We start from the raw sequence: 230,686 nt of genomic DNA on the forward strand, positions 1-230,686 counted from the left end.
CTGCCTTTGAAGCTCGTCCGCCATCATCTTTAAGGCTGCATGAAAGAATTGACCGATGTCTGGAGCTTCAAGGCGATAGATTTGACGTTCCTGTAAGCGTAGTCCGTAAGATGCGAAATGCGAAAAAGGACAACTCTGGAATAACTCCATTCTTGACACACTTCCAACAAGTGTACTTCCATAAAGCTCCTCGCTCACCTGAGTTGGTAATGCCTTTTCACGATTTTGATAAAATAAGCTTTTCAATACTCTTGTTCGAAGACTTTTCCATTCCTTCTGATGCTCATATGCATTGTACACATCCCACCATAGAGGTGAAATTGGATAATATTTTTTCCAAAGCTGTAGCTGAGAAGCTAAATAAGCAATGGTTTTATAAGGAGTCGTTATATACTCTAGCTGCTCTTGTTCCGATAATTCTGTTGGGTCTTGGAGTACAAGTTCTTCTCTTATAGAAGGAAATAAGTCCTTGATTCTCTTGATAAAAATAGATGGAACCAGTGATTTCCCTTCTTCATTCGCTAATGGATAGGAAAGCCATAGCTGGTTTGCTGGTGATGAAACAGCCATATATAATAAAAATTGCTCATCCAGTAGCTGTTGCTTTCCTCCAGGGGCGAGCTTTAACCCTGTATTCCCTAAAAGCTCTCTTTCGTTCTCATTTAAGACTCCATCCTCACTAGGAACAGCAGGAATGACTCCATCATTTATGCCAAGAATAAAGGTTGCCTTAATTCCTGAGAAACGTGAATGTTCAAAATCCCCAACGACAACTTGGTCGATGGCCGGTGGGACTAGAGCAAAACGTAATGCCTCAATGCCTGCTTCCATCATAGATTGGAAAATTGGGAAGGAGACCTCTTCTTCCCCCATTAACTCAACAAATTGATCCAATAACTCGACAACCGCACTCCATACTTGTGAATGTTCACGAGCCCTGGTTACCTCATTTTCATTTTCTGCATCATAGCGCCACTTTTCTAGCTTTGTTGGGACCTCGAGCTCTTCCAATAGCAGATATAGGGCTTCAGCATATTGTCTTCCCGTCTTCGCCTTTTTTAACCTTCCTTCAAATTGCAAAAGAGGCACTGAAATAATCGTCCGAAGCCGATCAATCTTTTGCTCTGTCTCCTCTTCTGATGTGGTTTTCGCTAAGCCTTGATCATCAATTCCGACAAATCTACTGTATTTCCACTTTGTTTTGTCTTTCCATCGATATCCTTGGATCCCATACGCAAGGACATAGTTCTCCAATACATCAAAGTCTTCTCTGATGGTTGCTTCGTCTGCTTCGGCTGGGTACATGAGGTCTGTTTTTACACATCTAAATACCGTTTCATATCTCCAGCTACTTGAAATTACTTCCATCGCAGATCGAATGAATTCAATTAAAGGATGATGAAGCATCGCCCGCTTTTGGTCAATAAATAAAGGAATGTCATATTCCTCAAAAATAGTTTCAAGTAAATCCTGATAAACCGTTGTATTTCTTAGAATGACGGCCATATCTCGATAGCGATAGTGATCATCGCGCACAAGTCGGAGTACTTCTCTTGCAACAGCCTCAACCTCTGTTCGACGATTCACTGCTGATCGTAATTGAATCCCAGTGTCTTTCTCTGCTGGTACAGTCGGTCTAGATTCGAAATGCTGCTCAAGATGTTGAAGACCAGGAACAGCTTCTGAACGAAGATTTACTGATTGAACAACAACCTTTACCTCTTTCCCCATCTGTTCAGCAATTTCTTTTAGCTTAAGATAGGTTTTACCTGTCATATGAAATAACTGAAGCTCATGAGGTTCCCTAGTGAGCGGCCTGTCAAGGGTAATCGCTATTTGGATATCTTTGCAAACCTCTAATAGCTTTGCTAAAACCTCAAATTCCTGTGGTGTAAAGCTATGAAAACCATCAATATAAAGTGTCGCTTCCCTTAAGTAAGCCGATTGTGGAATTTTCTCTGCAAGCAAACGGAGGTAATCCTCTGAATCTACGTATTTCTGAAATAATTCCTGTTCGAACTCCTCAAAGATGATTGAGAAATCATGGAGTTTATGGAGAAGAGTAACATCCCCTTCACCTCCATGTTGTAAACTTTCTAACTGCTGCTTAATTCCAACAGGAGTTACACAATACCGCTTGCATTCTTGAATCATCGATTCTATATGTTCAACAAAACCAGCTTTTTCAGCTGCTTTTCCATAAACGACAAAATCCTGCTTTCGTTTCTCAATAATTCTTCTAATAAGCATGCTTGTCCCAACATTATTTAGATGGTACCGGCTCATCCCACCAGTCTCCTGCAACACTCTCCATGCGAGGCGTGTAAAGCTGAAAACTTGGGTACGGAGCATACCACCGAGACCTGGCGTTTGTACTAAATCATATTCAATTTGGAACGTCATTTGATCTGGAACGAGATAAACAATAGGAGAGCCAATCGGTTTAGCTAGCAATTCCCCACGTACCTCTTCTAAAAAACGGAAAGTCTTACCACTCCCAGATCTTCCAAGTACTATTTGAAGTGTCATCCTCTGACATCCCCTTTTTATAATTTGCTCTGTTAAAGATTTTACTGGCGTGAATGGCCTGTAACCAAAACCAACAACAAAGATTAACAGAGCCTAAATTTAATATGTTTCTACTATCTTTCTATTCTACTAGAATACTTTTCTTTGTTTCAATGCACAGTATATGGAGAAGACGACTTTCCAGTAGTTACTATCTTGAATAGGATAGTTATTATGTTGATAACCATCCCCAATTTAAAGGAGGTGCTTTAAGCTAATGAGCTCTGCAAACCGCCTCATTGCTGCACTACTTGTCGTTACTGGTGTCTTCGTTGCAAGCAATATCTATACATTAATTCCCATTTATGATGTACTATCTCAAGATTTGAATACCACCACATCAGTTATTGCATTAGGTAGTACTTCCTTTACACTTTGTTATGCAGTAGGATTATTAATATTTGGTAGCTTGTCTGATGCAATTGGTCGAAAGCCGATCCTTATAATAGGGATGCTCATTTTTGCACTTACTAGCTTACTAGTTGCTTTTGCCGATTCAAAAACCATGATCATTTTAACAAGGGGTTTACAAGGCTTCGCTGGTGGCAGCTTTGCTCCGATTGCGTTTGCGTATACATTTGACTTATATAAAGGAAAATATCTTGCTCTAATCTTAAGCTTAATTAATACAGGCTTTTTAGTGGCTGGCATCTTAGGACAGCTAATTAGCGCAAGTATTACGGCTCATTATAGTTGGGAACATGTTTTCTATTTCTTTTCCATTATATACTTATCCGTGTTTATTTTATCTTTGAAGCTTTTACCCCAACAAACAGCTGAAGTAAAACCATCCTTTCATCCAATAAAATCTATCAAGTTATTTGCAAGGCTTTTAAAGTCAAGAAACTTACTTTTATGCTATCTGATTACATTTAGTTTATTGCTAACCCCTCTTTCCTTTTATGATACGCTCAATCAGTACCTTTCACCATATCATACGGCTGATGAGCTTTTCACGCTCAGAGCAATTGCCCTATTAGGAACGGTTCTGTCTTTATTTGGTGGCTTCATTAATGATAGGTTTGGGTTGAAGGGAAGTTTTTACATTGGAATTTTCGTACTAATTAGTGGCCTAATTCCGATGTTAGTCGCTCCTTCTTACTTTGTAATTATGTGTTCTGCCGTCCTGTTAGTTGCAGCCACTAGTATTTTAATTCCTACTATCATTGCGATCATCGGTACGATTGAACAGCGTGCTCGAGGTAGTGCCATTGCTTTATACTCCTTTACATTATTGGTGGGCGCAAGCTTTGGCTCAGTCCTTACGTCATTGTTATCGTTTCAGGGTGTCCTACTATTCCTTTTGTTTTATGGATTGATAAATATTTGGATGATAAAGAAAATTTCCTATTCTATATGATCTCCATTTTAGAGTGAGTGTTAATCTTCTTTTTAATTATTTGGAAACCTTAAACAGCAAAAAGGATCAACCAATCCGTTGGTTAATCCTTTTTGACTATTCATCTATTTCAGGTATTCATCACGCAACAAACCATATAATAGCATGTCATGTCGCTTTTGATCTCGTTCTAGAAAAGAACGGTATGTACCCTCTTTAACAAAGCCGAGCTGTTCATATAGCCTTTTAGCCTTTTCATTATAATCAAATACTGTCAGTTGAAGACGATACAAATTAAATTCAAGGAAAGCCAGTTTCAAAGCTAGCTGCAATGCTTCTTTACCAAACCCCTTACCTCTACTTGCCCCACCAACTCCTATTGAAATCCACGCAGTTCGATGGTTCCATAGAATTCCATCAATTCCAACGATCCCGACAATATGTTTCGTACTATGCTCACGAATGGCGAAAAGAAAATCCTTTTCAGAGTTTAAGTCAATCATGTTTTGGATATCTTTTTGTTGCTTTGGAATTGACAACACTGCATCCATATTCCTAGTAAACTCTTCTTCCTTATACCATTCCTCAATCACTTGTACATCTTCTTGCTTTAATCGATCTAAGTAAACATGTTCGCCTTTTAATAATGTAAACTGTACCATTCTCAAATGCTCCCTTCTCCTTTATTTTAAAGGAGGGAGTGTTAATTATCTAGAAAATTTATCCAACATCAACCTGGTAATTTTCCTTTAAGAATCGTTTATCAATTTTTCCAACATGGGTTTTCGGTAAATCTGTCATAAGCCAAAATAATTTAGGAACCTTATATTTTCCTAGCTTCGTTAGACAGTATTCTTTAAGCTCTTCCACTGTTACATAGCTGTTTGGTAAAACCGAAACAAACGCAGCTACAGCCTCTCCCCATTTGGAGTCGGGGAGCCCTACTACCGCCACCTCGGAAACAGAAGGATGATCTTGAAGACAATGCTCCACTTCAAGAGGATAAACATTTTCTCCTCCTGTAATAATCATTTCCTTTTTCCGGCCAACAATATAGAAATACCCATCCTCATCCATTTTCGCTAAATCGCCAGTATGAAGCCACCCATCTTGAACCGTTTCTTTAGTCGCAACAGGGTTATTCCAATACTTTTGGAACACATGGTTTCCGTATAATAGCAATTCTCCCACCTCATGGGGGCCTGCTTGTTCTCCGTCTTCCTTCATCACTTTAACCTTATTAAACATCATGGGTTTCCCAATTGATCCTTTTTTCTTACTTGCTTCAGTTGGGTCTATATAAAAATTATTAGGACCTGCTTCTGTTAACCCATAGCCTTCTTTAAAAGCTATTCCTTTTTTGGCAAAAGCTTCATAAATCGGTAGAGGGCAAGGTGCTCCTCCAGACAGAAAGGTTTTCATATGTTGAAATGAGGCATCCTGAAAAGCCTTTTCCTGAATAATTAGATGGTACATCGTTGGAACCATTAACGAAATTGTACATTTTTCTTTTTCAATAAGATGAATCGCCTGTTTCGCATCAAAGTCATTAGCAATTAGCACGGTTCCACCCATTAATAGAATAGGAAGTGTGAGCGCATTTAATCCACCAGTATGAAACATCGGTAAATATGTTAACGTAACATCATCGGCACGAAGATCCCAACTTACGATTGTATTAAGGGCATTCCAGCCAATATTAGAATGTGTCAACACTACCCCTTTTGATTTCCCCGTAGTCCCACCTGTATAAATAATGGTTAATGGATCTTCCTCGGATAAAACCTGCTTGGCATCATAAATACGAGCTTGATTAAAAATTTCATCATATTGATGAACATCAATCTGTACTTGTTTCTTGAGACCTGGAAGTATTTGTTGAAATCGAGAATGATAAGCTATCAATTCCGGCTCACAATCATCTACTATGGTTTGAATCTCATTTGCGGACAGACGCCAATTTAAAGGCACAAAGATTGCTCCAAGCTTCATACACGCAAAAATAAAATCAAAATAACTTATGTGATTGGGGCAAATAATGGCCACACGATCCCCTTTTTTTATACCTTGTTCCTCAAGATAACACGCTAATATATGAGCACGCTGGTTTAGTTGATAAAAATTCCAACGTTGATTTGTTTCTCCATCAACAACCGCAATACGATCGGGTGTTAATTGTGAGCGCTTCTCAATCCAATCTAGATCCCATCTCACATGTACTCTCCCCTTTTGTAACTTTATATGCACTATCATAAGAATAACTAGTTGCAAATGAGTTACATGCTGAGAAAGTTAATGAAGAATTGCCTTTTTAGTAGCACAGTATGTACGCATAGGTGGCAGATTACGTAAGAAGTATTGATCCTCTACCTCTTCAAAATAGTTTAATAAGTATTCTTTTAAGTGTTCATCCTTTTGAAAGAAGGTTTGATACGGAAGGAATCTTCCCCCTTGTTTTAAGACTGTGTAGGTAGTTCCAACAATCTGTGAACGTAGCTGATCGTCAAAAAAGGAAAATGGAATACCCGAGAGAATGTAATCAGCCTTTTGTTCTTGAGTTTCTAATAAGATGTCATTAACACTTTCAGCACTTTCATGATATATAAAAATATTAGGATTCTCCTGAAATGCTCTCTTTAGGATGGAGACAAAATTTTTATTCTTCTCAATTAAAATGATTTTCGAATCCGAAGTTAGCTTAGATTGAAGGTAGTTAGTAAATACTCCAGTCCCAGGTCCGTACTCAATAATGACATTTCTTTTATTAAAGTCAATTCTGTTACAAATGCTTTTCACACCATATTTTGAGGTAGGTGTAATGGATGCTATATCGGGATCGGAGAATAAATTCTTAATGTAAGAAATAGTGCTCATATTGCCTCCTAGGATAGACGTCTCATATTGTTTCGTTTAGTGTTTTTAGTTTGGAAGGCTTTTATTCATTGTTTTCGGAGAAAAGAAGGGACTATTGAGGTGAAATGGAGCTTCTTAGGGCCGATTTGACTGAAATCTGTAGTGATTGGATGATAGATTTTTAACTTAAGAGGATTTTTATTTACACTTTTTTAGATTTAATGGACAACTTTTTTAGTTAATCAACGATTTTCCCGCTTTAACAACGAAACCATTCACTTTATCAACGAAAACCAAGGATTTATCAACGATTATACATTTTTTCACATTCCAACAGACAAAAAAATAGAGCAGCCTTTTGCTGGCTACTCAACGGAAATTCACTTATTATACTCTTTCTAAAAACACTGCCGCACCCATTCCGCCACCTACACATAGTGAGGCAATTCCTTTTGTTAGCTCTCTACGGCCAAGCTCATGAACAAGACTTGTGACAATACGGGCACCAGTGCAACCTACAGGGTGACCTAGACTAATACCACTTCCATTCACATTGACAATATCGCGGTTTAATCCTAGCTCTTTTTCAACCGCTAAGTATTGAGCGGCAAAAGCCTCATTTACTTCAATTAGCTCCGCATCTTGAATGGTCCAGCCAACTCGCTCTAAACCTCTTTGAACTGCAGGAACAGGACCTCTTCCCATTACTTTAGGATCCACACCCGACACCTGGAAACCAACTATTTTAGCTAAAGGCTTCAGGCCTCTCGCTTTAGCAGTTTCTTCATCCATTAATACTAATGCAGATGCCCCGTCGTTTAACCCAGAAGCATTACCAGCTGTTACTGTACCATCTTTGCGGAAAACGGTCTTAAGCTTCGCTAAGTCTTCTTTCGTTAGCTGTGCACGTGGATGTTCATCTTTGGTAATAACCGTTTCACCTTTTCGGGACTTAACCGTAATCGGAACAATTTGGCTATCGAAATACCCGTTTTCAATTGCGTTGACCGCTCTCTGATGACTTAGGTAAGCAACCTCGTCCTGTTCTTCTCTTGAAATTTGATGAAGATCTGCAAGATTTTCTGCAGTCTCTCCCATCATCATCTTATGGATAGGATCCTCTAGGATTTCCCATACCGTATCCGTTACTTGACTATGCTGTAATCTCGAGCCCCAACGATGCTGTTTTAACACATACGGGCTCGAGCTCATGACCTCAACACCACCTGCGACAACGACATCAGACAAGCCCGTCTGAATTTGCATTGCTGCCGAAATAATCGCCTGCATACCTGAGGCACATTGACGCTGAATCGTATAACCCGTTGTTTCATCAGAAAGTCCCGCTAATAATGCCGCAGTTCGAGCTGTATTAGGCTCATCCGTCCGCTGAATACAATGGCCCAAAATAACCTCATTTACATCGTTGGAAGACAGCCCACTTCTAGATACCGCCTCCTTTAAAACAGGAACAATCAAATCAGTTGGCAATAAATCCTTAAACACACCACCAAAATCCCCAATCGGAGACCGAACCGCCGAAGTAATCACAACATTCCTCATCTTCATTCCCCCATACTATATAAATTGTAAATTTTCTTCTTTCAAAACCTCTCTTTATCGCATTAAAGCGATGGGGGCCTGACCCCCATCACTTTAAAGTGGTAAAGTATATGCTACATCATGATGCCACCGTCTACATTTAGGACGGTCCCTGTTACATAGTCTGAGTCACTTGATGATAGGTATAAATAGGCTTTTGCAATATCTGCAGGCTTTCCAAGTCTTTGTAATGGGACCATGGCAACCATTTGTTGAATTACTTTATCTGGTACGGCCGCAACCATATTTGTTTCAGTAAATCCTGGTGCGACAGCGTTTACATTGATTCCCTTTCGACCAAGCTCCTTCGCCCAGGTTTTCACCATACCGATGACACCGGCTTTTGTAGCCGCATAATTGGTTTGACCAACGTTCCCATAAACTCCAGATACGGAAGAAGTGACAACAATCTTTCCACTACCTTGTTCAATCATATGTGGCACCACTGCTTGAGTACATTGGAAAACCCCTGTGAGATTTACATCTAGTACACGTTGAAAATCCTCAGTCGACATCTTCGTTAACATGGCATCTCTTGTAATACCTGCATTATTTATTAAAATATCTATGCGACCATAAGCTTCAATAGTCGTATTAACCATTGAATCAACACTGTTTCGGTCCGCTACATTTACCTGCACAAATAATGCATCGCTTCCCTCTGCACGAAGTTCTTCTGCTCTTTTAGCTCCTACAGCTTCATCGTAATCAGCCAGAACAACGCGAGCACCTTCTTTAGCGAATAGTCTTGCTGCTTCTAGGCCAATCCCATTAGCCGCTCCTGTTATGATGGCTACCTTATTTTCTAGTCTCATTGTATTTCCCCCACTCTTTTGTTTAAAAAGCTTGTAACTGTATTCACTAGCTGTTCTAAATCATCAATTGGAGCGGAATGCCCACAATTTTTTAGCACAATGGATGTCACATAATTGCTATCTAAATCAGCTATTATTTCATCAGTCATTGATCGGGTAACGACTAAGTCACGTTCACCGCTCAAAACTAGGGTAGGAATCTGAATTCGGTCTACTAAACTAGTACCCTCCGTTAAACCATTATGAGTCCTACTAATATTAAAAGTATTTAAAGCATGGTAAACATCTACTAAGTTTCGTTGGGTTAGCATATCATCAACATATTCTTCGTACTTTTCTGGAGATGGCTGGTTCACATTGTAAATGACTGCATTCCAGACGGCTTTAAGAAACACTCGGTCTTTATCGTCATATGCTCTTTGGATCGGAATGGAACGAACCGGGTCTTGTTTGATTTCATCCAGTGATTGGTACCGCTGGTTTAAATCAATTTGTCCCAACGAATCTACTCCATAAAACGGATAACCTCTTGTAGATGCCGAAGCTAGTAAAATAAGCTCCTTCGCATATCCAGGATAATCCGCTTCAAATTGCATAGCGATTGCTCCACCTGTTGACCAACCCATTAATGAGAAGTCCTTCATCCCAAGTGCATCTACAAACAACTTAACATCATCTGAAAAATCCTTAATGCTTGTAATAGGGAATTGATAAGTTGAAAGACCAAAACCTCTAAGATCCAAAGCAGTCACATGGAACTCTTCCGGTAACGCTTCCATAAAGATGTCCCAATGCTTAGAAGAAGTCATATTTCCATGAAGTAAAAGTAGCTTCTTCTCCCCACCCTCACGAATTCGATACCCGTAAGTTTCATTATTAGATAGCCTTATAGTCTTTAATTGGATACTCATGCCGATTTTCCTCCCTTTTAGTCGATCTTTCTTTATTTCTTTTATTTCTGCTTAGTCTTTTCACTGTCCTTTATCACATTAACGCATTGGGGGCCTGGCCCCCAATGCGTTAATGTATGAAAGTGTTTAGCTTCCCCAGCGTATGGTTGTGGCTCCCCATGCGTAGCCAATGCCTGCACTGACTAGTACGATTAGGTCACCGTTCTTGATTTCCCCTTGGCGTTCGGCTAGTTCTAGGGATAGAATTTGGTCAAACTGGCCCATATGGCCGTAGTCTTCAAGGTAGATTGACTGGTCTTGAGTTAATCCTAATTCGCGTAATACATAATCATGGGCGGATTTTTTCATATGGAGAATTCCGATATAATCAATATCCTGTTCGGTCGCGTTGCTCTTTTCGAGAGATTTGCGGATGACCTTTAGGAAATTTTGCATAGATTTTTCTTCTAGACGCTGCTTCATTCCTTCTGGATCAATAACATCTAATTGATTACGCTTTTCTTGAATGGCTTGGATTGAGATGGGCTCCTTCGTTCCACCTGCCACCACGACAACGTCTTCAGAGAAACTTCCATCGGTCATGATATGGCTCTCCAATAGTACATTGCGTTCATAGCCTTTTTGAAGAATCATTGCCCCGCCGCCTGCTGATAAATTATACATAAACCGAGTTCTAGGATTCTCATAATCTATGAAATCCACATTTCGATAACCACCTGCTAATAACACAGTTTTTACAGATGGATCGGCAATCATCATATCCTTGGCTACCTTCAAGGCCATAACCGTTGTGCTACATCTTAAGGCCACGTCATAAGCCCAAGCATTTAAGGCTCCCACCTCTTGCTGCAATTTAATACCTGCCGTCCAAAGTGGATATTCCTTATGCTCTTCCCCAATGTAGATGACTAAATCAATCTCTAAAGGGTCAATACCTGCTCTTTCAATAGCCTGCCTAGCAGCTAAAACACCCATATGACAGGTATGATCATCCGGTCCAGGAATCGGTTTTTGCTTAATCCCTAACTTCTGTTCAATGACCTCCTGTGGAATACCTGATTTCCGAGCAAGCTCACCACTACTCATTACTGTATCAGGTATATACATGCCAATACTTCGAATACCAATTGTCATCATGACCGTCACTCTCCTAAAACCCGCTTCATGTACATCAACATATCATCAAGACTTTGAACGGATATTTCTTCTTCTCCCTGTACATGCTTGATTTTTATTCGCCAAAGCTTTTTACCTGTTAATTCCTGAACCTCAATACAGTTGCATCTAATCACAAAAGAAGTAATTTGCTGAACATCCTCCATATTCACGGCCCTACCTTGTGACATCAACTTTTTGCTCAGTGTTTGTCACTTTTTCTACCTTTTTACGATTCATAAACCAATCCTTCAAGGTTCCAACAATACCTTTTGGAAAGAACATAACCGCTAAAATATAGATAATTCCAAAGAAGATAATCCATCTTTCAAAAATCCAGTGAACCTTTGCTAAATCGGTTAGCCAGTGGTGTGCAAATTCAATTAACCCTGCACCGATAATCGCTCCAATTAATGTCCCTACTCCACCAATAATTGTCATGAGAAGTGCATCTAAGGTAATATCCATTGTAAAAACAGACGTGTTAACAAAGCGAAGAGTTAACACATAAAAAGAGCCTGCAATACTTGCAATAATTCCAGCTACCACACTAGCAAAAACCTTATAATGGAGAATTCTATAACCTAACGACTCTGTTCTCGATTCATTTTCTCTAATTGCCTGAAGAACTTTTCCAACTGGAGAATTTGTAAACCTTTTTAATGCAAAGAATACAAGAATCATTAATAATAGAGTTGTAAAATATAAAACCTCACGTTCCTTTAAAGCATCCGGTATTCTAAAAGTAAATCCATCATTTCCACCGGTTAATGATCTCCATTTTTGAGCTCCTACTAAAAACAATCCAGCAAATGCTAGCGTAAGCATTGCATAGAAATGACTTTTTAGTCGTAATGATAAAACCCCAACAATTAAGCTTACAATTGCTGCTATAATTATCCCGGCTATGATTCCAATCGCTAGAGAAAGATAAGATGCCTCTAAACGGTCAAGGATAATTCCTGTCGAATAAGCTCCAATACCAAAAAACATCGCATGTCCAAACGAGACAATCCCAGTGAATCCAAGCAAGATGTCATAGCTCATCGCTAAAACGGCAAAGATAAAGATTTGTGTAAACAAAATAAGCATCTGACGTTCATCATTTATAAAAGGAAATAGTAGAAGAAAAATCCCCACTAAACTGTAATATAAAATTGGTTTCTTTAAGCTGTTTTGAACTAAATTCATTATTCTCACCCCTTCATTTGGAAAAGTCCCTGCGGTCTAAAAATAAGTACAATTACCATTAATAGCATATTAACGGCTAAAGAAAGCTCAGGAACGTAATACGCCATAAAAGAGCCAGATAATCCAACTAAAACGGCTGCTAAAACAGAACCCGTAATATTCCCCATTCCTCCAATAACAACCACAATGAAGGCCAGAATTCCAAACTCTAATCCCATCTCTGCATAAATAACACCTGAATATGGTCCGAGTAATACTCCACCTAAAGCTGCCATTGCCGATCCAATCATGAAAACAATCATAAATACTCGTTTAATATTGACCCCTAGCGCTTGAACCATTTCTTTATCCATTACTCCCGCACGGACAATTAAACCAAGCTTCGTTTTTGTTAAAAGTAAATGAATCGCTAAAAATACAAAAGCACCTACCACAATAATGAAGAGACGATATTTAATTAAAATGACACCGCCCCACTCCCAGCTACCCGATAACCAATCAGGTGTAGTTGAGCTTAATTGATTAGGTCCCCATACAACCTTTAATAATTCACTTAACACGAGCATTACACCAAGTGTTATTAAGATTTGTTGGACATGATTCCCATACACAGGCTGAATAATAAACCGTTCCATTAAAAATCCAAGAATCAGCCCCACTACAATTCCACTTATAATCCCAACTAAAAAATTATCCGTTACCGCGTATGACCAAGCCCCTGCATAAGCCCCCCATGCAAACAGACCTCCATGCGCAAAATTCAGCACATCCATTAATCCAAAGATCAATGTTAATCCTGCAGCTAATAAGAAAATTAACATACCCGTTGCTAATCCGTTAATTGCTAGGTTTAATAACACTTCCATCTTTAGACCTCCTCTCCACCTTAGGCAATTCCTAAATATTTTTGACGAAGGACTTGATCCTCTTTTAATAAAGACATATCCCCATCTAAAACTGTTCTTCCATCATCAACAATATAAAAATGGTCTCCGATTGTACTAGCCATCATAAAATTCTGCTCCACTAAAATAATCGTCGCTTCCTTTTTTAACTCTTGAATGGCGTTCATAACACCCTCAACTACTATTGGAGCTAACCCTTTACTCGGTTCATCGATTAGTAGCAATTCATTATTTCCAATAAATGCTCTTGCCATCGATAGCATTTGCTTTTGTCCACCGCTTAGAGTGCCACCAGCCTTCTTCCAAAACTTCTTTAAATCTGGGAAAAGCGTTAAAATCCAGTCGAGCTTCTCTAACGTTTCCTTGTTACTATTTTGCATGGCTACTTTCATATTTTCTTCAACGGTTAGTCCACTAAAAATCCCTTGATTCTCTGGTACATAACCAATCCCACGCTTGGCAATCTCGTACGTTGGTAAACCTTGAATCTCTTGATCATTGAAAAGGATTTTACCTTTTGAAGCAGGATTTAGTCCCATGATTGATCTCAAAGTGGTTGTTTTCCCGGCTCCATTCCTACCTAATAGGACGGTAACCTCTCCCTTTTTTGCCACAAAAGAGATTCCCTGAAGGATGTGATATTGCTCAATATATGTTTCAATATTTTCAACCTTAAGAAGCATCGTGTAAGCCCCCTAAATAAGCTTTTTGAACTGTCTCATTTTCCATAATTTCCTTCGGAGAGCCATCTGCTAATAACCCACCATTAAATAAAACCGTTACAGAATCTGATAAATCCATAATCATATCCATTTTGTGTTCTATTAGAATAATTGTTTTATTCGCCTCTTCTTTAATTTGGCGAATAACATCTAGTATGGCAGGTACTTCTTCAATCGACATTCCCGCTGTTGGTTCATCTAGTAAAATAATTTCAGTATCTAATGCTAAAAGCATCGCGATTTCTAGCTTTCGTTTCTCACCATGAGCAAGATTTTTAGCTAAAGAAGTAGCTTTCTTTTCTAGGAGTACCTTCCTCAACAATTCAAAAGATTCCTCTTCAAGGCCCTTTAATGATTGAAAATGAGAAAAAAAGTTATAAAGTATTCCTTTTCTTGACTGAACAGCCAATCTAACATTCTCTAGTACTGTTAAATTAGGAAAAACATTAGTTATTTGGAATGAGCGACCAATTCCTTTTCTTGCTCTTTCAGTAGGAGAAAGCTTCGTGATATTCTCTCCCTTGAAAAACACTTCACCCTTTGTTGGTGCAAGTTGACCACTTAATAAATTAAAAAAGGTCGTTTTTCCGGCACCATTTGGGCCGATGATGGATTTAAAGTGGTTGGATGGGACTGAAAAATTCACTTCATCAACCGCAACATGCCCTCCAAACGAAATGGTTAAATCTTTGGTCTCAATTATTTTTTCCATACTGGTTCACCTACCTATTTAGAGTGAAAAGGAACTTAAGGTATTAAACCATAAGTTCCTTACCAATTTTCTTTTACTTATTACGAACAGGTGGAGCTGTTTCTTCTGGGCTAAGCTCTCTGATTAAGACAGGAACTGGGTAATCTACTCCATCAACCTTTTCAAGTTTGACTGCATATAGAGTTTGAAGTGCTTGATGATCCTCTGCTCTAAATGTCATCTTACCCTTAGGTGTTTCAAAGCTCATACCTTCCATTGCAGAAATTAAGGTATCTGCATCTGTATTTCCGTCTGTTTGCTTAATCGCCTCAACAATCGCAAGTGCTGCACTCATACCACCTGGAGTGAATAAATCAGGTACGGCACCATCGAAACGTTTCTTATGCTCTTCCACTAACCAATTGTTTATATCGTTTTGTGGTAAAGTATGATAGTAAACAGTGAATCCTTCCATCCCAACTAGTGCATTCATTGTAGAAAGAGCTGCGATATCAGGAGCACCTGTAGAAATTTTAATACCCTTTTCTTGAACCTTCATATCAGAAATTTGGTTCCATGGAGAGTTAGCTCCCGCCCAAACTACAAATAAATAATCAGGATCTGCTTCAATGATTTTCTGAATATTTGATGTAAAGTCTGTTGCAGCTGGATCAGCAAATTCCTCATGGACGATTTCAGCACCTAATTCCTTTGCTGCTTCACTAAATGCTGCAATTCCGTCTTGACCAAAAGATGAATCTGGTGCAAGAGTTGCAATTTTCACACCTTCACCTGCAATAGCAGCTGCGCCTGCAACGGCATCCTGTGAAGAGTTACGAGCTGTTCTAAACACATATTTATTCCATTCAGACCCAGTAATACTATCTGCTACAGCAGGTTCTACTACCATTACTGTCTCGTAATCCTCTGCTAAAGGAAGAACCGCTAATGTATCACCAGAGCTAGAAGAACCCACTAAGAAATCTACTTCATCCTCTTCTAAAAGCTTAGTAGCCTTTTGAATTGCAACCTCTGGCTTTGTTTCCGTATCTTCAACAATAAATTCGATTTTCTGACCATTTATTTCGCCTGTTCCATCAGTTGCATAATCTAAACCAAGCTCAAAACCTTGAACCGTTTGTTTACCATATGCTTCAAGTGCACCTGTCATCGAAGCAAGCACACCAATTTTAATTGTTGGCTTTTCAGCAGTCTCTTCACCAGCAGTACTTTCTTCACTTTCAGTACTTTCTTCTGACTCCGATCCACTTCCCTCACTAGAAGTCGTACCAGTACTACCACCACTACAAGCAGACAAGACAAGAAGAAATGCTAGCATTAACGAATAAAACCCGTACCATTTCTTATGACCCATATAATTTCCCCCTTTTCGTTACATCTCCATTACGTTTGGAAACGTTAACAATAATGTATTAGGTAGTAGTTACAAATGAGTTACAAAACCGAAAAGCGGAAGCGTTTTAATGGATGACAGGCTAAGTGCGCAACGTCCTGTTGCAACGCCTGTCTGACCTGCATCCTGCAGGCCTCCGACAAGCAAATGTTCCTCTGGCATAAAAAAGGGTGCTCTTTCCCTTTTATATGACAGAGGGTTATTTGACCTCGAGGGCCTAGGCGCTGTAGCTAGACAAAACCGAAAAGCGGAAGCGTTTTAATGGATGACAGGCTAAGTGCGCAACGTCCTGTTGCAACGCCTGTCTGACCTGCATCCTGCAGGCCTCCTTCACCCGACCTATTGCATCTTCGTAATCATGTCATACATTTGTTTCGTGGGTTCCATTGGCTCAACACCTAGTTCTTCTTGGAGGCAGTCGCGGCATTTTTTGTACCATTTAATCGCTTGAGGGCGGTTATTCTTCTGATAGAAACAGAACATAATGAGACGATAAGCCTCTTCCCAGGTTCGATCCTTGGATAAAATATTTTCACACCAATGGATTGCTTCCTCGTAATTCGAGGTTTGAACAGACAGCTGGGCCATTTTTTCTGCTCCCCGCAAATAATAGACTAATAATCTTTCTCTTTCCGAGATACACCAATCCTCATAACGTCGCTCTGGTAAATAATCACCATCATAGAGCTCTAGCCCCTTTGTTAAGAAGCTTAATGCTTTTTCATTGTCTCTTTCCTTAAGACCTGCTCTAATCCAACGCTCAAATTCATCCGCATCCAAATAAATACTAGCTTTTGGGTTTAACCCATATGATTGACCATCCCGGTTAAAAAAGAAGGGATTTGATCTTGCTTTTCGATTAGGTTCAATGGCTGTATTTAAGGCGTTAAAGGCAACCTTAAAATCACGAATGGCTGCTTTCTCATCTGTATCTGGCCAGACTAGTGAAAAAATGTTTTCCTTCTGGAGGTAGCTATGTCGCTTCGTAATGAAAATCTCAAACAGCTCCCTTGCCTTGACACGCTGCCAATCTCGTTCACGAACCTCTTTATCCCCGATCCACACTCGGAATCTTCCAAGTGACTGAATTCTTAACGTATAGCCTGGATGACTTTCCACATCATGATATCCTAGCTCATTTAAAAGGGATGTCACATATTGCCGTTGAATCCCTTTAACCTGGGCCTCAATCAGAAGTGGCGTCATCGATTGTAAATCTTTTGGCCCAAAGTTCGTACGACTGGAAAAAATAAATTCATAGCTACCAATTTGAACATAGTTTAAAAAGCTAGTGAATGATTCTTGGAATTTCGTCTCTTTTTCTAATTGAAAGTAAAGAAAAGACTTCCATAAAAACGTCAAGCAAATCCCGTATTGATCACCACAAAAATCAAACTGGTCATGTGCTTTGTTGAGCCATTCCTCCGCTTCCTCAAACCGCTCAGCATGAAGACAAGTGACTGATATACAAAGCTGTATACAGGCAGAAAGCCAAAGGTCGTTTACTTCATCTGTTTCACTCAGTGCTCTCTTGCCAAATTCCATTGCTTTTTCAAAGGCACCGTCTCTTCCGTACAGCATACATAAACCCATTAACGGCTCGGCCTTCCCCCTAGATACTCGTAAATCATCCATCATCTCTAGTGCAGTGTCATAACATTTTTTGGCTAGAGATGGATCATAACGGTCAATCAATTGCACGGCATGACCCATTCTAATCCAACCGCAAGCTTCCACAAATGGTGCTTTATACCGGATTCCTTCTTGTATTCCTGTTTCGGCTAACTCCTTCGCCTGTTCCGGCTTTCCAACAAAACACTCAATTAAAGCTAACAGTAAATTTGTTTCTCGGTGGGACTGTTGCAAATGTGTATGATCAATATGATTAGAAGTTTGCAAATCAAAATTCTTCTTACTTTGCAAGATTCTTTTCGCTTCGTACAAATTACCTGTACGTAGTTTTAGACGTGCCTCTAAGTTTCCAACATCATCTAGTTGATAATTTTCCAACGCTTTTTGAAACCATTTTTCTGCCTTTCTCGCTTGCCCAGCGTTAATTAAGTTTTCTGCCATTAACAGATAAACCTTTGCCTTCTCGCTTGATAAAGCGTTTTCATTTTGTTCCATGATATCAATAGAACGTTGAAGTAATCGGTCTGCTTTTCCTGGTGAAATCGTATCTAAGTAAATATAAGCATGACCTTGTAATGCTTGACACTCGCCCTTTATATCACCAGCTTGATTGGCAAGAAGGGCCGCTTGATGATAATGATTTTCTGCCTCTCGATATAAACATTGATATCGAAGCACTTCTCCCTCCAAAAAATGCAAGTGATAAAACAGTTGCTTTTGTTCATCGGAAATCCTCCGAAGCCTCTCTAGTAAACTATCAAGTTTGCCGTGCTGAATTAATGTTTCTCCAAACTCATTTAGTAAATAGGCAATCTCTTCGTACTCATCAATTTGTTCTAAATGATAAATCGCTAATTCTAACTGGTTCCGCTTTCGATAATAATGAGACGCACGTTTATGGAGTTGAGTAAATTTAGATTTCTGTAGACTTAGCTGTTGCTCTAAAAACTCCTTAAACAAGGCATGGTAACGATATTGATCCTGTCCGATTTGTTGTAGGAATAGATTTTTTTGGAGTAATAATTCAAGCATCTCCTTTGATCCTGAGATTCCAAGTACGTCATCACAAATAGAAGGGGTTAGCTCTTCAAAAATACAGGTTTGTTCAAGGAATTGCTGAACCATCGGTGTCTGTTTCACTAAAACTTCCATTGCTAAAAATTGAAACAAATCTTCCATCGATCCATATTTATTTTGTAAAAGCTTTGATAAATCTCGGTGATGATTAAGCTGCTGAATCACCATTTGTAAGGCAATAATCCATCCCTCTGTTAGTTGATAGATTTGTCCAATTTCATTCTCAGAGAAATCAAGACTATATACATCTGTAAACCAGGCTTCTATATCTTCTTTGGAAAACATCAAATCATTTTCAGTTATTTCTAGTAATGAACCCTTTAGCTTTAAATTACTAATAATTGGCCATTGCGGACGGTTCCTACTAAGTAAAACAAGTCTAAGGGTAGAGGGCATGTTCTCTAAAAACCAAAGAATCCATTCCTCAATTTGACTAGAATGTTGAACAAGATGAAAATCATCAATGATCAGGACAATCTCACTATCTATTGAAATCATTTCATTAACTAGCATGGCACTAAAGCTTCGAATCTCCTCATCACGGGCGTAACGGGTCATTTTAGTTAAATATTGCAGCAATTCTTCCCCAAAATTCGAATACTTTCCTTGAATGGCCGAAATAAAATAAGTTAAGAAAGGAATCAGTTCATCTTCATAGCTTGATAGACTATACCAACAGTAGGTTCGTCTAGAATCAGCTAAAAAAGTAGCAACAGCTGTACTCTTGCCATATCCAGGACCCGATTGAACAATCGTTAAAGGCGAGTTGAAAATGAGTTGAAGTTTCTTTGTTAAGGAGGGCCTTCGCAAAATATCATCTTTAATACTAGGAGGTGTTAACTTAGTTTGAAGTATAAAAGAGGAAGCCACATCATCACACCCTATAAGTTAATTGGATTTTATTTCTATTTTATCACAATATATAAAGGTTACTAGGTTGTTTTTTCCCATAAGAAAAAACCCTATTACGGGTTTCAAAGGAAATCGCTATATGTTGAAATGGATTGTAACGTCGAATTACTTTCCAGTCTACCTGACAGGGGTTTTACAATACCGAAGCCGCTAAATCTGGAAATTCTCCCTACCTACTCCCTTCCACGCATTTTTTCTTCTTTATTATTTAAATATATTTCTACTCGCTTCCCTATCAACCATAAAATAAAAATGACCAGGGCTACAATTGCGGTTCTAATTGGTTGCTCAATAAGAGATTTAAGATCATAGCCAATAAAACTAATGATAAAGACCATTACCATTTTCCCTGTTAAAACCGCTAAAATGAACTGTGCAATACTAACACGTGATAAAGCGGCTACCACATTAATGATAGCTGAAGGAGAAAACGGGAAACAAAGAAGGAGAAAAAGTGGCCCAAACCCGTGCCTCTCTACCCAATCCATCAATTTCTTCACCTGTCTATTCCTACTTAAAAACCGAAAGATCCGCTTTTGTCCTAACCTTCTAATGACTAAGAATACGATAATTGCACCTAGACTCGTACCAAGCCATGAATATAGGAATCCTAACCACAGTCCAAAAGCAGCCGCATTCCCCACTACAAATACAACCAAAGGAAGAAAAGGTAGAATAGCCTCTAGCATTGGGAGAAAAATCCCAGGTAGGGGACCTAAATCTCGGTATTCTTCCATTAACTCTTCTATATTTTCTAAAGTGAAATACTCTTGTATGAATAACCAAAATTGCTGTAACGAATCCATTTCCATTAATTAATTCTCCTAGAGTATGTATTAAAACGTTCAATAAATAGCTTACTCTTATTGTACACAATATTGCTGTGAACAAAAAGAAAAGAAGAAATATAAGTGTGGATAAAAGCTCCATATTACAAGCACGAGGTCTTATAATATGGAGTCTTATTAGACTTATACGTCTTCTTACTCTTTACAAATATTCATCAAACCAACCAGCGATGTGGTCAAGGCGATGAATGCGAAGCTTAGGATTTCCACTTCTTGATAATTCATGATTGGATTCCGGGAAACGAACAAGCTTTGTTGGTTTCTTTTGATGCTTTAGCGTGATATAGAGCTGCTCTGCCTGTTCGACCGGACAACGATAGTCTTTTTCACCGTGTAAAATTAATAATGGTGTTTTAATATTATTTGCATACTTTAATGGAGAACAATCCCATAATCGATCATAATCAAAGGATTCACCACGAAGTACCTCCCACTCAGCAAAGAAATAGCCAATATCACTTACTCCGTAAAAGCTAATCCAATTGGAAATACTGCGCTGAGTTACTGCGGCTTTGAAGCGATTGGTATGGCCGACAATCCAGTTGGTCATAAATCCTCCATAGCTTCCTCCAGTTACTCCTAAGCGAGTCTCATCAATAAAATCATACTCTGCTAATACATAATCTACTGCAGACATAATATCTAGATAATCTTTCCCACCATAATCACCGCGTACAGCATCAACAAAGGTCTGACCGTATCCATCACTTCCTCTTGGATTGGTAAATAGCACGGCATATCCCTTTGCAGCATGCACCTGGAACTCGTGGAAATAGGTGTTTGCATACATAGCATGGGGACCACCATGAATTTCAACAACTAGTGGAACCTTCGCACCTTCTTTAAAACCGACCGGCTTCATTATCCAGCCATGGATATCCCAACCATCCTCTGCTTTAAAAGTTATAGCTTCAGCTGAAGCTAACTCAATTTCGTTTAAGAACTCATCATTAACAAACGTCAGTTGCTTTTTCTCACCTGTATTTAAATCAATGATAAACAAATCACCTGGGTGTGTTGGAGTGCTAATAGCTACAACAGCACGATGTGTATGAACATCAACAGTAAACGAATAAACATGCTGATCTCCTAAAATTACTGGATAGACTAGCCCCTCAACATTTCCGTAGTATACTGCGGTGCTCCCCTGATCACTTGCCAAAAAGTAAAAACCTTGACTATCCTCAGTCCAAACTAGTCCCCTTGATACACTACCAGAATGAAAGTCTCCAATGGCAACATCACCAACTTGAACATCCCATTCCTTTGTCAGACAAGTAATCTCATTTGCTTGAACATGATATAACCAAATTTTAGATAGAGTGGCTGATTTGAATTCCTGCTCATGTCCAATAAAAGATAAGATTTCCCCATCAGGTGACCAACTTGCCTGGCTAAAGCTACCTCCATTTGTAACTTTATCTAACGTCTTGTCCTTAACATGATAAATATAAAGATCTGATGTTAATTCATAATCAGCTTCATCAGATGGATTTGAAAATATGGCAATTTGTGAGCCATCTGGAGAAACAGCGCCAATTGAATAATCGTACTTCCCATCAGTAAGTACTTTAATTTCACCCGTTTCAGCATCTACAAGTGCGACTTGAGAGTATTTATGACTTAAGAACCCGCTAGCATCCGATTTATAAAACAACCTCTCTACAACAAGTGGCTCTAATTCTTTTTGATCCTCTGTCTTCCTCTTGCTTACCTCTAAGTCTCCCTCACCCAAAGTTAATGCAACCAGAAGGCTTTTCCCATCAGGTGACCAAGAAAACTGGTTAATCCCGTTAGCAGATTTGGTCAATTGACGCGGTTCCCCACCATTTACACTCATAATAAATAATTCATTTTTCTCTGCGCGATTAGAAAGGAAGGCAATTTTCTGTCCATCTGGTGACCAGGAAGGCTGTGTATCTCTATTTTTCCCATATGTAAATTGACGAATTGGGTCACCACTCTTGTCTCCTACAAACAGATGAGAATAATACTTGTGATCTTCTTCATTTGTTTCCGTTTGAACAAATACAAATTGATCCCCATTTGGTGAAAATAATGGATTATTAACTGATTTAAGTTTATATAGATCTGCTGATTGAATTCCTCTTTTTTCGCTCATAATGAAGTTGCCACATCCTTTTCTCGTTTTATAATTGTATTTCGATGCTAGGAGTGATTCTCCTTTAATACCTACAATATTTTACACTTGATTTTTTACTATTCATTCATTATGATTATAACACGAACACACGTTCTAAAAAAAGAGGTGAGTAAGACATGACACGTATACCTGAGGAAGATCGCTCCGTTCTTGAGCAATCGCTCTTTTTACCAATGGCATTGACTGTTTTCCAACGTGATTTATCAATTATTGAGAAAGCACCATTTAAGCTAAAGCAGCCATATATCCGCTGTATTGAAGAGTCAATGAATCATATCCAACGTGATTTAGCGATGTTAAAGCATGAAATGAAGAAAAAAAAGATGAAAGCCGAGCAGCTTACTCGTGATGATACTTTCACCTCTTTTCTATTTGTTTATAAAGGCTACGAAGAGCACCATAATTACTTCAATCCAAGGATTCGAAATAATGTTCAATCCCTTATGGAGAAATACTTATTGCAAACAAGGGCTTAGATTTACCGAACTTCACTTCTTCTAAAATAGGGAGAGGTAAGAAAAGACGTTTTTCGTTGATCAGGGGTTATTCTACTTGATAAAGTGGTTTTTAGCTGTGCAGTACGATACAGTTGATTTTCAAGAGAGCCTTTGGAGATCGATAGAATAATTTCCTCTCTATTTGAGAAAGTAAGGATGGTTTCATCATAGTGAGTAGATTGGATACTTTGAACAAAAGAGTGGGAAATCCAGGAACATTGCTGGCGGTTAGGAGATAATGTAGGGAAGAAATAAATATAATTCGAAGGATCAATAACAATCGGGGCTTTATGAGTGATACCCATAATGTCTTTCGTGCCTTCACGCCTACCTTTAAGGCTACTTCCAAAAAAGCGACAACTTCGATCAATAATGTCAATCGGCTTCATTTTCACGAGATACTCCGCGTCCATTTCTTTTACTAAAGAATGCACTCCCTTTTCGGTTACCTCAGGTAAAATCGCCATAGTGTAGGGACTAATTTCATATTCAGTTAAGATTTGTTTGTTCATTTATTTGCTCCTTTCATTGTCTTGATTCCATAATAAGACAAAATTCACCAAATTTAAAGCATTATATCTAAAAATTCTAATTATTTTTACAAAAAAACTATGTTTAAAGAAAAAACTATAAATCAGTTACTCTTATACTACTCCCCTTTTAGCAACAGGGCTGAAAGCTATAAAAAAGTGATTCCCATAAGGGAAACCACTTTTTTATACACAATTATGAGTTATTATACACTTGCATAATTTCCTTTTCAGCGAGGTATTCATTGCCTTCTTCGACTGCAATATGCTCGTCAACAGAATCTCCCATATTAGAACCACTAAAGTGATCGAATGCAGCCGTTACTGTCATCTGAGGATTCAATGGAGTTCCCAATGGAATTTCATTCTCTTTTCCAACCCCTGGATATCTTTCCTTCATGTATGAAACACCTCCCTTATTAGATTTTCCTTTTAATGCTCAGATTATCCGAATCCCTTATTTTTATTCAATTTCAATTTATTTTTAAAATTAAATGAATATTCTGATAAAAACTCGAATACATATAATATCCCACATCATTACCTGGGGCTTCAAAAAATCTAAGTCTCTTGTAAGAGACTATTGGGAGTGAGTGTTATGAAAGAAAGACCTTCATACTCAGATATCCACAAAGCCAAGGATCAAACTAAAGAAATTACACCAGAAAACGTCAATATATATGTACAAATGTTATTAGATGAGATTCTAATTAAAGCAAGAATCGAAAAATTACTAATTGAAATTGACTATGCTTTAGAACATCGAGATTACACATCGTTTCAAAGACTATCGAATGAGTACAAGCAATTAATCGAGGGTTCATAGAAGGGAAACACGGACTTAGAATGTCTTAGTAAATAGTCTGAAGAGAGAAAAGGGTAAACCTCCTTTGGTCTCTTCAGGCTATTTTTAAATAATATAAATTCTTAATATAAAAAAAAGTAGCCAAGCAATTAAATGCTTTGGCCACCTTTCTCATTTTAATGATCTTCTGTTTTAGCAGGTAAAATCTTTGTCTGTCCTTTACTTGAATCAGGAGATTTTTTCGTAATATTGTTAATAATATCAATTAAGTCTAGGCCAGATACATCCTTCACCATTTCTGGTGCTGTTGCCATTAACTGCGTTACATAGTTAGTTACACGGTTCGCGCCTTCACCGTTTCCTGTATCGACCACGGTAATTTTATCGATATTGCCAAGTGGTTGAGCAATCTTCTCAGCAAGTTCTGGAAGCATCTTCGCTAAGATATCGAGGATGGCAGCTTCACCATAGTTCTTATAGGCTTCAGCTAGCTTTTCTTTTGCTTCTGCTTCTGCTAAACCTTGTAGACGAATAACCTCTGCTTTTGCACTACCTTGTGCACGCTCTGCTTCTGCTGATGCTTTCGCTTCTGCTTCAATTTTATACTTAATTGCATCAGCTTCACGCATTCTTTTCGTCTTTTCTGCCTCTGCAGCCTGTTCCACTGAGAAACGGTCTGCTTCCGCTTTTTTCTTAACCTCAGCATCATATTGCTTCTCACGACGTAATATTTCTTTATCTTGAAGATCGATTTCTCGTTCTTTTCGTACAATTTCTACTTTCATACTTTCTTCGACAGCCTGTTGTTGAGAACGTGCTTCAGCAATTTTATAGGCTTGGTCAGCTTCCGCCTTAGCTGTATCCTGCTCACGTTTATAGGCCGCTACCTTTAATTGGTTATCTTTTGAAGCTTCAGCAATCGCAGTATCACGTAATAATTCTGCACGCTGCCCCTCTTCTTCTGCTACAGCTTTTTTAATACGAGAGTCTCTAATCGCTTCTGCTTCAGCAATTTCAGCATCTCGCTTAACTGCTGCAATTCGAGGACGTCCAAGCGCATCCAAGTAACCATGCTTATCACGAACATCTTTTATCGTGAATGAGACAATCTGAAGACCCATTTTCTTTAAATCCTTTGCAGCACTACCTTGTACCTCTTGAGCAAAACGGTCACGATTTCGGTATACCTCTTCTACTGTCATTGAACCTAAAATTGCTCTCAAATGACCTTCTAATACTTCTTGTGCCTCACTTCTTAAATCCTCAATTGGCTTTCCTAAAAATTGTTCAGCTGCTGTCGCAATTTCTTCAACAGTTCCACCGATTTTAATGATTGCTACCCCATCAGCCATAACAGGTACACCTTGTTCTGTATAGACCTCTGGTGTAGTGACGTCAAGCTTATGAGATAGTAAAGAAATAAATTCTGCCTGTTGGAAGATTGGAAGAATAAATGCTCCGCCACCCCTGACAATCTTTATTTTTCTACCTGATTCATCGGATAGTACATTTTTACTTCCTAAAAAAGAACCAGTGACAATCATAGCTTCATCTGAACTTACCGTTTTGTAACGGGCCCAAAAGGCAATCCCCAATACTAAAAATACCCCAATCACAACAATTGGTATAACTAAATACGGCTCTAACATTAACAAAACACCCCTTTTAATTTAATAAATCATAAGGTGACACCAGTAATGTGCCATCCTTAATCTCGATCACTAATGCTTTTGAACCAGAGGGAATCCCAATCTCATCGAAGCTAGCTGCAATTTGATTGGAGGAACCACCTCCAATAGAAAGGACAATTTCGCCATACCCTTTCTCTGGGATGGGAACGGTGACTTCACCTACCATTCCAACAAAATCCTGAACTGAAAAACCAATTGAATTTTCCGTATTTTCCATTGGTTTTACATAAAACAAATAAAAAAGGACACTTAAAACGAAGCCACAACAAAGTGCAAGAATAAAAACAATAACCGGTGAAAAGGATGTATAGAGTGTTAGTAAAATACCTGCTCCACCTAATGATGTTAGTGCACTCATTAATACTGTAGTGTTAAAAAATCCAGGTAAATCAAAGGTTAGTGCATCTAGGATCCCTTCCATCATGTTTCCGAGGAAGTCATCAAATATAACCGTTAAAAGCGTAAATATAATTCCAGTAATCAAGCATCCCCAATAGAGTTCTAGTATGTTGATCACCCCCTGTTCCTCTATGTAATACGAATTAAAAATAAAAAAGTTCCCAAATATTACAGCTTTTTTAATAATTTGACAAGATTTCGTAGAAGCTATGTATGATTGCCCTTCTATATTTTACATGAAATTAACTGGAATTTGGTGGTAATATTTATGAAAATTTCAAAAATATGGTTTATCATTCGCGACAGCATATGGCTAATCCCTTTTATTTATGGTTTTGTTTCAATAATTCTAGCCATTTTAAGCTATTACTTAGACAATTTCATTGCACATCATCCTAGTCTTTATGAATATATCCCAATCATATTTTTAGCCGATATTGACCTAGCCCTAACCGTTCTTAGTTCCATTGCGACTGCCTTGTTAACGATGACTACGATTACTTTTTCCTCTATTATGATTGTACTTACTACCTTTTTAACACAATTTTCACCTAGAACACTTCAAAATTTTATAACTGATCCACCTACACAAAGAGTACTGGCCGTTTTTGTTGGTGGTTTTATCTATTCAGTTATTCTCTTATTACTGACAAGGGAAACAAAGGTTCATCAGCTTTTCATCATGCCAACCCTTGCTGTCATTTATGCTCTAATCTGTCTCATCTTTTTTGTCTTCTTTATCCATCATGTCTCCAGATGGATTCAAGTAAGCAATCTCATTTTTGATATAACAACAAATGCGCTACAAATTATTCAAAAACACTTTATTGATAAAAAAGATACTCATCCTGATGCCCCTTGGGAGGACTGGGAGTATGACGAAATCCTCCATTCCACTCCGCATCAGGTTTTCCCTAAGCGATCTGGCTACCTTCAAACAATTGACAAAAAAGGTTTACTGCAACAAGCAACACTCGATAACACGATTGTTCGTGTTGAAATAAGGGTCGGAGAATTTATTGATACGGAGTCTCCCATTCTCTCGATCTGGAAGATGGAGGATAAGCAAATCCATCCTGATTATTTACGTTTTGTCTCATTAGGACTAGAGAGAACAACAATTCAAGACTTAGAATTTGGCCTTACCAAGCTTGTGGAAATTGCATTACGAGCAGTTTCACCTGCTCTCAATGATCCTAATACAGCGATTAACTGCATTTCACAAATAGGGAAAATACTTGCTAAAATTTCTACCAAGCATCTACCAAAAGCATTTATAAATGATGAGAACCGAAGCTTGCGTATTATTATGGAGCAACCAGATTTTATGGAGTATTTATATAAAACCTTTTATCAAATTCGTCATTATGGAAAGGATGATATTTCAATCATATCCTCCATCATTCAAGCACTTACTCTTATAGCATCTAATAATGATGCTGCCATAAAAAAAGATGTATGGACGTTTGCTCAATATATTACAGAAGGTATTAACCAGGAGAGCCTACTTTCATTGGATAAACATTATGTAAATGAGAAGTTACGGAAGCTAGCTAAAAAAGCTGGACAACCTGAAAAAGCATTACAACTCACATAACTTATACATGAATTTCTTCATTCTACAAATAATACCAAGGAATCAATAAAATGGAATGGAGTAGTTGTTTTGAAATTCACATCATGTGTACTCTTACTCTCAATTTTGTTTATGCTTCCGCACTATAGTTACGCTACACCACTTGAAGGAGAGCCTATAAATGAAGCAAACATTACCGAATTATTAAATGAATATCAGTTAACTAAGCCTGATTTAGAGAAGCTTTTACACCAGGTTGGAGACCAAGTTGAGGAATACACGTTTATCGAAGATCTCAATCATGCTGTTTCCTATTATATTGAACATGCTGAGGATTTAGCTGGATTATCAAATTTCTTTTCTTACATCGGCTTGTCTGATGGTGAAGTATCAAAGCTCTATCATCATGTTACTTCATTAGAGCAGCCCTCCTTATTTCAACAACTAACTGCAATAAAAAAACAGCTAAATACGAATACTGAAGAGCCTAAACTTATTTCAACTGATCAAAAAAAAGAGGTGTTTCCGGTTTTTAATGAAGTGCTAAATTTGTATCACCTAGTGCCTACCTATTATGTAAATTCTACTCCACTAAAAACTGTTGACCATGTTGAGTCCTTAAATGAACTGCATGGGAAGAGTGTAAAAATAGATTTACATAATCGGCAAGGAGATTTAATTGGTGATATTTATTTAACTTCTGACATGCTTCACGATGACTTCATTCTCCAAACAAGTCAACAGCTTCTGCGTATAGGAGAAACCAAACAATCAATTAATCAGCTTCTGAATGAACAGAATGTCATGGGTGAAGCAAAGGCTCCATACACCCCTAGTCTATTCTATGGAGCAGTTTTACTACTTGGTAGTACCGTCTATTATTTATTTTCAATGAATAGAGTGAAACGATAATGAAGATCCAACCCAAACTTTTAGAAAGAGGCTGGGACATAAGTATTTCAGTTAGTGAAAAACCCGAACAATTAGGTGATATTTTGATGTATCTTTCACCTGCTAATTCGGGTCTTTTTATTTTTCTTTTATTGATTTGTTTATAATTGCATTCTATTTTTTAAAACTTGTGGAATGGAGCGGAAGACGCTCGACTCCTGCGGGAGATAGAGGAAAGGCTGAGACCCCGCAGGCGTAGCTTGTCTAGTTGCAGTGCCCAGCTCCTCGAGGTCAAATAACCCTACATCAAGAAATGGGAAAGAGCACCCTTTTCTTGATGTAGGAACATTTGCTTGTCGGAGCTAACCGGGCACTTCCACTTTTCTATGAGAAGGCTCAGATTCCTCCCCGCGGAAAGCGAGCGGCTGCAGCGCAATGGAACAACCCTGTTTTTCCAGCTTAACTAGTTAATAAGTATAAAAAAAACGAAAACAGTATTATGATAGGTAGACTAATTTTGAGATTATTCGTCTTTGAGACTGAGGTATTAGGTTATGTCCCAGCCTCTCTCTACTCATCCTCCAAAGAATAAGTCAATTAGGTTTGATGCTGTCGAAGAATTTTGATTGTAAAATTCTGAATAACCACAGTTCTTACAGAAAATAACAGTAAACCTGTTATGTTGAATATCAAACATTTTCGACAAACCTGTTCCTGTCATCGCTACTTCCTTAGTGCCTGTTTCTCTGTGACCACATTTTATACAGCCTTTCTCACCCATCGTCATCTCTCCTTTTGAAGTATATTATTAAGTACGATTAAGGAGTGACGGGGTTTCATTTAATTACAGATGATCTCACCGTCTTCTATTATAATTAGTACTTTCATTCCGTCAGAATTTCCCTAAAAGTCTCATCAAGTGTTTTATAAGCAAACTGGAAACCTGCTCGTTCAAGACGTTCCGGTAGAACCCATCTACTTTTTAGGACCAACTCTGTCTCCGTCTTAATCACCAGAGAACCAAGCTCAAGGATAAACTTAGGAGCAGGTAACCCTACTGGTACCTTCATTGCTGTCCTAAGCTTTTTCATAAGCTCTCGATTACTAACTGGTTCTGGGGCAGTACAATTGAATACACCAGCGAGTTCGTTTCTAGATTTTAAGAAGAGTATAATATTGAACAAATCCTCCACATGAATCCAACTAAACATTTGGTTCCCTGGCCCTTGGATTCCCCCTAGACCAAACCTTACTAAATTTTTATAAGGTGTCATGACGCCTCCGCCTTTTCCTAATACAATCGCAATCCGTAACGCAATCTGTCTTGTCTCAGGCAGTTGATAAGCGAAGAATGTTTCTTCCCATGCTGTCGCTACATCTACAGAAAATCCTGACCCAATTTCTCCTGTCTCCTCTGTCATTGGACGGTCTTCAGCATGTCGATATATCGTTGCAGTACTGGAGTTATACCAGATCTCTGGAGGTGAGCTGCATGCCAGAATCGTCCTTCCGATTATGTTAGTTGTCTCAATCCTCGAACGCATAATTTCCTTTTTATTCGCATCATTATACCGACAATTAACCGACTTTCCAGCAAGATTAATGACCATCTCAGCCCCTTCAAATGATTCTTTCATTGCCTCTTGATTATCCCAAGAAACATGCTGGGGCTGTCTTGAAATGATCCTAACGTCATATTCCATTTCTTCAAAACGTCGTTTAAAATAGTTCCCTATAAATCCTGTCCCACCTGCTAGCACTACCTTCTTCTTCATGTTTACCACTCCAATTAAAAGGGTTAAGTTCATGCTGTATCTATGAATCCATGAATTTCCACTATAATATGTAAGACTTCTATTTAAAACGGAGTATACCTTCTAATGAAGAAAGAAAAACCAAGCAAAGTATTAAATGCTTGGTTTCCACAAAATAGTTATCTATTAAATTGTGCTTCCTCGGTAGAACCCTTTAAAGCTGTTGTCGAGGAGGTTCCACCTGTAATCACTTGAGATACCTCATCAAAGTAACCCGTTCCAACCTCTCTTTGATGACGTGTCGCTGTATATCCGTATTGCTCACTTGCAAATTCAGCTTGCTGTAGTTCTGAATACGCCCCCATTCCTCTTTGCTTGTAGCCTCTAGCAAGTTCAAACATGGAATGATTCAGTGCATGGAAGCCAGCGAGTGTAACAAATTGGAACTTATAGCCCATTTTTCCTAACTCTTGCTGGAATCTCTCAATTGTATCGTCATCAAGCTTCTTCTTCCAGTTGAAGGATGGTGAACAATTATAAGCTAATAGTTTACCAGGGAACTCTTTATGGATTGCATCAGCAAATGCTTGTGCTTCCTCTAGACTTGGTTCTGCTGTCTCGCACCAAATTAAATCAGCATAAGGAGCATAAGCTAACCCTCTAGCAATAGCCTGATCCAGGCCTGCATTTGTTCGGTAGAAGCCTTCCTCTGTCCGTTCTCCCGTGATAAATGGATGATCGTACGGGTCAATATCACTTGTAATTAAATCCGCTGCGTTTGCATCTGTTCTTGCAAGTATCACGGTTGGTACACCCATAACATCAGCAGCTAGACGCGCCGAAATTAGATTTTTAACAGCGGTTTGGGTTGGTAATAGCACTTTACCACCTAGATGGCCACACTTCTTTTCAGATGATAGCTGATCTTCAAAATGCACCCCACCAGCACCTGACTCAATCATTCCCTTCATAAGCTCAAATACATTAAGCTGACCACCAAAACCTGCTTCCGCATCCGCCACAATGGGAGCAAACCAATCAATATCCCCGCTACCTTCTAAATGCTGAATTTGGTCCGCTCTTTGTAAAGCCTGATTAATTCGTTTCACTACTGCTGGTACACTGTTTGCAGGATATAGACTTTGGTCTGGATACATATGTCCTGATAGGTTAGCATCAGCTGCCACCTGCCACCCGCTTAAGTAGATTGCTTTTAATCCTGCTTTTACTTGTTGAACTGCTTGATTTCCAGTTAGCGCTCCAAGAGAATTCACATAATTCTCACTGTGTAAGAGATTCCACAGCTTTTCTGCACCGCGTCTTGCAAGAGTATGCTCAATGTCAATTGATCCCCTTAGCTTCAGTACATCCTCTGCACTATAAGGTCTAGTAATTCCATTCCAGCGTTGATCCATTTCCCAGTTTTCCTTTAGCATTTGTAATCTTTGATCAGTCATTTTCGTAGTCCCCCTTGTTATAACACAGAATTTTTACTTCTTGTGTTATTATATAACAGTGTTTTTATTTTTGTAACCCCTTTTTTGTAAAATTATCCAAAATTTTTTTCACTACTTCTACTTGATCCCCATCAAACCCTGATTTAATCATGTTTTCACGCAAAAAAAAGAGGCTTACAACTGTAAGTCTCTTTATACTGCTGTTTCAATTAATTGTTTCTTTTGAATATCAATACTATTTAACTGTGTTATAACACGCAACTGCTCTGCATTAATTCTTCTAACAATTGCTAAAACTAGATGGTTATATGCCTTTACTTGTTCTAAAGAGTCACTAATTTGACTTTGAATGACCCAGTCTGTAATCAAACCGTCAAAGAAGTAATCAGCAAATTTTTCTAAGCTTGAAAGTTCAAGAGTGTTTGTAAATTCTGCTTCAATATCTTCTAATTCTTTTTTAAGTTTATTAGCAAGGTACTGTGCATCTTGCATATAGCTTTTTGCCTCATCTAAATGATTATGCTTGAGTGCAGTTGATACCATACCACCACCAAATAAATCTACTACTCCCCAGCCCTTAGCGTTTTCAAGAGCTGCCGAAACATTAGTTAAGCTCTTTCTTACATTTTCTGCTGCCACTAATGCTTCTTCAAGCTCAAGCTGTTTACAGATGAGCTGATTGCTTTGATCATCTAGAAGTTCTAGGCGATTGATGTAAGTAGACTGTTGTGTTCTTATGTATTTCTCTTTTTCAGAAAGTAGCAGGGTAAGCTCAGTTTCTGCATTTTTTATAGCATCAAGACTGGTTGTCAGTAAGTCAATTTCATGTTCAAGACTTCTTACTTCTGCTTTGACTTCATCATATTGTAACTTAGCTAAAGCAGCTTCTTGCTTTTCTTGAATTAAACGCTCTTCTTTTGTACCTAAGATGGTTAAAAATACAGCGTTTACACTTAATCCCTCAAGTGCTTCAACATCAAGGTTCTCTAGTTGTAGTGTTGCCTTAAGTCCTTCTAGTTTTAAAGTTGCTTGTTTAAACTCTTGGCTGTATGAGATCAGCTGTTTTTCCATTTTCCTCTTCACTCGAACCTGTTCTTGGGCAATTCTGATATGTTTATTTAACTCCACTAGCATTAAAAAATTCCCCCTTTTTCTATTTGACGGTCGAAGTTTAAAAAAGGTTTCATTTTTTTCAGCATAATTTAATATTTTTTTGACATGTTTTTATCCTAGTATCTCTATCTACACACCCTGATTTAGAGGCTTTTCCACTATAACTAACGTTTTGTAAATTGTATCGTTTTTCATTCATTTTGTTTACCATGTTCAACAATTCGTACTAGAAAAACAGTTCAAAAAAAGACCGCCTATAAAGACGATCTACTTCAATAAATTAGTTACCTGTTCCTGTGTTGGTAGAGCGGTCATTGCCCCTTTAACGGAAGCTGCAAGTCCACCTGACACACTTGCAAATTTAGCGAACTCAACTATTTTCTCTATGGTTAAAGTATTTAAATCCGAACCATGCTCACTTAGCTGATAAAGGATCGCAGAGACAAATGCATCGCCTGCCCCTGTTGTATCAATGGCATTTACTTTCATTGCTGATACTTGTTCGGTTTGGCCTTTATAATAAACAAGGCTACCTTCAGCACCTAAGGTAACAAATATTAAAGGAATTTGGTACTTCTCTATTTCCTTCAAGCCATCAGCAAGATCTGTTTTTCCAGTGAGAAATTCTAACTCTTCCTCTGAAATTTTAAGCAAATCTGCTTCAGGAAGTAATGATGTAATGACTTCTTTAGCTACTTGAGGGGACTCCCATAACCCAAGACGTAAATTAGGATCATAGGATAAGAGTAATCCCTCCTGTTTCGCCAAACGAATTGCCTCAAGAGTAGCAGATCGACTTGGTTCATGAATCATCGAAATAGAGCCGAAGTGAAGGATATTGTTTTCCTTAAACAGGTCTGGCTGAATGTCTTCTTTATAAAGAAGCTGATCAGCACTTCGTTTTATGTAGAAGTCAAAGCTTCTTTCACCGTTTTCTTTATTCGTAACAAACACAAGACCTGTTTTAGATTCATCTGTTTGTAAAAAAGCTTCCACATTCACACCGTAGGAATTCAGAGTATCAACTAGAAAGTCACCTAATACATCTTTTCCTACTTTTCCTAAGAAACTAGCTTTGCCACCTAGTCTGGAGACTCCTACTGCAACATTCGCTGGAGCACCCCCTGGACATTTTTCATAAGTTATATTACTCGCATCCAGTGGAATAAAATCAATCAATGCTTCTCCAAGACATATAACACCCTTCAATAGTTCCACCTCAAACTTTTTTACCCCTAGTATATACTAAACCGTTGTTAATATCATTTCTTCTCAATTTCCTTTAACTCATACGTATCCAAAAAGTGAATTCGCTCGAGCATCGTCGGATGAGTATACCTAAAAATTTTCACCAGTAATGGTGGATTTACCTGACTTAAATTCGATTTTGATAGCTCCTGAAATGAGCCTACTGCTGCAACTTGATCTTCTGTTAGCTCCACGGCATACTTGTCAGCTTCAAGCTCGTGATATCTCGAGACTGTATTACTGACTGGAGTGAATAGAAAAGACAAAACCGAGAGTAGTAAAAAGAATAATGGAATCGTAGCGATATCCTGGACGCGCTGAATCCCCATCCGATTTCCCCATTTTCGAACAATCATATTCATCAGTCGATAGATTAGATATAAACCAGCTAGTGAAACTGCCATATAACTTATGATTCCTAAGAACACATGTTTTTTCACATAATGCCCCATTTCATGTGCCATAATGAACAGAACTTCAGAATCCTCTAGTTTGTTTAAGGTAGTATCCCATAGGACAATTCTTGAGTGATCACCAATTCCATTCACATAAGCATTCATTGCATTTGTCTTCTCAGACATATTGACCTCAAATACATGAGCAGCAGGAATCCCCGCTTCATCAGCAAGAGATAGAATTTGAGCCTCTAGCTCCTTATCTTTTAATGGATAAAAATCATTATACAAAGGATCAATATAAACTGGCTGAATAAACGTTAAAAATAAGGTGAACGGAACCGATAAAAACCAAGCATATAGCCACCAGCGTTTCTCACTTTTTCTCATCAAGCTATATAACACAATGACAATAATCGCCGTTAGTAAAAAATTGATCCAAAAATCTAGTAAATAATCCTTCATCCAGCCTTGGAATGGTTGAACACTAATCCCATATTCCTTTGACAGATTGTACCCATATAGCTGAAAAGGTAAAGTTAAAATCGTTGTAAACAAGGTCATCCAAAATAGATAAATAGAAATTTGAAGAACCCTAAATCTTGCTGTCATTTGTGACCAGGATTGTATTTTAGACGATAAGCCAACACCTAATAAGATAAATAATAAGACCCATTCATATGGAGTCGTGAGAAAGTATAAGATATTTCTTACCTTGGAATATTCCTCACTTAATAATAGCTGCTGATCATTCATGAATGTTGCTGGATCTGCTGCCGTTCCTTGATATGTACTTGGAATCGTTGTATCGGCCCATTGGAAAATATACAAATACATTACTACGCTAAAAAGTATGTATACAATAACTGAACTCCACACAGCTTTCTTCATCGTTTGTCCCTCCTAACTAGTCCTCATTTTTATACTTAGTCCAAAAATAAAGATTTAGAACTTGTTAGTCCACACTAAAATTCATTCTAGAAGATCTGATCATAAACACCTTAAAGATTCCAGTTTTATTCTACAGCAATTCATCCATAAAACAAAAACAGCCGGCGCTCCGACTGTTTGATTACAAAAATATTGAATAAACCGTAAGTACCCCAATTGTCCCTAAAACAACGACGATCGCATTTGCACCAAAATAGGCAATTAGAAAAGCTACCCCTGCCCCAATGATTCCAAACCAAAGATCTTCACTAACTAAAAAGATACCCGGGACAATAAGCGCTCCTAGTGTGGCAAATGGTACATTTTTTAATACTCCTTGAATAAAAGGATGTAGCTCCTTACCTCCTAATGATACAAGCGGAATCATCCTAGGGATATAGGTAACGATGGCCATTCCGACAATCATCAAAATTATATTATGATCCATGCTGTTTCACCCTTCTTCCTACTACCACTTCTACCACCAACGAAGAAAGCAAGGTCGCGCTAACAATCGCCCATCCTGGTGCCATAAATTGATAAAAAATGGTATTCAATATCGCTGCTAAACCAGCTAAATACACAACCTTTTTCTGTTTTTTCAAGGATGGTACTAGCAGTGCGATAAACATTGCATATAAAGCGATTCCCATGCTTTCCTGTAAGGTGCTCGGTAAACTTGAACCAATGAGGTAACCAATAACCGAATTAATGACCCAGCTCCCGTAAGAAACCGAAATAACACCAAACATAAAGCCTGTTGAAACCTTTCCCTCTCTTGTTGCGACAACAGAAAAGGTTTCGTCTGTGATTCCAAAGGAATACAAGGCTTTTATAGGTTTCGGAGCATCTTCTAGCTTTTCGTATAAAGAAGCACTCATTAAAAAATGTCTGATGTTTACGATGAAGGTCGTTAAAACGATCTCAAACGCCCCTGTTCCTAAAGACAATAGACTTAGTGACATGTATTGTGAAGCACCGGCAAAGACAAGAAGACTCATTAAGAAGGTCTCCGTAACCGTCAATCCCGTTGCTTTCGCTAAAAGTCCAAATGCTAAAGCAATCGGCATATAGCCAATTCCAATTGTAATCCCCGCTTGCAAGCCATATGTAAATGATGATGGCTTTTTGTCAATGGCTGTAGCTCGCAACTCACTTTACCCCTTTCAAACTGTTCCTTGTTAAAATGTATCCTTATTTTCTATTATTCTATTCGTTTTTGCAATGAAAATATCTGTTAATCTTAAGGAGTGGGTATAGTACGTTAGGGGTTGACTATTCAAATTTGAGTTCGACGCATATCTACTCATTTACAAATACTACCATTATATTCTAACAACTAAAAATGCACGATATTTTTAAAAATGAGTATATTTGAATCCAAACTGAGCCTATTTTTAATAGATTAAACAATAAAACACCTCTTTCTCACGAGAGAAAGAGGTGTTTTTGTTTTCTATTAACAGTTACAAGCCATTATTATATATTCCTATTTGGACCTTTAAAAATAAACCATTCAAGTTCCAGTTATCTACCTTTAAAATTCGGCTTTCTTTTTTCACTAAAAGCCTCTAATGCCTCTATTCGATCTTCTGTTGGAATGGTGACCTCATACGCTTTTCTTTCTAGCTGAAGTCCGGTTTGAAGGTCTGCATTCATCCCCTGTTTAATCGCATACTTAGCCTGCTGGAGCGCAATCGGTCCATTTTTGGTCATTTCCCTTGCAAAAGCAACTGCTTCCTCAATAAGTAAATCAGCATCAACTACTTTTAAAAGGAGTCCATATTGATAAGCCAGGTCTGCATCCATTTTTTTCGCAGTTAAAATTAGTTCTAATGCCTTAGATTCCCCTACAATTCTCGGAAGCCGTTGCGTACCACCTGCCCCCGGAATAATGGCAAGACTAGTTTCCGTCAGACCCATCACAGCATCACGAGCCGCAATCCGGAAATCACATGATAAAGCAAGCTCCATTCCCCCACCAAAGGCAAAGCCATTGATCGCTGCAATGGTCGGTTGAGGTAGTTGATCAATAGCTGTAAAGACTTGATTGATTTTATGTAAATTTCTCTTTACCTCTTGCGTTGACAAAGTCTTCCGCTCTTTCAAATCTGCCCCTACACTAAAAGATTTATTACCTGCACCCGTAAAAATAATGACTCTTACCTCGGGATTAACCCTGAGTACATCTATAATCTTCTCTAGTTCACATAATGATTCATAATTAAAGCTGTTTAGACTATCTGGACGATTTAAAGTAACATAGGCAATATGATTTTCAATCCGATATAATACTAACTCCACTTCTGACAGCCCCTTTCTAACTCCAAGTTATACATATAAGATACTTCTCTAAAGATTATTCGAATCCTTTTTATAGATGACAAAAATGATACCGCTTTCATTATTTGAAGTTTAAAAAAGTCTACCGTTTAAGTAAGATTTCCTTTGTTTTTGCTCGAATTTCTGTATATATGCACGACTTTTACACATTTGTGCACGAGTTTTTCCCATTTATGCACGACTTTCACCCATTTATGCACGAAAACTATACTATATGCACATTCCACCAATCAAGCAGAGTCAAGTCCCACTCCCCAAAGCCAAAAAAATCGACCTACAAATGTAAGCCGATTTTTTGATCCTTCTATAAAACTATGATTGTAAAACTTTATCCTTTAATGATCTTCTAAGTATTTTACCTGTTGTATTCTTTGGTAGCTCTTCTAGAAATTCTATGGAACTAGGAATCTTGTATTTAGCAAGATGCTCCTTACAATAGTCTAGTAGCATTTCTTCAGTGATTTCGTCTTCCTTCTTTGTAACTACAAAGGATTTTACGGCTTCTCCAAAGTTTTCGTCAGGAATTCCAATTACAGCAACTTCTACCACTGATGGGTGAGCGTATAACACCTCTTCTACCTCACGAGGATAGACATTGTAGCCACCAACAATTATCATGTCCTTTTTACGGTCCACGATATAGAAGTAACCTTCCTCATCCATACGTGCTAAATCTCCGGTATATAACCAGCCCTCACGAATTGAGTGAACAGTGTCCTCTGGAAGCTTGTAGTAGCCTTTCATCACGTTTGGACCACGGACGATTAATTCTCCAACCTCACCTACAGGAACTTCTTCACCAAGCTCATTAACGACTTTGTTTTCTACATTCACAATACTTTGCCCGATGGAGCCTGGTTTTCTAGGACGATCTAATGGGTTAAAGCATGTAACTGGTGATGCTTCTGATAAACCGTAGCCTTCAGATACAGCAACTTGGAATTTCTTTTCAAACGATTTTAAAAGTGCTACTGGCATCGATGCGCCACCAGAAATACAGAGTCTTAACGATTTTAGATCCTCTGCATCTGCATTAGGGAATTGTACTAGGAAATTATACATAGTTGGTACACCAGCAAACACAGTAGCCTCTAACTCTTTTGTAATAGTGAAAATATCACCAGGGCTAAACCTTGGAACGATAATAACACTTGAACCATTTAATAATGGTGCATTTAAGGCAACGGTTAAACAGAACACATGGAACATTGGCAATGTTGCAATGACACGGTCTGTTTCATTAATTTTCAAATAATCAGCCGTATCCTTTGCGTTACTATATATATTCTTGTGAGTCAGCATCGCACCCTTTGGCTTTCCAGTTGTACCAGATGTATACAGAATAATTGCAACATCTTCTTCATTAAGCTCAGGTCCTTCAAAAAGATGGCTACCGGATCCAACAAAGTTAGTAAACGATTTCAATTTTGAATATACTGAAAGCTTTGTAATATCAAGCGGTTCTTGCCCATCCTCCTTAGGAGTTTCACAATAAATAACTTGTTCTACCTTAGGAAGTGCCCCACTCATTTTTTCAAAAAGTGGAATCAATAAATCTAACCCAACTACTACCTTTACATCTCCATTATTAAGAATGTATCCAATTTCTTCAGGAGTATAAATCGGATTGATTGGAATTACAGTTGCCCCAGCTCTTAAAGCACCATATAGAGCGATAACAAAATGCGGGCTATTTCCAAGCAATAAACCTACATGATCTCCTTTTTTAATCCCCATATTTGTTAGTGCATCCGCAAACTTTGACACCGTAGCATCTAGTTCACGATAAGAACTTTGAGAATTCAGAAAATAATAAGCAGGTTTTTCCCCAAACTTGAGAGCGTTTTCTTGCAATTTTTTACTTAGATTCATACATTTCCCCCTCCACATGAATGAATAACCATTCATTTTATTTACTATTACTAATTATATTTCATGAAAACGTTTACTTCAAGTGGAGTTTTGAGAAATGCACAATTTTTTCCATAATTCTGTGAAAAAGATTATTGTAAAATATTTCTTTACTATTCCTTTTTCCAATTCCAACCAGTTTTTGCTAGCTCGATCTTTCCATTAAAATGCTCTTGGGCCTGGTTCTTTAAATCTAGATGATTTCCAAAGTGAGGTAAATGGGTTAACAATAGTTCGCCTACCTCTGCTTGTGACGCCAGTTTACCTGCATCTGAGCTTGTCATGTGGCCGGCTCCCTCCCCGTCCATCCCTTGATAAAGATTACATTCAGTAATTACCAAGTCTGCATTTCTAGAAAAAGATACAAGTTCGTTAAAATAGGATGTGTCTGCTGTATATACAACTGTTGTATCCCGATTACTAATTCTCATTGCATAGCAATCTGCAGGATGCTTAGTTTTAAGAAATGTAATGGTGAATGGGCCTACCTCTAAAGGAAGCTCAGGATTATATTCGACACCTTTAGTGACTCCTTCATATGTAAGTCTTTCAAATCCCTGTTGGTCCTCCCTGTGCCCATAAATCAGTAGTGTTGGAGGCTTTGTCCCAATAAACCCTTTAATCAAACGAGCATACTGCAAAGTGCCGACATCACTTATGTGATCATTATGGTAATGAGACAGAATTACAGCATTAAGATCTTCAGGATTACAATAATTTTGGATCTGTGATATAACACTACTTCCACAGTCAACTAAAAGCTTAAAGCCCTCCGCTTCAAATAAATAACCTGAAGTAGCCTCATTTCTAGCTGGAAAGCCACCCCAATAGCCTATTACCGTTATTTCCATTTCCATATTCCTCCTTTTTTAAGAAAATCATAACAAAGACTAGACTAATACACAATTTTAAAACTGTTACAAAACAGATATTGACTTATGGTGTTTTGTTATAATACAATGGTGTTAACAATAACAAGGGGGTATGCGACATGTTAATCAAAAGTACAGAGTTTTTTAAAAACCTACCAGCAAAACAGTGTATGGAATGTGGTAAGGAAATCGATGAGCAGCATGAGTGTTATATGAATCATTGTGAAAACTGTATCAAAATTGGCGATTAATAGTCCTACTCGAAATTAATATTAAACTACTCCCCTCGGTATACTTACTGTGGGGATTTCTTTTAAAAAAAGACCTGTGCCATATATACGACACAGGTCCTTCTTGTTATTATCCTTTTACAGATCCTCCAAGTAGTCCTCTTACGAAGAATCTCTGAAGTGCAAAGAAAACGGTCAGCGGCATAATCATGGAGACGAAGGCAGCCGAAGTTAAAAGATGCCAATCGTTTCCCCGAGAACCTACCATGTCGGCAATTCTCATCGAAAGAACCTGTACATCAGGACTAGATCCTAAAAATACTAAGGCAACTAAGTAATCATTCCAAACCCACAAAAATTGAAAGATTCCAATTGAAGCTAAGGCAGGAATGGAAAGTGGAAGAATAAGCTTTGTGAAGATCGTAAAATTGGATGCTCCGTCTATAAAGGCAGATTCAAATATATCCTTTGGAAGCTGACTTATATAATTGTATAAAAAATATGTCGCGAGAGGCAGTCCAAAGGCAGCATGAGCTAACCAAATTCCAAGATAGCTACCATTCAAGCCTAGCGCCGTATAATCCTTTAAAATCGGGATTAATGCAACTTGTAACGGAACGACTAACAACACAATAACTATTACAAATAAAATTTTTCTTCCAGCAAATCTTAACCAGGCGAAAGCATATGCCGCAAATGTAGCAATCAATAAAGGTAATATGGTTGCTGGAACTGCCACCGTTAGAGTGTTAAGAAAGGTCTTAGTAAGATTACTCCCCTGCTCCGTCATGGTCTCGCCATTCCCTAAAGTGATTTGATATTGCTTTCCTCCAAGAACTGCTTCATAGTTTTCTAACGTGAAGTTCGTATTCATCGTCCACTCCTTCTCCTGAACACTAAGAAGTCGAGCACGACGGTTTTCCCATTTCAATCGTGTATTGTTAGGGAGAACAACTCCTTCATTTAACTGGTCATTCGTGTAGATTTCTCCGTTAACTTCTATCGGTTGACGTAAATCTGTGTCCTCCGGTAGCGTGATTGTTTCAGTATCTACCCAATCCTGGTGAGGAAAAATCGTCCACCATCCTGTCTCTAAAATATCATCAGCTGGTCGAAACGATGAGATAAATAACCCTAAGGTAGGAATTAACCAAATGAGACAAAGAAGAATCAGTACTAAATTAACCAAAAGCTTTGATGATTTTGCTCCATTCCGTTTCATCTAGAACCCCCCCTGTTTACGAAATTCTCTTAAGTTGATGATGATGACAGGGATAATCGCAATAAGTAAAACAATTGCTAGCGTTGAACCGTAACCAAAGTTGCGGTACATGAAGAATTGACGATAGAACTGAGTTGCTACTACGTCTGTTCCATATTGTCCACCAGTCATGACCATAATAATGTCAAAAATCTTTAACGTAAATACAATGATGGTTGTTGAAACTGTTAAGATCGTTCCCGAAATATACGGAATGATAATCTTAAAAAAGATGGTTATTTCAGTTGCTCCATCAATACGAGCTGCTTCCAATAATTCCTCTGGAATCCCCTTTAATGCTGCAGAAAAAAGGACCATTGCAAAACCTGTCTGCATCCAAATTAAAATAATAATCAAAAAGAGGTTATTCCAAGGCTGTAGTAAGCTTGTCCAAGCTTGGGGTTCACCACCAAATGCCACAACAATAGCATTGAGCAATCCTATCTGTCGATCTCCTGGCTGATAATAGTAAATAAACTTCCAAATAACACCTGCTGCTACCATTGAAATTGCCATTGGCATGAATATAATACCTTTAGCCAGTTTTTCAAAGCTACTTCGATCAGCAAGAACTGCAATGAGTAAACCGAACACCACACATGCTGTTGCACCAATAGCTACCCACAATAAATTATTCCGAAAAGCTGTTAATAAAAGGCGATCCGTGAAAACAGCCACATAATTGGACAACCCTACAAATTCACTAGAGTCAGGCCCCATAAAGCTTAAATAAATGGTACGTATAGTTGGTAGTAGTAATAACCAGCCAAGTAAGAGGACAACCGGTCCAATAAATATGTACGGTTGTAGAAAACTTCTCACCTTATCTGGGTACAACTCGACAAGCCAATTTAAAGAATAATAAATGGTGTAAATCCCAAAGACACCCCAAATAATTGCGAGTAATGCATAGAGAGCCGGATTCAAAGGGACATCGCGGAGAAAAATGAAGATCCCTGTATGCAAGACTAAGTTGGCAATGGGAATGACAAAGGAAAGTACAATTAAACTGACAGTCGATACTTTTTTAGCTTCCACACTCATATTAACCCTCCCTTTTAAGTGTAGTAAAAAGATAAAGGACTGGACTTATTTGTCCAGTCCAAATGGAATGCTTTCTATACCATTACTTATTAAAACCTGCTTGTATTTCCTCAAGCGCTTGTTCGAGCTCTACATTACCACTCACGTAATCTGTAATTCCTTTCCAGAAAGTCCCTGCACCGACTGAACCTGGCATTAGGTCAGAGCCATCGAATCGAATGGTGTCTGCATTTTGAACTAACTCAGCCATTCGACGCTCTACATCTGTTGTATACCATTCCGGATCAGCATCGTTCATCGGTGCCACTACACCACCTGACTGAATCCAATTCTTGATAGACTCACCCGTTGTAAAGAATTCCATAACCGCACGGACTTCTGGACGATCATTAAACATCGCATAAATGTCACCCGCAACTAATACAGGCTTACCATATTCTTCATTAATCGGAGGTAAGTAGAACCAATCATAATCTTCGCCTGCAACCGTTCCTTCAGGAAAGAAGCTTGTGATGAAACTACCTTGACGATGCATATAAGCACTTGGAGGGCTATCAAACATCGGCTTTGGAGAATCTCCAAACGAAGTCGTTACAATTGATTTTCTTCCACCATACACATAGTCCTCTGTAAACCATAAGTTTGACATCACTTCAAATGCATTTTTTACTTCTGGTGACGTAAACGGTAGTTCCCCCGTTACCCACTTATCATAATTCTCTGGGGTAGTCGTACGAAGCATAATATCTTCAATCCAGTCTGTTGCTGGCCATCCAGTAGCAGCACCTGACTCAATTCCAATCGCCCACGGGGCATCACCATCAGCTGCGATTTGATCAGAAAGCTCAAGCATCTCTTCCCATGTCTCTGGTACTTCATAGCCTGCTGCTTCAAATTCTGCTTTTGGATACCATACTAAGCTCTTCGCACTACTACGGTTCCAAATTCCAGTCATATATTCTCCATCTTTACCTTCCATTGTCGCCATATCCAACCAGCTTTGATTATATTGTTCTTTTAAATAATCCTCTTCAAGAAAGGTTGTCACGTCGATTGGTAAACCCTGTTTAGCAAATGTTTCTAATAGACCTGGCTGTGGAAAATCAGCTATGTCTGGAGCATTTCCACCTTCTACACGAATAGAAATGGTAGCCTCAAATTCCTTGGACCCCTCATACTGAATATCAATACCTGTTTTTTCTTCAAATTCCTTGATACTATTTTCAAACTTTACTTGGTCAGCATCAGTAAAAGGTCCAAACATCGTAACCGTGCTACCTTTAAACTCACCTGCATAAGCTTGCTCAAGAGGAGTACCTTCAGCTGTTTCAGCTCCTCCTGTATCTTTTTGTTCCTCTTTTCCTTCCTCATCTCCACCGCCACCACAACCAACTAGTAGAATAGTGGACATCGTTAGAATCGATGTAAAGGACATCATCTTTCTAAAAAATGATCCTTTCATATTTCTTACCCCCTCAATAAAATGGTTGTTTAAAAAAAGCCTCAAATATTAGACACATGATAGCTTGATAATCATTTGTATTATGTACAATCCCTGTCAAACTATTCCTTTGTTGGAGGCTTAATTCTATCAGGTTATATTGTCTACAAAATTGGTTTAAATACTCAGGAGAGATAGATAAATTTTATAAGTTCATTTATGGAGAGGAAAGAATAAGGATTCTATTTTATATAGGGGATGTAACTTTGATGGATATTCTATATTTTTCACCTTAAATTTAATATAAAATTATCGTTTTTAATGGGTTAATGCATCACTTGTGGATAAATAGAAAAAGGAAACCTTCAAAATTGAAGATCCCCCATTTTTATCATTATTAAAAAGTTACTAAATCAGTATTTTACTATTAAACATGACTTGCAATTTTACCCATAACCACAGTAGCCATTGCATCAATAAATTCTGGTTTCGCATTCGGCATTTCTGGTCGGTAATAACTTGCACCGATTTCATCGGTTACAACTTTACACTCGATATCATTATCAAATAGGACCTCTAGATGATCAGAAACAAACCCAACCGGTACATAGACAAATGCTTTATAGTGCTTTTCATTGTATAAATCGCGTGTTAAGTCCTGTACATCCGGGCCAATCCATGGCTCAGGGGTGTTCCCTGCACTTTGCCAGCCTACTTCATAATTAGAAATCCCTGCACCCTTCGCAATTAAATCAGCCGTTTCTTGTAGTTGATTAGGATACGGGTCACCTGCAGCAATAATTTTCTCTGGAAGACTATGTGCTGACACGATTAACACGGAGTGATTTCGCTCTTCCTCTGACATTTTTGCATATGTATCGTTTAGTTGATCTACCCAATATTGGACAAACTTAGGCTCATCATACCAACTATCTACGCTATGAATAACCGGTCCACCAATTTTTTCTGATTCTTCTTTGGCACGACCATTATAAGATTTGATACTAAATGTAGAATAATGAGGTGCTAACACGATACTAACTGCTTCCTCAATCCCATCGTTTTTCATTTGTTGTACAGCATCCTCAACAAATGGTTCAATATGTTTTAAACCAAGATACATCTTAAACTCAATTTCATTCTGAATATGGTTTAAATGCTTCTCTAGTGCTTCTGCCTGTTCCAACGTAATCTTAGCTAGAGGAGAGATTCCTCCAATTGCCTCATATCGCTGTTTTAAATCTTCAAGACTTTCAGGTGATGGTTTTCGACCATGTCTAATATGTGTATAGTAAGGCTCTATGTCTTCTTCTTTATAAGGAGTTCCATAGGCCATCACTAATAAACCCATTTTTTTCTTCATTATAAGGTCCCCTTTATCATTACTTTTTAGCTAAACTATATTCATGAACAAAAGCTGTTAATTTTTTAAGTGTTTCGACATTTACTTCAGGGAATACCCCATGTCCTAAGTTGAAAATATATCCTGGTTGACTCATGCCTTGATCAAGTATGTTCTTTACACGATCTTCAATTACTTCCCACGGAGCTAGTAGAACAGAAGGATCTAAATTCCCCATTACTGGCTTGGTTATACCCTTTGCACGCGCCTCATTGATTTGAATTCTCCAATCAAGCCCTACTACATCTACAGGAAGGTCATGCCATTCGTTTACTAAATGACTCGCTCCCACTCCAAACATAATTAAAGGTACGTTTTCTTCTTTAAGTGCAGTGAAGATCTTATGCATCGTTGGCTTTATAAACATACGATAATCAGCAACATTTAATTGCCCTACCCAAGAGTCAAAAATCTGGAATGCTTTTGCTCCTGCACGGATTTGTGATCTTGCATATGTAATCGTCATATCCGCTAATTTGTCCATCATTAAAAACCATGCTTTACTCTCAGCGTACATAAAAGCTTTTGTTTTATGATACCCCTTTGAAGGACCACCTTCAATCATATAGCTCGCAAGTGTGAACGGAGCACCAGCGAATCCAATCAGAGGTACTTCTAATTGCTCTTGTGTTAATAATTTGATGGTATCAAGTACATATGGTACATCCTGTTCTGGATGAATTTCACCAAGCTTTTCAACATCTGCTAAAGATCTAATCGGATTCGCAATAACAGGGCCTATGCCTGCTTTTATATCCACATCGACTCCAATAGCAGGAAGTGGTGACATAATATCCTTATATAAAATCGCAGCATCTACATTGTATTGATCAACAGGAAGCTTGGTTACATATGCACATAACTCAGGTTGATGCGTGATTTCAAATAAAGAATATTTCTCCTTAATCTTTCTGTATTCTGGCTGAGATCTACCAGCTTGTCTCATATACCATACTGGTACATGGTCCGTTTTCTCCCCACGACAGGCCTTTAAATATGTATCATTGAATGTTGTTATTGCCATAATTTCACACCTTCCAAATCTAACTAATCTAACCGTTATTTTTCTATTAACCCACTATACTATACAACATTTAAGAAATTTGTGTAGAGATTGATGTGACAATTCATAAAAAAGTCAAGATTTTCTTTCTTTATCTTATAATAATTGATCTCCCAACACAAAAAGTGTGCCTCTTATTTTTAGAATAGGCTATGTTAAAGTTTGTTGTTGATTTCCGTTCCAGGACACTCGCTTTCCGCACTTGCACAGGATGTGCTGGCTTCTGCGTTGCTCACAGGACGTGAGCGACCTTAGCAGAAGTTCCATTAAGCCTCCTCGGCGTTACCGCCTGCGGGGTCTCCCTTACCACGCTTCTCCCGCAGGAGTCTCGCGTCCCTTCACTTCAATCAACCCTGCCAAAAATCAACACTGTACTTTAACAGAGCTATTAAATAAGAGGCTATGAACCAATCTTAGCTTTGACTGTATTGGATGGGTTTCCTTGTTCTTCTGTTTGCGGATTATAGGGGATCACATAATAGCTAGGCAGATTGAAAATGTTTACATTTTCAACATCAAAGGTCCTGTCCCCTGTTACCTCACCGATCATGTTCCATTGTCCGTTCTTCTGTTCATATACTTGATACACTAGTCGTTCATCAGGTTCCTCATTCCATTCTAGCTGAACGGTAAATAATCCAAATGCTTTAAACGTCAAGTGAGCTGAGAGACTCGTTTCTTTTGGCATCATGATTGGTTTCTCAAGCTCTGAAACTCCACTTGGTGCAACAAAGCTTGCTGTTTCATCTAGTTGTGCTGATGAGAGAATCTTCTTGAAAAGACTGGTTGGATATGAGCTTCCCTTTGTTAAGTAATGCTCTTGATTGGTCGTATCATACCCCATCCACAAGGCACCCACTACTTCAGGGGTATATCCAACAAACCATGCATCACGAGAAGCACCAGGGACACTCGTGTATGAGGTTGTCCCCGTCTTACCTGCAAGGCTTCCATCAAAATTACCCGCTGTAGCAGTTCCTTCTTCAACGACTGCTTCTAGCATTCTTGTTACATACCATGCGGTTTGAGAAGAAAAGACCTCCTTCTCAACAATTTCAGTTGTAGCAATGTTTTCACCTTCTTGATTGGTCATTTTCTTAATAAAGTAAGGCTCTACAACCTTTCCCTCTTTTGCAAAAGCACGATACGCCTTAGTCATCTCAAGCGGTGAAATTCCGTCTTCTAACCCACCGAGTGCAATTGCTAGTCCTTTATCAGGAATCTTGATTCCAGCTTTATCTATATATTTTTTCCCTTCATCTATACCTATCTTATCTAGAAGCCATACTGCCGGTGCGTTTGCAGAGGTTGTTAACGCTTCATACATTGAGATTTTCCCTTTATATTCCCCACTATAATTTTGCGGAGAATAGTTTCCATAGCTTAATTGCTGATCAACTAACATGGAATATGGATGGTACTCTTCATCTTCAAGAGCTGGCCCGTATACAGCCAAAGGCTTAATGGTTGAACCAGGTTGTCTTTTTATCACTGTACGATTAATTCCTTTATGGACATAATTTCGTCCACCTATAACGGCTAACACGCCACCATCTTTAGCGTCCATTAGAACAAATGAGCCCTCAACTGAGTTATCTGTACCTGGGAAGTATTCATCTTTTTTAAATAGCTCATAAGCAACCTGCTGAATATGATGATTAATAGGTACTGTAATTTTATATCCACCAGTCATCAGTTCTTCATTAGATAGATTGAAACGAGTTTTAGCCTCTTCCATCACCATATCGATATAAGTGGAGAAGGCTGGATTCTTAGCAAATTGATTAACTTGTAAGGAAACTAGCTTTCCCTTTGCTCTTACTGCTTCTTCCGAACTAATAAAACCTCGTTGATCCATTACATCAAGGACGATATTTCTACGTTTGGTGCTATTGTCGAGATTATTTATTGGAGAATAATTGCTAGGACTTTTAGGAATCCCTGCAAGTAATGCACCTTCTTCTAAAGTTAAATCGGTCACATGTTTATTAAAATATAGCTGGGAGGCTGTCTCTATTCCATAAGCTCCATGACCAAAATAAATCTGGTTTAAATACATTTCAAGGAGCTTCTTTTTGCTATATTTTCGTTCAAGATTTATAGAGATGATCGCTTCCTTTGTTTTTCTCAGCCATGTCTTTTCATTCGATAAGAAGACATTTTTCGCAAGCTGCTGGGTAATCGTACTACCACCTTCAACCTTACTTCCAGCAATTAAATCCTTATATAGTGCTCTTAAGATAGCTTTTAAATCTATACCATGGTGATCATAAAATCTTGCATCCTCAATGGAGATAAAAGCCTCTTGAACATGGGAAGGAATTTCGTCAATTGTGACTAAGTCTCGATCCTCAATATAAAGCTTTGAGATGATACTCCCTTGTTCATCAACCAATGTTGTCGTTGAATCCATTACGAGCTTTTGTTCATCCACCACTTTATTTCCAGCAAGTAATATGAATATATAGCCTGTTAATCCGATGATAATTGTAGAGACTATAGCGATGGCACCAATTAGAAGCTTTCGTTTCATATTTTGTCACCTCTTATATTCGACCTTCTTATCCATCATACACTAAATTCGACATTTTTTTAGAATTCGGCTTGTTCTAAATCCCTTCACGTTATCAAATATACTTTTTAAGTAGTATCTTATAAACTGACCTAATTATGTATCTTTTTCCCAAAAGCACCTAATTTTACTTAAAATGCTCAACTGGATATAATAGTCTTAAGGAGGTTTTGAAATGAAGAAAATATACATTACAGGTGGTACTACCGATTTCCTACAGAAAATTGTAGAAGAAAATAAAAGTCAGGACTTTCTCGTATTACAAGATAATGACGATCAATCATTATTAATTCATGAATCTACTGGTGAAGGTGTTTTCCAAGAAGGAAGAGAATATGAAATAATTGATGAAACTGGAGAACTTAGAAAGACAGGATATGCAGTTTTAAATAATATTCCAGTCACAGATGAAGGTCGCCCTCTCTTTGAATATCGTTTTAAAAATAGAGCCCGAATGGTAGAAGATGAACAAGGGTTTATAGCCATTCGAGTATTGAGGCCTTTAAATTCTGATACATATATCATTCTCACCCAATGGGAAACTGAGAAGGACTTTACAAATTGGCAAACTTCAAAGGCGTATGATCATGCACATAAAAAACGTGGCACTTCAGAAGGTGTTGACCAACAGCCTATCTTCCCTAGACCATCCTACGCAACAAAATATAATGTAATAGAATAAATGATATAGGCTCTTTTCTGAAAGATTGTTGCTATTGTAAAAATCCGGCTTTTGGAATTTTCACAATAGCAACAATCTATACGAATACAGCTATGATAAAAAGACATGTTCATTACAGCATGTCTTTTTATTTTATTTGAGATCCTATAGAAAAGGTCGAATCGACTAGAAACCTATCAGAATATTTCCAAGGAAATACAAAAGAATGACAAAAAGCCACAGGAAGCCGTTAAATCCTACAGTGTATACCTTTAATAAAAACTAATTCCAATAGATTTTATCAGAATATAGCAAATAAATATTTTTCTCGCTACTCACACGAAGCTTCTCCCATCATATTCTGTATTACATCCTTTTTAGTCAAATGCCTAAGAAGCGGATGAATATTAGATTATGGAGGGATTATATGCTTGCAGAATTAACCGCACTCCATTGGATCTATGTTGTGTTCATCGCTCTAATTATCGGCTTTATGGTAATGCGACGGGATACTACATTGGTCTGTATCATCGGAATATTCCTCATTGCCTTTACTGCTACAGGCTCCCTGACTGCATCAGTAAGTGGTATATTCAACAGCTTTATATTCGCTATTACTGAATTACTAGCAACAATCTTAGTTATTTCCATCATCGTTTCAATGAGTAAAGCCCTTACCAGAACTGGAGTCAATGATGTAATGATTTCACCGTTCACAAAACTAATTCGGACGCCAGCTTTAGCTTACTGGACGATAGGAATCCTAATGATGGTAATCTCATGGTTTTTTTGGCCTTCCCCAGCAGTAGCTTTACTAGGAGCAGTTCTACTACCAGTCGCAATACGAGTAGGTCTTCCGGCACTGGGTGTAGCGATGGCGATGAACTTATTTGGCCATGGCATTGCTTTATCAGGTGACTTCATTATCCAAGCAGCGCCAAAGCTAACGGCTGATGCTGCAGGGTTACCTGTATCGGAAGTCATTAGCGCAAGCGTTCCATTAGTATTTGTAATGGGCGTTGTAACTACGGTAGTAGCATTCTTTCTATTAAGACGGGATATGAAAAATGGCAAGGTCACGATGAACACTGCACTAGCTGAGGAGCAAAGTAATGAATTCGTAAGTGGCGATGAAATCGATAAAACCTTACTCTCAACTAATAGTAAGAGATTTATTGCCTTATTAATTCCGATACTATTTGCATTAAACGTTGTGGCGATGGTCCTTTTCAACCTGCAAGGCGGCGATGCAACCGCATTAATAGGTGGAACTTCTATTTTTATATTAATTATCCTCGTACTACTAGCACATAAAAACAAAGGCCTTGAGAAAACAACTAGTTATTTAATAGAAGGATTCCAATTTGGTTTTAAGGTTTTCGGTCCAGTTATTCCAATTGCTGCTTTCTTCTATCTTGGAGATTCAGGGTTTATTAAAATCATAGGTGAATACCTCCCTCAAAACTCACAGGGAATCGTAAATGATCTTGGTGTGGCATTAGCATCCGTTGTACCACTAAATGCTCCGGTAGCTGCTATTACTTTAACCGGGGTTGGTGCTATTACAGGATTGGATGGTTCAGGATTTTCTGGAATTTCGTTAGCAGGATCAATCGCTGATTTATTTTCAACAGCGATTGGAGCTGGTGCTGCAACATTAACAGCACTTGGTCAAATTGCAGCAATCTGGGTTGGTGGAGGTACGCTTGTACCTTGGGCATTGATTCCTGCGGCGGCGATTTGTGGAGTTGATCCATTTGAGCTTGCTCGGAAGAACTTGCTGCCGGTAACAATAGGGTTAGTTGTGACGACCATTGTAGCGATGTTTTTGATTTAGTTTTATATAGTTTCAACTGGGCGGCTCTGAGCGAGTACGCTCTTATTTTTTCAAAATCCAATACAGGCAGATTCAGGGAGACTGTTGAAGCCATTCGTGGGCCTCATATTAAAGAAGCTGTCGAAAAAATCCGTGAATCAACAGACCATGGACACCATGGCTGCAGCTGAACAACTTGGACTATCAATGGGAATCAAGGAAATCGTAGACATTTCCTTCCCTGTGGTACACGAAAAGACCATGCACCAACTGCTTCTTCAGGAGTATATACTTGAAGGAGCCCCCATTTCCATCTTGTATAAGAACAATGTATAAGTACAAAAAAAGGTCTAATTTGGAAGTGCCTGCACTAACCTTAAAAAGGGGGGATGTAGGATGAGTAAAGCAATTGATGTAGTGGAAAATATTGAGGTCTATTCTTTTACTAATAAACTAGTCCTTGGAGCAATTCTCGCTTCACTCGCTGCCTTGTTCCAATCTGCTGGGATTATAGTTGGAATTGGTTATGCACTTAGTATCCTTACTACATGGCCAATAGCTATCGCCACTGTTATATCAGTTAAAATAGGAATCATGTCTTACTTTTCAACGATTCTTTTATTAGTTCTTATACAACCATCTGAGTTGTTGATTTTTCCATTTACTACGGGATTACTTGGGCTAAGCCTTGGGGTTGGTATAAAAATAGTAAAGAATTCCTTATTATCCACTTTGTTTGCTTCACTATCATTAACGTTTGGAATTCTCACCTTACTTTACGCTGTACAATTTCCTATTCTGGGACCAACTATTTCAACTACTTTTGATTTTAAAGTCGTTGTATTAACCTTTTTATTCTCCATTTTATATAGTTGGTTGTGGTTACGTTTATGTTCCGTTGGATTGAGATTTCTTTACAGGTTCACTACTAGATCAAAAGTGATGAGTAGTTAAATTAAGTTTGTATATTTCATTAAATTAGAAAAGAGAGGAACCCCTCTCTTTTCTTGTTTAATCTTGATTTAACTAGTTAACCTTTCCCCAAGTTTCTCAGCAATTTCCTTACCATTTTTAATACATGCGCCAATACCTACTCCATAATAAGAGCAACCCGCTAATAATACATTAGGGAACAGAGAAGACATTCTTTCGTTGAGCGTAGAAACTATTTGACCATGTCCTAAATGATAATTAGGCATATTCTCTTTCCAATGAGTAATATTCACAACTGCAGGTTGACTATTGATTCCAATGCTTTTTCCGATGTCGGCTAACGCCTCAGATAAGATCCGTTCCTCATCTAATGTCTTAAGAGTTTCATAAGAGGGATTTGAACTTTTATAAAATAGTCGCACTAACAAATTACCTTCTTTTGATGTATGTGACCATTTTCTGCTGGTCCATGTACAAGCATCACATTTTAAATCATCTTGATCAGGCACAATAAAACCAGTTCCATCAGCAGGTAGAAGGCTATCTGGTAGATCAAACCCGAGATAAACGCTGATTAATGATGAGTTCTTCATTCGATTGAATTCCTCATCTAATTCTTTATGATCTAAAAGGTCTTGTGTGATATCATGCGGAATGGCAGTAATCACATAATCAGCTTCTATTGATGGTTGATTTTCAAAGTGGATTTCATATTTATCATCTAATTTACTGATTTCAGTAGTCTTGACCCCTTTTAAAATGGCAACATCATTCAATTCCTCTTCAAGCTTATTTATGATAGAAGATAAGCCATTATTAAAAGACACAAACTTTGGTTTCGATGACTGAAATTTTTCTTTATTCATCGATAAACCTTTTATAATACTTCCATACTGATTTTTATAATCCAATAAATACGGAAGCGTGGAGCCCAAGGTTAATGTATTTAAACCACCTGAATAAACACCTGATAGAACCGGTGCAATTTGCTCTTCCACTAATTCCTTACCTAAGAAATACTCTAAAAATTCACCAACAGAGCTTTCCAATGTAAAATGGTCGTTTACCTTCTCATCGGCTCTAAGAGCTTCCTGTTTACCCTTTTCGGAAACAAGAGTGCTGCTAAACAGCGATTCTTTACTCATCGGAATTCCAAATACTGAGTCAGTGGGAATAGCATGCAACTGATTATGTTTATAAATAAAAGAAACTCCAGTAGCATTATAAGTGACCTCATCTTGTAACTGCAGATCTTGAATTAATGGCATCACACTCTCATGGCGAGCAACAATCGAGTCTGCCCCAGTTTCCATTAAAAATCCGTCCTGCTCAACTGTGTGAATCTTCCCTCCTAAGTATTCATTTTTCTCTACAAGTACTAACTTCACGTCTAGCTTTTTTTCAACCTTTAGTTTTTGTAAATAATGCATGGATGATAGGCCAGTGATCCCACCGCCTATTACAACGACTGTTTTCATTTGTACTCCTTTATAAGAAGAAATAGATTTTGATAACTTTATTTTACCAAACACACTTGGGACTTAACAATTACAGCCTCTTTTACCTTATTTATAGGAAAATGTCCATTTCACTATTCATGTTAATTCATATAGTGTATTAACCCTATAAGTTGGAGGTGTGATTATGAGTGGTGCAGTAGGTGGATACGGTGCAGGATTTGCACTTATTGTTGTTTTATTCATCCTTCTAATTATTGTTGGTGCAGCTTATGTTGGGTACGGATATTAATCACTTACATTACTTTAAGGAAAAGAGGTGAAGTATATGTCCTGGGGTCTAGGTTGGGGTGGACCAGGTTGGTGCGGATATGGCTACACAGCTCCTGTAGCAGCTCCTGCATATGGAGCAGGCAACACATTTACACTAATCGTGGTTTTATTTATCCTATTAATTATAGTTGGCGCTGCATGGTGCTAAAAATAGAAACTTAAGGCTGCATTTTGCAGCCTTTTTCTGTGGATGTTCGAACTACCTTTTGTCTCCAATATTACCTAGCTTTGTCCTTCATCAGCGTATGGATGACATTTTTACATTCTATTTCCCTCATTAAAAGCAAACTAGCAATCTATAAATACTATTAGATACTTTCATTTATCAAATCTCAGATATAGATTCGACATCTGCATCTAGTTTCATCCCACTTACTACCTCACCCATTATTTGAAAACCCTTTATTATGTTTTCATCAGAAAGGTGGGTAAAGCCAAGTATTACTTTTGGTTGAAGAGGTTGATTTATATAGTATTGATTTGCTGTATCCCAGGTTACTCCTCTTTTTAGACACTCCTTTTCGAATATATTATAGGCTTCTGTTGAATGCATCCATGTTGCAAACATATGTAAACCAGCGTCTGTTTCAATCCACTCAAACACGTTCGGGATGTAGGTTTGTATGGCTTGATATAAAACTTTGGCTTTATGTGAATAGATTCGATTTAGACGTCTTAAATGACGTTCAAACTTTCCTGATTTTATGAAAAGTGAAATGGCCATCTGTTCTATAATCGAGGTGGTGTATTCTCCTCCTAGATTTCGTATTTTAAGAAATTCTTTAGTTAAATCAGCCGGTAATATGAGATATCCAATTCGTAAGGAAGGTAAAATTGTTTTGGCAAAAGTACCTAGAAAAACCACTCGATCTTCATAATCTAATACCTTTAGAGGTTCAATTGGTCTGCCTTTCCGTCTAAATTCACTATCATAGTCGTCTTCAATGATAATGGCATTTTGCTCTTTGGCCCAGTGCAAAAGCTGAATACGCTGATCAAGGGACATAACTTTCCCAGTAGGAAACTGATGACTGGGTGTCACATAAGCTAAACGGCTCTTCCAATTGCTTACGCTAAATTCATACGGTTCTAACGGTGAAGGTATTAATTCTGCACCCATCATTAGAAAATTATTTTTAATAGATGTAAACGAAGGTTCTTCCACTACCACATGGTCTCCTTCATTAATAAGAAGTTGTGATAAGATGCTAATCCCCTGCATTACCCCATTTATAATGACAATTTGATTAGGATTGACAGACATCCCACGTGATCTACTTAAGTAGGAAGAAATAGCCTCTCTTAACTGAGGGAGACCCATAAGGTGATAATCCCCCTCTTCCACCAAAAAATTCAAATCCTTCGAGGCCTGATAAACAGTCTTCTTCCACTCTTCTAATGGAAAATCATTAATATTAGGTGAAAAACCAGCACCTCGGAAATTGATGACAAAATCACCCTCATTCATCTCTGATTTATTTGTTTTGATCTTTTGACTTCTTTTTGATAACTGAATAGTTTTGCTTGATTTTTTCATAAGGTCAAGCTTTTCAGGAGAATAAGCAACAAACGTTCCGCTTCCCTCAATTGTTGTTACATATCCATCTGCCACTAACATTTCATATACAAGTTTTATCGTATTCCGATTCACCTCGTACATACTGGCAAGCATTCGACTAGAAGGTAATCTTGTTCCACTTTGTACTTTACCTTCTAAAATTAATTTTCTTAAAAAATAATAGATTGCTTGATACTTAAATTTATAATCAGTCTTGTTAATATCTAATGTAAAAAAAAGATCCATAACAGTGGTTTCCTCTCTAAAAGTGGGCTAGTAAAATTATATCAAATTGGTTCTTTTTTAGTATCCATTATTTTCTTATTATGTTAAATAGTGATACAAATACTAGTGATAAGGGGATCAAAACATGAAAATTTACGTTTTAGTTTATGATGAATATGCTCATTTTGAGGCTAATTTAGTTGGATGGGTTAAAGGAAGAACACATGAGATAGTTACGGTATCATTAGGTGCTCAGGAAGTTACAGCAGCAGAAGGTTTCATCATCAAAGCAAACACAACGATTGATCAAGTTGACGTTAATGATGTTGATGTATTCGTTATTCCAGGTGGGAATACTCCTTCTATTTTAGGGAGTCTACCATTACAGCAATTAATTCAGCAACTTAATGAACAAAACAAGCTAATTGGAGCCATTTGCTATGGAACACTTTTACTAGCAGAGGCTAATATCTTACAAGATAAACAGTTTACTACATCTGTTACACCAGATCTTGATCTTTTCGAGGCTTTTAATGGCGAGAAGTTTGTAAATACTGGTGTAGCAGTAGATGGTAATATTGTTACTGCCAAAGGTGAAGGGTATGTTGACTTTGCTCTTACCATTTGCAAATTAGCTGATTTAACGAATGAAAATGCTTTAGCTTATTGGGGGAACTTCTTTAGAAGTCAAGAGGAGTTAGTAAAACAGTGAACAAAGTGAAAGTTGGAATTATAGGAATTGGAGCTTTAGGAGAAGGAATGGTAGACGTCTTCTCAAAACATCCCTTAACAGAGCTTGTAGCATTATGTGATATTGATGAGCAAAAAGTATACAAAGCTGCCCAACATTACCAAGTGGAAGCTTATACAAACCATAAGACTTTTCTGGACAAATCAAATATAGACATGGTCTATATTGCAACACCTCCTAAATGGCATCACGATCTTGCTATAGACGTGATTCGGGCGGGAAAGCATATTCTGTGTGAGAAACCACTTGCTAATTCCATTGAAGAAGCGGCCAATATGCTGCAATTAGCTAAAGAATATAAGGTCGTTCATGCAATGAACTTTCCCATTAATTATGTGAATAATACACGCAAATTCGGTGAGTTAATCGACAGTGGCTATGTTGGAAATCTCAGGAGAATTGAGTTAATAATGAAATTCCCAACATGGCCAAGAAAGTGGCAGCAAAACAATTGGATCAACACTAGAGAACAGGGTGGTTTTGTTTTTGAAGTGACAGGTCATTTTATTCAGTTGATTCAACGCTTCTTTGGGCCCTTGCATGACATTAAAAGTGAAGTAGAGCTCCCTAACGATCCTACTTTACCAGAAACGGGAATAATGGCTAGTATGAAATTAGCAAATGGTACACCTGTGATTGTAAACGGAATAAGTGGAATGGCTGGTGAAGAAGAACAGCACTTAAGCTTAACTGTCTACGGGACGGAAGGAACCATCGCACACGTTGACATCATGAAAGTTATGGCTGGAAAAGTAGGAGAAGTATACAAGGAACTCGAAGTAAGTCCTAATCACTTTTGGAATGAGTTAATCACGGCTTTCGTCGATGCTATAAATGGGGATTCTAGTGAATTATATGACTTTCAAGTAGGATATGATGTACAAGTAGTCTTGGAAGCTTTGCGTAACCCTGTTTAATCAGGAGATTTTAGAAACTCAAATCCATTAATATAGGTATTCTTTTCAAACTAAAAGAGAAGCGAAATAGCCACAAGAGAGCTAATTCGCTTTTCTTTTTACTATTCTTTCCTAATGGAACATTCAAATAGACAAGCATGCATATATATCTGTATCTAAAACTTTTGAATGGAGGGAAAAAATGAGAAGATTCATGCTCTTAATCATTTTCATTGGGGTTGTAAGTGGTTGTAGCAGTCAAGAGGCAACGTATGAATTATGTGGAACCGGACCAACGGTTGTAATTAATAATACAGAATACATCCAAAGTCCTACGGAACAAAAAACCTATAAACTTGACCAACAACTAGGGGAAATCGAAGAACAGATAGATGAACAGTTTCATCCTGAGGAAAATTTCACGTCAAACTTCTTAGAAGTAGGTGCTTTAGTTTATAGTGTCAAAGACCACCCAGATTATATAATTGCGAAAACTACAGAAAATAAGTATTTATTATTTCAAAAATACTAAAGGAATAAGCTGCCCATATAAGGCAGCTATTTTTTAATGTTTATCTTCCCCTATATCTGCTAAAGCTTTTGCATCATAGAAAGTGATCCCCACTTGATCCATTTGAGAAATCTTATGCATAGCTCGAGCAACGGTATTTGCTTCAATAGCTAGACGACTTTTCCATGACCCTTTTATAAATAGAGATAATCCTTTAAACACTTTGATTGCGGTGTTCTCTCCAAATCTAAACTCGTTACGATCACCAAGGAGTAGTGAAGGTCGGATGATTGATATGGTTGGAAAAGACATTGCTTGGAGTTTCTCCTCAAGTATTCCTTTCATTTTTGAATACCAGATTCGGGATGCAGAATTTGCATTCATAGAGCTAATTAGTATAAAGTGCTGCGCAATTCCCTTTTCCCTTGCAAGCTTTGCTATTGTCAAAGGATATTCCACATCTACCTTGTACATTGCCTCTTTTGTTTTGGCCTTCTTGATGGTTGTTCCTAAACAACAAAACACATCATCCACTGCAAAATATTCTTGAACTTCTTCGAGTTTGTCAAAATCACAAATTATTTCCATTAGCTTTGGATGTTCAATTCCAAGAGGCTTTCTAACAATTGCATTAACTTTTTCATACCCAGGTTCATTGAGTAGATAGGTAAGAAGCTCACTTCCAACTAAACCACTTGCACCTGCAATTAAGGCTGACTTTTGATTCATTAGGCGACTCCTTATCTGAATAAGTTGTATGTATTAAATATAATACTACTCGATAAAAGTATCTAGGCCTAAGTGTAACATTAGTAACTGCACATAAGTATACCCTTGATATACATACATGATCCTGATGAAGAAGAGGCAAAACAGAGTTGGGACTATTCCCAACTCTGTCTTGTTTTTATATTAAGCTAATGCTTCTTCGTATTTTTTAGATACTACATCCCAGTTAATGATAGTAAAGAAGCTTGAAATATAATCTGGTCTTCTATTTTGATAGTTTAAGTAGTAAGCATGCTCCCATACATCTAGTCCAAGAATCGCAACTTTCCCTTCCATCACAGGATTATCTTGATTTGGTGTACTAGTTACTTCTAGTGAACCGTTTTGGTTAACAACTAACCAAGCCCAACCTGATCCGAAGCGAGTAGTAGCAGCTTTAGAGAAATCTTCTTTGAACTGGTCAAAACTACCAAATGCTGTAACAATTGCTTCTGAAAGCTTATTACTTGGTACTGATTCTCCTGAAACTGGAGCAATTACTTCCCAAAATAATGTATGGTTTAAGTGACCTCCACCATTATTTCTTACTGCCGTTCTAACTGCCTCTGGTACAGATTCTAAATGACTTAAAAGCTCCTCAAGTGACTTTTCTTGTAATTCTGATTTCCCTTCAAGTGCAGCATTTAAATTATTCACATAAGTCTGATGATGCTTTCCGTAATGAATTTCCATTGTTTGCTGATCAATATTTGGTTCCAGCGCATCAAAGCCGTAGTTTAGTGTTGGTAAAGAATATTTAGTCATAATAATTTCCTCCCATTAATTATAGTTTATTAAACTATGTAATTTAACTTTATATACTAAATAGTATAATAAGTATATTAATACTATATCTAATTAATGGAGCGTTTTCAATTAATATGCTTAACTAAAAAATTTTTATCTAAACAAAATTCCCTCCAACAACCTAAAAGCTGTTACTTTGAACAATTTATACTTTATTGTATAATTAATATACTATTAAATTTTTATTAAAATAGTAGTGCGCGATCCGTATTGCACTACTTTTTCTATTATGTGTTCATCCATTCGAAAAGAGGTGGGATTGAATGATTAAAACAAAACAAACGACAAGAGATCTTATATTAGATATGTTAAAAACCGAAGTTTCCATGACCGTTAATCAGTTAACTTCTCGTTTAAATATTACTCATATGGCTGTTAGAAAACATCTTGATATATTAGAAAAGGATGATTTGATAAAATCTGATGAGGTTAAGCAACCTATGGGACGTCCCTTACAGGTTTACTCACTTACCGATAAAGGGGAAGGATCTTTTCCAAGAAACTATGAGGGGATGACCCTTGAATTCCTGCATGATATTCAAGAAATCCATGGTGACCAATCTATTCAACTACTGTTTGAAAAAAGGGAAAACCGACTTACAGAGGAGTATAAAAATAGATTACCTAAAGCCTCCTTTTCAGAAAAACTAGTGGAAATGACTAATATTCAAAACGAGAAAGGGTATATGGCAAAACTCAATCAAATAGATGACCACTCTTTTGAACTTGTTGAGTATAATTGTCCTATATTCTCTGTTGCTAAGGAGTTTAAAATTGCCTGTCGATGTGAAACCAATATGTTTAAAAACGTATTGGAGACAGATCAAGTTCAACGAATATCCTGTAAAACAGATGGTGACGACCACTGTAAATTCTTATTTAGAAATTCAGCTTCGGTAAATGACAAGTTAAGCTGATTGGTGCAAACTCAATGGAAAGTAAAAGTAAAATTTTAATCAGAAAAGAAGGACGAGCCAAATTGGCTCGCCCTTTTCTTTATACCTCAAGCTCTTACTTCTTCTTGTAATTTTTTAACGATGTCGTGAACCTGCTCATTTGTTAATTGATGTTCAATTACATAACGATTTCTAGGATGTACTCGGCATTCATGAGTGCAACCTCGTAAAAATTTATGTTCACTTTCTTCGGAACATATTATTTTTTTATTACATTCAGGGTTCCCACAATTAACATATCGTTCACAAGGTTCACCAGTAAAATGATCTTTTCCCACTATGACATGCTCGGTTTGGTTCACGGGCACACTAATCCGTTCATCAAAAACATACATTTGTCCATCCCACAGCTTCCCTTGAACCTCAGGATCTTTCCCGTATGTTACAATCCCTCCGTGCAGTTGTGACACATCTTCAAATCCTTCTTTCACTAGCCAACCAGAGAATTTTTCACATCTAATACCACCTGTACAATAAGTTAAAATCTTCTTACCTTCGAGGAGATCTCTGTTTTCTTCAATCCAGTCAGGAAGCTCACGGAAGTTTGTAATCTCAGGTTTAATGGCCCCACGAAAATGACCCAAATCATATTCATAATCATTTCTCGCATCAAGGACTATAGTATTTTCCTCTTGCATTGCTTTATAAAATTCAGTTGGACTAAGATATTTACCGGTAGTTTCTAAGGGATTCACGTCATCCTCTAGACGAAGAGTAACAAGCTCGTCTTTATGTCTAACATGCATCTTTTTAAATGCATGTCTGTCTGCTTCATCTATCTTAAAAATCATTTCGGCAAATCGTGGATCAGCTTTCATTGTTTTCATATACTCTTCTGTTTGCTCATACGTACCTGACACAGTTCCATTAATGCCTTCCTTTGCTACTAAAATCCTTCCTTTTAAGCCAAGTGATTGGCAAAATTCTAAATGTTTAGCAGCAAACTCTTCAGGATGATCAATAGGAACATACATGTAATAAAGTAATACTCTATATGGATGGTTCATTTTAAGCCCCTACCTTTGTTCTATATTAAAACTTATTAAATTTCAAAATATAGCAATATTTTCTTTCATGTATTAACTATATTGAATAAGCTTCCAACTCAATTTTAATTTGTTCTTTAATTTTTTCTAGACATTCGTCAACTGTCTTTGCAAACACTCTTTTTCCGTTCACGATTGCATAAGGACTTCGTGCACACATACCACAGAAGGATAAACAATGATTATCTATCACAGCTACTTCAGGAAATTCGGTCTCAAGTATTTGCTCAAGATCTAATTGGGTAATTAGGCTACTCGTACAGATCTCAACTACAACAATACCCATTATACCTATCCTTTCTGTATTCTTCCCTATTCTACAAAAATTCACCTTTACGATCTCAGGAAGCTTTGTGAGAGTCTTCCTTAACCGTTGACATGCTTAGTTTAACATTTTCACCTTGATGTTGCATTAATAGCTCAATAACATCAGTATCTTCTATAAAAAAATCATTTACAAATTTTTTGTCTCTATAAAATGGTTGCTTCCCCTCAAAAAAATAAACGTCAGCCAAACCTTTTAAATGAAATTCATAAGGTTCGTCCTTACAATGAATTGAGAAAACTGACTTTTTCCCATTAAACTGTATGAAGAATTTTGCTACAGGAATATCCCCTATTACGAGTATATCCGAACTATTCATTCGTTTACTCGTGATTATTCCCTCAATTACGTCCACTTCCGTCTCTCTCCTTACCTGTTGGCCTTTTTATACAACCTTGTATAAAAAACAACTGTTTTTTATTACATCATAATTTTATTAAAATTTCAATTTGTTTTTCTTTAAAGGAGAATGTTGTTACAGCAACTATTTACCTGGAATTGCATTGTTTCTTTATACTTCAAAAAATTTTGTTTAATTGACTAATAAGCTTTCTTTTAATTCATCTGGAGACCTCTCCCAATATTCGCTATTAAACTCTTGTAAGAAGTTTTTTAGTAGTTGCTTCGAGACATTATCCATATTCTCTAATGAAAACTTTCTTTTTATAGCTTTATCTAGGCTATTAACATGTTCAGGCATAGATTTGTATCCAAAGCGTTTTTTACTTCCCTCTACTGTGTCCTTAGCAATCAACACTTCACATGAACCTGCTCCTGAATAGAAAGCACCTTCTCCTCCTACTTCAAGTGCGATCCAAACAATCCAGTACTGGTGTGAATTTTCAAACCCCTCTTTTGTATTCTTAAACTTAATTCTTTGTTCAATATTACTTCGACCATGTAATGCTCCCATGTCGATTGAAGCTTCTTTATTTTCAGGGTCAATAATAACTGGAGTGACATTCTCTAATGAAATGGTACCTACTCCAAAGCCACCATCCCCCTTTGTTGAATCATTTTTTAAAATTGTAAATGACGATTTGCTATCCATGTTATTCCTCCTTGGAGATTTAATACATCTATTTATTTGAACAACGTTTCCTTGAGCTCTACCGTTAATACTACAATTGTTTACTCAATCCAAGTCGTAAATTCATGATAACTCACTTTATTTACTCTTGGTGGATCCATATCTGGATAGCCAATGTAAATAAACCCGACCAATTCCCCCGTTTCTTCAAGGTCAAAAGTCATTCATTAGCAACACCACTTTTTATACCTATTAGTATAGTAAATATCATATTCTGGAGTTCATAGTTAAATCAAATGAAATGCTTAACTAGAGGAAATATACCGCTAACAGTCGGGTAAGAAATGATTGAATATAAAAAAAGCAATATCATAAAAGACATTGCTTGGAAATTGTTCTATTCCATATCCTTAGACAAATTAATCTCTACCAATAAGACTTACAGAATCACCAGTTTTAAGTCCAGAGGCATTGGCTTCATCTGTGTCAATATGAAAATCTAGTGCATATGTATCCTTAACTCTGATCAACACTTGATTAAAGATTAGACCTCTTTCGCCTTCAGTCTTAACGCTTACATACTCTCCATCCACAACCTTAAACTGTTCTGCATCAGAAGTTGTCATGTGAATATGTCGCTCAGCTACAATAACGCCTTCATTAAGTAAGACCTCACCTTTTGGACCTACGATTGTGATTCCCGGCGTGTCTTTAATGTTACCTGATGAACGGATCGGTGCTTTTACTCCTAATGTATACGAATCGGTTATCGAAATCTCGAGTTGCGTCAAGCTTCTAACTGGACCAAGTACCCTCACATTTGGAAATTGTCCTTTAGGTCCTATTACCTGGACAGCCTCATTTGCTGCAAACTCGCCTGGCTGTGAAAGTTCCTTTAAGCTTGTTAATGTATACCCTTCACCAAAAAGGATATTCACGTGTTCTTGCTTTAGGTGGATATGTCTGTTTGAAACACCTACTGGTATGCTCATGAATCATTCCCTCTTTCTCCGTTAAAACTTGATACCAATAGTATGTTCCTGGCCTTTGAACTTATCCTAAACTGCTACTAACTGAACTATTTTATTAATCCCCTTTATTCATTAGCAAAATATGAAAATGTCTCATAACTTGATGCAATATCTTTGATATGATTCTCACTGAATATATTCCAGTCTATCTCATTATAATCTTCGACAGTTAATAGATAACTTACAACCACTTCTTGTTTCTGCTTTTGTTCAACCTGATCATAGGTTGTGATTTCCCAGTTAATTAGTGCAGATTTCACTTCTTTGTGTTGAAAAATTTCTTTTATGGCAATCTCGCTGTTAATCCAGATGCCTTCTTTTACCTTCTCCATGTCTTCACTTGCATCTGAACTCAAATTAACCTGAACATCCTCCTCATTCTCAGAAACGATTAGGTTTGAAATTCTAAGGACATCTATATTGTTTTTAATCCCTAGCTTTTTATGAATACCAATCTGTAATTTTCGTTCTAACGTTAACTCTTCTTCTTCTGTTGCCTTAACGTCGCTCTCTTTTATGACAATTGAAGCTGTTTTGGTATTTTGATCTTGCGGAGGTTGAATATTTACAACAATGACAGTCACTGCCGTAGCTGCCAGAGCCCAAAGAAGCTTTTTAGTCCCTTTCCTTTTCTTTATTAATAAAACCATGATACTTCCAATAATAATTAAGCCAACTGTCATAATAAAAAGTGATTGATTCAGCATAATCTCAACTCCTCTTTCATTCTCTAATTTCATAAAAGAAAATAATGTATGATTGCTTGGATTCGCTTGGTTCACACTATATATAAAGATCCCTGTTATCAAAGAAAAAAATGAAAAGTAAATAATGATCGATAGTATGATTTCTCCTAATTTTTGATTTTTACGGTGACTTACTACTTTTGAAAGTAATACATTCTTTTCTTGTGCTGACATGTCCCCTTCTTTTAACACCGTTTGATTCATACTTTTACGAAGTTTGCTTAATTTTTCATCCGTCACCAAACTCACCTCCGTACATCTGTTTAAGTCGTTCTTTTCCTCGTTTTAATCTTGATTTAATCGTGTCTATTTTAATTCCTGTTAATTCATGAATTTCTGTTATTTTTTGCTCCTCATAATAAAATAAAATGATGATTTCCCTATACTTTACCGGTAGATTGAGAACATTTTCTGATAACTCACGGGCTTCGCTCCTTAACAATACGGTATCTTCAGTTGATACATTGGATTTAAACCTCGTAGCCACCGTTTCAAAAATTAACTGTACACCAAACCATCTATTCTGAAGGACATCCATACATTTATTTCTAGTAATCTTGAATAACCAAGTTTTCATCGAACAATCCCATCGAAAACTGTCAAGGTTGTTATAAACAGATAAAAACACCTCTTGAGTAATGTCTTCAGCCGTGCTCCAGTTTTTAACATAAGTATAGGCAAGTTTCTTAATTCGCTCTGCATACTCATAAATAATTGCTTCTAATACCGCCTCCTTATTACTTTTTGAATATTCATCTTTAAGCAAGATAGCACCTCCCAAAATGTTGTTCTTCCATTAAGATTGATTTTCTGTCCAGCATACTTACTTTTCGTATGCTAGATTAGAACCTTCTTAAATAGGTGAGTTGTAATACATTAAAATGATTGATTATTTTTAGCTGAAGTATAGACGGCCTAGACCGAAAAAAGTTTCAAATAGTTATAGATTTTTTTAAAGCTAATGATGAACAAGCTCTCTGTTCTTGTTTTGAACGGCCAAAACAGGGAAGTAAACCAATAAATGTGTTCGATAAGGAGTGTAAATGATGCCAAAATACAAAAAGAACAGCATCTCTCTTGTTGGGGCAGTGGGACTTGGTACTGGTGTGATGATTAGCGCTGGAATCTTCGCTCTTCTTGGCCAGGTGGCCGAGTTATCAGGAGAATGGTTTCCCTTCATATTTATTATTGGAAGTATTGTGACTTCATTCAGTGCTTATTCTTATGTAAAGCTTAGTCAAGAATATCCTTCTGCTGGTGGCATAGGGATGTTCTTAGTAAAAGCATATGGAAAAGGAACAATTGCTGCCTCTGCCGCTTTAATGATGGCCGTATCCATGATCATCAATCAAAGTCTTGTTGCTAGAACTTTCGGAACTTACACCCTTCAACTATTTGATGGAACTCAAGCAAGATGGCTTATTCCTTTACTTGGAGTTGGATTGATTATTCTATCGTTCTTAATTAACATTTCAGGTAACACGTTTATTCAAACGTTTACATCAACTGCATCTCTTATTAAGATTGTCGGATTATCTACAATGGCCATCGCAGGTATTTGGGTTACTGACTTCGCTTTTTCAACCCCTAATCCTGGGAATAATCCTCCGGATATTGGGGTTTCAAGTGTCATCGGTTCGATAGCTTTAACAGTTCTCGCATTTAAAGGGTTTACTACAATCACTAATAGTGGGGAAGAAATCACAGAGCCAAAGAAAAATGTTGGACGAGCAATTGCGATTTCAATCACGATCAGTCTTGCGGTTTATTTACTACTTGCTTGGGCTGTTTCAAGTAATCTGACATTAACTGAAACAATCCATGCTAAAGACTATGCTCTTGCTGAAGCCGCTCGACCAGCCTTTGGTGATTTCGGTGTTTGGTTTACGGTAATTCTTGCTATTATTGCAACAATTACAGGAATTATTGCAAGTGTCTTTGCCGTATCGAGAATGCTTGCCATGTTAACAGAGATGAAGCTGATTCCACATAAAGATTTTGGGATATCCGGTTCCGTTCAAAAGCATACTCTTATTTTTACAGTCGTCCTTGCCATGGTGTTAACGATTTCCTTCGATTTAAGTAGGATTGCCTCTATCGGAGCAGTTTTATATTTAATTATGGATATAACCATTCACTGGGGAGTTTATAAACATCTCCGAACTAAAATAGGTGCAAATTCATTCATTGTATTAACAGCCATTTTGCTTGATGTAATTGTACTTTTAGCTTTTCTTTGGGTTAAAGTCAAAACTGATGTTGTTATAGTGATGGTTTCAAGCTTGATGATTCTATTCATCATCTTATTAGAATACTTTTTCTTAAGAAAGAGATAAGAAAAAACGTGGCGAAATGCCACGTTTTTTAATAAAACTATTAAATATTTTCAAAAAACACTCTAATGATATCAGCTCCACCAATAACCGTTCCTAATGTACTCCCTAAATTAGTTAGAATGACAATCAATAGAACACGAGACACCTTGTTCTTCCAAAAGCCTTTAATCGTGTACACATCTTCTGATAGATTAATAAAGTCATTCACATTAGGTCGTTGGAAGTAAACATGAACAAGTCCAGAAAACCAACCTGCTGCCATCAACGGGTTTAAAGAGCTGATTGGAGCAATCAAAAAGGCCGTTATAATCGCGAGCGGATGGGCTAAGGCAATCGCAGCACCTAAAGCTGCAAACCCACCATTCCAAAGAATCCAGCTGATCGTTTGTTGTAAACCTGCAGTAGGATTTTCTATTAAAGTATAGGCTATAAGCCCGACAATCAGGATTGGGATGAGCCATCCTAGTATTTGAGGTTTTTTCTTTTTAACTGGTACTTTACTAAGGCTTTTTAAATCATGATCCTTATCAATTTCATTTTTTATACCTGGAACATGGGCTGCACCCACTACTGCTACAATCTTATCTCCAGGAGCTTCTTTTATCTTTTGAGCAAGATACTGATCTCTTTCATCAATTAATGTCTTTTTAAGCGCCGGGAAAGCTTCCGTGAATTCCTTTAACATCGAATCGAGCATATCCTCAGACTTCAGTTTTTCTAGCTCGTCCTCTGAAATTTCATCTTTATTAAAGATGCTTCCAATAATCACCATTAATAGCTTGGACTTACCCCAAAAGGTTAATCCATTCCAAATACGTGAAAACGTAATTTGGATATTACGGTCAGCAAGTACAAGCTTTGCGTCTACTTCTTTTGCTGATTCAATCCCTTGAATCATTTCCTGACCCGGTTTAATCCCTAACTGCTTAGCAATACGCTTCTGAAAGGAAGAAATGACAAGGTTCATCAGTAGTAAAGAAGATTTCTTTTTCTTTATGATTTCAAATATATCCATTTCCTTCCACTTGTTCTCATCGGTTATGGATTGATATCTTTGTTGATCTAATTCTATACAAACTGAGTCTGGTCTTTCTGTTTCAATTACCAATTTAACTTCATCTGCACTTTGCTTTGATACATGAGCTGTTCCAATGATAATGATTTCTTTATTGTTGACCGTTAGTCTAGTTAAATGATCCATTGACATAAACACGCTTCCTTTATTTATTTGCTCTAATTCCAGAGCTTGACCTATTACTAACATTATAAACGATTACGACTAATAAGAACATTTAAAGAACAATCAACAAAATCAATTAGTTAGACTCTATCCTGAAACATTGTTGTGTTTAACCCCTATTTAAATTCAAAATAATTGCGCAGTAAATAGGAAATCCATTTACAATGAGGGTGATTCCGAATATTTTCTAATAATCCCTTTATGATTGCTCTATTCAAGATAGATTTTTCATCAAAATGGTCCTTCAAAAGGATGAGCGATTCTTTTTCTACAGAATGATCTTCTATTTCTGCAATGACTTTTTCTAAATGCTGATGAATTTGTTCTTTCGTTATCTCTTCTTGTACTGGCCTCTTAACTATTATGACTGAATCTTCCGTAACAAAAGGAATTTTTACTCCGCCAGCAATCAGATTAGTCTTTTCTACCAATGAGTTTGACAGTAGCTCTAAATCCACAGGATAGTTATAAAAAAGAAAAAGCTCATGATACATCCTAGTAAAACCTTTGATACAAAACAATAAATCATATTTTGTATGTGTAATTTTATCCCCATATATCTCTTCAATGATCGTTAAAATATATTTTTCTGATAAATGATCATAGTATTGCATCTTCCCCAATAGTTCCTCACTAAATGAGTATGTTTTCTCTTTTAACAAAATGTTCACAAAGTCTGAATGTTTGAGGAAGGATTCAAACGTAACATAATAGTACTTATATAATGGGTCTTTATAACTCTCTAAATTTCTGACCACATAGTCAATATCAGATATGAACTGGGACATAAAATGGTCAATCAAGGCTAATACCAACTCATTCTTTGATTTAAAAGATAGATAAAAGGCACCTTTAGAGATGTTACAATGTTCTGTAATTTGCTGAACCGAAGTGGCTTCAATCCCCTGTTTCGAGAAGAGTTCGAGGGCATTTTCCATAATTAGTTGTTTTTTCATTTAATATTCTCCTAATATAATTCATTGACAATTGACCGATTAGTCATTAGTATATGTAATTGAGCTAACTAAGTCAAATAGAGGTAGGTGTCATAGTGAAAGGTTTAGTAAATTTCGTCTTAAAAAACAAACTCGCAGTTTGGTTACTAACGATTATTATTACTGTTTCAGGTATTTATTCTGGTACAAGGATGAATATGGAGACAATCCCGAACATCTCAATACCATATTTAATGGTAATGGATGTATATCCTGGGGCGACCCCAGAGCAAGTAATGGAAGATGTATCAATTCCATTGGAAAAAGCAATTGAGGGTCTTGAAGATGTAAAGGCAGTCTACTCAAACTCTTATTCTAACATTTCCAGCATTCAAGTGGAATACGAGTATGGTGCAGACATGGACGAGGCCAAACGTTCATTAGAATCTGCTCTGGATTCTGTAACTTTACCAGAGGAAGCACAAGAACCTAGCATTACAGCAATTAGTCTAAACATGATGCCGGTTGTGGCTTTAAGTATAAGTAGTGAATCTGAGAACATCGTTCAACTAACAAATACAGTTGAAGATCTCATTCTTCCTGAAATAGAAAAAGTTGACGGTGTCGCATCTGCCACTATTACAGGTCAACATATTGAAGAAGTTGAGCTTACTTATGATGAAGCTAAAATGGCTGAGTTTGGTTTAACTGAAGATAAAGTAAAGGAAATGATTCAAGCAAGTGACCTTGCTGTTTCATTAGGTTTATACGAATTTGAAGAAGGCGAACAAGCCGTCTCAGTTGACGGGAAATTCATGACCGCTGATGAACTAAAGGAAATGCTTATTCCTGTTACTCCTACTGAAGCAAGCCCTTCTCCTTTTGTAAAGCTTAGCGAGATCGCAACGATTGAAGTGGTTGGTAAAGTACAATCAGTCTCTCGTACAAACGGACAGGATGCCATTGCGATTCAAATTGTGAAAGGTCAACAAGACAATACGGTTACTGTTGTAAATGCCGTTAAAGATTTAGTTGATGATTTTGAAGGTGAAATAGACGGGCTAGTTATTGATGTTTCACTTGATCAAGGAGAGCCAATTGAAAAATCCGTACACACGATGATTGAAAAAGCATTATTTGGTGGTTTAATCGCTGTATTAATCATTTTGTTATTCTTACGTGATTTTAAATCAACAATCATCTCAATTGTTTCTATCCCAGTTTCAATTTTTATGGCATTACTTTTACTGAACTGGATGGAAATCACCCTTAATATTATGACATTAGGTGCGATAACGGTTGCGATTGGTCGTGTCATCGATGACTCGATTGTTGTAGTCGAAAATATTTATCGTCGACTGCATTTAAAACAAGAAAAATTAACAGGTCGGGCGTTAATTCGTGAAGCAACCATTGAAATGTTCAAACCAATCTTATCTTCGACTCTAGTTACAGTCGCAGTATTCGCGCCACTTATCTTTGTTGGTGGTATGGTTGGAGAGCTATTTATGCCATTTGCCTTAACGATGACATTTGCTCTTGGCGCTTCATTAATTGTTGCAGTTACAATTGTACCTGCTCTATCGCATTTCTTATTTAAAAAGAAATTATATAGTGAAAAGACAGAAAGCAGCCACAAAGAGACAGGTAAATTATCTGAATGGTACAAAGGAGTTCTTCGCTGGACTTTAAACCATAAGATCATTACGTCTTTAATATCAATTGCTCTTCTTGTAGGAAGCTTAGCATTAACTCCGTTAATCGGTTTTAGCTTCTTGGGTAGTGAAGAAGATAAGGTTATGTATTTAACTTACACTCCTACAGCCGGAGAGGTAAAGGAAGATACTTTAGCTAATGTTGAAGTTGTAGAACAAGAAATGCTTAAACGAGATGATATTGATATCGTTCAAGTATCAATAACAGAAGAAGGCGATACACAATCAGCCATGATGGGTGGAGGAGCAGGTGGCGGTGCATTAATGTACTTAATCTTTGATCCTGATATGGAAAACTTCTCTGAAGTAAGAACTGAAATAGAAGAGTACGTATTTAACATTGGTCAAACTGGCGAATGGCAGAGTCAAAACTTTGCAGCTGGTGGTGCAATGGCCAGCAGTGAAGTAAGCTACACATTCTATGGTGAAGATTTAGATCAATTAAATGAAGCAGTTAAAATGGTCGAAGATGTAATGAATGAAAACGAAGGATTGAAAGACGTCTCTTCAAGTATTGAAGATGCTTATGTGGAATATACCTTCAAAGTAGATCAGGGTGAACTATTACAATATGGCTTAACAACTGGTCAAATTGTAATGATGTTAATGCCTGACCGTACAGAAGAAATGTTAACCACCATTGAAAAAGATGGTGAAACATTAGAAGTCATCGTTCAGCATGAGGAAGCTCAACAACCTGAATCAATCGATGATATCTTAGAAAAACAAATACCAACAGCACTTGGAACGACGCTTCCACTTTCTGACTTAATTACAGTAGAAGAAGGAACAACCTTAAACACACTTGCTCGAAGCAAAGGTGAATACCACGCTAGTGTGTCAGGAACAATCATTGAAGATGATATTTCAAAGACAACATCTGAAATAGACAGTGAGCTTAATGAATTAGATTTACCTCAAGGTGTGACTATGGAGGTAGCCGGGGTTGCTGCTGATATGAATGAAACATTTACACAGCTTGGTCTGGCAATGCTTGCAGCAATTGCGATCGTGTACTTTATCCTTGTTGTAACATTCGGTGAGGGTCTAGCACCATTCGCTATCCTATTCTCATTACCGTTCGCCGTTATTGGTTCATTTGTTGGATTGTTAATCGCCGGTGAAACGATTTCTGTATCCGTAATGATGGGGCTATTAATGTTAATTGGTATTGTCGTCACAAACGCCATTGTACTAGTTGACCGGATTATTCATATGGAACGCGAAGGTATGAATATACGTGAAGCAATTTTAGAAGCTGGTGCTACTCGTTTACGTCCAATTCTGATGACAGCCATTGCGACAATTGGAGCATTAATTCCATTAGCAGTTGGCTCAGGTGGGGGCGGTTTAATTTCTAAAGGTCTTGGTATTTCCGTAATTGGAGGTTTAACAAGTTCAACATTACTAACGTTAATCATCGTACCAATTGTATATGAAGTATTATCAAAACTATTTAAGAAAAACCGTAAAGAGATTCAAGAAAATTAATAAAGAGCCTCACAGGTGAATTTAACCTAGTGAGGCTTTTTCATTTGTAAACTGAACACGATTAATGAGGTTTTTAAAATACTCTCCGAACCTTAACAACCCTAAATGAATGAGAATAAGAGCATATTTAGAATGGGGGGTTGAAGGTTTGATGATTCTGTATTTATATAAAATTTGATCTAATACATGAACAATAAAAATGCTAATCCACTTATGCTCTTTCCTGAAGAATAGAGTACTGATCGTACCAATTATACCTGTGATTAAGGCATAAATCGGAACTATAATAAAATGCTCCCAATACTTATCCCTTAATACGCCAATTCGAAAGCGATATTGTTTAAAAAATACTAAAGCAAAATATAACACATTAGCATAATTCACCCAGTAAAAAAAGAAGATTGAAATAGCTATTATTTTCTTGTTACCTTTCTGGATCTTTTCCCACCATATTTTCACGATATAAAAATAGACAGGCATTGTTGTAATCGTTAAAAATGTTTTCCATGATTTATTTTCAAAAATCCCCCATCTAATAAAAATTCGTTCTATTATTCCATATATAAGTGCAACAGTAATCCGCCCCTTCCAACCTATGTTAAATAAGGTTATAAGAGTCGATTTGATGGGAATAAATAATGATTGTGATAACAATGCTCCGAACACGGCATCAAACCATTTATTTTTAAAAATTTTAGGACAGTAAACATACATTTTAAATATATTTAATACGAAATACTCAAATACATAGGCAATTCCAATACTAATATACAAAACCCCTATAGTTTTGGTTGGACCTTTCCTCCTAAAGCAAATTATTAAGAGTACCGCATGAATAATAGCCAAGACGATAAAGGGAATACTCTTATTCTTCATCCTGTATTTCCTCTCTTAAACCCAATAATTTGTATACACCTCTATTTTTTACTAGAAGTCGATAATTATTAAAAAAATTGTTATTTGGTATTGATGACGGACACTTCGATTCGTATCTCCATAACAGATGTCCTTCATGGCTTTGATGACGGACACTTCGATTCGTATCTCCATAACAGATGTCCTTCATGGCTTTGATGACGGACACTTCGCTTCCTATCTCCATAACAAATGGCCTTCATGGCTCTGATGAAGGACACTTCGCTTCTTATCTCCGTAACAAATGGCCTTCATGGCTTTGATGAAGGACACTTCGCTTCGTATCTTCATAGCAAATGGCCTTCATGGCTTTGATGAAGGACACTTCGCTTCCTATCTCCGTAACAAATGACCTTCATGGCTTTGATGAAGGACACTTCGCTTCCTATCTCCATAACAAATGGCCTTCATGGCTTTGATGAAGGACACTTCGCTTCGTAACTCCATAACAAATGGCCTTCATGACTTTGATGAAGGACACTTCGCTTCCTATCTTCATAGCAAATGGCCTTCATGGCTCTTATGAAGGACACTTCGCTTCCTATCTCCGTAACAAATGACCTTCATGGCTTTGATGAAGGACACTTCGCTTCCTATCTCCATAACAAATGGCCTTCATGGCTTTGATGAAGGACACTTCGCTTCCTATCTCCATAACAAATGGCCTTCATGGCTCTTATGAAGGACACTTCGCTTCCTATCTCCGTAACAAATGGCCTTCATGGCTCTTATGAAGGACACTTCGCTTCCTATCTCCGTAACAAATGTCCTTCATGTTGCTGATGCCAGACATTTCTCCGTATACATCCGCAATTTAGAAAAATGAACAAGATTGAACCAATCAAACTTAATACAACCTTTAACTCCACTTCTCCTTTAATCGTTCCATGCGTGGAAAGAATAGCTGCACTAATGGGCCAACCGATAGAGCAATAATAATCGTGCCTACTCCGATGGGTCCACCGAAAATTAAAGCGAGTATTAGAGCAGTCAGCTCTCCTATTGTTTTGGCGACCATTAAATTAACGTTAAGCCGGTGCTGAATTGCAAGCATGAATTTATCTATAGGGATGATTGGAAATTTAGCTTGCAGATAAATAGAGATCCCAAGTGATAGCAAGATAAGACCTAGCGCCATTACCATAAGCTGATTGATAAAAGTGGTTGGCTCTAATTGATGTAAAATAAATAGTAACCAAAAATCAATTAATGCCCCCACAATCACAATGGTAAAGACAGCTAATACATCTGGCCTCTCCTTTAACAAGACAGCGTTGACGATTATAAGAATAAGACCTACAATAATAACCCAACTTCCAACAGTCAATCCAAAGGTTGTTGATAAGCCTACGTTTAGAGCATCCCAAGGTCCAGCGCCTAGATTAGATTGAATAGTAAATGCGACTCCTAGAGATAAAATAAGAAGTCCTATTAAATAGAAAGATATTCTCGTTACATTCATAATTCGTTACTCCTTTTTTAAATGTATTACATAGCATATCACTATCTAATAAAAAGTACATTTAACTCATATTTTTTACCTAAAATGAACATTTTGTTTAAGGTAAATTTTTCACATTATTTACATTTCTTATTGAAAATGTAAACGTTTTCATTTATACTAAAAGTAGGTCGGATGACATCAGTGGTCATCAAGATATTCAGCGTAGGTGGGGCTGATATCATTAAAAATTTCTAATTATAGCCTTACGAATAGTTTGTTTTACAAAAAGAGTAGGAATAGCTGGAGACTGCTGAAATTATCGGCAATCTAAAGTTACCGCAATGAAATTAAAAAGATTAGGGGATGATTTTAAACATTCCCTAATCTTTTTTCGTATTTTGTGTTTTGAAAGGCAAAATAAAGGGTTATTTCTAACCCTTTAACGTAATAATTCGTTTCATATTCACTACGAAGAGAGTGGTTGCACTTTGTATGTGCATACCTAAAAGACCATGGGATTGGCTTTTTTTAAAACCATGGCGATTCTTTAACTCTGCATTTTTAGCCTCAATCATATACCTGCTTTTTGCTAGCTCCTTGAACTCATCTGTTTCCTGAAAAAGTTGGTGTTCTTCATGAATTTTATCCTTCTTCAAAGTTACGGTATACGTTTTACTTGCAGCTCCTTCTGTATAACAGCCTTCTCTAAGTGGACAAACCTTACACTTTTCAATATCAAAGTAGTGTGTTTCTCGTAATACTGTTCCTTCAGTCGCATGTTTCTTCTTTCCATGTAAGGCTTTCTTAATCGCCATATGCCCAGCTGTACATACATATCGCCCGGCATCCTTATTGTATTGAAATTCTCCTGATGCCCTTTTGTTTCCCTCTGAAACAGTCTTGCTTAATTTCGATACTAACTTAATTTCTTTCTCTTTCGCATATTCAATCATATCCTTCTCAGAGTAAGCCCCATCGCCAATAAATACTTTTACCTCAATTCCGTTTTCAACAGCTTTCTCAATTAGCTCTTTTGCTTGCTTTCCGTCGTGCTGTTCCCCAGTTGTAACAATTGCCGATGTTACAATACGCTCTGGAACCATTGCGATGTGAGTTTTGTATCCAAAAAATGAAGAATCCGAACTCTTATGTCCTACTTTTGCATCTTTTTCCACCGTTGAATTCAGGTGTTCGATATCATCATTTACGATCTCTTCTAATAAGTTCGCTTTTAATTTCACGTCTTCTTTGATATATAATCTCTCATCTTTTTTAATGATCTCAATTAATTGATTACAATAATTGATATGATCTAGTAGTTCATTCGTACCAGGCTTAGTTGGCATCTTATCTTTATAGGTTTCGTCTTGTTTATAAACGCTCTTTCTAAGTTGTTTGGACTGTTCAATCAATATTTCAATGGGTGATTTAGAGTTAAACATACTGTCCGTATGGGTTGAATCCACAATAATCTGGTTAGATTTAATCAGACCTTCCTGTAAGGCAATCTCAACCGTCTTTTTAATTAGTAAATCTAATAATGAATCGTCTTGTAGACGCAGTTTTCTAAATTTCGTTAGGCTTGTAGGATGCACAATTTTATCTTCGGGTGCTACATCTAAAAAGTATTTAAATGACATATCAAATGTCGCTCTCTCAATTAAATCTCGATCAGACATGGGGTACATTACTTTAAGGAGTAATAATTTAAACATCATAATAGGACATTTAGCTGTAGCACCAAATGCCTCATTATACATATCTTTTAACTCGTCATAGATAAATTCAAAATCAACTAGGTTATTAAATTTCCTCAAGAAATGATCTTTCGGGATTAATATATCATAAAGTGCACTATATGAACTGAGCACTAATTCTTTTTTAGGTAGCATAGTTTCACCAATTTTCTAATGTATTCTTTCACTATGATACCATTTCCCCTCACCAACTGAATCAAATGTATACAAAAAAGGAAGAGTTTCCTCTTCCTTTCAACACAAGGGTATTAATGAGACTTTTTCAGCAGTCTCGAATAGCTGCTCTTTTTGTTATTTATAAAGGCTCTTTTCTTAAAGCTTTTGTTGCTTTTCATTACATTGAGTTTGGCTGTATATTAGTAAAATGATTAATTTAGATAGGAGTAGACTGATGAATTTTAAAATAAATGAGGCTATCGAAGTATTGGAGAGAACTCCCGAAACATTAGATTATTTTATATCCGGTTTATCCGAATCATGGCTTCAATGTAATGAAGGAAAAGATACCTGGAATATTATCCAGGTGCTGGATCACCTGATAGAAGCAGAGGTTCATAATTGGATTCCTCGTCTAGAAATGATTGTAAAAGAAGGCGAAAAGCCCTTCCCTCCATTCAATCGATTTTCGCATTTAGATGAAAACTCTAGAACATCGGTACATCAAAAATTAATTGAGTTTAAAAAGTTAAGGGACCAAAACTTAGATAGATTAAAGAAACTTATAAATCCAGACCAACATCTTGATCTAACAGGAATACATCCCGCATTTGGCGTAGTAAAAATACGAGAATTAATTTCAACTTGGGTGGTACATGATTTAACACATATTTCTCAAATTGTAAGGATCATGGCTAAAAGGTATGAGACGGATGTAGGACCTTGGAAAGAGTATCTTGGTATCCTGAACTCAGGAAGCCTGAATTGACTTATATATCTCACAGACTTCATAACACCTTCTGAACACAAGATTCAGGAGGTGTTTATCATTTTTTAGATAAACTTTTTTAGTTTTGCACATACAATAGATTAACTCATAAATTTACGGAGGTGGGACCGATTGATTCATATTGTGAAACCTGGTGAAATATTAGCTCAGATTTCAAAAGATTATCGTACTCCTCTTTCTTCTATTATCAACGCAAACCCTTCCATTAATCCTAACTTGATTTACCCTGGTCAAACTATTGTCATTCCTGGATTACCATCTCCTGAATCGATTCCATACCGCATTGATATATCCATTCAAAATCGCATTTTAAGATTATATAAAAACGGCCAACCCCAAAAGCAATACCCCATAGCTGTTGGACGGATGTTACATGAGACACCCACTGGTGATTTTATAATCATTAACAAAGCACCAAACCCTGGAGGTCCATTTGGCACAATGTGGATGAGCTTATCCAAGCAGCACTACGGAATCCATGGGACGAATAATCCAAGTTCAATTGGTAAAGCTGTATCAAGTGGGTGCATCAGAATGTACAATAAAGATGTTGAAGAATTAGCAAGCATTGTTCCAATAGGTACAAGGGTAACCATACATCAGTAATCATTTTATTGATGTAAATTCATGTAATCCAAGCATATAGGATATAAACCGGGTTTATGACTGTCTAATTCTTCAAAATTAGGCTACTTGGTTTCATTTAACGCTTTAAGGAAACTAAAGTGGACATTGTAATTACGTTTATCAACGAAACTGCTAGGTTTATCAACGATTTTAAGTCATTTATCAACGATATTTAAATTTTATCAACGAACTATCAACACTTATCAACGAAACCATCAGTTTTATCACGAAATTCCGTTTTTTTACAGTTTAAAACATAAAAAAAGAGCAAGCTATCAGATAATATGATAATTGCCCTTAAAATATATGCATCTAGCAGTAGTTTACCCTCACAAATCTACCTCAAGCAATCTCTCCTCCTGAGTTTTCAAGATTGCTTGAATTCGATCGGTAACTCCTAGTTTAGAGTAGATAGACGATATATAGTTTTTCACAGTACCTTCTGATAGATAGAGCTTACTTGCAATCTGACGGTTATCACTGCCAGCTACTATAAGGCGTAATACTTCCATTTCCCTATTGGTCATACCGTAACGAGGTTTGATCTCTATTGCATTTTGGACTGGTGCATTAGAAGATAAATCTCCGGTCCATTCGGCTACCATCATTTTTGCAATTTCTTGTGGAATAAGCGTTCCGCCTTTGTATACAAGCCTAATACTAGATGCTAAGTCTTCTGGTTGCATTGCTTTTAGTAAATATCCTTCTGCACCTGCTTTCATTGCTTCCCGGACATAGTTCATCTCATGAAAGGTTGTGAGCATAACCACTTTAATAGTCGGCCACTGTTCTTTAATCTGCTTTGTTGCTTCGATTCCATTCACTTCTGGCATATGAATATCCATTAATACAATATGAGGCTGAAACTGTTTACATAAATCAATAGCCTCAGCTCCATTAGCAGCCATTCCAACCACTTCGATATCTGATTCGCTCTGTAAGACAATTCGTAAACTACCTCTTATTAGATCCTGATCATCTGCTAGTACCACCTTAATCATTGATTAACCCACCTTTCTGTTCTTAATGGGTAACTGACATGATACAGTTGTACCCTTTTGACTAGATTCCACGAGCAGCTCACCTTGGTATGATTCAAGTCTTTCTTTCATCACGGATAGACCAAACCCGTAATGAACCTCTTCCATACCAGCACCATTATCTTTTACCGTCAATTTAATTTCATCAGGTTGAACTAAAAGTGAAATGTGTATCCTCGATGCTCCACCATGACGTTTTGCATTGGTTAATGATTCCTGTAAACAACGTACAAGAGTTAGTGTATGCGGTAAGGCTACAGCTCCATCCTCTCCTCTAGCTTCAAAATCAATAATCGTTCCGGTATGGATGGAAAACTCATTAGCAATTCTTCTAAGCTGAATAATAAGAGATTCTTTGTCATGAGTGGGAACAATATGATGGATCTGATTTCTTACTTCTTCAAGTCCGTTTCTACTTACGTTGCGAAGTTGATTTATGCTTTCTTTTGCTTCATCAGGTGCGGTTGTCATAAGATAAGAAACTGCATCCAGTCCCATGATCACAGAAGTTAGAGTATGCCCCACTGTATCATGTAATTCTCTGGCCATTCGATTTCTCTCCTCCAGAAGCGTAAGGGTTTCCACTTGTTCTGCATACTGTTCTAACACTTCCCGCTGCCTTTCATTTTCATCCAGAAGTTCTTTCATTTTCTTCTGAGTGTCTATGATTTTCCAAGCACCACACCCAAGCGCAAAGAAGAAAAACCCTTCAATAATGGATAAATTATACGATGCATCTGGAAGAACGATTGTCATGACAACAGCCGGGACAATAGCAAACCAAATCCACAGAATAACTCGAAGCCTCGTTGTATGAATCACTGCAGCTGCACACATTGCGGGTATTGCTAGAAATGAAGAGTAATTGCCTATTACATAGGAGCTATACAAAAGAAAGAGGCCACTTATAATAAGTTCAGTCACCGGGTATAACCAAACTAGCTTTCGTTGTCCCTTCCACCAGACTAACTGGGGGATCACAACTGCGATTAGTCCGCTAATCAACAAAAGGTATAAGGTAAGGTCATGTTTGTTATATACGTAAGCAAATAAAAATAAATGAGCAACAAGCCAAATGAACCTTGTGTAAAACAAAGCTCGATAACCCCAATGACTTCCCAGTGGTAAATCCATCTTTTTTCACTCCGTTTCGACTATTTTAATAACTTCATTATACAGATAAAAAATGGAAGAGTTGTAGTTTTTTAGTAAGGCTGTTTTCGTATAGAATGTTGTTCCTTGTAAAAATCCCAGAAGCCGGATTTTTACCCTAGTATAAGGATGTTTCTTTACATGAAGAGAATCGCTCTTTTCTAATTTTTACCCAATTGGTACCAAAAACTAAGTGAACATCCAATCTATGAGTTAAAAAGCTACAAAGTTTTAGAAAAGAGCCTTTAGTAATAACTCAGTCATATATGACTACATCAGAAAAGTCCTTACTCCAGGCACTTGGATGTATGACCAATTATTTTAGATAATGAGGATGTGATTAAGACAACTAAAGGAGATTGATAATATGAACGTTTTAAACCGAATCCAAACTTTCTTAAAGGAACACCCTTTTTTATTCGCTATCTTCACTTTAATTATGAGCCGAATAGCAGGTATGGCTACTATTGAATTAGTTCAGCTATTCCAACCAGATTTAACCATACAGGATGATCTTGGTTGGTTACTTATGATGGTGTATGCAGGTGTAGTAGTAAGCTTAGTCTATTGGACGGATTCTGCTAAAGAAATTGGTTTAGTGAAGCCTCAATCAATAAAGGAATGGTTGACGATAGTTCCATTACTTCTTTTACCATTATTAATTCTTTTAGAAAATGGTGTATCCTCATGGGGATTCTCTACCAATCTAGTTCTCATCATTGCTGCTATTGGTGTCGCTGTGAATGAGGAAGTGTTATATAGAGGAATCTTACTGCGTGGATTTATGAAATGGGGGCCATGGGTTGCTATTTTTGTACCTAGTGCTTTATTCGCACTTTCACATTCTACTAATATTTTTGTGGGTGGAGATCCTACTTTTGCTATTTTTCAAACTCTCTGGACATTCGCTGCTGGTGTACTATTATCTGCAATGAGATTACGTAATAAAAGTCTTTATCCAGTCATCATCATCCATTTACTATTAGATGCTGTTGAATATTTTTCTACTGGTGAATATGGTGTCCATTCAGATTCCATCCCACTTCAAACATTAACTCTATTTGCAATTATAACAGTTTCTCTTGCTATCTATGCGGTTATTCTCTTTTATAGAGGTCAGAAAAAGGCAGTAGGAAATCCTAACATGAGTGTAGAGAAAACATTATAAACGAAAATACTACTATTAAGGACCATGCATATGCTTGGTTCTTTTCAAATTTACAATAAGGGCCCATAAATAAGTGCTGCAACAAAGTTAAAAAACAAAAAAGATGATTCTGCAAAATCACAGAATCACCTTCATAATGAGTAAGTTATTATTTTTTTAGGAACTTCACACAAACAGGGTAAGGTACAGCCAAACTTGAGTTAGTGAACTTCAATCTCCCCGTATCTTCATCCCGCTTATATAATACGAGGTTACCTGTTTCCTGGTTAGCAACAACTAAATATTTCTCAGAAGGATCTAGCATAAAATCTCTAGGCCAATCTCCTTCAGTTGAAGTAAGTTCAACAAGTGTTAGTTCGCCGGATTCCTGACTTACTTTTAAGACAGCAATACTATTATGACCACGATTTGATACATACACAAATTGACCATCAGAAGAAACGTGAATGGCAGCCCCTTGATTATTATCAGTGAAACTGCTTGGTATAGTTGAAATCGATTGAAGCTCTGTAAACTGACCAGTTCCTTGATTATAAGAAAGGACAATTACCTCAGAACTAAGCTCTGTCATCACATAGGCATATTTACCATTAGGGTGGAATTCAATATGTCTAGGACCACTTCCAGGTTTCACAGATAAACTCTGAACTTCAACAAGGGACTCGTTTTTTATTTCATATGTAAGAATTTTATCAATTCCCAGATCAACAACTACGACATACTTTTCATCTGGAGTAAAACCAGAATAATGGGTATGGGGTTTTTCCTGCCTCTCTTGATTTGGACCCGTTCCCTCAAGTTGAATGGTAGATACTAAAGAAAGAATGTTTCCGTTCTTGGAATCTGCTGTGTATAAATCAACCGTTCCCTTATGATAGTTTGCGGTAACAATAAAGTTATTCGCTTTATTTACACTAATATGGCAAGGTGAAGCGCCTGCCCCTAATTGACTATTTAAAAATTGGAGGTCACCTGATTGTTGATTAATTGAGTAAGATGCTGCTCCACCTTGGTCTCCTTCTTTTTTTACAGCAAACAAATAGTTATTGTCTTCACTGATTGTGACGTAGGTTGGATTTTCAAGCTCTGCTACTAATGTAGGCTCCGATAGTGTTACAGCCTCTGTATCCAGAACAAAAGAGTAAATCCCTTTACTCTCACCTTTTGTGTAAGTTCCTATGTAACCTTTGACCTTATGATCCATCGTATTCACCTTGTCTCCTTTGTCGTACATATTTAAGAAAAACTAGCTATATCATAGACCATGTGCCATCTATTATCAAACAATAGCTATAATTTAATGAAAAGAGAGATCTCTTATAAGTAATACAGTTTTTGAATCAATAGTAATAAAAATAGCTAGGAAATACATCCTAGCTATTTTTGTTACTTATTCTTATTGGAATTGGTCTTTAAGCTCGTTGTCTCCGTGTCATTACGTCGAATATAACTGCTAACGCAAGTACACCACCACGAATCATGTATTGGGGGGCTATCCCTACACCCATTAAATTCATTCCGTTCGTTAAGGTTGCCATTACAACAGCACCAATAACTGCTCCCGTTACTCTTCCAACACCACCTGCGGCTGATACACCACCAACGAAGGCTGCTGCAATCGCATCAAGTTCGAACAGTGTTCCTGCTGTTGTTGTTGCAGATTGTAATCGTGCTGTGAATAAGATACCAGATAAAGCTGAAAGCATCCCCATTGAACCGAACACAAGAAGCGTGATTTTACTTACATTAATACCAGTAAGATGGGCTGCTTCTGGGTTGCTCCCAACTGCATAGATATGACGTCCAATCACTGTTTTCGTCGTAATGAAGTGATAGACAATGACAACAAGTAGAACAATCATCACAGTCCAAGAGAATCCATTATATCCAGCTAATAGCCATGTAATATAAGCCATAATTCCTGAAACAAACACTAACTGTAATACAAAAATCGGCTTTGAAACCACATCGAATTCGTATTTTATCTTTTTTTGACGACTTGAAATAGAACTATAGATATATAATAAAATTCCAATTAATCCAACAAGTAGTGTGAGTAAGTGGAGGCCACCTACTTCTGCTATAGATGGAATATAACCATTTCCAATCGCATTAAACGCATCATTATCTACAATAATGGTTCCAGTTTTTTCAGTTGCCATCAAAATTGCACCACGATAAATCAACCAACCTGCTAATGTGGCAACAAAGGCTGGAATTCCTACTTTTGCTACAAGTAAACCTGTAATACCACCAGCACACATACCTAGTATAAGAATAATCGGTATAACAATATAAACTGGTAGACCTACTTGCATTAAGAGAATAGCGGCAACCGCACCTAGGAAACCTGCTAAAAATCCAATCGATAAGTCAATATGTCGAATGACGATAACCAGCATAACCCCAACAGCAAGTACCGCAATATACCCTGCTGAATCTAGTAAATTACTAATGTTTCGAGAGGACATGAATAGTCCACCCGTCAGGATTTGGAATGAAATCATAATGACTATTAATGCGATGTACATTCCATAATCACGTATATTATGCTTTAATAAGCTCTTTAGTTCGTTAATATATTTCATCGTACTACCTCCTATTGCGTCGCAAGTTGCATTATATTTTCTTGATTGGCTTCTTCAGATGAAAGTTCACCTTTCATTTCACCCTCTGCCATTACATAAACGCGATCGCTCATACCAAGAACTTCACCAAGCTCTGATGAAATCATAATGATACTCATACCTTTATTTATTAGTTCATTCATAACTGAATAGATTTCAAATTTAGCACCAACATCAATCCCACGTGTTGGCTCATCTAAGATTAATAGTTTTGGGCCAACAAAGAGCCATTTCCCAAGCGAAACCTTCTGTTGATTTCCACCACTTAAATTTCCAACTAACTGTTGTAACGATGGTGTTTTGATTCCTAAAGAATCCTTGTAGCCCCGGGCAATAATGATCTCTTCGTTTTCATTGACTACTCCGTTGGAAGAAATGCCTTTTAAATTACCAATTGAAATATTGCTTTTTATATCCTGTAGTAAAAATAGGCCATTGCCTTTTCGGTCTTCTGTTACGTAAGCAATTCCTGCTTTAATGGCATCACTCGTATGCTTTAATTTAGTAGGTTGTCCTTCTAAAAATAAATCTCCTTGTAACTTGTAATTAGCTGAATTGCCAAAAATACTTAAAGCAAGCTCGGTACGTCCTGAACCCATTAGCCCTGCAATTCCAACGATTTCTCCCTTTTTCACATGAAGATTGACATTTTTAGCGACATTACGTCCTAGTTTTGGATCGTACGCCGTCCAATTCGATAATTCCAAAACCGTGTCCCCAAACTCTTTCTTCGGTCGTTTTGGATAAATATCTTCAATTTCACGCCCTACCATATTTTTAATAATGTTTGTTTCGGTAATTTCTCCTTTTGATCCATCTAACGTACAAATGGATTCCCCATCACGGATGACTGTTGCTTTATCTGCAACGGAAGTAACTTCCTTTAATTTGTGAGAAATCATGATAGAGGTGATTCCCTCTTTTTTCAATTCACGTAACAATTCAAGTAGGTTTTCACTATCATCTTCATTAAGAGCAGCAGTTGGTTCATCTAAAATAAGGAGCTTTACTTCTTTACTTAATGCTTTTGCAATTTCAACTAATTGCTGTTTTCCTACTCCTAAATCCTTAATTAAGGTTTCAGGATTAACTTTCAAGCCTACTTTTTGCAGCATTTTTTTCGCTTCAACGATCGCCTTATTCCAATCTAATACACCACTTTTTTGTATTTCATTACCTGCGAAGATATTTTCATAAACAGAGAGGTCAGGGAATAATGCTAGCTCTTGATAGATAATTGCAATTCCGACATCCACACTATCATTGATTTTATTAAACTGCTGAACTCCTCCATTAAAAATGATATCTCCCGAGTATGTCCCAGAGGGATAAACACCACTAAGTACCTTCATAAGTGTGGACTTCCCAGCACCATTTTCTCCTACTAAGAAGTGAATTTCTCCTCGTTCGACTTTGAAATTGACATTCGAAAGTGCCTTTACGCCTGTAAACTCTTTTGATATCTGGTTCATCTCTAAAATATAATCGCTCACTGTTATGCCTCCTTAACCAGACAACTAAGGGAAAAGTGCTAGATTGTCATCTAACACTAATCCCCCTTTTTATTCAATTTATCTATTATTCTAATCCTGTAAATTCACTAGCTTCATAGTACCCAGAGTCAACTAATTCTGCTTTTACGTTATCTTGGTTTACTACGATTACATCCGTTTGTTTTGCTGGTACATCAACTTCCCCGTTATTGTAGCTACCAGTAGTTTCTGGTGTATTACCATCTAAAATATCAACTGCCATACCCATAGCATCTTGTACTAATGTACGTACATCTTTGAATACTGTCATTGATTGCTTTCCGTCAATGATATATTGGATTGAAGCTAATTCAGCATCTTGACCTGAAACTAGGTAACTTGTAACTGCACTATCAGAACCGAATACATCAGCGATTGAACGAGCTGTTCCATCGTTTGGAGCTAGGATTGCTACATCACCTTTTAGATCTGCACCAGCAGCTGTAAGGTTTGTTTGTGCTTTATTTTTTGCTTCGTTTGGATCCCAGTTTGTTGTAACCTGACCTAGAATTTTCCCTAATTCATCACGAGTTAACGTTGACTTGTCTTTTAAAGCTTCTGCTTCAGAAGAGTTAGCAATTACGAATGTGCCATCAGCAATCTTAGGTTGAAGCACGCTCCATGCACCTTCGAAGAATAAGAATGCGTTATTGTCAGATGCTGCACCTGCATATAAGTAAAGTGGAACTCCACTACCTTCAGCATTGTCGATTAAGTATTGCCCTTGTGCTGCTCCTACTGCGATGCTGTCAAATGTTACATAGTAATCAACTGCATCTGTATCTGTAATTAAACGGTCATATGAGATAACTGTAACTCCATCTTTCTTTGCTGCTTCCACTGCAGAACCAGCAGCTGCCCCATCATGAGGAGCAATGATTAGAACGTCGATCCCTTTATTTAGTAATGTTTCAACATTTTCCTTTTCTTTAGCAGATGATCCTTGGCTAAATAAAATTTCAGTAGTATAGTCAGAATCTTCTAGAGCTGCTTTAAATCTTTCCTCATCTTGTACCCATCTTGGCTCATCTTTAGTTGGTAATACAATTCCAACACTTACTTCGCCTCCACCAGTACTACAACCAGAAATAATAAAAATAGACATCATTGCAACTAGAAAAATAGAAATCTTCTTTTTCATTCTATGAATCCCCTTTCAAAACTTGTTTTATTTGTCTCTAGACCAAATATATCATCGAGAATCAAAGATGATAACGCTTACTTATAGCACTATTTTGTTATTCATCTGTACTTTTTTAACATGATGAAAAATTTCTAGTACTAAAAGGCTGTTTTCGTATAGATTTGTTGCTTTGCGTAAAAATCCCAAAAGCCGGATTTTTACCTTACTATCAAGATTTTGCTATACATAAAGAAAGTTGCTCTTTTCTATTCATTATTCATTGCTTATAAAACTAAGTTGTAAATTCAAACTACATCTCACGAAAGAAACAAAGTTTTAGAAAAGAGCCTACTAGAAAGTATCCAAATAAAAAAGGAACTTAGCATTTTTGCTTCAAGTTCCTTTTGTTCAGTTACTATATTTTGCTATTAATTTATTCAGTCCTTTGAGTAACGGTATACATCTTCCCTCGAATGGAAGCCGTCTGCAATAATGGTTACTTCTATTGTTGATTGATCAATCGGGATTGGCATTAACAGAATCGAGGGCACTTCTATTCTTCCGTTATTTACTTGCCTAGTTTCTTTGACCGTTTCTCCTTTAGCAAGCTTTACAGCTATTTCTGCAGCTGTCTCCGCCAATATTTTTATCGGTTTATATACAGTCATCGCCTGGGTTCCCATCACGATGCGTTGTGCTGCAGCCAAGTCAGCATCTTGCCCTGCTACTGGAATCTTACCTGCAAGTCCGTATTCTTCAAGCACCTCAATTGCAGCACCCGCTGTTGAATCATTTGCTGCAATAACTGCATTAACTTCAAAATTATTTGCTTCTAAAGCAAGCTTCATGTTAGCTTTTGCATTCGATGGCAGCCAATCCTTTGTCCATTGATCAAATACAACTGTAATATCTCCATTATCTATTAGTGGCTGCAGCACCTTAAATACACCTTTTTTTAGTAAATGTGCATTATGGTCAGTTTCTGCGCCTCCAATATATACATACTTCCCTTTAGGGGCAATCTTTGTAATGGCTTGTGCTTGCAGTACACCTACCTGTTCATTGTCATAGGATACATACATATCTAATTCTGCATTTTTTACTAGCCGGTCATAAGATATAACCTTAATACCAGATTTGTGTGCTTTGTCAACAATTGCTGCAGTTGATTCCGCATTATGAGGGACAACGACAAGTAAATCAATACCTTGGCTGATCATTATCTCCGCTTGCCAAATTTGAAGAGCATCGTCACCATTAGATGCCATAAGCATTACTTCAGCGCCAAGGGCTTCTACCGACTCCTTAAAAAGAGCTTTATCCTTCACCCATCGCTCTTCTTCAAGCGTGTCCATAGCAAAACCAATTTTAATGATCTCTTTTGCCAATTTACTCTCCTCATGCTCATCTATGGCCGTGTTAGGTGGTGCCTCACTGACAGGATTCTCACTCTGTTCACAAGCAACAACAATCACTCCTGTTATGAACATAAGCATTCCTAGAATCATTAGGGGGAACATCCTTCTCATTTGTTTTACTCCTTTTACGCCATATATAAGAACTATAAATCTAACAGCTTTTTCCTATATTCAGTTGGTGAGGAATTACACATTTTCTTAAACACTTTGCTAAAATAGTTAGGATCATGGTACCCCACTTCAAATGTAATTTCTTTTAAGCTCTTCTCCGGATCTCGCATCAGTTTCTTCGCTTTCTCAATCCGACATTCCGTTAAAAAATTTATGTAATTAATCCCCAACTGCTCTTTGAAAATTTTACTTATATAAATTGGGCTCAAACCTACCATTTCGCCGATCGTTTCTAATGAGATATCTTCATGGGCGTGTTCAATAATATATTTCTTAATCCGTTGAATGGAGCCGACCTCTAGCTCGGCACTATGATTTTCATATGATTCCTGAATTTTTTCAATTAATTGATTGGTTTCAGCTCTTAATTGCCGATAATCAGTTGCTTGTAAAGAATAAAACGGTAGGTCTCGTATGACTCCCATTTCACTTAACACTTGTGAGGCGATCCAAAGAAGTTCCATGACATGCTGTTGGGCTTGTAATAGATTAGCACCTTCTTGTTCCAAACGACTAATAAATTCAGTAAAACTGTTATTAATATCTTCCCACTCACCACTTCGAATTTGTTCAAAAAATTGCTGTTCATTTCTTTTGTATGTTTTCTCATCAAAGCCTGGGACGACTGGAGGTAGGTCTGCATAATATCGATACTTGACCGGGAGTGAAGGATCTCTCGTAGCAATTAATGACTCTTGATAGGATTGCCTGATTTGATCTAAAGAACTATATACATTTCCAATCCCAATAAACCATCCCTCATCAATATCCGACTTTAATGTTAGGATTTCCTTAGCTAACAACGTTGCTTGTGTGCGGAATGAGTATTCTGACCTCCGGAATACAATAATGGGTAATTGGCGGCCGTATAAAGCACCCACCCAACCACTTCCAGTTTGTCTAATTTTATCTCTGATTGAAGAATAACAGCCTTCAGAACCTGCTGGTAACAAGAGACTCATTACAAATTTCTCCTCAGTCGCTTGAATCTCTAATAGCTCAACTAATTCTTCTAAGTGAACTTCATGGACATGATCAAAAATTAGTTGGGTGACCACGTCAGTTTCAAACAGGGACATAGCCTTTTGGACGGTATTCTGCTGTTGCTTGCTTTTACGTTGAAGATCTTGCTCTTTTTTAATCATATCTATTACTTTCCCAACGATTTCCACGATTTCAGATGCCTTTGTCGGCTTAACAATATAATCGACTACACCTAGCTTCATGGCAACACGTGCATAATCAAATGTTGCAAATGCTGTAACCAAAATAAATCTTAATTCAGGATTAGAGGCATTAATGGCTTCTATTGCTTCAAGACCATTAATTCCTGGCATTTGAATATCCATAAACACTAAATCGGGTTGAAATTCAGTCACTAATTCAATGGCAAGTCTTCCATTTTTCGCCTGTTGAATGACAGTATTAGGAAAATTTTTCTCTAGGATCAGTTGAAGTCCATCACGCTCGACTTGTTCGTCATCCACAATTAATATTCTCGTCATATTTGATTGACTCCCCTCTCCTTATGAATATGGATGACCACTTTTGTACCACTACCTATATTGCTTTCAATCTTTATGACATCTTCATCTCTACCATTGAAAAGACGGAGACGCTTCACTACATTACTTAAGCCAATCGCTGTAGAATGCCCCTTTGTTGAATCTAACTTCTCCTCCATAATCTGTTGAATGGTTTCTTTTGTCATTCCAGGACCGTCATCCTCGATTTCAATCGTGATACGATCTCCCTCATCATAAATACGAAACCAAATGACAGCACCTTCTTCTTTCGGCTCAACCGCATAGATGACAGCGTTTTCTACAATTGGCTGTAGAATAAGACCTGGAATTTCAATACCAAGACAAGACTCGTCTATTTCAGAGTGAAATGTGAGTCGATCTGTGTACCTAGCTTTTTGGATTTCAATGTATTGTTTGAGAACTCCTACTTCATCAAAAAGTGTCATCGTTTTGTCTAAGTGTTTTAAGTTATAACGTAACAAACCAGCCACACTAACAAGTAGATCACTAGTTTCTTCTGATCCTTCCATATAAGCTTTTTTTGAAAGAGTATTAAGTGTATTAAATAAAAAATGTGGATTTATTTGACTTTGTAAACTTCTTAGCTGGCTTTCTTTTAAAAGTAATTTACTCTGCTGAAGCTCTTTTTCCAGCTGTGCTTTCTGCTGGATTTCTGAAATTAAATTATTTATGTTTATTCGCATTCGTTCAAACGTCTTGGCTAGGAATGAGATTTCGTCGTTGGAATTGACTTCAATTGTTAAATCAAACCTTCCTTTTGATATCTCACTGGCTGCTTGTGTCAATTTTGCTACCGGTTTCGTTATACGAAGCGAGAACCAATAGGTAAAGGTTAATAGAAAGACTGTGATTAATAGCAATAACCAAATCCCAAGCTCCCACAGTTCCTGTGATTGGTGAATAATACCTCGATAAAATCGGTCATACGTCTTAATCTCAGTATCAATCAATGTAAGTGTCATTTCCGATATATAGTTAGAAATATGCGTTGCTTCTACAAATGCTTTCATCGAATTTTCATTGTCTGCTTCAGTTTGAAAGAATAAGGAACGATCAATGACCTCTACAAGACTATCAATTAAATTGACATAGTTGGTTAAGGCAAGTTCATTCTCGACATTTTTGAAATTTACTATCTCCGCTTTCATTCTCTCGATTTCTTCCTTTTTTTCATCAACCAATACAGTATACTGTGGAGAGGAATCGAGTAAATAATTATTCAAGGCTGTTACCATTTGCTGACTATTACTCGTCACTTCATTCATAACTAAATATCTTTCAAGAATGTCATTATATTGGTTTTGCATTTTTTGATTATAGTAAATGAGAGAAGTCCAGCTTGCTGCCATGATTAACAGCACACTCAGCGCTAGACCCCAAATTTTCTTCTGGATACTGTTCATTTTAGATCCACCTGTTTAATCATTTGTATATCAGTGAGATAACCAGTTAAATCAAGTGGTATCATCTCTTCCTTTAACCAATTCATCATTAACGTAACACTAAGTTGTCCCATCATTTCAGGGGACTGTTCAATGATTCCATCCATTTTACCTTGTTTCAAAAGTGATAAGGATATAGGATCGTCATCAAAGGAATAAATGTGATACGGTTCCACGTTTGAACGTCTCTCTATTTCCTCAATCATATCACCTGCAAATTTGGCATTTACGGTAACGAAAGCAACAGCATTTGGATGTTGGTTCAGTACATCATTTGTACTAGTGATAACTTCCTCTCTCGTATCACCCGTATTCACTTCAATCATCTCAATGTTTGGGTAATGACGTAAAGTATCTTGAATGCCACTTAACCTCTGTGTTTGGTAATATTGCTTCCTCTTATCTATCAAGAGAACCACTTCTCCATTAGTCCCCATATCATCAATAAGTTGCTCTCCAATCATTCTTCCTGCCTCATATTGATTGGAACCAACATAGGTTTTACGAAGACTTTCTTCCATTTGTACATCATTCGCAACCGTAATAATTGGAATACCGTAAGATGCAGCTTTTATTTTAGTTAACTCCTTAAACTCATCCGTATCTAATCCTTGGACTATAATACCATCAACTTTTGAATAGATTGCTATGTCAATTTGTTTCAAAAAATCTTCTTCGTTGTTTGTATAGCTCCCCCATATCTCTAGTCTTGCTCCATTCTCCTCTGCTTGCCTTTTAGCTCCAGCACTAACCTTGTCCCAAAAAGGTGTGTCTAACCCTTGAGTGATTAATACGATGCGGTTATTAATAGGTTCTTGGTCAGATTCTGCTGGTAGCTGCCAGTCAGAATGAAATACTCTTACAGCTGATTCAAGTGTAAAGTATAAAAGGATAACACAAATGATAACGGTTACAATCGAGGTGATGCTTCGCATAGGGGTAACTCCTTAAGAATTAATTTAACTTTTTTACATTATAGCAGAATTTTCTTAAATACTATGAATCTACTTTTCTATTTCTATGAATGTCTGCAGCTAAATGATAAAGTTCTACCTATTAATTTGTGATTAATGGAAGTTGAAACAATAAAGGAGAAAGATAAACATGAAGGCAATGGAACTGAATGGGAATTTTACTGCATAATCTTAAAGAAAGAGATATATGAATAAGAAAGAGAAACAATTATATGTGATGCCCCCCAATGCATTCATATATTTAAAAGGGAAACACAGTAGAATGTGCTTCCCTTTTCAGTTTATTTAGCTACTGATTGCTGAAGATTCAATTAGACCGTAATCTCCTTTGTGACGTTTGTACACAACATTCATCTCTTCTGTATCGGCATTCAGATATACGAAGAAGCTATGATCTAACAAATTCATTTGTTGAATGGCCTCGTCTGTACTCATCGGCTTAATATCAAATTTCTTGATTCTAACCACTTGATCTATATCTTCCTCTTCTATTATAGGTGTAAAAGTAGGTTCGAACTTTCTAACTTCACGTAACACCTTCGTTTTAACCTTTCTTACTTTTCTTTTTAATTTTTCTTCTACAATATCAATTGATTTATACATATCTTCTGTTAATTCTTCTGCCCTAATGGTCCGATCACCAACCGGGATTGTTACTTCGATACAATGCTTATGTTTGAATGTGGATAGGTTGACATAAACATTGACTTCTTCTTTATCTAAAAGCTTACCTACTCTTCCAATCTTATCTTCAATATAGTCCTTTAACGCTTCTGTAATCGTTATATTTTTGCCGTGTAAAATGATATTCATAATTTTACCCCCATTTACCTTTTATTAATTGAGCATCAAGTGGTAACTGTTTGTAATGATGGTGTAGAAAATAAGCCAGCTAGCTTTTCTAAAAGAAAGTTTGTGAATGTTTTCACTTACTTTCTATACTCTTACTTTATCCCTTTTTACCTGCATTTACAATACGGTTCACATAGTGTTCATAACAAAACGCGATTTATTTATCATTGTGATTTTTATCACAGATTGAACCATAAATACTGAAGTATGATATAAGGATGAGAGTAATAATTGACACTTCCCCAATAAATCTCCAGCCTTACTTTCCGCACTTTTCAGTTCAATTAATTGACATTCGATACTCCCTTTCCTATACTGTAATTACCAATTTAGTATCTATAGCAACCATTAGCACACAAGGTGAGGGATCGCATTGAAATTGTCTTTGCACGATTACATTAGTATCAAAATACATCAAACTGACTTAAACCTTACTAGCTTTATTAAGTCTAAACTAGAACCCTATAACCTTGCACCAGAACAAAATTTGATTATGATGCTACTTTGGGAAAAAGATGGTTTAACTCAAAATCAGCTTGTAGAAAGCCTAGATAAAGATAAAACGAATATTGCAAGAATGGCATCTAACCTTGAAGGTAAGGGATTCATTAAAAGAATGAATTGTGATCATGACCGCCGTTCAGTACGTTTATATCTCACTCAAAAAGGGAAAGAACTCGGAGAAGATATTATTCCGATTGCTGAAGAATTTAATGAGATTGTTTGTAACGACATTTCGAATGAAGAACTTCTAGAATTAGAGCGAATTCTTTCAAAAATTAATAAGAATGTCCAAAAGCTAATATAGCTCTTTGCGAACTAACTTAGTTGCTACAACAACAATTATGTTGTTAAATAGAAAACTTTTAGCTTTTCTATTTATATATAAATTTAAATACTTGGAGGTTTTCTAATATGTTTGAAATCGCGATCATTGGTGGAGGCCCTGCTGGTGCAAGTGCAGCAATTTTTGCAGCAAAAGCAGGTAAAAAGACATTAGTATTTGAAAATGGCAAGAGCATGACCAATCGTGCTTGGGTTGAAAATCATTATGGGGTAGATGAAATTGCAGGTCCTGACCTGATTGAAACAGGAAAGAAGCAAGCTACTAAATTTGGAGCAGAGTTTAAGAGTGAAACTGTTTTAAACATTACTAAAACAGACTCTGGCTTTACTATTGAAGGTGAAAACGGAGAATACGAAGCAAAACATGTTGTGTTTGCATCAGGGGCTTTAACGGATCTAGCTGAAAAGGTTGGTTTAAAGGTTGTTCCTGGAACTGAACCAAGAATTAAATCAATAATTGAAGTGGATCAAAACGGTAAAACTAATATTGAAGGTATCTGGGCAGCTGGTACTGTTGCTGGGGTTAGCGTTCATACCATCGTTACATCTGGAAATGGTGCAGCGGTTGCGATCAATATCATCAGTGAACTAAATGGTGAGCGTTATGTTGACCATGATATTTTAAAGTCATAGTTGAATAGGAACAGACGCTCAGAGAAATTCAACTCTGAGCGTCTTTCTTTTTAATAAATATCCCTATATGGAGCCAGAGTTTATTAAATTTAGCTCTCAATTTATTTGTTTTCCTTCTCCCACTTTTCAACTTCTTCTTTTACTCTTGGGGCAACTTCTTTACCTAACAATTCAATCGCATTCATGACTTCTTCATGTGGCATAGATCCAACCGGAACATGAAGCATAAATCTAGTAATCCCCACATTTTTACGTAAATCAATAATTTTGGAGGAGACTGTTTCCGCATCCCCAACATATAATGCTCCTTCAAAACTGCGTGCAGCGTCAAAGCTCGCCCGATCATAATGTCCCCAACCTCTTTCTCTTCCCAGTTTATTCATGACCTGTTGGGTTGAAGGAAAGAACTTATCCGCTGCAGTCTCTGTATCCTCTGCAATGAAACCATGTGAATGGGATGCAACTGTAAGCTTTTCTGGATCATGACCAGCGTGTTCCGCTGCATTCTTATAAAGCTGAACGAGTGGTGCAAATTGTTTTGGACGTCCACCTATTATTGCCAGCACTAAAGGTAACCCAAGTAGTCCTGCTCGAACAACTGATTCTGAATTTCCACCACTACCAATCCAAACGGGTAAAGGATTTTGGACAGGACGTGGATAAACACCTAAATTTTGAATCGCAGGTCGATGTCCTCCGCGCCATGTCACTTTTTCCGACTCTCTTATTTTTAATAGTAGCTCTAGCTTTTCTTCAAACAACTCATCGTAATCCTGCAAATTGTAACCGAACAATGGGAATGATTCAATAAACGAACCACGTCCTGCCATGATTTCTGCTCGTCCATTTGAGATGGCGTCAACGGTTGCAAAATCCTGAAACACTCGGACCGGATCAGCAGAAGAAAGCACGGTAACTGCACTGGTTAAGCGAATTCTTTTTGTTTGGGATGCAGCGGCTGCTAGAATGACTGCAGGTGAAGAGGCTGCAAAATCCTCACGATGATGCTCGCCTACTCCAAACACATCTAACCCAACTTGATCTGCTAGGACAATCTCTTCGACAACCTCTCGTATTCTTTGTGCATGACTTATTACATGACCTGTTTTGACATCGGGTGTTGTCTCAACAAATGTACTTATACCGATTTCCATCATAATTCCTCCTCAAACTATTCACTCACTTATGTATTTAATAACTCTTAAACTTTCAACTATCTCTATGTTTATCAAATTTATCATACTAAAATATTCGGAGCTAATCCAATCATCTACTTTGCTGTTTATATCAAGAACCTATTTCGTGAAAAAAGACAATTACAAAAAAATAACCCCTCAAAAATAAGGGGATAAAACTTCTGTTATCAGTATCTCAATAGTCGGCCTGTTCCTAACCAGTATCCTTTTCTGGCTTCTACATTTATAGTTAATCCAGGCCTTTAATTTCCGTTGCAATGTTAATAAACAACTTTGTTAGAATAGGATCAAATTGGATTCCTTTTTGTTCATTAAGATAAGACAAAGCCTCCTGTTTTGTCCAAGCTTCTTTATATGCCCTTCTGCTCGTTAAAGCATCGTATACATCAACAATTGATACTAATCTTGCTTCAAGTGGAATATTTTCACCCTTTAATCCGTGTGGATAGCCTGTCCCATCCCATTTTTCATGATGATGCATAATAATATTTTCTGCTACCTCTAAACTTGTGATAAGTTCATTATTCATATTCGTGGAAATTTTGTTAAGTATATCAGTCCCCATCAGAGGATGCATCTCTATAATTTTTCGTTCAAAAGTTGTGAGAGGACCAGGCTTGTACAGGATCCCCTCAGGAATCCCAGCCTTTCCAATATCATGAAGGATACTACAGTGAATTATATTGTGTACAAACGTCTCCGAAAGAACTGCTCTATGAAACTTAATATACTCTTCCACCAATAATTTTGTTAATTCTTGAACTCTCGTTAAATGATTCTCAATAGCTGGGTCTCTAATTTCACAAGAGATTGCTAATACCTTTAATAGCTCTCTTTGTGTTTCTATCTTTTGGTCCTCTGAAATATACACGCCTTGCTCTAACTGCTCTAAATCACGAAATAGACCAATATAGTAACTGTTTCCATCGATCCTTATCGGTGTGATTGAAATCGATGAATGCCATAGATCCCCTGATTTCTTTCTGTTTATTAGAACCCCTGACCATGGTTCACCTTGATCAAGTGCTTCCTTCAATTGCTTGTATGTAGATTCGGGAGTTAAACTTGACTTTAGGAATCCGGCCCTTCTTCCTAGAATAGAATCTCTTTTAAATCCAGTAATCTTTTCATACTGCTCGTTTACTTCTATGATGATATGATTCTTGTCTGTTATTATAACTGCGTCGGTTAACTTTAAATATAGTAATAGTTGGTTCGGCACAGTTGTTTTTCTACTAAGCTCAATCATAAAAGCTCCCCTAACTTTATCTATTACAGTTATTTAATCTCATATTTTTTCATCAATATAGGAGCATTATATATTATCTATTAATCTAATTCTGTGATATTTCTCACACGAAAGAAAGCACTTCCATTAAGAAAGTGCTCTCAACTGACTATACGATTTGTAAAAGTGTCTTTGCTCTAAGAATTTGCTCCTCGGTGGGGGGATAGACTCCCTCTAGCTCATACTTGAGCCCTAATTCTTTCCACTTATATTCACCTAGCTGATGATAGGGCAAAAGCTCAATCTTCTCTACATTTGAAAGCTGTTTAATAAACACTCTTAACTTTTCTAAATCACCAGGTTCATCTGTTTTACCCGGCACCAGTACATGCCTAATCCATATGGGCTTATTTTTATTAGCTAAATATCTAGCAAAAGTGAGAATATGGTTATTTTTCATTCCCGTTAATTCTTGATGCTTCATAGAATCAATTTGCTTAATATCTAACAAAATTAAATCTGTTACATCCATTAATCTGTCAAGTTTCCTTAAGAATTCTGGATGTTCGTGATAGCATCCCCCTGATGTATCAATGGTGGTATGAATGCCTAATTCCTTACACCGTTTAAATAATGCTATTAAAAAATCAATCTGTAATAAGGGCTCTCCACCAGAGACGGTGATGCCTCCTCCACTACTTTCGAAGAATGGTAGATAATCCATTAAGTCCTTAATAATCTCATCTACTGTCAATTCTTCCCCCTTTCCTACTTCCCATGTATCAGGGTTATGACAGTATTGACACCTTAATAAGCAACCTTGTAAAAACACAATGTATCTTAATCCGGGACCATCTACTGTACCACATGTCTCGATGGAGTGAATGTTTCCTATCATATGAGGTCCTCCCTATTTTCATTTGGCGAGGACCATTGATCCCCGTTATAAAGATTCGTGAAATGTTCGATTAATTACGTCTGTTTGTTGCTCACGCGTAAGTTTAATGAAGTTAACCGCATAGCCTGATACACGAATTGTCAGCTGTGGATATTGTTCCGGATGCTCCATTGCATCTAATAATGTTTCACGGTTAAAAACGTTAATATTAAGATGGTGACCACCCTTTAATGCATATCCATCTAGAATTCCAACTAAATTGGTGATCTGTTGCTCTTCTTCTTTACCAAGAGCTTTTGGAACGATACTGAACGTGTTAGAGATTCCGTCTAATGAATACTCATACGGTAGCTTGGCTACTGAATTTAGTGACGCCAGTGCTCCCTTTTGGTCTCTTCCATGTAATGGATTTGCACCAGGTGCAAAAGGTTCCCCTACTTTTCTTCCGTCTGGGGTACTACCCGTCTTTTTTCCATAGACTACATTGCTTGTTATAGTTAAGACAGACAAGGTTGGAACGGATTGACGATACGTTTTATGTTTCTTTAATTTGTTCATAAACGTCTTAACTAACCAGATTGCAATTTCGTCAACACGGTCGTCATTATTTCCGTACTTCGGATAATCCCCTTCAATTTGATAATCAACCGCAAGTCCTGTTTCGTCACGAATGACTTTCACCTTCGCATATTTTATGGCACTTAAGCTATCCGCAGTTACCGATAATCCCGCTATACCACATGCCATCGTTCTCAGAATTTCACGGTCATGCAAAGCCATTTCAATTCTTTCATAGCTATATTTGTCATGCATATAATGGATGATATTTAACGTGTTCATATAAAGCTCAGCCAACCATTCCATTACGTGATCAAAATTAGTGACTACTTGTTCGTAATCTAAATACTCTTCAGTGATAGAGGGGAATCCAGGTGAGACTTGTATGTTTAACTTCTCATCTTTACCACCGTTGATTGCGTATAATAAAGCTTTTGCTAGATTGGCACGCGCTCCAAAAAACTGCATTTGCTTTCCAATTTTCATAGCACTTACACAACAAGCAATGCCATAGTCATCTCCGAATTCCTTCCTCATCAAATCATCATTTTCGTATTGAATCGAACTAGTTTGGATCGACATATTTGCGCAATAGCGTTTAAAGTTAGTAGGTAATTTAGTAGACCATAAAACGGTAAGATTGGGTTCTGGAGCAGCTCCCAGATTTGTTAATGTATGCAGAAATCGAAATGAATTCTTAGTAACAAGAGGCCTTCCATCAACACCAATACCACCAATTGCTTCTGTTACCCATGTCGGGTCACCACTAAATAACTCATTATAATCGGGTGTTCTAGCAAACTTTACAAGTCTAAGCTTCATCACGAAATGATCAACTAACTCCTGCGCTTCCACTTCTGTAAGAATTCCTTCTTTTATATCCCGCTCAATATAAACATCCAAGAAAGTTGATACTCTACCTAGGCTCATTGCTGCGCCATTTTGCTCTTTAATCGCAGCTAAATAAGCAAAATATAACCATTGGAATGCTTGCCTTGCATTCGAAGCAGGAATGGAAAGATCAAACCCATATGAATTGGCCATTTGTTTTAATTCAGTAAGGGCTCTAATTTGCTCAGCCGTCTCTTCTCGTTCTCGAATGATTTCCTCTGACATTGTCTTACTTAAACGTGTTAACTCTTGTTCCTTCTCCTGAATGAGGCGGTCAACACCATATAAGGCTACTCGCCGATAATCTCCAATGATTCTCCCCCGACCATAAGCATCAGGTAAGCCAGTAATAATACCTGCTTTTCTTGCTAGTTTCATCTCCGGTGTATAAGCATCAAACACACCCTGGTTATGCGTCTTACGATACTTTGAAAAGGTATCAACTATATCATTTGGAATACTAAACCCATAGGCTTCACATGCATCAACTGCCATTCTTATTCCTCCAAAAGGCTGGAGTGAACGTTTAAATGGTTCATCAGTTTGAATCCCTACGATTTGTTCTAACTCTTTATTTAAATATCCGGGTTCATGAGAAACTATTGTAGAAACGATATCTGTGTCCATGTTTAGTACTCCACCGTTTTCACGTTCTTTTGTAGTTAAAACAATTATTTGATCCCATAATTGTTTTGTGTGTATAGAAGCTGGACGTAAGAAGGACTCATCCCCCTCATAGATCATATAGTTCAACTGAATAAAATCACGAACATCGATTTCTTTTTGCCACTTTCCTTCGGTAAACCCTCTCCAGTAATACATAATCCCACCCCTTCAAATGAAGCGACTTTTTTGTGATTCCTTTCACAAATAAACTTATATTGATCGGATGTACATTGTAAATGTATCTCCTATACTTTTAATATAGATGGTTGCGAAACAGCTGTAAGTGATGGAAGTCACACTATTTAAAATCAGCCTTTCTATTTTCCGGCTGCCTAGTTTAGATGTTTGAACATACTTTGCCTTGATTGTTATTCTTGCGACTAAGTTTATATTTCTTGCAACTTGGTGCGCTTTTCTTGCGACTTTACTTCTGTATCTTGCTATTACATTTATTTTTCTTGCAACCTCTTTTTCCTTTAGCCAGGTAGATAGTCAAGATCAAGCTCTGTTAATATTTTTAACACAATCAGTCCTAAAAGGAGTACACTTAAACTAGTAAGAATTATCAGACTTTTATACTTTCTACATAAAGTAACTAATTAAGAGAAGTGGAGGCTAACAAATGAGCTTTAATTACAAAGAATATGATGGTCTTGGTTTAGCTCAACTCATTAAGGATAAACAAGTCACACAACAAGAAGTGGTTCAAGCAGCCATAAAGGAAATTGAGAATCATAATGGACCGTTAAATGCTGTCATTAATAAGTTCTATGAATCTGGAAGTATACCCTACACCAAACAGATTAATGGACCTTTTGCTGGAGTTCCCATCCTTCTAAAAGATCATTTCCAACAAGAGATGATCGGCGAGACGCTAACCTCTGGTTCCAGAGCCTTAAAAAATTATAAAGGAAAGGTTGATTCTACATTTGTTAAAAGAATGAAAGATTCTGGTACGGTTATTCTGGGACAAACGAATGTACCGGAATTTGCATTGATGGGTATTACAGAACCACTATTTCACGGTCCCACACGTAACCCATGGAATTCAGATTATACTCCAGGTGGCTCTAGTGGTGGATCGGCAGCTGCTGTTTCTGTTGGAATGGTCCCTATTGCCGGAGCTAATGATGGTGGAGGCTCTATTCGAATTCCAGCAGCTTACTGCGGTTTATTTGGGCTAAAACCAACTAGAGGAAGAACACCTGTTGGACCAACTGTCGGACGAAATTGGCAAGGGGCCTCTGTTGATCACGTTTTAACAAGGACAGTAAGAGATAGTGCGGCCATGTTAGATGAATTGACCCTATTCGAAAGAGGAGCAGCCTATCATACACCACCTCATAATGTTGCCTTTTTAGATGTAGTGGGTAAACCACTTTCTAAACCACTTACGATTGCCTATTCAACCGAATCTCCACTTGGGACAGATGTACATCCTGAATGTAAGGAAGCAGTACTTCAAACAGTCAAATTACTGGAGGAAATGGGACACCATGTGGAAGAAAAACAGGCCCCTGTTGATGGAGGTAAAATTGCGAAGAGTTATATTACCATGTATTTTGGGGAGGTCGCTGCAGGAATTCGTTCCTTGGAGGAGGTAATCGGTCGTCCTGCAAAATTTACGGATGTAGAACCTACCACATGGCTACTTGGATTATTAGGAAGAGCTACATCAGCTGAAGAGTTTGTACTAAGCCTAAGAGAATGGGATAAAGCATCTTTTATCATGGATGAATTCCATCTGACGTATGACTTTTATCTAACACCTACCACGGCTTTCCCTCCCTCAACAATTGGGGAGCTAGAATCTGTCGGTTTTGAAAAGTTTATGATGGAGATGGTTGGTAAGCTTGGTTGGGGTGGTATTTTAAAAAAGGCAGGAATGATTGACCAAATTGTTGAAAACAGTTTGAAGCGAACACCTTTTACCCAGCTTGCAAACCTTACTGGTCAACCAGCTATGTCTGTACCTTTACATCAAACAAAAAAAGGCTTACCATCTGGGGTTCAGTTTATAGCAGCAAAAGGAAATGAAGCACTACTCCTTCAGCTTGCAGGTGAACTAGAACAAAGTAACAAGTGGCTCCAACCACTATTTAGACGTATTAAGTAGGATAGAATATAACGCAAAAATAATTTCCCAATATAGGTATTTTGATGATTTTCAACCTGTTTAGCGATCTGTCCATACCTTTTATACTTACCTTTCATACACTGAAGTAACCTTTAAATAATGGAGGTGTTATGATGAGTGGTGTAGGTGGATATGGTGCAGGATTTGCACTAATCGTTGTGTTGTTTATTCTACTAATCATTGTTGGAACTTCTTATGTAGGTTACTAATGATGAAGTAGCATATGAGCCTAATCAAAAGGTTGCTCAGCTGAGTAACCTTTTTGGCTATTAAAGGAAAGTGTTACTAAACATCCCCTAATATAGACAGATGTACAAACAAAACATCCCTCCTTTCATATAATAAAGCAACGTCAATAAAGGAGGGATATGTATGAGCGATATGTTTAAAGGGGTAGAGAAAAAAACTGGAGTCAAAATGCAGGATATTATGAAAGTGGCTCAATCCCTAAATGGTGCAAACTTAAAGGATGAAAAAACAATAAGAAACTTAGTTAAAGAGCTAGGACAATTAGCAAATAAAAATGTACCGAAGCAGCTAGAAGATAAAATTGTCGAAACGTTAGTTCATTCCAATAAACCAATTGATGCTTCAACCATTAGTAAAATGATGGGGAAAAAATAACTCGCGTAGTTTATAAGTAAATGGTAAAGGAAACCTAAGACACAGGTTTCCTTCTTTCTTTATCTTTGAAAAAATTTTGAGACCCATGGACTAACCTGATCAACTAATTGTTTCATTTGCTTGGCTGTTCCATTAATTTTATTAAAATCAATGGTTCCATCAGGTGTACGAAAATAAGAGAAAACATCTCGATTTCTACCTGTTTGTTGAGGACTTCCCTGTGGCCTTCTTTGGGGATAGGATGGTGGAATATATCTTCTGTTTGGAAACATAATCAGTCCCTCCTTCTCACTTTTTTCAGTATATTTTATGAAAGAATTGTTAAATTTGGTTATGATACATGTCCTAGAATTCTTCATTTTTTAGTAGGTACTCTCCTAATTTTAGAGAAGTTGTTACGGGTATACTCTTTGTTCATATACTAAATAGAGGACAATCCAAAAAGGAGTGAACGTCTATGCAAAATTTAATATTAGGACCGGTAATTCTTAATACTAATGAAGGGATTATTACAGGATCTGCCTTTAATGCCTCACCGACAAGTACAAGCAAAACCGTTGCCGGTTCGGGAAGTTTTAATACAGGATTTTCGGTTGTTACCAATAACGGTTTAAGCTCTGCAAATAATGTAGACCCGGATGCAGTTGATTCAAATGTGAATGAAGCACTCTAGCTGCAAGAAAGTACAGAGTTTAAGTATGTAAATAAAGAGCGACCAACCTAAACGGTTAGTTCGCTCTTTTTCTTTTTAATTGCCACTCTTCTTTCCATTACCTTCTCATATATAAAAATACATGCCATGAGATAAACAAATCCAATTGCAAAGCCTGCTAACACATCAGACAGATAGTGGGCTTTTAATAGCACTCTGCTTAACCCCATAAATAAGATGTAACCACTCAGGAATACAACTATCACATTTTTCATTAAAGATTTTTGCATATATTTCAAGATAAAATACAGGATAATTCCATATAGTGCCATTGAGACAGTAGAATGTCCACTTGGAAAGCTGTATCCTGTTGCATCAATTGAAGGATCAAGGATCGGACGTTCTCTCAAGAATACTCCCTTCAAGATTTGAAATAACTCATTGCTTCCTGCTAACACGATAGCAATAGTCACCATTCCAATATAATCCCTTGTTTTCCACCATAAAATCAGTAATGATAAAACAGCCACCGGGATCACCACTCGTTCACTTCCTAGATTCGTAAAAAAGGCAATCATGTGATAGGTATTACCCGTTATATTCTCTTCAGCAAAAACTACTAATTTCTTATCTATTGATAACCCGTCATACTTATTAATAATAAAAGCTAAAATAAAGAATAATACTAGGCTTCCCAATGTTGCGAATAATGACGTATACGCTGTTTTCGGTTTATGTTCTATATTTCTTTTAATCTCCATTTATATTCTCCTCCATTTACATATAAGTATATAATATCTTTATAGAATTGAACTATTTTTCTAGTCATTCTTTTTGAAAAAAATGATATAATAGACAGAATCATAATTTTTGAAAATTCTGATCAACACAAGGAGGTTAATGTATCTTGTTACAATCCCTATTCGAAGAACTAAATGTAAATTTCCCTAAAATGGTTGAGATTCGTAGATATTTACATATGAATCCAGAGCTTTCTTTCAAAGAGGTTAGAACAGCTGAATATATTGCTAATTTTTATCATGATTTAGGTATAGAGGTACGCACAGGGGTTGGAGGGAATGGTGTGGTTGCTACCATCAAAGGTGCTCTTCCTGGTCCAACTGTGGCACTTCGAGCAGATTTTGATGCTTTACCAATTCAAGATGAAAAGGAAGTTCCCTATAAATCAACAGTACCGGGTGTCATGCATGCTTGTGGTCATGATGGGCATACTGCTACTCTATTAGTCCTAGCTGAGGCTTTCAACCGTCTTAAGGATCAATTAGCTGGAAATATTGTTCTCATTCATCAGCATGCAGAAGAATATGCACCAGGTGGAGCAATTTCTATGATTGAGGACGGCTGTTTAAATGGTGTAGACGCCATCTTCGGTACCCACCTTTGGGCAAGTGCTCCAACTGGAACGATTCAATATCGAGTAGGTCCAATCATGGCTGCAGCTGACCGTTTTGAAGTAACGATTAACGGATCTGGTGGACATGGTGCACAACCACATAAAACAAAGGACTCAGTTGTAATCGGCTCTCAATATGTTATGAATCTTCAACAGGTTGTAAGTAGAAAAGTAAACCCTACTGAGCCTGCTGTTGTGTCAGTGGGTAGCTTTGAGGCTAAGAATGCCTTTAATGTAATTGCTGATAGTGCTACTTTAATTGGAACAGTTCGTACCTTTAGTGAGGATGTTAGAGATCAAATCGAAGTAGAGCTTGAAAACGTCTTAAAGGGAACGTGCTTAACAGCTGGTGCAACGTATCAATACAAGTTCCATCGGGGATATCCTGCTGTTGTCAATCATAAAGAAGAAACAGACCTTTTAGTGAAGGCTACTCAGGAAGTTTCTGATGTGAACGTAATTGAAGAAGCTGAGTTACAAATGGGTGGAGAAGACTTCGCCTACTATTTACAGCATGTAAAAGGCTCATTTTTCTTTACCGGTGCAAAACCTGTGGGAGTAGAAACCCCTTACCCACATCACCATCCTAAATTCGATATAGACGAAAAAGCGATGCTAGTTGCTGCTAAAACTCTAGGAAATGCAGCACTTGCTTTCCAAAAGGAAGTATCATTAACAGTTTCTAAATAATACAAAAACCCATTTTTCAAATTGAAAAATGGGTTTTTTAAAGTTATTCTTACCCTCAATGAAGCATCCTTAACCGGTAGCATTGCTTGGCGGTTTCACCAAGATGATCGAGTAAATGGTAGTTAGCGAATGCACCGACTACAGCTCCAATTCCGGGAACAAGCTGAAATAATTTAACCAGATCAATATAATCCCGATATTCCTGTTGCCATACTCTCCAATCAATCTGGTTTCCACTCGGATTGTTATCCCAGTTTTCAATTCTGTTTAGTAAATCTTCCTTCATTTCATCACTTGAAAAGGCTAGTTGAAATACGTGTAAAATGAAAAATCGTTCATTTTCTTCATTTATTTGAAAACCATAAATAGATCCAATTTCAAATAAAAAACGCATTTTAATCCCTAGTAATAAAGGGAAATCTGCTAAACCTAGTAAAATTCCTCCAGCACCGGTTCCTGCTCCCTCAAGAGCAGCTGTCCGTTTATACACTACTAACTTTTCATCAATCAACACTTCTTTTTGACGGATTGGTAAGTTAGAGTCATAAGTGGTTTTTGGTAAATAGTTCGAACCGGTCATTGTTACATGGACCATTTGCTTAATACTTTCCGTAATCATCTGATGGGCTTTTTGAGGAATCATCTGGTTAATCTTTGTCTGTGTGTTCTTGGAGAATCTCTCAACCATACTTTTTCTTCGGACTAATTTTTTCTTCCACACCTGTGCTTCTTGCCTTATTTCCGTTTCATAATCCATCGCTATTCCTCATTTACGATAGCTTGACTAGCTTGTTTTTTATATACATAAATACAAATGCATAACTAAATAATCCAGAAACAAGTAAACACGATAGAGCAACCAGTATTCCTTTAAAGAAGACAACGACGATTGATAAAACTATTACATATCCCATCATAAGCTTAAATATTAGCCTTAAAAAAGCTAGCCGTCGAACTGATATCGAAACTGGATATAAATCAATCCACAGCTTTTGATCATGCTGTTTAAACATCGTTAAAAGCTGAAGCCCTGATATAAAGATAAAGAATGGCACAATGATAAGAGCCGCAAATTGAAAGTGAACTCCAGCTAATATAAACCCTGCTATCACTAACAATCGAAGATATAGGCCTAAAAACTCACCAGTCCTTACAAATGTTTTTATATAGAGGAAGTCAAACATTTTTTCCTTTTTTAATGGAATGGATGCGGTGATCCAATCTAGCCATTTTCTAGGCTTTACTTCACTTCTTAAGTGGGGAACATCAACAAATAAATTGGCGATCCGGTAAAATCTATTCATTTGTCTTGTTTCAGATTCTAATAATAGCTCCCATTTGACGGAGGTTCCGCTTGTCATTTTATAAAAAGCAAATGCCCACCCAATTGCTATTACCATTAGAATACCCAAATAAATAAACGGGGCTCCTCCAAGTAATAACACTAAAAATACAACTGTAAAGCATAATCGAATACTATAATCTACCCAGCCCGGATGATCAAATACATGAAGCATTCGCCATGATAAAAATAAGTTCCAGCCTTTAAGAATTAACATGATAAACAAGAGAATAAACAGCTTTTCCATCGAGTACTCAGTAAACTGATTGAGCATCGGAATAAACACCAAAAACGTTATGATAACAGTAATACTATGTATAACAAAGCTATAGACGATTCCTTTTTTAAAATAGACCGTCATCTTATGTTCGACCGGCAAGAGAAAGACTAAATCTGGCTCCTTTAGGAAGGAACGGATTGAGGCTGTAGTAATGACGATTCCTAAGATTACACCCATCACCCACTCATAAGGAAAGGCTGCTGGTAATTGCGATAACCATTGATTGTAATAGACCGCCCCAGCACTAAAACCGATAAACAGGACGATCATTAGATGATCATTAAACATATATTTCATATAACGACTTAGTTCATTTAAATAGCTTGTGAAACGTTTGCTCCAAATATTATTTATATCCATTTGTTATTTCTTCCTTTGTTAGTTGGACATAAATATCATCTAACGTTGCATTTGGCATATTAAAATCTTGTTGAAGCTCCTTCAATGTTCCCTTAGCGCGAACCTGGCCTTCATGTAAGATAATAAAAGAATCACAGTACCTTTCAGCCGTTGCTAAAATATGTGTGGACATTAAAATCCCTGCTCCCTCCTCTTTTTTGGCTTGAAGTAACTGGAGTAGAGATTGAATTCCTAGTGGATCAAGTCCGACAATCGGCTCATCAATAATATATAAAGGGGGTTGCACTAAAAACGCGCAAAGAATCATGACCTTTTGCTTCATCCCTTTTGAAAAATGAGCAGGATACCATTTCATACGTTTTTCCATATGAAACTCCTTCACAAGAAATTCCACTCTCTTGTTATATTCGACTTCATTAATGGAGTATGCCATGGCTGTTAATTTTAGATGTTCTTCTAGTGTAAGCTCTTCATAAAGGATCGGAGTTTCAGGTATATAAGTATAATCGGATCGATAGCCTTCAGGATCATCCTTAAGGGTACGTCCATTAATAGTAATGGAACCCTCCTTTTGATCCATCAGACCGATAATATGCTTAATTGTTGTACTTTTACCCGCACCATTAAGACCAATCAACCCCACCAACTCATTCGTATGAATGGAGAAATTCACATCATGTAGTACTGGATTTTTTGTATAACCACCCGTTAGGTTTTTTATTTCTAATAAAGGTTTCATACAGATCCCCCACCTATTCTGACTTTCCTCTTATCTTACCAAATTTTTCTTATAAAAGAAAAAATCTTTTTTGTATATTTACAACACTATCGGACAGAATAATATTTGAAGAGGAGATGAAGAAAAAAAGAATCGTAACCAAGCAAATAAACTACTCAAATGAGGTGTTTACGGCAGGGTATTTTCGATTCAACTCAAACCTTCAGTTATTGTAAAAAATGTTGAAGGAGATGGTAAGCTTGAACAAGGATCCTAGATCACTTTATTAAGCATTTACCAAATTATAAATGAGGTGTTTATCAAAGACCATTTTGCATGAATCAACTAACACATTCTAATGAAAAAATGAGGTGTTGGCGGTAGACCATTTACCATTATTGTAAATAATGATTGGTTTATCAAATCGCAAATGAGGTGTCTACGAAAAATAACCTATTATAATGTTTTCTTCTATCACTCCTCTTCAACCGAACAGGGTGCAACGATTAGTCGTTGCATCCTGTTTTCTTTTTTTAAGAGGCTTTTTTTGTAAAGGCTTTGCACGAACAAATTTGTTAAAATATTGAGTTGATTGGAGCGGAAGGCACTCGACTCCTGCGGGAGATAGAGGGAAGCGTGAGACCCCGCAGGCGAAGCTTGTCTAGTTGTAGTGCCCAGCTCCTCGAGGTCAAATAACCCTTCTAGAATAAAAGGGAAATCCACCCTTTTTTTCTAGAAGGAACATTTGCTTGTCGGAGCTAATCCGGGCACTTCCACTTTTCGATGAGGAGGCTCACGTCCCTCCCCGCGGAAAGCGAGTGCCTGCAGCGGAAATCAACGGACCTAGTATAAATTCCATTTTCTTACAAAAACCAACAAAGTATGTGATGACAGGTTTTCAAAACACTTATCAATGGACAAATTTGTAAAATCACCTTTATGTCTTTACAATATAGATAATAGTTACAACTTATTTTAGAAAGGATGAAATTGATGGAACATAAAGATGATTGTATTTTTTGTAAGATTGTAAAGGGAGAAATACCATGTGCGAAAGTGTTTGAAAATGAACAAGTACTAGCTTTCCTAGATATCAGCCAGGTCTCAAAAGGACATACACTCATTATTCCAAAGACACACAAGGAAAATGTTTTTGAACTTACTCCTGAGATCTCTCAAGAAATTTTCAAAGTAGTTCCTTCTATCGCCAATTCAATAAAGAAGCAATTTTCTCCTGTCGGTCTAAACCTACTGAACAATAACGGTGAACAAGCTGGACAGTCCGTATTTCATTTTCACGTACACCTAATCCCTCGCTATGGAAAAGGAGATGGATTCGGTGCAGTTTGGAAGTCACATGCAAATGACTATACACCTGATCAACTGAGTTCAATCGCAAGCACCATTTCATCTGGACTAGAATAAACCTGTCGTGTAAGACGACAGGTTTTTTTACTGTCTTTCAATAGGAAGAAATGTGCTTGTTGGTCTCCAATCTGGATGATCATCAATCAACATTTCATATTGAGAAAGAGTTTCTCCTACCTTTTGCCTGAACACATCATTCCATCTGATTAGGTGTATAAACTCTTCTCTTGTTCCTTTGTAGTGACAAATATTTTTAAGTGTTTCTAACATATCTGCTTGCCATATAGCTGGTAACGAAGAAGTACCTGGTATGTCAGGAAACCGATATTGTGAATCTTCATAAACAAAAGCCTTTGAACAATAATAACCGTAAATTCTAGTAACGGCCTCCTTCACCTTCATGTTAATTTTACCAAGATGATGTTCTCTTAACTGATAGCCTCCTTCAGTCTTATTCATATGCTCAAGCTGCTCTGGTTCTAAAAATGTAACCCATACTTCTGTCTCGGCCCCTTTATGAGGTGCCATAATAGCAGGCATTGCCCCATATGGAGCTAAAAATGAGCCATAAACAATTTCAGTATCCTGAATGGTTGCACGAAAGCAAATATATAAATCCGATACATTTTTATTTAAGTTTGCTTTATATAATAGCTGTGCCAAGCAGACATTTGAACCATAAGCCAAAACCGGTATTCTTTTTTGAAGTGGAGTTAAACCCTCATGATGTAAAAAATCCTTTACAGTCATCCCAGTACTTATGGAAGGTAAAAACGAACCAAATAGTTGATCACTTTGAGCTAAATGAACCACTGACGCTTCTAGGCTTTCCCCCTGCTCTTCTATTCGATGAGCGACTCCTTTATAAAATAAAAAAGAACTCCATGGTCTAGGCCCAGGATATATATCAGGATGATCGTAAGGACTAATATGTAAAGGTTTATTCTCTCTATACACTCGAACACTTCCTTTAATCGTTTATTAATATATTTCTAATTTTATCATGAACCAGTTTAGTCCCCATTTTAAAATAAGATATACCTGTAAATATTTTATAAATATTGATTTATAAGGAATATGACCCACTTTATTGGAAAAAATGAATCTGTACATAAAAGGAGGTAATATGGTGAAGGAACATAACGATAATATGCAAGAATCTAATGAAACACTAACTAATCGCCAAGGACATCCTGTAACAGATAACCAAAATGTCCGTACGGTTGGAAACCGTGGACCGACTACTCTAGAAAATTATGACTTCCTAGAAAAAATTAGCCATTTCGATAGAGAAAAGATTCCTGAACGGATTGTTCATGCTCGTGGTGCTGGTGCTCATGGTTATTTTGAATCCTATGGAACAATTAATGGTGAGCCTATCTCTAAATATACACGTGCAAAGGTTTTTACAAATACGGAAAAGCAAACGCCAGTGTTTGTTCGTTTCTCCACTGTTGTTCATGGAGGACATTCTCCTGAAACACTTCGTGACCCAAGAGGATTTGCTATTAAATTCTATACTGAAGATGGGAACTGGGACTTAGTAGGAAACAATTTAAAGATTTTCTTTATCCGCGACCCACTAAAATTCCCTGATATGGTTCATTCATTTAAACCTGATCCAGTGACTAATCTTCAAGACCCAGAGCGTATGTTTGATTTCCTCTGTCATCAGCCTGAATCCATGCATATGGTTACCTTCCTATTCTCACCTTGGGGAATACCAGCGAACTATCGTGAGATGCAAGGGTCCGGCGTACATGCTTATAAGTGGGTAAATGAGGAAGGAAAGGCTCATCTTGTTAAATACCACTGGGAGCCTGTCCAAGGGATTAAGAACCTTAGCCAAAAAGAGGCAGATCAAATTCAATCTATGAACTTTAATCATGCCACTCAGGATTTATATGAAGCAATTGATCGAGGAGAATACCCTGAGTGGGAGCTGTATGTTCAGGTGATTGAAGATCATGAGCATCCAGATTTAGATTTTGACCCTCTAGATCCAACAAAGCTATGGTATAAGGATCAATTCCCTTGGCATAAGGTTGGTAAGATGGTGTTAAATAAGAACCCAGAAAACTACTTTGCAGAGGTCGAGCAGGTTGCGTTTGGAACCGGTGTACTTGTTGATGGGTTAGATTTCTCTGATGACAAGCTATTACAAGGTAGAACATTCTCTTACTCTGATACACAACGTTACCGTGTTGGGTCAAACTATCTGCAATTACCAATTAACAAGCCTAATAAACATGTGGCAACTAACCAATCAGGTGGTCAAATGGATTTCCGAACTGATTATGGTAAAGAACAAAATCCTCATGTGAATTATGAGCCTTCATTAATAGGTGGATTGAAAGAAGCTAAAAATCCTGGCAAAGAGCATGAGCCATATGTCGAGGGTAATGTAAAAAGAGAAAAAATTTCTCGTGAAAACAACTACGGCCAAGCTGGTGAAACGTATCGTCGTTTTAATGATTGGGAGCGCAATGAACTTATTTCCAATCTAATTGGTGCTTTATCTGGCTGTCGAAAAGAAATCCAGGACCGTATGATCGAACACTTTAAACAATGTGATGAAGAATACGGAAGAAGAGTTGCAGAAGGTCTAAAAAATGCTGGATCAAATGATAAGATGGAAGAAGCATTAATAAAAGCAGAAGAAATGGGTCATGTTTCTGATCCATATTAATAATTAACTCAACTTTCGCATCGATAAAAGTTTAATAAGTTTAATCAGCAGTAGTTGCTGAAACCATTGGAATACTTTCCTTGACATGAAAAGTTTACATGAAAAAACACCCATCTGTTTGGTATAGTTGATTTGACTAGAATCACAAAACCATACAGAAGAGGTGTCCTCTATATGATAGCGAATCATGACCAATCTAAGCAACTACCAAATGAAATTAAATCTACTTTTAAAGAATTACAAGTAATGAAACATCTTAGAAAAGCTGGAATTACCAAATCGTTTGGCTTTACCTGTGCTTATTTATTTCAACTTATTTTCTGCTTGATCTTTGAAAACAAAAACTGGTTTCGTACACTCGAAAGCAGGAAGTCTGCCGAAATTCCAGCCAAAGATGCGGTCTACCGCTTCTTAAACCGCTCTACTTATTCTTGGAGAAGGTTTCTACTTCTATTAAGCATTGACTCGATTGAGAAGGTAAGCAAACTAACGGATCATGAGCGTGTCAAAGTATTGATTCTAGACGATTCTTCCTTTGACAAAAATCGTAGTAAATCGGTTGAACTACTAGCACGGTGCTTTGACCATGCTTCTCAAAAAATGCGTTTTTACAAAGGGTTTCGTATGCTTACTCTTGGGTGGTCTGATGGTACAACGTTTATGCCTGTAGACTTCTCTTTATTGAGCTCCAAAAACAGTGTCATTAATGGAATTTCAGATAAAATTGATAAACGCAGTTCTGGATATAAGCGTCGTTTAGAAGCTTTACAATCTGCACCTGAACAAATTCCATCGATGATTAAACGTGCCATGAAAACAGGTATAGAAGCCTCTTATGTGTTAATGGATACTTGGTTTACACATCAACCGCTTATTAAAGAAATCAAGGATCAAGGTCTTGATGTCATTGGCATGGTAAAAAACTTGAAGCAACGTTATCTAATACGTGATAAAAAGGTTAGTTTGAAAGAGCTTTATCAGTTAGCTTCTCCTATTCAAGGAAAGAAAGGAATACTTCGCTCCATTCATACCACGCAAGCGAATGGGGTTCCAGTCAAAATTGTCTTTGTACGTAACCGTAATAAAAAGAGTGAATGGTTAGCCATTATAAGCACAGATTGCACATTAAGTGAACAAGAAATTATTCGAATTTACGGTATGCGCTGGGACATCGAAGTCTTTTTCAAAACAACAAAATCATTATTAAAGCTACAAAAGGAGTTTCAAGGTCGTTCATATGACTCCTTAATTTGTCATACCACGATTGTATTTACTAGATACATCGTACTCTCTTGGCAGAACCGCTGTAGCACAGATCAAAGAACGTTAGGCGGGCTATTTTATGATCTTTGTGATGAAATCAGTGATCTTGATTGGTCTGTTGCACTTGGACAGCTACTCGAGCTTCTTCAAGACGTCCTGAAAGAAAGTAATAGCAAAATACAGAAGTTAATACAAAGTCAACTACAACAATGGATTGCAGGCTTGCCTAACTATATCAAGGTCTACCTGCCTATTTCAGTGTGCGAAAGTTGAGTAATTAATAGAAAGTAAAGCTGAACTTTAAATGGGTTCAGCTTTTCGTTTATATTTTGGCTCTGTTAAAGTACAATGTTGATTTTTTTGCACAGTTGATTGAAGTGGAAGGACGCGAGACTCCTGTGGGAGTAGCGTGACAGGTGAGACCCCACAGGCGCAGCCGAGGAGGCTCACCGCACGCCCCACGGAAAGCGAGTGTCCTGTAACGAAAATCAACAACGAGGTTTAACACAGCCTATATTTTAAATAATCTCTCCCTCCTAGATAAAAAAGTATAAAATAATCGAAAACAAGATAAAAATAGATCCAATCGCTCCCATTGCAATTGCCTTTTGTTTTAACATTTTAACAGGGGGATAAGCCCCAGTAGTTTTAGACGATATAAAAAAATGAATCATCTTTGTATAAAAAAATATCCCAATAATTCCACAACAAATCATTAAGCCTACGAGCATATCCGTTCCCCCTCTTTATTTAATGTTTATGCATTAAATCCTATTTCTATGAGGTGTTTCATCACACCTTAAAATGGGTATAAATGTAAAGAAAGGATTATCAAATTTCATGTCGAATATAGTAAAAAAATCTTTTTATACGAAAACAGCCTTAACAGTTTATTCAATGGAGGGATATAAGTAATGAAAACAAACACATTTTTGGTTGGTGTCATTGTAGGTAGTATTGTTGGAGGAATATCTATGTTATTATCAACACCAAAATCAGGATCTCAATTACGAGCATCTATCAAAGAAAATAGCCAAGATCTATCTGAAAAACTTTATAATCTTAAAATTGAAGCAAAAGACTTTCTTCAATTACTAGAACAATCTACAAAAGATGGTAAAGAAGTCGTGAAGGAATTTACAGAAGATGTCCAAAACACAATAGTTTCTTGGAAAAAGGATATTGCACCTCATCAGGTCAATATCCATAATGAAATAAAAGAAATTGAAGAAACATTAAACCAACTTGAATTAGTACTTGAATCAAGCCGCACCCCCACTTCCCACTAGGGAATATGCGGCTTCTACTTTTCTTTGGTGTAATAAGCACTTATAGTTACTAGAATGGTTGCTTACTACAAAAAGTTATTTTGAAATTTTTTTGCATTTTATGAAAACCTTTTCTTTATTATTTTAGAGTTTATTGGCATAATAGAGTTATAATCCCTAGCAAAGAAATTACTATGTTAGTAGGTGGTCATTCTGGATAATCATTCTAAAGAGTTTTCTATGAAAGAAGCCCTTGTTTACAGCCAACGGGTCGCACAACTCAGTAAGGCATTATGGAAGTCGATAGAAAAGGATTGGCAGCAATGGATTAAGCCTTATGATCTAAATATTAATGAGCATCATATTCTGTGGATTGCTTATCATTTAAAAGGGGCTTCAATCTCAGAGATTGCTAAATTCGGAGTTATGCATGTATCAACAGCCTTTAACTTCTCAAAGAAGTTAGAAGACCGTGGTTACTTAAGGTTTTCAAAAAAGGAAGATGATAAGAGGAATACTTATGTAGAGTTAACCGAAGAAGGAGAATCTCTATTGATAGAATCTATGGAAAACTATCGACCATCTACCTATTCGGTATTTGGAGGGTCACTTCCATTAAAAGAAGTCTATGGGAAATTCCCAGAATTTCAAGATTTAGTTAGCATCATCCGCAAAATCTATGGAAATGAATTTCTGGATATTTTTGAAAAATCAATTGAAAACATTGAAGATGATTTTATTGAAATTGATGGAAAGCTTTATAAACGAGTCGATTAACTGCTTTTTGTATGCTGATCAATGATCGTGTTCTTCAAAACAGTCATTAACGGCATATAGATTCGTTCTTTATGAAGCGCTTCAATAGTTTCTAATAGTGAAAGTTTTGGATTTAATCTTTCACTAAAAATCTTCAAAAGCGGAGAAAAGCCTACAAAGCCCTCTGCTTTTTGTTTTTTATATTCCATCGTTAATTCCTCGCATAAACGGTACAACTCCGCTACCTCATCTTCTGCCAGCTTTTGTTTCATCAATAAATGGTGAAAGGGCCTCTTCTCTAAATCAATTAGTTCCAGCATTATTTTTTGGTAATATTCTAATCGTTCTAAGCGTTTCTCAATGGTCTCCAAAAGGCAGCCTCCATTCATTTTAAAAAGTATAAAAAAATACCTATTGACCTTTTTCCCTAAACCAAGTAAAGTAGCAAATGTTGAATAGTTACTAACGTCTTGAGGTGAATTACATGACATGCTGGAAAACCATTAATCTATCAAAAGATTACGGGTTCCAACGATTGATTTTTCTTTCTTTTTTAATTTCGATTCTGGCTTTTATAATGTTGTACTTATCTCTTCAATTATTTTTTCATTCTAAACCATTAGAGGATAACGGCCTGTTATATGTTCTAGTAGCTGCCTTACTGCTTGTCCCAGGTCATCAAATCATTCATATTATTGCACTAAAATTAGTTGGAAAAAAAGTTAAAACTAAGATTGTAAGAAGAGGTTTATTCCCTATTATAACCATAAAACATTGTGAATTATTATCTAAGCCGCTTGCATTATTAACAATACTTGCGCCTCTTACGTTATTTACCTTTTTGTTAACTGTATTTAGCATGATGTATCCTGTCTATATCCATTATGTGTCTATATTAATGGCAATCAATATCGGTATTTGTGTGTCAGATATAGTATACAGCTACCATATTGTAAAAGCTCCACGTAAGTGTATGTTAGAAGAAAATAATGGTGGTTATGATATTATATTACATGATTAATTAACATGGTATTCAATCTTATTATGATACGACTAGACTACACGAATAGGTAGTCTAGTTTTTTTATAAGCACCTTTATTGTTGACTATGTCCTGGATACTCAACTTTGCTACTAATCATCAATGTTTTTAAGAGAACAAACTTATAAAGGACTGTAAAGAGTTCCCTTATCTCTCTATTTGAAACTCTAACTGATCCTTTTGTAGATCAAAGGTTTTAACTGATAATTGCATGCCTTGGTCTAGTTGAATTTCTCTTACATTTACAATAATTTCTTTGGTTTCTGGTTGAACTCTGACCCATTCTGGAAAATCAACCTGTTCATTTAATAAGCCAAGAACAAGTTCACCTGGGAGTTGAAGCCTACCTACACTAATTTCACGTTGCTGAAGGGTAAGTCCTCCGGTTTCGTTTACTACTGGATGTAACGTCATTTGAAAGGGGATTTCTCTATTGAATACAATTAAATTACCTCGCAAATAAATAAAATCCTCTAAAACCACTTCATAATTTATATTTTGAACTGCCTTTTCCTGTTCAGCTAGTTCATCCTGTATCCAGCTATTTATGGCTGTTCTAGAAGTAGATAATGTAAAAAACGGTCGCCCCTTCTCGACTTCTGCTTTAGGTATGGTTAATTCTGGTTGTTCTGATAAAAGTAAACGAATGACAATAGCAAGTATAACAATCGTTACGGTTAGAACCGTTCCTAATAATATAAAAAATGCTCGTCTCCAGTTTTGGTTCTCCCACATTGTCATGTCACCCCATTTTCATCATATCTTTAATAAGGAGAATATCCCTCTTTCAAAAAATGTGCTATCTTTATGCACCTCGCACTAACAAAATCCACAAGTACTAGGCTAATGGATTTAAAACTTAGAGCCTTTTTTAAGACATTTTCAGAAATTTATGTAAAAATGGTAAATATACATAAAGTTAGTTCTTGTTCTTTCCAGATTTCTATATCACTATTGCTTAAATGAAAAAATGAAACTTAACACATCCAAATAATTAAATTAATTTTCTTTTAAATTATATCTACTATCAAGCAGTATACCTCATACATATACAGACTTAACCGTCTTAACAACAAAATTTTCATGTTTTCATGTCATTATAATTATCTTATACTATAAAAAGGAGGGGCTCAAATATGATCATTTTATATATTCCATTGGCTGTATTGATCCTTTACTTCATTAACAGCTTAACTAATGCTTTATGCATTCAAAAAGAAATACCTGATGAGCGCCAACCAAAAGTTTTTCGCACTATCAACATTTTGGTCACGATTTTGCTCATATCATCGTTTGTTGAGGTTATGTATACATAAGTAAAGAGAAGGTCAAACAGGTCGTTCCTGTATGATTTCTCCTTTATTCTACTATGTAACAAGATATTCACATAATCCCACAGCTCATATTTTTAAATTTACTTAAAAAGTGGTGATCCCTATGATCACCACTTTTTTTATATTATATTAAGCCCAAGAAGCACCAATGATGATTAAAAGAATAAACAATACAACGATTAACGCAAAACCTGCACCATATCCGTGTGACATAATACATACCTCCTAGTTTTTTTTATAAATTAGGCAGAGATCACCTCTGCCTTAGTTTGCTTATAACCAAGCAGCACCAACAATAATTAAAAGAATAAACAACACTACGATTAACGCAAAACCTGCACCATATCCGTGGCTCATGAGAACACCTCCTTTAACAAGGCTAAAATATCATATGCCATTGCTCTAAAAAACGAGTAGGCGTTTATCATACATTTAATGATTATTTTTAAATTTAGTTATGCAACGTAAGCAGAACCAACAATAATTAGTAATATGAACAGCACGACGATAAGCGCAAATCCACCAGTAAATCCGTGACTCATTCAGATTACCTCCTTTTGACTTATAGTCGAAATTTTTTCTTTTTGCTCTTCCCCTAAAGAATAATTTATTTCTTTAGGTTTACTACATACTATACAGCTACAACTTTTTTGACTAAACGAATGTCCCGGTTTTGATGAAAAATAGGCATTTGTCCCGATTAGTTACAGGCTGATTCCTCATTTCTTTTTTAGAAAAATATGGTATAGTAATGGATGTAGTTTTTTTGGGACATACTGTTTAAGGAAACCCATCCATAATTCTACAAATTTTCTACATATAGGAGTGTTAAATATGAGGAGATACCTACTGACACTAACCCTTACAGCAGGTGTTTTAGCCCTTACGGCATGTACAGATGACAATAATGCAGGAAATGTGGATGATTCAGAAGTAGTGGTTGAATCAGAAGCTGGCGCTATAACCAAGGATGAATTTTACGAAGCAATGAAAGAAAGATACGGTGAACAGGTACTTCGTGAGCTTGTGTATGGAAAAGTTTTAAGTCAGAATTTTGATGTAACAGATGAAGAAGTACAAAAGGAAGTAGACCTACTTAAGGAACAATATCAAGATCAGTTCCCTATGCTACTTCAGCAAAGTGGTTTTAAAACTGAAGAACAGTTGAAGAAAACCATGAAAGTTGGCCTCATGCAGGAAAAACTAGCTATGCAGGACATTGAAGTGACAGATGAAGAAATTCAAGAGCACTACGATGCATTAAAGCCTGAAATCCAGGCAAGCCATATTTTAGTGGCTGATGAAGAAACAGCTACAGAAGTGAAGCAAAAGCTTGATGAAGGAGCAGCCTTTGAAGAACTAGTAGAAGAATACTCAACTGATACTGGTACTGTTGCGGCTGGTGGAGATTTAGGGTTCTTTGGAACAGGGGTTATGGATCCAGCTTTTGAAGAAGCTGCCTATGGATTAGAAATTGGTGAGGTTAGTGGACCTGTTCAATCCCAATTCGGGTTTCATATTATCAAGCTTACCGATAAGAAGGACCTTGATCCACTAGAGGACATGAGAGAGACAATTGTAGAAGAACTTGGTCGTGCGAAAGTTGACTTCACTCAAGTTGAAGCCATGGTTCTTAATGAATTAGAAGAAGCCAATGTAGAAGTAAAAGATGATGAACTAAAGAATATGTTTGAGCCGGTAGAAGAGGAATAATGTAAAAAAGGAAGGTGTCCAACTAAACTGGACACCTTCCTTTCTTTTAGTTTGCTACTGTTTTAACCTCATCTGTTTGCTGCTTTCTTTTTTCACGTTCATACTTAATTCTTTCAATAAATACCTGACCTTCACGCTCAATGTAAAATTGTTGCATCTTTCTTTCCTTCTTACCAGTTTGCACCATCATGATGCCGCTACCTACAATTCCAGTTACTACTAAGTAAATCCACCACGGAATAGTAATCATAATTTCATCCCCTTTCAAGACAAGCTCTGATTACGAACAATATATGAAACTAGACCGTAATTTATGCCCCTTACTTATTTATGAAAGTTTGGTTTATAGAATGAGCGATTATCAAGAGCAAACACACGATCAGAAAATTCTCCAGGCTTAACATGCTCTAACGCACGATCTAGCATGTTCATCTTAGCGTCTAGATTATCAATATAATGGAGAATTTCTGCTTCTTTAATTAGAGGTGGCTTTGGACTACCCCATTCGGCTTTTCCATGATGACTTAGGACAATATGCTGAAGAACGGTTATCTCCTCACCAGCGATACCAAGCTCCTCAGCAGCTTTGCCGATTTCATTTACCATGATCGTGATATGGCCAAGTAGATTTCCTTCTGTCGTATAAACAGTGGACACTGGTCCAGATAGCTCAATAACTTTTCCTAAGTCATGAAGGATGACTCCAGAATAGAGTAGATCTTGATCTAATGAAGGGTAGAGCCCTGATATAGCCTTAGCAAGGTCAAGCATCGAGACTACATGATACGCTAATCCAGAAATAAACTCATGATGATTTTTGGTAGCTGCTGGATACTCTAAAAATGACTGCTGATACTTCTTCACTAAATGTCTAGTTACTCGTTGTATATTAGGGTTTTTCATCTCGAAAATATACTGAGTAATCTTTGACATCATTTCGTCCTTTTCTAGAGGAGCTACCTCTAAGAAATCATCGATTGATACTGAGTCTGTATGATTTACCGGACGAATATTACGGATTTTCAGCTGATTTCTCCCTCTATAGCTATGAACATCTCCATACACTTTGACGATCGATTGAGCAATAAACTCACTTTCATGTTCAGGTGTACAATCCCAAAGCTTCGCCTCTATTTCTCCGGTTTGGTCTTGGAAAATAAGGGTAAGGAATGGTTTTCCGTTACTTGCAATTCCTTTTGTACTAGATTTAACTAATAAATAAATATCGATTTGTTCTCCAACCTCAAAATGCACAATTCCCTTTGCCATTTCAATCCCCCTTATTCAGTCATACTCTAAAATTTTATACTTGCATTATATCATATTAGATTTTATCTCTTACTAGGCTTTTATTGGTTAATGGTCCCTGTAGCCTAGTTATTCCGTGTTCATCTTCGCTTAGGTAGGGTAATGCTCCCTGATGGCATGTAAAGAAGATGATTTGTCTTTCTTTTGCTAGTTCCTTTAGTAGCTTTAAGGTTACCTCATATCTTGCTTCATCAAAGTTTACGAAGCTATCATCAATAATTATTGGAAAGGTAACGGTTGATTGGTAGTATCCAGCTAATGCTAGTCTAATTGACAAGTATAGCTGTTCAGAGGTTGCCTGACTTAGTTCATTGGGCATAAATCTTACTCCATCTTTACGTTCAACGATGATGGAATGAATATCATCCTGTAACAAAACTCTAGAGTAGCCATCTTTTGTAAGAACTCTAAAATGCTGCTCAGATTTTTGTAGAACCTCTGGGAGGCGAACCATTCTATAATAGTCCTTTGTCCGTTGTAAAACACCTTTAGCAACAGCCAGCTTTGACCATTCCTTCACCTTATCCTGTAGCTTAGATTTTTGAAGTTCAAGCTTTTGGAGAAGTGTGGAATAGGTACCTGCTTCCTCCATTTGCTTTTTTTGCAATTGTATTTTTGCAAACTCTGCTACCAGCGTTTTTTCTCTTTGTAAATATTCTTCATATGTATTTACATATGTATCTCTTTGATTAAGCTGTTCATACAAAACTTCCCATTGATTATTAAAATCTTGAAGGTTGTTATGATTATAATGAAGAAGGACCATCATATGCTCATTAATTCTCTTCTCATGCAGATCTAAATCATTCCATTTTTCAAGCAATGACGCTTTCTCTCTAAATACATCTTCGTTTTCAGCACCTGATGCTTTATATAGTTGGAGGATCTGTTCTTCAAAATATTCGGCTTCACTCGTTAATTGTTCTAGTTCTTCCATGACCTCTTTCTGATTTTCTTTTATTAGGTCCCATTCTCTTTTCTTCCCCTTTTCCACTTCAAGTTCATCGGAAAGGTTTGTAGGTGTCACTTCAATAGCTGAAAAAGTACGGCCAATCCGCTGAAGTAATTCCTGATACCCGGTTTGATAATCATTGACTATTTGTGTAAGTTTCATTTGATCCTGGTTATGTTGTTTAAGTTCCCTGCTTGTTTGCACGAGTTCTTCCAGGTGCTCATAGTATTCTAGGATCATTTGATAAGAATAGGCTTGTGGAACTTTAAGCTTAACCTTGACCTGATCTAATTTCAATGAAACGTCATAATAGGAATGCTCCCACTTTTCAAACTGTTGGATTGTTCGTTCATATTCACTACCAAGTTGCTGAAGGAGAATTTCCTCTTTATTGATGAGCTGTTGGAACTGATCATCCTTTGCTATTAATTGTTCTGCCTCCATCCAATTTGAAGAATTATGGTTCACCTGGTCAAGCTTCACTAGCTCTTCCTTTAACTCTTTAAGCTCCTCTTGCAAACTCAATTGTAATGGTCGATTATGGAATACTTTTGTGAGAACCCATGCACTAACTCCTAATAATGCTCCAATTATAAGAAATAGGATTCCTGTGACTACTTGTCCCATCACCAGCTGCCAAATGCCATAACCCAGCATCACTAGAGAAAAAGGTAAAATGAATATACTTCTAATCCGCTCAACAGATTTTTTTTGCTTCTCTTGTTCACTGATCTGCTTCTTTACACGCTCGTACTTAGAATGGCTTTGTTGACGGTTATTGTGAAGAACTTTGTGATTCCTTTGAATTTCAACAATCGAAAGTAGTTCTTTCTTCCTTTCCACACTCAAGAGCTGTTGCCGGTAGTTGTAGAGATTATTTTCAATCACTTCGATTTGACCCTTTATTTGATCCTGTTGCTGTTCTAATATTTCCTTTTTATGAAGAAGACTTAGGTAATCCTCAACAAGTAATTTCAAGTCGTTTTTAACAGCAAGTGATAAAGGAATTTCCTCTATTTGTTCCTCGACAAGGTGAATCCCTAAGGTATTCTGAATTTGAATAACTCGATCCTTCATGTTATTAATCTTTGAATTTAATTCAGAAAGCTTATCCTTTATATGCACGACGTTATTATACTGCTGTACAAAACTTTTTACTTCAGCCTCGCAGTGAATAAGCTCTTCGTCAATCGTTAGATTATCTATCTTTTTTTGATAGTCATCATACTGTTTTCTTAGTCCTTTAATTCTAGCCTCAAGGGGCAATAAATTTTGGTTAATCTGCTCCATCCTTTTCAATCCGTCAATCGGAATATTGGGTGGTTCTCCTAACTGCTTCTTCTGCGTTTGTATGGATGTAAGTTCTGTTTTCAAAGGAATATATTGCTCGAATACATCTAAACTGTTTGTTAATAGACGAAGCTCTTGAAGCTCTTTCTTCACTTCTTTAATTTCTGAATCAAGTCTATATTCTTCTGTTATCAGTATTTGATACTCCCCCGCCTGAGCTTTAGCAGCATGTACTTGCTGAGCTAGCCTAGCTGTTGCTTCAAGGTCTTGGTTAAGCTCCGGCTTCTTACCACTAGGCTTAAAAAGGAGCTCCATCTCCTTTGTTAACTTTTTTTCTAGCTCAATTATTTGATCATTCCCCAGTATGCTTGTTGAAAGGAGGTACTGACTTAATTCATCTCCATTAATTGACTGAATATCTTGTAGTCCCTGTAGTCCAAATGAAAAAATAGAGGTGAACAGCTTTTTGTTCATACCATTTAACAGCTGAGTTAGCTCATCTTCTCCACCAACTGTACCGTCCTCAAAGTACACAGTAACTTCACCAGCGGCTTTACCAGAAACCCGCTCAATGGTGAATACAACATGTTGATCCGTTTCAAAAGTAATTTTCCCACCAAATTTCATACCTTCTCTTGGTTCATATCGATTCTCTTGTTGATTCCTTAGAGGAAAGCCAAATAAAATACTATGAATAAATGACATAATTGTAGATTTACCCGCTTCATTCTCACCAATAATTGTATGGAAACGATCCGTAATATCTAGTTGGTAATCTACTAATTTTCCGTAGCCATATATGTGTATGTGTTTAATGATCATGCACTCACCTCCTACGTACTCGTCTTGAACAGTTCGTTGATGATCCAATTTTCAGCTTCTTCTTTTAAGATACTCTTTTCACTTTCCTCTAATGGGGACAGAAACCGCCGAGCATCCTTATGTGTATATAAAGGAGCTACATCCTCGTTAAACTCTTGATAATTTTCAAACTGCTGAAGTAAATCTCCAAGAAAATGTAGCTCTTTCTTTAATTGATCCTTATCCTTAATAGACCTTGCTTGATAGTGAATGGAACTAAACCATACAAAATTTGTTCGATTCTCTTCCCCTGAATGAAGAATATCAAGTATTTCTTCAACATCTACTGAATTGGTAAGAAAATCAGTTAGATGACCACTGCCGGTTACTTCAAGGAAGACCATGACACCTTGCTTCGTTCTCCTTAGCTGTTCCATTTCTTGTTTACAAACATGAATAAATTCATCGATGGAATTCACTTCTGTAACGGAGAGCTTTATTCTCTCCCATAAAATATCACAGGTGTCTTCGAATGAATACCTTGTTTCACCTTCGTTCATCGATACGATATAGCAGCCTTTCTCACCGGTTTCCTTTCTATGCCGCCCTTGTATATTTCCAGGGTAAATAACGGGAGGGTCAGAGTGAACCACTTGTCTTTGGTGAATATGTCCTAGTGCCCAATAGTCAAAGCCCTTAACTTTTATATCAGATAATAAGAAAGGAGCATATGGATTATGATCCTTATTGGAGGCAAGCGTCCCATGCAAAATGGCAATATGGTAGCATGGCTCAGTTCCCTTTTCATAGTTAATTGCCATGTTGTCAGTAACTGCCTTATCCAAGTAGCTAAACCCATATAGATTAGCAAGATGTTTCCCTTCTTTTTTAAAAGACTTTACCTCAATTTGATCTGAATAAAAGTGGACATTAGCTGGCCACTCTAGTTGAATCCAATTACCGTTTAAAGGATCATGATTTCCATGAACGATATAGACCTGGATCCCTGCTGATTGTAGGCGAAGAAATTCATTTCTTAACCGTATTTGAGCTCGTAGACTTCGTTGCTCAGAATCATATAAATCTCCAGCTATGATGACAAAATCAACATTCTTGCTAATTGCTAAATCGATGATTGTATGTAACGAAACAAAGCTACTCTCTTGAACTCTTTTAAGTAAAGAATCTGGTAAGAACTTTAGACCTGTATATGGACTGTCAAGATGCAAATCTGCTGTATGAAGAAATGTAATTGGCTTCACACTCTCACTTCCCTCTTATCTTCGTGTCCATATTGTACCATCTTCTAAATGCGAATGCACGTTCCTATCGAGATTCTAAACCTAAAAAAAGAGAAGAATGAACAATATGGCTCATACCACGCTGTTCATTCTTCTATGTATGAATTCATTCAGGTCGCAAGCTTGTTTTATCGAGCTTACCGTATGCTGTGTATGGTATGTAGTCGACAAATTCAATCGTTTTTGGCATTTGAAATCTAGCAACTCGTGATCTCATCCACTCAAGTAGTTCATCCTCGGTTAGAACAGCATCGACGGCTGGAAGAACAAAGGCTTTTAATCTTTGTCCAAATTGGTCATCATTGATTCCAATGATCGCTACATCTTCGACGAAAGGATGCTTGATTAAAACTTGTTCTACCTCTATTGGATATACATTTTCACCACCAGAAACCACCATATCATCATTGCGACCGCATAAGAAATAATAGCCTTTTTTATCTCGATAAACTAAATCACCAGTCTGGATCCACAAGCTGTTTCGATTACTTTTTGACCAATCATTTTTAATGCATAATTGCCCAATATCGCCAATTTTCACTTCATGGTTGCTCTTATCTAAAACAGCTATAGTCATTCCTTCGATTTCTTTTCCTATTGTTGTACTTGAATACATTAAGTCCTCAGGAGTTGCAATGAAGTTTAAACCAGATTCCGAAGTTCCATATAAGTTATACAAAACAGGGCCTAAATGCTTAAAGGTCTGATTTACTAGCTTTGAACTTAACTTCGCACCACCTGATGCTATACAAGCTAAAGATTTTAAGTTTTCAGGATTATGATTTAACATCTTTTGAAGCATTAAAGGAACAACCGTTACCACTTCCACTTCATGTTTTTGAATTAGTTTACAAGCCTTCTCAGGTTCGAACCCACTATTAATTACTACTTTTTTCCCTAATGGAATAAACAAAAGAAGCACTGCAATCCCGTATCCATGATAGATGGGTGATGCAATATAAGCAGTATGATATTTCATGATCTTCAATCGTTTGATAAAAGCAACAAAAGGATTCAAGTAGTTAAATAAAGAAGGTTGATGTGCTGCAGCTTTTGGTTTACCTGTGGTCCCGCTTGTTTGCAAAATAATTTTACTGAAAGAGGCTTTTGGTAAAGGTTTCATTTCCTTAGAATCTGACTCAATCATGTTGTTGATAGCTGGTAGGTTTTGATGATAACTTAAAACCTTTGATTTACGATAGATTGAATGCTCGAGTAGAGAGCTTAATTGATTATCATAAATAATTAGGTCGAAATCATGTTGAAGGACTAAATCATTAAATTGAGCCGAACTCATTTCTGCATTTAGTAAATACAAATCTGCCCCCAATCTAGAAACTGCGAAAATGGACTTTACAAGAGAGGCATGGTTCTTGCATAAGAAGGCCACCTTCTGACCGCTTTGAACAAGACCGTGTTTATGAAAATAGATCGAAAGCTTGTCCGATTGTAAACGTAGCTGTTTATAAGTGAATGTTTCATGTTCTTCTACTAATGCGATATCATCTCCATATCTCTTCTCTGCAAAATGGAGCAATGTTAATAAATTAACCCCATTTTTACGAATAGAAGAGACTAATTGGAACAAGCGTAAAGGGGAAAGTAGGTTAATATTATATAAGACTTTTATGAGTCTATATACTTTCATGATTTACTCCCCTTTTTCCCTGTTAGATCCCAAAGTTCCCTAATGAATACAGAAGCTAATTGGCCAAATATTAACCACCATGGCTGTACATATCTCTTCTTCTTATACATGGATTTAGAGATTGCTTTAGCAGCATGACTTGGTGACACCGCCGGCATTCGACGGTAAGCCGCTGTTGGTTGAATCATCGGTGTTCTTACTAAAGGGAGATAAATAGAGGAAATTGTTACTCCTTCTGCTCTTAACTCAGGAGCTATAGACCTTAGCCAAACATCAAAGGCTGACTTGGATGCTTGATAAGCAGCAAAATAAGGAACAGGTGCTAGTAAAGCGTTAATGGTTGAGACATTAATAATCTGACCCTTGTTTTTCTTTAACAAAGGTATGGTTGAAAGCAATAATTGGACAGGTGCGAAATAATTAATCGCCATGGTACGAGTAAAATCGTGATAACGCTCTAGTGAGTCATAAATCGATCTGTTAATGGATAATCCTGCATTACTAACCACTATATCTAACCCGTTAGGTAATGTATGTAAGTAGGATAGAATAACATCCAACTCTTCTTTATTTCTTAGGTCTGCTTTATAAATGGTCACCTTAGCAGCCTTCTTTTCAATTTCTTTTTTTACAGTGGCTAGCATCTCTTCTCTTCTAGCAACTAGAATCATATGACAGTCTATGTCTGCTAATTGATAGGCTAGTTGCTCACCAATACCAGAGCTAGCGCCTGTAATTAGTATAGTCTTTCCAGCAATGCTGCGCCTAAGCTTTTGTTGATTGAGAGATACTGGAGAAAATAAGCAATAATTAATAAAACGATTATTCATTGTGTACACCTTTTCATTCCTATTAATGTTTAATTAATCTTGTGTTTCTTGTACAGACTTACCTCTAGTCCTGATACGTCAATTCAATTTCTTCTATTTTATCGTTCCATTTTATAGTCACTTTAAAAACATGATCTTGTTTATCTATTGGGGAAAAATTGAGATCTTTTGGAATATGGGATGTGCCACCTGTTCCTCCAGAAAGTGAAAATTCTTTCTGGATATCGATCACTTCACCCTCAGAAGCTTTAACCTCACCAGCACTTGTTTCCGTAAAATATTCCACTACCTGACCCAAATTTTCTTCTGTACCAATATAAGTTAATTGCAGATCTTCGTTTTTTTCGTAACTTATTTCATATTGATCTTCAAGTTCTTCATGTTCTTTATAGGTGACTTTTCCTTCTTGAACCAATTCTGCCTGCCAATGATCACTACTCCCAATGAATGTTTGATGAAATTTCTCGGTTGAGTTACATCCTGTAACAAGTATTAAAAAACTAATGAGCAGTATTGTTGTTCTTAGATATCCGATGGTTCTCTCCTCCTCTTTTTGCAATATTCGTTTTGATTGAAAAATAGGAAGATTAAACCCAGCGTTTAATCTTCCTATTTAAATGATTGGATTTGTTAAACCATTGTTTGTTGATTTCCGTTCCAGGACACTCGCTTTCCGCACTTGCACAGGATGTGTTGGCTTCTGCGTTGCTCACAGGACGTGAGCGACCTTAGCAGAAGTTCCTTTGAGCCTCCTCGGCGTTTCCGCCTGCGGGGTCTCCTTCACCACGCTTTTCCCGCAGGAGTCTCGCGTCCTTCCACTTCAATCAACTCTGCTGAAAATCAACAATGTTCTTTAACAAAGTCAAATAATTAAAAATTAACAAAGCTATACTACTTCTTAGTAACATCTATTGCTTGTTTAATATCTTTAAACGAAGAGGATTTACCATATAACAGTACTCCTCCTTTATAGACGCGTGCACCGAATAAAGCCAGGATCACAATTGTTCCAACTAGTAATCCTAGTCCTAATGCAATCTCCCACCCTGGTACGTTTAGCATTCCAACACGTAAGAACATAATCATCGGTGCAAAGAATGGTATAAAGGAAGTAATCGTTATAAATGAGTTCTCGGGATTGCTTAACCCAAACATTGCAATCATAAAGGCAATCACGATTAATAGAGTCATAGGCGTAATCATTTGTTGAACGTCCTCGATTCTACTTACAAGAGAGCCTAATACTGCGGCTAGCGTTGCAAATAAGAAGTAACCTAATAGAAAGAAAATAACGGCATATATGATGGTGCTTAAAGGCAAATGCTCAAAGCCGAGAAACTGGAACATTCCTCCATCCATATTTGCCAAGTTTCTCTTAATTGATTGATACCCAATGACAATCAATATCGTAAACTGGGTCATACTTAATAACGCAACTCCTAAAATCTTTCCAAACATTTGATAGACAGGTGAAACACTGGAGATGAGTATTTCCATTACACGGGAGGATTTCTCGGTTGCAACCTCCATGGCGATCATGTTTGCATACATGATAACAGCTATGTAAATCATAAATAAAATAATATACACTAGTCCTCTTGCTGAATTTAACTCTTCCTCAGTTTTTGCATTTTCCTCTAGTGCGACCATTTCAAAACTAACAGGCTCATATAACTGTGCGATTTCAACTTCGGTAAGTCCCATTTGCGTCGTCGCAACGGAGACCTTTAGCTGCTGTAATGATTGTTGTAGAGTAAGTGTAGTAGTCGTACTAGTAATAGAATTAGCTTTATACTCTCCCTCTGGAAGACCAGACTCATTATAGGACAGGGCTAATAACCCTTCATACTGACCATTTATTACTTCAGCCTCAGCCTCCTGAACACTACCAGTATATAATTCAAGCGTCAGTTCATCATCTAACATACCTACTTGTTCACCCAGGAGAGGAAACAGTTCAGCCGTCTCATCAACAACCGCAACTGTTGTGGTATTGTCCTTATCAAATAATCCAATTATGTTCTGAATATTACTGACACCGATAATTAGTAGAACAGTAATGGCGGTCGTAATGATAAATGATTTTGATTTTAGTTTATTTAAATACGTATGAAATAAAATAATCCAAAATTTATTCATGGTAAGCTGCACCTACCTTTTCAATAAAGATATCATGTAGGGATGGTTCCTCTAATTCAAACTTGCGAACAAATCCTTTTCCATATAGCATTGAAAATATTTGACTTGATATTTCTTCACTTTCGACCTGAAGGTTAACCCCTCCACTGCGTTCTTTTACCTTCAATACACCTTCTACTTCCTTTAAAAAGGATAAATCAAAGTCAGCCTGAATGGATACGTTCTTTTTACCAAATGACCGTTTAATTTCCTTTAAAGCTCCGTGAACAACTGGTTTTCCATGGTGCATAATACATAAGTGCTCACATAGTTCTTCAACGTGCTCCATCCGGTGACTTGAAAACACAATGGATGTACCTTGTTTCTTTAAATCAATTACGGCATCCTTAAGCAGCTCAACATTAACTGGATCTAATCCACTAAATGGCTCATCAAGTATTAATAACTTAGGCTTATGAATAACCGAGGCTATAAATTGGATTTTCTGCTGATTTCCCTTTGATAGCTCCTCCACTTTCTTATTCTCATAATCTGTAATCTTAAAGCGCTCTAGCCAATGTCTCATTTCAATGATCACATCGGCTTTCTTCATCCCACGTAATCTACCAAGATAAATAAGCTGTTCTTTAACCTTTAACTTGGGATAGAGGCCACGCTCCTCTGGTAAATATCCGATAATATTACTAGTTTTATAATTGATTGGCTCACTATTCCAAGTAATTCCCCCAGAAGTTGGCTCTAATAAGCCTAGGATCATTCGGAACGTAGTTGTTTTCCCTGCACCATTGGCACCCAAAAATCCAAACATTTCACGCTCAGGTATGGAAATAGATAGATGATCTACTGCTGTAAATGCTCCAAATCGTTTGACTACATTTTCAATTTTTAATGTCACTCTTCTCCCTCGCTTTCCAATTTTATTTACGTATCAAAATGAAGAATGATTCATTTTTTTGAAGGAATTATGAAAAAAATATCGAAATAGTAATGATAAGTAATGATTACACTTGGAGGTTATGAAATGGCTATTTATACCATTACTGTTTTTGATAAAGCAGGTAGTAAATTATTAGATGAAAACTTTGATGCTGCAACTGAAGCAGAAGCAAAAACAAAGGGTGAGGAGCTTTTAAAAGAAAAGGGCTATGAAGAGTATACTCATCGTTGTGTTTCACCTGCTGGAAAACTAGTTTTATTTCACCGTTAAAGTTTTTCCTTTTGCTCATATGAAAACGGTCACATAAAAGGTGACCGTTTTTTGTTTTTATTGTAATCAAGAACACTAATCTTGTTTTTACTTACCTATAAATTGTGGAACCCTTTTTTCTAAGAAAGCACTTACACCTTCTTTATGATCTTGTGTTGCTCTCATCTTAGATTGATGAAAGGTTTCCATTTCTAATGTACTCTTTAAAACTGGGAGTAGTTGATTTACATAAATCAGTTTTGTTGAAATCATTGCTTGAACAGGCTTAGCAAGCCACTCTGTTACTTTATGTTGAACGGCCTCCTCAATATGACTACTAACTTCATCAATCATCCCTAGTGAAAAAGCATCTACTGCTAAAAGTGTTTTTCCTTCCCAGATTACATTTTTTGCTTTTTGATCACCTAAACGCTGTTTTAGGAAGAAATGGCCTCCACCATCAGGAACTAATCCAATACCGATGAAATTCATAGCCACCTTCGCTCGCTCATCAACTACGACATGGTCACAAGCTAAGGCAAGGCTTAAGCCAAGTCCTGCGGCAGCTCCATGAATTGCACAAATAGTAAGCTTAGGCATTTCATATAAACTCGTTACGACATCACCGATTGTTTTCATGATGGATTCAAATGGTGTATCAAACGAAGAAAGCATGGTTTTAATGTCTCCACCTGCAGAGAATCCTTTTCCGCTTCCTTTTAAAACTAGAATATTTTCTTCCATACTCGCTGCATTCTTTAAAAGCTGTAATAATTCCTCTAGCATAGGTACATCCAGTGAATTATAAGCTTCCGGGCGATTTAATGTGATGGTTATAACACCATTTTGTTGCTCTAGTAAAACAGTTCCAGACATATGTATCCTCCTCCTATTCCGTCAGTTACTAATACTTATTCTATATATATGAGGAATTTCCTTTTAATTTTGGTCTTTTGTGGGTATTAAGCAGTCCATTTATGTTTACTTACATGTAAGTGAGGAAAATAATAGAATAATAGGTTTACAAGTATAATGGACGGGTCGAAAGGAGGTCTTTCAATCATCAATCAAGAAATGATCATTATCTTACAAAGACTAACTGTAATAATTCTACTAAGTGGATTAATTGGCTTTGAAAGAGAGATCAAGAATCATCCAGCAGGATTACGTACACACATTTTAGTTGGTACCGGTTCTTGTTTACTAATGTTACTTTCTTTATATGGTTTTGAACATTTTATATCTAGCTACGAAAATGGAATCATTAAAGTGGATCCTGGTAGAATACCTTCTTATGTTATTAGTGGTATCGGTTTCTTAGGTGCTGGGACAATTATTGTTCAAGGAGGGGGCTCAGTTAAGGGGTTAACAACTGCTGCTTCCATTTGGTTAGTAGCAGGAATTGGACTTGTCATTGGTGCAGGGATGTTTTTTGCAGGAACTGTTACGACCGGAATCGTGCTTTTTACTTTATTTTTCCTAAATAAGCTTGAAAAGAAACTTGATAGGAAAGATGAAAAAACACTACTTACGATTATGACTGAACAGCAAGAGGATACATTCACAAAAATAAAAGCTTATCTAGACGAACAAGAAATTGAAATTTTAAATACCGAAATTGAAGAGACTACTCCACATAAAAATAAAAAACAATTCAAGTATCAATTTTCTATTTATATGAGCCAATTGGATAAAAACCCTGGAGTTATTGATAAAATACATAATCTATCTTACGTAAACAAGGTATTGATTCAATAAATAGGCTGTGACATAAATTTCAGCCAGTGATAAACTCGAGCAATTTGGTGATATTTTGATGTATCTTTCACCTACTAGTTCGGGTTTTTATTTGTTACTTCAATCAATTTGTTAATTTGCATACTATTTTTAAACTTAGTGGAATGGAGCGGAAGACACTTGACTCCTGCGGGAGATAGAGGAAAGGTCGAGACCCCACAGGCGCAGCCGAGGAGGCTCGACTTCCTCCCCGCGGAAAGCAAGTGTCTGCAGCGCAATGGAACGACCTTGTTCTTCTAGCATAACTAGTTAATTAGTAACAGTATTATATTTGATAGATAGGACTAATTTAGAGATTATTCGGCTTTGGGGCCGGTGTATAAGGTTTTGTCCCAACCTCTTTTAACATTTTCACTGAGTTAAACATGAGATTGTTGTAAACCAAACAGCTCATTTAAAATGCTAATTTTATCTTCAGTATATTTTTCAAAGCCTTCATTGTAAGACTTAGGGTCTTTAGGATTGGCAAACCTAGTAATCCTCCCTGTTTCAGGGTGAACAAATTTACTAGAAGCTCCGCAACCTAGCCCTATAATCGTCTGCTTTTCCTCCATAATCATAATGTTATAAATACTTTCTTGACCTGGTAACGAATAGCCAACATTCTCTAAATTACCAAGAATATTTTTCTGACGATATAAATAATAAGGTGTATATCCATGAGAGGCAGTCCAATTATTGGCAAGCTCCATCATGCTTGTAATCTCATTACGGTCAGCCACTCTATATTTTTGCTTATTTTGAGTCATCTCTGAAGCTCTTTTAAAAGATAATGTATGCACCGTTAATGATTCTGGCATTAGCTTTTGGGTTTCATCTAGCGTATATTGAAACTCTGTTACCCCTTCACCCGGCAAACCAATAATTAAATCCATATTAATATTATGCATTCCCATTGAACGTGCCATATAAAATTTATTAATCGTTTCTTCTACCGTGTGATGACGTCCAATTGCTTTCAATGTTTCCTGAATATATGACTGAGGATTTATACTGATACGATCAATATTCCACTTGTTCAACACATCAAGTTTTTCAGGAGTGATCGTATCCGGTCTGCCCGCTTCAACAGTAATTTCTCTTACCTTATCAACGGAAGGAAAAGAAGCGTACATTTCCTCGTAAAGCATGTCCATTTCTTCAGCCGAAATACTAGTAGGTGTTCCACCACCATAGTAAATCGTCGTGATATTAATCTGATTTTCTTTTAACCATTTTCCTAGCTCTCGCATTTCATAATGCAATCCTCCTAGGAATGAATCAACCTTCCCTTGCTTTCCATTAATAGCATAAGCAGGAAACGTACAGTAAGCACATTTCGTCGGACAGAAAGGAATCCCAATATAAATACTAACTTCTTTACCTAATTGATATAAATCTGGGATTACTTCAAGCTGTCTGTCTACAATTGATTGCATTAACGTAATTTTATGGTCCTGAATTTTATAATCTTCTTTTAACTCTGCGTGAGCAGTCTCGACGCTTTTTCCTTCTTGAAGCTTATTGTGAAGTAGCTTAGTCGGCCTAACGCCAGTCAAAATACCCCATTGCTGAACCATACCTGTTACTTCTTCAAGTACACTTAACAAAACATAAGAGACGGTTCGCTTTACTAATCGAAACTTTTCTTTTTCTGTTAAATCGGCTGAAATCGGCTGCTCAAAGGCTGCTTCAAATTGTTGATCAGTAGAATGTAACAAGCCCACGGCTGAACCTAGTATATTTTGTTGGTCTTCATTAATTTGGATTTGAACGGTTAATTCTGCGGACTCAACTTTTTCGAAATGAAGATCTGCTTCCTCAAAGAATAATTGAACAATATGAGTAAGTGGTCTAATAAATCTTTCATCCTGTATTCCATTTAGTTGGATTTTCAAGAATAATCACCTTTCTATTTAAAGCTTCCTCTAGTTTACATAAGGATGAGGACGAGGTCAATTTAAGGAATTGTCTTCTCTAAAAAAAGGTGCTGATTTTATAATCAGCACCAATCCTATCATTTATTTAAATGAGTAATGGAAAGTTGTTTTCGAAAGTGAGACATAATCATGTAGGTTGCTCCATTTTGCTCATTCGTTCTTGTAATCCAATCTGACGCTTTTTTCAGTTCTACTGGGGAGTTCCCCATAGCCACACCTAGACCTGCATCGCGAATCATGTCTATATCACTATAAGAGTCACCAATTACGACCATTTCACTCAACTCAATACCAAGATACTTACCAAGTAGCTCTAATCCACTCTTTTTAGAAACCTTGTTTCCTACAATTTCAAGCTTTTGTGGTGTATCTTGGAACAATTGAATTCCTTCAAATGCTTGCTCTAAGGTGTTTCGCGCTCTTTCCAATTCCTCTTGATCTGCAAAATAGGCGTCAATTTTAGGTGTTGAAACTGGAAAGTCTAAAAGCGAATCTCCTAATGATTCGACAAACTGCATCGGATAAAACAAAGGATCACCTGTTACAATCACAGCTCGTGCAACCATATTATTTTGCAAATGAACTCGATTACCCAGTGAGTACCGTTCATGTAATAGGCGAATATTACAATCAAAGTTCTCCAATACTTGAACTATATTAAAGGTCTTCTCTTCCGAAATCCGATTATTAATGATTGGAGCATCCACGGATGAGGCTATAAAGCCACCTCCATGTGTAACAAGTAAATTGTCTAGCCTTAAAGCCTTGGCCACCTTTTTAGCAGCTGGGAAATTTCGATTTGTCACTAAAGTAATATACACACCTCTACTTTTGACAAAATCAACCGCCTCTTTTAGCCCCTTTTGTAGTCGACCGTTTGGACGAAGAATCGTCCCATCTATATTTAGCGCTAACATTCGATAATACATACGATCTTCTCCCTTCAGAAGTCTAGTCTCTATCTTTAAAATATGAATATTTTAAAGGGAATAGAACTTGTATAAGGGAGTGATCTTTTCCTAATGTATATCACGCTTCTTAAAGCGTCCACCTTTTACTTCAGCAATATTCCCTACTGCTAAAAAGGCACCAGGATCAAGCTCTTCAACAATCGATTTGAGCTTAGCTTCCTCTAAACGAGTAATAACACAGAAAATAACCTTCTTATTATCTCCTGTAAATGCACCTTCCCCTTTTAGGTAGGTGACCCCACGTCCTAATCTAGCTATGATGGCATCACCAATTTCTTCATACTGATCACTAATAATCCATGCAGATTTTGATTCATCTAATCCCATGACCGTTATATCAATCGTTTTGAACGCGATAAAGTAGGCAATTAAAGAATACATCGCACGGTCCCAGCCAAATACAAAGCCGGCACTTCCTAGAATAAAGATATTAAAGAACATGATGATTTCGCCTACAGAAAATGGTGTTTTCTTATTAAACAAGATAGCCAATATTTCTGTACCATCTAAAGAGCCTCCATACCGAATAACCATACCTACACCGACACCAAGGGTAATTCCTCCGAAAACAGTAGCTAGTAATGGATCAGATGTTACAACTTCAACATGATGAAGGGCCGCAGTCGAAAAGGATAAAATAATGATGGCAAATAAAGTAGAGATTGCGAAGGTTTTTCCAATTTGTTTATAGCCTATATACAGGAAAGGTAAATTGAAGAAAAATAGAAACCACCCTAATTTAATATCTGTTAAATAGGAAGTGATAATAGAGATCCCTACAATTCCCCCGTCAATAATATTGTTTGGAACTAAGAATAATTCAAGCCCAGCGGCCATTAAGATGGAACCGAATAAAATAAATACAGCTCGTCTAATAATTTTTAATTTTGAAGTATGTTTGTGTTGAGCAATTTTTTTAGCATTCTCCAAACTCATCCCTCCCCTTTTTTTTTCTATATTATAATATTATAACATTAATTGGATTAAATACCGTTTCTCATGCTTGCTATTAAAATAATGATTGCTAATCTAGTTTGACTGGCTCGGCTCGGGATCGATGATTCGTGCAGAAACAATTAAAAAACGTGCATAAAATACAAATAACGTGCAGAAACACGAAAAAACGGTGCATAAAATACAAAAAACGTGCAAAAACACGAAAAAATGTGCAGAAAGTAAAAATCTAGTGCCGGCATCCCCAAATGCATACAACACCCCACACAAAAAAAGACCCCGCAAAAAATTGCGAAGTCTAGCTTTCTAATTAAGATTGCAATGGACCATATAGTTCTTCAAGAGGCTTCATGATGATTTGGTTAAGCTCTCCAACCACCATACTCATGCGTTGTTCCGTTTCCATGAGACGGGAAATCTTTTCATGCTGTTGAACAAGTGCCACTTGCTTTTGTGCTTGATCAACCTCTTCTTGCGTGATTTCCATTCCTGACATTTGCTTTTGTTGAAGCTGTAATTGCATATCACGGAAGCTTGCAAATAATTTTGAAGCCGTTTCATCAGCGTTTACTTCGTCATACAATTTTTTTAACTCCTGGAATTCATTACTGTTTCTAACTGCCTTTTCTAGTTCATATGCTGCATCGTAAAGATTTGTAGACATATAAGTCCCTCCTCTAATTAAGTAAGCGAATACGTATCTATACTAACTATACGTTTATTCTTTAACAACTATAACAGACCTGCTTGTGTATTTCATCCCATAAGCCATACGATGATTCCTTGAAGTAGACCAATAAGCCCCCCTAATAGGGCACCAAGGAAGGTAATCATTTTAAATTCCTTCTTCGAAATGGATAGTATCATATCTTCTAGTCTAGCTACAGAAAAGCCTTCTACCTGTTGACGGACCATGTCTTCAACTCGTAGTTTTTGAAGCAGCTTATCAGAATGATCCGCTAAGTAATGAACCCCAAATTTTACAAAGGACGGGACCATTTTTTCAATGATCGTTTCCTTAAATGGCTGAATCACTTCAGAAACTGGACGATTCAATACTTCTGAAATATTTAACTGCTTCAGTATTGCACTCTTAATTACAGAGGTGATCTCCTCTTTATTGACTAACGAAGAAAATCCCCCTACTTGTTTGCCCTTGAACTTAATCCATTCTTCTTGAATTAGGGTCGTTAAAATCTCAGTCGTACCTTTGTGTTGCAGAAACTTAATGATTTCTGGCTGTACCTTTTCAACTAAACTAGATTGTCCTAAAAACATTTGAACCATATTCCCAAGCATCCCTCTGGTTGCCAGGAAATCATCAATCATCGCCTTAAGCTTTTGTTTGCCTGTCTCACTTTTGAAAAAATCTACTCCCTTATTGGATATGTACTCACTAACGTAAGGTAATTTCTGTTCAATATTTATCAGTAATGTTTCAGGAATCAACTCATCGATTCGACGTTGTTCTGATTCAGTCCAAAGCTGATCAATCCGTTTTTCTAAGAATGTATCTGCTTTATCAAGTAGTGTTTGGTCTAGTTGATTAATATTCATTCTCTCTAGTAGCTCATTGACCGTGATATTGGTTGTAAAAAGCTTATTAGCCTCAACCTTAACCAACTCATTTAACTCATTGATAAAAGCAGGATCTGAGAACTTGGTTTTGAACCCTTCTGCTGTTACCAAGTGCTCCACGACAAGCCTACCCATTTGAACCGCTAATTCTTCTCTTCTTTTTGGAATTAATCCAGGGGTAAACGGGAGTCTTTTCCCTTTTACATAGATAGGATGATGTGGTCGAAAGAGCATTTGGATGGCTAGGTGATTGGTAAATCCACCTATTATTGCTCCCACTACGATCATCATTCCAATCATTACTAACTCCTTCATCCTGATCAACCTTTCTTTCACCATCTCGAACTGACCATCATACGATATCAGCAAGTGCCTATTTTATTATATGAGTTATTATCTTCTCAATCAAATGAGGGTTGAATATGATTGTTAGTGAAAAAGTACGCATAACAAGCGAAAAACTACAAAATCCTTCTGTAATTAGAATACCAGAAGAGCTTTTTTTACAGTGGTCTCTCTCGCTCAGTAAAAAATACCATTTACAATGCGGTGATTATAGCACATATGTTAGGTTATTTCCTGAACCGGACCTTAAAGACGTCGTGATGGATCCTAAACTAATAAATGCACTTAAGCTTCCAACCACCGATCAAAATCTAACACTCTTTTATCATGAACATGCTGAAATGCTATCCATTGGATTGATAATTGGGCTATTAACGGAAACAAGAGAATTAGAGAATGGTCCTTCTTTTGGCTCCGTTCATGAGTTTGCAAAAGAGCTTTCTACTTATTGCCAAGAGAATCATGTTCTTTTCTATGTGTTTTCGTTACGCACCTTTGACGTAGATTCACTTAAGGTACAGGGATATATATGGAATGGTGGTAAATGGGAGTTAAGTGAGGTTCCCGTTCCGCATGTTGTTCATAACCGGATTCATTCAAGAAAAAGAGAAAAGTCAGTTGGTGCTGATCGGCTATTTACTCTTTTACAAGAAAAGCAGATTCCCTTTTTCAATGACCATTTCCTTAATAAATGGGAGTCGCATCAGCATTTAATTCAGCATGAGCATCTACTTCCTTACCTTCCAGAGACTGAATTACTCCTGAATATCAATCTATTAGAAGAAGTTCTGTCCAAACATAATAGGGTGTTTATTAAACCTATTCATGGTAGTCAGGGAAAAAAGATTATGAAGATTGAAAAGACCGATGAGCATTACCTTCTAGATTACACCACTTTTAATGGAGAAATTGAAAAGAAATATGAGACCATCCAAGAGCTTTTCCATGCTATAAAACCTAGACTTGCTAACCAAACCTCTATTATTCAACAAGGTATTACTCTACTTACCTATGAAGATCGAATCTTAGATTTTAGATTTTTATGTCATATGAATCATATGAATAAATGGAAGGTGACCTCAGCCGTTGCGAGAGTATCATCTCCTAACGAGTTTGTGTCAAATCTTGCAAGAGGAGGAGAGTTATATAAGGTAAATACCCTCCTTCGAAATCTTCTCGATACTAAAACAGCCCTTGATGTGAATAAAATGTTATATGAGCTTGCCGTTGAGGTGGCATCATCGATTGGTCAATCAGAAGAAGGGTTATTCGGAGAATTAGGAATTGACTTAGCGTTAGATGAGCAGGCAAAGCCGTGGATCATAGAAGTTAATACCAAACCTTCAAAAAACCTTGATTCATCTACCCCAACTCTAATCGTTCGTCCTTCTGCCAAGGCAGTGATTCAATACTGTTTATATTTATCAAACCCTTTTCAAAGGAGCGACCTATTATGACAACACTTGGTTTTCTAACCATTAAGAAGCATCAAGAGCTAGCTTATTTTACTGAAATGGCAAATGCTTTAAAAGGGAATTCATTAACGATTTATAGGTTTACCCCTCTTGACATAGACCCATCTACTGAAATGGTTCATGGCCATCAATTTAATGAATCCACCAATGAATGGGAATTTGCCATTTATCCCATTCCAAATTATTTGTATGATCGCTGCTTTTACCAAACTGATGATTTATCAAAGAAAGCAGAACCGATTGTTAAATGGTTAAAACAACGGCCTGGTACTACTTTCTTAGGATATGGTTTACCAAATAAATGGGAGGTTTATAAGGCGATCCATAACCATGATTCCATTTCTTCCTATCTCCCGGTAACCAATCTAGTTGAGAACTTTCAGCAGCTAAAAAGATTATTAAAAAGGGAAAAGTCCATTATTATTAAGCCTACAAATGGTTCACAAGGAAACGGAGTCATCCACCTAGAGCTACTTGAGAAGGAAATTACCTTTCATACCCAAAAACGTGGGAAATCGATTTACAAATCGTTCTCTAACCATTTGGAATTTAAACGTTTTATAGATAGTTTGCTAAAGGAAACCTCATTTATTGGTCAAAGCTTTCTAGATTTAAAGCATGATGATCAACCCTTTGATATAAGAATACTTCTGCAAAAAGATGAACGAGGTAGTTGGAGGGAAGAAGGTAGAGGCGTCAGAATTGGGCGTGAAAACGGGATTGTCTCAAATCTTCATAATGGTGGAGAAGTACTACCTTTTCCTGCGATCCTTTCCTATTGGAGCAGTCCTTTAAAAGAACTCATTCAAGAGGAAATCGAAACCATTACAGCTCTCGTCCCTATCCTTATAGAAGAACAATTTGGTAGAGTATTTGAATTAGGTCTAGATATCGGTGTAACAAAAGAAGGGGCAGTTTGGCTACTGGATATTAATTCAAAGCCTGGCAGAAAGGTCATCACTAGTACTGGTCCTTCATTAAACCACCGGCTATATCAGGCCCCACTTAGGTATATTAACTATCTGGAAACGAATAAAACGAAGATAGACTGATAAGGAGTGACCACTTTGGAATCAAAAGTTTTCATAAAATTACTAAAAGGAATCGATGGCACTCTCCAGCTTCCCAAAGAAATAGCAATTGATCACATACAATTTATTGGTTTTGGTACCAAAAAGGTTCCGTGTAAGATTAGTGTAAATGAAAATCAGGACAAAGAAACAATCTATATTAGTGAGGATATCCTTCAAGCCTTAAACATTCCGAACAATCGTAGCCTCCATTATTTTAATGATGCGGATACCTTTTATGTGGGTCCATTGGTTGGGATTTTCACAGCCGGTTTCACAGAATCTCTACTTCGTCCAATCGGAGAGCGCTCTCTCTTCTTTGCGAAGTTATTAACCATGGAAAAATCAGTAGGTATCTGTGCATATGTATTTGGAGCCCACCTTATTGATTGGAATGAAGGAACAGTAAATGGATACTTTTATGATGAAAAAGAAGGTTGGACTCAGCAGGAGATTCCTCTACCTAATGTCATTTATGATCGGTTACCAAACCGACGGTCGGAGAGTCATCAAGCCCTTAAGAAAATTAAACAAAGATTAAAAGATGAATATTTAATTCCTTGGTACAATCCAGGATTTTTTAATAAATGGGAGGTTTTTCAGGTTTTATCAGAAGTTGATGGTCTTTCCAAGTTTTTACCTAAGACCATATCAGAGCCTTCCTTATCAGATATTCGAAATATGATTGATGAGCATAAATTTGTCTACATTAAACCTGCCAACGGAAGTCTAGGTCTTGGTATTTTCCAAATCATTGCGTCAGAGGATGGCAGCTCATATTATTGCAGATATAAAGATGGAGAAGAAAATCGTCTCCAACGATTTTTTTCACTTGATAAGCTGATTGCCTATATATTTAGAAATCGAACCATGAAGCACTACATTGTGCAGCAAGGTATTCACCTGATTCGATATGAAAATAGACCATTAGACTTCCGGATTCATACAAATCGGGACCACCTGGGGGATTGGCAGGTTACTGCTATCGGTGCAAAGGTTGCCGGTAGAGGGAGTGTGACTACTCATCTCAATAATGGAGGGATTGTAAAAACAATGGAAGAGCTCTTTCCTGATCCCGTAAAACGAGACCAACTTTCACAAGAATTCTCTTCTACAGTTTTATCACTTAGTGAAGCAATCTCCTCATCGATAGAGGGTTATATTGGTGAAATTGGGTTTGACATCGGTTTAGATCGTGAAGGGAAGCTTTGGTTATTTGAAGCCAATTCAAAGCCTGGTCGAGCCATTTTTTCTCATCCAAAATTACGATCACAAGATAAATATACTCGTCAGCTTTCGATGTCTTATGCGATTTATTTAACAGAGCAAGGAATTGTTCATCCAGAGGTTCAATTACAATGAGGTTGTCTATAAAGGAAGGCCATTGGGTTATTGATCAAAATAAACCCGTTACATGGGGAAAACAATCCAAACTCATTCCTTACTCTTCTTCTCTGTTATCACCCAATATAAAGCTAACTAATGTATCTTCTTTAAAGCCTTTAGTAGGAATACTGGCAGGAGATAGCCAAAATAAACACTTTTCCGGAAACGAAAAAGCCTTTCAACGAATACAACTAGCCCTTCAGCATAAAGGAGGGCTTGCTTATGTTTTTACCCCAGCAGGTTGGGATCAGAATCAAATTAACGGATTCATTTACGATTTTAAAAATGGAACATGGGTAAAAGCTTGTTTTCCTCATCCAGATGTCGTCTATAACCGAATACCTTTTAGGAAATTGGAACAAAAGAAAGCTTTCCTTCAGATTCAAATTGAATGTAAACAAATGCAGATACCTTTTTTTAATCAATCTTTTTTACAAAAGGATCATATATTTAACTGGCTTTCTAAAAATGATCGACTCCTCCCTCATCTCCCTGTGACTAAAAAGCTTATGGACCTTGAATCATTTGAAAAAATGGTCAATCAATTCAGAAAGGTGTATGTAAAGCCGAGTAAGGGAAAGAAGGGAAAAGGTATTGTTGTGATTGAGAAAGACCACCATCATTTATGGAGTGTCCACTCGATTAAGGAATCAGTAACAGAACTTCCCAAGCAAGAGCTGATTGAAAGCTGGATCCTTCCTAAGCTAAAAAATGATTATATTGTTCAAGAAGCAATTGAGCCTTTAAGTTGGAATGGGGCTCGATTTGATTATCGGGTATTAGTTCATCGTAAAGATGATAAACAATTTATTATCAGTGGAATAGGAGTAAGGCAGTCTGAGCAACAGCAAATAACTACCCATCTTCCTGCTGGTGGTAAAATTATTCCTTTTCAAGAACTACCTTTTCCTGAAGATGAATCGGTTATAAAAAAACTAGTTGATGAAATCGGACCTACATTAAAGCAGTATCAAGGTTATATTGGTGAATTTTCGATTGATATTGGTAAAAGTAGAAACGGTAATTTATATATATTCGAAGTAAATTCAAAGCCGATGGTGTTTGACGAGGATGATATAAGAAGGGAAGGCTTAGAAAACCTCCTTCAATATTTCAGTTATTTAACGATTTAGGTTTTTCAAGTAGGATCTAATCAAAACTGCTTACTTTATCATCAAAAATGGAATCATTCATGGTATGCTAGTACTAAAACATGCCGAGGATGATGTCAAATGCTATCCCATTTTATGTATAAACCCTTATTTAAAGACCAGTCCTTACCTGGCTGGTCTATTCGTTTTTACTACAAAGGAAACCTTTATGAAGCTACCTACCAAAAGGATGGTAGCATTGTTTGGAAGGGTAATCCACCTTCAGAAGAACTAGAAGACATTATATCTCATATTCACGAGCTTATGCTTTTTCATGTTTACGATTCTTAAAAAATCCGTTTAATCCCTCCTATTTCTACACATCTTAGGACTATAGAGGAGGGATGAAAGTGGATAAAAATACAAGCGATTTTAAAGAAGATCTACCCAATGAGGGGAAAGAGATTGCTTATTTAGATGTAGATCGGATGATCAATGAAGGGTTATCAGGTGGGTCTGTACACCAACGAGAGGATATGGCAAACATCGAGCCAACCATTCACCTTCCTAAAGAAGAACCACCGAATCATAATTAAGAAGCCTGGGTTCCAGGCTTTTTTTGATTACTTGCTCATATTCATACTCTTATTCGTAAATCCTATCCATATGTTACTTATAAAGGGGATTCACATGGATAAAAAATTATTGAAAATCTTCTTATGTATTGGTTTTTTATTAATCCCATTTGCCTTTAAACGGGAAGGATTAAAGGATTGGATGATTGTCTTTTTCTTAAAAGGATATATATCTAGCTTTATAGGGACTGTAGTCGTAAGAAACAACCAACTTTCGTATCCAGTAAGGTTTATGCGAAAGTTCTTCAGAATCAGTATCTTATTTGACTATTTATTATTTCCCCTAATTTGCGTTTTCTTTAACCGGGTAACAGTAAATAAAAATTCGTTAGCAACGATAGGGTACGCAATTGTTTTTAGCCTTCCGATGACCATACTAGAAGTCATCCTCGAAAGATTTACAGACCTTATTAAATATAAAAATAATTGGAGCTGGTTGATCACTTTAATAACCTTAACCATTACCTTTTTATTTGTACGTGTCTCATTAGGATTAATCAGAAGCTTTGACCTTGCTGAAGATATCAGAGCACAATGAAAAAATAAGAAGAAACCTTTTTGTGGTTTCTCATAAAGGATTTATTCTCCCACCATGGGGTCTATTTTTATAATTAGTCCCTTATTTTGTTTGCTTTCTAAAATCTTGGTGATATTTATCGATCATTAAACCTTGAAAATGTCTGAGTACCAAATGATAATCCTCAACCTTCCCTTTCTGGATTTCTAGTTTTGGATGGTTATCTTGATTTCCTTTCTTTATTCTAATCACATCTCCCATTTTCCCTCTGCTCCTTCCCTCAATAAATTAATCTTTGGATGAAAAGGTTACTCATTCAAGTAACCTTTTCATCTATTTTATTTACCTATTATTTATAGACCTGGTCCAAAACCTGGAAAACCTGCTCCATATCCATACCCACCATAGCCGGGACCACCTGGGTAACCATAGCCGCCACCAAAACCTGCTCCTGGGAATCCAGCTCCATAACCATAGCCGCCAAAGCCAGCTCCCGGTGCTCCTGGATAACCATAGCCACCGAAGCCAACGCCTGGAGCTCCATAGCCGCCTCCAAAACCTGGACCATCAAGAAGTTCTCCTCCTAAGAAACCAAGACCTGCCCCAAGTAAACCTGTTGTAAGAGGGCCACCCAAGCCGCCTCCAAAACCTCCAATATGTCTTTGTTGTGGTTGAGCCGGTACTCTATATGCATTTCTATACATCGAACAGTTCCCCTTTCTCTCTCTTAAAATCATTTTTGATTACACTACAGCCTATGACGGTAAATGGATTTGGATTGGGCAAATACCCTTAATGGATAAGATTTAGGCTAATTCCCTAATGTCAATAAAGTGGTTTTTGAAGAAGGATTTGGTGCGTGGAGCAAGTAAGGAAATCTCAAAAAAATATATATGACGAAAACTTGCATATTTCATGGAGCTTTATTAATCAAATCGAATTAAATAGCTTACACATTATGATTTTTTATTTTAGTATAGTGTTGTTATAATAAAAATAAAAAGGAAATAAAAGACCATGCTGGAAAAATTAAAAGCCCAATTTCCAAGTTTACTGTTTCATGATGTCCTTACTTTATCAGACACATGCGAATATTTTAGAATGGATAATGGACAATACATATCTATTCAAAAGGATGAACTTACCGAAAAAGATCATCAGTTGCTTTCTATTTTTTTGACTCCTATTTCGACAAATGACAACCAGTCATTAGAACAAACCTACTGGAAAAAGTCGTTACTAACAAATGATTCCGAATCAAAAGAATACTTGCTCCAAAATTATGACGAAGGTAGTGTATTTCGTCTCATTCATTTTCAATTACAAACAGAAGTAGAAAAAACTCACTTTGAAGAAGCTGTATCATCTCTTTCATTTTTACATTCAATCTTTATTTGGATTAGTCCAAATAGTGGTGTGATTATTGAGGAAGTTAAACACGAAACCATTCAGTTTGAAGAGTTAGTTGATTTGCAAAATGCAGTTATATCAGATTTTTATACAGATCTTTATTTCTATTTAGGAGAATTGTTTACCCTTACTGATTCCCTTCACGAGCGGTATGAATGGGAAACGACATGCTTTCAGCTTTCTAAATTAAAATTAAAAAATAAAAATTTATATCAGTTTTATGAAGCAATCCCTTACATCTTACTAAACGAGACTAAAGAAAAAACGAAATATAAAATTACTCAGTTATTGAAGGATATTCCACCGACTGATATTCAATCCATTAAGCTCTACATTGAAAATGGTTTAAATATCTCACTAGCTGCAAAAAAACTATTCATGCATCGAAATAGCTTACAATACCGAGTGGATAAATTTATTGAAAAAACAGCTGTAGATATAAAGTCTTTTGAAGGAGCACTGGTTATCTATTTAGCCATCTTAAGTGAAGGATATTAAGATATGTATACTTGCCCAAAATGTAAGCGCATTTTTGTGCACTATTCACATTTCTTAATAGGCTCAATATGGTTACAATAGGATTAAGTTGTAAACAAGCATAAGGAGGAATTTAAAATGGCTGAACTTCAATTAAAAAATATTTATAAAATTTATGACAATAAAGTAACTGCTGTTACAGATTTTAATCTTCATATTCAAGATAAGGAATTCATCGTATTCGTTGGACCATCTGGTTGTGGTAAATCAACGACATTACGTATGATTGCTGGTCTTGAGGATATTTCAAAAGGTGATTTCTATATTGATGATCGTCGTGTTAACGATGTTGCACCAAAAGACCGTGACATTGCAATGGTATTCCAAAACTATGCCCTTTACCCTCATATGAACGTATATGACAATATGGCATTTGGATTAAAGCTTCGTAAAATTCCTAAAACTGAAATTGAAAAGCGTGTGACAGAAGCAGCTAAGATTTTAGGATTAGAGCAATACTTAGATCGTAAACCAAAAGCACTATCTGGTGGACAACGTCAGCGTGTTGCCTTAGGACGTGCAATTGTTCGTGATGCAAAAGTTTTCTTAATGGATGAGCCTTTATCAAATCTAGATGCTAAGCTACGTGTAGCGATGCGTGCTGAAATCACTAAGCTTCACAACAGACTACAAACAACAACAATCTACGTGACGCATGACCAAACAGAAGCGATGACAATGGCTACTCGTTTAGTTGTAATGAAAGATGGAGTGATTCAACAAGTAGGTGCTCCAAAAGAAGTATATGATAAGCCTGAAAATATCTTCGTTGCTGGATTTATCGGATCACCTGCAATGAACTTCTTTACTGGTACTTTATTAGATGGCCAATTCAAGATTGGTGATATAACTGTGAAGGTTCCTGAAGGAAAAATGAAAACTCTTCGTGAACAAGGATATGTAAACAAAGAGCTAGTTCTTGGAATTAGACCTGAGGATATTCATGATGAGCCTGTATTTATCCAATCATCTCAAGATACGAAGGTTACAGCAAAAGTTGAAGTGGCAGAATTAATGGGTGCAGAAACTATGCTTTATTCAAGTATAAATGGATCTGACTTTGTAGCGCGTGTTGATTCACGTACTGATATTAAGCCAAACCAAAGTATTGAACTTGCATTTGATATGAACAAATCACATTACTTTGACAAAGATTCAGAACTACGTATTCGATAAAATGATAATAGCCCGTGAAAACGGGCTATTATTTATTCCTGTATAAAGATTAGTTGTTCGGTATGACAGTGATTACAATATAAATAATGTGGGCATTGTTGTTGAATATAGGTTTGCTCAAAGCCATCAAGCTTTTTCATTCCATCAATCTCCATATAAGGACTATAATCATCAAAGTAGTCCATTACCCTTCCCTTATCCTCCATAACATTTTTACAATGCTGACAAGTAGTTTCAGAAACTTTAAATCCATTACATAGCGGACATATTCCCATTGTTAATTCAACTCCATTTTTATGGAAAATTTTGAAAGCATAAATTTTTAAATATTACAGATATTAAGTTTCAGATACTTCTTTTCTTATATTTTCGCGGTTCACAGGCGATATTATGTATCAAATCACAGTAGAGAAATTGGAAAAAAATTTCTTTTAAAAAAACCGAATAGAATCCACGATTTGAAACATAATAGAAATGTAAACAAAACAAAGCAAAGCAATTGATTAAAACTTACTCATTGGGTTAGAGCCTGGTGGCGACGGACATGCTCCGTATCTGGTTCAATTCCAGCTAACCCAACCAAAAAAATTCTTATGAGGAGTGACTACATCATGGCATCTAGCAACAACTCAAACCAACTTTTAGTACCTGGAGTAGAACAAGCACTTGATCAAATGAAGTATGAAATCGCTAACGAATTTGGTGTAAACCTAGGAGCAGACACTACTTCTCGTGCTAACGGTTCTGTAGGTGGAGAAATCACTAAGCGTTTAGTATCTATGGCTGAACAACAACTTGGTGGATCTTACCAACAACGCTAATTAACAATTAAATAACATGGCTAAAATCCCAAGCATTTGCTTGGGATTTTCTTTTGACTAAATATGAAAGGAGTAAAATGATCTTGTTTAAAAGCATCCTAGTTACTATATTCGTATTTGCAAGTTTCGCGGGTATTTGTCTAACGCCAGAAAGAACAAGTGCTGAGAGTAAGCAACATGTAAAAAATGTCATACTCTTAATTGGAGATGGAATGGGGCTTCCTTATACCTCTGCTTATCGATACTTAAAAGATAATCCTAATAAAGATGAAATTGACTTAACTACATTCGACCAATATCTTGTGGGATATCAAATGACTTACCCAAATGATAAAGACGAAAATATTACGAATTCTGCTGCTGCTGGCACAGCTTTAGCAACAGGATTCAAAACCTATAATAATGGAATAGCTATGAATAAAAATGGTAAAAAGCTAAAATCTGTTTTAGAAATGGCTAAGGAGAATGGTAAAGCAACTGGCCTTGTTGCCACAGCACAGATTACTCATGCAACTCCTGCTGCATTTGGGGCTCATAATATTCATCGTAAGAATATGAATGATATTGCTAATGATTATGTTGACGAGTTGATCAGTGGTAATCATAAAATTGATGTTTTACTTGGCGGTGGTAGAAAGTATTTTGATCGTAAGGATCGAAATCTAATAGACGAATTTAAGAATTCTGGATTTAGTTATGTCACCGATAAGGACTCATTACTTCAAGATAAAAATGAACAGATTTTGGGCCTTTTTTCAATGAATGGATTACCAAAAATGCTCGACCGAGATGAAACCATTCCATCCCTTAAAGAAATGACTAATTCGGCTATTCAAAGATTGAATACAAACCCTAATGGTTTTTTCCTTATGGTAGAGGGAAGTCAGATTGACTGGGCAGGCCATGACCAGGATATCGTCTCTGCAATGAGTGAAGTAGAGGATTTTGACGAAGCGTTTAAGCAAGCTCTGAAATTTGCCGAAAAGGATCAGCATACGCTTGTCATTGCGACAGCTGACCATTCAACAGGAGGATTTACAATAGGAGCAAATGGAATTTATAATTGGTTTTCTTACCCCATTAAAGCAGCTAAAAGAACACCAGATTATATAGCCCAAAAGATAATTGATGGAGAAAAGGTAGAAGAGGCTCTAGAGAGGTATATTGATTTAAACTTATCAACTAGAGAAATCAATAAAATTAAAAGTGCAGCTGATACAAAAGTTCTTACTACAATCGATGATGCAATTGAAGATCTATTTAATCAACGAACCAATACAGGTTGGACGACTAATGCCCATACAGGAGATGATGTTCCCATATATGCCTACGGACCGAATTCTGAAGAATTTCACGGTTTAATCAACAACACGGATATTGCTAAAATTATATTCGATGTTCTTAAATAATAGGTTTTGTTAACTTTGTTGTTGATTTTCGTTGCAGGACACTCGCTTTCCGCGGGGCGTGCGGTGAGCCTCCTCAGCTTCGCTTCCGTGGTCTCACCAGGGACAAAGTGAACTCCTTTGTCCTATGTCACGCTTCTCCCGCAGGAGTCTCGCGTCCTTCCACTACAATCAACTCTGCTAAAAATCAACACCCTACTTTAACAGAGCCAAAGATTTAAAAAAAAGGGTAGCGAATTCTTCTGAATCCACTACCCTTTCCTTTTTAGACAATACGTTGTCTGATCTTTCCACTAATTAAATCTATAACGGTTACAACCACGATGATGATAATAAGCATCATCCCAACCTGTTCCCAATTACGTTGCATGGAAGCGATGATCAGTGGTGCACCAATTCCTCCTGCACCAACAACTCCTAAAATAGTAGAAGAACGAACATCTACTTCAAAACGATACATCGCATAGTTAGAGAATTGTGGTGTAACTTGAGGAATAACACCATACCACATTACTTGAAGTCGATTTGCACCGTTTGCTTTAAGTGCCTCAAGAACCTTCATATCTATGGACTCAATAACCTCTGCATATAGCTTTCCTAACATACCAATTGAGTGAATACCTACTGCTAATACCCCAGCATATGGACCCATTCCAACCGCTGCCACGAAAATAATCGCAAGCATAATTTCCGGGAAGGCTCTTATACCATTCAATATCCATTTTCCTGCACCAGATACTTTTGACATATTTCTTGCTGCCAAAAATCCAAACGGGATGGCTAACACTGATGCAATCAATGTACCTGCATAGGCAATCAGTAATGTCTCAAACATATAGTACGCATATTCCGGCACCTTTGCTCTTACATCTTCTAGGAAAAACGGATCAATAAATAATCTTTTGAAGATTGCAGCAGGGCTTAAAGATGAGCCTCTATACGTTAAATCTGTCATTGTTAATGCAACATAATATAAATAAAGTAACACAAGGGAAATTACGGCAATTTTCCAACGACTCTTTCTTGGTGGTTGTATGATTTCAGTTGTTTTACTCATCAGGTAAATTGCCCCCTTATACGGTTACTAACAAAATCAATAACAGTAACCGCAATAAACGTCATAATAACAATGGTTGATACATTTCCAAAATTAAATAATGCTAACTGATGCTTTAAAATGAGTCCGATTCCACCTGCACCTACAAACCCTAGGACAACAGAGGCACGTACATTTATTTCTAGTACGTATAAAGAGTATGACGTAAAATGCGGTAGGATTTGTGGCATAACTCCATACCAGATTACTTGAATAACATTTCCACCGGTAGCTCTAATAGCTTCTAATGGATTCGGATCGATTGCTTCTATTGTTTCACTAATAAGCTTCGCTAAAATACCTAATGAAAAGATAAAGAGTGCACCAATACCTGCTAAAGCACCAATTCCCATAAACGCTACTAAAATTACAGCTAATATTAACTCAGGAATTGTACGTAAAATATTTAATAAGAAACGGACAGTCCTATACAATCCTTTTTTAGTATTAATATTTGATGCAGCTAAAAAGCTAATCGGAAGCGCAAATATTGCAGATAAAGTAGTACTTAATAATGCCATATTCCAAGTTTCAACGATACTTGGTAGTACTTTATCTATGTACCCCCAATTTGGTGGTATTAAGTCTTGGAATATAAAGTCAACGACAATAGGCATTCCTTCAATGATACGATTTGGATAGGCCTCTGTAAAATATGCTGAAAAAATGTATAATCCTATAACAATTATTAAAATGCTTGTCATTGTTGTTTTCGTACGCATTGTAATAACAGGGATTCTAGTATTGATAGGCTCTCCTTTTTTCACCATTATTCTACACTCCCGCGCAAATCATCTTCCTTAATTGGACGACCATAGATTTGCTCGAATGTTTTTTCATTTACAGTGGATGCAGGACCATCAAATACAATTTCCCCAGCTCTCATTCCAATAATTCGATCTGCGTATTCCATCGCCATATCAATAAAGTGAAGATTTACAATTGTTGTAATTCCATCTTCTTTATTGATTTTCTTAAGGTCTCTCATAACAATATGTGAAGTTGGTGGATCAAGACTTGCTACAGGCTCATCAGCTAAAATATATTTTGGCTGTTGAGTCAGTGCTCTAGCAATACTAACACGTTGCTGTTGACCACCACTTAACTGATCTGCTCTTGAATAAGCTTTTTCAGCAATTCCTACTCTTTTTAAACTATTCATTGCTAATTCTTTGTCTTCATGTGGGAATAAGCCAAGTAAACTCTTTATTGTCCCAGTATGTCCAAGTCTTCCCGTTAGTACATTACGAAGTACAGACATTCTATTTACAAGGTTATAATTTTGAAAAATCATACCTATGTTTTTACGTAATGCTTTCAATTCACTGTCTTTAAACTTTAGCGTATCTTTTCCATCTATTAACAACTCTCCGTCAGTAGGCTTAACCAATTGATTAATACTTCTGATAAAAGTGGATTTTCCAGCTCCAGATAGACCAACTACAACAATAAATTCGCCAGGATTAATCTTAACGTTTACATTTTTCAAACCTTGATGACCGTTTGGATAGGTTAAAGAGACATTCTTAAATTCAATCATCTTGTTACTCCTTTACTTGTAAAAAAGAGAGAAGACTACTCCCTTCTCTCTTTTTATGAGATTGAAAACTATTTATTATTCTTCTAATTGATCCTTAAACTTAGCATATACTTCACGTACGATATCATACTCAGCATCAGTTGCTTCTGCAATTCCATCCCAAGTATAAACTTCATTCATAACAGCAAGTACATCTGCATTGTCATTAATATCTAAGAATGCTTGTTTAATTTTATTTTTCCACTCGTCTGAAAGTCCATCACGTACTGATACTCCATCATTTGGAATTTCATCAGTATGTCCAACAACTACTACTTCATCCATAACTGCTGGGTGATCTTTTTCAATTACTGTACGAGCATCATCAAAAGTTGTAGCAAAATCTGCTTGACCTTCAAATACTGCTAGTACTGCATTGTCATGTCCACCAACAGCTGTTTGATTAAAGAATGCATCTAAATCAGTAACACCCATTTCCATTAATTGAGAAGCTGGGAATAAGTAACCTGAAGTTGAAAGTGTGTCACCGAAAGCCCAAGTTAATCCTTCAGATGCCACGATATCTTCAATTGACTCGATTCCAGAATCAGCTCTTGCAATATATTGAGCTTTGTAAGTATCAGAACCATGACGCATTGCTTTTACTAATACTTCAACATTTGCACGATCAACTGCTTGTACATATCCAAATGGATTTGTAAAACCGATATCAATTTGACCAGTTCTCATACCTTCAACAAGTCCAACAAAGTCAATCATAACTTCAGCTTTAACAGGTACTCCAAGTGCTTCAGTTAAGTATTCTTCTAATGGCTTAACATTATCAGCAATTTGGTCAGCTTCTTGAGAAGGGATGAATCCCATTGTTAATTCTGTAATTTCTTCTTCACCAGCACCTTCACCAGTAGTACCCTCTGCTTCTTCTTCTTCAGTATTACCGCCAGCACCACATGCTGCCAAAGCAAGAACTAAAAACATTGCCATGAATAAAGATACGAACTTCTTCATTACTATTCCTCCTAATAATTGTTTCTAAATCGATTTCAATTATAACCCACACTATTTTAAATTTCGACAATATTTTAATAATATTCATCAAAAAATTACAAAAAATTTCATTATCGTGACAAATTCATTACAATTTCCTTTAAAATATCTTCATTTGAGAAAAGCGTAATTCCAGGTTCAAATGCATTGACAGGTTGGTTTTCTAAGTTGAGAGCCACACCTCCAACTTCATTTAAGATAACCATACCTCCTGCAATATCCCATGGTGATAATCGAAAATCAATATATGTATCTAATCTACCGCAGGCAACATAAGCTATTTCCAATGCTGCTGAACCCAAATACCTAGTACCTCTTGCTTTTCTTATAATCTGCTCAAACAACATATGATTTACTCTTTCATTCGAAATTAGCCAAAGTTGATTAATACTTACCATCGCTTCCTCTAACACCCTTGGTGTGAGCCTTGGTAATGCCTGGTCATTTAAGAAAGCACCTTTACCAGTTTGGGCATGAAACAACTCATCACTAATGGGGTCATACACAAGTCCAATTTTAGGCTGTCCATTTTCATAGATACCAACGGAAATGGCATAATTACGCTGCTGTTGTACAAAATTTGTGGTTCCATCAATGGGATCAACAACCCAAACCACTTCTTTTTTGTAATCAAATACTTGATCACTCGCAAGTCCCTCTTCTCCTAATAAGAAATGGGTTGGGAAATGCTCTTTAATCTTTTCAATAAAGAATTGTTCAACTTCTTTATCCTTTTCCGTTACTAAATCTGCTGCAGAGGTTTTGTATTCAACCTGAAAGGTCTCTTTTGTAGCCTTCCTTAAAATTTCTCCGGCTTCTAATGTCCAATTTTTTGCTGTCTCAAAAACTTGATCCCAATTCATAACCATTTCCTCCAATGTGGTGTCTAAGTTTGTCTATTATATCACCTAATGTTAGCTATAAACTCTCGGTTTGTGCAAGTACCTTGTTAAATCGGATGACAAGACAAGTATCTCTATACATCAAACGAGAGAAGTTGCGCCTGACATGAAGGACATTTCCTCTCTACCTCCGGCTTGCTTTGGCCTTCATCTGCTTCATGAAGGACATTTCCTCTCTACCTCCGGCTTGCTTTGGCCTTCATCTACTTCATGAAGGACATTTCCTTTCTACTTCTCACTTGCTTTGGCCTTCATCTGCCTCATGAAGGACATTTCCTCTCTAACTCCGGCTTGCTTTGGCCTTCATCTGCCTCATGAAGGACATTTCCTACCTACCTCTCACTTGCTTTGGCCTTCATCTTCCTCATGAAGGACATTTCCTCTCTACTTCTGGTTTACTTTGGCCTTCATCTGCTTCATGAAGGACATTCGGTCTCTACCTCTCGCTTGCTTTGGCCTTCATCTGCCTCATGAAGGACATTTCCTCTCTACCTCCGGCTTGCTTTGGCCTTCATCTGCTTCATTTTACTTTACTAGTTATGTCATATATTAGCTTTCCAAAAATCCTATATTAACTACCTCGGCATTTAATTAAGATAACAAAAAAAGTACAGCCTACTAACGTTATTAGTAAGCTGTACTTTTTGATGGTTAAATGTAATTATTCTTTAGGTGAGATCATTTCCTCAGGAATGACAAATTTATCAAAGTCCGCTTCGCTCAGATATCCTAATTTAGTTGCAGCTTCTTTTAAGGTAAGCTCCTCACTGTATGCAAGCTTTGCTATTTTTGCGGCATTTTCATAGCCGATATGTGGATTTAAGGCCGTAACCAGCATTAATGATTCTTGCAAATATTTTGTGATAACCGGTAAATTAACCTCGATTCCTTCTGCACATCGATCATTAAATGAGTGAATCGCATCTGTAAGAAGACGAGCTGATTGCATAAAATTATAGATGATAACTGGCTTAAATACATTTAATTCAAAATTTCCTTGGCTTGCTGCAAAACCAATCGTGCTATCATTACCAAATACTTGACAAGCAACCATTGATAACGCCTCACTCTGAGTAGGATTAACCTTCCCAGGCATGATCGAACTACCTGGTTCATTTGCAGGAATAATCAACTCACCTATTCCACATCGTGGCCCACTCGAAAGCCATCTAACATCATTTGCAATTTTCATCAGATCTGCGGCTAGTGCCTTCATAGCCCCGTGGACATGAACAATCTCATCATGACTAGTTAATGCGTGAAATTTATTTTGTGAAGAAACGAAGGAGAATCCTGTCTCTTCAGAAATCAACCTAGCTACTCTGTCACCAAATTGGGGATGCGCGTTAATCCCTGTTCCAACAGCGGTTCCTCCAATTGCAAGATTAACTAAGTAATTCGTTGATTGGGTAATCATCTCTTCTGATCTTTCTAACATTGTAACCCAGCCACTAATTTCTTGACCTACTGTTAATGGGGTTGCGTCCTGTAAATGAGTTCTACCTATTTTAACAATATCCTGAAATTTAATTTGTTTTTGATGAAGTGTTGCTTTTAACTTCTGAACACTTGGTATCAAATGGTTAAGTACTTGGTCCATCGCGGCTATATGCATAGCTGTTGGAAACGTATCATTTGAGCTTTGAGACATGTTGACATCATCATTAGGGTGAAGTCTTTCGTCTATCCCTTTCGATTGTAAAAAAGTAGTACCACGAAAAGCGATGACCTCATTCACGTTCATATTAGACTGTGTCCCGCTACCCGTTTGCCATACGACTAAAGGAAAGTGTTCAATTAGCTTTCCCTCGATTATTTCATCAGCGGCAAATTTAATTGCATCCCGTTTGTGTTCTTCCAATCTACCTAACTGATAGTTGGCTTCCGCTGCACATTTCTTTAAGATGGCAAATGCTTTAATGACTTCCACTGGCATTCTCTCTGTGCCAATTGCAAAGTTCTCTGAGCTACGCTGTGTTTGTGCTCCCCAATACATCTCCTTAGGAACCTGTATTTCACCAAGTGTATCCTTCTCTATTCTGAATTCCATCATTAGCCTCCTTACTTTCTGTTCCCTTTCATTTCAAACATATGAAGGGTTGCCAGAAACATACACCATTTTTACTTCATAACCATATATTAACCTTGAAAGGGAGGCGTCAAACCATGGAGGCTATAGATTGGAAATTAATTAGTTTTCTTGTTATGACTATTACCCAAGAACATACATTACGCTTTAGTCGACGTGCCCAATTCTTTTGGTCCACTCAATCTAGGAGTAAAAAAATGAATAAAAAGTAGGTGAGTATTATTCATTTTTTCTCCATTACATAAGTTTAGTAAATAAAGAAAAACCACAGGTTAATAATCCTGTGGTCAATTTGTTATAGAGTGAATGCTTTCAATTTTCCTTGAAGCTCTTCAGCAGTTTTAGCTAATTCGTTAGCGCTCGCTGCAACCTCTTGAATCGTAGCTGTCTGTTGTTCAGTAGAAGCTGCGGCTTCCTCAGAGAATGCTGCGGCTTCTTCAATAATCTCATTCATTTGCTGTGTTGAGGTTAATACCCCACCAATATGACTATTAATATGGTCTAGAACGCTCTTTAAATTCTGTACACCATTTTCGGTATTTTTAACATTTTGAACAATTGCCTCTAGAGATTGTCCACCCTTTTGGATCATACCTACTTGTTCCTTTACGGACTCTAGATTTGTTTCCATTGTATTGACAGTAACCTTTGTTTCAGACTGGATATCCTCAATAAGTTCCGTAATCTTACTAGCAGCATGATTGGATTGTTCCGCAAGCTTTCTTACTTCGGAGGCAACAACAGCAAAACCTTTTCCATGTTCACCAGCTCTTGCAGCTTCAATCGCAGCATTTAAAGCTAGAAGATTGGTTTGGTTGGATATTTCGGTAATAACAGTAATGATTCCACCTATTTCTTCTGACCTCTTACCAAGCTTCTGGATCGAATCAGTAGCAAATTCAACTGTGTTTGTTACCTTACTTAAATGCTGAATGGCATCATTAATTGCTTCTTTTCCTTCATTCGCAACATTAGTAGATTGACTTGCATTTAATAACGTCTCATTAACAGCTTCTTTCCCACTAGTTATTTGCCCAGCAGCTTGTTCCATTTTCCCTAGAATGCTCTGAATCTCTTCTGATTGTCGATTTGTCCCTCTCGCAATACTATTGGTTGTCTTTGAGATTTGTGTACTCATTTCTCCTGTAACATCAGCACTTGCTGCCAATTCTTCTGATGTTGCTGCCACCTGCTCAGATGTAGAAACAACGGTTGAAATAAGTTCTTTTAAATTATCTACCATTTTATTAATCGATAAAGATAGATCTCCTATTTCATCCTTAGAGGTAGTCTTTAACTTTGCAACACCTAAATTTCCAGTAGCAACTTCTTTAGCTACTCGATTGATCTGTAATAAAGGTTTAACTTGATAATGTACTAGGGCTAAAATAATAAGAGCCATAATCAAGATTTCAGCAACTCCAAATATAATAAGTTCTGTTCTAAAATTATCTGAAATAGTGTGATATTGATCAGCAGAATGGCCTACAAATAACATCCCAATTGTCGTACCTGAGGCATCTTTAATTGGTTCATAAATCGTAACTAAATTCTTCCCAACAACGATTGCCTCGCCCGTATAGATACTCCCACCTTTCAAAGTGTGGGCGGCAACTTCTTCTGATACCTGTGTTCCAACTGCTCGTGTACCGTCCTCTTTCTTTACCGTTGTTGCAACCCTAGTATCATTTTGAAAGATCGTAACAGCGTTCCCAGTTAATGTACCTATTTCATCTACTAAATCAAAATTATCATTTAATAGAGTTGAACCTTTATAGAGCTGGTTATCTTTCAAGGACCAATCTCCTGGGTAAGAATTATCTATCAAACCTTTTGCTAAGTTTAAGTCTTTAGTTAAATTCTCTTCTGCTACACCCATAATCTCTTCTTCAAGCGTTATTACCGAATCAATAATTAATATACTAGCTCCCACTGTAAATAAAATAATAAATGCAAGTGTAAACTTTAACTTAATCCCAAGGCGCATCTTCTAATCTCCTTTAAACGGTTGTACCCGCGGTTAGATTTTTTACTGCTTGCTCAACAGATTCTGTTAAGGAGAAAATAGTATCTAATTTTGCGATTTTAAATAATTCGTTAATAAATAAATCCTCAATTACTAGTACTATTTTCTTATTCGAATCGTTGACATGCTTTAAAAAGGTGACGAAAATGCCCATACCTGTGCTGTCGATATACGTGATCCCTGTTAAATCAAATACATAGTGTTCTAGTTGATAGTCTACTTGATTTAATAGATCTTCCTTAATAGATTGAGTACTTCCATATTGAAGCTTGCCTATAATTTTAAAGATTTGAATATTATCTTGTGTATGATGTTCAAACTTGCAAATGTCATTAATCATATTATAAAACCCCTTCTTTTCTAACTTTCACTTCAAATAGTCCATGTCGATCATAGTACATTCCCATATCATCAACCATACTTTTTATCATCAATAGCCCTCTTCCACACTCACTGTAAAGGAGGTCCTCAAGGCATGTAGCATCAAGATTTTGAATTTGTTCAAGTCTCATTCCACCCGCTTGGTCAATCACTGATATCTCCACTGCTTCTTGCTGAGAGGTTATTTTTAATTTAATAGAGTAATTACTTGCCTCTTCGTCGTATTTTTGCCTGGTAGCTTCTAACGAGTTAATTAAAAGTTCGTGAACGATAAACCCAAGTCTATGATGAGAATTTGTAAATTTCTCTAACAGTTCCTTGGCGGTTTGATCAAATACTTCTATTGAATGAAGTTGACATGGTAGTTCTAGTTCGTAAGTAAACATAAGTCCTCATCCTTATTTATAATTAGCTTGAATTGATAAGACACAAATATCGTCCGGAAGGTGATCAATCGCCTTAATCAAATTTTCGATGATTTTATTAAAAGGGATTTGTAAAGCTAACTGTCCTTCAAGCTCTTCCTTTAGGGTAGTTAACACCTTTCCACGAGTAGGCTCTAATAAATCAAGAAGCCCATCTGTATAAAGAAGAATATTGAACTTTTCACTATTTAAATGAATGACCTCACTCGAATCCGGAAAATTCTCCGTAATTCCTAATGGCAGGTTTGCAGCTGAAAGAAACTGCAATTCCTGGTTCTGAATAAGAATTGCAGGCGGATGACCAGCATTCATATAGGTTAACTGAAGCTTCTGCGTATCAATTTCAAGATAAACCCCCGTCACAAAAGCACCAATGTCTTTTGTCCCTTTAAAGAAGTCAAGTACATCTATATTTAAGGCTTTCATTACTTCATAGGGATTTTGAAGCTCGACCATATGCTTTTTCAATTGGGAAAATACCATCATCCCAATTAAAGCCGACGAAACATCGTGACCCATCACATCTAGAATGATAGCACCATATCTTCCTTCACCAAGCTTCTGCCAAGAGAACAAATCACCTGACAAATAAGAAGAAGGTAAATGGATACTTTCAATTTTAATTTTTTCATTTAGAAGGGGCTTACTAAAAAGAGACTTTTGAACCTTCTGTGCTAATTGAAATTCGGTTTCTGTCTGTATTTCATGCTTACGTAGCAACTTAATACTTTGTTCCAGTTCAATTGAATTTGCGATTAATTTTGCAAACCCCTCAAGTATTTTCGTGTGTCGATCTTCCAATTGATTCGGCATGGGATCTAGTGCACAAAGGGTTCCGAAAATTTTACCATTATCTAGAAATATAGGAACGCCTAGATAAGAACCGATTGAGAACACAGAAGTTACGTCCATATCTCTTACTAAGTGAGATTCTGCCGTATCACTTATGAGTAGAGGTTTGGCAGCCTTCACAACCATGCTACAATAAGACTTCTCTAAAGAGGCACTAAATCCATCGGGAATCGTACATCCACCTTCATGGTTAAACATCTCCAATATAGTGAATTGCTCATTAGAGGTAGTAGCAATAAAAAACGTACGAGCAGGAACCGTTTCATTCAATAGCTGAAACACCTGTTGAGCCGCTTGTACAAACTTTTCTTTATATTTATTCATGGTCCACTCCTGTTTTTGACATAACCGTATAGAATGTAAGAAGAAGTCAGTACCATCGTCGGTCCAAACCCATTTACTGTTTGATTGCCTTCTAAAATTCATCTGTTTTTATTTATATCGGTTAGCGAAGATTTTTTTATACGTATTTCGACAAAATTCCTCAAAAATCTACAATATTTTATTAGGTGTCTAGACAAGACATTTGTTATCGGTGCAGAACAAAAGGCGCAAGCGCCCCGTTTAGCCTCAGGCATAGTAAATGTTCTGAAGAGAAAAAAATGGTGCTCTTTCCATTTTATTCTCTTCAGGTTATTTAACCTCGAGGGGCTGGGCGCTGGAGCTAGATTGAAATGCACAGACTTGAGTTACCCACAAATGATACATTTTATAATTTCCTAAGCTATAAAAAAACAGAGAGTTCCTACTGAACCCTCTGTGCTTTTATTATTTCTTTGTTTATCCTTACTTCATTTCATCACCTAGCTAGTAATTTAAAATCAAAAACCTATACAGCAGGATTTGACCCTTGTTGAAGCTTATACATTTGATAATAACGTCCACCTTTTTTCATCAATTCATCATGATTCCCTTTTTCCACAATCTCTCCTTTATCTAGGACAAGGATCTGGTCAGCACTTTTGATTGTTGATAAGCGGTGGGCAATAATAAAGGTTGTTCTTCCTTTTTTCAACACTTCGAGTGCTTCTTGAATAAGTGCTTCTGTTTCTGTGTCAATAGAGGCAGTGGCTTCATCGAGAATTAATATAGCCGGATCAAATACAAGTGCCCTTGCAAAGGAAATTAACTGGCGTTCACCTGCTGAAAGTGTACTTCCTTTCTCTAAAACAGGCTCATCATATTGTTTTGGTAATTTCTCAATAAACCTAGTAGCTCCTACATCCTTTAATGCTTTCATCACAGTTTCTCGCGAGATTGTGTCGACCTCTAAATTCACATTACTTGCAATCGTTCCCGTAAACAGGAATGGATCCTGTAGCACAATTCCCATATGCTTACGAAGCTGTTGTTTTGAAAACTTGTTTATATCTTGTCCGTCTATTTCTATTTTTCCTTCTTTTATATCATAGAAGCGGAACAATAAATTCATAATCGAGCTTTTTCCAGAACCAGTGTGCCCAACAAGCGCCACTGTTTCTCCTTGGTTCGCTTCAAATGTAATATTCTTTAGAACTGGCTCATCTTCTTTATAACCAAACGTCACTTGTTCAAATGACACATTCCCCTTATACCTTGGTATTGCCTGTTCGGTTACATCAACTCCAACTTCATCTAATAGTTCAAATACACGTTCAGATGCTACTAAAGCCTGCTCGAGGAGTGCAAGTTGATTCACCATGCCTGTAATCGGCTGAAATAGACGGTTCAAATAATCAACAAAGGCATATAGCACACCTAGTGAAAGAACGGTTCCAATTTGTAGAGATGCCCCACCGAAATACCAAATTAACGCGACAAAAGCTAGATTTCTCAACACAGACACAAGGTTGTGTGAAGTCATCGCATTTAAACTTAAAAGTTTATTTTGGTACTTGAAGTAATTTGTGTTAAGCTCCTCAAACTCTGTTCTCGTTTCTTTTTGACGTTTAAATGCTTGAATAATCGTCATACCTTGGATTGATTCATTTATCGTTCCATTAATATCGCTTAACGTTGACCTGATCACATGATTAAATTTAGATGCATATTTGCGGTAGACAATAATCCAAACAATTAGGATTGGGACTAGTATTAAGCAAACCGCCGCTAGCTTGACATCTAATAAAAACAAGGCAATGAAAATACCAGTGATGTAAATGATACTTGTAAAAAAGGTTGATAACACCGTTACAAATAAATCTCTGATTACCTCAGTATCATTCGTTACTCTAGAAACGATTTTCCCCGCCGGAAGATTATCAAAGTAATTGATCGGCAAGCGCTGGATTTGCTGAAAGACATCTTTTCGCATTTTCTGTATGATTCGATTAGCAGAGATTTGTAATAATAGCCTTTGACCATATTGGAAAATAGCCGATATAACAATAAGTATAAAATATCCACCAATTAGCCATAGAATCGGATTTACCTCTGGTGTATAGAAGGCTAGTAACTCATCTGAAGCAAGTTTCTCTGCTGGATATGTTGCTTCGTTTTCTCCTCTTTTAATGGTTAAGATTCCTTGCTCAAACGATCTTTCTCCATCAAACTCAATACCTGAAGGAACGAAGTAATAGCTCCGGTCAGCCTGAAGCAGTCTAACCTCATTCCCTTTTCGTTCACCTTCTGTAAAGTAATCCTCACGTTTATACAACTTCCCATTATAGGAAACAGTCTTACTGCTATTTACTGTTGTCTCAAACCATGGTTTTTCAATACCCATTATATGCTTATCAATGATTTGCTTGGCAATAAAAGGTCCAGCAAGCTCTGCTGCTACTGCAAGCGAAAGCATGATTAACGCTATAATAATCGTCTTTTTGAATTGGAGGGCGTATTGGAATAAACGTTGCTTTATACTCATATACTAACCCCCTGATCTTTAATAGTTTCTTCTACCTGCTGGCGTATAAATTGTTGTTTATACCAACCATCTTGTTTAACTAAGGTATCATGAGTACCTTCTTCAATAATTCTTCCTTCATCCAACACAATAATCCAATCCGCATGCTGGATACCAGATAGACGGTGGGTTGTAATAAGAGTTGTTTTTCCCTCTCGTTCCGTTTGAATATTTTCAATAATTGCAGCCTCTGTTTTGGCATCAACAGCTGATAAGGAATCATCTAGAATTAATATTTCCGGATTAATGAGTAAGGCTCTTGCAATGGAAATCCTTTGCTTCTGTCCACCAGATAAGGCTACACCTTTTTCTCCGACAAGTGTATTTAGTCCCTCTGGAAGCATCTCTAGATCTTTTGTGAAAGCAGCCTGCTCAATCGCTGCTAATACTTGCTGTTCACTGCTATTACTTTTACCGAAAGTAATATTATCATATACAGATCTTGAAAAGAGAATATGCTGTTGCGGGACATAACCAACCCAGCTTTGAATATCCTCAATTGGAATCCTTTCAATTGGCACACCAGAGACAAGGATTTCTCCTGTACCGATTGGATATTCGCGGAGCAGTTGCCTGATAAAGGTAGTTTTTCCACTCCCCGTCTTTCCGACAACTCCAATTGTCTGCCCTCGTTTGATATAAACGTTCATGTCAATCAGATTAGGTACTGTAGATGAGGGATATTGAAAGGTTACATTCTTAAATTCAATTTCCTCTGGATACTCAACATGGATTAGTTCTTGGTGATTTGCAACATCCTGCTGATAAGATAATGTCTCTTGGACCCGATCCAAAGAGGCATTCCCACGTTGCATGATATTAATCAGTTCACCGATTGCAAACATTGGCCAAATTAACATACCTAAATAAACATTAAATGAAACAAGTTCCCCAAGTGTCACAGTCTGATGAAATACCAAATATGCACCGTACCCTAGACCAATTAAGTAACTTAAACCAACTAGTATTTTTATAGTTGGTTCAAAAAGTGCATCAATCTTTGCTACATCCACATTCTTACTAAATACATCCTCTGTTAAAGTATGGAACCTCTTTTCATCCGCTTTTTCCTGCACGTATGCTCGGATTACTCTTACTCCAGCAATCGACTCTAACACATGGTCATTCATATCACCGAACGCATCCTGCGCGACTGTAAAACGCTTGTGAATTTTTTTACCATATACATTAATCGCAATCGCCATAATCGGAAGTGGAAGCAACGCTGCAAGGGTAAGCTTCCAACTAATGAGTACACCCATCGTGATAATAATGATGAACATAAACACAAATGAATCCACTAGGGTTAAAATTCCAAAGCCAGCTGTTTGTGAAATTGCCTTTAGGTCATTTGTTGCTCGGGCCATTAAATCACCCGTTCGGTTTCTTTCAAAGAATGTTGGAGTCATTTTTATAAGGTGATTCATCAATTTCGAACGTAAAAGTCGTTCCACAATAAATGAACCGCCAAACAGCTTATACATCCAAACATAAGTCAAACCGTATATGATGATCGTTAATGCTAATAAAAAGATGATATATTCTAGTAATTGATTTTTCGTTAATGAACCAACATGGATGGCGTCAATAGCAACACCTATTAGTCTTGGAGGAATTACTTCAAGAATTCCTACAAAAATTAATAAGCAAATGGCAAGCACATAACGCTTCCAATATTCTTTAAAAAACCAACTTAATTTTTTTAACACTGAAAACATCGTTTACACTCCTCTCTCTTCCAAGAAAACCGGGTATATTTATCCACTATCCTTCTCTCCTGCATAACAAATTAACAAAATTTCTACCTTCTTCATTTTCATTTCCTCCTTAAGGATGATTGATTTATAAAAAATAGATTTAACCATTTTTTACCAATAATTAACATACAAAAAGGCACATTCAATAATTAGAAATGTGCCTTTAATAGAAAAAGGCGCAAGTCATTGATATGACCTACGCTCAGACTAATTTGGTTAGTTTATACGTTTGAGATGGCCACGTGATCATATAGGATTTTATTTACAAAACGTAAAAAATGCTTAATCATCGTAACCACTCCTTCCAAATTTTTCTTTATCCACCGAAAAAGCTTAACACCGTCCTCTATTTGGTGTCAATCCTTTTTAAATATTTATACATATATTTACAAACTTTTATCTAAGAAAACATCTATTTTAAATATATATTTTTCAGTGTTTTTGACCACTTTATATAATACGCAGAGGAAAAGGGTGTGTAAGGTGATGGAGGATACAAAACGAATAACTACTCCTATAGAGATGATCTTCTGGAGTATTGCCTTGCCTGGATTCGGACAGATATTAAATAGAGACTACGTAAAAGCAATCATCCTTGTATTTTTAGAGTTTTTAATAAACCTCCAAGGTGGAATCAATTTAGCTATTGTTTATAGCTTTCAAGGGAATATCACCCAAGCCATCCAAACTGTTGATTACCGGTGGATAATGTTTTATCCTTGTTTGTATGTTTTTGCAATGTGGGATGCCTATATTTCTGCCAAAAGAAAGGCAAAAATTGCTAACCTACCGTTCGAATCCATTCCCTTTTCTTTCGCAGCCTATATTACAACAATCGGTGTTATTTACTCAAATAGACCCATATTCTCAATCACCTTTGGCCCGATTTTCACACCTATACTAGCGATATTCCTTGGTTTTATATTAGGTATGATTCTTAAAAAGATATTAGTTACAAAATATATAAATACTAAAAAGATGGCATAAACGAAAGAAAGGACTCTCTACAATGAGAAAGTCCCTCTTACTAATTCTGCTACCCGCTTCGGATCATTCGCCTTACTAATCGCTGATATGATCGCAACTCCGTCTGCACCAGCTTCGAATATAGGTTTTGCATTTTTTTCGTTAATTCCACCGATCCCAACCATGGGAATGGAAATACTTGCTTCTCTTAAGCTTAGTATGAGTTCAGGGCCAACCACATTTCTAGTATCTAGCTTAGTTGTAGTAGGGTACATTGGTCCTACCCCAATATAGTCTACTCCATGTTGAATAGCTTGTTCTGCCTCATGTAAATTGTGACAAGATACACCAAGTATTTTCTTACCCATTCTCTTCTTAACCGTTTCAACAGATTCGTCTTCCTGACCAATATGGATTCCGTCAGCATTGATTTCCAATGCTAAATCGACATCATCATTTACGATAAACGGCACATCATAACGCTTGCATATGGCTTGAAGCTGCTTCGCAAATATAAGCTTTTGTTCTCCAAGAAATGAGCCTTCTCCTTTTTCACGGAGCTGAAACATCGTCACTCCACCAAGTATCGATTGTTCTAATACAAAAGCAGGATCCTGCTCACAATTAGTGCTTCCCATTACAAGATATAAACCTAGCTTTTCTCTTATATTCATCGTAATATTGTCCCTTCTTGACGGTGAGCCCAGTGATTCGTTGGGCCATGACCACCACCAAGCTGTAAATCATGTGTGATCGCAAGCTGAATATAGGATTTTGCTTGCTGAACGGCTTCAAATACAGAGGCTCCTTTGGCAAGATGGGCAGCAATAGCAGCTGAAAACGTGCAGCCTGTACCATGGGTATTTTTCGTTTGAATCCTTGGTGTACTCAAAAGTTCAAAACTTTTACCGTTATAATATAAATCAACTGCCATTTCCTCGTTCCCATGTCCACCTTTGATGACGACTGTTTCTACTCCTAGATCAATCAAGATTTTTGCAGCTTCCTTTCGATCTTCAAGAGTATAAATTTGTTTACCTGTAAGTACTTCTGCTTCAGGTATATTCGGTGTTACAACTGTCGCTATTGGGAGAAGCTTCTTCTTCACAGATTCAACAGCCTCACTTTGTAAAAGACGTGCTCCTCCCTTGGCGATCATGACTGGATCCACCACTAAGTTACCCCAATGGTATAACTTAACCGCATCTGAAACAGCCTCAATTAGCTCACTACTAAATAACATTCCTGTTTTTAAAGCATGTGGTCGTAAATCCTCTGAAATCGACTTTAATTGATTTAAAATTGTTTCAACCGGTAATGGAAAAACATCCTGTACACCTAGTGTGTTCTGAGCCGTTATTGCGGTTATAGCTGTCATTCCATAAACCTTTAACTCCTGAAAAGTCTTTATATCTGCTTGTATTCCTGCTCCCCCACCACTGTCTGAACCAGCAATGGTTAATGCCTTATATGTCTCCATCTTCTCACCCTACCCTAAATAACGATGATAGATCCCTTTTGCCTCAGTAATATCTTTTGTACCGTGAATGAGTACGCGCCCATCCTGAAAAATAACAAGACGATGATGTCCTGTATCAAAGGATAGAAGGAATGGGTTTCGCTCTACTTTTCCACCTGTTGCCAAAAGTTGCTTCTCAACCTGTGCTAGATCTCTTACAGACCCCTCTTGTGGTCGAATCTGTACCGTATCTCTTCCACATAAAACAGCTGTTTTCAACTGATTTTCATAGGATAGAAACGGATAAGTTGGTTGCTCACCACATGAAAGACAGCCAGGGCGTTTTAACTTATCCACTGAGATAGCGGTGGACTGATTCGTCCACAAATCGAAGGTCACAAGCTTCTTTCGAACATGCTCGTAATCCTCAACAAGAATCTTTAACACCTCTGCCGTTTGATAGGCAACAACCATTCCAACTGCCGGGCTTATAATTCCGACTGTATCACAAGTCATCCCACCCATTGGCACTCTTTCTAATAAGCAATGTAAGCATGGCGTTTGTCCTGGTAAAATCGTATAGCTAATTCCATAACTCCCTACACAAGCTCCATAAACCCACGGGATTTCATATTTCTGAGAAAGATCATTTAAAATTAACCGGATATCAAAATTGTCTGTAGCATCAATAATCACACTGACATTTTTTATAAGCTTTTCAAGCTCAGTTACACTTGCATCCGCGACAATCGCTTCTATTTCTACTTCACTATTAATCTCCGTAAGACGCTGTTTAGCCGCAATTGCCTTAGGCAATCGTTCCGTTGCGTCCTTTTCTGTATAGAGCTGCTGCCTTTGTAGATTGCTCCAATCTACATAGTCCCGGTCGACAAGAGTAACCTTACCAACTCCAGCACGAACTAAGCTTTCAGCATTTGCACTTCCTAATGCACCTGCGCCTATTATTAACACATGCTTTTCATTTATCTTTTTTTGGCCTTCTACTCCAATTGGAGCGAATAACTCTTGTCTTGAATATCGTTCACTCAAACAGTGCTCAATCCTTCCATTGGGCTACTTGCTGTTGCATACCTTTTCTTAGGAATTCGTCCCGCTTCATAACCAAATCTTCCTGCTTCAATTGCTAACTTCATTGCTTTAGCCATTTTAACAGGATCCTTTGCTGCTGAAACGGCTGTATTCAGAAGGACACCATCAGCACCCAGCTCCATCGCCAATGCTGCATCAGCTGGTGAACCGATTCCAGCATCCACAATGACTGGTACTTCTGCTTGCTCCACGATGAGGCTGATGTTTAATGGATTTACAATTCCTTGGCCTGAACCAATTGGGGACGCTCCAGGCATAACAGCATGTACGCCCAGCTCTTGTAGTCTTTTCGCTAATAATACATCATCTGAAATATACGGTAAAACGATAAATCCTTCTTCTAGCAGTGTTTCACACGCCTTATATGTTTCAAATGGATCAGGTAAAAGTGTTGTAAAATCACCAATTACTTCTACCTTGATCATGTCACAAAGTCCTGAAGCTTTCGCGAGTTTTGCAATACGTACCGCCTCCTCTGCTGTCTTAGCCCCAGCAGTGTTAGGTAGCAATGTGAATTTTTTCGTATCAAGCTTTTCTAAAAAATTCGGTTGGTTAGGTTCAAAAATATTCATTCTTCTTACAGCAAACGTTAAAATTTCAGCTTCTGAAACGTCAACTGCTTCCTTTTGAATATCATAATTAGGATACTTCCCAGTCCCTAATAATAAACGTGATTGAAAAGAATATGGTCCAATTTTTAACATATCATCCGCCTCCTACAAAATGTACAATTTCAATTTGGTCCCCATCAGAGATTCCAACAAGCTGATGAGTTGTTTTTTCTAAAATTACTTGGTTGTGCTCAACAATCACAACCTTTTCATGAAGCTGAAAATGCTCCAATAAATTAGCAATCGTTTTTAATTCAGCTGGTACTTCAACGGTCTCACCGTTTATACGAAGCTTCATAATGGCCCCTCCTAGTTCCTAGCTCTAAAGAAAATGCACATGCACTTTCAGATAGTGGTTTTTCTTCTATCATGTCTGCAATCGTCTCACCAGTGATCGGACTTAGTAAAATTCCATTTCGATAATGACCTGTAGCTACATATAGCCCAGATAGACTTGGATGCTTTCCTAAGTAAGGATAGCCATCTCTCGTTTGAGGCCGAATACCTGTCCAAGCTTTCTCCCATTCAGCATCCTGTAATGCTGGTACTAAATGAATTGCACGGTCAAGTAACTTAGAAACACCTTCAATCGTTACCTTTTCATCAAATGAATGAGGAACCATAGTAGCACCAATGAAAAGACGTCCTTCCTTCTTAGGAACAATATAGCACTCATCCGAGAAAATCGTCTTAGTAACAAGATTTTGACGAGTTAGTACAGATAAACATTCTCCTTTGACCGGATACATCCCAAGGTCGACACCTGTTTGTTCAAGTACATGCGTGGACCAAGCTCCTCCGGCTACGACTACATTCTTACTGTAGTATTCAGCTTGTAACGTCTTTACTCCTTGTACTTCTCCACGATCAATAATAAATCCTGTAACATCCGTAAATTCGAGTAGTTGACCACCTAAGTTGCTTGAAGCTCTTGCAAAACCGGTTGCCAGCTTATAGGCAGAAACCTGACCATCCTTTGGTGCAAACATAGCACCCAATACCTGCTTGGATACGTGAGGTTCAGCCATTAAGACCTGCTCTTGTGTTAACCAATACGCTTCCTCACCAACACTTTGCTGAAAAGCAATGGTGTTCTTCAGTTCTTTTACTTTTTCATCAGTATAAGCCACAGTTAGAAGACCTTGTTGAATCAGCTCAATATCAATGCCAGCTCTATCCTGTAATTCTTCATTCAGTGCTGGAAACATATTTCTACTTTCTCGTGCTAGGTCAAAAAGAGGGCCTGGTTCTGTCACCTCTGCTTGTGCGGCAAGCATTCCTGCTGCTGCACTTGTAGCCTTTCGGTTGATCTCTCCTTTTTCTATAACGAGAACAGTATGGCCTCTTTTTAATAGAGAATAGGCAACAGAGTGCCCAATAATCCCACCGCCTACAACAATGGTGTCATAATGTTTTTTCATGCTGCTCCTCCTCCCATTTAAACATTTGCTCTTTAAATTGTTCGGCTGCATAAACCGGGTCTCGTTGCTGTAGTATTCCTGATATTACCGCAATCCCGTTTGCACCATTCCGTAATACATCTAGTGTGTTTTCCGGTGTAATCCCACCGATTGCAATGATCGGTAGTTGGGTAGTACTACAAATAGTTTTAAGTTCCTCTAAACCTCTAGGCATTAAATTGGGCTTTGAGTTTGTTGGGAATATATGTCCATAGACCGCAAAGCTTGCTCCGCCCTGTTCAGCAGCCCTAATTTCTGATTGAGAATGGACCGAGCATCCTACTGCTAAGGTTGGAAACTCTTTCCTCACAACCTCTAAAGGTAAACTATGGTAAGCAAGTTGGACTCCTCTCAACCCTAATGCGACAGCAACATCTACCCGGTCGTTCATAAATATTTTTTTTGAATCAATCCCTTTATCGAGCAAGGATTGAACACCCTCATACAATTCTTTAGCAGATTTTTGCTTTTCTCTTATATGAAAGAAATCCACATAAGAATCTACCTTTTTAGCAATCTCTGAAAACTCCTTTAGTGACATTTTACCATTGGATAGTAGGTGTAAGTCCAAAACCTAAACTCCTTTTTATTGATATGTTGTTATTAGCAAAGAGCCTATTGATATCTTACATCATCGATTGCAAAATAAGGGTAATTGCTTCCTATTGAATAGGAGACTAAACAAAGAACAATTAGAAGTCCGATAAAATAAACATCCTTTACAGAAAATCCTACTCGGTAATAATAGGTTCGAGTACCTGTAGAACTGAATTTCTTTGCTTCCATGGCTACCCCAATCCGATGTGCCCTTCTGATACTTTGAGACAATAGTGGAATACAATACGCTTTAAGCTTTGTTGGAATTGAAGATATTCCCTTCTTTCGGTTCATTCCCCTCACCTTTAAGGCCTGATGAATGACCTTAAACTCCTCAAACATAATCGGAATTAAACGATAACCAGCCAAAAAGCTATATGCATACTTAGGCTTAAGCTTTGCTTGCTGCATGAGTGAGTAAAACAAAAGGACTGGCTTTGTGGTTAACGTAAATAATAACCCTAAAAATGCAAAAGTAATGGCCCTAAAGCCAACATGAAGCCCTCTATAAAAGCTTTCTTCTGTAATATGAATAAGTCCCCACTTAAACCAAGTCGTATCGCCCTTACCAAAAAAAATCATAGAGGACGATGTTGAAATAAAGACTAAAATAAATGGAAGTAGCAATAGTGCTACTTTCTTCAATGGAAAACCATTAAACAAGAAAAATATTACACAAACGATAAACGTTAAATTTAAAAGGATATTAATGTTATGGATCGTTAAAATGACAATAAACAATAAGATTAAACCTGCTAATTTTAATGTAGGATTAATCTGATACATCCAGGTTTCCTTCATCGACTTCACCCTATTTTATACATTTAATAGTTTTGCTTGGTCTAGCTCACTAACTATGTGGTCCTCAACTAATTGTCCCTTAGAAATGACCCACTTTCTTGTTGCAAATTGCTCCACAATCTTTTCATCATGGGTAATCATCAGGATGGTATTTCCTTTTCGCCGCTCCTCCTCTAAATACTCTAAAAGGGCAAAGGTATTTTTACTATCCTGACCAAAGGTAGGCTCATCTAGTAGAAGAATCCTTTGGTTTTGCATAATGGATGAAGCAACACTTAATCTTCTTTTCTGCCCCATTGATAATTGATAAGGATGCTTCTCTTGATGCTCTGTAAGTGAAAAACGATGCAACATTTCATCAACCTTTTGTTGTATTAACGATTCTTTTGTTTCAAACAATTTAAGTGAATGAGCCAATTCGTCATAAACGGAGTTGGTGACAAATTGAAATTCTGGATTTTGAAAAACAAAGGCAAGGTCTAGAAACAGTTCTCTTTTTTTATCCACGTTCTTCTCATTAAGGAGATACTTCCCCTTGGTCTCAACTAATTGCATCAAGCCCTGGAGTAAACTACTTTTCCCAGCTCCATTTTCACCAACAATCGCAATCCACTCATGTGAATGAACTTGAACAAAAGGTACACTAACAACAGCCTTCTTCTTTCTATGCACCTCGAAATCTGTTAAGGAAATAATAGGAGAAGATTGAATAATTTTCTCCTCTGTATGCGTTCTAGGATGAATATCCATGTATTCGTCCCAAACTCCTGGGTACCAAATACCATGACTTCGGAGTAGAGGCAAATGAGTGTGGAGAATCACCTCTTTCTCTCCATCGGCAATAATTGCACCATCGTGATTAAACACAATCACTCGATCTATTAATCTCATTACATGCTCAATTTTATGCTCAACTATTACTAATGTTTGATCATCCATCAAATGTTCGATGGTGTTCCATACATCTATTGTCCCCTCAGGATCAAGCATGGCTGTAGGTTCATCAAGAAATAGCACATCTGGTTCAAGGGCTAATATGGAAGCAATCGCCAACCTTTGCTTTTGGCCACCTGAAAGGGTCTGTATATTCGTATGCAAATCAGCTAGTTTTAAACCAACCTTCTCAAGATATGTGGTGATTTGTTGCTTCATTTGATCTCTTGGTACTTGTAGATTTTCTAGTACAAATGCAATTTCTTCATCAACATAAGGCATACAGAACTGACTATCTGGGTCTTGAAAGACATACCCTGAAGAGACTGGTAATTCAATGGTGTCAGCTTTCATTGGCACCTCTATGGACCTAGGAATGATTCCCGCCAATACCTGCAATAAGGTAGACTTTCCGCACCCAGAAGGGCCAAGGAGGAGTACCTTCTCCCCCTTGTTAATCTCTATATTTAAATCTTTAAATAGCAAGTCTTTCTCTTTTGGAAATTTCAGTCGTAGATTCTCAAGTTTCATACAAGGCTTCATACGTCACCTATCCTTTATTGATTGGCTATGTTAAAGTTTGTTGTTGATTTCCGTTCCAGGACACTCGCTTTCCACGGGCGGGTTCGGGAGCCTCCTCGGCGCTTCACGCCTGCGGGGTCTCCTTCACCACGCTTCTCCCGCAGGAGTCTCGCGTCCTTCCACTTCAATCAACCCTGCTAATAATCAACACTGTACTTTGACACAACCTATTGATTCAATGCGTCGTAATCTGCTTGATCGGCTGATCTAACCAAGTTGGTTACCCCTGTCTTTTCTAATGCTTTCACTAGGAAATAAGCAAATACTCCCGCTATTAAAATTGCACCGATGGTTCTTGCACCCATATACAGGCTTAAGTTCCAAAGAGCTAGGTCTCCAATATATCCTTTATAGAAGTCCATAATTAACGATCCAACCGTTGAAGCAACAGCAGCCAAACTTACTACTAATAGATCAAAGCGCTTGTAAAGGAATAACATGAAAATAAGCTCTGCACCAAGACCCTGGAATACTCCATAAATTAATACTTCAAGTCCCCATTCAGATCCCATTAAAAATTCACCAGATGCTGCTGCAACTTCTGCTAGAAAGGCCACTCCAGGTTTTCTAATAATCAAGAACGCAACAGTAGCCGCAATAAACCACATTCCATAAAGAAGTTGATCCACATGAAGACCTAATGGAGCAACAGCTGCATAAATAGGACTCCATAGTTTATAAACAACACCAAATACAATCGCAATGATAACTGTTACTAATATATCTGTAAGCTTTAATCCTTTTGACATAGGTATTCCCTCCGAGTTGGTTCAAGTTATTGGCCGTTTTTGGCCTGTATTTTAAAAGCTAGCTCTTTTAAATTAAGTTGTTGATTTTCGTTACAGGACACTCGCTTTCCGCACTTGCACAGGATGTGCTGGCTTCTGCGTTGCTCACAGGACGTGAGCGACCTTAGCAGAAGTTCCATTAAGCCTCCTCGGCTTTGCCTGTGGGGTCTCACCTGAACGGCTTCTCCCTCAGGAGTCTCGCATCCTTCCACTTCAATCAACAGTGCTAATAATCAGTTTGATTTTTTACATAAGCAAAACTTACAAGAATCTGTCTTTCCTTAATTATCCCCTAAACGTTTGCTGTTTCGGTTACTGGCCATTTTTCTTGTTTGTAGGCCATTTCCCAGAAAGAAAGCTCGTATTGGCTGCTAATTAGGAAGTTTTCTCTCATTCGTTTAAGGTCCGCCTCAGTTAAGCATTTGGCTATTTCATCTAATCTATTAATCTGTTCTTCTACTAACTCTCTGAACCATTCGCCGCCATATGCAGCGATCCAATCCTGGTAGATTGGTTCTGCAGGAGTTGCTCCTTGTAACCTTTCTCCAATTTCATAATAAAGCCAGTAGCAAGGTAGAATAGCAGATAGAATATCTCCTAGATGACCATAACCTGCACGGTACATATGTGATGTGTAGGCATAAGCAGTAGGGGCTGGTTGAAAGGATTGTCTTTCCTCCTCTGTTATTCCCATTCTTTTAGAGAAATTCTCATGCAGCTGAAGTTCTGCCTCATATGTCCCCTGTGAATGTGCCGCAAATCTAGATGTCGTATGTAGGTCTAATGCTTTTGATGCACCTAGTGCCTGAACCTTTGAAAAATGCGTTAAATAATAGGAATCCTGTAAAACATAAAACCTAAAACATTCTAAGGGCAGACTTCCATCCGCTATCCCTGTTACAAACGGGTGATGAAAGCTTGCTTCCCAAATCGCGTCTGCATCTTTCCTTAATTGCTCAGTAAATTTCATACTTCCCCTCCATTTTCTTGAACTTTTCCACTAGGTTAGAGGTATAGTGAATGCATAAATGCAAAAAAACCACTTTTCATAAGAAAAGTGGTTTTGTAGTTAGAAAGGAATAAAGATTCCAACCTCCACTTCCCTACGCTGGTATAAACCAGATCAGGTTCAAAGGGTCTTAAAGTGAAACTTTAATCTCAGCCTTTTAAAGGCTCCCCTAGTGAAATCATTCGATTATGTTATTTTCGTAATCATCATAACATGTTACAAATATTTGTCAACAACTACTCACTTGATTTTTAATCGACAATAACTGCTGTCCCGTATGCGATAATTTCAGAAGCATTGGTCATGACAGCAGAGGTTTCTAGTCTCATCGCAATAATTGCATTTGCACCCTTCGCCTCTGCATCCCTTACCATTCTCCCAATTGCATTTTTTCTTGCCTCTTCCATCATCTCTGTGTACTCTTTAATTTCTCCACCTACAATTGTCTTAAGGCCAGCCAATAAATCTTTCCCAATATGCTTGGATTGAACAGTACTCCCCTTAACAAAACCAATATACTCCTTAACTTCCTTACCAGGTACAAACTCAGTAGTCGCGATAATCATTGTCTTCCTCCTCTTTTTTTTCCTTCACACGGTCTCGAATTAGTGTGATTAATAAGAGTACCAGTGCTAATCCATTTAGAATAAAACAAATAATGGCCGTAACAAACTGCTGCTGAACAAGAAAGAAAAATCCAGCCAGCTGACTAATTATTAATAATGAAATTAGAATATATTTCAATTTCATCACTCCCTACTTAAATGTATAACTTTTTGGAATGAAATGGTAGCTGTTTTTAATAAATGCTGGTTTTGTATAGATTGTTGTTTTGCGTAAGAATCCTAGAAGCCGGATTTTCACCTAAGTTTCAGGCTGTTGATATACATGAAGAATTGCACTAATCCCAATACCAGCACGAACTCAAGAGAATCAGCACTCATGAGGAAATGTCCTTCATGAGGCAGATGAAGGACAAAGCAAGCCAGAGGTAGAGAGGAAATGTCCTTCATGAAGCAGATGAAGGACAAAGCAAACCAGAAGTAGAGAGGAAATGTCCTTCATGAAGCAGATGAAGGACAAAGCAAACCAGAAGTAGAGAGGAAATGTCCTTCATGAGGCAGATGAAGGACAAAACAAGCAAGAGGTAGAGAGGAAATGTCCTTCATGAGGCAGATGAAGGACAAAGCAAGCCGGAGGTAGAGAGTAAATGTCCTTCATGAGGCAGATGAAGGACAAAGCAAGCCGGAGGTAGAGAGGAAAAACCAATACTCATACTCCCTAAAACAGAAAAACCCCCATCCACAAGGGATGGGAGTTCCACACAATCTATTAATGTCCAGACAACTTGGCGCCTGGCTTATTGTGAACAGCTAAACGGTCCACTAGCGTAGAGCTATGCTCATTCAAGCCAATGATCGTAACTGCAGTATTATTTTCTCTTAGTTTAATAACAATTTTATCGATAGCTGCAACCGCTGAATCATCCCAGACATGGGCCTGCGAGAAGTCAATTTCAACCTTTTGTACTTCTTCTTTCAAATCAAAGCACTCAACAAGATCGGTTACAGATGCGAAGAATACTTGCCCTCTTATTCTATAAGTCTTTTTATTTAATACATGATCAAACGAGCTGGAAACATGTACCTTTGATATTTTCGCAACAAAGAAGATGGCACTTAATATAATTCCAGCGAATACACCCTTTGATAAGTCATGGGTGAAAACTACTGTTACCACCGTGACCACCATAACTATGGAATCCGTTACTGGTACTCTATTTAAATTCTTAAGAGAAGACCAGTCAAATGTACCAATGGAAACCATGATCATGACACCTACTAAAGCGGCCATTGGAATTTGGATTACGACATTTCCTAATACTAAGATTAGGAACATTAAGAACACACCTGCAACTAAAGCTGATAATCTACCTCTAGCGCCTGACTTTACGTTAATCACAGACTGGCCAATCATTGCACATCCAGCCATACCACCAAAGAATCCAGCCACAATGTTCGCAATCCCTTGACCACGGCTCTCCATGTTCTTATCACTTGTAGTGTCTGTCATATCATCAACAATCGTAGCTGTTAATAAAGATTCCAGCAAACCAACCATAGTTAAAGCTAGAGCGTAAGGGAAAATAATCACTAATGTTTCAAATGTGAAAGGAATATTGGGAATACCGAAAAACGGTAAAGCTTGAGTTAACTCACCCATATCTCCTACTGTACGAACTCCACTACCTGTGTATATAGCAATAATTGTAATCACAACAATCGCTACTAGTGGTGATGGTACTACTTTTGTAATTCTTGGTAGCAGATAAATAATCGCAAGAGCCCCCGCTACCATTGCATACATGGCAATTCCTTCTCCCACAAAATGCTGTAACTGCGAAGTGAAAATTAAAATCGCAAGCGCATTAACAAACCCTACCATTACGGAACGCGGAATAAATTTCATAAATCTAGCCAGTTTAAGCAGACCAAAAATAATTTGAAGGACTCCTGTTAAGATAGTCGCTGCAAATAAATACTCCAATCCATGGTCTCTAACAAGGGTAATCATTAATAGCGCCATCGCACCTGTGGCAGCTGATATCATAGCAGGTCTTCCGCCTACAAAAGCAATAACGACAGCAATACAAAAGGAAGCATAAAGACCTACCATTGGGTCAACACCTGCGATAATTGAGAATGCGATTGCCTCTGGGATTAGAGCCAATGCCACAACGATCCCTGCTAGAATATCCCCACGGATATTTCCAAACCATTCAGTTTTTAGTTGTTGTAAATTCAAAACTGCACCTCTTTCTCCTATTATAAATTTATTATTGACTTTCAACTCTCATGAAAGTCAGGGCCGTTTTTAACATCAAAATCTTATCACACCCTTACGAATTATCAAATGTCCATGTAAGCGTACATCATCTAATAAAAACTTTCATTTTCTTAATTTTTCTATCATTTACTCTAACTTTCATAAAAGTCCATATCTATAATTAAAAAGAATTTTCAAAAAAAAAAAAAAAGAAATGCTAGTTAGCACTTCTTGAGTTTACCGTTTATGCTGCTTAAACAAGTTCAACAATATAGGTTGACCATTCAAAAGCTTTTGAGTAACAGTTCATAATTTCTTCCTCAGGTATACCGATTTTGGTACTTATTGCGGAAAAAGTAACCCAGTCTCCAATTTCTAAGGACTTCATTAAAAGAAGGGTATTACCATAAAGATTGTCCGCACCCAGTAAAGCTTCCTTTAATTCCTCTGAAAATGGTAATACATTCACCGCTTCCTCCATCGGTCGCTGTAAAATGGTATCAATAAGTGAAAACATCCCTAATAAAAAGAATTCCGATTGATCTTTTTTCAAATGTACTGCAAGCAACTCTCCCATTTTTGCTCTTGATAAGCATAATTCAATTGCTTGGAAGGGGATTTCTCTTCCCGCACTAGATAATGAAATAATCGATGTCCACTTTTGGACTTCCTTTAAGCCCAGTAATACAATGGCCTGCTTTAATGAAGTAATCTTATTTCTCAACTGAAACCCTGCTGAGTTGATTAGCTTTAATAGTTTATAAGATAACGATAAATCTCGTTCTACTAATCTAGTAATCATTTCAATATCCGGTGTCGGCTTACTGATTTCTTGGATAATTTCCAGATAGACATGTGAATAGGAAGGGATATCTGTTGCTTTAACAATCATAGGCTTGCTAAAAAAATACCCTTGGAAGTAGTGATAACCTAATTTTACAGCTATATTAAACTCTTCCCTTGTTTCAACCTTTTCCGCTAATAGTTTAATATTAAACTCCTTGGCAATTCGCAAAAGCTTTAAATGCTGTTCGGCTGTTGTCTTAGGATATTCAACTTTAATGATATCAGCTAGCTTTACTAATTCTTTATATTGATCCTCATAAACAAAATCATCGAGGGCAATCGTATAACCTAATTTTTTAAATTCAGAAATCGCATTTATGATCTCTTTTGTTGGATTAATATTTTCTAATATTTCAATCACTACATATTCTGCCGGAAAATGAGCTGGAAATCCTTGTAATAATAGATTCTCAGTAAAATTGATAAAACACTTTTTTTCATTTGCCAGATTGTCTACACCAATTGAAACAAAGCTGTTTATTAACACATCAATCGTAGCTTTATCCCCATCTAAATGGTTATAGAAGTCTACTTGACCGTTTCTATATAACAATTCGTAACCAAATAACTGTTCATTTGTATCAAGTATAGGCTGCCTTGCCACAAACACTTCCATAGAGTTCCTCCTGGTGAAAAAACAAAATAAATAATTCATCTCTATTTTAGCATTTTTTTACATGATTACCATCTGTTTTTGTGCATATAATCGACAATTTTTGTCATTAATCTTTTCGTAAAGAATGCACGACTGCAAGCATAATAAAAGACAAGAATATCATGATCAGAACCCATGCCCACGCTAAGCGTTCATTCCCCATATCCATTGCAATATATATGGCTGTGGGCATGGTTTGCGTTTTCCCAGGAATATTCCCTGCAATCATTAAAGTTGCACCAAATTCGCCTAATGCCCTAGCGAAGCTTAAGATTCCACCAGAAATAATGGCTCTTCTTGCTAATGGAATTGTTATTTTAAATAACACATCACGTTCGGATGCACCATCTACTCGAGCCGCATCCTCAATGTTTCCATCCACCTCTTCAAATCCAGTTTTTACTGCTTGGTACATGAGTGGAAAGGCTACAACTGTAGAAGCAATGACAGCTGCCCACCAAGTAAATACAATCGGTTGGTTAAACAGCCATTCAAACCATATTCCGACTGGGCTGTTTGCCCCCAATAGTATAAGAAGAATAAACCCTACAACAGAAGGAGGCAAAACCAACGGTAATAGTAAAATAGTTTCGATAATCATCTTGCCTTTGAACTTTTTCCGAGCCATCCATTTCCCAATACTGATTCCCAAGAAAAGTACAATCAAGCTCGCAAGTATGGCCACTTGGATAGAAAGTTTAATTGGTTCAAAAAAATCAATTGCCATTCTAATACTCAATCCTTTAGTCTAATATTCATACTAAGCACTATTGTATCTTTATATCCGAAAAAAAACGATCTATCAAATCTAAAGTGCAAGTTTTTTATAAAGACTGGTTGCAAATAGACTGTTGTTTTGTGCAACTAGAAAAGAGCCTTTATAAAACCAGCTATAGAAGTGCAAAATAAAATACAGAAGCCCGTGTCCGATTAAATATTAAATTTGAATGTTAGGAGAATGAAAGATGGAAACAATGGAAGAATTACAAGCTTCACTTGCTAGTATTACATCATGGGAAAATGAACAAAAAGGGCTTTTTTTATGGGAGCGAATCGGTAGGATTCCATTTAAGCTCCTTGATAAGATGACTCCTTCATTTATCCAAAAGAAAATCAGCATATTATTGGATGAGTTGGGTCAATATGTTCAGACAGGTGGACAGTATTTAGTGAATGAAGAGCAAATCTTTAAGAGATATGTAAAAAGTTCACCTTCTTATTTCCCTACGAATATAGAGGAAATCGCTTCGATTCCACTTGCTACAATGAATAAGGTTAGCGAGGAAATTACACAGAGCCGTCAAAAGATTGCTACGGTACAAGGCGCGACAACTGGATTTGGTGGGATATTTACATTAGCTGTCGACATTCCTGTTTTATTAGGGTTATCTCTTAAAACCCTACAAGAGATCGCCATTACATATGGGTATGACCCAAAAGATAAGCTCGAACGAATCTTTATTGTAAAATGTCTACAATTCTCTTCAGCAGACATTGTCGGCAAGCAGGCAATATTAGATGAGCTTAGTGATTTTTACCATCGTGATGAACATCACCAGGCGATGATGTCACAGCTCCAGGGCTGGCGTGAGGTGATCTACACATATCGTGATCAGTTTGGCTGGAAAAAGCTATTTCAATTGGTTCCTGTAGCTGGAATGGTGTTCGGTGCTTTTATTAACCGATCGATGATTAATGATATAGGTGAAACAGGACGAATGCTCTATCAAAAAAGAAGAATAATGGAGAGGCTCCACACTAAAACTATCAAGTGAAACTTTAATTCAACTAAAAGAAGGTGTGGATCAAAATGGTCTTAACAAAGACTATAGTCGACAGTATTAAAAGACATGCACTTCCTTATGAAAATCCTGAGCATTTGACTCCTGTTCTACAAGAAGTGGGTGATGTTCAGTATGTTCTACTTGGTGAAGCCTCTCACGGCACATCTGAATATTATACGGCTCGTACGGAGATTTCTAAGCGGTTAATCAAGGAGAAAGGTTTTCACTTTATTGCGGTTGAAGGAGATTGGCCTTCTTGCTATGAAGTAAATCGATATATTAAAGGCTATGATACCCCTTATACATCTGCAAAAGATGCCCTTCAAGCGTTTAATAGATGGCCGACGTGGATGTGGTCGAATGAAGAAGTGGTTGAATTGGTCGAGTGGCTTAAGGAATATAATGAAGGCCAAGATGTGAAAGTAGGATTTTACGGTCTCGATGTCTATAGTCTATGGGAATCCATGGAGGCAATTCTTCACTACTTAGAAAAAACAGAGTCACCTGAAATTGAACAAGCTAAAAAGGCATTTGAATGCTTTGAGCCGTTTCATCGAAAAGCTGAACAGTACGGTGTGTCTGCTGCCATATATGGAGAAGATTGCAGAAAGGAAGTATCAGAGCTTCTTCAAGCAATGCTGGCTAGACGTAATGGGTATGAAGACGATCCTGAATCAGCCTTAAATTTGGTTGTAAACGCCCTGGTTACTGCCAACGCTGAGTACTACTATGAAGCAATGATTACAAATGATAATCAATCTTGGAACATCAGAGATACTCATATGGTCGAAGCTTTAGAACATGTGACTAACTTCTATCAGGAAGGTGCAAAGGGGATTGTCTGGGAGCACAATACACATATTGGAGATGCGAGAGCAACCGATATGGCGAGGGCTGGGCTTGTTAATGTAGGGCAGCTCACTAGAGAAAAATATGGTATAGACAATATTTATGCCATTGGTTTTGGAAGCTACAAAGGAACGGTGGTTGCAGCTACAAAATGGGGGTCTCCCTTTGAAGTCATGAGGGTTCCAGAAGCCACTCAAGGAAGCTGGGAATACTATCTTCAAAAAGCGGATAACGGGAATAAATTACTGTTATTTAATGGAGAAAACGAAACTGAATTCGCAGACACAATGGGGCACCGAGCAATCGGGGTGGTCTATCACCCAGAGTATGAACATATGGGGAATTACGTCCCAACTAAAGTGTCGAAACGATATAATGCGTTTATTTACATTGAAGAAACAAAAGCTTTGTCCCCTATAGAAGTTGGAAGTTTAACGGTATAAGGAGAATCAACATCCCGATATGCAAAGGAGATACATTCCCCTTAACATATTGGGATTTTTTATTGATTTCCTGAGGTTACTTTCAATCCCACAATTCCTGTTAAAATTAATAATACAAAGATAATCCTTGCCATATGTCTTGGTTCATTAAATAGAACCATTCCAACTACGACCGCGCCTACAGCTCCTATTCCTGTCCAAACTGCGTAGGCCGTACCGATTGGAAGTGTCTTTAAGGATAAAGATAGAAAATAAAAGCTAACAATCATCCCTAAAATCGTAAGAACGGACGGATACAGTCGTGAAAAACCTTCAGAATATTTTAGACCGATTGCCCACACAATCTCAAAAATGCCTGCAATTACTAAATAAAGCCAGGCCATTATTAAATCATCCCCTTTGATAAACTGCATCTTACACAAGATTTCTTTATTATAAAAATGTAATTTCTTCTGTAAATTTATCATAACTTAAAATAACGTCAAACATTCATGATAACACGGGTGTTTCGTAACGCAGGTTGATTCTACTGTCAATTTGTATTCATTGACGATATAAATTTTCTATTGTAAATTTAAATTAATACGTTTAAAGGAGGTACATTCATTGGGAAGTTTTATAGATTAGGAGAATTATATCTGTGTCAAATCAGAGACTTCCTATAGATTAAGGGTTTAATCATGATTAAATACATTCCAAATTAGCTTCATGACCCCATACACACTCTTCTAAGAACCTCTGGTTTTACACTTCTACCCATTCTTTTCACATTTTAGAATAAATCAAGCTTTAATAAAGTAAATATTACTAATAGTCTAATAATCAGGAGGTGTAATCTTTATCAGTTCTTACTGATAAAGAGACTGCTTGGAGATATTTAATTTAATGATGGTGGCTTTACTAATTGCGTTAACGGGATTTTTCGTTGCTTCAGAGTTTGCGATTATCAGAATTCGTAGTACACGAATTGACCAACTTGTTTCAGAAGGAAACAAAAATGCATTAGCCGCCAAAAAAGTAATTACTAACCTTGATGAGTATTTGTCCGCTTGTCAGCTTGGTATTACCGTCACTGCACTAGGATTAGGTTGGTTAGGAGAAGAAACAGTGGAACATCTATTAGCTCCCTTGTTTAGTCTGCTCAATATCCCTAGTTCAGCATCAACTATTTTATCAATAGCAATTGCTTTCACACTTATAACATTTTTACACGTAGTGGTTGGGGAGCTTGCACCTAAAACGGTAGCTATTCAGAAAGCAGAAAGTGTTACCTTACTTTTCGCACGACCTTTAATCTTCTTCTACAGAGTTATGTATCCATTTATAAAGACATTAAACGGTTCTGCACGCTTAATTACAAAAATGTTTGGTTTAAAGCGTGCCTCTGAGCATGATATGGCTCATTCTGAAGAGGAACTTCGAATGATTCTCTCTGAAAGCTTAAAAAGCGGTGAAATCAATCAGTCTGAATATAAATATATGAACAATATCTTCTTGTTTGATGATCGTATCGCAAAGGATATAATGGTACCTCGAACAGAAATCGTTGGCTTTGAAAAAAATATGTCAATTGAAGAATGTATCCAGGTTGCATCCATTGAAAACTACACGAGATATCCGATTTATGATGGTGACAAAGACCATATCATTGGTATGATCAATATGAAAGAAATCTTAACTGAATATATAAAAGGTGAACGTAAGAAATTAATTATTTCTCAATACATGAGGCCTATTATTCAGGTAATTGAAACCGTATCCCTACATGAACTTTTAGTTAGAATGCAGAAGGAACGTGTTCATATGGCCATTCTAATTGATGAATATGGTGGTACAGATGGACTCGTAACTGTTGAGGATATCATTGAAGAGATTGTAGGGGAAATTAGGGATGAATTTGACTATGATGAAGCCCCTGACATTCGCAAAATTGACAATAATAAAACAATCATCGATGGAAGAGTTCTGGTCGAAGAGGTGAATAACCTGTTCGGACTTGAAATCGATGACTCAGATGTAGACACCATTGGTGGTTGGATTCTTACTGAAAAGATGGATGCACAAATGGGTGATATTCTAAACGTCAATAATTTCGAATTCCACATTATCGAAATGGAAGGCTATCATATTAAAAAAATTAAGGTGGAGAGAACGTTACTTCAACAATCTCCCGCATCATAGATTTAGAAGAGAGGGACTTAGGTTTCCCTCTTTTTTATTTGGTTGATTATAAATAATAAGGGCAAAGCTTTTAGTTTGGATAGTACAATGATCCTCAGCCTTGTCCTGTTTACTAACTATGAGATTGGAGGAAAACGCAGAATTGGAATATAAAGGAATTTCGTTGATAAATAGAGTTATTCGTCGATAAATTGATTGTTTCGTCGATAACCTCCTAGTTTTCGTTGATAAATCTGAAATATCGTTGATAAACATTACTAATTCGTTGATAAACACTATTTTTAAGGATATACTCGACTCTTTCTCTTCTGTTTCATGTTCAATGACTCATTTACCAACTACTGCACCCTCCCCCACCTCTTTTAACTCCTTAAATATTACCTATTTGCCGTCATGAAGGGATAACTATATAATCTAATCATAAGTTTGTTTAATTTTGGTAAGGTGGTGAACTCATTGATTTCGTTTTTAAAGAAAAAGGATGTCTCATTGAGACCTCATGATTATTTTGTAACAGCTCTTAACTTTATGGCATTAGGGTTATTTTCAACTCTCATAATCGGTTTGATTATTGAAACAATTGGGAAACAACTTACGTTTAGTCCTGGTTTATCAACCTTCTTAATTGATATGGGGAACCTAGCGAAGACATTAATGGGGCCTGCGATAGGGGCAGCCATTGCATTTGGACTTAGAGCACCTCCACTTGTCATCTTTGCAAGTATTATTAGTGGGGCAGCTGGAGCAACACTTGGCGGTCCTGCAGGAAGCTATATTGCTGCCGTAATCTCTACTGAATGTGGAAAACTTATACATAATGAAACCAAAGTGGATATCATTTTAACTCCTTTGACGACCATTGTAGTCGGGTTTAGTGTCGCTACGTTTATAGGACCTCCTATTGGTGACTTAATGACATCTTTTGGCGATCTTATTAACTGGTCAACGAAACAGCAACCGCTCATTCTAGGAGTTCTTGTAGCTGTTTTAATGGGATTAGCATTGACTGCACCTATTTCAAGTGCAGCCATTTCATTAATGCTTGGCTTAGAAGGGGTTGCTGCAGGGGCAGCGACCATTGGTTGTGCTGCTCAGATGGTTGGATTTGCAATTAGTAGCTATCGTGAAAACGGTGTAGGTGGACTCTTTGCTATCGGCTTAGGTACCTCCATGCTACAAGTTGGTAACATTATTAAAAATCCACTCATTCTCATACCTCCGACTATTGCTGGAGCATTGCTAGCACCTTTTGGAACGATGTTATTCCCAATGCTTAACAATGCAGCCGGGGCTGGAATGGGTACGAGTGGACTTGTCGGACCTATGATGACGTTATCGGTCATGGGCTTCACCAGTGCTGTATTTATCAAAATTCTCTTCTTCCATTTTGTTGGTCCAGCCATTATAAGCTTGGTATTATCAGAATGGATGAGGAAAAAAGGCTATATTAAGTTTGGAGATTTAAAAATTCGAACGGAAAGATAACCAAAGAACATTAAAGAAAAAGCTGCTGATATTACTCAGCAGCTTTTCCTTATGCAATATAAAACACATACACTAAAATAATTCCAAGATCAGCCAATATATGACTCATAATAGATACTCCGATATGGCCAAATCGATACCGAAAGTAGGCCCATATTACTCCCGCTATAAAGACGGGTAAAACGGATACTACATTTAAAGGGGCAGAGAACATAGGAATAACTGAAAGTAAATGATACAGGGAGTAACATCCCGCCGTAATCAATACTGTACTGATCATCCCCACCTTTGATAAGAGACGCTTATACATAAATTCCCGCCAATACCATTCTTCAAGTACTGGATTAATGAATAGAAGAACGAAAATCAACCCTATTACGTGATTACCAGTAAATCCCCAATCTAATAGTATTTGCTGTAAAGCAGGAACATCTATTAGATAATCCAGTAAGATCGTTACACTACCTAAAATCGCTAGTAAGAAAACCATTCCACTAATCAATCCTACTAGTACATCCCTTTTCTTTAGACGGAACCCCCACCGTAAAGTTTTCCTACCTTGAAAAAGAAGAGGAATTAAAAGTAGCCAACCGTAAAATAACAGAAAAGTAATGGGTACACTTTTTAACACATGTAGTCCAATCCAAATCATAAGAGTTGGACCTAGAAGTAATAGAATTTGCTTCATAGCTCCTCCTCCCCTGTTTTTTAAATTGGCTCTATTAAAGTTTGTTGTTGATTTCCGTTCCAGGACACTCGCTTTCCGCGGGGCGTGCGGTGAGCCTCCTCAGCTTCGCTTCCGGGGTCTCACCAAGGACAAAGCGAATTCCTTTGTCCATATGTCACGCTGCTCCCGCAGGAGTCTCGCGTCCTTTCACTACAATCAACTCTTCTAAAAATCAAGAATGTACTTTAACTTAGCCTTTTAATTAGAAATCACTGCTCTTAGAATGGTAGTGGTCCATTCCTTTTTTTCAACACTTTTAAGCTCTGAAGCTCCAACATAAAGCTTCTTCATCGACATCGTAAATGGAAGATCAGCCTTTATATTTTTCTTAGGGGATGTTACCACTAATTCCTGTCCAGTTAGACCTGTTACAATTTCGACCTTCCCTTCATTTTCGATACCCTTTTCAACTTCTATTTTTTTCACTTTCCCTCGCTCTAAAATAAAAACAATATCCGTTTGATCCTTTGTGCCTTTGACAGCCTGACTAGGTAAGATTAATGTATCAAGGCTTTCTGTTTTTACGATGTCAACTTCCATATGATGACCATATAAAAGTGCTCCTTCTTCCTCGGCAACGGTGATCGAAAATGGGAAATAGCTTGTTTCCTCATGCAGAGAAGGTGCTTTTACTGGGAAGGCTGATATTTCATTAATTGTTCCGACTAGAGGCTTCTCTCCATTTGGAATATATACCTTTTGCCCCACCTCAATTTCTGTTAAATCACTTTCAGATAGCTCTCCCTCAATAACATAAGGATATGTAACAATGGTCAATAGCTCATCATGGCCATTTTCATTGACCGATGTCACAATACCAGGTGATGTACTTGTAGTTGTTCTAGAGGCCTCTAAATTCGCTAACGCCTCAAGCTCGAGCTCATAATCCTCTATATCCATTTCAAGTAACTCTTCTTGTAATTCTAATTCTCTAATTTGACTGTCAATCAGCGTCTCATTGGCCTCTGATTGTGCTTCCTCCCATTCGGATTCAAATACAGTTGGAAAAGTAACAGCCCGTAATGCAGAAATATCGCTGCGGAGCTTAGAACTTTCCGCTTCGGAACGATCTATTTTACTTTCTAACTGAAGCTTTAAGACGTTTAAATCTTCTATGCTATATTGAACAAGTGGAGTACCTACTTGAACCTGATCACCTTCGCTCACTAAGATTTCATCAAGTACACCTAATTGTTGTTGATAGGTAATAACTTTTTCTTCGCTAGAGGTTACAACCCCCTTTTTTAAATAGGAAATTCGCATATCACCTTCTGTCGGCTTATCAAATGATGTAATCTTCGTAACATGATAAACCTTGTCCCTATTTGTTTGATAGAGATATAGATTTCCCATCACGATACAAAGAACTAGTAATATGGATAACGTCCAAATCCACTTTTTCATTGCTTCCCTCCTAACCATTCAGTAACGCTTCAATATTTATGACTGAAATCCCAGCACTAGCAATGGCAATGATCAAATGTACAACTAGTACGACCATAATCAGCTCTGCTTTCTTTTTAGTGGAAACTGTTTGAAGAATCGATACTAGATACACGAGTCCACCTATATAAACAAGATTAATTTGGCTAAAGAAATGAATAAACAACGGGTGATCCAACAAAATTTGAGCCACAATTCCTAATGAAATTGGTGACGAAATGGCAGGAATGCCAAAAAAATAGAAAACGGCTAGTTCTATTAATTGGTTCAATAAAATAAACCAAATAAAAAGTAAATGAATGTGAAGCAATGTCCCGATTTTCAATTCTTTTAAGAGAAAATAGCTTAATAGAACCGATAATAATAAATAGAAAATTGGTGTAAGCAAACCTTGTATACCTAGTCCTAGTACATGGAAAAATTGTAAGGCCTCAATTGATTCTGGTGATTGGGCAAGCAGTTTAGAGATTTCTTCAGAGTTATATCCCACCATACCAAGAGTTCCTGAAAATAATACACTTAGACATACAAATAAAGATAGTTTTAAAAATACCGGCTTTAGAAGAAGTTGCTCCTGTTTTGACACATTTTGAATATATTCCCTAGACTGAAAAAAACGACGAACTGGTACCTGAACATTTGTCTCCATCCTGCAACCTCCAACAAATTTCTACAATTTACCTTTTTTGTATCATATCATAGGCATTTTTCATTTTTTGGTAGATTATGTCGAAATTAATAAAGATTCTATTATTTTCGGTAAATTTTTTAAGGCTACCCTCAAAATAAGGGATCTTTGTTCCAGAACATTCTCTTCATATAAAAATAATATTTTTACTAAACAACACTCGAAAGCATCCTATTTAAAGAATGGATAATTTCCCCTTATTTGACAAACCTTATTAACAACTTTCATTTTGAGGTGTAGTTTATGAGTTTTCAACAAAGAATTTTCAAGGAGAGAAATCTTCTTATTTTCGCTTTCCTTATCATCGCATTTTATTTATCCCCTTTGTTTCTATTAGGTGAAAATGCTCATATACGAGTTCATGACAATTTAGATTCTAACCTCGCCTGGTATAAGGTCTTAGAAGAGAGTGGACAGCTGTTTGGAAGTATCGATTCCACCATTCCACAGATTATTAACGGTCTTCCTAGAAATGCATTTGGCACTGAGTGGAGTGGAATTGTATGGCTACACGCAATCTTCCCTACTATGCTTGCCTATGCCATCAGCCAAGCCATTACGAGAATATTTGCTTTCTTAGGTATGTATCTTCTCTTAAAAAGGCACTTCTTACCAGATGCTAAATGGAATCTTATTACCGTCGGGACATCTGTAGCGTTTGCCTTAACACCTTTCTGGCCATCAGGTATGCTCAGTACGCTGGGAATGCCGTTAGCCTTATGGGCGTTCTTAAATATTCGAAAGGGAGAACATTCCTGGAAAAATTATTTAACCCTTACCTTGTTACCTCTCTATTCAAGTATCGTCCTAGGTTTCTTCTTTTTCCTTGTCGCGATTGGTGTCCTATGGCTGGTTGATCTCATTCGAAAAAGGACATTTAATATTAGATTCTTACTTTCCATTGTCTATATGACAACCATCTATTTGCTCATTGAATACCGGCTTGTCTATTCGTTTTTGTTCTCGACTGAAGCTAATTCAAGAGATGAATACTTTCATGCCCGACTGTCATTATGGAGGGTCATCCGCTTAACTTTTAAGAATTTTATTCTCGGTCATACTCATGTCATGACCGTTCACGGGTTGATTATTCTCCCAGTCATATTGTTTGGAGTCTATCTTATTATCAAAAAGAAGCTATGGAAGCAGGAAAAACTATTCCTCTATTTACTTGCTCTAAATTTCGGACTTTCAACCTGGTATGCCTTTTGGTTTTATAAGGGCTGGTTACCATTAACAGAAAGATTTCACTTTATGGATACCTTTAATTTTGCTAGGTTCCATTTTTTACGACCCTTAGTGATTTATGTAAGCTTTGCTCTCGGTTTAAAAATCCTCCTAAAATATACAAGTAACTCTAGAGGCCTTGTTACCTTTTTTATCATCTGCCAGCTTCTTGTCTTAGCTGCCTTTAATGACGAAATTATTTATCAGAATAAGCCTTCTGTAAAAGAGTTTTACGCGGAGGAGTTATTTTCAGATATTAAAGAGTATATTGGTTTACCAGTTGAAGAGTACCGAGTTGCTTCCATTGGAATCCACCCAGCTGTCTCACAATATAACGGATTCTACACACTTGATACGTATAATAATTTCTATCCACTTACCTATAAATATCAATTTCGTGAAGTAATTGAAGATGAATTAACTAAAAACAAAACGATTAAACGCTATTTTGATGAATGGGGTGGTCGTTGTTATATTTTCACAGCCGAGCTTGGTAAACACTATATGTTTTCGAAACATACAAAGAAGAAGCTTGAAAACTTGGAAATCAATACTGATCCTTTAAAAAAGATGGGTGGTAAATATATATTTTCGGCGGTTCCAATCATAAATGCCGTAGACAATAATCTTCATTTAGAAAGGACCTTTCATCACGAGCATGCAGAATGGAAGATTTATTTATACAAATTGATATAGACATCAGGAGGGATCTTCGTGAATAAACCATCACTTACCATTGTTGTTCCTTGCTATAACGAGGAAGCAGTGCTAGAGGAGAGTATCAACCAGCTTGAGAATCAATTGAAGGATATGATCAATGAAGAGCTTATTTCTAATACGAGCAAGGTGTTGTTTGTGGACGATGGTAGCAAGGACCATACATGGTCTATCATCTTTAAGGCAAGTATTCATCGGACCTTTGTTAAGGGGTTAAAGCTCTCACGTAACGTAGGTCATCAAAATGCACTTTTAGCCGGACTGTTTACTGCTAAAGATTGTTCCGATTGTGTGATTTCCATTGATGCGGATTTACAGGACGATCTCTCTGTTATTCGTGAGTTTATCCTTAAATTTAATGAAGGTCATGAAATCGTTTATGGTGTCAGAGATAAGCGCGATAAAGACACCTGGTTTAAACGGGCTACAGCAGAGGGATTTTATAAGGCAATGGACAAGCTGGGGGTCCAACTCGTTTATAACCATGCTGATTACCGGTTAATGAGTAAACGCGCCATTGAAGAGCTTGAGAATTTCAGTGAAGTTAATTTATTTTTAAGGGGAATTGTCCCATTAATAGGATTTAAGTCAACGTCTGTCTATTATGACCGAAAAGAAAGATTAGCAGGTGAAACAAAATATCCGTTACGAAAAATGCTATCCTTTGCATTTGATGGGATTACATCTTTTTCGGTAACCCCGATTCGGATGGTACTCCTTCTAGGGATTACTTCTTTTTTAGTAAGTATGGCATTCGGAATTTATTTTCTATCCTTAAAATTCTTCGGAGATACAGAATTAGGGTGGACCTCCTTGATTACTTCAATTTGGTTAATTGGTGGGCTTCAATTAATTGCAGTCGGTTTAATCGGTGAGTATATAGGTAAAATCTATAAGGAAACAAAGCGGAGACCCAAGTACATTATTGATATTGATTTATTAAACCTTCCTATTCCAAAGCATCTAATCGAAACGGAGAGGAACGAGCATGAATCAAGGTCCATTAACCTTACTAAGCTATCTGAGACCAACTAATTCCTTTGTTCGTTTTTTACTTGTTGGTGTCCTTAATACACTTGTAGGTTTATCGATGATTTTTTTGATGATAAAGCTTGGCATGAATTACTGGTCCTCCACTTTTGTCGGAAACGGAATCGGTGCAGCTGTTAGCTTTTTATTAAACCGAACTTTCACCTTTAAAAGTTCGGTTTCTATGCAGCGTGGAATCCCGTTGTTCATCTTGGTGATCTTGGTTTGTTATTTCAGCTCCTATACCATAAGTAAATGGATGGTTTCATTCACATTTGTATCAGCCATGGTCCCTTCTTTTTTGTCAGAAACTGACGTAGCAATTCTCCTTGGTGCTGGCCTTTATACGTTTTCGAACTACCTAGGTCAGAAATATATTGTTTTTTCTTAAAGTGTTTCCGATTACTTTGGTTGTTTTTTTAACAAAAAATTGAATTAATATTGGGTCCGTTGATTTCCACTGCAGGCACTCGCTTTCCGCGGGGCGGGCGGTGAGCCTCCTCGGCTTCGCCTGTGGGGTCTCACCTGTCCCGCTTCTCCCGCCGGAGTCGATTGCCTTCCGTTCCAATCAACTCTATGTTTTTACAAAGTCACTTCTAATAGCTACAATCTTTACAAAAAGAGCTATTCTAAAATATGTCTATCCATATAAAACAGTTGAAAGTGAAACGACCATTGTAACGGTTATGCTGCTCAGAATTGTCGTTACTAGTACAGCCTGTGCAGCGAAGTCTGGTTCGTTATTAAATTCCAACGCAAGAAGAGCGCTGTTTCTTGAAGTTGGAAACGAGCTAGCTATTAAAAGAGCTTGTGCTGTGATTCCTTCAATTCCTAGTAGTGTTATTAATACAAATGCAAGTATGGGAGAGACAATAAGGCGACCTAGCAGGCTAAGATATAAAGCTTTAGAAAGCCGTTTGATTTTCAAATAGGCAAGCTGAGCTCCTAGCGTAACGAGAGCAATAGCTAAAAAGGCATTTGAAATACTTTCCATAGGCATCCAAATAAATTCTGGAATGGTTACATTCCACCATTTAAATAAAATAGCAATGATTAGTGAATAGATGATGGGCTGTCTAAGTATTTCTTGAAACGTCCCTTTTGCACTTGATTCTTTAGAGGCTGAATTGTATAAGCCATATGTAAAGGTTACGATATTTTGATAGGCTGATACAATAACAGCAATGGATAATCCAATTGGATCTTTTTGAAAGACAAGCTGACTTACAGGAAGCCCAAAGTTACCTGCGTTAATTAACACCATACTATTTTTAAAGATCGAAGCATATCCACCCTTTAATCTAGCAGCTTTTGATAATAAAACACTGGCACCAACTAAAAGACATGTATTAATTACTAAAAAGAATAGAACCTGACCGAGCAATGTAAAGGTAATATCTCCAGCATAAATATTAGTAAAGCATACAGCAGGTAGTAAAAAATAGGTGTTTAGCTTAGATAGAGTTTGTAGATCAAAGCTAAACTTTCTATGTAAAAATACTCCAACCCCAACCGTAAAGAAGATGGGGAACATAATATAAGTGACAATTAATATGAAAACTTCCACCTTGAACCATCCTTCCCCAAGCTTTTACAAACTAAAAAGAGTAGATCCTAAAGCTATCTACTCTTTTTATCATCAACCCTCTTCATTTATGACGACACTCTTCCCTCTTAACTTAAGTAGGAATGGTACTAGCATCCAAAGTGCTGCAATAATTAGGAAGACAAGTGATAATGGACTATTAAAGAAAATGCTAAATTCCCCATTTGAGATAGTTAATGCTCTTCTTAGGTTGTTCTCAATCATTGGTCCAAGGACTAATCCTAGTACAAGTGGAGCAACTGGATAATCATTCTTCGTTAGCAGGTAACCAAATACACCACAGGAAAGTAATAAGAATAAGTCAAAGGTTGTAAATTGAACAGCATACACACCGAAGATTGAAATAGCGATAATGATTGGTAATAAGTATTTCGCTGGTGTTTCAATAATTTTCGCAAACACTTTAACTAATGGCATATTTAAAATTAATAACATCAGGTTCCCAATAAACATACTTGCAATTAATCCCCATGCTACCTTTGGGTGATCAGTAAAGAATAAAGGACCTGGCTGGATATTGTACATGATTAACGCACCCATCAAGATGGCAGTTGTTCCGGACCCAGGAATTCCTAGTGTTAAAAGCGGAATCATCGCTCCACCGGATGCGGCATTATTTGCTGCTTCTGGTGCTGCTACCCCTTCAATTGCCCCTTTTCCAAATTTCTTTGGATTTTTACTAAGCTTCTTTTCAGCAATATAAGAAAAGAAGGATGCTAATGTAGCACCTGCTCCTGGTAGTATACCGATAAAGAAACCAAGTAGCGACCCACGAACAATCGGAGCCGAACTATCTTTTAGATCCTGTTTAGTAGGAAGGACTCTACCTACCTTGGCTATTTCTCCATCACCGGACTCTTTTTCTAAAATCGTTTTGAACACTTCACCTAGGGCAAAGAGTCCGACAGCTATCGTAAGGAACTCAATTCCAGAATATAATATCGGCTGATCATAGGTAAAACGAGCGACACCTGAAACTGTATCCATTCCAATTGTTGCTAGAAGTAAACCCACGACTGTCATCATTAATGCTTTTGTCATAGATTTTCCTGCTAAACCACTAACCGCGCATAATCCTAAAATCATTAAAGAGAAATACTCTGCAGGACCAAATGATAATGCCAAATCTGACAATGGTTCTGCTAAAGCCACCAGACCTATTAAGGAAACTAGTCCCGCGGCGAAGGATCCAATTGCCGCAATTGAAAGTGCAGCTCCTGCCCGGCCCTGCTTTGCCATTTGATAACCATCCAAAGTTGTTACAACGGAAGATGATTCTCCTGGCGTATTTAATAAGATGGATGTAGTTGAACCTCCATACATGGCTCCGTAATACACACCCGCTAATAGAATGATAGAACTAGCTGCTGCAGATTCAGGATCTAGCCCTGCCGTAAGTGAAGCTGTGACAGGAATCAATAAAGCAACCCCACTCATCGGTCCAATACCTGGTAAAACTCCAACCGCTGTTCCAATTAATACTCCTATAAATGCAAAAACTAGGTTCTGCCATTGTAAGGCAACAGCAAACCCACTTCCTAAAAATTGCAAAATCTCCATATCATCCACCTCCTAGCTTAAAACCAAATCGGAAAACCGGGTAAAGTCCCTTTTAATACTTCAACAAATAGATAATATACACCGAATGAGAAGGCTGCTGAGATGATGATTGTTTTAACCCAGCCACCCTTTTGCATCACCTGAAAGCCGATTACTAGAAAGAGGAAGGTCGTCACTACATATCCAAGTGTTTCTAGCAAAGCTGTGTACAAAATAGCTGCACCAAATATCATGAAGAATCTCAGATACTCAGGTTTCTGACTACCCCTATTAGTTGCTTGGTACTTAAATGTTTCATAGAATAGCCTTAAACTTAGCAAGACTAATAGAACCCCTAGAATTTTAGGGAACATATCTGGGCCTACATTACTCCCATAAGAGCTCGCTGATATCTTGTTACTTTCGAAAATAAATCCCGCACCTATAATTAAAAATAGGAAACTTGTATAACGATCAAAGGTTTTACTCATCTAACTCCCCCTCTAGTAAAAAGTATGGAGAAGAGGGAATCTTCTCCATACGCTCTGAACTACTTCTGCATTCCAAGAGCTGTTAATAAGTCAACGATTACTTTCTCTTGGTTTTCTAAGAAGACCTTAAATTCTGCAGGATTCTTATATTCACTTGCCCAGCCATTTGTCTCAAGTTCTTTTAACCATGTTTCGTTTGTTGAAAGCTCATCAAGCTTGCTTTCCCAGAATGCTAACTCAGCTTCTGACATTTCTTTAGGTCCAAATAACCCTCTCCAAATCGTGAAATCAGCATCAACACCAGCTTCTTTAAATGTTGGAACATCTGCTAAATCACCACTTAAACGTTCTGTTGAACTAACAGCAAGGACGCGAACTTTACCAGCTTTTAAATATTCACCAACAGCAGAAGCATCTGTCGCGATGAAATCTGCATTTCCACCAAGTAATGCCGCAATCGCTTCTCCCCCACCGTCATATGAAACATATTTTACTTGCTTTGGATCCACTCCAAATTTAAATGCAGGTAAAACAGCTACTAAATGGTCCATTGACCCTGGTGACGAACCCCCTGCTGCAGTAATCTTTGTAGGATCTTCTTTGATTGCTTCTAGAAGGGAGGTAAGGTCTTGATATGGTGAATCTTCATTAACCACAATGGCACCATAGTCTGTTGTTAATTGAGCTAGCGGAGTCGTATCCTGATAACCAAAAGGACTATTTCCTTCTTTTTTCGCATGATTAATTAAAATCGGCGGAGAACTAACAAAAAGCTTATATGGGTTCTTAGTATCCTTAGTCGCATATTCTGCTAGGAATACTGCCCCACCACCACCTGGTTGGTTTTCAACTGTTATCGTTTGATCAACTAACTTCGTCTCACCAAAAACCTTTGCAAGGGCACGAGCAGTTAGATCCCAGCCACCACCAGCACCGGATGGCGCTACGATTGTTAGTGGCTTATCTGGATAATTGGAAGCGGTTTCATTATTTCCACCTGTTTCTTCTGCTGTTCCACCACAGGCTGCTAAGCTAAATACTAGTAAACTAATAAATAGTACAGATAATAGTTTTTTCATCATTTTTCCCCCTTAATTGTACTTTCAATTTTATTAAAAAGGCTCTGTTAAACTTTGTTGTTGATTTTCGTTACAGGACACTCGCTTTCCGCGGGGCGTGCGGTGAGCCTCCTCGGCTACGCCTGTGGGGTCTCACCTGTCACGCTGCTCCCGCAGGAGTCTCGCGTCCTTCCACTTCAATCAACTCTGCTAAAAAGTCAACATTGTACATTAACAAAGCCATTAAAAAAAGACAGCGTGTGTAAGCGCTGTCTTAAAGTTATCAGAACATTAGCTATCTTTATAGCATCTGTTCATAAGTTCGAAAAAGATTATTATGGTTATTTTGTTCATAAAAGTCACGACGGAAAGTATCTGCGTTCAGGTCGACCAACATTTCCATATATTAATTTTGCATGGATCTTATTTTGAACGATTAGATACTCTAAGTATCTTCTAGCTGTAGAGCGACTGACTCCTGACTTTTTACTTAATTCTTCAGCTGTAACCCCTTCACTTCCAGTCATACTAATACTTTCAAGAAGCTTTTCCAAAGTGAGCGGATCAATCCCTTTGGGGACATCCTCTTCTAACCTCTGCTTATTTGCATTATTCCATAAGCCCTCGATTTGCTCCTGTGTTAAATTGGTGTGTCCTGAAAGCTGTGAAAACTTTGTCCGATAATTCTCTAGACTATTTTTAAATCGATCAAAGGTTAAGGGCTTTACAATGTAGTCAACAACCCCACCATGAAGGGCTTGCCGGATAATATCAACCTCTGATGCTGCCGTAATCATAATAATATCGATACTAGAAAATTGTTTCCTTATAAATTTCACTAAATCGATTCCTAACATATCCGGTAAGTAAACATCGAGAAGGACCAACTGAGGCTGAATCGTCTCTAGCCAATCCTTTGCCTGTTCCCCGGTAGTTGCTGTTCCAATTACCGAAAATCCACTAACTTTCTCTGTAAATCTCCGATGGATTTCTGCGATTCTTACATCATCCTCCACGATTAGCACTTCTATCTTTTGTTCCACCGGTTTTCCCCTCCATTCTTAGGAATAGAAATAATGAATAAGGCTCCACCAAGGTCACCCTTTTCAATAGAAATATATCCACCAAGCTCATCTGTTAGCTCCTGAACCTTCGCAAGACCTAAGCCACGATTTTTTCCTTCCTTTGTCGTAAAGCCCTTTTGAAAGATTATCTCAGTTGATTCACTATCGATTCCTTTTCCTGTATCCTCTACCTCAATCACTATATCCCCACCACTATCAGACACAAAGAATTGTACAATTTTCTCGTTTTTATCATGTTGATCAACTGCTTCAAAGGCATTATTAACCAAATTCCCTATTATTGAGACAAAATGACTACTATCAATCACACCTTTCAAATCTTGGAGATGACTCGAAGGATCTATGATAAACTCAATCTTCAATTCTTTTGCACGATTATAAAAACCTAATAGAATTCCAGCAAGTAAGGGATCTCGAATTTTCTTCATGATTAATTTTACAAGCTCCTGATGTCCTGCAGCTTCCTTATGAATTAATTCAAGTGCTTCCTCATAGGACTCCAATTGTATGAGACCTGATAAAGTATAAAGTAGATTATTATATTCATGTGATTGTGCTCGTAGCGCTTCTGAATATCGTCTGACCTGTGACAATTCTTCCGTTAGTTGATCAATTTCTGATTTCAGCCTAAAGCTAGAGACCACACCAATTACATCCTGTCCTACTTTCACTGGCAACCTATTTGCTATTACTGTTTTCCCACCTAATTGAAGCTGACGATCTAACTGCTCTTCTCCAGTTTCTACGACCTCAAGGATCGTTGAATGAGGAATCACGTCTAGAATAGACTTTCCAATTGTTGATTGACTGTTTTCTAATGAAAGTATTTCATAAGCGGCTTGATTAGCAAGAACAATTTTCCCTAGGCGATCGACCACAATGATCCCTTCTCGAACAGACTCGATAACTGCATTTCTCTCTTTATAAAGGGATGCAATTTCCTCTGGCTCTAAACCAAACAACAATTTTTTAATGCTTCTTGATAGCAACACTGACCCTAGTATACCTATAATGATTCCAATTATTGCAATGGGTATAATGGGGCTACCATAATCCGTTGAAAGTTGTTCAATGTCCTCTAATAAAAAACCTACAGAAACGATTCCTATAATTTCGCCTGTTTCATCATAGATGGGTACTTTTCCCCTTAGTGCAGGACCAAGCGTTCCAGTAGCTATAGACGTATAAGACTCTCCTTCAACTAATGCCCGTTCATTATCTCCGCCTACCATTTTTCCACCTAGTCGTTCTGGTAGTGGATGGGAATAACGAATCCCATCTTGATTTCCAACCACTATATATTCAGCACCAGTCTCTAATCGGATTCTTTCTGCAATGGGTTGAATAATTTCCCACGGGCGTTCTGAGTCAAAGGCGAGGATTACTTCTGGCGTCTCTGCTACCGTTTTTGCAATGTGTAGTGCTCTCTTTCCTAGCTGTTTTTCAATTGTATTAGATAAGGTTTGGTAAAAAAGTAGGCTTGTCTGCATCACAATGACTAAGGTAAGAAATACAATAAAGATCATGATTCGTTGTTGAAGTTTGATATTTCTGAGCTTAATCATAGAGTTTCAATTCCTTACCTTAAATTTAGAAGAATATATCTAATCTTATACCATTTCATTCTATGAACTCCAACTAAAAAAATTAATTGCGAACCTTCTCCACAATTAATTTAAAAGGCATTCCTACTTAATTGTATAAAAATAAAAATAATTAGTTTCTCGTTCAAATCCAATCTTTTCATATAAAGCTTGTGCCTTTTCGTTATCTGATTCTGTTTCCAATGCGATACCTTTTGCATTAACTTCTTTACCGTAATTTATAGCTGCATCAATCAACGCATTGCCTACTCCTAATCGACGAGCTTCTTCTGTCACATATAAATCATTCAATACTAATGTTCGTCTCATACCTACAGATGAAAATGTAGGATAGAGTTGTGTAAATCCGACTGCCTTCCCTTCATGTACGCAAAGGAAAATCGTAGATTCATTATTTTCAATCCGTTCCCTAATAAAGCTTCTTGCTCCTTCTTGATCAGAAGGCTGTTCATAAAAGCGGCGATATAAATCAAATAATTCCACAACTTCCTCTAACTCATTTAGCGTTGCCCGAACAATATTCATTACTACTTCCCCTTTTCATTAGAATTTTCTAATCAGTATGATATTACTATTATACAAATAATTCCTCTTAGCAAGTATTTTATTGTGGACTACATATTAATCAATTTTTTTTGATAAATTTAGTTGACATTAGAAAATTATGGATATATGATTAGTATATCAAATAAAGTTGATTTACTATTCAACATGTAGAAACTTACTGATCTCCATTTTTTTTATTATCATAATCAATTTTTTTTGATTAAATTAATCAAATTTACTTGATATAGGAGGAACTAACATGTTTTATTTTCAAAATGAAATGCTAGCAAAACAACGAGTATCTGAGGTGGAAAAAAAGGCTACTCATGCCTGGAAGTTTGCACCTATCCAAAGAGCACAGTTTTCTAATAGTGCTATTAAAGAAAGTACAAAGCAAACGGAAGTCTCACTGCCTTGCCAAAAACAAGTTTGCTGCGCAACTATTTAATAAATAGGAGTCTTCTTTAAGGAGGAAAAAACCGATGACTGTTAATCATGCAGGCGTATTAAGGAAGGAATATTTTCAGGCTTATCTTATGTTAGTAATCACTTCTAGACAATGCACGTTAGAAGAGGCGAAAGATATAACATTCAACCTCTTTTTCCAACAAGATCCAAAAAGATACGGCCCTGAGACCTATCATCAGTTTATACTTGCCTATCAAGGGTTAACCTGTGGATCATTTGCCTGCTAATATCCAAATATTGATTTGGAACACAATATTTGAAATGAGCTTATAATTAGTTACAATAATGGTAGAGGAGAATTTTCCATTTCCTCTGTTTGATTCACAAGTTTGATTCACAATTTGTGGATCCTAATAACCAAGGAGGTTTTTTCATGTTAAAAAATTTAAATGAGAACGACTTCGAAGCAGTTGTAAAACAATCCAATCAGCCTGTTGTTCTAAAATTCACAGCAGATTGGTGACCAGGATGCAGACAACTGGCTCCAGTTGTAAGTAGTGTATCCGAAGAATTATCTGGAAAAGTTGATTTTTACAGTGTAGATGTTGATCAAGCTCCAGGTTTAGCTAGACAATTCGGAATCATGAGTATTCCAACAATGGTATTATATAAAGATGGCGAAGAAGCCAGTCGCGTTACAGGTGCGATTCCTGAGGAAGCCGTTTCTGACTTTGCCACACAATAAATAACACGAGCAGATGAGTAAATCATCTGCTTGTTTTTATTTTCCCTTAGTCATTTATTCACATAACGGAAGTAAAGAAAACTCAAGGAATAGATATTTGGGGTAATTTTGTAGGCAATGAATGAGTTCTGGTAGGAGAAGTCCTTGTTCCTCTGAAGTGAAATCCTCTTCAAGCACTTGTGCCATTTTACCCTTTGAATCTAACAGATTTTTTATATCCTCAAAATACTGATGAACCTGCTTTGATTCAACAGTCGGTTTTATAATGTCTGTATATATGTATTTTAGAACTTCCTGCATATTTTTTAATTCCATTAAATGAGGGGGGATTTCTTGTAACAGAAATAAAGATTTAATTGTCTCCATTGGATGCGATGGATTCAAGACTGGATGTTCAAGAGTGCTTATTTTCATGTTAGCGATATAACCAGGTATCAATGCATGAGCAATAGGAACAACAGCTAATAATGTTTTCGCTAATTCTTCAATTTCATTCGCTAATCCTTCACAAATAGAATGTGGAAGCTTAATAACGTTTGAATATTGCTCTGAAAATGTAATTTGATTAAGTATTTTTAAAACATCTATATAAAATTCATTAAATTCCTTGTCCGAATTCCATAGGTGGTTCATATGGTTCCAGACCTTTTTTAAGAGTTCGTGCTTTTTAGCAATCTTTCGAAAAAAAAGCGGTGTTTCCTCTACCCCTAAAAGTGAATTTATTTCCTCAAATAAATCCTCGCTGAACTCTGTGTCTTCTTTCTTTAATTCCTTTTCCTGCTCATTTAATAACTCCTTCACCCATTCAGGGAGTTCATCCTGATTTTCCATTAATGTATCCATTAAATATCTCAAATTCAGATGCGATTTTAAATCATGGATATCATTGTGATCACCATCAATATTTCCAAGCCCTTGGCTATGCCTCTTAAAGCCTTTAAAATTTGATGGATAGTTATTACCAATATTAATCGTACTAGCGTTTTCTAAGTTCCCTACTTTGAACTCTTTAATATGGAATATAGGAGAAAAAGGAGTCTGTGGTTTGTTATTTTTTGAGGATTCTCTATGCTTTTCTTCCTCCCATTCTTCGGAAGATCTCATGGTGTGATCATCCATTAAAAACCACCCTCTTATTTATAGTAATCTATTTCCCTATTATTCACTTTGATTTTTATATTCTCATGCGTTTCACTCTGCTTTTTTTCCATGTCCTTAGTTTCCTCATTAGAAAGTCCAAAGTTATTACCAAAGTTAATATTGCCTTTGTTCTCCTTAACTTCTACTTTTTCAAAATTCAGATGCAGCGGCAGTTCCTGTATATCCTGAATCATTAGTTCCACTTTTTCTACATTTATATTAATGACGAGTTGATCTTTTAGGTCCTTTAACTCTTGCAGAAGACTTTTTAGCTCCTCTCCATTAAGGGATCCACTCGTTTCCCTTTTATTCGCCATAGTCTTCTTTAATTAACGCATTCTCTGTATCACTTATCGTATTATGGTTCCCATTTATTTCTCCAAACCCTTCATTTTTCACTGAGGTGCCACGGAAAAAGTGTAATTTATTATCACCGTAAAAAATTCCACTACTATTTGAAATAGATGACACATCTAAATGAGTTAGTTTAATCTCCGGCTTCATAAAAATCCCTCCTACTTACACTTTTATGTCGTAATGTCCTCTAATATGTTTTAGATGAGGAACGAACCTTATTTCTCATGATAATGGTCAATTACATCATCATCAAAAATCAAGTTCACATTTTCCCTTATGGGTGATTCTCCTCTTTTATTGTTGCGCGTCTCCCCAAAACCAACGTTTTGCTTCTCTCTGATTTTCCAACCGATTGATTCCGTATTGCCAATAAAAACCCCAGCATTAGAGCTTTGTGCATTTACATTAATATTTCTAAATGTAATGCCTCCTTTATATTGACTCATATCCTCATCACCTTTTCACTATTTTCTATAAGTTGGTGAATCCACTACATCAGGGTCAACCACAATATTTACATTTCTAAATGTTTTATTTCCATTACCAGATATCGAACCAAAACCGTGGTTTGATTTTGATTGTGTCGACCAAAAGGATTGACGGTTGCTTCCAATGAAGATCCCAGCATTAGACTGCATAACGTTTACATTTATATCTTTCAATAGTAAATTCGGAGTCTGATCCATATCTTCACGCCCCTCTTACTCATTCATAAATTAGTTTATGTATGGTCATTATTTTAGTGCCTATTTTGCTTAAGGAGTAAATTCATGCACAACGTAGAGGGCTACACATAAAATATTTTTATAGAAACGGAGGGAATTGACATGACTGCACCCATTATTTTTAACATGATTAATGTTAACGGTATAGAGAGTCTTGGTGGCGTATTTGTTGGGGATACTTCTGCTAACGGCTGGGAAGTTCATGAGAAATTGAATCAGAACCAAGGAATGAATTTTGCAGCCTTTGCTGCAAGTATACCGGTTACCGGAAACTTAAATTATATTAATGATCCAGACGTCATTGAAAATCCAATGAATCAAATTGACAGCAACCCTGCAACTGTTGTGTAAATTGGGGTGATGAGATATGAATAATAAAAAGCAATTTAATTGGGATGAATTTCAATATTTCTTTTCAAATTTCAATCCCTTTCAATATGGTTCTGACTTGCCTGAACAAGGAATTGACTCTCATATTTCGGAGTTAATGAGAGGTAAGCTATTTATTAATACAGAAGAAAAAAATGGTGAGTTTTTAGTTGATATCATGCTTCCTCATGATATTGATCTTGAAAATATTGAACACAAGGTCATCACTAAAAGCCGCCCTTCTGGTAAAAAGTATAAATCGCTTAGTATTAAGATTCCCCGAATAAAAGAGTAAGCCTGTAGACTTGTGTCTATCAGGCTTTTATTAATTCCTATACTAAGATCTCCATAAACACAAAATAACAAAAAAGAGCTCCTGTTTTGAAAACAGTGCTCTTATTTATATACGGTTAACTGATTGGTCGTCTATATTCTTTTATATCCTCAAACGGAACAATCCAGCGTTGACGCTTATCATTGTATACGGCTCTTAATAATGTTTCCTCAATCAATTCAGGGAAAAACAGTGAGTCCTGTGTCAGTCTTGCCACTACCGTCCGGTCATCCTCTCTTGTTATGACTCTAGCAGCAACAGCTTCTCCATTGGCTCGCCTTGAATCTCGTTCTGATAACGGTAGTCTAATAATTTCACTTATCATTTCATTCACCACTTCATTATGTAATAAACTTAAATTTTTGCTTGGTTTAAAAGTTTAAAAAATCCAGAAATCTAAATATGCACCTTTTGACCCAATCCAGCATCCTCACCCGGGACTTTTATAGTATATTTTATATGTTTAAAAAACAATATAGGAAGCCATTCCTATGTCTCATACTTTTTACTTATATATAAAAAGTGAAACTTCATTACCAGCATCATTGTAAAGTACATGGTTTGCTGTTTTATACATCATGTAAATACCTCTTCCTCGTTCATCATACAATTGATTTTGAAGGAGGTATTCTATACCATATTCCTGAATGACGCTCAGTTTTTCCTTGACCAAAAACCCAGTGCCACTATCCTTAATCATGATCGTTAATCCTTTATTACCATCATTACTGATTTTAATATTGATTGGAAAATCACCATGTTCAATCGCATTATCAAGTGCTTCTAGAAAAGCTATTTTAGTAGAAAAAGTCATTGGGTAATGGCAGCCATACTTAACAATTTCTTGTTCGACATCATTTACAACTCTATCGTACTCGTCAATCCGACAAATTTGAAAGGAGGATTGTTGCTGTATTAAAGTCATGATTGTTAATCTCCTGTATTTTCTATATTAGTATTATCATACTCGAAAATTGTCGAATTGTGTAGAAGTATTCTTAATTAGGATTCTCTTTTAATCTTTTCATAGCTTCCTAGTTCACATTTAATGAACCATGAATTAAATCGGGATATTGTTTTGTATTCTTAACAAAGTCCAAGTAAACGCTATCATTTTTATAAACGTACATAAGTCCTTTCTCCTATTACTCCTTAGTATAAAGGTCAAAATTAATTTATCATGTGATCTAAATCACAGTTTTTTCCTTTTCTGTTGGCTCTGTTAAAGTTAGTTGTTGATTTCCGTTCCAGGACGCTCGCTTTCCGTGGGCGGTAGTTGGAGGTTATTTTCACTAGCGTGAAAAAACCTACCTCCTCGGCGTTACCGCCTGCGGGGTCTCCTTCACCACGCTTCTCCCGAGAAAAAGCTCTTTCCTTTTTCCTTACAGGAGTCTCGCGTCCTTCCACTTCAATCAACTCTGCTAAAAATCAACACTGTACTTTAACACAGCTTTTCTGTTAAAAATCTATTATTATTTACAGGAAAATCATTTACACACACCTGACTACTCTACTACCTATAAAAAGGAGATAGTCTATGACTACCTCCTTTTCCTAGATTAGCTGTTAACGATTCTAATTGGTTTGAACGATTAATGAAACCTCATTACCCTTTTCATTAAATACCACTTTACTAACCATTTTATACATCATATAGATTCCTCTCCCCCTTGTAGAAAAGAGTTGTTCTTCAAGCAAATCATCAATCCCTTTTTCTTTTATCAGCTCTAATTTTTGGTTGACTTTAAAACCTTCACCACTGTCTTTTACAGTTATTTGAATCTCTTTTTCATTAGATACAAAGTTTATAGTAATTGGAAGTTGTCCATGCTCTATCGAGTTATTAACAGCTTCAAATAAAGCAACCTTTATGGTAAATTCAAGATTGGCAGAATATAGGAGCCCTATCTGTTTTTCTAATTCAGACAGGATATGTTCATATTGTTCTAAGTCATAGATCGTAAAGCTTGTAAATGGTTCAAGTAATGGCATGCAGATTCTCTCCTGATTTTCTCTTGTACATTGCTCATTTTATATAGTTGAAATTATAAATTTCATATAAAGGTTTTACATGATTTTTAGAATGAATTGTCTACTTTCTAGTTTAAAATGTTCTAATCCCTACCTAATCTGTAGATTCATGATAAAACCTGTACCTTACGACTATTCTCTTTTTATAGGTAGAAACATACATATAAAAAAAGAACATAGGAGGAATGGACAGGATGGGTAAATATATAAAGGAATTTTTCTCTTTTCATGATATTTGGATCATTAGCACCTTAATTTTTGTAGCATTCGTGATTCTTCTCCCTCATGCATTAAATGTACAAGTATGGTTTGGTATTCTGATTGGAATTATCCTCTATATCATTAGTGAGTACTTAACCCACCGATTCTTCTTCCATATGAAAGCTCCTAAAAACCAATTATTTTTAACATTCATGAAAAGAATTCACTATGACCATCATGAGGATCCAAATGACTTAAAGTTATTATTTTTACCGATTTGGTATAGCATCCCTCAGCTGTTTATCCTAGTCGCCATTACCACCGCATTAACAGGAAGCTTAATTTTCGGAATTTCAGTTTTTACTGGGGCAATCATTATGATGACTTACTATGAGTGGACTCATTATATAGCACATCGTCCATACCAACCTAAAACGCCCTGGGGAAAGTGGATGAAAAAGCTTCATTTACTTCACCATTACAAAAATGAACAGTATTGGTATGGAGTTACGAATCCTTCATTAGATTATTTATTTGGAACGATGAAAAACGGAAAAGATGTTCATAAAAGTGCTACTGCGAAAAAATTAACTGAGTGATGAGGTAAGAAGGAACAATGACCCTTTTGGTTAAAAAGTAACATTCAATTCAGAGCAAAAAAGAGCTACTGAAAGTAAGTTTCAGTGCCCCTTTTCTATTACCCTAGTACTCTCCATATCCATTAAGATCATCGTCTTCCACATTCTTTTCAACATATTGAACATCTTTTCTTGCATTAAACCGGTCGGCTTTTTCTAGATTAACGGTAATATTATAATCAGGGATCCCTGCATATTTTTCATATCTACCTTTTGGTAACAGAAAATTCCCTTCTGGAAAATGGACTTCCACATTACCTCTAGCAATTTCTACAAATTTAGCCCGCCCTTGGAATACACCAAAGCCATTATAGAGGACGATTCCTTCCCCCTCTGCAATACTTAATTGTCTGGCATCTTCAGCATTCATTAATACATCATATCGACCAGCCCCGTTAATAGGATCCACTTCGTTATATACCATTGAATTAAACTGTTTCCCACGACGTGTGGTAACCACGAATTGACCCTCTTTTTTCTGAAGTGATGGAATATCTACTGCTATTAAAGATCCTTTCCCATCAGGAGTTGGGCAAATTCCATCCTCACAGAGCCATGCTCCGCCCCATTGAAAGACATCACCTTGTTCTTTTAGATGCTGAATACCCTCATAATTTGGATTAGCTTTCGCAATTTCTTGACGTATTTCATCTGCATCTTTAAAGTCTACAAGATGAGCTGTTTCTGGCTTCACTCGTTTTGCCAGATCGATGTAGATTTTCCATTCAGATCTAGCCTCTTCCACTTGATTTTTATTACCTTCAATTTCAGGTGAGAAATACACCATACGCTCTGTTGAGGTTGACGTTCCACCACCCTCTTGTTCATAACGTGTTTTCGCTGGTAGTAAAATAACGGCTTCTTTGGCATCCACTAACGCTGAGGTATTTAGGATAATGTCCTGATGAACCCGAATTTCAAGCTCTGATAATGCCTTTTCAATGAACTCAGGTTCAGGCATAGTTTCAAGGAAATTACCACCGCTCATATAATACATCTTTATTTTTCGTTCATGATCGTCTGGAAGCAAAATATTTTCAAGCGTTACACCTACAATATCCCCTTGCCACTCCGGTAATTTAAAATTCCATAGCTCTTCTACTCTACTAATATTAGCTCCGGTGTAATCCCCACCTGGTAACACAAACGGATCACATCCCATTTCTCCCGTTCCTTGAACTCCGGAATGACCACGAAACGGCATAAGTCCATTATATTTTCTTCCTAAATGACCGCGAAGTAAGGCAAGATTAGACACTTGCGATATATTATCGGTCGCAAATGAGTGCATGGTAAGACCCATGGCCCAAACATAGACTGCATTTTTAGAAGCTGCTAGTAGCTTTGCTAATTCTATGATTCTCTCTTTGGTTACACCCGACGATTTTTCAATGTCTTCCCAAGAATAATCATCTATTTTTTGTTTAATTTCTTCTAATCCGTTTACATGCTGATTAATAAAGTCATGATTTAATGCTGAATTTGCTTCATCCTCTTCCATGTAAAACCAATGCTTCATAATTCCATACATAAAGGCAATGTCTCCACCAATATTTACTTGGTAAAAGTCATCTGCCAGCTTTGTCCCGAATAAAGCAGATTCCGCAACAGAAGGAATCCAATATTGATCCATTGCTGGTTCCTTATAAGGGTTAATAACAATTATTTTCGTCCCTTTTTTCTTCGCTGCCAACATATACTTGGTTGACACAGGTGAGGAGTTCGAAGCCACACTACCAAAGAACAGAATGACATCTGTGCCAATCCAATCTTGGTAATTACAGGTCGATGCACCCACTCCAACAGACCGTTTCATAGCTGTTTTAGAAGGAGAATGACAGATTCTTGACGAGTTATCAATATTATTCGTCCCTAAAAAGCGTGCTACCTTTCCCGCTACATAATAGGATTCATTCGTGATTCCCCTACTAGTTAAGTAGAAACCATACTGCTTAGGATCCAAACTCTTCATTTTATCAGCAATCAGACCCATCGCATCATCCCAAGTCAAACGAGAGAACTTCCTTTCCCCCTTTCGCCGAATCATCGGATAGGGAATACGACCAAGCTTGCGTAATTCGGTACTATCATATTTCTTCAATTCATCAATATCAGCATGTAAAATCTCTTCTTTAATGGCCGGCATCGTACTAAGCCTTAGTATATTTAAACGTGTTGTACAAATATGTGGTCCCTTTAACGTCTGATCATGAAGTCCTGCAACCCCCAACGCACACCCGTCACAGACACCTTTAGTTAGTATTTTTGTGGCATAGCTTAGATTATCCTTATTCTCTAAAACAACCTTCATCGTATCACGAATATGCTTAGGCTTAACTTTCCCTAGGCCAAATGGTACTGGGCTCACCCAGTGTTTAGGTTGAGGTATTTTCGACATTTTCTGAGGACCAAGATGCTTACTTTTTCCCATTACAATCAACCCTTTTTCATATATTACGTGCTAACTTTAACACGTTAAAGCATCGGGGGCCTGGCCCCCGGTACGTTAATGTAGTAAAGCGAACTTAGTTTGTCAGTCTATTAAGCTGCCTCTGATTTTTGTTTAAGCTGCTTGATATCAATACGAACTAGTAATGAGGCTATTAATGCTATAACGAAAAGGCCCGCAAAGAAAGTCAGACTTCCAGAGTAGCTTCCGGTCGTGTCCTTAATGTAGGCAGCAAATTGTGGACCTGCTAATCCTGCGGCTGCCCATGCTGTTAGGATATATCCATGAATAGCACCTAGTTGCTTTGTCCCAAATAAATCACCTATATAAGCAGGAATAGAAGCAAATCCTCCTCCGTAGCATGTATATACAACGATTAACATGGCAACAAACAGCCATTGAATCGAAGTTGACGGAAGTAAAAAGAAAATGATAATTTGCAGGACAAAGAAAGTTGTATACGTATTAGGTCTTCCAATGTAATCAGAAGCTGAAGCCCATCCGATTCTTCCTAGTCCGTTAAAGATTCCAATCGCACCAACTAATGCCGCCGCTGCCGCTGCACTAATCCCAATTGCTTCCTCTGCTAGAGGTTTCGCTACTGCTAATACAGCAATTCCGCACGTAACATTAATAAACAACATGATCCATAAATACCAGAATCGACGTGTTTTTACGGCTTCATTGGCTATTAATTGCGACAGCTCCATCGGGGCTTTGGCTTTCCCCGAATCCACCTTTTCTTTAAAGCCAGCAGGCATCCAGCCTTCTTCCGGTTTCTCTAAATATAATGAAGATAAAAGCATGATAATAAAATAAACAATTCCTAATGTATAAAACGTTGCTGCAACACCGTATCCATCAATTAAATAATTCATTATTGGGCTTGCAATCGCTGCTGAAAAACCAAATCCCATGATGGCTAAACCGGTAGCCATACCTCGTCGGTCAGGGAACCATTTTACCAGAGTAGAAACCGGGGCAATATAACCCACACCAAGTCCAATCCCACCAAGAGCACCATAAAAAAAGTAGAGAAGATATTTTGACTCTAATTGAACAGCTAGGCCTGATCCAATGAGCCCCACCCCAAAAAATATGGCGGCTAACAATCCGGCCTTCCTTGGCCCATGTTTCTCAACAAAATGTCCTAGAAATGCAGCAGATAATCCAAGGAAAAGGATTGCAATACTAAATGTCCACGCAACTTCTTGATCACTCCAACCAAACATGTCTTTCAAGGGGTTCGTAAAATTACTCCAGGCATACACAGAACCAATTGAAAGATGAATCCCTACTGCTGACAATGCAATTAACCATCTGTTTTTCGTCTTCACCCTCTTACCTCCATTTCTCGTTTCATTTGAAACGTTTTATAGGTATTGCCATGATAGCGCTCTACAGGTTCGCTATAGAGCAACCATCATACAATCCCCACCATGGAGAAAGAACCACACTACTATATGTTAAATGTCTATTTTATTCACCACGAAAACGCTACCAGTCCCTTTTTTAATAACTATTTCTATTCACGGAAAATTAGAATAAATTGTTCAAACTTTCTAGTTATTTTTTTAAAACCAATGCATATGCTTGCATTTTTGCTAATAACTGTATCTCGAAAAAAAGACCCCGCATATACGAGGCCTTACAAATTTTCATATATAGTTAGAAGAAACAATCTTTACACTTTGAATTTATTAACTAGCGTTTGTAAATCCTCTGCCATATGTGATAAGGATGCAGAGGACGATGCCATTTCCTCCATAGAGGCCAATTGTTCTTGTGAGGCAGATGCGATATTCTGTGTATTTGCTGCTGATTCTTTCGCAATTCTGGCCATTTCCTCTACAGAAGAATTTACCTGCTCAATACCCGCTGACATTTCTTCAGATACTGCTGATACTTCTTGAATTTCAGAAGCCACCTGTTCAATTGATTGTAAGATTCTCTCAAATCCTCTACTTGTCTCATAAACTACTTCCATTCCAGCATTTACATCCCTTGTTCCAATTTCCATCGCTTCCACCGCACGATCCGTGTCTTCTTGGATTTGTTGGATTAATCCTGAGATTTGGTCAGCTGAATCCTTAGACTGTTCTGCTAGCTTTCTAACCTCATCTGCAACAACTGCAAATCCTCTTCCATGTTCTCCTGCACGTGCTGCTTCAATTGCTGCATTTAATGCCAGTAAGTTCGTCTGATTCGAGATAGCAGTAATCACTTCAATTATTTTGCCGATTTCCTTCGAGCGTTCTCCTAACTGAGAAATCACAGTAGCTGAATGATCCACAGAAGAATTGATGGCATTCATTTGTTGGATTACTTTTTGTAAAGATTCATTTCCTTCATTAGCTTCCTTCGTCGTTTCCAGAGCGGCCTCTGATACAGAAGAAGCAGTAGTTGCCACTCGCTGAATGCCGATCGTCATCTCGTTCATCGCACGTGAGCTTTCTTCTGCTCCCTTACCTTGTGCCTCTGCACCACCAGCAACCTCTTGAATCGATACTGCAATTTGGTTCGTTGCTTGCATGGTTTGGTCTGAACTTGCCGTTAGCTCTTCAGAAGAAGCAGCCACCTGTTCAGAAGTATCGCCGATTTGACGAATCATCGTTCTCAAACTACCTAACATTTTATTAAAAGAAGAAGCTAGCTCTCCCATTTCATCCTTCGTATTTACCTTAATTTCCTGTGTAAGATCACCTTCTCCTTCAGCAATCTCTCTTAACTGACTGTTCATAACAATAATAGGTCTAGTAATTGCCTTTGTTAATAACACACTACATACCACTGCTATAACTCCTGATACAACTAAAACGATCACGAGGATTGTTACTAAATAAAACACAGATTCTTGAATCGTATCAATAGTTGGTCCAACCAACCACATTCCAATTACTTGTCCACTATTATCTTTTATCGGCTGATACATCGTTAAATATTTCTTTCCTAAAATATCAGCTTCCCCTAGAAAAGTTTCACCCTGCTTCAACACTACATCAGAAACAGCAGTCGATGCCTTTGTACCAATGGCACGAACTCCATTTTCCTTTATATTAGTAGCTATTCTTGTATCGTCTTGAAAAATCGTAACTGCCCCACCTGTAATTGTTCCCATTTCATCAGCAAACTCATTATTGTCATATAAATTCGTATCGCCTTTATATAACTGTCCATCCTTAACAGACCATTCACCAGGATATTTCTCATTCAACCAATTATAGCCAAGAGCCGATACTGCCTTTACTCTTGTCGTATAGGTTTCGTCCATAACCTTTGTAACCTGACTATAAGCAACAAAACTAATCACAACTGTTAAAAATAAAATAATTCCAATTACTAATAGATTAAATTTGGTACCGATTTTCAATGCTTTAAATCTCATGCTGTGCTCCTCCTAAAAAATAACTACTTGGTTTATATAAAGCTATTATGTAGGAAAAGCAGCTTGTCCACTGTGACCAAAATCACACCTTTATATCTATTAAGCAAAAAAATAAGCCTGGCTAATTAGCCAAGCTCGGTTTCTAAAAGATTTCTAATTATGCTATTTCCCTCCCGTATATGACAAAAGCTTCTCCAATAATTCCTTGGAGTCATCAGCAGATACAAATTGTCCATCAACAATCGCATAGGGAGAGGCTTTACATTCCCTACATTTACTCTGACACTCATATTCAGTATAGATGACTTTATTTGAATTCAAGAAGGTGTTGTAATCCGAGTGTTGATCCTCACTTAGAAATCGGTCCAAGTTCTTTTGACAAAATTCTATATTAATTTTCTTATGCTTTGAAAATATTTTTTTGATCAGTTTCATTTTTAGACAACTCCAAAACGAGTCTTCAAGAGGCAGTTGTAAGATTAGTGCAAAAAGTTTTTCTATTAACTAACAATAGAGGTGTTTTGTCCACCGTCTATTTTACTAAAACATCTAAGTAATGTCCTTCTTTATTTTCCTGAAAGAAACTTTTGTAAGTGAATCATCTCGTTTGCTAGCTTTTGAATTCTCTCTTCTACGTCTTTATCACTAATTTGATTATCTTCATTAAATGAGTCATTATGAACAAAAACATTCCCATTCGGAACAGATCCCTTTAAGAAGGTTAGAATAGGTCTTAATTGGTATTCCGTCACAAGAAAATGTTTTTGCGATCCCCCAGTCGAGACAATTCCAGTTACTTTGGATTTAAATGCATCGGTTGGAAGATGGTCCAGAAGGTTCTTTAACGCACCTGTTATGGAAGCTTGATAAATAGGTGTACCAATCACCAAGAAATCAGCCGATAATATTTTGTTAACAACAGTTATAGTATCTTCATTATAATAGGATAATGGTGTACCACGAACAAACTCTACCTCATAATCCTTTAAATCTAATATTTCTGTTTGAATACTTGGATCGATTTTCTTTGCTGCATGTAAAACCTCGACTACAGCCTTTGCTGTCTTTGACCCTGTTAATGATCCTGAAATGCCCACTAACTTCATGAAATCCCTCCTATAGTTGTTCTTCTAAATATGCTTTAATCTATAAAAAAACAATTATTTTCAAATGTTACTTTTTATACCTTTTAGTATATTAAGTTAATAACTTATAATCAATTAATCTGCCTACATATTCACTTTTGCTTAGGGAGTCTAGAAATCAAAAAGCAAGCCAATTATATTTCTATGATTGGAGTCGATTAAGTATGTCGAGACGATACAGACAAACAAAAGCACCTAACCATAGACTCTGGTCAGGTGCTCGAACCTACAATATTAAAAATCGTATTGATCTTCTTTTTTCTTTCTGATTTCGGCAAAGGTGTCAGTTAATACAACAGTATCCTCAACTAAACGCTCAATCCTAAATATAATATCGTGATTGGTGATTTCTTTTCGATAGAAATCTTCCTCTTGAATAAACACATATGTTTGGACAATTTGTGCTTTCATATAAGCTAAAATAGGCTTTAGTTGCTGTTCGGCAATTAAGTAGTGCTTAGAAGAACCTGCTGTAACAAGCATGCTTACTACTTTGTCTCTGAAAGCGTTTTGAGGTAGCAAATCAAATATGTTCTTTAGCGTAGCCGGTATGGATGCCTGGAAAACAGGTGTCCCCATTATGATTGCATCTGCTTCCATCAAGGTTTTGGTAACATAACCGGTATCACCCTCATACTCCAAATAATTGCGACCATCACTAAACTGAACATCATATTCAGCTAAATCGAGTAATTCCACCTCAACGTCCGGATATTTAGCTGTTATTGCTTTAACTGTATAGTCCATCGCTGTTCTTGTTTTAGATCCAACTTTTGAACCTGATAACGCAACAATCTTCATATTTATACCTCCGATTTTTTAGTGTATTTCTTAATCGCTGGTAAAATTTCAGTCCCAATGAGTTCTATATTTTTCATCAGTCTCTCAAATGGAACCCCACCAAAGTCAATTTGTGCGATATAACGCTGATGGCCAAACATTTCATGCTGATACAGTATTTTTTCAATAATTTGCTGTGGACTTCCAATGTTCATAATATTATGCGGATCTACACCTTGAGCAAAATGCTGCTTAGGGAAACCAGTTCCATTTGTCTTTTTCATTCCCTCGTTAATATGGGGATACATATCCTGCAGAGCTTGTTGGGAGGTTTCAGCGGCATAGAAGAAACCAGCTGTAGCGACTGGTAATTCTGCTGGATCAAACCCTCTACTTCTTGCAGCCTCACGATAAGCATCAACGGTTCGCTTAAAAACTTCAGCAGGTCCACCTAAGTGAGCCATAAACATCGGGACGCCTGCATACCCAGCTCTAATTGCACTTGCTGGAGTTCCACCAACTGCCCTCCAAATCGGTATTCTTCCTTTTTCAGGACGCGGAAGGACTTGTGCATCTCTTAAAGGAGCACGAAACTCACCTCTCCAGTTGACCACTTCTTCTTCATTAATCTTTAATAGCAATTCAAACTTTTCCTCAAATAACTCCTCATAATCACGAAGGTTATACCCTAACAAATCAAATAACCCTACTCTTGAGGCACGGCCTGCAATTAATTCTGCACGTCCACCTGAAATTAAATCAACCGTTGCAAAATTTTCATATACTCTCACTGGATCTGACGTACTGATAATCGTAGAAGAGCTCCCAATTTTTATATTTTTTGTTGCCTGTGCAATAGCCGATAATACCACCGCATGTGCTTGTGTTACGAAATATTCTTGATGACTTTCCCCTACACTAAAGAAGTCAATTCCCGTTTGATCAGCTAGCTTAGCATATTCAATAATTTCATGAACACGCTCTTTTGCCGAAATTCTTTCACCTGTTAGTGGATTAGGCAAATGATCACCTAATGTATAAATTCCAAACTCCAAACCTTTACTTGGATCAATCCCATAGTTTTTCATCTTTTATCACCTTTTTCTTTAAATTCTATATATAATCGTCTTTAAGAAAGCTTAAAATCCTAATAGTACGTTTGCTTCAGACCTATCTCTTTCCATTTGCTCTACCAATAATTCAACTCCTTGAAACTCAATTTCATCTCTCATGTATTGATTAAATGATACAGCCACTGTTTTTCCATATAGATTCCCGTTGAAATGCAACAAATAGGCTTCTATTAAGTAGTCTTCTCCATTTACCGTTGGGCGATAACCCGCATTAATTAGTGCACTCCAGGATTCTTTTATATATCCATCTTCTAAAATGTCGACTGAACCTAAATATAAACCAGGCTTAGGTAATACGTAGGAATCTACCTCACCTAGATTAGCCGTTGGAAATCCTAACTTTCTTCCCAAAGCTTTGCCATGGATCACGGTTCCTTTTATTTGATAAGTTCGTCCTAATAAAGAAAGTGCTCTTTCTACTTTTCCCTCTCTAATGAAGGAACGAATCTTTGTGCTATTTATTTTTTCTCCATTTTCTTTCAATAAAGGTACAACTGTAACGCTAACTCCTATTGGTTGACAAAGCTCAATTAGTCTAGTGACTCCTGCTTCTCTTCCTTTTCCAAAGTAAAAATCTTCCCCCACAACAATTCGTTTAATGTTTAGCCTACTTAGATGATCTTGAATAAATTCTTGAGAAGTTATTTTTGAGTAATCCTTTGTAAATTCAACGTTGTAATACCTTTTTACGCCTAGTTGATGCAGAATAAAAAGTTTCTCATTTTCTGGGGTAAGGTTTTTCTCATATTCTTGATCATTATTTAAAATCAGTTTCGGCTGCCTATTAAAACTCCAAACAGCTAGTACTTCTTGATCATTCACATATTCTTTCGCTGTTTGCAGAAGGAGCTGATGACCTTTGTGGATCCCATCAAATTTTCCAATGACCAAAACAAGTGGAGTTGAATCAATGGGCGGTTTTAAAGCTACGTTTATAATCTCCATATAATCCCTCTTCTTTTGTCATTACCACTTAGTTGCTATAGCAACTTTAAGAGGTAACGAAACATCAATCAATTAAAACTAACTTATTTTTTATACCAAATAGTATAATAATTATTTTTATTACACCACAAATAAAGATTTAATTCAATTTCGATGCTTCAAAGTCAACCACTTTTTTAGAGATATACTCCGAATCTTTACCAACTCCTTGAAGCAAGGCAGAGCTTCTACTTGTTTGCCATGGCAAGCCAACAAAATAAAGTCCAGCTACATTTGTTACACCCTTTAGGTGAATTGGAATTCCGTCAGGATTAAATATATTGGGTATATCAACCCAACTGTAATCTGATGTAAATCCAGTTGACCAAATGACATGATCTACATCAAGCTCACTTCCATCTTCAAACTGAATAGAACGTTGACTAGAAGACATAGTTCGAGGCTTTAATATAACACTTTTATGTTTAATTGCGGATTTAAGTTCATAACCAAAAATAGGATCTGGCTGTTTCCGAATAAATTTGCCAATGTTAGACTGAACATCCGCTTTATATACCCCTAATTTATCAAACCACCAAAAAATACTTTTGTTCCCGATATCCTGAGGCAGAAATTTCATTTTATGACCTACAGAAAGAAAGACATCCCTACCTGTGTTTGATAACTCAACAGCAATTTGGGCTCCTGAATTACCTCCCCCTACCACTAATACTGAACCAGAATCTAATTGTGTTGGGTTTCTATATTGAGAAGAATGAATTTGATACACTTCCTTTGACAGAGCCATCTTAGGAACAAATGGTTTTTGAAACGGACCTGTTGTAATGATCACCTGATGAGCATGAAGTTCTTCTGTGCTTGTATTGACAACAAATACATCTTCTCTTTTATGTAGTTTTTCTACTTTAGTTTTATGCTGGATAGGTAATTGAAAGTGGCTGGCATAAGCAAGTAAGTAATCAGCCACTTCATCCTTTGTAGGATAACCGTTTGTATCTCCTCTAAATTCCAACCCAGGTAATGCACTATATCGTCTAGGCGTAAAAAGTTTTAATGAATCATATCTCGTTCTCCAGACCTCACCTGTTGCTTCGGTTTGATCTAATAAAAGAAAGGACAAACCTGTCTTTTTCAAAAAATAACCAACCGCTAATCCAGCTTGACCTGCACCTATAACAATCACATCATATTTCATTGGATCCCCTCTTATACATGAGTCTATTCCATATATAATGGTTAAATCCATAATTTGTCAATTAAAACAACCTAAAGAAAGACCATCTTTTAAGATGGCCCTAAGCTTAAATTATATAACTAACAACAATACTTATTAACCCGATCAAGTTAAATGCAATACCAACTAGTGCTATTTTTCTTCCTATTTGTTTAAATTGTTTGGTTTCTTTTAGACTAATAACTCCAAGCATTAGTCCCACTATACTCAGAAGCGTTCCTTCTTCAACAAAAATTAGACCAAAGATGGAAACAATTCCGATCAATAAACTACCTATTGCTTTACCATTGGTTGTTTTTTCAGAAGTTTTAGTATTCACATGATCACCCTTTATGTAAGAAACTGAAGCATCCCTATGATGCTCAAGCCTTTCCCTTTTAATTAATTTAACATATAAGAGTACAGAAATTATGCCGTACTCTCGAATGTCTAACCGTTATTTACTTTTTTAGGTTTAAAAAGATTCGCTTGTTTTACTTCGCTAGCTTGAGAATAGGGTAGCAACTCATCAGGAGTCCCATTCCAGATTGTTTTTCCGTTTTCAAGATAAATAATTTCATCTGCAAGTACCTTTGCATCTTCCTGGTCATGAGTGACAAATATAGAAGTAATACCTGTTTTCTTTAAGATTTCTCTTAACTCATCTCTAATTCTAATTTGAAGATAAGTATCTAGGTTACTAAACGGTTCATCGAAAACTAATAATGAAGGTGCTGGAGCTAATGCTCTAGCAAGTGCAACACGCTGTTGCTGACCTCCACTTAATTCATATGGATAACGGTCCTTAAACTTAGAGAGGTTCACTAAAGACAACATTTCATTGATTCTATCTTTCTTTTCCTTTTGGTTCATCTTTCGTAAACCATACTTGATGTTATTGGTAACTGTCATATGTGGGAACAGAGCATAGTCTTGAAACACCATACCCACTTCTCTTTTTTCAGGTGGAGTGTACGTCATTTTATCAAAAATCGTCCGGTCGTTAATGGATATGGAACCACTGTTAGGTACTTCCAATCCAGTAATTAATCTTAAAATAGTACTTTTACCACTCCCACTTTCACCGAGAATTGAGACAATTTCACCCTTTTTTATTTGTAAGGAGAAATCCTTAATCGTTGGTTCGCTAGCATTTTTGTATGTATATTGTAAGTTTTTTATATCTACAAACATTAGCTTTGCCCCTCCTTATCGAGCACTTTATGAAAGAAGAAGATACAAATTCCACTTATTAAGATAATTAACATGGATGCAGATGCCGCTTCACTTATCATTTCATCATTAGCATATTGAAAAGCTTTTGTTGCTAACGTATGAAAATTAAAAGGCTGTAATAGCATCGTAAGTGGAAGTTCTTTTAAGATATCAACAAAGACAAGAATAAACCCGCCCATAATTGCCCCACGTACCATTGGAATATCTACACGAAAAAAAGTTTTTATTGTTGAAGCTCCAAGAGTCCTAGAAGCTTCGGTAAAACTCGTACCAACCTTCTCAAACCCAGCTTCAATGGAATTATATCCAACCGCAAGAAAACGAATAACGTATGCCGAAATTAACATAACCACACTTGTTCTAAAAACAATAATTGGATTTTCGTCAAAAAAGGCAAATATAGAGTAGATCCACTGATCCAAAGCTAAAAATACCGTTATGACACCAATTGCAATAATGGCACCTGGTACAGAGTAACCGAGCACTGTAATTTTAGAAAAGACTTTTGGAACCGTTCCTTGGTGGATTCGAGTATAATTGGCAATGACTAGCCCAACCACAACCACAATAATGGCAGAAATCGATGCAGCAAAAAATGAGTTCTTTACTAACTCGATAAATTCTATTGATACTATTCTTCTATAAGTCATAAAAATCCAATGAATGAGTTGAACAAATGGAATCGCAAAAGCAAAGCTGAAGATTGTTAAACAGTATCCCATTAGTAGCCAACCCTTAGCACCTTTTACTTGCTTAGGCTGGATGGGTCTAATTTTAGTTGTCGTGTAACTATATCTTTTTCTTCCTCTAAGAAACTTTTCAAAAATTAGGACGGCGATTACTACAATCATTAGTGATCCCGCTAATTTAAATGCAGAATCAACATCATCCATCGCAAACCAAGTTTGAAAAATAGATGTAATGAATGTTTGAATGCCGAAGTATTTAACAACACCATAATCATTAATGACCTCTAACATAACAATTGTTACTCCACCAACAATTGCAGCTCTTGAAATTGGCAAGATCACACGGAAAAATATTTCAAAAGGCCCTCCACCTAGAAGCGTGGCATTTTCGATAATAGAAGAAGACTGATTTTGAAAAAAGCTCTTTGTTATAACAAATACATACGGAAATAAAAACATCGTAAAAATAAAAATAGTCCCTTGCATCGTCATAATATTGAAATAGTCCTGGTTAACTTTTATATCGAAGTGATTTCGTAATGTTGATTGTATAATCCCTGTATAATTTAAGATTCCATGATACGTATAGGCGCCAATAAACGGAGGAATCGCCAAGGGTAAGATCAATCCCCATCTAAAAAAATTCCGTAAAGGAAACTGATAAACCGTTACAATCCATGCTAAGCTCGTTCCAGTAATCGTGGTAAATAAACCAGTGAATACCATTAGAATCACAGTGTTAGAAACGATATCTAGTAATAAATATTCTTTTATATGCTGCCAGTTCTCATTCGGGGGTGCAAAGAAATGAGTGGCAATTAAAAGGTTCGGCAACAAGATGACTAGAACAAATAAAAAACTAAGAATTGCCCATACATTCAGTTGACGCTTCGCTTGATGTACTAACCTCACTTTTGACACATCCTTCAACTAAAACAATACATTTATATCAAATTACATTTTATATTATACAGATAATCTAATTGAAAATGAATATCGTTTTCAACCATTTTCTTTATAAAGGTAAAACCGTATCCCTATAGTGGGGATACGGCTTTATGATTTGTATATTTATTATTTCCAGCCAACTTCGTTAAAGAGTTGAATCGCACGAGCGTTATTATCACCTAGTATAGTTAGGTTAATATCTTGCTCCTTAAACTCACCCCAAGATTTTAATGTCTCAGAAGTTGTTGCTGACTCATTTACAGGGTACTCGTTATTTCCTTCTGCAAATGCTGATTGTGCTTCTAAATCAGATAAGAACTCAAGAAACGCAATTGCATTCTCAACGTTTTTCGCATGCTTTGTGACTGAAGCACCACTAATATTAATATGTGTTCCAGTAGTATCTTGGTTAGGGAAGAATATTCCAACTTGCTCTCCGATTGCTACTTCTTCTGGGTTCGTTGAATTAAGTAGTCTACCTACATAATAGGTGTTAGAAATTGCGATATCTCCTTCACCAGCAACTACCGCCTTCACTTGATCTGTATCTCCACCCTGTGGTTCTCTAGCCATGTTAGCTTTTACACCTGCTGCCCATTCTTTTGCTTGTTCTTCACCATTTAGTTCAATAAATGAAGCTAATAAAGATTGGTTATAGATATTTTCAGATGAACGAATTAATACTTTTCCTTGCCACTTTGCATCTGTTAAGTCTTCATAAGTTGATAAATTTGATGGATCTACACGATCTTTCGCGTAAACGATTACACGAGCACGCTTTGTTAAACCAAACCACTCATTATCAACATCACGAAGTTTTTCAGGAATATTAGTTTCTAACACATCACTCGTTACAGCTTGCGTTAACCCTTTTTCTTTCAAACGAGCTAAGTTACCAGCATCTGCAGTTAAAAATACATCTGCTTCAGTAGCTTCCGCTTCACGCTCTAGACGTTCCATCAATTCACTACCATCACCTTGGATGACATTTACCTTAATACCTGTTTCTTCTTCAAACTTTTTGTAAAGCTCTGTATCTGTATCATAGTGTCTGCTAGTATAAAGGTTAACTTCACCTTTGTCCTTCACTTCCTCTTCTGAACTTGCCGAAGTTGTTTCCTCTTTTACATCTGTCTTCTCTGGCTCAGTTGCAGTTTCTTCTTTTTGCGCACAACCTGCAGCAAGGACTAATCCAAATGCCATGACTGAAAATAATAAAAACTTCAAAGACTTTTTCATGCTTTTCCCCCTAAGTGTTTTCTTTAACAGCAATAATGATAATGATTATCATTATTGCTTACAAAACGAAGTATAATAGAAAATGATAATCAATGTCAATTAGTTTTCTTATTATTAGTTAATTAGCCTTATAAAATAGGACTATTCCACTAAAATCTTCAAGATAAGAGCACAAAAAAATTGCTGATTGCTCAGCAATTTTCTCATTATTTATAAATACTTCCGATGAATCCCCTTGCCGTCATAAGTAAACATGACTCCCTTACCTTCCACCATAGACTCCATATGAACGGTTCGACCCCAAAGCTGATGAATATAGGGTAGTACTTTTTCAAGGTATTTGAGATCCAGTTCAATCCCCTCATACCAATGTTTAAGATAGAGTTCCCCGTTTCTTAAATAATCTCCATCATTTACGGTAATATAAGGAAATCCTCCGTTTACACGCATCCCCACTAGCTGATCTCTAACACTTTCCCATTCTTTATCAACTACCTTGTAATCCTTTCCTTGTTTCTGGAATAAGTACATATCCTCTCGCATCACAAGATCTTTGGTTAGGTAATTACGAAGGAATGAAATATCCGATTCGATTTCGCGCACCTCAAACATTTTTTCTCTTCCTGAGCCTGGCTTTACACCCAGTCTTTGCATGTCTTCTGTTGGATTGTTCCAGCGTTCTTCAATATCTTCAAACATTTTGTAACCAAGATAGTATGGATTGATGCTTGTTTTTGAAGGCTGAACCACTCCTGCATTAAGCTTAGCAAACTCAATCACTTCATCTGAAGTTAAATCCATCTCTCGAATGATTCGGTTATGCCAGAACGAAGCCCAGCCTTCGTTCATGATTTTCGTCTCCAGCTGTGGCCAAAAATAGAGCATTTCCTCTCTCATCATGGTTAGAATATCACGTTGCCAATGCTCTAGTTCACGACTATATTCTTCAATAAATAAAAGAATATCCTTTTCAGGGTTAGGTGGGAATTTCTTCTTTCGTTTGACTTTCTTTTTCGGGGCTTGTTGCTGATCTAATGACCACAAATCATCATATGGACTCGATGACTTTGTTTCTTCATATTCTTCTTCCTCTAAGTCATATGCTAGTTTGGGTCTCATTAAAGATGGGTCAATATGCTCCTGAATAGCTAAGACTGCATCTAGAAAGGTTTCAACTTCCTTTTTTCCATATTCATGTTCATAATAGGCAATACGTTCTGCTGTGGCTGACATACTTTCAACCATATCACGCTTCGTATTTTCAAAACGACAATTATTTTTGAAGAAATCACAATGAGCTAATACATGTGCAACAATTAGTTTATTTTGAATTAGTGAATTTGAATCTAATAAAAATGCATAGCAAGGATTTGAATTGATCACCAGCTCATAAATTTTACTTAATCCTAAGTCATAATGAAGCTTCATCTTGTGAAACTGTTTCCCAAAGCTCCAATGAGAAAACCGTGTCGGCATCCCGTAAGCACCAAATGTATAAATAATATCAGCAGGACAGATTTCATATCGCATTGGGTAAAAATCAAGGCCGAATCCTTTTGCAATCTCCGTTATCTCTTCAATGGCATATTGTAATTTCTTCTCATCGGTTCTCATGCTCATCTCCCCTTTTTGATCGCTTATCACAATCTATGATTAAAAAGAGAGAAAGATGAAAACAGATAGATAATTACAAGAAGGAATGAATAAAATTCACTTGATGTCTAGTAGAAGAGTTCATTTGAAAAATAAAATAAAGCAGTCTAAATTCACATGTGAATTCAACTGCTTTCTAGAGAGTAATTTACTTAACTTCAATTAACTGAAGTGATTGTAATGTATCGGTTTTTGAATTGAATGTAATGATTACTCTAACATAGTGTTTTTTCTCATCTTGTTTGACTTCAAATAAAAATTGATCCTCTGCCTTGCTATCTGATAGCTGTTTTCGTCCTTCATATTTATAATCACTAACTTCCTGCTCGGTATAATTTTCTTTTACCACCGTTATTGCCATCTTACCCCATTTAGCATAATCTGGTTGCTCGGCTACACCAATTGAATCATGAAAAAAATAGGAAGAAGTCAAACCAATCAAGAAAGCGAAAAGAACCAATGAAAATGCAATGCGTTTGTTCATATGTACAAAGTACCTCCAAAATCATAACAAGTGTTGGAGTTAGTATGTACGAATTCCTTTGTATTATTCAGTTGTTTTTATTAAGTTTAAAGCCTCTTTTATAAGTAATAATCCAACCGTACGATTTCTTTGCCATTCTTCTTTTAAAACGGATAAAGGAGGATTTGTTTCATTCACCTCATATCCAACCTCAATCGTTAGACCAGGTCTTTCAAATGTTTGAATGAACCAATCTGTAAACCCTCCACCTGTAGCAGTCTTAACTGGCTTATCAAGTTTGTATCCTGTTGTTTCTGCAACATGATTGGCAATCCTCCAGTCCCGCATAACATGTCCGATATTTGTTTGATAATACCAATAGACTACTCTCCCTGATGAATGGTAGGCTACTGCAATTTCGGGGTTGATTTTTCTGGTGAATTGTTCAAGAGCCTTTACTTCCGGAGCGATTAGCGGTTCTGTTCCTTTGTAAAGCTGATAAAAAGGAAACGGTGAGCTGCCTGCTAATTCTCCCCACCCTGCTGGATACTGGCGGTTTAAATCAATACCTTTTCCGTTAGCCTTCCATCTCGCATAGTCCACACTACCACCGTTCATCAGTAGTAAATCATGGGGATCTATGCTTAAGCTTTGGGATAGCCCATTTTGCTGAATTTCCACTCCATCTGGGTTAACCATCGGTACAAACCAAATAGAGACCTTATCCAATAAAGCAGTCGGGATTTCCTGATAACTTTTGCCTTTCTTATAGGCTTCGGCATACTCTTCAATCATTTTCATCACAATCATAGAAGTTATCCATTCTCTTCCATGATGTGATGCATGGATAAGGATGTGATTTTCTCCTTTTCCAAGCTTGATCGCCCAAATAGGCTGATTATAAGAAGAATGACCAATTACTTCAGTTTGTAGAAGATGAGGATATTTATCACTAAAAGCTTCAATATCCTCGTTTAAATCCATTGGCGTATAAACTTGATCGATTGGTATGGTGTTTGACCATTCTGCATGGGCTTGCTGAATTGTAAAAAATACCAATAATAGTAAGATTGGGAAGACACGCAAGTGAAACTCTCCTTTCCTTCTTCATTTCAAGCTTTTACATCATACATTTCTTTGTTCCCATCATTTACAGTCACTGCCACGCTTAAATACTTCAAAATACCGTACACTATAAATACTCCTTTAACTTGAAGGTACAAGCATGGATTGCTTGGTCAGAAACAAAAGGAGGTTTAAGTCATCCATGAACATACATGATTATGATCGAGCCTTGTACTATACACATCGATCACAGTGGGATAATTTATTAATCCTTATGGTACGCACAAAGGATCATTTTTTATCCAAAAAAATAGAGCATTTCTTGCATGCTTATAATTTTTCACGTGATTACAAAATCATTGAGACCAACCTACACTCTTTATTTAGATACATTGACCACGCACTAGAAAATCAATCCATCGACATGGAAAGCTTAGTTAATGTGGAACTATAAAAGGAAGGGCTTTTGGCCCTTCCTTTACTTATGATTTAACTAGAGAGCCCCTGTTTCACCGCGTATAATGCTGCCTGAGTTCGGTCTTGAAGCTGAAGTTTAGACAGAATATTGGACACATGCGTTTTTACTGTTTTTTCAGTAATATAAAGCGAGGCCGCAATTTCTTTATTACTTTTCCCTTTTGAGATTTCTACAAGTACTTCCAGTTCCCTGGCCGTTAGTTCTTCATATAAGTTCGTATCCTTACGTTGCCCCTGCATCAAGTGTGTCATCACATGGTTTGTCACCTTCGGATGAAGCTGGCTTTGTCCTTCATAAACCGATTTTATGGCATGCACAAGCTCATCAGGCTCGACATCCTTTAATTGATAACCATTTGCCCCGGCTTTAATTGCTGGAATGACATGATCCTGATCCGAAAAACTAGTTAGAATAATCACCTTTATTGACGGGAACTTTTCTTTTAATTTTTTCGTCGCTTCTATACCATCCATTTCTGGCATCACTAAATCCATTAATATTACATCGGGCCTAAATTTTTCGGCAAGCAGTAATGCTTCCCTGCCATTTGTTGCTTCAGCTACAATTTCAATATCCTTCTGTGTTTTAAGAAAAAAAAGAAGTCCCCTTCTTACTACATGATGATCATCAGCAATTAGTACTTTAATGGGCATTTTAACTCTCTCCCTTTGTTAAGGCACTTTTCTAAAACTTTGCTATTTGCGTAACATTTAATTTAGTTGTACAACCAGATTATAAGCAAATTGAATATAGATAGAAAAGAGCAACTCTCTTAATGTAAAGCAAAATCGTGATACGAAGGTAAAAATCCGGCTTTTAGGATTTTTACGAAAACGCCAATGTATATGAAAACAGCATTTGTTAAAATGGAATCGTAACTATAATCGTGGTACCTACTCCCATTTCACTTTTTATCTGAAAATATCCTCTAACCAACTCTGCTCGTTCCTTCATACTTGCTAAACCAAGGGATGGTATTTTTCGGTCATCATTCCATTGAAAACCAGTTCCTTGATCAACAATCGTCATTTTAACCACATTGTCTTTTACCTCAAGATCAATACATGCAGATTTTGTGCCAGCATGCTTTTTACAATTATTAAGCGCTTCTTGACCAATTCTCCAAAGTGTTTCTTCAACCCTAGATGGTATATCAATAACACCTCGAACATTGAACTCAACCAATAACCCCAAGACCTTTCCATAAGAAATCATGGCACTAGCAATTCCATCCTCCAAACCTTGTGGGCGAAGCTGCCAGATGAGTGCCCTCATTTCCTGTAAAGCTTCCTGTGATAATTCCTGTATGTAGCCAAGCATTTCTTTTACGTTCTCATCTTCAGTCATTTCTTTCGTTCCACGGGCTGTGAGCATAAGTGAAAAAAGCAGCTGATTCACAGAATCATGGAGATCACGGGCAAGACGATTTCTTTCCCCTAATAAAGCATGTTCCTGCTCTCTCTCCACAAGCTTAATTCTCTTAATCGCAGTCCCAATTTGTAAGGACACTGCCTCTAGTAGTGCAAGCTCTTCTTCTGACAATAATGTTTTCTGTGGAGAAGCAACATTGAGTAAACCGAATTTCTCGTCTCCAGCCATTAAGGGAACAGTAGCATGATGGGTAAGTCCTGCTGTGTCTCCCCACCCATTTTCAATCGCTTCCTCTAGCCGTTTACACTCCATAATGTTTGCAGCCTGACTTAACCGATCTCGTTTATAACGATCAACGCACCAGCACATTCCTTCACACATCGGAAGTTTGTCATCCCGTAACAAGGCCGTAGGAAGATTAACATCCGCAACAAGCCGATATTCTCCCTTTTCGCTTATTAGGAAGATCCAACCGGAAGTAAGTCCTGTTAAATGAAGTAGTTCTCTTAAAGCACAATTTAGCATTCCTTTTAGGTCGGTTGCTTCATTTAAAATTTCCGCAATCGCCTTTAACGTGTGAAGCTCCTCTATCCTTTGTTCGCCTCGCATTTTGATCCCCGCTCTCATCTTTCTCTCATTTTAGTATATCAGCATTTCCAAAGTTTGGTTTCAGTCATTTGAAGGTTTTTTTACTACGACTTTTGATGTAGATATGATGGAGTGCTTACCTCTAAAGTTTTTCGCCCTTTTTTCTTGCGACTTCACAAAGTTACTTGTTAACTACCATTGCTACCCCATATAAAAAACCTCTCTTCAAATTTCGAAGAGAGGTGTAAATTGCCTATTATTTTGTCTTTGATGCTTCGATTAAATCCTGAACATTTGCCATTAACGCTTCTGTTAAGTCCACTAAATCCTGCTTACTTTGCTCAAGAGTCGGAGCATTTACTCCAAAATAAAATTTAACCTTAGGCTCTGTGCCAGATGGACGTAAACAGAACCAGGAGCCATCTTCTAAAATATATTTCAATACATTAGATTTTGGCAGGTGAATGGTTTCAGTTTCACCTTCTTTTGTTAAGTAACGCTCACTCGTCTTATAATCCTCAATTACCGTAATAGATTTACCAGCTAACACTGTAGGTGCATCTTGACGGAAGGATGAGAGGATATAGTCAATTTGTTCAGCGCCTTCTTTACCTTTTAAAGTAAGAGACTTCAGACCCTCTTGGTAAAATCCGTATTTCTCGAATATTTCCAATAAGCCTTCATAGACAGTTAGACCTTGCTTTTTGTAGTAAGCACATACTTCAACTGCTAATAATGCTGCTTGAACAGCATCTTTGTCACGGACAAAATCACCGATTAAATATCCGTAGCTTTCCTCATAACCAAACTGGAAGCTGTATTCTCCAGATTCCTCGTACTCTTTAATCTTTTCCCCGATAAATTTAAACCCAGTTAACGTGTCAACTGTATCTAAACCATAGGCGGAAGCAATCGTACGACCAATCTCAGAAGTAACAATCGTTTTTAAAACGATTCCATTCGATGGAAGAGTCCCGTTCTCTTTCTTTTGAGATAAAAGATACTCAAGGAAAATGGCACCTGTTTGGTTCCCCGTTAGCACAACATATTCTCCGTTTTCATCTTTCACAGCAATTCCAAGACGGTCAGCATCTGGATCTGTTCCAATTAGCATATCAGCATTAATCGCTTTCCCTTTTTTAATCGCAAGTTCAAACGCGGCATGCTCCTCAGGGTTTGG

At 37.1% G+C, this 230,686-nt stretch carries 230 protein-coding genes, 2 pseudogenes and 1 riboswitch (2 of these 233 only partly in view); of the genes and pseudogenes, 65 read left to right on the forward strand and 167 right to left on the reverse strand.

Features of this window, described 5'->3' with window-relative positions; all coding sequences use genetic code 11:
• Positions 1-2,529: the 5' portion of a helicase-exonuclease AddAB subunit AddB gene (gene addB / locus M1D60_RS16485; RefSeq protein ID WP_456275926.1), read on the reverse strand. It extends 978 nt beyond the left edge of the window; the window shows 2,529 of its 3,507 coding nt (coding positions 1-2,529); its start codon is at positions 2,527-2,529; the stop codon falls past the left edge of the window.
• A gap of 256 nt (positions 2,530-2,785) precedes the next feature.
• Between addB and M1D60_RS16490 the strand changes: the two genes are divergently transcribed.
• The gene (locus M1D60_RS16490) at positions 2,786-3,928 is read left to right on the forward strand and encodes an MFS transporter (RefSeq protein ID WP_456275927.1); all 1,143 of its coding nucleotides are present in this window, start codon (positions 2,786-2,788) and stop codon (positions 3,926-3,928) included.
• Between the two features lie 104 nt (positions 3,929-4,032).
• On the opposite strand, the gene M1D60_RS16495 is transcribed toward M1D60_RS16490, so the two are convergent.
• From M1D60_RS16495 to M1D60_RS16570, 16 genes are all read right to left on the reverse strand, one after another.
• The gene (locus tag M1D60_RS16495) at positions 4,033-4,569 is read right to left on the reverse strand and encodes a GNAT family N-acetyltransferase (protein ID WP_456275928.1); all 537 of its coding nucleotides are present in this window, start codon (positions 4,567-4,569) and stop codon (positions 4,033-4,035) included.
• A gap of 58 nt (positions 4,570-4,627) precedes the next feature.
• Positions 4,628-6,121, reverse strand: coding sequence for a class I adenylate-forming enzyme family protein (locus M1D60_RS16500; RefSeq protein ID WP_456275929.1), 1,494 nt, complete (start codon positions 6,119-6,121; stop codon positions 4,628-4,630).
• 78 nt (positions 6,122-6,199) lie between these two features.
• The gene (locus tag M1D60_RS16505) at positions 6,200-6,781 is read right to left on the reverse strand and encodes a class I SAM-dependent methyltransferase (protein WP_456275930.1); all 582 of its coding nucleotides are present in this window, start codon (positions 6,779-6,781) and stop codon (positions 6,200-6,202) included.
• A gap of 366 nt (positions 6,782-7,147) precedes the next feature.
• Positions 7,148-8,323: a thiolase family protein gene (locus M1D60_RS16510; RefSeq protein ID WP_456275931.1), complete on the reverse strand. Its 1,176-nt coding sequence runs from the start codon at positions 8,321-8,323 to the stop codon at positions 7,148-7,150.
• 113 nt (positions 8,324-8,436) lie between these two features.
• Positions 8,437-9,177 carry a 3-oxoacyl-ACP reductase FabG gene (fabG, locus tag M1D60_RS16515; RefSeq protein WP_456275932.1) on the reverse strand — a complete coding sequence of 247 codons (741 nt, stop codon included), beginning with the start codon at positions 9,175-9,177 and terminating at the stop codon, positions 8,437-8,439.
• Positions 9,174-10,088, reverse strand: coding sequence for an intracellular short-chain-length polyhydroxyalkanoate depolymerase (phaZ, locus tag M1D60_RS16520; RefSeq protein ID WP_456275933.1), 915 nt, complete (start codon positions 10,086-10,088; stop codon positions 9,174-9,176). Before phaZ ends, fabG begins: the two co-directional genes overlap by 4 nt.
• A 126-nt stretch (positions 10,089-10,214) precedes the next feature.
• Positions 10,215-11,222 (reverse strand): 3-oxoacyl-ACP synthase, encoded by a 1,008-nt coding sequence (locus M1D60_RS16525; protein WP_456279469.1) that lies wholly within the window; start codon positions 11,220-11,222, stop codon positions 10,215-10,217.
• Between the two features lie 8 nt (positions 11,223-11,230).
• Positions 11,231-11,410, reverse strand: coding sequence for a hypothetical protein (locus tag M1D60_RS16530; protein ID WP_456275934.1), 180 nt, complete (start codon positions 11,408-11,410; stop codon positions 11,231-11,233).
• 10 nt (positions 11,411-11,420) lie between these two features.
• Positions 11,421-12,434 carry a branched-chain amino acid ABC transporter permease gene (locus M1D60_RS16535; protein WP_456275935.1) on the reverse strand — a complete coding sequence of 338 codons (1,014 nt, stop codon included), beginning with the start codon at positions 12,432-12,434 and terminating at the stop codon, positions 11,421-11,423.
• Positions 12,435-12,439: 5 nt separating this feature from the next.
• A complete protein-coding gene (locus tag M1D60_RS16540) occupies positions 12,440-13,300 on the reverse strand; it encodes a branched-chain amino acid ABC transporter permease (protein ID WP_456275936.1) in 861 nt (286 codons plus the stop codon).
• A gap of 20 nt (positions 13,301-13,320) precedes the next feature.
• A complete protein-coding gene (locus M1D60_RS16545) occupies positions 13,321-14,022 on the reverse strand; it encodes an ABC transporter ATP-binding protein (RefSeq protein ID WP_456275937.1) in 702 nt (233 codons plus the stop codon).
• Positions 14,012-14,773: an ABC transporter ATP-binding protein gene (locus M1D60_RS16550; RefSeq protein WP_456275938.1), complete on the reverse strand. Its 762-nt coding sequence runs from the start codon at positions 14,771-14,773 to the stop codon at positions 14,012-14,014. The genes M1D60_RS16545 and M1D60_RS16550 overlap by 11 nt, the downstream gene beginning before the upstream one ends.
• Positions 14,774-14,846: 73 nt before the next feature.
• Complete coding sequence (locus M1D60_RS16555; RefSeq protein WP_456275939.1) at positions 14,847-16,127, reverse strand: substrate-binding domain-containing protein; 1,281 nt, start codon at positions 16,125-16,127, stop codon at positions 14,847-14,849.
• Positions 16,128-16,505: 378 nt separating this feature from the next.
• A complete protein-coding gene (locus M1D60_RS16560) occupies positions 16,506-19,745 on the reverse strand; it encodes a BTAD domain-containing putative transcriptional regulator (protein WP_456275940.1) in 3,240 nt (1,079 codons plus the stop codon).
• Between the two features lie 215 nt (positions 19,746-19,960).
• Positions 19,961-20,599 (reverse strand): TVP38/TMEM64 family protein, encoded by a 639-nt coding sequence (locus tag M1D60_RS16565; protein WP_456275941.1) that lies wholly within the window; start codon positions 20,597-20,599, stop codon positions 19,961-19,963.
• 178 nt (positions 20,600-20,777) lie between these two features.
• Positions 20,778-22,757 (reverse strand): S9 family peptidase, encoded by a 1,980-nt coding sequence (locus M1D60_RS16570; protein ID WP_456275942.1) that lies wholly within the window; start codon positions 22,755-22,757, stop codon positions 20,778-20,780.
• A gap of 158 nt (positions 22,758-22,915) precedes the next feature.
• On the opposite strand from M1D60_RS16570, the gene M1D60_RS16575 reads away from it, so the two are divergent.
• Positions 22,916-23,275 (forward strand): hypothetical protein, encoded by a 360-nt coding sequence (locus M1D60_RS16575; RefSeq protein ID WP_456275943.1) that lies wholly within the window; start codon positions 22,916-22,918, stop codon positions 23,273-23,275.
• 2 nt (positions 23,276-23,277) lie between these two features.
• Here the strand turns inward: M1D60_RS16575 and M1D60_RS16580 are convergent, their stop codons facing one another.
• Both M1D60_RS16580 and M1D60_RS16585 read right to left on the reverse strand, forming a co-directional pair.
• Positions 23,278-23,808 (reverse strand): competence protein ComK, encoded by a 531-nt coding sequence (locus tag M1D60_RS16580; RefSeq protein WP_456275944.1) that lies wholly within the window; start codon positions 23,806-23,808, stop codon positions 23,278-23,280.
• A 214-nt stretch (positions 23,809-24,022) separates the two neighbouring features.
• Entirely contained in the window at positions 24,023-24,226 is a 204-nt protein-coding gene (locus M1D60_RS16585) for a hypothetical protein (RefSeq protein ID WP_456275945.1), read from the reverse strand.
• A 198-nt stretch (positions 24,227-24,424) separates the two neighbouring features.
• Between M1D60_RS16585 and M1D60_RS16590 the strand changes: the two genes are divergently transcribed.
• Entirely contained in the window at positions 24,425-24,652 is a 228-nt protein-coding gene (locus M1D60_RS16590; protein WP_456275946.1) for an IDEAL domain-containing protein, read from the forward strand.
• A gap of 155 nt (positions 24,653-24,807) precedes the next feature.
• Here M1D60_RS16590 and M1D60_RS16595 read toward each other — a convergent pair whose 3' ends face one another.
• Positions 24,808-26,280, reverse strand: coding sequence for a flotillin family protein (locus tag M1D60_RS16595; protein WP_456275947.1), 1,473 nt, complete (start codon positions 26,278-26,280; stop codon positions 24,808-24,810).
• A 16-nt stretch (positions 26,281-26,296) separates the two neighbouring features.
• Positions 26,297-26,839, reverse strand: a complete 543-nt coding sequence (locus tag M1D60_RS16600; RefSeq protein ID WP_456275948.1) for a protease — start codon at positions 26,837-26,839, stop codon at positions 26,297-26,299.
• A 150-nt stretch (positions 26,840-26,989) separates the two neighbouring features.
• Here M1D60_RS16600 and M1D60_RS16605 point away from each other — a divergent pair, with 150 nt between their 5' ends.
• Both M1D60_RS16605 and M1D60_RS16610 read left to right on the forward strand, forming a co-directional pair.
• Positions 26,990-28,318, forward strand: a complete 1,329-nt coding sequence (locus M1D60_RS16605; protein ID WP_456275949.1) for a DUF2254 domain-containing protein — start codon at positions 26,990-26,992, stop codon at positions 28,316-28,318.
• 69 nt (positions 28,319-28,387) lie between these two features.
• Positions 28,388-29,209, forward strand: a complete 822-nt coding sequence (locus M1D60_RS16610) for a processed acidic surface protein (protein ID WP_456275950.1) — start codon at positions 28,388-28,390, stop codon at positions 29,207-29,209.
• A 553-nt stretch (positions 29,210-29,762) separates the two neighbouring features.
• Here the strand turns inward: M1D60_RS16610 and M1D60_RS16615 are convergent.
• From M1D60_RS16615 to M1D60_RS16665, 11 genes are all read right to left on the reverse strand, one after another.
• Positions 29,763-29,969, reverse strand: a complete 207-nt coding sequence (locus M1D60_RS16615; protein ID WP_456275951.1) for a zinc ribbon domain-containing protein — start codon at positions 29,967-29,969, stop codon at positions 29,763-29,765.
• Between the two features lie 103 nt (positions 29,970-30,072).
• Positions 30,073-30,963, reverse strand: a complete 891-nt coding sequence (locus M1D60_RS16620) for a TIGR01777 family oxidoreductase (protein ID WP_456275952.1) — start codon at positions 30,961-30,963, stop codon at positions 30,073-30,075.
• Positions 30,964-31,121: 158 nt separating this feature from the next.
• Positions 31,122-32,399, reverse strand: a complete 1,278-nt coding sequence (gene aceA, locus M1D60_RS16625) for an isocitrate lyase (protein ID WP_456275953.1) — start codon at positions 32,397-32,399, stop codon at positions 31,122-31,124.
• 192 nt (positions 32,400-32,591) lie between these two features.
• Positions 32,592-33,533 (reverse strand): hypothetical protein, encoded by a 942-nt coding sequence (locus M1D60_RS16630; protein WP_456275954.1) that lies wholly within the window; start codon positions 33,531-33,533, stop codon positions 32,592-32,594.
• 246 nt (positions 33,534-33,779) lie between these two features.
• Positions 33,780-34,730 carry an aminoimidazole riboside kinase gene (locus tag M1D60_RS16635; protein WP_456275955.1) on the reverse strand — a complete coding sequence of 317 codons (951 nt, stop codon included), beginning with the start codon at positions 34,728-34,730 and terminating at the stop codon, positions 33,780-33,782.
• Positions 34,731-34,774: 44 nt separating this feature from the next.
• Positions 34,775-36,046 carry a M48 family metallopeptidase gene (locus tag M1D60_RS16640; protein WP_456275956.1) on the reverse strand — a complete coding sequence of 424 codons (1,272 nt, stop codon included), beginning with the start codon at positions 36,044-36,046 and terminating at the stop codon, positions 34,775-34,777.
• Positions 36,047-36,227: 181 nt separating this feature from the next.
• On the reverse strand, positions 36,228-36,533 hold the full coding sequence (locus M1D60_RS16645) for an AzlD domain-containing protein (RefSeq protein ID WP_456275957.1): 306 nt from the start codon (positions 36,531-36,533) through the stop codon (positions 36,228-36,230).
• Positions 36,523-37,236: an AzlC family ABC transporter permease gene (locus tag M1D60_RS16650; RefSeq protein WP_456275958.1), complete on the reverse strand. Its 714-nt coding sequence runs from the start codon at positions 37,234-37,236 to the stop codon at positions 36,523-36,525. The genes M1D60_RS16645 and M1D60_RS16650 overlap by 11 nt, the downstream gene beginning before the upstream one ends.
• A gap of 376 nt (positions 37,237-37,612) precedes the next feature.
• Entirely contained in the window at positions 37,613-38,389 is a 777-nt protein-coding gene (locus M1D60_RS16655) for an enoyl-CoA hydratase-related protein (protein WP_456275959.1), read from the reverse strand.
• 351 nt (positions 38,390-38,740) lie between these two features.
• Complete coding sequence (locus tag M1D60_RS16660; protein WP_456275960.1) at positions 38,741-40,300, reverse strand: fatty acid--CoA ligase family protein; 1,560 nt, start codon at positions 40,298-40,300, stop codon at positions 38,741-38,743.
• A gap of 152 nt (positions 40,301-40,452) precedes the next feature.
• Positions 40,453-41,190 carry an MBL fold metallo-hydrolase gene (locus M1D60_RS16665; RefSeq protein WP_456275961.1) on the reverse strand — a complete coding sequence of 246 codons (738 nt, stop codon included), beginning with the start codon at positions 41,188-41,190 and terminating at the stop codon, positions 40,453-40,455.
• A 140-nt stretch (positions 41,191-41,330) separates the two neighbouring features.
• On the opposite strand from M1D60_RS16665, the gene yhfH reads away from it, so the two are divergent.
• On the forward strand, positions 41,331-41,462 hold the full coding sequence (gene yhfH, locus M1D60_RS16670) for a protein YhfH (protein ID WP_456275962.1): 132 nt from the start codon (positions 41,331-41,333) through the stop codon (positions 41,460-41,462).
• A 109-nt stretch (positions 41,463-41,571) separates the two neighbouring features.
• Here the strand turns inward: yhfH and M1D60_RS16675 are convergent, their stop codons facing one another.
• The 6 genes from M1D60_RS16675 to M1D60_RS16700 all read right to left on the reverse strand — a co-directional run bounded on the left by M1D60_RS16675 (position 41,572) and on the right by M1D60_RS16700 (position 50,185).
• Positions 41,572-42,663, reverse strand: a complete 1,092-nt coding sequence (locus M1D60_RS16675; protein WP_456275963.1) for a carbohydrate ABC transporter permease — start codon at positions 42,661-42,663, stop codon at positions 41,572-41,574.
• On the reverse strand, positions 42,664-43,746 hold the full coding sequence (locus M1D60_RS16680; protein ID WP_456275964.1) for a carbohydrate ABC transporter permease: 1,083 nt from the start codon (positions 43,744-43,746) through the stop codon (positions 42,664-42,666).
• Positions 43,747-43,828: 82 nt separating this feature from the next.
• Positions 43,829-45,208 (reverse strand): ABC transporter substrate-binding protein, encoded by a 1,380-nt coding sequence (locus tag M1D60_RS16685; RefSeq protein ID WP_456275965.1) that lies wholly within the window; start codon positions 45,206-45,208, stop codon positions 43,829-43,831.
• 406 nt (positions 45,209-45,614) lie between these two features.
• Complete coding sequence (hemH, locus tag M1D60_RS16690) at positions 45,615-46,553, reverse strand: ferrochelatase (protein ID WP_456279470.1); 939 nt, start codon at positions 46,551-46,553, stop codon at positions 45,615-45,617.
• 16 nt (positions 46,554-46,569) lie between these two features.
• Complete coding sequence (gene hemE / locus M1D60_RS16695; protein ID WP_456275966.1) at positions 46,570-47,613, reverse strand: uroporphyrinogen decarboxylase; 1,044 nt, start codon at positions 47,611-47,613, stop codon at positions 46,570-46,572.
• A 439-nt stretch (positions 47,614-48,052) separates the two neighbouring features.
• On the reverse strand, positions 48,053-50,185 hold the full coding sequence (locus M1D60_RS16700; RefSeq protein WP_456275967.1) for a transglycosylase domain-containing protein: 2,133 nt from the start codon (positions 50,183-50,185) through the stop codon (positions 48,053-48,055).
• A gap of 214 nt (positions 50,186-50,399) precedes the next feature.
• Here M1D60_RS16700 and M1D60_RS16705 point away from each other — a divergent pair, with 214 nt between their 5' ends.
• The 4 genes from M1D60_RS16705 to M1D60_RS16720 all read left to right on the forward strand — a co-directional run bounded on the left by M1D60_RS16705 (position 50,400) and on the right by M1D60_RS16720 (position 53,655).
• A complete protein-coding gene (locus M1D60_RS16705; protein WP_456275968.1) occupies positions 50,400-50,906 on the forward strand; it encodes an antibiotic biosynthesis monooxygenase family protein in 507 nt (168 codons plus the stop codon).
• Positions 50,907-51,312: 406 nt separating this feature from the next.
• Entirely contained in the window at positions 51,313-52,722 is a 1,410-nt protein-coding gene (locus tag M1D60_RS16710; protein ID WP_456275969.1) for a hypothetical protein, read from the forward strand.
• Between the two features lie 84 nt (positions 52,723-52,806).
• The gene (locus M1D60_RS16715) at positions 52,807-53,037 is read left to right on the forward strand and encodes a hypothetical protein (protein WP_456275970.1); all 231 of its coding nucleotides are present in this window, start codon (positions 52,807-52,809) and stop codon (positions 53,035-53,037) included.
• 60 nt (positions 53,038-53,097) lie between these two features.
• Positions 53,098-53,655: a hypothetical protein gene (locus tag M1D60_RS16720; protein ID WP_456275971.1), complete on the forward strand. Its 558-nt coding sequence runs from the start codon at positions 53,098-53,100 to the stop codon at positions 53,653-53,655.
• Between the two features lie 68 nt (positions 53,656-53,723).
• On the opposite strand, the gene M1D60_RS16725 is transcribed toward M1D60_RS16720, so the two are convergent.
• Positions 53,724-55,112 (reverse strand): protoporphyrinogen oxidase, encoded by a 1,389-nt coding sequence (locus tag M1D60_RS16725; RefSeq protein ID WP_456275972.1) that lies wholly within the window; start codon positions 55,110-55,112, stop codon positions 53,724-53,726.
• 166 nt (positions 55,113-55,278) lie between these two features.
• Between M1D60_RS16725 and M1D60_RS16730 the strand changes: the two genes are divergently transcribed.
• Positions 55,279-55,383: a YjcZ family sporulation protein gene (locus M1D60_RS16730; RefSeq protein ID WP_456275973.1), complete on the forward strand. Its 105-nt coding sequence runs from the start codon at positions 55,279-55,281 to the stop codon at positions 55,381-55,383.
• A 36-nt stretch (positions 55,384-55,419) separates the two neighbouring features.
• Complete coding sequence (locus M1D60_RS16735) at positions 55,420-55,572, forward strand: YjcZ family sporulation protein (protein WP_456275974.1); 153 nt, start codon at positions 55,420-55,422, stop codon at positions 55,570-55,572.
• A gap of 177 nt (positions 55,573-55,749) precedes the next feature.
• Here the strand turns inward: M1D60_RS16735 and pdxR are convergent, their stop codons facing one another.
• Positions 55,750-57,228 (reverse strand): MocR-like pyridoxine biosynthesis transcription factor PdxR, encoded by a 1,479-nt coding sequence (gene pdxR, locus M1D60_RS16740; RefSeq protein ID WP_456275975.1) that lies wholly within the window; start codon positions 57,226-57,228, stop codon positions 55,750-55,752.
• Between the two features lie 124 nt (positions 57,229-57,352).
• Between pdxR and M1D60_RS16745 the strand changes: the two genes are divergently transcribed.
• The 3 genes from M1D60_RS16745 (at position 57,353) to M1D60_RS16755 (ending at position 59,386) form a co-directional block, all read left to right on the forward strand.
• Positions 57,353-57,919: a DJ-1/PfpI family protein gene (locus tag M1D60_RS16745; RefSeq protein ID WP_456275976.1), complete on the forward strand. Its 567-nt coding sequence runs from the start codon at positions 57,353-57,355 to the stop codon at positions 57,917-57,919.
• A complete protein-coding gene (locus M1D60_RS16750; RefSeq protein ID WP_456275977.1) occupies positions 57,916-58,875 on the forward strand; it encodes a Gfo/Idh/MocA family protein in 960 nt (319 codons plus the stop codon). The genes M1D60_RS16745 and M1D60_RS16750 overlap by 4 nt, the downstream gene beginning before the upstream one ends.
• A 181-nt stretch (positions 58,876-59,056) precedes the next feature.
• On the forward strand, positions 59,057-59,386 hold the full coding sequence (locus tag M1D60_RS16755) for a hypothetical protein (protein WP_456275978.1): 330 nt from the start codon (positions 59,057-59,059) through the stop codon (positions 59,384-59,386).
• A 33-nt stretch (positions 59,387-59,419) separates the two neighbouring features.
• Here the strand turns inward: M1D60_RS16755 and M1D60_RS16760 are convergent, their stop codons facing one another.
• Together M1D60_RS16760 and M1D60_RS16765 are read right to left on the reverse strand one after the other, a co-directional pair.
• On the reverse strand, positions 59,420-60,094 hold the full coding sequence (locus tag M1D60_RS16760; RefSeq protein ID WP_456275979.1) for an oxidoreductase: 675 nt from the start codon (positions 60,092-60,094) through the stop codon (positions 59,420-59,422).
• A gap of 183 nt (positions 60,095-60,277) precedes the next feature.
• Positions 60,278-60,898 (reverse strand): superoxide dismutase, encoded by a 621-nt coding sequence (locus M1D60_RS16765; protein WP_456275980.1) that lies wholly within the window; start codon positions 60,896-60,898, stop codon positions 60,278-60,280.
• A 305-nt stretch (positions 60,899-61,203) separates the two neighbouring features.
• Here M1D60_RS16765 and M1D60_RS16770 point away from each other — a divergent pair, with 305 nt between their 5' ends.
• A complete protein-coding gene (locus M1D60_RS16770) occupies positions 61,204-61,857 on the forward strand; it encodes a helix-turn-helix transcriptional regulator (protein WP_456275981.1) in 654 nt (217 codons plus the stop codon).
• An 86-nt stretch (positions 61,858-61,943) separates the two neighbouring features.
• Here M1D60_RS16770 and trhO read toward each other — a convergent pair whose 3' ends face one another.
• The 8 genes from trhO to M1D60_RS16810 all read right to left on the reverse strand — a co-directional run bounded on the left by trhO (position 61,944) and on the right by M1D60_RS16810 (position 66,840).
• Positions 61,944-62,903 (reverse strand): oxygen-dependent tRNA uridine(34) hydroxylase TrhO, encoded by a 960-nt coding sequence (trhO, locus tag M1D60_RS16775; RefSeq protein WP_456275982.1) that lies wholly within the window; start codon positions 62,901-62,903, stop codon positions 61,944-61,946.
• Positions 62,904-62,979: 76 nt separating this feature from the next.
• A complete protein-coding gene (locus M1D60_RS16780) occupies positions 62,980-63,228 on the reverse strand; it encodes a DUF1450 domain-containing protein (RefSeq protein WP_456275983.1) in 249 nt (82 codons plus the stop codon).
• Between the two features lie 55 nt (positions 63,229-63,283).
• Positions 63,284-63,622, reverse strand: coding sequence for a hypothetical protein (locus M1D60_RS16785; protein WP_456275984.1), 339 nt, complete (start codon positions 63,620-63,622; stop codon positions 63,284-63,286).
• Positions 63,623-63,799: 177 nt separating this feature from the next.
• Positions 63,800-64,318 carry a YwhD family protein gene (locus M1D60_RS16790; RefSeq protein ID WP_456275985.1) on the reverse strand — a complete coding sequence of 173 codons (519 nt, stop codon included), beginning with the start codon at positions 64,316-64,318 and terminating at the stop codon, positions 63,800-63,802.
• Positions 64,319-64,398: 80 nt separating this feature from the next.
• On the reverse strand, positions 64,399-64,521 hold the full coding sequence (locus M1D60_RS16795; protein WP_456275986.1) for a hypothetical protein: 123 nt from the start codon (positions 64,519-64,521) through the stop codon (positions 64,399-64,401).
• Between the two features lie 195 nt (positions 64,522-64,716).
• Positions 64,717-65,289, reverse strand: coding sequence for a phosphate propanoyltransferase (locus M1D60_RS16800; protein ID WP_456275987.1), 573 nt, complete (start codon positions 65,287-65,289; stop codon positions 64,717-64,719).
• A 104-nt stretch (positions 65,290-65,393) separates the two neighbouring features.
• Entirely contained in the window at positions 65,394-66,314 is a 921-nt protein-coding gene (locus tag M1D60_RS16805) for a hypothetical protein (protein WP_456275988.1), read from the reverse strand.
• Entirely contained in the window at positions 66,304-66,840 is a 537-nt protein-coding gene (locus tag M1D60_RS16810) for a sigma-70 family RNA polymerase sigma factor (RefSeq protein WP_456275989.1), read from the reverse strand. The genes M1D60_RS16805 and M1D60_RS16810 overlap by 11 nt, the downstream gene beginning before the upstream one ends.
• A gap of 280 nt (positions 66,841-67,120) precedes the next feature.
• On the opposite strand from M1D60_RS16810, the gene M1D60_RS16815 reads away from it, so the two are divergent.
• A complete protein-coding gene (locus M1D60_RS16815) occupies positions 67,121-68,410 on the forward strand; it encodes an APC family permease (RefSeq protein WP_456279471.1) in 1,290 nt (429 codons plus the stop codon).
• A 40-nt stretch (positions 68,411-68,450) separates the two neighbouring features.
• Here the strand turns inward: M1D60_RS16815 and M1D60_RS16820 are convergent, their stop codons facing one another.
• Both M1D60_RS16820 and M1D60_RS16825 read right to left on the reverse strand, forming a co-directional pair.
• A complete protein-coding gene (locus tag M1D60_RS16820) occupies positions 68,451-69,617 on the reverse strand; it encodes a TraB/GumN family protein (RefSeq protein ID WP_456275990.1) in 1,167 nt (388 codons plus the stop codon).
• A 149-nt stretch (positions 69,618-69,766) separates the two neighbouring features.
• A complete protein-coding gene (locus M1D60_RS16825; RefSeq protein ID WP_456275991.1) occupies positions 69,767-70,606 on the reverse strand; it encodes a TetR/AcrR family transcriptional regulator in 840 nt (279 codons plus the stop codon).
• A 95-nt stretch (positions 70,607-70,701) separates the two neighbouring features.
• Here M1D60_RS16825 and M1D60_RS16830 point away from each other — a divergent pair, with 95 nt between their 5' ends.
• Complete coding sequence (locus M1D60_RS16830; RefSeq protein ID WP_456275992.1) at positions 70,702-73,791, forward strand: efflux RND transporter permease subunit; 3,090 nt, start codon at positions 70,702-70,704, stop codon at positions 73,789-73,791.
• Positions 73,792-73,812: 21 nt separating this feature from the next.
• On the opposite strand, the gene M1D60_RS16835 is transcribed toward M1D60_RS16830, so the two are convergent.
• From M1D60_RS16835 to M1D60_RS16845, 3 genes are all read right to left on the reverse strand, one after another.
• A complete protein-coding gene (locus M1D60_RS16835) occupies positions 73,813-74,667 on the reverse strand; it encodes a hypothetical protein (protein WP_456275993.1) in 855 nt (284 codons plus the stop codon).
• 898 nt (positions 74,668-75,565) lie between these two features.
• A complete protein-coding gene (locus M1D60_RS16840; RefSeq protein WP_456275994.1) occupies positions 75,566-76,168 on the reverse strand; it encodes a YczE/YyaS/YitT family protein in 603 nt (200 codons plus the stop codon).
• Positions 76,169-76,581: 413 nt separating this feature from the next.
• On the reverse strand, positions 76,582-78,042 hold the full coding sequence (locus tag M1D60_RS16845) for an IS1182 family transposase (RefSeq protein ID WP_456275424.1): 1,461 nt from the start codon (positions 78,040-78,042) through the stop codon (positions 76,582-76,584).
• 256 nt (positions 78,043-78,298) lie between these two features.
• Here M1D60_RS16845 and M1D60_RS16850 point away from each other — a divergent pair, with 256 nt between their 5' ends.
• Both M1D60_RS16850 and M1D60_RS16855 read left to right on the forward strand, forming a co-directional pair.
• Positions 78,299-78,832 (forward strand): DinB family protein, encoded by a 534-nt coding sequence (locus tag M1D60_RS16850; protein WP_456275995.1) that lies wholly within the window; start codon positions 78,299-78,301, stop codon positions 78,830-78,832.
• A gap of 132 nt (positions 78,833-78,964) precedes the next feature.
• Positions 78,965-79,459 (forward strand): L,D-transpeptidase family protein, encoded by a 495-nt coding sequence (locus M1D60_RS16855; RefSeq protein ID WP_456275996.1) that lies wholly within the window; start codon positions 78,965-78,967, stop codon positions 79,457-79,459.
• Between the two features lie 350 nt (positions 79,460-79,809).
• On the opposite strand, the gene M1D60_RS16860 is transcribed toward M1D60_RS16855, so the two are convergent.
• Together M1D60_RS16860 and M1D60_RS16865 are read right to left on the reverse strand one after the other, a co-directional pair.
• Positions 79,810-80,481 carry a response regulator gene (locus M1D60_RS16860; RefSeq protein ID WP_456275997.1) on the reverse strand — a complete coding sequence of 224 codons (672 nt, stop codon included), beginning with the start codon at positions 80,479-80,481 and terminating at the stop codon, positions 79,810-79,812.
• A gap of 3 nt (positions 80,482-80,484) precedes the next feature.
• Positions 80,485-81,654 carry a sensor histidine kinase gene (locus M1D60_RS16865; RefSeq protein ID WP_456275998.1) on the reverse strand — a complete coding sequence of 390 codons (1,170 nt, stop codon included), beginning with the start codon at positions 81,652-81,654 and terminating at the stop codon, positions 80,485-80,487.
• A gap of 385 nt (positions 81,655-82,039) precedes the next feature.
• On the opposite strand from M1D60_RS16865, the gene M1D60_RS16870 reads away from it, so the two are divergent.
• Positions 82,040-82,840 (forward strand): CPBP family intramembrane glutamic endopeptidase, encoded by an 801-nt coding sequence (locus tag M1D60_RS16870; protein WP_456275999.1) that lies wholly within the window; start codon positions 82,040-82,042, stop codon positions 82,838-82,840.
• Positions 82,841-82,988: 148 nt separating this feature from the next.
• Here M1D60_RS16870 and M1D60_RS16875 read toward each other — a convergent pair whose 3' ends face one another.
• From M1D60_RS16875 to hpf, 9 genes are all read right to left on the reverse strand, one after another.
• Entirely contained in the window at positions 82,989-84,044 is a 1,056-nt protein-coding gene (locus M1D60_RS16875) for a lactonase family protein (protein ID WP_456276000.1), read from the reverse strand.
• Between the two features lie 208 nt (positions 84,045-84,252).
• On the reverse strand, positions 84,253-85,428 hold the full coding sequence (locus tag M1D60_RS16880) for a sugar ABC transporter permease (RefSeq protein ID WP_456276001.1): 1,176 nt from the start codon (positions 85,426-85,428) through the stop codon (positions 84,253-84,255).
• Positions 85,429-85,439: 11 nt separating this feature from the next.
• On the reverse strand, positions 85,440-86,960 hold the full coding sequence (locus tag M1D60_RS16885; RefSeq protein ID WP_456276002.1) for an ATP-binding cassette domain-containing protein: 1,521 nt from the start codon (positions 86,958-86,960) through the stop codon (positions 85,440-85,442).
• A gap of 85 nt (positions 86,961-87,045) precedes the next feature.
• Positions 87,046-88,140 carry a sugar ABC transporter substrate-binding protein gene (locus M1D60_RS16890; RefSeq protein WP_456276003.1) on the reverse strand — a complete coding sequence of 365 codons (1,095 nt, stop codon included), beginning with the start codon at positions 88,138-88,140 and terminating at the stop codon, positions 87,046-87,048.
• A 419-nt stretch (positions 88,141-88,559) separates the two neighbouring features.
• Entirely contained in the window at positions 88,560-89,651 is a 1,092-nt protein-coding gene (locus tag M1D60_RS16895) for a sugar ABC transporter substrate-binding protein (RefSeq protein ID WP_456276004.1), read from the reverse strand.
• Between the two features lie 32 nt (positions 89,652-89,683).
• On the reverse strand, positions 89,684-91,216 hold the full coding sequence (locus M1D60_RS16900) for a response regulator (RefSeq protein WP_456276005.1): 1,533 nt from the start codon (positions 91,214-91,216) through the stop codon (positions 89,684-89,686).
• On the reverse strand, positions 91,213-92,661 hold the full coding sequence (locus tag M1D60_RS16905) for a sensor histidine kinase (protein ID WP_456276006.1): 1,449 nt from the start codon (positions 92,659-92,661) through the stop codon (positions 91,213-91,215). Before M1D60_RS16905 ends, M1D60_RS16900 begins: the two co-directional genes overlap by 4 nt.
• A complete protein-coding gene (locus M1D60_RS16910) occupies positions 92,658-93,635 on the reverse strand; it encodes a substrate-binding domain-containing protein (protein WP_456276007.1) in 978 nt (325 codons plus the stop codon). The genes M1D60_RS16905 and M1D60_RS16910 overlap by 4 nt, the downstream gene beginning before the upstream one ends.
• Positions 93,636-93,959: 324 nt before the next feature.
• A complete protein-coding gene (gene hpf, locus M1D60_RS16915; RefSeq protein WP_456276008.1) occupies positions 93,960-94,487 on the reverse strand; it encodes a ribosome hibernation-promoting factor, HPF/YfiA family in 528 nt (175 codons plus the stop codon).
• Between the two features lie 412 nt (positions 94,488-94,899).
• On the opposite strand from hpf, the gene M1D60_RS16920 reads away from it, so the two are divergent.
• A complete protein-coding gene (locus M1D60_RS16920) occupies positions 94,900-95,334 on the forward strand; it encodes a MarR family winged helix-turn-helix transcriptional regulator (protein ID WP_456276009.1) in 435 nt (144 codons plus the stop codon).
• 107 nt (positions 95,335-95,441) lie between these two features.
• The gene (locus M1D60_RS16925; RefSeq protein WP_456276010.1) at positions 95,442-96,005 is read left to right on the forward strand and encodes an FAD-dependent oxidoreductase; all 564 of its coding nucleotides are present in this window, start codon (positions 95,442-95,444) and stop codon (positions 96,003-96,005) included.
• A gap of 101 nt (positions 96,006-96,106) precedes the next feature.
• On the opposite strand, the gene M1D60_RS16930 is transcribed toward M1D60_RS16925, so the two are convergent.
• The 4 genes from M1D60_RS16930 to pflB all read right to left on the reverse strand — a co-directional run bounded on the left by M1D60_RS16930 (position 96,107) and on the right by pflB (position 101,598).
• Positions 96,107-97,159, reverse strand: a complete 1,053-nt coding sequence (locus M1D60_RS16930) for an LLM class flavin-dependent oxidoreductase (RefSeq protein WP_456279472.1) — start codon at positions 97,157-97,159, stop codon at positions 96,107-96,109.
• Positions 97,160-97,430: 271 nt separating this feature from the next.
• A complete protein-coding gene (locus M1D60_RS16935; RefSeq protein WP_456276011.1) occupies positions 97,431-98,450 on the reverse strand; it encodes an HD domain-containing phosphohydrolase in 1,020 nt (339 codons plus the stop codon).
• Positions 98,451-98,598: 148 nt separating this feature from the next.
• Complete coding sequence (gene pflA / locus M1D60_RS16940) at positions 98,599-99,327, reverse strand: pyruvate formate-lyase-activating protein (protein ID WP_456276012.1); 729 nt, start codon at positions 99,325-99,327, stop codon at positions 98,599-98,601.
• 45 nt (positions 99,328-99,372) lie between these two features.
• Entirely contained in the window at positions 99,373-101,598 is a 2,226-nt protein-coding gene (pflB, locus tag M1D60_RS16945) for a formate C-acetyltransferase (protein ID WP_456276013.1), read from the reverse strand.
• A gap of 466 nt (positions 101,599-102,064) precedes the next feature.
• Between pflB and M1D60_RS16950 the strand changes: the two genes are divergently transcribed.
• From M1D60_RS16950 to M1D60_RS16960, 3 genes are all read left to right on the forward strand, one after another.
• A complete protein-coding gene (locus M1D60_RS16950; protein ID WP_456276014.1) occupies positions 102,065-103,558 on the forward strand; it encodes an amidase family protein in 1,494 nt (497 codons plus the stop codon).
• A 134-nt stretch (positions 103,559-103,692) separates the two neighbouring features.
• The gene (locus M1D60_RS16955; protein ID WP_456279473.1) at positions 103,693-103,788 is read left to right on the forward strand and encodes a YjcZ family sporulation protein; all 96 of its coding nucleotides are present in this window, start codon (positions 103,693-103,695) and stop codon (positions 103,786-103,788) included.
• A gap of 163 nt (positions 103,789-103,951) precedes the next feature.
• Complete coding sequence (locus M1D60_RS16960) at positions 103,952-104,203, forward strand: stage VI sporulation protein F (RefSeq protein WP_456276015.1); 252 nt, start codon at positions 103,952-103,954, stop codon at positions 104,201-104,203.
• Positions 104,204-104,262: 59 nt separating this feature from the next.
• On the opposite strand, the gene M1D60_RS16965 is transcribed toward M1D60_RS16960, so the two are convergent.
• Positions 104,263-104,475 (reverse strand): YppG family protein, encoded by a 213-nt coding sequence (locus M1D60_RS16965; protein ID WP_456276016.1) that lies wholly within the window; start codon positions 104,473-104,475, stop codon positions 104,263-104,265.
• A gap of 185 nt (positions 104,476-104,660) precedes the next feature.
• Between M1D60_RS16965 and M1D60_RS16970 the strand changes: the two genes are divergently transcribed.
• A complete protein-coding gene (locus M1D60_RS16970; protein ID WP_456276017.1) occupies positions 104,661-104,876 on the forward strand; it encodes a spore germination protein in 216 nt (71 codons plus the stop codon).
• A gap of 47 nt (positions 104,877-104,923) precedes the next feature.
• Here M1D60_RS16970 and M1D60_RS16975 read toward each other — a convergent pair whose 3' ends face one another.
• Positions 104,924-105,616 carry a phosphatase PAP2 family protein gene (locus M1D60_RS16975; RefSeq protein ID WP_456276018.1) on the reverse strand — a complete coding sequence of 231 codons (693 nt, stop codon included), beginning with the start codon at positions 105,614-105,616 and terminating at the stop codon, positions 104,924-104,926.
• A gap of 146 nt (positions 105,617-105,762) precedes the next feature.
• On the opposite strand from M1D60_RS16975, the gene M1D60_RS16980 reads away from it, so the two are divergent.
• Positions 105,763-106,959 carry a M20 family metallopeptidase gene (locus M1D60_RS16980; RefSeq protein ID WP_456276019.1) on the forward strand — a complete coding sequence of 399 codons (1,197 nt, stop codon included), beginning with the start codon at positions 105,763-105,765 and terminating at the stop codon, positions 106,957-106,959.
• A 55-nt stretch (positions 106,960-107,014) separates the two neighbouring features.
• Here the strand turns inward: M1D60_RS16980 and M1D60_RS16985 are convergent, their stop codons facing one another.
• From M1D60_RS16985 to M1D60_RS16995, 3 genes are read right to left on the reverse strand one after another with little or no spacing between them, the layout of a single operon-like run.
• Entirely contained in the window at positions 107,015-107,716 is a 702-nt protein-coding gene (locus M1D60_RS16985) for an EcsC family protein (RefSeq protein WP_456276020.1), read from the reverse strand.
• Positions 107,717-107,729: 13 nt separating this feature from the next.
• A complete protein-coding gene (locus M1D60_RS16990) occupies positions 107,730-108,941 on the reverse strand; it encodes an ABC transporter permease (RefSeq protein ID WP_456276021.1) in 1,212 nt (403 codons plus the stop codon).
• Positions 108,928-109,680, reverse strand: coding sequence for an ABC transporter ATP-binding protein (locus tag M1D60_RS16995; RefSeq protein ID WP_456276022.1), 753 nt, complete (start codon positions 109,678-109,680; stop codon positions 108,928-108,930). Before M1D60_RS16995 ends, M1D60_RS16990 begins: the two co-directional genes overlap by 14 nt.
• Before the next feature lie 972 nt (positions 109,681-110,652).
• Here M1D60_RS16995 and M1D60_RS17000 point away from each other — a divergent pair.
• Positions 110,653-111,084, forward strand: a complete 432-nt coding sequence (locus M1D60_RS17000; protein ID WP_456276023.1) for an HIT family protein — start codon at positions 110,653-110,655, stop codon at positions 111,082-111,084.
• Positions 111,085-111,111: 27 nt separating this feature from the next.
• On the opposite strand, the gene M1D60_RS17005 is transcribed toward M1D60_RS17000, so the two are convergent.
• Positions 111,112-111,984 (reverse strand): hypothetical protein, encoded by an 873-nt coding sequence (locus M1D60_RS17005; RefSeq protein WP_456276024.1) that lies wholly within the window; start codon positions 111,982-111,984, stop codon positions 111,112-111,114.
• 154 nt (positions 111,985-112,138) lie between these two features.
• Here M1D60_RS17005 and M1D60_RS17010 point away from each other — a divergent pair, with 154 nt between their 5' ends.
• Together M1D60_RS17010 and M1D60_RS17015 are read left to right on the forward strand one after the other, a co-directional pair.
• On the forward strand, positions 112,139-113,716 hold the full coding sequence (locus M1D60_RS17010) for a catalase (protein ID WP_456279474.1): 1,578 nt from the start codon (positions 112,139-112,141) through the stop codon (positions 113,714-113,716).
• Between the two features lie 174 nt (positions 113,717-113,890).
• On the forward strand, positions 113,891-115,252 hold the full coding sequence (locus M1D60_RS17015) for an IS4 family transposase (protein ID WP_456275606.1): 1,362 nt from the start codon (positions 113,891-113,893) through the stop codon (positions 115,250-115,252).
• 263 nt (positions 115,253-115,515) lie between these two features.
• On the opposite strand, the gene M1D60_RS17020 is transcribed toward M1D60_RS17015, so the two are convergent.
• Positions 115,516-115,710: a hypothetical protein gene (locus M1D60_RS17020; protein WP_456276025.1), complete on the reverse strand. Its 195-nt coding sequence runs from the start codon at positions 115,708-115,710 to the stop codon at positions 115,516-115,518.
• A gap of 183 nt (positions 115,711-115,893) precedes the next feature.
• Between M1D60_RS17020 and M1D60_RS17025 the strand changes: the two genes are divergently transcribed.
• Together M1D60_RS17025 and M1D60_RS17030 are read left to right on the forward strand one after the other, a co-directional pair.
• On the forward strand, positions 115,894-116,268 hold the full coding sequence (locus M1D60_RS17025) for a YtxH domain-containing protein (RefSeq protein WP_456276026.1): 375 nt from the start codon (positions 115,894-115,896) through the stop codon (positions 116,266-116,268).
• A 219-nt stretch (positions 116,269-116,487) separates the two neighbouring features.
• The gene (locus M1D60_RS17030) at positions 116,488-117,024 is read left to right on the forward strand and encodes an HTH-type transcriptional regulator Hpr (protein ID WP_456276027.1); all 537 of its coding nucleotides are present in this window, start codon (positions 116,488-116,490) and stop codon (positions 117,022-117,024) included.
• Here the strand turns inward: M1D60_RS17030 and M1D60_RS17035 are convergent.
• The gene (locus M1D60_RS17035) at positions 117,021-117,374 is read right to left on the reverse strand and encodes a DUF1878 family protein (protein WP_456276028.1); all 354 of its coding nucleotides are present in this window, start codon (positions 117,372-117,374) and stop codon (positions 117,021-117,023) included. The two genes, M1D60_RS17030 and M1D60_RS17035, sit on opposite strands and share 4 nt — an antisense overlap.
• A 113-nt stretch (positions 117,375-117,487) precedes the next feature.
• Between M1D60_RS17035 and M1D60_RS17040 the strand changes: the two genes are divergently transcribed.
• The gene (locus M1D60_RS17040; RefSeq protein ID WP_456276029.1) at positions 117,488-118,024 is read left to right on the forward strand and encodes a DUF3267 domain-containing protein; all 537 of its coding nucleotides are present in this window, start codon (positions 117,488-117,490) and stop codon (positions 118,022-118,024) included.
• A gap of 167 nt (positions 118,025-118,191) precedes the next feature.
• Here the strand turns inward: M1D60_RS17040 and M1D60_RS17045 are convergent, their stop codons facing one another.
• Complete coding sequence (locus tag M1D60_RS17045; protein WP_456276030.1) at positions 118,192-118,785, reverse strand: YpmS family protein; 594 nt, start codon at positions 118,783-118,785, stop codon at positions 118,192-118,194.
• A 395-nt stretch (positions 118,786-119,180) separates the two neighbouring features.
• Between M1D60_RS17045 and M1D60_RS17050 the strand changes: the two genes are divergently transcribed.
• Positions 119,181-119,360 (forward strand): hypothetical protein, encoded by a 180-nt coding sequence (locus M1D60_RS17050; RefSeq protein ID WP_456276031.1) that lies wholly within the window; start codon positions 119,181-119,183, stop codon positions 119,358-119,360.
• 147 nt (positions 119,361-119,507) lie between these two features.
• On the opposite strand, the gene M1D60_RS17055 is transcribed toward M1D60_RS17050, so the two are convergent.
• The 3 genes and pseudogenes from M1D60_RS17055 to M1D60_RS17065 all read right to left on the reverse strand — a co-directional run bounded on the left by M1D60_RS17055 (position 119,508) and on the right by M1D60_RS17065 (position 119,920).
• Positions 119,508-119,591 carry a YjcZ family sporulation protein gene (locus M1D60_RS17055; protein ID WP_456279475.1) on the reverse strand — a complete coding sequence of 28 codons (84 nt, stop codon included), beginning with the start codon at positions 119,589-119,591 and terminating at the stop codon, positions 119,508-119,510.
• 60 nt (positions 119,592-119,651) lie between these two features.
• A pseudogene (locus M1D60_RS17060) lies at positions 119,652-119,729 on the reverse strand (YjcZ family sporulation protein); the annotation flags it as partial.
• Positions 119,730-119,833: 104 nt separating this feature from the next.
• Complete coding sequence (locus M1D60_RS17065) at positions 119,834-119,920, reverse strand: YjcZ family sporulation protein (RefSeq protein ID WP_456279476.1); 87 nt, start codon at positions 119,918-119,920, stop codon at positions 119,834-119,836.
• Positions 119,921-120,212: 292 nt separating this feature from the next.
• Between M1D60_RS17065 and M1D60_RS17070 the strand changes: the two genes are divergently transcribed.
• Positions 120,213-121,091 (forward strand): peptidylprolyl isomerase, encoded by an 879-nt coding sequence (locus tag M1D60_RS17070; RefSeq protein ID WP_456276032.1) that lies wholly within the window; start codon positions 120,213-120,215, stop codon positions 121,089-121,091.
• Between the two features lie 46 nt (positions 121,092-121,137).
• Here M1D60_RS17070 and M1D60_RS17075 read toward each other — a convergent pair whose 3' ends face one another.
• The 9 genes from M1D60_RS17075 to M1D60_RS17115 all read right to left on the reverse strand — a co-directional run bounded on the left by M1D60_RS17075 (position 121,138) and on the right by M1D60_RS17115 (position 132,255).
• The gene (locus M1D60_RS17075) at positions 121,138-121,341 is read right to left on the reverse strand and encodes a sporulation YhaL family protein (RefSeq protein WP_456276033.1); all 204 of its coding nucleotides are present in this window, start codon (positions 121,339-121,341) and stop codon (positions 121,138-121,140) included.
• A gap of 74 nt (positions 121,342-121,415) precedes the next feature.
• Positions 121,416-122,360 (reverse strand): 3'-5' exoribonuclease YhaM, encoded by a 945-nt coding sequence (gene yhaM, locus M1D60_RS17080; protein WP_456276034.1) that lies wholly within the window; start codon positions 122,358-122,360, stop codon positions 121,416-121,418.
• Positions 122,361-122,415: 55 nt separating this feature from the next.
• A complete protein-coding gene (locus tag M1D60_RS17085) occupies positions 122,416-125,463 on the reverse strand; it encodes an AAA family ATPase (RefSeq protein WP_456276035.1) in 3,048 nt (1,015 codons plus the stop codon).
• An 11-nt stretch (positions 125,464-125,474) separates the two neighbouring features.
• On the reverse strand, positions 125,475-126,704 hold the full coding sequence (locus M1D60_RS17090) for a metallophosphoesterase family protein (protein WP_456276036.1): 1,230 nt from the start codon (positions 126,702-126,704) through the stop codon (positions 125,475-125,477).
• A gap of 145 nt (positions 126,705-126,849) precedes the next feature.
• The gene (locus M1D60_RS17095; RefSeq protein ID WP_456276037.1) at positions 126,850-128,391 is read right to left on the reverse strand and encodes an AMP-binding protein; all 1,542 of its coding nucleotides are present in this window, start codon (positions 128,389-128,391) and stop codon (positions 126,850-126,852) included.
• Positions 128,388-129,221 carry an SDR family NAD(P)-dependent oxidoreductase gene (locus M1D60_RS17100; protein WP_456276038.1) on the reverse strand — a complete coding sequence of 278 codons (834 nt, stop codon included), beginning with the start codon at positions 129,219-129,221 and terminating at the stop codon, positions 128,388-128,390. Before M1D60_RS17100 ends, M1D60_RS17095 begins: the two co-directional genes overlap by 4 nt.
• Positions 129,222-129,285: 64 nt before the next feature.
• Entirely contained in the window at positions 129,286-129,636 is a 351-nt protein-coding gene (locus M1D60_RS17105; protein WP_456276039.1) for a hypothetical protein, read from the reverse strand.
• A 476-nt stretch (positions 129,637-130,112) separates the two neighbouring features.
• Positions 130,113-131,360 carry an ABC transporter permease gene (locus M1D60_RS17110; protein WP_456276040.1) on the reverse strand — a complete coding sequence of 416 codons (1,248 nt, stop codon included), beginning with the start codon at positions 131,358-131,360 and terminating at the stop codon, positions 130,113-130,115.
• On the reverse strand, positions 131,353-132,255 hold the full coding sequence (locus M1D60_RS17115) for an ABC transporter ATP-binding protein (protein WP_456276041.1): 903 nt from the start codon (positions 132,253-132,255) through the stop codon (positions 131,353-131,355). The genes M1D60_RS17110 and M1D60_RS17115 overlap by 8 nt, the downstream gene beginning before the upstream one ends.
• Before the next feature lie 126 nt (positions 132,256-132,381).
• On the opposite strand from M1D60_RS17115, the gene M1D60_RS17120 reads away from it, so the two are divergent.
• Positions 132,382-132,567, forward strand: a complete 186-nt coding sequence (locus tag M1D60_RS17120; RefSeq protein ID WP_456276042.1) for a YhzD family protein — start codon at positions 132,382-132,384, stop codon at positions 132,565-132,567.
• A gap of 87 nt (positions 132,568-132,654) precedes the next feature.
• On the opposite strand, the gene M1D60_RS17125 is transcribed toward M1D60_RS17120, so the two are convergent.
• On the reverse strand, positions 132,655-133,422 hold the full coding sequence (locus M1D60_RS17125; protein WP_456276043.1) for an enoyl-CoA hydratase: 768 nt from the start codon (positions 133,420-133,422) through the stop codon (positions 132,655-132,657).
• A gap of 156 nt (positions 133,423-133,578) precedes the next feature.
• Here M1D60_RS17125 and M1D60_RS17130 point away from each other — a divergent pair, with 156 nt between their 5' ends.
• On the forward strand, positions 133,579-134,304 hold the full coding sequence (locus M1D60_RS17130) for an MgtC/SapB family protein (protein ID WP_456276044.1): 726 nt from the start codon (positions 133,579-133,581) through the stop codon (positions 134,302-134,304).
• 398 nt (positions 134,305-134,702) lie between these two features.
• Here the strand turns inward: M1D60_RS17130 and M1D60_RS17135 are convergent, their stop codons facing one another.
• From M1D60_RS17135 to M1D60_RS17155, 5 genes are all read right to left on the reverse strand, one after another.
• Positions 134,703-136,220: a coproporphyrinogen III oxidase gene (locus M1D60_RS17135; RefSeq protein WP_456276045.1), complete on the reverse strand. Its 1,518-nt coding sequence runs from the start codon at positions 136,218-136,220 to the stop codon at positions 134,703-134,705.
• A gap of 119 nt (positions 136,221-136,339) precedes the next feature.
• On the reverse strand, positions 136,340-137,191 hold the full coding sequence (locus tag M1D60_RS17140; RefSeq protein WP_456276046.1) for a Cof-type HAD-IIB family hydrolase: 852 nt from the start codon (positions 137,189-137,191) through the stop codon (positions 136,340-136,342).
• A 90-nt stretch (positions 137,192-137,281) separates the two neighbouring features.
• Positions 137,282-138,169: a YitT family protein gene (locus M1D60_RS17145; protein ID WP_456276047.1), complete on the reverse strand. Its 888-nt coding sequence runs from the start codon at positions 138,167-138,169 to the stop codon at positions 137,282-137,284.
• Positions 138,170-138,497: 328 nt separating this feature from the next.
• Positions 138,498-138,851 carry a YlbF family regulator gene (locus tag M1D60_RS17150; RefSeq protein WP_456276048.1) on the reverse strand — a complete coding sequence of 118 codons (354 nt, stop codon included), beginning with the start codon at positions 138,849-138,851 and terminating at the stop codon, positions 138,498-138,500.
• Positions 138,852-138,943: 92 nt separating this feature from the next.
• Positions 138,944-140,080 (reverse strand): DUF445 domain-containing protein, encoded by a 1,137-nt coding sequence (locus M1D60_RS17155; protein ID WP_456276049.1) that lies wholly within the window; start codon positions 140,078-140,080, stop codon positions 138,944-138,946.
• Positions 140,081-140,187: 107 nt separating this feature from the next.
• Between M1D60_RS17155 and M1D60_RS17160 the strand changes: the two genes are divergently transcribed.
• The 7 genes from M1D60_RS17160 to M1D60_RS17190 all read left to right on the forward strand — a co-directional run bounded on the left by M1D60_RS17160 (position 140,188) and on the right by M1D60_RS17190 (position 146,305).
• On the forward strand, positions 140,188-141,567 hold the full coding sequence (locus M1D60_RS17160) for a YheC/YheD family endospore coat-associated protein (RefSeq protein ID WP_456276050.1): 1,380 nt from the start codon (positions 140,188-140,190) through the stop codon (positions 141,565-141,567).
• Complete coding sequence (locus tag M1D60_RS17165) at positions 141,564-142,637, forward strand: YheC/YheD family endospore coat-associated protein (protein WP_456276051.1); 1,074 nt, start codon at positions 141,564-141,566, stop codon at positions 142,635-142,637. The genes M1D60_RS17160 and M1D60_RS17165 overlap by 4 nt, the downstream gene beginning before the upstream one ends.
• A 15-nt stretch (positions 142,638-142,652) precedes the next feature.
• Positions 142,653-144,017 carry a YheC/YheD family endospore coat-associated protein gene (locus tag M1D60_RS17170; protein ID WP_456276052.1) on the forward strand — a complete coding sequence of 455 codons (1,365 nt, stop codon included), beginning with the start codon at positions 142,653-142,655 and terminating at the stop codon, positions 144,015-144,017.
• A complete protein-coding gene (locus tag M1D60_RS17175; RefSeq protein ID WP_456276053.1) occupies positions 144,014-145,174 on the forward strand; it encodes a YheC/YheD family endospore coat-associated protein in 1,161 nt (386 codons plus the stop codon). Before M1D60_RS17170 ends, M1D60_RS17175 begins: the two co-directional genes overlap by 4 nt.
• A 99-nt stretch (positions 145,175-145,273) precedes the next feature.
• Positions 145,274-145,483 carry a YheE family protein gene (locus M1D60_RS17180; RefSeq protein ID WP_456276054.1) on the forward strand — a complete coding sequence of 70 codons (210 nt, stop codon included), beginning with the start codon at positions 145,274-145,276 and terminating at the stop codon, positions 145,481-145,483.
• A gap of 53 nt (positions 145,484-145,536) precedes the next feature.
• Positions 145,537-145,728 carry a hypothetical protein gene (locus tag M1D60_RS17185; RefSeq protein WP_456276055.1) on the forward strand — a complete coding sequence of 64 codons (192 nt, stop codon included), beginning with the start codon at positions 145,537-145,539 and terminating at the stop codon, positions 145,726-145,728.
• A gap of 94 nt (positions 145,729-145,822) precedes the next feature.
• Positions 145,823-146,305, forward strand: coding sequence for a CBO0543 family protein (locus M1D60_RS17190; RefSeq protein ID WP_456276056.1), 483 nt, complete (start codon positions 145,823-145,825; stop codon positions 146,303-146,305).
• 81 nt (positions 146,306-146,386) lie between these two features.
• Here M1D60_RS17190 and M1D60_RS17195 read toward each other — a convergent pair whose 3' ends face one another.
• A complete protein-coding gene (locus tag M1D60_RS17195; RefSeq protein ID WP_456276057.1) occupies positions 146,387-146,545 on the reverse strand; it encodes a hypothetical protein in 159 nt (52 codons plus the stop codon).
• Positions 146,546-146,637: 92 nt separating this feature from the next.
• Complete coding sequence (locus M1D60_RS17200) at positions 146,638-146,988, reverse strand: hypothetical protein (RefSeq protein WP_456276058.1); 351 nt, start codon at positions 146,986-146,988, stop codon at positions 146,638-146,640.
• Between the two features lie 313 nt (positions 146,989-147,301).
• Between M1D60_RS17200 and M1D60_RS17205 the strand changes: the two genes are divergently transcribed.
• Together M1D60_RS17205 and M1D60_RS17210 are read left to right on the forward strand one after the other, a co-directional pair.
• Entirely contained in the window at positions 147,302-148,192 is an 891-nt protein-coding gene (locus M1D60_RS17205) for a PucR family transcriptional regulator (protein ID WP_456276059.1), read from the forward strand.
• Between the two features lie 117 nt (positions 148,193-148,309).
• Positions 148,310-149,407, forward strand: a complete 1,098-nt coding sequence (locus M1D60_RS17210; protein WP_456276060.1) for an ABC transporter ATP-binding protein — start codon at positions 148,310-148,312, stop codon at positions 149,405-149,407.
• 32 nt (positions 149,408-149,439) lie between these two features.
• On the opposite strand, the gene M1D60_RS17215 is transcribed toward M1D60_RS17210, so the two are convergent.
• Positions 149,440-149,682, reverse strand: coding sequence for a hypothetical protein (locus M1D60_RS17215; protein WP_456276061.1), 243 nt, complete (start codon positions 149,680-149,682; stop codon positions 149,440-149,442).
• A 336-nt stretch (positions 149,683-150,018) separates the two neighbouring features.
• On the opposite strand from M1D60_RS17215, the gene M1D60_RS17220 reads away from it, so the two are divergent.
• Positions 150,019-150,228: a small, acid-soluble spore protein, alpha/beta type gene (locus M1D60_RS17220; RefSeq protein ID WP_456276062.1), complete on the forward strand. Its 210-nt coding sequence runs from the start codon at positions 150,019-150,021 to the stop codon at positions 150,226-150,228.
• A 77-nt stretch (positions 150,229-150,305) separates the two neighbouring features.
• On the forward strand, positions 150,306-151,637 hold the full coding sequence (locus M1D60_RS17225) for an alkaline phosphatase (RefSeq protein WP_456276063.1): 1,332 nt from the start codon (positions 150,306-150,308) through the stop codon (positions 151,635-151,637).
• Between the two features lie 262 nt (positions 151,638-151,899).
• On the opposite strand, the gene phnE (M1D60_RS17230) is transcribed toward M1D60_RS17225, so the two are convergent.
• The 6 genes from phnE (M1D60_RS17230) to fumC all read right to left on the reverse strand — a co-directional run bounded on the left by phnE (M1D60_RS17230) (position 151,900) and on the right by fumC (position 158,269).
• Positions 151,900-152,691 (reverse strand): phosphonate ABC transporter, permease protein PhnE, encoded by a 792-nt coding sequence (gene phnE, locus M1D60_RS17230; RefSeq protein ID WP_456276064.1) that lies wholly within the window; start codon positions 152,689-152,691, stop codon positions 151,900-151,902.
• Positions 152,691-153,500 (reverse strand): phosphonate ABC transporter, permease protein PhnE, encoded by an 810-nt coding sequence (gene phnE, locus M1D60_RS17235; protein WP_456276065.1) that lies wholly within the window; start codon positions 153,498-153,500, stop codon positions 152,691-152,693. The genes phnE (M1D60_RS17230) and phnE (M1D60_RS17235) overlap by 1 nt, the downstream gene beginning before the upstream one ends.
• A complete protein-coding gene (phnC, locus tag M1D60_RS17240; RefSeq protein WP_456276066.1) occupies positions 153,500-154,270 on the reverse strand; it encodes a phosphonate ABC transporter ATP-binding protein in 771 nt (256 codons plus the stop codon). Before phnC ends, phnE (M1D60_RS17235) begins: the two co-directional genes overlap by 1 nt.
• A gap of 75 nt (positions 154,271-154,345) precedes the next feature.
• The gene (phnD, locus tag M1D60_RS17245) at positions 154,346-155,278 is read right to left on the reverse strand and encodes a phosphate/phosphite/phosphonate ABC transporter substrate-binding protein (protein ID WP_456276067.1); all 933 of its coding nucleotides are present in this window, start codon (positions 155,276-155,278) and stop codon (positions 154,346-154,348) included.
• A 110-nt stretch (positions 155,279-155,388) separates the two neighbouring features.
• Entirely contained in the window at positions 155,389-156,180 is a 792-nt protein-coding gene (locus M1D60_RS17250) for an inositol monophosphatase family protein (RefSeq protein ID WP_456276068.1), read from the reverse strand.
• Between the two features lie 700 nt (positions 156,181-156,880).
• Positions 156,881-158,269: a class II fumarate hydratase gene (gene fumC / locus M1D60_RS17255; protein WP_456279477.1), complete on the reverse strand. Its 1,389-nt coding sequence runs from the start codon at positions 158,267-158,269 to the stop codon at positions 156,881-156,883.
• A 116-nt stretch (positions 158,270-158,385) separates the two neighbouring features.
• On the opposite strand from fumC, the gene M1D60_RS17260 reads away from it, so the two are divergent.
• Positions 158,386-158,520 (forward strand): hypothetical protein, encoded by a 135-nt coding sequence (locus M1D60_RS17260; RefSeq protein WP_456276069.1) that lies wholly within the window; start codon positions 158,386-158,388, stop codon positions 158,518-158,520.
• An 83-nt stretch (positions 158,521-158,603) separates the two neighbouring features.
• Here the strand turns inward: M1D60_RS17260 and M1D60_RS17265 are convergent, their stop codons facing one another.
• The 7 genes and pseudogenes from M1D60_RS17265 to M1D60_RS17295 form a co-directional block, all read right to left on the reverse strand.
• Positions 158,604-159,551, reverse strand: coding sequence for a methyl-accepting chemotaxis protein (locus M1D60_RS17265; RefSeq protein WP_456279478.1), 948 nt, complete (start codon positions 159,549-159,551; stop codon positions 158,604-158,606).
• Between the two features lie 39 nt (positions 159,552-159,590).
• Positions 159,591-160,295: pseudogene (locus M1D60_RS17270) on the reverse strand (cache domain-containing protein); the annotation flags it as partial.
• Positions 160,296-160,308: 13 nt separating this feature from the next.
• Positions 160,309-160,674 carry an STAS domain-containing protein gene (locus M1D60_RS17275; RefSeq protein WP_456276070.1) on the reverse strand — a complete coding sequence of 122 codons (366 nt, stop codon included), beginning with the start codon at positions 160,672-160,674 and terminating at the stop codon, positions 160,309-160,311.
• Position 160,675: 1 nt separating this feature from the next.
• Positions 160,676-161,101, reverse strand: a complete 426-nt coding sequence (locus M1D60_RS17280) for an ATP-binding protein (RefSeq protein ID WP_456276071.1) — start codon at positions 161,099-161,101, stop codon at positions 160,676-160,678.
• A 12-nt stretch (positions 161,102-161,113) separates the two neighbouring features.
• Positions 161,114-162,316, reverse strand: coding sequence for a GAF domain-containing SpoIIE family protein phosphatase (locus M1D60_RS17285; protein ID WP_456276072.1), 1,203 nt, complete (start codon positions 162,314-162,316; stop codon positions 161,114-161,116).
• Positions 162,317-162,821: 505 nt separating this feature from the next.
• On the reverse strand, positions 162,822-164,837 hold the full coding sequence (locus M1D60_RS17290) for an ABC transporter ATP-binding protein (protein WP_456276073.1): 2,016 nt from the start codon (positions 164,835-164,837) through the stop codon (positions 162,822-162,824).
• A complete protein-coding gene (locus M1D60_RS17295) occupies positions 164,834-166,594 on the reverse strand; it encodes an ABC transporter ATP-binding protein (protein WP_456276074.1) in 1,761 nt (586 codons plus the stop codon). The genes M1D60_RS17290 and M1D60_RS17295 overlap by 4 nt, the downstream gene beginning before the upstream one ends.
• A 525-nt stretch (positions 166,595-167,119) precedes the next feature.
• Here M1D60_RS17295 and M1D60_RS17300 point away from each other — a divergent pair.
• Positions 167,120-167,620 carry a hypothetical protein gene (locus M1D60_RS17300; protein ID WP_456276075.1) on the forward strand — a complete coding sequence of 167 codons (501 nt, stop codon included), beginning with the start codon at positions 167,120-167,122 and terminating at the stop codon, positions 167,618-167,620.
• Positions 167,621-167,637: 17 nt separating this feature from the next.
• Here the strand turns inward: M1D60_RS17300 and thiE are convergent, their stop codons facing one another.
• The 16 genes from thiE to modB all read right to left on the reverse strand — a co-directional run bounded on the left by thiE (position 167,638) and on the right by modB (position 182,003).
• Positions 167,638-168,273, reverse strand: a complete 636-nt coding sequence (thiE, locus tag M1D60_RS17305; RefSeq protein ID WP_456276076.1) for a thiamine phosphate synthase — start codon at positions 168,271-168,273, stop codon at positions 167,638-167,640.
• Positions 168,270-169,079: a bifunctional hydroxymethylpyrimidine kinase/phosphomethylpyrimidine kinase gene (thiD, locus tag M1D60_RS17310; protein ID WP_456276077.1), complete on the reverse strand. Its 810-nt coding sequence runs from the start codon at positions 169,077-169,079 to the stop codon at positions 168,270-168,272. Before thiD ends, thiE begins: the two co-directional genes overlap by 4 nt.
• Positions 169,080-169,088: 9 nt before the next feature.
• Positions 169,089-170,108 (reverse strand): thiazole biosynthesis adenylyltransferase ThiF, encoded by a 1,020-nt coding sequence (locus M1D60_RS17315; RefSeq protein WP_456276078.1) that lies wholly within the window; start codon positions 170,106-170,108, stop codon positions 169,089-169,091.
• Positions 170,105-170,872: a thiazole synthase gene (locus M1D60_RS17320; RefSeq protein WP_456276079.1), complete on the reverse strand. Its 768-nt coding sequence runs from the start codon at positions 170,870-170,872 to the stop codon at positions 170,105-170,107. Before M1D60_RS17320 ends, M1D60_RS17315 begins: the two co-directional genes overlap by 4 nt.
• A 1-nt stretch (position 170,873) precedes the next feature.
• Positions 170,874-171,077, reverse strand: a complete 204-nt coding sequence (gene thiS, locus M1D60_RS17325; RefSeq protein WP_456276080.1) for a sulfur carrier protein ThiS — start codon at positions 171,075-171,077, stop codon at positions 170,874-170,876.
• Positions 171,055-172,200 carry a glycine oxidase ThiO gene (gene thiO / locus M1D60_RS17330; RefSeq protein ID WP_456276081.1) on the reverse strand — a complete coding sequence of 382 codons (1,146 nt, stop codon included), beginning with the start codon at positions 172,198-172,200 and terminating at the stop codon, positions 171,055-171,057. Before thiO ends, thiS begins: the two co-directional genes overlap by 23 nt.
• On the reverse strand, positions 172,184-172,810 hold the full coding sequence (gene tenI, locus M1D60_RS17335) for a thiazole tautomerase TenI (RefSeq protein WP_456276082.1): 627 nt from the start codon (positions 172,808-172,810) through the stop codon (positions 172,184-172,186). Before tenI ends, thiO begins: the two co-directional genes overlap by 17 nt.
• 44 nt (positions 172,811-172,854) lie before the next feature.
• The gene (locus tag M1D60_RS17340) at positions 172,855-173,637 is read right to left on the reverse strand and encodes an energy-coupling factor transporter transmembrane component T family protein (RefSeq protein WP_456276083.1); all 783 of its coding nucleotides are present in this window, start codon (positions 173,635-173,637) and stop codon (positions 172,855-172,857) included.
• Between the two features lie 15 nt (positions 173,638-173,652).
• Positions 173,653-175,113: an ABC transporter ATP-binding protein gene (locus tag M1D60_RS17345; protein ID WP_456276084.1), complete on the reverse strand. Its 1,461-nt coding sequence runs from the start codon at positions 175,111-175,113 to the stop codon at positions 173,653-173,655.
• A 206-nt stretch (positions 175,114-175,319) separates the two neighbouring features.
• Positions 175,320-175,901, reverse strand: coding sequence for an ECF transporter S component (locus tag M1D60_RS17350; protein WP_456276085.1), 582 nt, complete (start codon positions 175,899-175,901; stop codon positions 175,320-175,322).
• Positions 175,902-176,232: 331 nt separating this feature from the next.
• On the reverse strand, positions 176,233-176,910 hold the full coding sequence (tenA, locus tag M1D60_RS17355; protein WP_456276086.1) for a thiaminase II: 678 nt from the start codon (positions 176,908-176,910) through the stop codon (positions 176,233-176,235).
• A 113-nt stretch (positions 176,911-177,023) separates the two neighbouring features.
• Positions 177,024-177,130: riboswitch (TPP riboswitch) on the reverse strand.
• Positions 177,131-177,200: 70 nt separating this feature from the next.
• Positions 177,201-177,515 (reverse strand): YbjQ family protein, encoded by a 315-nt coding sequence (locus tag M1D60_RS17360; protein ID WP_456276087.1) that lies wholly within the window; start codon positions 177,513-177,515, stop codon positions 177,201-177,203.
• A complete protein-coding gene (locus M1D60_RS17365) occupies positions 177,496-177,693 on the reverse strand; it encodes a hypothetical protein (protein WP_456276088.1) in 198 nt (65 codons plus the stop codon). The genes M1D60_RS17360 and M1D60_RS17365 overlap by 20 nt, the downstream gene beginning before the upstream one ends.
• 588 nt (positions 177,694-178,281) lie before the next feature.
• Positions 178,282-179,754: a SulP family inorganic anion transporter gene (locus tag M1D60_RS17370; protein ID WP_456276089.1), complete on the reverse strand. Its 1,473-nt coding sequence runs from the start codon at positions 179,752-179,754 to the stop codon at positions 178,282-178,284.
• Positions 179,755-180,028: 274 nt separating this feature from the next.
• On the reverse strand, positions 180,029-181,237 hold the full coding sequence (locus M1D60_RS17375) for an EAL and HDOD domain-containing protein (protein ID WP_456276090.1): 1,209 nt from the start codon (positions 181,235-181,237) through the stop codon (positions 180,029-180,031).
• Positions 181,238-181,343: 106 nt separating this feature from the next.
• Positions 181,344-182,003 carry a molybdate ABC transporter permease subunit gene (gene modB, locus M1D60_RS17380; protein WP_456276091.1) on the reverse strand — a complete coding sequence of 220 codons (660 nt, stop codon included), beginning with the start codon at positions 182,001-182,003 and terminating at the stop codon, positions 181,344-181,346.
• Positions 182,004-182,241: 238 nt separating this feature from the next.
• Here modB and M1D60_RS17385 point away from each other — a divergent pair, with 238 nt between their 5' ends.
• Positions 182,242-183,051 carry an EcsC family protein gene (locus M1D60_RS17385; RefSeq protein WP_456276092.1) on the forward strand — a complete coding sequence of 270 codons (810 nt, stop codon included), beginning with the start codon at positions 182,242-182,244 and terminating at the stop codon, positions 183,049-183,051.
• A gap of 35 nt (positions 183,052-183,086) precedes the next feature.
• The gene (locus tag M1D60_RS17390) at positions 183,087-184,352 is read left to right on the forward strand and encodes an erythromycin esterase family protein (protein ID WP_456276093.1); all 1,266 of its coding nucleotides are present in this window, start codon (positions 183,087-183,089) and stop codon (positions 184,350-184,352) included.
• A gap of 59 nt (positions 184,353-184,411) precedes the next feature.
• On the opposite strand, the gene sugE is transcribed toward M1D60_RS17390, so the two are convergent.
• Positions 184,412-184,735, reverse strand: a complete 324-nt coding sequence (gene sugE, locus M1D60_RS17395; RefSeq protein ID WP_456276094.1) for a quaternary ammonium compound efflux SMR transporter SugE — start codon at positions 184,733-184,735, stop codon at positions 184,412-184,414.
• A 484-nt stretch (positions 184,736-185,219) separates the two neighbouring features.
• Here sugE and M1D60_RS17400 point away from each other — a divergent pair, with 484 nt between their 5' ends.
• Together M1D60_RS17400 and M1D60_RS17405 are read left to right on the forward strand one after the other, a co-directional pair.
• On the forward strand, positions 185,220-186,533 hold the full coding sequence (locus M1D60_RS17400; RefSeq protein WP_456276095.1) for a hemolysin family protein: 1,314 nt from the start codon (positions 185,220-185,222) through the stop codon (positions 186,531-186,533).
• Positions 186,534-186,989: 456 nt separating this feature from the next.
• Positions 186,990-188,018 carry a PTS transporter subunit IIC gene (locus tag M1D60_RS17405; RefSeq protein ID WP_456276096.1) on the forward strand — a complete coding sequence of 343 codons (1,029 nt, stop codon included), beginning with the start codon at positions 186,990-186,992 and terminating at the stop codon, positions 188,016-188,018.
• Between the two features lie 49 nt (positions 188,019-188,067).
• Here M1D60_RS17405 and M1D60_RS17410 read toward each other — a convergent pair whose 3' ends face one another.
• The 3 genes from M1D60_RS17410 to M1D60_RS17420 form a co-directional block, all read right to left on the reverse strand.
• A complete protein-coding gene (locus tag M1D60_RS17410; protein WP_456276097.1) occupies positions 188,068-188,706 on the reverse strand; it encodes a CPBP family intramembrane glutamic endopeptidase in 639 nt (212 codons plus the stop codon).
• 237 nt (positions 188,707-188,943) lie between these two features.
• Positions 188,944-190,149 (reverse strand): efflux RND transporter periplasmic adaptor subunit, encoded by a 1,206-nt coding sequence (locus tag M1D60_RS17415; RefSeq protein WP_456276098.1) that lies wholly within the window; start codon positions 190,147-190,149, stop codon positions 188,944-188,946.
• 10 nt (positions 190,150-190,159) lie between these two features.
• A complete protein-coding gene (locus M1D60_RS17420) occupies positions 190,160-190,837 on the reverse strand; it encodes a hypothetical protein (protein WP_456276099.1) in 678 nt (225 codons plus the stop codon).
• Positions 190,838-191,119: 282 nt separating this feature from the next.
• Between M1D60_RS17420 and M1D60_RS17425 the strand changes: the two genes are divergently transcribed.
• The 3 genes from M1D60_RS17425 to M1D60_RS17435 are packed head-to-tail and all read left to right on the forward strand — an operon-like array spanning position 191,120 to position 194,240.
• Positions 191,120-192,799, forward strand: a complete 1,680-nt coding sequence (locus tag M1D60_RS17425) for a DUF6044 family protein (RefSeq protein ID WP_456276100.1) — start codon at positions 191,120-191,122, stop codon at positions 192,797-192,799.
• Positions 192,800-192,817: 18 nt separating this feature from the next.
• Positions 192,818-193,855 (forward strand): glycosyltransferase family 2 protein, encoded by a 1,038-nt coding sequence (locus M1D60_RS17430; protein WP_456276101.1) that lies wholly within the window; start codon positions 192,818-192,820, stop codon positions 193,853-193,855.
• Positions 193,809-194,240 (forward strand): GtrA family protein, encoded by a 432-nt coding sequence (locus M1D60_RS17435; RefSeq protein WP_456276102.1) that lies wholly within the window; start codon positions 193,809-193,811, stop codon positions 194,238-194,240. The genes M1D60_RS17430 and M1D60_RS17435 overlap by 47 nt, the downstream gene beginning before the upstream one ends.
• 249 nt (positions 194,241-194,489) lie before the next feature.
• Here M1D60_RS17435 and M1D60_RS17440 read toward each other — a convergent pair whose 3' ends face one another.
• The 7 genes from M1D60_RS17440 to M1D60_RS17470 all read right to left on the reverse strand — a co-directional run bounded on the left by M1D60_RS17440 (position 194,490) and on the right by M1D60_RS17470 (position 201,757).
• Complete coding sequence (locus tag M1D60_RS17440) at positions 194,490-195,416, reverse strand: AEC family transporter (RefSeq protein ID WP_456276103.1); 927 nt, start codon at positions 195,414-195,416, stop codon at positions 194,490-194,492.
• A 72-nt stretch (positions 195,417-195,488) separates the two neighbouring features.
• A complete protein-coding gene (locus tag M1D60_RS17445) occupies positions 195,489-197,015 on the reverse strand; it encodes a tripartite tricarboxylate transporter permease (protein WP_456276104.1) in 1,527 nt (508 codons plus the stop codon).
• Positions 197,016-197,032: 17 nt separating this feature from the next.
• Complete coding sequence (locus M1D60_RS17450) at positions 197,033-197,485, reverse strand: tripartite tricarboxylate transporter TctB family protein (RefSeq protein WP_456276105.1); 453 nt, start codon at positions 197,483-197,485, stop codon at positions 197,033-197,035.
• 59 nt (positions 197,486-197,544) lie between these two features.
• Positions 197,545-198,567, reverse strand: coding sequence for a Bug family tripartite tricarboxylate transporter substrate binding protein (locus tag M1D60_RS17455; RefSeq protein WP_456276106.1), 1,023 nt, complete (start codon positions 198,565-198,567; stop codon positions 197,545-197,547).
• Positions 198,568-198,902: 335 nt separating this feature from the next.
• The gene (locus tag M1D60_RS17460; protein ID WP_456276107.1) at positions 198,903-199,586 is read right to left on the reverse strand and encodes a response regulator; all 684 of its coding nucleotides are present in this window, start codon (positions 199,584-199,586) and stop codon (positions 198,903-198,905) included.
• Positions 199,571-201,190 (reverse strand): ATP-binding protein, encoded by a 1,620-nt coding sequence (locus M1D60_RS17465; protein WP_456279479.1) that lies wholly within the window; start codon positions 201,188-201,190, stop codon positions 199,571-199,573. The genes M1D60_RS17460 and M1D60_RS17465 overlap by 16 nt, the downstream gene beginning before the upstream one ends.
• 126 nt (positions 201,191-201,316) lie before the next feature.
• Positions 201,317-201,757: an N-acetyltransferase family protein gene (locus tag M1D60_RS17470; protein WP_456276108.1), complete on the reverse strand. Its 441-nt coding sequence runs from the start codon at positions 201,755-201,757 to the stop codon at positions 201,317-201,319.
• A gap of 280 nt (positions 201,758-202,037) precedes the next feature.
• Here M1D60_RS17470 and M1D60_RS17475 point away from each other — a divergent pair, with 280 nt between their 5' ends.
• The 3 genes from M1D60_RS17475 (at position 202,038) to M1D60_RS17485 (ending at position 202,931) form a co-directional block, all read left to right on the forward strand.
• On the forward strand, positions 202,038-202,226 hold the full coding sequence (locus M1D60_RS17475; protein ID WP_456276109.1) for a hypothetical protein: 189 nt from the start codon (positions 202,038-202,040) through the stop codon (positions 202,224-202,226).
• A 34-nt stretch (positions 202,227-202,260) separates the two neighbouring features.
• A complete protein-coding gene (locus tag M1D60_RS17480) occupies positions 202,261-202,473 on the forward strand; it encodes a hypothetical protein (RefSeq protein WP_456276110.1) in 213 nt (70 codons plus the stop codon).
• A 251-nt stretch (positions 202,474-202,724) separates the two neighbouring features.
• A complete protein-coding gene (locus M1D60_RS17485) occupies positions 202,725-202,931 on the forward strand; it encodes a thioredoxin family protein (RefSeq protein ID WP_456279480.1) in 207 nt (68 codons plus the stop codon).
• 54 nt (positions 202,932-202,985) lie between these two features.
• On the opposite strand, the gene M1D60_RS17490 is transcribed toward M1D60_RS17485, so the two are convergent.
• The 5 genes from M1D60_RS17490 to M1D60_RS17510 all read right to left on the reverse strand — a co-directional run bounded on the left by M1D60_RS17490 (position 202,986) and on the right by M1D60_RS17510 (position 205,114).
• Entirely contained in the window at positions 202,986-204,050 is a 1,065-nt protein-coding gene (locus M1D60_RS17490; RefSeq protein WP_456276111.1) for a hypothetical protein, read from the reverse strand.
• Positions 204,051-204,064: 14 nt separating this feature from the next.
• On the reverse strand, positions 204,065-204,388 hold the full coding sequence (locus M1D60_RS17495) for a hypothetical protein (protein WP_456276112.1): 324 nt from the start codon (positions 204,386-204,388) through the stop codon (positions 204,065-204,067).
• Positions 204,378-204,575 (reverse strand): hypothetical protein, encoded by a 198-nt coding sequence (locus M1D60_RS17500; RefSeq protein ID WP_456276113.1) that lies wholly within the window; start codon positions 204,573-204,575, stop codon positions 204,378-204,380. Before M1D60_RS17500 ends, M1D60_RS17495 begins: the two co-directional genes overlap by 11 nt.
• A gap of 68 nt (positions 204,576-204,643) precedes the next feature.
• Positions 204,644-204,874: a hypothetical protein gene (locus M1D60_RS17505; RefSeq protein ID WP_456276114.1), complete on the reverse strand. Its 231-nt coding sequence runs from the start codon at positions 204,872-204,874 to the stop codon at positions 204,644-204,646.
• Between the two features lie 18 nt (positions 204,875-204,892).
• Positions 204,893-205,114: a hypothetical protein gene (locus M1D60_RS17510; RefSeq protein WP_456276115.1), complete on the reverse strand. Its 222-nt coding sequence runs from the start codon at positions 205,112-205,114 to the stop codon at positions 204,893-204,895.
• A 141-nt stretch (positions 205,115-205,255) separates the two neighbouring features.
• Here M1D60_RS17510 and M1D60_RS17515 point away from each other — a divergent pair, with 141 nt between their 5' ends.
• Complete coding sequence (locus tag M1D60_RS17515) at positions 205,256-205,504, forward strand: hypothetical protein (RefSeq protein ID WP_456276116.1); 249 nt, start codon at positions 205,256-205,258, stop codon at positions 205,502-205,504.
• Between the two features lie 16 nt (positions 205,505-205,520).
• Positions 205,521-205,817: a hypothetical protein gene (locus M1D60_RS17520; RefSeq protein ID WP_456276117.1), complete on the forward strand. Its 297-nt coding sequence runs from the start codon at positions 205,521-205,523 to the stop codon at positions 205,815-205,817.
• Between the two features lie 115 nt (positions 205,818-205,932).
• Here the strand turns inward: M1D60_RS17520 and M1D60_RS17525 are convergent, their stop codons facing one another.
• The 3 genes from M1D60_RS17525 to M1D60_RS17535 all read right to left on the reverse strand — a co-directional run bounded on the left by M1D60_RS17525 (position 205,933) and on the right by M1D60_RS17535 (position 207,848).
• Positions 205,933-206,181: a hypothetical protein gene (locus M1D60_RS17525; protein WP_456276118.1), complete on the reverse strand. Its 249-nt coding sequence runs from the start codon at positions 206,179-206,181 to the stop codon at positions 205,933-205,935.
• A gap of 180 nt (positions 206,182-206,361) precedes the next feature.
• The gene (locus M1D60_RS17530) at positions 206,362-206,781 is read right to left on the reverse strand and encodes an ATP-binding protein (RefSeq protein WP_456276119.1); all 420 of its coding nucleotides are present in this window, start codon (positions 206,779-206,781) and stop codon (positions 206,362-206,364) included.
• 650 nt (positions 206,782-207,431) lie between these two features.
• Entirely contained in the window at positions 207,432-207,848 is a 417-nt protein-coding gene (locus M1D60_RS17535; protein ID WP_456276120.1) for an ATP-binding protein, read from the reverse strand.
• A 233-nt stretch (positions 207,849-208,081) separates the two neighbouring features.
• Between M1D60_RS17535 and M1D60_RS17540 the strand changes: the two genes are divergently transcribed.
• Entirely contained in the window at positions 208,082-208,687 is a 606-nt protein-coding gene (locus M1D60_RS17540) for a sterol desaturase family protein (RefSeq protein ID WP_456276121.1), read from the forward strand.
• A gap of 103 nt (positions 208,688-208,790) precedes the next feature.
• Here the strand turns inward: M1D60_RS17540 and M1D60_RS17545 are convergent, their stop codons facing one another.
• The 16 genes from M1D60_RS17545 to M1D60_RS17620 form a co-directional block, all read right to left on the reverse strand.
• Positions 208,791-211,157, reverse strand: a complete 2,367-nt coding sequence (locus tag M1D60_RS17545) for an FdhF/YdeP family oxidoreductase (RefSeq protein WP_456276122.1) — start codon at positions 211,155-211,157, stop codon at positions 208,791-208,793.
• Between the two features lie 110 nt (positions 211,158-211,267).
• Positions 211,268-212,512, reverse strand: a complete 1,245-nt coding sequence (locus tag M1D60_RS17550) for an L-lactate MFS transporter (RefSeq protein WP_456276123.1) — start codon at positions 212,510-212,512, stop codon at positions 211,268-211,270.
• 347 nt (positions 212,513-212,859) lie between these two features.
• On the reverse strand, positions 212,860-214,560 hold the full coding sequence (locus M1D60_RS17555; RefSeq protein WP_456276124.1) for a methyl-accepting chemotaxis protein: 1,701 nt from the start codon (positions 214,558-214,560) through the stop codon (positions 212,860-212,862).
• Positions 214,561-214,722: 162 nt separating this feature from the next.
• The gene (locus tag M1D60_RS17560) at positions 214,723-214,995 is read right to left on the reverse strand and encodes a DUF1450 domain-containing protein (RefSeq protein WP_456276125.1); all 273 of its coding nucleotides are present in this window, start codon (positions 214,993-214,995) and stop codon (positions 214,723-214,725) included.
• 131 nt (positions 214,996-215,126) lie between these two features.
• Positions 215,127-215,666 (reverse strand): NADPH-dependent FMN reductase, encoded by a 540-nt coding sequence (locus tag M1D60_RS17565; RefSeq protein WP_456276126.1) that lies wholly within the window; start codon positions 215,664-215,666, stop codon positions 215,127-215,129.
• Between the two features lie 273 nt (positions 215,667-215,939).
• Positions 215,940-216,506 carry an NADPH-dependent FMN reductase gene (locus M1D60_RS17570; protein WP_456276127.1) on the reverse strand — a complete coding sequence of 189 codons (567 nt, stop codon included), beginning with the start codon at positions 216,504-216,506 and terminating at the stop codon, positions 215,940-215,942.
• Positions 216,507-216,508: 2 nt separating this feature from the next.
• On the reverse strand, positions 216,509-217,573 hold the full coding sequence (locus M1D60_RS17575; protein ID WP_456276128.1) for an LLM class flavin-dependent oxidoreductase: 1,065 nt from the start codon (positions 217,571-217,573) through the stop codon (positions 216,509-216,511).
• Positions 217,574-217,624: 51 nt separating this feature from the next.
• On the reverse strand, positions 217,625-218,563 hold the full coding sequence (locus M1D60_RS17580; RefSeq protein ID WP_456276129.1) for a bifunctional riboflavin kinase/FAD synthetase: 939 nt from the start codon (positions 218,561-218,563) through the stop codon (positions 217,625-217,627).
• Between the two features lie 139 nt (positions 218,564-218,702).
• Positions 218,703-219,758 carry a flavin-containing monooxygenase gene (locus M1D60_RS17585; RefSeq protein ID WP_456276130.1) on the reverse strand — a complete coding sequence of 352 codons (1,056 nt, stop codon included), beginning with the start codon at positions 219,756-219,758 and terminating at the stop codon, positions 218,703-218,705.
• A 106-nt stretch (positions 219,759-219,864) separates the two neighbouring features.
• The gene (locus M1D60_RS17590) at positions 219,865-220,116 is read right to left on the reverse strand and encodes a DUF4190 domain-containing protein (RefSeq protein ID WP_456276131.1); all 252 of its coding nucleotides are present in this window, start codon (positions 220,114-220,116) and stop codon (positions 219,865-219,867) included.
• A 110-nt stretch (positions 220,117-220,226) separates the two neighbouring features.
• Positions 220,227-220,970 (reverse strand): ABC transporter ATP-binding protein, encoded by a 744-nt coding sequence (locus tag M1D60_RS17595; RefSeq protein ID WP_456276132.1) that lies wholly within the window; start codon positions 220,968-220,970, stop codon positions 220,227-220,229.
• Positions 220,970-222,613: an ABC transporter permease gene (locus tag M1D60_RS17600; RefSeq protein WP_456276133.1), complete on the reverse strand. Its 1,644-nt coding sequence runs from the start codon at positions 222,611-222,613 to the stop codon at positions 220,970-220,972. Before M1D60_RS17600 ends, M1D60_RS17595 begins: the two co-directional genes overlap by 1 nt.
• 162 nt (positions 222,614-222,775) lie before the next feature.
• A complete protein-coding gene (locus M1D60_RS17605; RefSeq protein ID WP_456276134.1) occupies positions 222,776-223,888 on the reverse strand; it encodes a Fe(3+) ABC transporter substrate-binding protein in 1,113 nt (370 codons plus the stop codon).
• Between the two features lie 210 nt (positions 223,889-224,098).
• Positions 224,099-225,502, reverse strand: coding sequence for a SpoVR family protein (locus M1D60_RS17610; RefSeq protein WP_456276135.1), 1,404 nt, complete (start codon positions 225,500-225,502; stop codon positions 224,099-224,101).
• Between the two features lie 187 nt (positions 225,503-225,689).
• On the reverse strand, positions 225,690-226,025 hold the full coding sequence (locus tag M1D60_RS17615; RefSeq protein WP_456276136.1) for a DUF3889 domain-containing protein: 336 nt from the start codon (positions 226,023-226,025) through the stop codon (positions 225,690-225,692).
• 63 nt (positions 226,026-226,088) lie between these two features.
• Positions 226,089-227,090, reverse strand: a complete 1,002-nt coding sequence (locus M1D60_RS17620) for a M14 family metallopeptidase (protein WP_456276137.1) — start codon at positions 227,088-227,090, stop codon at positions 226,089-226,091.
• A 181-nt stretch (positions 227,091-227,271) separates the two neighbouring features.
• Here M1D60_RS17620 and M1D60_RS17625 point away from each other — a divergent pair, with 181 nt between their 5' ends.
• Positions 227,272-227,523, forward strand: coding sequence for a YhdB family protein (locus tag M1D60_RS17625; protein WP_456276138.1), 252 nt, complete (start codon positions 227,272-227,274; stop codon positions 227,521-227,523).
• Positions 227,524-227,558: 35 nt separating this feature from the next.
• Here the strand turns inward: M1D60_RS17625 and M1D60_RS17630 are convergent, their stop codons facing one another.
• From M1D60_RS17630 to M1D60_RS17640, 3 genes are all read right to left on the reverse strand, one after another.
• Positions 227,559-228,200 carry a response regulator gene (locus M1D60_RS17630; protein WP_456276139.1) on the reverse strand — a complete coding sequence of 214 codons (642 nt, stop codon included), beginning with the start codon at positions 228,198-228,200 and terminating at the stop codon, positions 227,559-227,561.
• A 208-nt stretch (positions 228,201-228,408) separates the two neighbouring features.
• The gene (locus tag M1D60_RS17635) at positions 228,409-229,527 is read right to left on the reverse strand and encodes a GAF domain-containing sensor histidine kinase (RefSeq protein WP_456276140.1); all 1,119 of its coding nucleotides are present in this window, start codon (positions 229,525-229,527) and stop codon (positions 228,409-228,411) included.
• A gap of 235 nt (positions 229,528-229,762) precedes the next feature.
• Positions 229,763-230,686, reverse strand: the 3' portion of a protein-coding gene (locus M1D60_RS17640) for a phospho-sugar mutase (RefSeq protein ID WP_456276141.1). The gene runs 831 nt beyond the window's last position; only the last 924 of its 1,755 coding nucleotides appear in the window; its start codon lies off the right edge, out of view; it ends in the stop codon at positions 229,763-229,765.

It is taken from the genome of Bacillus sp. AK128 (assembly GCF_053903075.1).

What these genes read in the sequence shown, in the direction of transcription:
- M1D60_RS16490 (WP_456275927.1), top strand. Translation starts at nt 2,786, where the DNA reads ATGAGCTCTGCAAACCGCCTCATTGCTGCACTACTTGTCGTTACTGGT.
- M1D60_RS16495 (WP_456275928.1), bottom strand. Translation starts at nt 4,569, where the DNA reads ATGGTACAGTTTACATTATTAAAAGGCGAACATGTTTACTTAGATCGA.
- M1D60_RS16505 (WP_456275930.1), bottom strand. Translation starts at nt 6,781, where the DNA reads ATGAGCACTATTTCTTACATTAAGAATTTATTCTCCGATCCCGATATA.
- M1D60_RS16510 (WP_456275931.1), bottom strand. Translation starts at nt 8,323, where the DNA reads ATGAGGAATGTTGTGATTACTTCGGCGGTTCGGTCTCCGATTGGGGAT.
- fabG (WP_456275932.1), bottom strand. Translation starts at nt 9,177, where the DNA reads ATGAGACTAGAAAATAAGGTAGCCATCATAACAGGAGCGGCTAATGGG.
- phaZ (WP_456275933.1), bottom strand. Translation starts at nt 10,088, where the DNA reads ATGAGTATCCAATTAAAGACTATAAGGCTATCTAATAATGAAACTTAC.
- M1D60_RS16525 (WP_456279469.1), bottom strand. Translation starts at nt 11,222, where the DNA reads ATGACAATTGGTATTCGAAGTATTGGCATGTATATACCTGATACAGTA.
- M1D60_RS16530 (WP_456275934.1), bottom strand. Translation starts at nt 11,410, where the DNA reads ATGGAGGATGTTCAGCAAATTACTTCTTTTGTGATTAGATGCAACTGT.
- M1D60_RS16535 (WP_456275935.1), bottom strand. Translation starts at nt 12,434, where the DNA reads ATGAATTTAGTTCAAAACAGCTTAAAGAAACCAATTTTATATTACAGT.
- M1D60_RS16540 (WP_456275936.1), bottom strand. Translation starts at nt 13,300, where the DNA reads ATGGAAGTGTTATTAAACCTAGCAATTAACGGATTAGCAACGGGTATG.
- M1D60_RS16545 (WP_456275937.1), bottom strand. Translation starts at nt 14,022, where the DNA reads ATGCTTCTTAAGGTTGAAAATATTGAAACATATATTGAGCAATATCAC.
- M1D60_RS16550 (WP_456275938.1), bottom strand. Translation starts at nt 14,773, where the DNA reads ATGGAAAAAATAATTGAGACCAAAGATTTAACCATTTCGTTTGGAGGG.
- M1D60_RS16555 (WP_456275939.1), bottom strand. Translation starts at nt 16,127, where the DNA reads ATGGGTCATAAGAAATGGTACGGGTTTTATTCGTTAATGCTAGCATTT.
- M1D60_RS16565 (WP_456275941.1), bottom strand. Translation starts at nt 20,599, where the DNA reads ATGGAAATGGATTCGTTACAGCAATTTTGGTTATTCATACAAGAGTAT.
- M1D60_RS16570 (WP_456275942.1), bottom strand. Translation starts at nt 22,757, where the DNA reads ATGAGCGAAAAAAGAGGAATTCAATCAGCAGATCTATATAAACTTAAA.
- M1D60_RS16575 (WP_456275943.1), top strand. Translation starts at nt 22,916, where the DNA reads ATGACACGTATACCTGAGGAAGATCGCTCCGTTCTTGAGCAATCGCTC.
- M1D60_RS16580 (WP_456275944.1), bottom strand. Translation starts at nt 23,808, where the DNA reads ATGAACAAACAAATCTTAACTGAATATGAAATTAGTCCCTACACTATG.
- M1D60_RS16585 (WP_456275945.1), bottom strand. Translation starts at nt 24,226, where the DNA reads ATGAAGGAAAGATATCCAGGGGTTGGAAAAGAGAATGAAATTCCATTG.
- M1D60_RS16590 (WP_456275946.1), top strand. Translation starts at nt 24,425, where the DNA reads ATGAAAGAAAGACCTTCATACTCAGATATCCACAAAGCCAAGGATCAA.
- M1D60_RS16595 (WP_456275947.1), bottom strand. Translation starts at nt 26,280, where the DNA reads ATGTTAGAGCCGTATTTAGTTATACCAATTGTTGTGATTGGGGTATTT.
- M1D60_RS16605 (WP_456275949.1), top strand. Translation starts at nt 26,990, where the DNA reads ATGAAAATTTCAAAAATATGGTTTATCATTCGCGACAGCATATGGCTA.
- M1D60_RS16615 (WP_456275951.1), bottom strand. Translation starts at nt 29,969, where the DNA reads ATGGGTGAGAAAGGCTGTATAAAATGTGGTCACAGAGAAACAGGCACT.
- M1D60_RS16620 (WP_456275952.1), bottom strand. Translation starts at nt 30,963, where the DNA reads ATGAAGAAGAAGGTAGTGCTAGCAGGTGGGACAGGATTTATAGGGAAC.
- aceA (WP_456275953.1), bottom strand. Translation starts at nt 32,399, where the DNA reads ATGACTGATCAAAGATTACAAATGCTAAAGGAAAACTGGGAAATGGAT.
- M1D60_RS16630 (WP_456275954.1), bottom strand. Translation starts at nt 33,533, where the DNA reads ATGCTAGTGGAGTTAAATAAACATATCAGAATTGCCCAAGAACAGGTT.
- M1D60_RS16640 (WP_456275956.1), bottom strand. Translation starts at nt 36,046, where the DNA reads ATGAAGAAAGCTGTGTGGAGTTCAGTTATTGTATACATACTTTTTAGC.
- M1D60_RS16645 (WP_456275957.1), bottom strand. Translation starts at nt 36,533, where the DNA reads ATGGATCATAATATAATTTTGATGATTGTCGGAATGGCCATCGTTACC.
- M1D60_RS16660 (WP_456275960.1), bottom strand. Translation starts at nt 40,300, where the DNA reads ATGAATCTAAGTAAAAAATTGCAAGAAAACGCTCTCAAGTTTGGGGAA.
- M1D60_RS16665 (WP_456275961.1), bottom strand. Translation starts at nt 41,190, where the DNA reads ATGGAAATAACGGTAATAGGCTATTGGGGTGGCTTTCCAGCTAGAAAT.
- yhfH (WP_456275962.1), top strand. Translation starts at nt 41,331, where the DNA reads ATGTTAATCAAAAGTACAGAGTTTTTTAAAAACCTACCAGCAAAACAG.
- M1D60_RS16675 (WP_456275963.1), bottom strand. Translation starts at nt 42,663, where the DNA reads ATGAAACGGAATGGAGCAAAATCATCAAAGCTTTTGGTTAATTTAGTA.
- M1D60_RS16680 (WP_456275964.1), bottom strand. Translation starts at nt 43,746, where the DNA reads ATGAGTGTGGAAGCTAAAAAAGTATCGACTGTCAGTTTAATTGTACTT.
- M1D60_RS16685 (WP_456275965.1), bottom strand. Translation starts at nt 45,208, where the DNA reads ATGAAAGGATCATTTTTTAGAAAGATGATGTCCTTTACATCGATTCTA.
- hemE (WP_456275966.1), bottom strand. Translation starts at nt 47,613, where the DNA reads ATGGCAATAACAACATTCAATGATACATATTTAAAGGCCTGTCGTGGG.
- M1D60_RS16700 (WP_456275967.1), bottom strand. Translation starts at nt 50,185, where the DNA reads ATGAAACGAAAGCTTCTAATTGGTGCCATCGCTATAGTCTCTACAATT.
- M1D60_RS16705 (WP_456275968.1), top strand. Translation starts at nt 50,400, where the DNA reads ATGAAGAAAATATACATTACAGGTGGTACTACCGATTTCCTACAGAAA.
- M1D60_RS16710 (WP_456275969.1), top strand. Translation starts at nt 51,313, where the DNA reads ATGCTTGCAGAATTAACCGCACTCCATTGGATCTATGTTGTGTTCATC.
- M1D60_RS16720 (WP_456275971.1), top strand. Translation starts at nt 53,098, where the DNA reads ATGAGTAAAGCAATTGATGTAGTGGAAAATATTGAGGTCTATTCTTTT.
- M1D60_RS16725 (WP_456275972.1), bottom strand. Translation starts at nt 55,112, where the DNA reads ATGAAAACAGTCGTTGTAATAGGCGGTGGGATCACTGGCCTATCATCC.
- M1D60_RS16730 (WP_456275973.1), top strand. Translation starts at nt 55,279, where the DNA reads ATGAGTGGTGCAGTAGGTGGATACGGTGCAGGATTTGCACTTATTGTT.
- M1D60_RS16735 (WP_456275974.1), top strand. Translation starts at nt 55,420, where the DNA reads ATGTCCTGGGGTCTAGGTTGGGGTGGACCAGGTTGGTGCGGATATGGC.
- pdxR (WP_456275975.1), bottom strand. Translation starts at nt 57,228, where the DNA reads ATGGATCTTTTTTTTACATTAGATATTAACAAGACTGATTATAAATTT.
- M1D60_RS16745 (WP_456275976.1), top strand. Translation starts at nt 57,353, where the DNA reads ATGAAAATTTACGTTTTAGTTTATGATGAATATGCTCATTTTGAGGCT.
- M1D60_RS16755 (WP_456275978.1), top strand. Translation starts at nt 59,057, where the DNA reads ATGAGAAGATTCATGCTCTTAATCATTTTCATTGGGGTTGTAAGTGGT.
- M1D60_RS16760 (WP_456275979.1), bottom strand. Translation starts at nt 60,094, where the DNA reads ATGAATCAAAAGTCAGCCTTAATTGCAGGTGCAAGTGGTTTAGTTGGA.
- M1D60_RS16765 (WP_456275980.1), bottom strand. Translation starts at nt 60,898, where the DNA reads ATGACTAAATATTCTTTACCAACACTAAACTACGGCTTTGATGCGCTG.
- M1D60_RS16770 (WP_456275981.1), top strand. Translation starts at nt 61,204, where the DNA reads ATGATTAAAACAAAACAAACGACAAGAGATCTTATATTAGATATGTTA.
- trhO (WP_456275982.1), bottom strand. Translation starts at nt 62,903, where the DNA reads ATGAACCATCCATATAGAGTATTACTTTATTACATGTATGTTCCTATT.
- M1D60_RS16780 (WP_456275983.1), bottom strand. Translation starts at nt 63,228, where the DNA reads ATGGGTATTGTTGTAGTTGAGATCTGTACGAGTAGCCTAATTACCCAA.
- M1D60_RS16790 (WP_456275985.1), bottom strand. Translation starts at nt 64,318, where the DNA reads ATGGATAGCAAATCGTCATTTACAATTTTAAAAAATGATTCAACAAAG.
- M1D60_RS16795 (WP_456275986.1), bottom strand. Translation starts at nt 64,521, where the DNA reads ATGACTTTTGACCTTGAAGAAACGGGGGAATTGGTCGGGTTTATTTAC.
- M1D60_RS16800 (WP_456275987.1), bottom strand. Translation starts at nt 65,289, where the DNA reads ATGAGCATACCAGTAGGTGTTTCAAACAGACATATCCACCTAAAGCAA.
- M1D60_RS16815 (WP_456279471.1), top strand. Translation starts at nt 67,121, where the DNA reads ATGCCAAAATACAAAAAGAACAGCATCTCTCTTGTTGGGGCAGTGGGA.
- M1D60_RS16820 (WP_456275990.1), bottom strand. Translation starts at nt 69,617, where the DNA reads ATGTCAATGGATCATTTAACTAGACTAACGGTCAACAATAAAGAAATC.
- M1D60_RS16825 (WP_456275991.1), bottom strand. Translation starts at nt 70,606, where the DNA reads ATGAAAAAACAACTAATTATGGAAAATGCCCTCGAACTCTTCTCGAAA.
- M1D60_RS16835 (WP_456275993.1), bottom strand. Translation starts at nt 74,667, where the DNA reads ATGAAGAATAAGAGTATTCCCTTTATCGTCTTGGCTATTATTCATGCG.
- M1D60_RS16840 (WP_456275994.1), bottom strand. Translation starts at nt 76,168, where the DNA reads ATGAATGTAACGAGAATATCTTTCTATTTAATAGGACTTCTTATTTTA.
- M1D60_RS16845 (WP_456275424.1), bottom strand. Translation starts at nt 78,042, where the DNA reads ATGCTACCTAAAAAAGAATTAGTGCTCAGTTCATATAGTGCACTTTAT.
- M1D60_RS16850 (WP_456275995.1), top strand. Translation starts at nt 78,299, where the DNA reads ATGAATTTTAAAATAAATGAGGCTATCGAAGTATTGGAGAGAACTCCC.
- M1D60_RS16860 (WP_456275997.1), bottom strand. Translation starts at nt 80,481, where the DNA reads ATGATTAAGGTGGTACTAGCAGATGATCAGGATCTAATAAGAGGTAGT.
- M1D60_RS16865 (WP_456275998.1), bottom strand. Translation starts at nt 81,654, where the DNA reads ATGGATTTACCACTGGGAAGTCATTGGGGTTATCGAGCTTTGTTTTAC.
- M1D60_RS16870 (WP_456275999.1), top strand. Translation starts at nt 82,040, where the DNA reads ATGAACGTTTTAAACCGAATCCAAACTTTCTTAAAGGAACACCCTTTT.
- M1D60_RS16875 (WP_456276000.1), bottom strand. Translation starts at nt 84,044, where the DNA reads ATGGATCATAAGGTCAAAGGTTACATAGGAACTTACACAAAAGGTGAG.
- M1D60_RS16880 (WP_456276001.1), bottom strand. Translation starts at nt 85,428, where the DNA reads ATGAAATATATTAACGAACTAAAGAGCTTATTAAAGCATAATATACGT.
- M1D60_RS16890 (WP_456276003.1), bottom strand. Translation starts at nt 88,140, where the DNA reads ATGAAAAAGAAGATTTCTATTTTTCTAGTTGCAATGATGTCTATTTTT.
- M1D60_RS16895 (WP_456276004.1), bottom strand. Translation starts at nt 89,651, where the DNA reads ATGAGAAGGATGTTCCCCCTAATGATTCTAGGAATGCTTATGTTCATA.
- M1D60_RS16900 (WP_456276005.1), bottom strand. Translation starts at nt 91,216, where the DNA reads ATGACGAGAATATTAATTGTGGATGACGAACAAGTCGAGCGTGATGGA.
- M1D60_RS16905 (WP_456276006.1), bottom strand. Translation starts at nt 92,661, where the DNA reads ATGAACAGTATCCAGAAGAAAATTTGGGGTCTAGCGCTGAGTGTGCTG.
- M1D60_RS16910 (WP_456276007.1), bottom strand. Translation starts at nt 93,635, where the DNA reads ATGCGAAGCATCACCTCGATTGTAACCGTTATCATTTGTGTTATCCTT.
- hpf (WP_456276008.1), bottom strand. Translation starts at nt 94,487, where the DNA reads ATGAATATCATTTTACACGGCAAAAATATAACGATTACAGAAGCGTTA.
- M1D60_RS16925 (WP_456276010.1), top strand. Translation starts at nt 95,442, where the DNA reads ATGTTTGAAATCGCGATCATTGGTGGAGGCCCTGCTGGTGCAAGTGCA.
- M1D60_RS16930 (WP_456279472.1), bottom strand. Translation starts at nt 97,159, where the DNA reads ATGGAAATCGGTATAAGTACATTTGTTGAGACAACACCCGATGTCAAA.
- M1D60_RS16935 (WP_456276011.1), bottom strand. Translation starts at nt 98,450, where the DNA reads ATGATTGAGCTTAGTAGAAAAACAACTGTGCCGAACCAACTATTACTA.
- pflA (WP_456276012.1), bottom strand. Translation starts at nt 99,327, where the DNA reads ATGATAGGAAACATTCACTCCATCGAGACATGTGGTACAGTAGATGGT.
- pflB (WP_456276013.1), bottom strand. Translation starts at nt 101,598, where the DNA reads ATGTATTACTGGAGAGGGTTTACCGAAGGAAAGTGGCAAAAAGAAATC.
- M1D60_RS16950 (WP_456276014.1), top strand. Translation starts at nt 102,065, where the DNA reads ATGAGCTTTAATTACAAAGAATATGATGGTCTTGGTTTAGCTCAACTC.
- M1D60_RS16955 (WP_456279473.1), top strand. Translation starts at nt 103,693, where the DNA reads ATGAGTGGTGTAGGTGGATATGGTGCAGGATTTGCACTAATCGTTGTG.
- M1D60_RS16960 (WP_456276015.1), top strand. Translation starts at nt 103,952, where the DNA reads ATGAGCGATATGTTTAAAGGGGTAGAGAAAAAAACTGGAGTCAAAATG.
- M1D60_RS16965 (WP_456276016.1), bottom strand. Translation starts at nt 104,475, where the DNA reads ATGTTTCCAAACAGAAGATATATTCCACCATCCTATCCCCAAAGAAGG.
- M1D60_RS16970 (WP_456276017.1), top strand. Translation starts at nt 104,661, where the DNA reads ATGCAAAATTTAATATTAGGACCGGTAATTCTTAATACTAATGAAGGG.
- M1D60_RS16975 (WP_456276018.1), bottom strand. Translation starts at nt 105,616, where the DNA reads ATGGAGATTAAAAGAAATATAGAACATAAACCGAAAACAGCGTATACG.
- M1D60_RS16985 (WP_456276020.1), bottom strand. Translation starts at nt 107,716, where the DNA reads ATGGATTATGAAACGGAAATAAGGCAAGAAGCACAGGTGTGGAAGAAA.
- M1D60_RS16990 (WP_456276021.1), bottom strand. Translation starts at nt 108,941, where the DNA reads ATGGATATAAATAATATTTGGAGCAAACGTTTCACAAGCTATTTAAAT.
- M1D60_RS16995 (WP_456276022.1), bottom strand. Translation starts at nt 109,680, where the DNA reads ATGAAACCTTTATTAGAAATAAAAAACCTAACGGGTGGTTATACAAAA.
- M1D60_RS17000 (WP_456276023.1), top strand. Translation starts at nt 110,653, where the DNA reads ATGGAACATAAAGATGATTGTATTTTTTGTAAGATTGTAAAGGGAGAA.
- M1D60_RS17015 (WP_456275606.1), top strand. Translation starts at nt 113,891, where the DNA reads ATGATAGCGAATCATGACCAATCTAAGCAACTACCAAATGAAATTAAA.
- M1D60_RS17020 (WP_456276025.1), bottom strand. Translation starts at nt 115,710, where the DNA reads ATGCTCGTAGGCTTAATGATTTGTTGTGGAATTATTGGGATATTTTTT.
- M1D60_RS17025 (WP_456276026.1), top strand. Translation starts at nt 115,894, where the DNA reads ATGAAAACAAACACATTTTTGGTTGGTGTCATTGTAGGTAGTATTGTT.
- M1D60_RS17030 (WP_456276027.1), top strand. Translation starts at nt 116,488, where the DNA reads ATGAAAGAAGCCCTTGTTTACAGCCAACGGGTCGCACAACTCAGTAAG.
- M1D60_RS17040 (WP_456276029.1), top strand. Translation starts at nt 117,488, where the DNA reads ATGACATGCTGGAAAACCATTAATCTATCAAAAGATTACGGGTTCCAA.
- M1D60_RS17045 (WP_456276030.1), bottom strand. Translation starts at nt 118,785, where the DNA reads ATGACAATGTGGGAGAACCAAAACTGGAGACGAGCATTTTTTATATTA.
- M1D60_RS17050 (WP_456276031.1), top strand. Translation starts at nt 119,181, where the DNA reads ATGATCATTTTATATATTCCATTGGCTGTATTGATCCTTTACTTCATT.
- M1D60_RS17055 (WP_456279475.1), bottom strand. Translation starts at nt 119,591, where the DNA reads ATGTCACACGGATATGGTGCAGGTTTTGCGTTAATCGTTGTATTGTTT.
- M1D60_RS17065 (WP_456279476.1), bottom strand. Translation starts at nt 119,920, where the DNA reads ATGAGTCACGGATTTACTGGTGGATTTGCGCTTATCGTCGTGCTGTTC.
- M1D60_RS17070 (WP_456276032.1), top strand. Translation starts at nt 120,213, where the DNA reads ATGAGGAGATACCTACTGACACTAACCCTTACAGCAGGTGTTTTAGCC.
- M1D60_RS17075 (WP_456276033.1), bottom strand. Translation starts at nt 121,341, where the DNA reads ATGATTACTATTCCGTGGTGGATTTACTTAGTAGTAACTGGAATTGTA.
- yhaM (WP_456276034.1), bottom strand. Translation starts at nt 122,360, where the DNA reads ATGGCAAAGGGAATTGTGCATTTTGAGGTTGGAGAACAAATCGATATT.
- M1D60_RS17085 (WP_456276035.1), bottom strand. Translation starts at nt 125,463, where the DNA reads ATGATCATTAAACACATACACATATATGGCTACGGAAAATTAGTAGAT.
- M1D60_RS17095 (WP_456276037.1), bottom strand. Translation starts at nt 128,391, where the DNA reads ATGAAAGTATATAGACTCATAAAAGTCTTATATAATATTAACCTACTT.
- M1D60_RS17100 (WP_456276038.1), bottom strand. Translation starts at nt 129,221, where the DNA reads ATGAATAATCGTTTTATTAATTATTGCTTATTTTCTCCAGTATCTCTC.
- M1D60_RS17110 (WP_456276040.1), bottom strand. Translation starts at nt 131,360, where the DNA reads ATGAATAAATTTTGGATTATTTTATTTCATACGTATTTAAATAAACTA.
- M1D60_RS17120 (WP_456276042.1), top strand. Translation starts at nt 132,382, where the DNA reads ATGGCTATTTATACCATTACTGTTTTTGATAAAGCAGGTAGTAAATTA.
- M1D60_RS17125 (WP_456276043.1), bottom strand. Translation starts at nt 133,422, where the DNA reads ATGTCTGGAACTGTTTTACTAGAGCAACAAAATGGTGTTATAACCATC.
- M1D60_RS17130 (WP_456276044.1), top strand. Translation starts at nt 133,579, where the DNA reads ATGGACGGGTCGAAAGGAGGTCTTTCAATCATCAATCAAGAAATGATC.
- M1D60_RS17140 (WP_456276046.1), bottom strand. Translation starts at nt 137,191, where the DNA reads ATGTATTATCGAATGTTAGCGCTAAATATAGATGGGACGATTCTTCGT.
- M1D60_RS17145 (WP_456276047.1), bottom strand. Translation starts at nt 138,169, where the DNA reads ATGAGTTTGGAGAATGCTAAAAAAATTGCTCAACACAAACATACTTCA.
- M1D60_RS17150 (WP_456276048.1), bottom strand. Translation starts at nt 138,851, where the DNA reads ATGTCTACAAATCTTTACGATGCAGCATATGAACTAGAAAAGGCAGTT.
- M1D60_RS17155 (WP_456276049.1), bottom strand. Translation starts at nt 140,080, where the DNA reads ATGAAGGAGTTAGTAATGATTGGAATGATGATCGTAGTGGGAGCAATA.
- M1D60_RS17160 (WP_456276050.1), top strand. Translation starts at nt 140,188, where the DNA reads ATGATTGTTAGTGAAAAAGTACGCATAACAAGCGAAAAACTACAAAAT.
- M1D60_RS17165 (WP_456276051.1), top strand. Translation starts at nt 141,564, where the DNA reads ATGACAACACTTGGTTTTCTAACCATTAAGAAGCATCAAGAGCTAGCT.
- M1D60_RS17175 (WP_456276053.1), top strand. Translation starts at nt 144,014, where the DNA reads ATGAGGTTGTCTATAAAGGAAGGCCATTGGGTTATTGATCAAAATAAA.
- M1D60_RS17180 (WP_456276054.1), top strand. Translation starts at nt 145,274, where the DNA reads ATGCTATCCCATTTTATGTATAAACCCTTATTTAAAGACCAGTCCTTA.
- M1D60_RS17185 (WP_456276055.1), top strand. Translation starts at nt 145,537, where the DNA reads ATGAAAGTGGATAAAAATACAAGCGATTTTAAAGAAGATCTACCCAAT.
- M1D60_RS17190 (WP_456276056.1), top strand. Translation starts at nt 145,823, where the DNA reads ATGGATAAAAAATTATTGAAAATCTTCTTATGTATTGGTTTTTTATTA.
- M1D60_RS17195 (WP_456276057.1), bottom strand. Translation starts at nt 146,545, where the DNA reads ATGGGAGATGTGATTAGAATAAAGAAAGGAAATCAAGATAACCATCCA.
- M1D60_RS17200 (WP_456276058.1), bottom strand. Translation starts at nt 146,988, where the DNA reads ATGTATAGAAATGCATATAGAGTACCGGCTCAACCACAACAAAGACAT.
- M1D60_RS17205 (WP_456276059.1), top strand. Translation starts at nt 147,302, where the DNA reads ATGCTGGAAAAATTAAAAGCCCAATTTCCAAGTTTACTGTTTCATGAT.
- M1D60_RS17210 (WP_456276060.1), top strand. Translation starts at nt 148,310, where the DNA reads ATGGCTGAACTTCAATTAAAAAATATTTATAAAATTTATGACAATAAA.
- M1D60_RS17215 (WP_456276061.1), bottom strand. Translation starts at nt 149,682, where the DNA reads ATGGGAATATGTCCGCTATGTAATGGATTTAAAGTTTCTGAAACTACT.
- M1D60_RS17220 (WP_456276062.1), top strand. Translation starts at nt 150,019, where the DNA reads ATGGCATCTAGCAACAACTCAAACCAACTTTTAGTACCTGGAGTAGAA.
- M1D60_RS17225 (WP_456276063.1), top strand. Translation starts at nt 150,306, where the DNA reads ATGATCTTGTTTAAAAGCATCCTAGTTACTATATTCGTATTTGCAAGT.
- phnE (WP_456276064.1), bottom strand. Translation starts at nt 152,691, where the DNA reads ATGAGTAAAACAACTGAAATCATACAACCACCAAGAAAGAGTCGTTGG.
- phnE (WP_456276065.1), bottom strand. Translation starts at nt 153,500, where the DNA reads ATGGTGAAAAAAGGAGAGCCTATCAATACTAGAATCCCTGTTATTACA.
- phnC (WP_456276066.1), bottom strand. Translation starts at nt 154,270, where the DNA reads ATGATTGAATTTAAGAATGTCTCTTTAACCTATCCAAACGGTCATCAA.
- phnD (WP_456276067.1), bottom strand. Translation starts at nt 155,278, where the DNA reads ATGAAGAAGTTCGTATCTTTATTCATGGCAATGTTTTTAGTTCTTGCT.
- M1D60_RS17250 (WP_456276068.1), bottom strand. Translation starts at nt 156,180, where the DNA reads ATGAATTGGGATCAAGTTTTTGAGACAGCAAAAAATTGGACATTAGAA.
- fumC (WP_456279477.1), bottom strand. Translation starts at nt 158,269, where the DNA reads ATGGAATTCAGAATAGAGAAGGATACACTTGGTGAAATACAGGTTCCT.
- M1D60_RS17260 (WP_456276069.1), top strand. Translation starts at nt 158,386, where the DNA reads ATGGAGGCTATAGATTGGAAATTAATTAGTTTTCTTGTTATGACTATT.
- M1D60_RS17265 (WP_456279478.1), bottom strand. Translation starts at nt 159,551, where the DNA reads ATGGTAGATAATTTAAAAGAACTTATTTCAACCGTTGTTTCTACATCT.
- M1D60_RS17275 (WP_456276070.1), bottom strand. Translation starts at nt 160,674, where the DNA reads ATGATTAATGACATTTGCAAGTTTGAACATCATACACAAGATAATATT.
- M1D60_RS17280 (WP_456276071.1), bottom strand. Translation starts at nt 161,101, where the DNA reads ATGTTTACTTACGAACTAGAACTACCATGTCAACTTCATTCAATAGAA.
- M1D60_RS17285 (WP_456276072.1), bottom strand. Translation starts at nt 162,316, where the DNA reads ATGAATAAATATAAAGAAAAGTTTGTACAAGCGGCTCAACAGGTGTTT.
- M1D60_RS17290 (WP_456276073.1), bottom strand. Translation starts at nt 164,837, where the DNA reads ATGAGTATAAAGCAACGTTTATTCCAATACGCCCTCCAATTCAAAAAG.
- M1D60_RS17295 (WP_456276074.1), bottom strand. Translation starts at nt 166,594, where the DNA reads ATGTTTTCAGTGTTAAAAAAATTAAGTTGGTTTTTTAAAGAATATTGG.
- M1D60_RS17300 (WP_456276075.1), top strand. Translation starts at nt 167,120, where the DNA reads ATGGAGGATACAAAACGAATAACTACTCCTATAGAGATGATCTTCTGG.
- thiE (WP_456276076.1), bottom strand. Translation starts at nt 168,273, where the DNA reads ATGAATATAAGAGAAAAGCTAGGTTTATATCTTGTAATGGGAAGCACT.
- thiD (WP_456276077.1), bottom strand. Translation starts at nt 169,079, where the DNA reads ATGGAGACATATAAGGCATTAACCATTGCTGGTTCAGACAGTGGTGGG.
- M1D60_RS17320 (WP_456276079.1), bottom strand. Translation starts at nt 170,872, where the DNA reads ATGTTAAAAATTGGACCATATTCTTTTCAATCACGTTTATTATTAGGG.
- thiS (WP_456276080.1), bottom strand. Translation starts at nt 171,077, where the DNA reads ATGAAGCTTCGTATAAACGGTGAGACCGTTGAAGTACCAGCTGAATTA.
- thiO (WP_456276081.1), bottom strand. Translation starts at nt 172,200, where the DNA reads ATGAAAAAACATTATGACACCATTGTTGTAGGCGGTGGGATTATTGGG.
- M1D60_RS17340 (WP_456276083.1), bottom strand. Translation starts at nt 173,637, where the DNA reads ATGAAGGAAACCTGGATGTATCAGATTAATCCTACATTAAAATTAGCA.
- M1D60_RS17345 (WP_456276084.1), bottom strand. Translation starts at nt 175,113, where the DNA reads ATGAAGCCTTGTATGAAACTTGAGAATCTACGACTGAAATTTCCAAAA.
- M1D60_RS17350 (WP_456276085.1), bottom strand. Translation starts at nt 175,901, where the DNA reads ATGTCAAAAGGATTAAAGCTTACAGATATATTAGTAACAGTTATCATT.
- tenA (WP_456276086.1), bottom strand. Translation starts at nt 176,910, where the DNA reads ATGAAATTTACTGAGCAATTAAGGAAAGATGCAGACGCGATTTGGGAA.
- M1D60_RS17360 (WP_456276087.1), bottom strand. Translation starts at nt 177,515, where the DNA reads ATGATTATCGCGACTACTGAGTTTGTACCTGGTAAGGAAGTTAAGGAG.
- M1D60_RS17375 (WP_456276090.1), bottom strand. Translation starts at nt 181,237, where the DNA reads ATGGAAGTGTTTGTGGCAAGGCAGCCTATACTTGATACAAATGAACAG.
- modB (WP_456276091.1), bottom strand. Translation starts at nt 182,003, where the DNA reads ATGGCAATTGATTTTTTTGAACCAATTAAACTTTCTATCCAAGTGGCC.
- M1D60_RS17385 (WP_456276092.1), top strand. Translation starts at nt 182,242, where the DNA reads ATGGAAACAATGGAAGAATTACAAGCTTCACTTGCTAGTATTACATCA.
- M1D60_RS17390 (WP_456276093.1), top strand. Translation starts at nt 183,087, where the DNA reads ATGGTCTTAACAAAGACTATAGTCGACAGTATTAAAAGACATGCACTT.
- sugE (WP_456276094.1), bottom strand. Translation starts at nt 184,735, where the DNA reads ATGGCCTGGCTTTATTTAGTAATTGCAGGCATTTTTGAGATTGTGTGG.
- M1D60_RS17410 (WP_456276097.1), bottom strand. Translation starts at nt 188,706, where the DNA reads ATGAAGCAAATTCTATTACTTCTAGGTCCAACTCTTATGATTTGGATT.
- M1D60_RS17415 (WP_456276098.1), bottom strand. Translation starts at nt 190,149, where the DNA reads ATGAAAAAGTGGATTTGGACGTTATCCATATTACTAGTTCTTTGTATC.
- M1D60_RS17420 (WP_456276099.1), bottom strand. Translation starts at nt 190,837, where the DNA reads ATGGAGACAAATGTTCAGGTACCAGTTCGTCGTTTTTTTCAGTCTAGG.
- M1D60_RS17425 (WP_456276100.1), top strand. Translation starts at nt 191,120, where the DNA reads ATGAGTTTTCAACAAAGAATTTTCAAGGAGAGAAATCTTCTTATTTTC.
- M1D60_RS17435 (WP_456276102.1), top strand. Translation starts at nt 193,809, where the DNA reads ATGAATCAAGGTCCATTAACCTTACTAAGCTATCTGAGACCAACTAAT.
- M1D60_RS17445 (WP_456276104.1), bottom strand. Translation starts at nt 197,015, where the DNA reads ATGGAGATTTTGCAATTTTTAGGAAGTGGGTTTGCTGTTGCCTTACAA.
- M1D60_RS17450 (WP_456276105.1), bottom strand. Translation starts at nt 197,485, where the DNA reads ATGAGTAAAACCTTTGATCGTTATACAAGTTTCCTATTTTTAATTATA.
- M1D60_RS17455 (WP_456276106.1), bottom strand. Translation starts at nt 198,567, where the DNA reads ATGATGAAAAAACTATTATCTGTACTATTTATTAGTTTACTAGTATTT.
- M1D60_RS17470 (WP_456276108.1), bottom strand. Translation starts at nt 201,757, where the DNA reads ATGAATATTGTTCGGGCAACGCTAAATGAGTTAGAGGAAGTTGTGGAA.
- M1D60_RS17475 (WP_456276109.1), top strand. Translation starts at nt 202,038, where the DNA reads ATGTTTTATTTTCAAAATGAAATGCTAGCAAAACAACGAGTATCTGAG.
- M1D60_RS17480 (WP_456276110.1), top strand. Translation starts at nt 202,261, where the DNA reads ATGACTGTTAATCATGCAGGCGTATTAAGGAAGGAATATTTTCAGGCT.
- M1D60_RS17490 (WP_456276111.1), bottom strand. Translation starts at nt 204,050, where the DNA reads ATGGATGATCACACCATGAGATCTTCCGAAGAATGGGAGGAAGAAAAG.
- M1D60_RS17495 (WP_456276112.1), bottom strand. Translation starts at nt 204,388, where the DNA reads ATGGCGAATAAAAGGGAAACGAGTGGATCCCTTAATGGAGAGGAGCTA.
- M1D60_RS17500 (WP_456276113.1), bottom strand. Translation starts at nt 204,575, where the DNA reads ATGAAGCCGGAGATTAAACTAACTCATTTAGATGTGTCATCTATTTCA.
- M1D60_RS17505 (WP_456276114.1), bottom strand. Translation starts at nt 204,874, where the DNA reads ATGAGTCAATATAAAGGAGGCATTACATTTAGAAATATTAATGTAAAT.
- M1D60_RS17510 (WP_456276115.1), bottom strand. Translation starts at nt 205,114, where the DNA reads ATGGATCAGACTCCGAATTTACTATTGAAAGATATAAATGTAAACGTT.
- M1D60_RS17515 (WP_456276116.1), top strand. Translation starts at nt 205,256, where the DNA reads ATGACTGCACCCATTATTTTTAACATGATTAATGTTAACGGTATAGAG.
- M1D60_RS17520 (WP_456276117.1), top strand. Translation starts at nt 205,521, where the DNA reads ATGAATAATAAAAAGCAATTTAATTGGGATGAATTTCAATATTTCTTT.
- M1D60_RS17525 (WP_456276118.1), bottom strand. Translation starts at nt 206,181, where the DNA reads ATGATAAGTGAAATTATTAGACTACCGTTATCAGAACGAGATTCAAGG.
- M1D60_RS17530 (WP_456276119.1), bottom strand. Translation starts at nt 206,781, where the DNA reads ATGACTTTAATACAGCAACAATCCTCCTTTCAAATTTGTCGGATTGAC.
- M1D60_RS17535 (WP_456276120.1), bottom strand. Translation starts at nt 207,848, where the DNA reads ATGCCATTACTTGAACCATTTACAAGCTTTACGATCTATGACTTAGAA.
- M1D60_RS17540 (WP_456276121.1), top strand. Translation starts at nt 208,082, where the DNA reads ATGGGTAAATATATAAAGGAATTTTTCTCTTTTCATGATATTTGGATC.
- M1D60_RS17545 (WP_456276122.1), bottom strand. Translation starts at nt 211,157, where the DNA reads ATGGGAAAAAGTAAGCATCTTGGTCCTCAGAAAATGTCGAAAATACCT.
- M1D60_RS17555 (WP_456276124.1), bottom strand. Translation starts at nt 214,560, where the DNA reads ATGAGATTTAAAGCATTGAAAATCGGTACCAAATTTAATCTATTAGTA.
- M1D60_RS17560 (WP_456276125.1), bottom strand. Translation starts at nt 214,995, where the DNA reads ATGAAACTGATCAAAAAAATATTTTCAAAGCATAAGAAAATTAATATA.
- M1D60_RS17565 (WP_456276126.1), bottom strand. Translation starts at nt 215,666, where the DNA reads ATGAAGTTAGTGGGCATTTCAGGATCATTAACAGGGTCAAAGACAGCA.
- M1D60_RS17570 (WP_456276127.1), bottom strand. Translation starts at nt 216,506, where the DNA reads ATGAAGATTGTTGCGTTATCAGGTTCAAAAGTTGGATCTAAAACAAGA.
- M1D60_RS17575 (WP_456276128.1), bottom strand. Translation starts at nt 217,573, where the DNA reads ATGAAAAACTATGGGATTGATCCAAGTAAAGGTTTGGAGTTTGGAATT.
- M1D60_RS17580 (WP_456276129.1), bottom strand. Translation starts at nt 218,563, where the DNA reads ATGGAGATTATAAACGTAGCTTTAAAACCGCCCATTGATTCAACTCCA.
- M1D60_RS17585 (WP_456276130.1), bottom strand. Translation starts at nt 219,758, where the DNA reads ATGAAATATGATGTGATTGTTATAGGTGCAGGTCAAGCTGGATTAGCG.
- M1D60_RS17595 (WP_456276132.1), bottom strand. Translation starts at nt 220,970, where the DNA reads ATGTTTGTAGATATAAAAAACTTACAATATACATACAAAAATGCTAGC.
- M1D60_RS17605 (WP_456276134.1), bottom strand. Translation starts at nt 223,888, where the DNA reads ATGAAAAAGTCTTTGAAGTTTTTATTATTTTCAGTCATGGCATTTGGA.
- M1D60_RS17610 (WP_456276135.1), bottom strand. Translation starts at nt 225,502, where the DNA reads ATGAGAACCGATGAGAAGAAATTACAATATGCCATTGAAGAGATAACG.
- M1D60_RS17615 (WP_456276136.1), bottom strand. Translation starts at nt 226,025, where the DNA reads ATGAACAAACGCATTGCATTTTCATTGGTTCTTTTCGCTTTCTTGATT.
- M1D60_RS17625 (WP_456276138.1), top strand. Translation starts at nt 227,272, where the DNA reads ATGAACATACATGATTATGATCGAGCCTTGTACTATACACATCGATCA.
- M1D60_RS17630 (WP_456276139.1), bottom strand. Translation starts at nt 228,200, where the DNA reads ATGCCCATTAAAGTACTAATTGCTGATGATCATCATGTAGTAAGAAGG.
- M1D60_RS17635 (WP_456276140.1), bottom strand. Translation starts at nt 229,527, where the DNA reads ATGCGAGGCGAACAAAGGATAGAGGAGCTTCACACGTTAAAGGCGATT.